This is a genomic window from Polaribacter sp. YIW18 (assembly GCF_057219325.1).
Genome location: NZ_JBXVVE010000001.1, coordinates 346,029 through 515,185 on the forward strand (window position 1 = coordinate 346,029; position 169,157 = coordinate 515,185).

Annotated in this window: 149 protein-coding genes and 2 pseudogenes (1 of these 151 only partly in view); 67 read left to right on the plus strand and 84 right to left on the minus strand. The window is 30.8% G+C overall.

The genetic code is table 11. The features are described 5' to 3' along the window. The 5 genes from AC2D6T_RS01445 to AC2D6T_RS01465 all read left to right on the plus strand — a co-directional run. A protein-coding gene (locus tag AC2D6T_RS01445; protein WP_484680218.1) for a prolyl oligopeptidase family serine peptidase crosses the window boundary here: on the plus strand, positions 1-435 show its final stretch. The gene continues 1,725 nt to the left of window position 1, outside the view; only the last 435 of its 2,160 coding nucleotides appear in the window; its start codon lies off the left edge, out of view; its stop codon occupies positions 433-435. Between the two features lie 94 nt (positions 436-529). Further along, positions 530-2,602 carry a M13 family metallopeptidase gene (locus tag AC2D6T_RS01450; RefSeq protein WP_484680219.1) on the plus strand — a complete coding sequence of 691 codons (2,073 nt, stop codon included), beginning with the start codon at positions 530-532 and terminating at the stop codon, positions 2,600-2,602. A gap of 285 nt (positions 2,603-2,887) precedes the next feature. After that, positions 2,888-3,808 (plus strand): ABC transporter ATP-binding protein, encoded by a 921-nt coding sequence (locus tag AC2D6T_RS01455; RefSeq protein ID WP_484680220.1) that lies wholly within the window; start codon positions 2,888-2,890, stop codon positions 3,806-3,808. A gap of 604 nt (positions 3,809-4,412) precedes the next feature. Further along, the gene (locus AC2D6T_RS01460; RefSeq protein WP_484680221.1) at positions 4,413-5,711 is read left to right on the plus strand and encodes a hypothetical protein; all 1,299 of its coding nucleotides are present in this window, start codon (positions 4,413-4,415) and stop codon (positions 5,709-5,711) included. A gap of 4 nt (positions 5,712-5,715) precedes the next feature. Continuing rightward, entirely contained in the window at positions 5,716-6,132 is a 417-nt protein-coding gene (locus tag AC2D6T_RS01465) for a hypothetical protein (protein ID WP_298949742.1), read from the plus strand. A 146-nt stretch (positions 6,133-6,278) separates the two neighbouring features. On the opposite strand, the gene AC2D6T_RS01470 is transcribed toward AC2D6T_RS01465, so the two are convergent. The 11 genes from AC2D6T_RS01470 to gdhA all read right to left on the minus strand — a co-directional run bounded on the left by AC2D6T_RS01470 (position 6,279) and on the right by gdhA (position 16,082). Continuing rightward, the gene (locus AC2D6T_RS01470; RefSeq protein ID WP_484680222.1) at positions 6,279-6,728 is read right to left on the minus strand and encodes a 3-oxoacyl-ACP synthase; all 450 of its coding nucleotides are present in this window, start codon (positions 6,726-6,728) and stop codon (positions 6,279-6,281) included. After that, positions 6,718-7,287, minus strand: a complete 570-nt coding sequence (locus tag AC2D6T_RS01475; RefSeq protein WP_298949155.1) for a 4'-phosphopantetheinyl transferase family protein — start codon at positions 7,285-7,287, stop codon at positions 6,718-6,720. The genes AC2D6T_RS01470 and AC2D6T_RS01475 overlap by 11 nt, the downstream gene beginning before the upstream one ends. Continuing rightward, positions 7,280-7,531, minus strand: a complete 252-nt coding sequence (locus tag AC2D6T_RS01480) for an acyl carrier protein (protein ID WP_298949153.1) — start codon at positions 7,529-7,531, stop codon at positions 7,280-7,282. The genes AC2D6T_RS01475 and AC2D6T_RS01480 overlap by 8 nt, the downstream gene beginning before the upstream one ends. Positions 7,532-7,594: 63 nt before the next feature. Then, on the minus strand, positions 7,595-8,866 hold the full coding sequence (locus AC2D6T_RS01485) for a beta-ketoacyl-[acyl-carrier-protein] synthase family protein (RefSeq protein WP_298949151.1): 1,272 nt from the start codon (positions 8,864-8,866) through the stop codon (positions 7,595-7,597). 116 nt (positions 8,867-8,982) lie between these two features. Beyond that, positions 8,983-9,420 carry a 3-hydroxyacyl-ACP dehydratase FabZ family protein gene (locus tag AC2D6T_RS01490; RefSeq protein ID WP_298949167.1) on the minus strand — a complete coding sequence of 146 codons (438 nt, stop codon included), beginning with the start codon at positions 9,418-9,420 and terminating at the stop codon, positions 8,983-8,985. 56 nt (positions 9,421-9,476) lie between these two features. Beyond that, positions 9,477-10,529, minus strand: a complete 1,053-nt coding sequence (locus tag AC2D6T_RS01495; RefSeq protein WP_298949149.1) for a type III polyketide synthase — start codon at positions 10,527-10,529, stop codon at positions 9,477-9,479. Beyond that, complete coding sequence (locus AC2D6T_RS01500) at positions 10,526-11,242, minus strand: methyltransferase domain-containing protein (protein ID WP_484680223.1); 717 nt, start codon at positions 11,240-11,242, stop codon at positions 10,526-10,528. Before AC2D6T_RS01500 ends, AC2D6T_RS01495 begins: the two co-directional genes overlap by 4 nt. Before the next feature lie 9 nt (positions 11,243-11,251). Further along, on the minus strand, positions 11,252-12,388 hold the full coding sequence (locus tag AC2D6T_RS01505; protein ID WP_438989413.1) for an NAD(P)/FAD-dependent oxidoreductase: 1,137 nt from the start codon (positions 12,386-12,388) through the stop codon (positions 11,252-11,254). Between the two features lie 92 nt (positions 12,389-12,480). Further along, positions 12,481-13,563: a DNA polymerase IV gene (gene dinB, locus AC2D6T_RS01510; RefSeq protein WP_347186315.1), complete on the minus strand. Its 1,083-nt coding sequence runs from the start codon at positions 13,561-13,563 to the stop codon at positions 12,481-12,483. A gap of 30 nt (positions 13,564-13,593) precedes the next feature. Continuing rightward, complete coding sequence (locus AC2D6T_RS01515) at positions 13,594-14,433, minus strand: alpha/beta hydrolase family protein (protein WP_438989412.1); 840 nt, start codon at positions 14,431-14,433, stop codon at positions 13,594-13,596. 305 nt (positions 14,434-14,738) lie between these two features. Continuing rightward, positions 14,739-16,082, minus strand: coding sequence for an NADP-specific glutamate dehydrogenase (gene gdhA, locus AC2D6T_RS01520; protein WP_438989452.1), 1,344 nt, complete (start codon positions 16,080-16,082; stop codon positions 14,739-14,741). A 208-nt stretch (positions 16,083-16,290) separates the two neighbouring features. On the opposite strand from gdhA, the gene pheS reads away from it, so the two are divergent. Then, the gene (gene pheS / locus AC2D6T_RS01525) at positions 16,291-17,310 is read left to right on the plus strand and encodes a phenylalanine--tRNA ligase subunit alpha (RefSeq protein ID WP_484680224.1); all 1,020 of its coding nucleotides are present in this window, start codon (positions 16,291-16,293) and stop codon (positions 17,308-17,310) included. Between the two features lie 80 nt (positions 17,311-17,390). Further along, positions 17,391-17,786: a hypothetical protein gene (locus tag AC2D6T_RS01530; RefSeq protein WP_484680225.1), complete on the plus strand. Its 396-nt coding sequence runs from the start codon at positions 17,391-17,393 to the stop codon at positions 17,784-17,786. A 201-nt stretch (positions 17,787-17,987) separates the two neighbouring features. Here AC2D6T_RS01530 and AC2D6T_RS01535 read toward each other — a convergent pair whose 3' ends face one another. From AC2D6T_RS01535 to AC2D6T_RS01550, 4 genes are all read right to left on the minus strand, one after another. Further along, positions 17,988-19,463, minus strand: coding sequence for a Na+/H+ antiporter NhaC family protein (locus AC2D6T_RS01535; protein WP_484680226.1), 1,476 nt, complete (start codon positions 19,461-19,463; stop codon positions 17,988-17,990). Positions 19,464-19,629: 166 nt separating this feature from the next. Then, positions 19,630-20,898, minus strand: a complete 1,269-nt coding sequence (locus AC2D6T_RS01540) for an MFS transporter (RefSeq protein WP_484680227.1) — start codon at positions 20,896-20,898, stop codon at positions 19,630-19,632. A 4-nt stretch (positions 20,899-20,902) separates the two neighbouring features. After that, positions 20,903-21,562: a hypothetical protein gene (locus tag AC2D6T_RS01545; protein WP_298949132.1), complete on the minus strand. Its 660-nt coding sequence runs from the start codon at positions 21,560-21,562 to the stop codon at positions 20,903-20,905. A gap of 87 nt (positions 21,563-21,649) precedes the next feature. Next, positions 21,650-22,645 (minus strand): NAD(P)H-dependent glycerol-3-phosphate dehydrogenase, encoded by a 996-nt coding sequence (locus AC2D6T_RS01550; protein ID WP_484680228.1) that lies wholly within the window; start codon positions 22,643-22,645, stop codon positions 21,650-21,652. 189 nt (positions 22,646-22,834) lie between these two features. Between AC2D6T_RS01550 and AC2D6T_RS01555 the strand changes: the two genes are divergently transcribed. The 3 genes from AC2D6T_RS01555 to AC2D6T_RS01565 all read left to right on the plus strand — a co-directional run bounded on the left by AC2D6T_RS01555 (position 22,835) and on the right by AC2D6T_RS01565 (position 23,749). Next, on the plus strand, positions 22,835-23,026 hold the full coding sequence (locus tag AC2D6T_RS01555) for a hypothetical protein (protein WP_438989407.1): 192 nt from the start codon (positions 22,835-22,837) through the stop codon (positions 23,024-23,026). 2 nt (positions 23,027-23,028) lie between these two features. After that, complete coding sequence (gene dut / locus AC2D6T_RS01560) at positions 23,029-23,460, plus strand: dUTP diphosphatase (RefSeq protein ID WP_484680229.1); 432 nt, start codon at positions 23,029-23,031, stop codon at positions 23,458-23,460. A gap of 136 nt (positions 23,461-23,596) precedes the next feature. Continuing rightward, positions 23,597-23,749, plus strand: coding sequence for a PspC domain-containing protein (locus tag AC2D6T_RS01565; protein ID WP_298949126.1), 153 nt, complete (start codon positions 23,597-23,599; stop codon positions 23,747-23,749). Between the two features lie 2 nt (positions 23,750-23,751). On the opposite strand, the gene AC2D6T_RS01570 is transcribed toward AC2D6T_RS01565, so the two are convergent. Next, a complete protein-coding gene (locus AC2D6T_RS01570) occupies positions 23,752-24,291 on the minus strand; it encodes a GNAT family N-acetyltransferase (protein WP_484680230.1) in 540 nt (179 codons plus the stop codon). Between the two features lie 142 nt (positions 24,292-24,433). Then, the gene (gene recA, locus AC2D6T_RS01575) at positions 24,434-25,444 is read right to left on the minus strand and encodes a recombinase RecA (protein WP_298949124.1); all 1,011 of its coding nucleotides are present in this window, start codon (positions 25,442-25,444) and stop codon (positions 24,434-24,436) included. Between the two features lie 431 nt (positions 25,445-25,875). Between recA and AC2D6T_RS01580 the strand changes: the two genes are divergently transcribed. Beyond that, positions 25,876-26,445, plus strand: a complete 570-nt coding sequence (locus AC2D6T_RS01580) for a pseudouridine synthase (RefSeq protein WP_484680231.1) — start codon at positions 25,876-25,878, stop codon at positions 26,443-26,445. Positions 26,446-26,648: 203 nt separating this feature from the next. Here AC2D6T_RS01580 and AC2D6T_RS01585 read toward each other — a convergent pair whose 3' ends face one another. Together AC2D6T_RS01585 and rpiB are read right to left on the minus strand one after the other, a co-directional pair. Further along, complete coding sequence (locus AC2D6T_RS01585) at positions 26,649-27,092, minus strand: GNAT family N-acetyltransferase (RefSeq protein ID WP_484680232.1); 444 nt, start codon at positions 27,090-27,092, stop codon at positions 26,649-26,651. A gap of 45 nt (positions 27,093-27,137) precedes the next feature. Further along, on the minus strand, positions 27,138-27,572 hold the full coding sequence (gene rpiB, locus AC2D6T_RS01590; RefSeq protein ID WP_438989402.1) for a ribose 5-phosphate isomerase B: 435 nt from the start codon (positions 27,570-27,572) through the stop codon (positions 27,138-27,140). A gap of 948 nt (positions 27,573-28,520) precedes the next feature. On the opposite strand from rpiB, the gene AC2D6T_RS01595 reads away from it, so the two are divergent. The 3 genes from AC2D6T_RS01595 to tatA all read left to right on the plus strand — a co-directional run bounded on the left by AC2D6T_RS01595 (position 28,521) and on the right by tatA (position 31,968). Next, positions 28,521-30,785 (plus strand): ribonuclease R family protein, encoded by a 2,265-nt coding sequence (locus AC2D6T_RS01595; protein ID WP_484680233.1) that lies wholly within the window; start codon positions 28,521-28,523, stop codon positions 30,783-30,785. Positions 30,786-31,020: 235 nt separating this feature from the next. Continuing rightward, on the plus strand, positions 31,021-31,710 hold the full coding sequence (locus AC2D6T_RS01600) for a head GIN domain-containing protein (protein WP_438989400.1): 690 nt from the start codon (positions 31,021-31,023) through the stop codon (positions 31,708-31,710). A 69-nt stretch (positions 31,711-31,779) separates the two neighbouring features. After that, positions 31,780-31,968: a twin-arginine translocase TatA/TatE family subunit gene (gene tatA, locus AC2D6T_RS01605; protein ID WP_298949113.1), complete on the plus strand. Its 189-nt coding sequence runs from the start codon at positions 31,780-31,782 to the stop codon at positions 31,966-31,968. A gap of 63 nt (positions 31,969-32,031) precedes the next feature. On the opposite strand, the gene AC2D6T_RS01610 is transcribed toward tatA, so the two are convergent. The 3 genes from AC2D6T_RS01610 to AC2D6T_RS01620 all read right to left on the minus strand — a co-directional run bounded on the left by AC2D6T_RS01610 (position 32,032) and on the right by AC2D6T_RS01620 (position 35,616). Beyond that, positions 32,032-32,955 (minus strand): SPFH domain-containing protein, encoded by a 924-nt coding sequence (locus tag AC2D6T_RS01610; protein ID WP_298949111.1) that lies wholly within the window; start codon positions 32,953-32,955, stop codon positions 32,032-32,034. Between the two features lie 182 nt (positions 32,956-33,137). Continuing rightward, positions 33,138-34,661 carry a glutamate--tRNA ligase gene (gltX, locus tag AC2D6T_RS01615; RefSeq protein WP_484680234.1) on the minus strand — a complete coding sequence of 508 codons (1,524 nt, stop codon included), beginning with the start codon at positions 34,659-34,661 and terminating at the stop codon, positions 33,138-33,140. A gap of 118 nt (positions 34,662-34,779) precedes the next feature. Beyond that, complete coding sequence (locus AC2D6T_RS01620) at positions 34,780-35,616, minus strand: transporter (protein WP_484680235.1); 837 nt, start codon at positions 35,614-35,616, stop codon at positions 34,780-34,782. A gap of 111 nt (positions 35,617-35,727) precedes the next feature. On the opposite strand from AC2D6T_RS01620, the gene AC2D6T_RS01625 reads away from it, so the two are divergent. The 4 genes from AC2D6T_RS01625 to AC2D6T_RS01640 are packed head-to-tail and all read left to right on the plus strand — an operon-like array spanning position 35,728 to position 42,408. Then, complete coding sequence (locus tag AC2D6T_RS01625; RefSeq protein WP_484680236.1) at positions 35,728-39,162, plus strand: DUF4175 family protein; 3,435 nt, start codon at positions 35,728-35,730, stop codon at positions 39,160-39,162. Further along, positions 39,159-39,584, plus strand: coding sequence for an rRNA maturation RNase YbeY (gene ybeY, locus AC2D6T_RS01630; protein ID WP_484680237.1), 426 nt, complete (start codon positions 39,159-39,161; stop codon positions 39,582-39,584). The genes AC2D6T_RS01625 and ybeY overlap by 4 nt, the downstream gene beginning before the upstream one ends. Before the next feature lie 32 nt (positions 39,585-39,616). Further along, positions 39,617-41,494, plus strand: coding sequence for a tRNA uridine-5-carboxymethylaminomethyl(34) synthesis enzyme MnmG (gene mnmG / locus AC2D6T_RS01635; protein WP_484680238.1), 1,878 nt, complete (start codon positions 39,617-39,619; stop codon positions 41,492-41,494). A 56-nt stretch (positions 41,495-41,550) separates the two neighbouring features. Then, positions 41,551-42,408 (plus strand): class I SAM-dependent methyltransferase, encoded by an 858-nt coding sequence (locus AC2D6T_RS01640; protein ID WP_484680239.1) that lies wholly within the window; start codon positions 41,551-41,553, stop codon positions 42,406-42,408. Positions 42,409-42,721: 313 nt separating this feature from the next. Here the strand turns inward: AC2D6T_RS01640 and AC2D6T_RS01645 are convergent, their stop codons facing one another. After that, positions 42,722-43,660, minus strand: a complete 939-nt coding sequence (locus AC2D6T_RS01645) for a 2-hydroxyacid dehydrogenase (protein WP_484680240.1) — start codon at positions 43,658-43,660, stop codon at positions 42,722-42,724. Between the two features lie 136 nt (positions 43,661-43,796). Further along, complete coding sequence (panB, locus tag AC2D6T_RS01650) at positions 43,797-44,615, minus strand: 3-methyl-2-oxobutanoate hydroxymethyltransferase (protein WP_438989391.1); 819 nt, start codon at positions 44,613-44,615, stop codon at positions 43,797-43,799. A gap of 135 nt (positions 44,616-44,750) precedes the next feature. On the opposite strand from panB, the gene AC2D6T_RS01655 reads away from it, so the two are divergent. Further along, entirely contained in the window at positions 44,751-45,230 is a 480-nt protein-coding gene (locus AC2D6T_RS01655) for a nuclear transport factor 2 family protein (protein ID WP_484680241.1), read from the plus strand. 123 nt (positions 45,231-45,353) lie between these two features. Beyond that, positions 45,354-45,995, plus strand: coding sequence for an O-methyltransferase (locus AC2D6T_RS01660; protein ID WP_484680242.1), 642 nt, complete (start codon positions 45,354-45,356; stop codon positions 45,993-45,995). Between the two features lie 5 nt (positions 45,996-46,000). Here the strand turns inward: AC2D6T_RS01660 and AC2D6T_RS01665 are convergent, their stop codons facing one another. Further along, positions 46,001-46,282 carry a Sec-independent protein translocase subunit TatA/TatB gene (locus tag AC2D6T_RS01665; protein WP_438989389.1) on the minus strand — a complete coding sequence of 94 codons (282 nt, stop codon included), beginning with the start codon at positions 46,280-46,282 and terminating at the stop codon, positions 46,001-46,003. Between the two features lie 492 nt (positions 46,283-46,774). Here AC2D6T_RS01665 and AC2D6T_RS01670 point away from each other — a divergent pair, with 492 nt between their 5' ends. Together AC2D6T_RS01670 and AC2D6T_RS01675 are read left to right on the plus strand one after the other, a co-directional pair. Continuing rightward, on the plus strand, positions 46,775-47,314 hold the full coding sequence (locus tag AC2D6T_RS01670) for a hypothetical protein (protein ID WP_484680243.1): 540 nt from the start codon (positions 46,775-46,777) through the stop codon (positions 47,312-47,314). Between the two features lie 80 nt (positions 47,315-47,394). Further along, a complete protein-coding gene (locus AC2D6T_RS01675) occupies positions 47,395-48,072 on the plus strand; it encodes a hypothetical protein (protein WP_484680244.1) in 678 nt (225 codons plus the stop codon). 127 nt (positions 48,073-48,199) lie between these two features. On the opposite strand, the gene mutS is transcribed toward AC2D6T_RS01675, so the two are convergent. Next, on the minus strand, positions 48,200-50,794 hold the full coding sequence (mutS, locus tag AC2D6T_RS01680) for a DNA mismatch repair protein MutS (RefSeq protein ID WP_484680304.1): 2,595 nt from the start codon (positions 50,792-50,794) through the stop codon (positions 48,200-48,202). Between the two features lie 154 nt (positions 50,795-50,948). On the opposite strand from mutS, the gene AC2D6T_RS01685 reads away from it, so the two are divergent. Beyond that, a complete protein-coding gene (locus tag AC2D6T_RS01685) occupies positions 50,949-51,476 on the plus strand; it encodes an RNA methyltransferase (RefSeq protein WP_484680245.1) in 528 nt (175 codons plus the stop codon). Positions 51,477-51,489: 13 nt separating this feature from the next. Here AC2D6T_RS01685 and mgtE read toward each other — a convergent pair whose 3' ends face one another. The 4 genes from mgtE to AC2D6T_RS01705 all read right to left on the minus strand — a co-directional run bounded on the left by mgtE (position 51,490) and on the right by AC2D6T_RS01705 (position 55,852). Further along, entirely contained in the window at positions 51,490-52,839 is a 1,350-nt protein-coding gene (gene mgtE / locus AC2D6T_RS01690) for a magnesium transporter (RefSeq protein ID WP_484680246.1), read from the minus strand. Beyond that, positions 52,829-53,632 carry a 16S rRNA (adenine(1518)-N(6)/adenine(1519)-N(6))-dimethyltransferase RsmA gene (gene rsmA, locus AC2D6T_RS01695; protein WP_484680247.1) on the minus strand — a complete coding sequence of 268 codons (804 nt, stop codon included), beginning with the start codon at positions 53,630-53,632 and terminating at the stop codon, positions 52,829-52,831. Before rsmA ends, mgtE begins: the two co-directional genes overlap by 11 nt. A gap of 6 nt (positions 53,633-53,638) precedes the next feature. Beyond that, positions 53,639-53,968, minus strand: a complete 330-nt coding sequence (locus AC2D6T_RS01700; RefSeq protein ID WP_438989504.1) for a DUF4286 family protein — start codon at positions 53,966-53,968, stop codon at positions 53,639-53,641. A 75-nt stretch (positions 53,969-54,043) separates the two neighbouring features. After that, positions 54,044-55,852, minus strand: a complete 1,809-nt coding sequence (locus tag AC2D6T_RS01705; RefSeq protein ID WP_484680248.1) for a tetratricopeptide repeat protein — start codon at positions 55,850-55,852, stop codon at positions 54,044-54,046. Positions 55,853-55,977: 125 nt separating this feature from the next. Between AC2D6T_RS01705 and AC2D6T_RS01710 the strand changes: the two genes are divergently transcribed. Then, a complete protein-coding gene (locus tag AC2D6T_RS01710) occupies positions 55,978-56,121 on the plus strand; it encodes a hypothetical protein (protein WP_438989502.1) in 144 nt (47 codons plus the stop codon). Positions 56,122-56,173: 52 nt separating this feature from the next. Here the strand turns inward: AC2D6T_RS01710 and serS are convergent, their stop codons facing one another. Continuing rightward, the gene (serS, locus tag AC2D6T_RS01715) at positions 56,174-57,448 is read right to left on the minus strand and encodes a serine--tRNA ligase (RefSeq protein WP_438989501.1); all 1,275 of its coding nucleotides are present in this window, start codon (positions 57,446-57,448) and stop codon (positions 56,174-56,176) included. 66 nt (positions 57,449-57,514) lie between these two features. Continuing rightward, positions 57,515-58,447, minus strand: a complete 933-nt coding sequence (locus AC2D6T_RS01720; protein ID WP_484680249.1) for a bifunctional riboflavin kinase/FAD synthetase — start codon at positions 58,445-58,447, stop codon at positions 57,515-57,517. A gap of 193 nt (positions 58,448-58,640) precedes the next feature. Here AC2D6T_RS01720 and AC2D6T_RS01725 point away from each other — a divergent pair, with 193 nt between their 5' ends. Next, on the plus strand, positions 58,641-61,358 hold the full coding sequence (locus AC2D6T_RS01725) for a TonB-dependent receptor (protein ID WP_484680250.1): 2,718 nt from the start codon (positions 58,641-58,643) through the stop codon (positions 61,356-61,358). A gap of 14 nt (positions 61,359-61,372) precedes the next feature. Then, complete coding sequence (locus tag AC2D6T_RS01730; protein ID WP_484680251.1) at positions 61,373-62,860, plus strand: G-D-S-L family lipolytic protein; 1,488 nt, start codon at positions 61,373-61,375, stop codon at positions 62,858-62,860. A gap of 66 nt (positions 62,861-62,926) precedes the next feature. On the opposite strand, the gene AC2D6T_RS01735 is transcribed toward AC2D6T_RS01730, so the two are convergent. Next, positions 62,927-64,141, minus strand: a complete 1,215-nt coding sequence (locus tag AC2D6T_RS01735) for an aminotransferase class V-fold PLP-dependent enzyme (protein ID WP_298949065.1) — start codon at positions 64,139-64,141, stop codon at positions 62,927-62,929. 100 nt (positions 64,142-64,241) lie between these two features. Between AC2D6T_RS01735 and AC2D6T_RS01740 the strand changes: the two genes are divergently transcribed. After that, positions 64,242-65,558, plus strand: coding sequence for a serine hydrolase domain-containing protein (locus tag AC2D6T_RS01740; RefSeq protein WP_298949063.1), 1,317 nt, complete (start codon positions 64,242-64,244; stop codon positions 65,556-65,558). Between the two features lie 76 nt (positions 65,559-65,634). Here AC2D6T_RS01740 and sufD read toward each other — a convergent pair whose 3' ends face one another. The 8 genes from sufD to AC2D6T_RS01780 all read right to left on the minus strand — a co-directional run bounded on the left by sufD (position 65,635) and on the right by AC2D6T_RS01780 (position 74,532). Beyond that, positions 65,635-66,948, minus strand: a complete 1,314-nt coding sequence (sufD, locus tag AC2D6T_RS01745) for a Fe-S cluster assembly protein SufD (RefSeq protein ID WP_484680305.1) — start codon at positions 66,946-66,948, stop codon at positions 65,635-65,637. Positions 66,949-67,022: 74 nt separating this feature from the next. Beyond that, positions 67,023-67,769: a Fe-S cluster assembly ATPase SufC gene (gene sufC, locus AC2D6T_RS01750; RefSeq protein WP_347186553.1), complete on the minus strand. Its 747-nt coding sequence runs from the start codon at positions 67,767-67,769 to the stop codon at positions 67,023-67,025. Between the two features lie 110 nt (positions 67,770-67,879). Next, complete coding sequence (sufB, locus tag AC2D6T_RS01755; RefSeq protein WP_484680252.1) at positions 67,880-69,328, minus strand: Fe-S cluster assembly protein SufB; 1,449 nt, start codon at positions 69,326-69,328, stop codon at positions 67,880-67,882. A gap of 53 nt (positions 69,329-69,381) precedes the next feature. Next, positions 69,382-69,711: a HesB/IscA family protein gene (locus tag AC2D6T_RS01760; RefSeq protein ID WP_298949055.1), complete on the minus strand. Its 330-nt coding sequence runs from the start codon at positions 69,709-69,711 to the stop codon at positions 69,382-69,384. A gap of 106 nt (positions 69,712-69,817) precedes the next feature. After that, positions 69,818-70,834, minus strand: coding sequence for a cytochrome-c peroxidase (locus tag AC2D6T_RS01765; RefSeq protein WP_484680253.1), 1,017 nt, complete (start codon positions 70,832-70,834; stop codon positions 69,818-69,820). A 165-nt stretch (positions 70,835-70,999) separates the two neighbouring features. Next, entirely contained in the window at positions 71,000-71,755 is a 756-nt protein-coding gene (locus AC2D6T_RS01770; protein ID WP_484680254.1) for an MbnP family protein, read from the minus strand. A 4-nt stretch (positions 71,756-71,759) separates the two neighbouring features. Next, the gene (locus AC2D6T_RS01775) at positions 71,760-73,031 is read right to left on the minus strand and encodes a hypothetical protein (protein ID WP_484680255.1); all 1,272 of its coding nucleotides are present in this window, start codon (positions 73,029-73,031) and stop codon (positions 71,760-71,762) included. Between the two features lie 70 nt (positions 73,032-73,101). Next, positions 73,102-74,532 (minus strand): choice-of-anchor B family protein, encoded by a 1,431-nt coding sequence (locus AC2D6T_RS01780; protein ID WP_484680256.1) that lies wholly within the window; start codon positions 74,530-74,532, stop codon positions 73,102-73,104. A gap of 106 nt (positions 74,533-74,638) precedes the next feature. On the opposite strand from AC2D6T_RS01780, the gene thiL reads away from it, so the two are divergent. After that, complete coding sequence (gene thiL / locus AC2D6T_RS01785) at positions 74,639-75,688, plus strand: thiamine-phosphate kinase (RefSeq protein WP_484680257.1); 1,050 nt, start codon at positions 74,639-74,641, stop codon at positions 75,686-75,688. Positions 75,689-75,861: 173 nt separating this feature from the next. On the opposite strand, the gene AC2D6T_RS01790 is transcribed toward thiL, so the two are convergent. The 3 genes from AC2D6T_RS01790 to AC2D6T_RS01800 form a co-directional block, all read right to left on the minus strand. Then, complete coding sequence (locus tag AC2D6T_RS01790) at positions 75,862-76,650, minus strand: alpha/beta fold hydrolase (protein WP_484680258.1); 789 nt, start codon at positions 76,648-76,650, stop codon at positions 75,862-75,864. A gap of 228 nt (positions 76,651-76,878) precedes the next feature. Further along, positions 76,879-77,196, minus strand: coding sequence for a permease (locus tag AC2D6T_RS01795; RefSeq protein ID WP_484680259.1), 318 nt, complete (start codon positions 77,194-77,196; stop codon positions 76,879-76,881). Between the two features lie 47 nt (positions 77,197-77,243). Beyond that, the gene (locus tag AC2D6T_RS01800) at positions 77,244-77,855 is read right to left on the minus strand and encodes a permease (RefSeq protein WP_484680260.1); all 612 of its coding nucleotides are present in this window, start codon (positions 77,853-77,855) and stop codon (positions 77,244-77,246) included. Positions 77,856-77,940: 85 nt separating this feature from the next. Here AC2D6T_RS01800 and AC2D6T_RS01805 point away from each other — a divergent pair, with 85 nt between their 5' ends. Further along, positions 77,941-78,723: an alpha/beta fold hydrolase gene (locus tag AC2D6T_RS01805; RefSeq protein WP_298949160.1), complete on the plus strand. Its 783-nt coding sequence runs from the start codon at positions 77,941-77,943 to the stop codon at positions 78,721-78,723. A 15-nt stretch (positions 78,724-78,738) separates the two neighbouring features. Here the strand turns inward: AC2D6T_RS01805 and AC2D6T_RS01810 are convergent, their stop codons facing one another. After that, positions 78,739-80,031, minus strand: a complete 1,293-nt coding sequence (locus AC2D6T_RS01810) for an aminopeptidase P family protein (RefSeq protein WP_484680261.1) — start codon at positions 80,029-80,031, stop codon at positions 78,739-78,741. 200 nt (positions 80,032-80,231) lie between these two features. Beyond that, entirely contained in the window at positions 80,232-81,572 is a 1,341-nt protein-coding gene (locus AC2D6T_RS01815; RefSeq protein ID WP_484680262.1) for a DEAD/DEAH box helicase, read from the minus strand. Between the two features lie 362 nt (positions 81,573-81,934). On the opposite strand from AC2D6T_RS01815, the gene AC2D6T_RS01820 reads away from it, so the two are divergent. The 5 genes and pseudogenes from AC2D6T_RS01820 to AC2D6T_RS01840 all read left to right on the plus strand — a co-directional run bounded on the left by AC2D6T_RS01820 (position 81,935) and on the right by AC2D6T_RS01840 (position 88,589). Beyond that, entirely contained in the window at positions 81,935-84,763 is a 2,829-nt protein-coding gene (locus AC2D6T_RS01820; protein WP_484680263.1) for a WD40/YVTN/BNR-like repeat-containing protein, read from the plus strand. A gap of 24 nt (positions 84,764-84,787) precedes the next feature. Continuing rightward, a pseudogene (locus AC2D6T_RS01825) lies at positions 84,788-84,922 on the plus strand (DUF2200 family protein); the annotation flags it as partial. A gap of 162 nt (positions 84,923-85,084) precedes the next feature. Beyond that, the gene (locus AC2D6T_RS01830; protein WP_347186886.1) at positions 85,085-85,759 is read left to right on the plus strand and encodes a succinate dehydrogenase cytochrome b subunit; all 675 of its coding nucleotides are present in this window, start codon (positions 85,085-85,087) and stop codon (positions 85,757-85,759) included. Positions 85,760-85,771: 12 nt separating this feature from the next. Then, entirely contained in the window at positions 85,772-87,769 is a 1,998-nt protein-coding gene (locus AC2D6T_RS01835) for a fumarate reductase/succinate dehydrogenase flavoprotein subunit (RefSeq protein WP_298949028.1), read from the plus strand. Positions 87,770-87,848: 79 nt separating this feature from the next. Next, positions 87,849-88,589: a succinate dehydrogenase/fumarate reductase iron-sulfur subunit gene (locus AC2D6T_RS01840; protein WP_298949025.1), complete on the plus strand. Its 741-nt coding sequence runs from the start codon at positions 87,849-87,851 to the stop codon at positions 88,587-88,589. A gap of 88 nt (positions 88,590-88,677) precedes the next feature. Here the strand turns inward: AC2D6T_RS01840 and AC2D6T_RS01845 are convergent, their stop codons facing one another. After that, the gene (locus tag AC2D6T_RS01845) at positions 88,678-88,938 is read right to left on the minus strand and encodes a helix-turn-helix domain-containing protein (protein WP_347186888.1); all 261 of its coding nucleotides are present in this window, start codon (positions 88,936-88,938) and stop codon (positions 88,678-88,680) included. A 542-nt stretch (positions 88,939-89,480) separates the two neighbouring features. On the opposite strand from AC2D6T_RS01845, the gene AC2D6T_RS01850 reads away from it, so the two are divergent. The 7 genes from AC2D6T_RS01850 to AC2D6T_RS01880 are packed head-to-tail and all read left to right on the plus strand — an operon-like array spanning position 89,481 to position 95,256. Continuing rightward, positions 89,481-89,747 (plus strand): hypothetical protein, encoded by a 267-nt coding sequence (locus AC2D6T_RS01850; protein WP_298949022.1) that lies wholly within the window; start codon positions 89,481-89,483, stop codon positions 89,745-89,747. 60 nt (positions 89,748-89,807) lie between these two features. Then, positions 89,808-90,536: a GLPGLI family protein gene (locus tag AC2D6T_RS01855; RefSeq protein ID WP_298949020.1), complete on the plus strand. Its 729-nt coding sequence runs from the start codon at positions 89,808-89,810 to the stop codon at positions 90,534-90,536. A 51-nt stretch (positions 90,537-90,587) separates the two neighbouring features. Continuing rightward, positions 90,588-90,743 (plus strand): hypothetical protein, encoded by a 156-nt coding sequence (locus AC2D6T_RS01860; RefSeq protein ID WP_298949018.1) that lies wholly within the window; start codon positions 90,588-90,590, stop codon positions 90,741-90,743. Between the two features lie 19 nt (positions 90,744-90,762). Beyond that, positions 90,763-91,050, plus strand: coding sequence for a hypothetical protein (locus tag AC2D6T_RS01865; RefSeq protein WP_484680264.1), 288 nt, complete (start codon positions 90,763-90,765; stop codon positions 91,048-91,050). 57 nt (positions 91,051-91,107) lie between these two features. After that, positions 91,108-91,815: a GLPGLI family protein gene (locus AC2D6T_RS01870; RefSeq protein ID WP_298949014.1), complete on the plus strand. Its 708-nt coding sequence runs from the start codon at positions 91,108-91,110 to the stop codon at positions 91,813-91,815. A 28-nt stretch (positions 91,816-91,843) separates the two neighbouring features. Beyond that, entirely contained in the window at positions 91,844-92,572 is a 729-nt protein-coding gene (locus AC2D6T_RS01875; protein ID WP_484680265.1) for a GLPGLI family protein, read from the plus strand. Between the two features lie 11 nt (positions 92,573-92,583). Further along, positions 92,584-95,256 carry a carboxypeptidase-like regulatory domain-containing protein gene (locus AC2D6T_RS01880; RefSeq protein WP_298949010.1) on the plus strand — a complete coding sequence of 891 codons (2,673 nt, stop codon included), beginning with the start codon at positions 92,584-92,586 and terminating at the stop codon, positions 95,254-95,256. Positions 95,257-95,341: 85 nt separating this feature from the next. Here AC2D6T_RS01880 and AC2D6T_RS01885 read toward each other — a convergent pair whose 3' ends face one another. Next, on the minus strand, positions 95,342-95,977 hold the full coding sequence (locus AC2D6T_RS01885; protein ID WP_298949008.1) for a ribonuclease H1 domain-containing protein: 636 nt from the start codon (positions 95,975-95,977) through the stop codon (positions 95,342-95,344). Then, positions 95,970-96,542 (minus strand): phosphoribosylglycinamide formyltransferase, encoded by a 573-nt coding sequence (purN, locus tag AC2D6T_RS01890; protein ID WP_298949006.1) that lies wholly within the window; start codon positions 96,540-96,542, stop codon positions 95,970-95,972. The genes AC2D6T_RS01885 and purN overlap by 8 nt, the downstream gene beginning before the upstream one ends. Before the next feature lie 173 nt (positions 96,543-96,715). Here purN and AC2D6T_RS01895 point away from each other — a divergent pair, with 173 nt between their 5' ends. From AC2D6T_RS01895 to pyk, 5 genes are all read left to right on the plus strand, one after another. Continuing rightward, the gene (locus AC2D6T_RS01895) at positions 96,716-96,952 is read left to right on the plus strand and encodes an acyl carrier protein (RefSeq protein ID WP_144896032.1); all 237 of its coding nucleotides are present in this window, start codon (positions 96,716-96,718) and stop codon (positions 96,950-96,952) included. A gap of 7 nt (positions 96,953-96,959) precedes the next feature. Next, positions 96,960-98,213: a beta-ketoacyl-ACP synthase II gene (fabF, locus tag AC2D6T_RS01900; protein WP_347187046.1), complete on the plus strand. Its 1,254-nt coding sequence runs from the start codon at positions 96,960-96,962 to the stop codon at positions 98,211-98,213. 3 nt (positions 98,214-98,216) lie between these two features. Then, positions 98,217-98,954 carry a ribonuclease III gene (gene rnc, locus AC2D6T_RS01905; RefSeq protein ID WP_484680266.1) on the plus strand — a complete coding sequence of 246 codons (738 nt, stop codon included), beginning with the start codon at positions 98,217-98,219 and terminating at the stop codon, positions 98,952-98,954. Positions 98,955-99,044: 90 nt separating this feature from the next. Beyond that, entirely contained in the window at positions 99,045-99,515 is a 471-nt protein-coding gene (locus tag AC2D6T_RS01910) for an IPExxxVDY family protein (RefSeq protein ID WP_438989480.1), read from the plus strand. A gap of 1 nt (position 99,516) precedes the next feature. Further along, positions 99,517-100,944, plus strand: a complete 1,428-nt coding sequence (gene pyk / locus AC2D6T_RS01915) for a pyruvate kinase (protein WP_484680267.1) — start codon at positions 99,517-99,519, stop codon at positions 100,942-100,944. A 62-nt stretch (positions 100,945-101,006) separates the two neighbouring features. Here the strand turns inward: pyk and AC2D6T_RS01920 are convergent, their stop codons facing one another. Beyond that, positions 101,007-103,304, minus strand: a complete 2,298-nt coding sequence (locus AC2D6T_RS01920; RefSeq protein WP_484680268.1) for a M20/M25/M40 family metallo-hydrolase — start codon at positions 103,302-103,304, stop codon at positions 101,007-101,009. 102 nt (positions 103,305-103,406) lie between these two features. On the opposite strand from AC2D6T_RS01920, the gene AC2D6T_RS01925 reads away from it, so the two are divergent. Next, positions 103,407-103,874 (plus strand): CBS domain-containing protein, encoded by a 468-nt coding sequence (locus AC2D6T_RS01925; protein ID WP_298948984.1) that lies wholly within the window; start codon positions 103,407-103,409, stop codon positions 103,872-103,874. 122 nt (positions 103,875-103,996) lie between these two features. Here the strand turns inward: AC2D6T_RS01925 and AC2D6T_RS01930 are convergent, their stop codons facing one another. Beyond that, on the minus strand, positions 103,997-104,350 hold the full coding sequence (locus tag AC2D6T_RS01930; RefSeq protein ID WP_298948982.1) for a hypothetical protein: 354 nt from the start codon (positions 104,348-104,350) through the stop codon (positions 103,997-103,999). A 201-nt stretch (positions 104,351-104,551) separates the two neighbouring features. On the opposite strand from AC2D6T_RS01930, the gene AC2D6T_RS01935 reads away from it, so the two are divergent. The 6 genes from AC2D6T_RS01935 (at position 104,552) to AC2D6T_RS01960 (ending at position 109,855) form a co-directional block, all read left to right on the plus strand. Beyond that, the gene (locus AC2D6T_RS01935; RefSeq protein WP_484680269.1) at positions 104,552-104,890 is read left to right on the plus strand and encodes a single-stranded DNA-binding protein; all 339 of its coding nucleotides are present in this window, start codon (positions 104,552-104,554) and stop codon (positions 104,888-104,890) included. A 184-nt stretch (positions 104,891-105,074) separates the two neighbouring features. After that, positions 105,075-106,178: a glycoside hydrolase family 53 protein gene (locus AC2D6T_RS01940; protein WP_484680270.1), complete on the plus strand. Its 1,104-nt coding sequence runs from the start codon at positions 105,075-105,077 to the stop codon at positions 106,176-106,178. Positions 106,179-106,240: 62 nt separating this feature from the next. Beyond that, entirely contained in the window at positions 106,241-106,720 is a 480-nt protein-coding gene (locus tag AC2D6T_RS01945) for a hypothetical protein (protein WP_438989476.1), read from the plus strand. Between the two features lie 102 nt (positions 106,721-106,822). Continuing rightward, on the plus strand, positions 106,823-107,746 hold the full coding sequence (locus AC2D6T_RS01950; RefSeq protein WP_484680271.1) for a hypothetical protein: 924 nt from the start codon (positions 106,823-106,825) through the stop codon (positions 107,744-107,746). Positions 107,747-107,958: 212 nt separating this feature from the next. After that, complete coding sequence (locus AC2D6T_RS01955) at positions 107,959-108,711, plus strand: SDR family NAD(P)-dependent oxidoreductase (protein ID WP_484680272.1); 753 nt, start codon at positions 107,959-107,961, stop codon at positions 108,709-108,711. Position 108,712: 1 nt separating this feature from the next. Continuing rightward, positions 108,713-109,855, plus strand: a complete 1,143-nt coding sequence (locus AC2D6T_RS01960) for an ATP-binding protein (RefSeq protein WP_298948969.1) — start codon at positions 108,713-108,715, stop codon at positions 109,853-109,855. A 120-nt stretch (positions 109,856-109,975) separates the two neighbouring features. Here AC2D6T_RS01960 and AC2D6T_RS01965 read toward each other — a convergent pair whose 3' ends face one another. From AC2D6T_RS01965 to AC2D6T_RS01995, 7 genes are all read right to left on the minus strand, one after another. After that, positions 109,976-110,278, minus strand: a complete 303-nt coding sequence (locus AC2D6T_RS01965) for a hypothetical protein (RefSeq protein WP_484680273.1) — start codon at positions 110,276-110,278, stop codon at positions 109,976-109,978. Between the two features lie 66 nt (positions 110,279-110,344). After that, complete coding sequence (locus tag AC2D6T_RS01970; protein ID WP_484680274.1) at positions 110,345-110,599, minus strand: hypothetical protein; 255 nt, start codon at positions 110,597-110,599, stop codon at positions 110,345-110,347. A gap of 161 nt (positions 110,600-110,760) precedes the next feature. Beyond that, on the minus strand, positions 110,761-111,318 hold the full coding sequence (locus AC2D6T_RS01975; RefSeq protein ID WP_484680275.1) for a TlpA family protein disulfide reductase: 558 nt from the start codon (positions 111,316-111,318) through the stop codon (positions 110,761-110,763). An 85-nt stretch (positions 111,319-111,403) separates the two neighbouring features. Beyond that, positions 111,404-112,609: a retropepsin-like aspartic protease gene (locus tag AC2D6T_RS01980; RefSeq protein WP_484680276.1), complete on the minus strand. Its 1,206-nt coding sequence runs from the start codon at positions 112,607-112,609 to the stop codon at positions 111,404-111,406. A 124-nt stretch (positions 112,610-112,733) separates the two neighbouring features. Further along, entirely contained in the window at positions 112,734-113,711 is a 978-nt protein-coding gene (locus AC2D6T_RS01985) for an aldose 1-epimerase family protein (protein WP_484680277.1), read from the minus strand. A gap of 65 nt (positions 113,712-113,776) precedes the next feature. Continuing rightward, positions 113,777-114,967, minus strand: a complete 1,191-nt coding sequence (locus tag AC2D6T_RS01990; RefSeq protein ID WP_484680278.1) for a DUF1501 domain-containing protein — start codon at positions 114,965-114,967, stop codon at positions 113,777-113,779. A 39-nt stretch (positions 114,968-115,006) separates the two neighbouring features. Continuing rightward, positions 115,007-116,383, minus strand: coding sequence for a DUF1800 domain-containing protein (locus tag AC2D6T_RS01995; RefSeq protein WP_484680279.1), 1,377 nt, complete (start codon positions 116,381-116,383; stop codon positions 115,007-115,009). Between the two features lie 137 nt (positions 116,384-116,520). Between AC2D6T_RS01995 and AC2D6T_RS02000 the strand changes: the two genes are divergently transcribed. Continuing rightward, positions 116,521-116,979, plus strand: coding sequence for a (2Fe-2S)-binding protein (locus tag AC2D6T_RS02000; protein WP_484680280.1), 459 nt, complete (start codon positions 116,521-116,523; stop codon positions 116,977-116,979). Between the two features lies 1 nt (position 116,980). Continuing rightward, a complete protein-coding gene (locus tag AC2D6T_RS02005; RefSeq protein WP_484680281.1) occupies positions 116,981-119,197 on the plus strand; it encodes a xanthine dehydrogenase family protein molybdopterin-binding subunit in 2,217 nt (738 codons plus the stop codon). Positions 119,198-119,214: 17 nt separating this feature from the next. Here the strand turns inward: AC2D6T_RS02005 and AC2D6T_RS02010 are convergent, their stop codons facing one another. Together AC2D6T_RS02010 and metG are read right to left on the minus strand one after the other, a co-directional pair. After that, positions 119,215-120,117, minus strand: a complete 903-nt coding sequence (locus AC2D6T_RS02010) for a histone deacetylase family protein (protein ID WP_484680282.1) — start codon at positions 120,115-120,117, stop codon at positions 119,215-119,217. Then, positions 120,117-122,198, minus strand: coding sequence for a methionine--tRNA ligase (gene metG / locus AC2D6T_RS02015; protein WP_484680283.1), 2,082 nt, complete (start codon positions 122,196-122,198; stop codon positions 120,117-120,119). The genes AC2D6T_RS02010 and metG overlap by 1 nt, the downstream gene beginning before the upstream one ends. Positions 122,199-122,322: 124 nt before the next feature. Here metG and AC2D6T_RS02020 point away from each other — a divergent pair, with 124 nt between their 5' ends. Further along, positions 122,323-123,312: a S66 peptidase family protein gene (locus AC2D6T_RS02020; protein ID WP_484680284.1), complete on the plus strand. Its 990-nt coding sequence runs from the start codon at positions 122,323-122,325 to the stop codon at positions 123,310-123,312. Here AC2D6T_RS02020 and AC2D6T_RS02025 read toward each other — a convergent pair. The 3 genes from AC2D6T_RS02025 to AC2D6T_RS02035 all read right to left on the minus strand — a co-directional run bounded on the left by AC2D6T_RS02025 (position 123,309) and on the right by AC2D6T_RS02035 (position 126,682). Beyond that, positions 123,309-124,130, minus strand: coding sequence for a hypothetical protein (locus tag AC2D6T_RS02025; protein WP_484680285.1), 822 nt, complete (start codon positions 124,128-124,130; stop codon positions 123,309-123,311). The genes AC2D6T_RS02020 and AC2D6T_RS02025 overlap by 4 nt on opposite strands. 23 nt (positions 124,131-124,153) lie before the next feature. After that, positions 124,154-125,431, minus strand: a complete 1,278-nt coding sequence (locus AC2D6T_RS02030) for a serine hydrolase domain-containing protein (protein ID WP_484680286.1) — start codon at positions 125,429-125,431, stop codon at positions 124,154-124,156. Positions 125,432-125,509: 78 nt separating this feature from the next. Next, positions 125,510-126,682 carry a helix-turn-helix domain-containing protein gene (locus AC2D6T_RS02035; RefSeq protein ID WP_484680287.1) on the minus strand — a complete coding sequence of 391 codons (1,173 nt, stop codon included), beginning with the start codon at positions 126,680-126,682 and terminating at the stop codon, positions 125,510-125,512. A 38-nt stretch (positions 126,683-126,720) separates the two neighbouring features. On the opposite strand from AC2D6T_RS02035, the gene AC2D6T_RS02040 reads away from it, so the two are divergent. Continuing rightward, complete coding sequence (locus AC2D6T_RS02040) at positions 126,721-127,080, plus strand: YraN family protein (protein ID WP_438989466.1); 360 nt, start codon at positions 126,721-126,723, stop codon at positions 127,078-127,080. Positions 127,081-127,084: 4 nt separating this feature from the next. Here the strand turns inward: AC2D6T_RS02040 and AC2D6T_RS02045 are convergent, their stop codons facing one another. After that, a complete protein-coding gene (locus tag AC2D6T_RS02045; protein ID WP_484680288.1) occupies positions 127,085-128,458 on the minus strand; it encodes a TlpA family protein disulfide reductase in 1,374 nt (457 codons plus the stop codon). A 90-nt stretch (positions 128,459-128,548) separates the two neighbouring features. Between AC2D6T_RS02045 and AC2D6T_RS02050 the strand changes: the two genes are divergently transcribed. Next, complete coding sequence (locus AC2D6T_RS02050) at positions 128,549-129,343, plus strand: SDR family oxidoreductase (protein ID WP_484680289.1); 795 nt, start codon at positions 128,549-128,551, stop codon at positions 129,341-129,343. Here AC2D6T_RS02050 and AC2D6T_RS02055 read toward each other — a convergent pair. Further along, positions 129,340-129,699 carry a hypothetical protein gene (locus AC2D6T_RS02055; RefSeq protein WP_298948945.1) on the minus strand — a complete coding sequence of 120 codons (360 nt, stop codon included), beginning with the start codon at positions 129,697-129,699 and terminating at the stop codon, positions 129,340-129,342. The two genes, AC2D6T_RS02050 and AC2D6T_RS02055, sit on opposite strands and share 4 nt — an antisense overlap. 83 nt (positions 129,700-129,782) lie before the next feature. On the opposite strand from AC2D6T_RS02055, the gene AC2D6T_RS02060 reads away from it, so the two are divergent. Then, positions 129,783-130,304, plus strand: coding sequence for a CvpA family protein (locus AC2D6T_RS02060; RefSeq protein ID WP_484680290.1), 522 nt, complete (start codon positions 129,783-129,785; stop codon positions 130,302-130,304). Between the two features lie 260 nt (positions 130,305-130,564). Here the strand turns inward: AC2D6T_RS02060 and can are convergent, their stop codons facing one another. The 16 genes from can to AC2D6T_RS02140 form a co-directional block, all read right to left on the minus strand. After that, a complete protein-coding gene (gene can / locus AC2D6T_RS02065) occupies positions 130,565-131,206 on the minus strand; it encodes a carbonate dehydratase (protein ID WP_438989462.1) in 642 nt (213 codons plus the stop codon). Between the two features lie 13 nt (positions 131,207-131,219). After that, positions 131,220-133,082 carry a SulP family inorganic anion transporter gene (locus AC2D6T_RS02070; RefSeq protein WP_438989461.1) on the minus strand — a complete coding sequence of 621 codons (1,863 nt, stop codon included), beginning with the start codon at positions 133,080-133,082 and terminating at the stop codon, positions 131,220-131,222. Positions 133,083-133,380: 298 nt separating this feature from the next. Beyond that, positions 133,381-134,139, minus strand: coding sequence for an SH3 domain-containing protein (locus AC2D6T_RS02075; protein ID WP_438989460.1), 759 nt, complete (start codon positions 134,137-134,139; stop codon positions 133,381-133,383). 1 nt (position 134,140) lies between these two features. Continuing rightward, entirely contained in the window at positions 134,141-135,913 is a 1,773-nt protein-coding gene (locus tag AC2D6T_RS02080) for a BatD family protein (RefSeq protein WP_484680291.1), read from the minus strand. A gap of 8 nt (positions 135,914-135,921) precedes the next feature. Then, positions 135,922-136,731 (minus strand): tetratricopeptide repeat protein, encoded by an 810-nt coding sequence (locus AC2D6T_RS02085; protein WP_347186583.1) that lies wholly within the window; start codon positions 136,729-136,731, stop codon positions 135,922-135,924. Positions 136,732-136,735: 4 nt separating this feature from the next. Further along, a complete protein-coding gene (locus AC2D6T_RS02090; protein WP_484680292.1) occupies positions 136,736-137,782 on the minus strand; it encodes a VWA domain-containing protein in 1,047 nt (348 codons plus the stop codon). After that, positions 137,783-138,787: a vWA domain-containing protein gene (locus AC2D6T_RS02095; RefSeq protein ID WP_484680293.1), complete on the minus strand. Its 1,005-nt coding sequence runs from the start codon at positions 138,785-138,787 to the stop codon at positions 137,783-137,785. It lies immediately after the preceding gene. Next, positions 138,774-139,634, minus strand: a complete 861-nt coding sequence (locus AC2D6T_RS02100; protein WP_484680306.1) for a BatD family protein — start codon at positions 139,632-139,634, stop codon at positions 138,774-138,776. Before AC2D6T_RS02100 ends, AC2D6T_RS02095 begins: the two co-directional genes overlap by 14 nt. 231 nt (positions 139,635-139,865) lie before the next feature. After that, positions 139,866-140,735: a DUF58 domain-containing protein gene (locus tag AC2D6T_RS02105; protein WP_484680294.1), complete on the minus strand. Its 870-nt coding sequence runs from the start codon at positions 140,733-140,735 to the stop codon at positions 139,866-139,868. An 83-nt stretch (positions 140,736-140,818) separates the two neighbouring features. Continuing rightward, complete coding sequence (locus AC2D6T_RS02110; RefSeq protein WP_347186578.1) at positions 140,819-141,808, minus strand: AAA family ATPase; 990 nt, start codon at positions 141,806-141,808, stop codon at positions 140,819-140,821. Between the two features lie 112 nt (positions 141,809-141,920). Beyond that, a complete protein-coding gene (locus AC2D6T_RS02115) occupies positions 141,921-142,688 on the minus strand; it encodes a UDP-2,3-diacylglucosamine diphosphatase (RefSeq protein WP_484680295.1) in 768 nt (255 codons plus the stop codon). 15 nt (positions 142,689-142,703) lie between these two features. Next, positions 142,704-144,275 carry a S41 family peptidase gene (locus AC2D6T_RS02120; protein WP_347186576.1) on the minus strand — a complete coding sequence of 524 codons (1,572 nt, stop codon included), beginning with the start codon at positions 144,273-144,275 and terminating at the stop codon, positions 142,704-142,706. Then, complete coding sequence (locus AC2D6T_RS02125) at positions 144,268-144,693, minus strand: deoxycytidylate deaminase (protein WP_484680296.1); 426 nt, start codon at positions 144,691-144,693, stop codon at positions 144,268-144,270. The genes AC2D6T_RS02120 and AC2D6T_RS02125 overlap by 8 nt, the downstream gene beginning before the upstream one ends. A gap of 44 nt (positions 144,694-144,737) precedes the next feature. Next, the gene (locus tag AC2D6T_RS02130; protein ID WP_484680297.1) at positions 144,738-145,319 is read right to left on the minus strand and encodes a HupE/UreJ family protein; all 582 of its coding nucleotides are present in this window, start codon (positions 145,317-145,319) and stop codon (positions 144,738-144,740) included. Between the two features lie 113 nt (positions 145,320-145,432). Further along, complete coding sequence (locus AC2D6T_RS02135) at positions 145,433-146,629, minus strand: IS256 family transposase (protein WP_484680298.1); 1,197 nt, start codon at positions 146,627-146,629, stop codon at positions 145,433-145,435. Between the two features lie 193 nt (positions 146,630-146,822). Beyond that, on the minus strand, positions 146,823-147,866 hold the full coding sequence (locus AC2D6T_RS02140; RefSeq protein WP_298948903.1) for a LacI family DNA-binding transcriptional regulator: 1,044 nt from the start codon (positions 147,864-147,866) through the stop codon (positions 146,823-146,825). Positions 147,867-148,021: 155 nt separating this feature from the next. On the opposite strand from AC2D6T_RS02140, the gene AC2D6T_RS02145 reads away from it, so the two are divergent. From AC2D6T_RS02145 to AC2D6T_RS02155, 3 genes are all read left to right on the plus strand, one after another. Then, the gene (locus AC2D6T_RS02145; RefSeq protein WP_298948902.1) at positions 148,022-149,068 is read left to right on the plus strand and encodes a sugar kinase; all 1,047 of its coding nucleotides are present in this window, start codon (positions 148,022-148,024) and stop codon (positions 149,066-149,068) included. Positions 149,069-149,157: 89 nt separating this feature from the next. Next, positions 149,158-149,826 carry a bifunctional 4-hydroxy-2-oxoglutarate aldolase/2-dehydro-3-deoxy-phosphogluconate aldolase gene (locus tag AC2D6T_RS02150; protein WP_484680299.1) on the plus strand — a complete coding sequence of 223 codons (669 nt, stop codon included), beginning with the start codon at positions 149,158-149,160 and terminating at the stop codon, positions 149,824-149,826. Between the two features lie 146 nt (positions 149,827-149,972). Beyond that, positions 149,973-150,788: a DMT family transporter gene (locus AC2D6T_RS02155; protein ID WP_298949159.1), complete on the plus strand. Its 816-nt coding sequence runs from the start codon at positions 149,973-149,975 to the stop codon at positions 150,786-150,788. Between the two features lie 73 nt (positions 150,789-150,861). Here AC2D6T_RS02155 and galE read toward each other — a convergent pair whose 3' ends face one another. Continuing rightward, positions 150,862-151,917 (minus strand): UDP-glucose 4-epimerase GalE, encoded by a 1,056-nt coding sequence (galE, locus tag AC2D6T_RS02160; protein ID WP_484680300.1) that lies wholly within the window; start codon positions 151,915-151,917, stop codon positions 150,862-150,864. Positions 151,918-152,018: 101 nt separating this feature from the next. Here galE and AC2D6T_RS02165 point away from each other — a divergent pair, with 101 nt between their 5' ends. Genes AC2D6T_RS02165 through AC2D6T_RS02175 form a run of 3 tightly spaced genes read left to right on the plus strand, consistent with a single transcriptional unit; the run spans position 152,019 to position 155,235 of the window. Further along, positions 152,019-153,017, plus strand: coding sequence for a GntR family transcriptional regulator (locus AC2D6T_RS02165; RefSeq protein ID WP_484680301.1), 999 nt, complete (start codon positions 152,019-152,021; stop codon positions 153,015-153,017). A gap of 20 nt (positions 153,018-153,037) precedes the next feature. Further along, positions 153,038-154,186 carry a galactokinase gene (gene galK / locus AC2D6T_RS02170; protein ID WP_347187150.1) on the plus strand — a complete coding sequence of 383 codons (1,149 nt, stop codon included), beginning with the start codon at positions 153,038-153,040 and terminating at the stop codon, positions 154,184-154,186. Between the two features lie 20 nt (positions 154,187-154,206). Next, entirely contained in the window at positions 154,207-155,235 is a 1,029-nt protein-coding gene (locus AC2D6T_RS02175; RefSeq protein WP_484680302.1) for a UDP-glucose--hexose-1-phosphate uridylyltransferase, read from the plus strand. Positions 155,236-155,469: 234 nt separating this feature from the next. Here the strand turns inward: AC2D6T_RS02175 and AC2D6T_RS02180 are convergent, their stop codons facing one another. Beyond that, positions 155,470-156,582 carry a helix-turn-helix domain-containing protein gene (locus AC2D6T_RS02180; protein ID WP_484680303.1) on the minus strand — a complete coding sequence of 371 codons (1,113 nt, stop codon included), beginning with the start codon at positions 156,580-156,582 and terminating at the stop codon, positions 155,470-155,472. A gap of 1,463 nt (positions 156,583-158,045) precedes the next feature. Next, entirely contained in the window at positions 158,046-158,174 is a 129-nt protein-coding gene (locus tag AC2D6T_RS02185; RefSeq protein ID WP_484680308.1) for a hypothetical protein, read from the minus strand. On the opposite strand from AC2D6T_RS02185, the pseudogene AC2D6T_RS02190 reads away from it, so the two are divergent. Next, positions 158,164-161,904 (plus strand): annotated as a pseudogene (locus tag AC2D6T_RS02190) (Ig-like domain-containing protein); the annotation flags it as partial. The gene AC2D6T_RS02185 and the pseudogene AC2D6T_RS02190 sit on opposite strands and share 11 nt — an antisense overlap. A gap of 18 nt (positions 161,905-161,922) precedes the next feature. Then, positions 161,923-169,157 (plus strand): MBG domain-containing protein (locus tag AC2D6T_RS02195; protein WP_484680307.1); only part of this gene is annotated, 7,235 nt, incomplete at its 3' end.

Sequence of the window (169,157 nt, forward strand, 5' to 3'; positions counted from 1 at the left end):
AAGTTAATGAAAGTAGCATTACCAGCTGTGGGTGTTTTAGACATGTTGCGTTATCACACATTTACAGCAGGTGCAGGTTGGGCTTACGATTATGGCACAGCAAATGATAGCAAAGAAATGTTTAATTATTTAAAAGGATATTCACCTGTACACAACGTAAAAAAAGGTACAAAATACCCAGCAACTTTAGTAACCACAGGAGATCATGATGATAGAGTTGTGCCAGCACACAGTTTTAAGTTTGCAGCAGAGCTTCAAGAAAAACAAGCTGGCAAAAATCCTGTTTTAATTAGAATAGAAACCAATGCGGGCCACGGAGCAGGTACACCCGTTGCTAAAAGCATAGAACAATATGCCGATATTTTTGGTTTTACTTTATACAATATGGGTTTTAAAAAATTACCAAATCCGCCAAAAAATAAAATAAAAGGTTAAAATTTGTAACAAATACAAATAAAGTTAACCAATTATAAGGCATTTAAAATGCTAGAAAAAGAGTGAAATAAATATTCAAATCAAAAACAGTCAAATGAAAACAATTAAAAAAGTTTTTTTTACAACTGCAATTGCCACATTAACTTTTGTTGGATGTAAAGAAGAAAAATCAGCAGAAACTGCAGGCATCGTTTTAGAAAACATGGATACTTCAGTAAAACCAACAGACGATTTTTTTAAACACGTAAACGGAAACTGGTTAAAAAACACAAAAATTCCAGACGATAGAACTTCTTGGGGTGGTTTTGGCGAGTTGCGTAAAAAAACAGATGCAGATGTTTTAAATATCCTAAACCAAGCCATTGCAGAAAGAGATTTTCCAAAAGTTAAAGATGCCAAAGGAAACGAAATAGATTCTGACCAAGAAAAAGCAGTAAACTATTACCAAACTATTATGGATACTTTTGCCAGAAACAAACAAGGCAAAGCACCAGTATTGCCTTTTTTAACAAAAGTAGACGAAATTAAAACCAAAAAAGATGTAGAAAATTACATAACGAACATGGCCCCTTATGGCGGAGGTGGTTTTTACGGTTTTGGTGTTTTTAACGATTTAAAAAACAGTAGCCAATATGCAGGTTATTTAGGCGCTGGTTCTTTAGGGATGACTAGAGATTATTATGTAGATGCTAAAGTAGCAGATAAGCTAGCAAAATACGAAGAGTTTGTAGCTAAAATGTTACAAGAGTTTGGTGATGATGCAGCTACAGCCAAAAAGAACGCAGCAACCATTGTTGCTTTCGAAAAAAGTTTGGCAGAACCAATGATGACCAAAGAAGAAAGAAGAGATACCCGTAAAATGTACAACCCAATGACGGTTGCACAACTTACAAAATTGGCTCCAGCAATCAATTGGAAAGCACATTTAACAGGTATTGGTGTAGCAGATTTAGACAATGTTATTGTTACAGACCCTGGTTATTTTAAAGCCATGAGTTCTATTTTTAACAATCGTTCTGTGGCAGACATTAAATTATTATTACGTTGGAACACCATTAACAGTGCTTTAAGTAGTTTATCTACAGATTTAGAAAAAGCAAATTGGGAGTTTTACAGCAAAGAAATGAGTGGTGCTAAAAAACAACGCCCAAGAGACGAACGTGCTTTAGGTAATTTAAATGGTGCTATTGGCGAAGCTTTAGGAAAATTATATGTAGAAAAAATGTTTCCGCCAGAAGCCAAAGCCAAAGCCAAAGAAATGATAGACAATGTAATGCTAGGTTTCGAAAAACGAATTGCTCAATTACCTTGGATGAGTGAAGAAACAAAAACAAAAGCCTTAGAAAAATTACACAAATTAACCGTTAAAATTGCCTACCCAGATGTTTGGAAGGACTATTCAGAATTACAAGTAAAAGGTTTAGAAGAAGGTGGTTCTTATTTTGAAAACGCTATAAATGTTACCAAATGGAACTACAATAAGAATATGGCAAAATTAGGAAAAGAAGTAGACAGAACAGAATGGGGTATGTCTCCACAAACTGTAAATGCTTACTTTAATCCTGTAAATAACGAAATTGTTTTTCCAGCAGCAATTTTACAACCTCCTTTTTACAACTATAAAGCAGACGAAGCTGTAAATTATGGTGGAATTGGAGCAGTTATTGGTCATGAAATTTCTCATAGTTTTGATGATTCTGGAGCACGTTTTGATGGTGACGGAAATCTAAAAAACTGGTGGACAGACAAAGATGCAGAAGAATTTAAAAAAGCAGGTAAAAAACTAATCGATCAATTTAGTACAATTGTTGCTATAGACAGTATGAAATTGAATGGAGAATTTACACTGGGAGAAAATATTGGAGATTTAGGGGGTGTACAAGCAGCTTACGAAGGTTTACAAATCTTTTTAGATAAAAACGGTAGACCTGGTAAAATAGATAATTACACACCAGAACAACGTTTTTTCCTATCTTGGGGTACCATTTGGAGAACCAAAATGCGTGATGAAGCACTAAAAAACAGAATTATGACAGACTCACACGCTCCTGGAATGTACAGAGCTTACATGCCTCTTAAAAATGTAGACGCATTTTACCAAGCATTTAACGTACAACCTGGAGATAAAATGTACTTAAAACCAGAAGACAGAGTAAGAATCTGGTAAAAACACATTGTCTTTAAGTATTTATCAATATACTTTAGAAATTAGCAAAAACCGATGCGAAAGTGTCGGTTTTTCTTGTCTTAGCTTTTATACATTTGGGCGTTCCCTTTCAGGTCGCGCTTTACGCTGTATCTTTTTGTAAAAACAAAAAGGATGCCGCTACAATCGCTAACGCAGGCTTACTTGGCAACGTCCTGTCATTCCTGCGAAGGCAGGAATCCATACAAACGCAATTTATAGATTCCTGCCTTCGCAGGAATGACAAAGAAACCTTACTTTTGCTACATGCTAAAAGTCGAAAACATCTCTTTCAATTACACCAAAAACAAACCTGTTTTACAAAACTTTACATTCTCTGTAAAGCAAGGAGAACACTTATGTATTATGGGCGAAAGTGGTTGTGGAAAATCGACACTTTTAAAAACAATTTATGGTTTACTAGACTTGCAAAAAGGAACTATTTTTTGGCATGATGAACAAGTTTTAGGTCCAGAATTTAATTTGGTACCCGGTTTTGAAAAATTTAAATATGTAGCACAAGATTTCGATTTGATGCCCTACATTTCTGTATCCGAAAACATCAAAAAACACCTTTCAAGATTTTATCCAGAAGAAAGCGAAAAACGTACGCAAGAACTCCTAGAAGTTATAGAAATGACTGCCTTTAAAAACACCAAAGTAAAAAACTTAAGTGGTGGCCAAAAACAACGCGTTGCTATAGCTAGAGCTTTGGCAAAAGAACCCCAATTATTGCTGCTAGACGAACCTTTTGGACAAATAGACAACTTTAAAAAAAATGGTTTAAGGCGTAAGTTATTTAGTTATTTAAAAGAAAAAAATATTGCTTGTATTGTGGCTACTCACGATAAAAATGATGCGCTTTCCTTTGCAGACAAATTACTTGTTATTAAAAAAAGTAACATTTTGGTACACAATGCTCCAAAAGAAGTTTACAACCATCCAAACTCAACATATGTGGCGGCTTTGTTTGATGATGTTAATGAAATAACCATAAACGGAAAAACGGTTTTGTTATATCCGCACCAAATTAAAATTGCAGAAACATCAGACTTAAAAGCAACAGTAAAAAACACTTATTTTAAAGGTTCTTATTGGTTAATAGAAGCTGATTTTGATGGGCAAATAGTCTTTTTTAATCATTTTTCAGACATCAAAAAAGGAGAAGAAGTTTTACTGTCTTTATAACTTATTAGAATGTGCTGCTATACATTTTGTTTGAGTATAAATTTATTTAAACAACGTCATATTTAAGTAAACATTACTTCTTCACCAATATTCGCTTAATTTCATTCAATTTCATAAGCGCTTCAATAAATGTTAAGATATCTATATTTGGAGCTAAAATTTCTTTTGCTAGCTTTTTCATTTTTTAAACCTTCTTTTTTTGTGTAAAAAACACCAAAATATAAAACCTTGATTATCATTTATTTAAAAACTTTGTATCCCTGAATTCAGGGATAAATATCCCTGGATTCAGGGATGCCAAAATATCCCTGAATTCAGGGATTGACAACATCGTTTTTAGGGTTTATTTTTACAAGAGAAAAGATAACCCACTTTATAAACGGGATATAACAACTTTTTATTTGTTTATAAAGAGTTGTGCAACATAAAACCAAAATTACGGTCGAAAAAGGGTTGACCTCCCAAAATCGGAAAATGTGAAAGTTGAAACCGAAGTAAAATAAAAAGTAAAACGAGCTACGAAAATCGAAAGAGTAGAAAATTATTATAAATCTGAAAAAGTCTTTCAATAAAAAATAAAAAGCTTTTTCCAAAAAAAATTAAAATGAAACATTTATTAAAAATAACATTCGTTATATTTACATTAATTTTCTTGTCTTGCAGTCAAGAAAATGAGCACGAATTAATAACGGAAAGTACTCTTATTGATAGTGAGTTAAAAAAGGATTTCAAAGATTTTGCTTTAATTATATCTGAATCTTTAAAAGATGAAAATGTAGTAAATTATATACTTACAGAATCATCTAAAAGGTTTGATGGAGATTATGATATCTTATTAGCAAAAGATTTTTCTAAAAATAATTTTGCTAAATCAGAAAAAGAAAATGTTAATTTAAAAACATTACTTGAAAACAATTTAAATAAAGGGAAACTTAAAAGTAAAAATGCTAAATCTAAAAATTTAGATACTTATTTTAGTGAACTATTGGAAAAATACCCTACTATACAAATTTCTGTTCCAAATTATAGTTCTTCAAATACTTTAAGAAAAGGTTCATCAGTAATAAAACCATTAGTAGCTTATGCTAATGATAATGAAGAGTCTATAACTGCATTTGATGAATTTGGTAATTCTCAAAAATTAACAAATGATAATATTCCAACAAGACCAGTTATTGTAATTTCAAAAAGTGAAAGAGTTGTAGCATTAAATGATAGTGAACAATCTGAATTGTCTTATTACCACAGAAATTTTCCTTGCTTTCAAGAAATGTCAATAGAAAGTAGAGAAACTAACAATGATTTAAGGTATTATAGATTATATAGAGATGATTGTGGAATATATGCAGGTGGTGGTTCTGGAAGTGGTTCTGGCGGAACTACTAACACAATTGACAGAGATAATAATAGCAATGAAGACAATTTGTTTAGAGTTAGATTTAATAGTATGAAAGATAAAAGAAAGTATGAATCTTGGTGGTATGGAGATGCTGAAGTAATGGTTAAAGTTGTCTTTGCTAAAAATAGTTCTGGAGTGTCATTATTTGAAACTACTACAAAAATGATTAATCACGGTTTTATTAAAACTAAATGGTGGGGTGAATCATTTACTAAAGATAATAACGTAAATATTCCTATTGTATATTGGGAAACAAGTATTTACGGTGATAGAATGAAGTATATGTTTTACGAAATAGATGATAGAGGAAAAACTGGTAAAGTTGAAACTTCAATTACTACAAAATTAGATGACAATACAAGTACAACAGTAAAAGGTAGTTTCGACAAAAAAGAAAAAGATTTATTTATGGGGGATGTAATTGTGAATTATAAATCAAAAACTAAAGGAGAAGGAACTAAATTCAATACAGGGTCATTTTCTTGTTGGATTAATCAAAAATAAAAATATGAAAAAATTAATATTTATATGTTATCTATTTTTAGCTACATTAAATTCATTTGGGCAATTTAAAATTAGTGCTTATACTGAAAACTATTTTGGTTTAGAATTAAATTTATCAAAAAAGATAAGTACAGAATTAAGATTTAAAGCAAATAATATTGGAGAGGAATTTAGAAATGAAACAATTGTTTTTTATGACCTTTTTAATAAAAGCTATTATCAATTTAAACTAGGATTAGGAGTTGATTATAGATTATTTGAACCTGATGGTTTAGACAGTTTTATTTTTCCTTTTCAATTTGAAATAAAACCTTTTGAAAAATATAAATTTATATCTTTTGTATTTGAACCCTCAATTGTTTCAGAGCTGGAATCTAACACCTACTTTAGAAGCCTAATTGGAATAAAAATAGAGTTATAAAAATTACGTTGCACAACACCGTATAAAAAAAATTGCTATTAAAAGCCAACTTATGAAAGTTCTCGCAAACTTTCTAGTTGGCTTTTATTTGTTAACTTAACTGCTTAAACCACGCAACTTTCCTTATACAAACACGTTAGTAAAAACTAAAAAACCTGTTCAATTTTAATACGTTGTTCGTTAAAAGTAACCTCATCATTTTCTACTTTGCCCAATAACAATTTTCCAATGGGAGAAGATACAGAAATAGCAAAAAAATGTTTACCACTGGCTGTTAGCTTACCTGCAGAAATTGCTAAAAAATAGTTGGCTTTGTTGGTAAAAATAATACTACCCAAATGTGCATTTTTGCTAGTTTTAGAAACATCTACTCTGTTTAATATTTCTTTCATTTGTGTTATGCCTGCTAATTGCTGACTCGCTTTTTCTATTTCCAACTGCAACATGGCACGTCCTGTTTCATGTTTATCGCCAGCAGAATTTTTAGTTTCAGATTGCAATCCTTTCTGGTTAGAAGTAATAATTTCTTCTACAGTTTGTAAGCGTTTATTTACAAAGTTTTCACATTGCGTAAAAAGTTCTTGTTTAAAATTCATTATCTAGTACAAAAGCAAAGGCACCATAATTTCCATGATGGGTTTTAGTAAGAGTTATGGTTGTTTTTTCACTATTTTGATAAATAAAAGGAATGCCCAAAGCATTTTTTTTAATTTGTATTGCTGATGAAAAATAAGCTTGTATTTTTTTATCAATAATTTTGGTGGTATTCAAAATAGTATCAATAAAAAATAGCTTTGAAATCATTTTTATGTCATTTTTTTCTATTGCAACTGTGTAAATGTAATTATTTGTTACTATATATTTTATATGATATATAAGGGTATTAAATTGTACAATTCCACTTTGATTAGAAAGTATTTTACATGAAAATTTTTGGGGTGCAAAAAAACGTTTTTGAAACTGCTGAACATGGCATTTATAGGCAGCTTCTTTCATACTCCAAAACAACCAAACTTGGTCAAATGGGTTTTCTGATTTTAAAATGGCCGCTTGCTCTTTTTGGGTGTATTGTTTTTCTAAAAACCCTGGTCTTTGCCAATTACTTTGTGTTTTGGCAAGGTTTAAATCAATAATATCGTTTCCAATTCTAGGCATTCATTTTATATTGAATAATAGCAACTGTAGCTTTTACATTCAACATTTTTTCCATAGAATCGTTGTCTATTTCTATGTTAAAGGCATCTTCTACATCTAAAATAATATCTACCAAATTTGCTGAATTTATTTCTAAATCGTTAATAAAATCTGTTTCTTCAGACATGTTTTTAAACCCTTCTTCGTTCTGAACATAGGGTTTTACGATGGTAGTTAATTTTTGTATGATTTCTTCTTTTTTCATGTTGTTCTAAATATTTTTCAGACCTCAAGGGTTTTTAAAACCTGCAAAGTCTTTAAGTGTAAGTTAATTATATTTCTTAAAAATAACACAAGCATTTACATCACCAAAACCAAAACTTGCTTTTGCTAAAATAGTAATATTTGTGTCTGTTTTTTTTCTCGGAATTTTATTTTTGTCAATCAATGCTAAAATTTCAGGATGCACATCATCACAATTGATATTTGGAAACACAAATTGCTCTTTTATTTGAATAACAGCAGCCACAGATTCTATAGCACCTGCTGCTGCTAAACAATGCCCAACTTGCGATTTTAACGAATTTATCAATGGAAAATCTACTCCATTTCTACCCAAGGCTTTGGTCCAATTTTCTATTTCTAAAGCGTCTTTTGAAGTTGCTGTTAAATGCCCATTGATAACATCAATTTCTTTAGCAGTAATTTTTGCATCTGCAATGGCATTTGTAATACATTTCTGAACAGCCTCTGCATTGGGCGCTGTTAAAGTACCTCCTTTTCTTTGTCCACCAGCATTGATATTACCGCCTAAAACCTCTGCATAAATAGTGGCTTTTCTTGCTAATGCACTTTTTAGAGATTCTAAAACCAAAGCGCCACCTCCACTTCCAGGAACAAAACCAGATGCAGTTGTACTCATGGGTCTTGAGCCTTTTTCTGGACTTTCATTATGTTTATAAGTCATTACACGCATGGCATCAAAACCTCCCCAAGTATATAAACTGCTATCGCTAGAACTCCCAACCAACATTCGTTTTGCTTTTCCGTTTTTAATACGTTCAAAACCCATTAATAAAGCTTCTGTACCGGTTGTACAAGCAGATGAATTTGTGGTTACTTGGTTGCCAAAACCTAAAATTCCACTCAAATAAGCAGTTACACCACTTGCCATGGTTTGTAAAACGGAGGTACTTCCTAAACGTCTTACATTTTGGTCGTCTATTTTATAAATGGCTTCTCTAAATTTCTCAATTCCTGAAGTTCCTGTTCCAAAAATTAATCCTGTATCATAATCTAAAGGTGAATTTTCATCAACAGTAAAACCTGCGTCTTTCCAAGCATCTATACCTGCCATAACTCCATATAAAATAGAAGTTGACTTGAAACCTCTTAATTGTAAGGGTGTTAAATATTCTTGTTTTTTTTCTTCGGAAACTTCTGGAATACCTCCAATACAACAAGAAAAACCTTTATCTTTTAAATTTTGATGATATGTAATACCTGATTTTCCAGATTTTATGGCATTTGTAAATGCTTGTAAACCTACTCCATTTGGAGCAACTACTCCTAAACCTGTTATAACGACTCTGTTTTTCATCTTTTGTGATTATTTTTTGACACGTATTTTACGGATTATTTACAGGTTTAACACTTCTTTTACTTTATTAAATTTCTAGACCTCAAAAGTTTTTAAAACCTTTGAGGTCTGATTAACTAAACTATTAACATTCCTGAAATAGTACCTCTACAGACCAATTGGTTTTGGGTGTTCATCATTTTTACTTTACATGATAGTTTGTTGAATCTAAAATAAACTTTTTCTGAAGTTACGTTTACTTTTTCGTTGGGTAAAACTGGTAAATAAAAATCTACTTGATTAGATGTTAAAGCAATTTTTGGTTTTTTAGTTGCTGTTATTTCATCTTTCAACAAAAAAATACCCAAACAAACTACACCAATTTGTGCCATGGTTTCTGTTAAAATTACACCAGGTGTTATTGGCTTATCTTTAAAATGTCCTTTGTAAAAAAATTCATTTTCTTTGTAAGTATAAGCTCCTTTGACTCCATTTTCGTCGATTTCTATAATTTTATCAACAAACAAAAAGGGTTTTTGATAAGGTAGGTTATTTATGATGTGTTGGTTATTCATTTTTGTTAACTTCATTTTACAGACCTCACAGGTTTTAAAAACTTTTGAGGTCTAAATTACCACTCTAACAATATACGTTGTGCAGAAAATCCTGGCCCAAAACTTAACATAATTCCACGTTCTCCTTTTTGCAGGTTTCTATCCATAAATCTTTCTAAAACATACAAAACTGTAGCACTAGACATATTACCATACAAACGCAAAACTTCTTTAGTGTCCTCTATATTTTTACCTAAAACACCAAACAATTCTTCTACAGTTTGTACTATTTTTTTTCCTCCTGGATGAAAAATTAAGTGATCTACATCGTTAATAGTTAAGTTATTATTTTCTAAAAATGGATGAATAATCGCAGGAAAATGGTCTGCAATTTTTTGTGGAACTTCTTTGTCTAAAATCATTTGCAAACCTGTATTTACCAGTTTAAAACCCATCATATTTGTGGCGTCATAAAAATGATACATGGCCTCGTCTATAATTGTTGGGCCTTCATCTTCTTGATAGGATGACAAAATTACTGCTGAAGCCCCATCACCAAAAATAGCCGCAGAAACAATATTTGTCATCGAAAAATCTTCTAACTGAAATGTTGCTGTAGGTGCTTCTACGGCAATAACAGCAGCTCTTTTATTTGGGTTGGCTTTTAGGAAGTTTTTGGCATAGATAATTCCAGATACACCTGCTGCACAACCCATTTCTGTAACTGGTAAACGCACAATATCTTGTTTCATCCCTAGGGAATTTATAAGATATGCATCTACTGAAGGAATCATAATTCCTGTACAACTTACCGTAATTATGTAATCGATATCTGTGGGTTTTAAACTTGCTTTTTCTAACGATTTTTTTAAAGATTGTTCTGCCAATTGTACTACTTCTCTTGTATAAATATCATTTTTTTCTTCAAAAGAAGTGGCTGTAAAAACTTCTTCTGGATCCATAATAGAATACCGCTTATCTACACCTGCGCCTTCAAAGAGTTTGATTACTTTTCGTTGAAAACGGGTTTCTTGATTTTGCATCCATAACTTTACAAACGGAATAATGTCTTTGGTTTCTTTATAATATTTAGGTAGCTGTTTGGCTACTGATGTTATTTTTACTTTCATTTTATTTTTTTTATAATCCACAGAAAACGAAATGCCCATTTCCAGGAAATTTGTGGAGTAACATTTATTTTTGATGAAATTTTTTCTAAATCATCTCTTTTAAATCCTCTTAAAATAGAGGTTAACCCATCTTCAATAATCATTTTATTGCTAATAAAAATAGACAGTAATAGAAACAAATAATAGGCTAATGTATGTCTGTGTAAATCGTTAACCACCATGCCAATTTTAGTTTGTTTGATGGTGTTTTTTAAAAAAGAAACCAATTGTTCTTCTTTAAAATGATGCAAAAACAAGGTGGCTATTACTACATCAAAGGTTTCAGATTTAAAATCTTTAGAAAAAATATCCTGAGTTTTAAAACTCAATTCTGGATATTCCATAGATAATTCGTTGGCATAATCTATGGCTGCTGAGTTGGCGTCTACACCAATTAATTTGAATTTATAGCCTTCTTTACGCCCAAATTTTGCAACATCTCTTAAAATATCTCCATGCCCACAACCAATATCTACAATGGTAATTTTTTGTTCTTTTGGGTGATTTTTTAAGAGCGCCTTTAAGCCATTTACAGTAACTTTATTGCCTCCTAACCATCTGTTAATTTTCTCTAATTTATCTAAAGTATCTCGCAACAAATCGCCACAAATCGAAAAATCGTCCATCAATTCTTCTTTGTCTGTTCTTTGTTTTGTGTTGATGAAAAAATCCATTATTGATTTTTATAGTTTGATTGGTTTTCCATGCGTTTGTTTGATAATTAGAGGTAATAAAAATGGCATTCTCTTTAAAATTGATAATAAAAACGATGCAATTTTGTCTTTTCTAAACAACATTGCTATAAAATGACCTGCTTTTAAACGCCAATTAAATTGCTTGTTCCACTGTCTAATATAAAGGTTTTCGAATTGCTTTCTAGATTCAAGTTTATCATTTAAGTAATTTAGAATCAGTTTAGATGCTATTTGTGCAGATTGTATTGCCATACTCATTCCATTTCCACAGAGTGGATGAATCATGCCTGCAGCATCACCAGACATAATGATATGATTTTCTACTGGCTTTTTGGGTTCAAAAGAAATTTGACTGATAGATAAAGGCTGCTTCCATATTGGACTTGCATTTTGAAACATTTCTTTTAAAAATGTATTTTTAAAAACCACATTTTCTTGAAAATCAGTAATATTTTTATGTTTTTTAAAAGATGAAAAATTAGTAATATAACACAAGTTGATCACATCATTTTCTACTTTAGAAACACCACAATAGCCTCCTTTAAAATTGTGTAAAGCCACTTTGTTTTTAGGAAAATTGCCTTTTACATGAATTTTTACACCTAAATATGGCGATTTCTTTTTGATAAAATCACGCTCAAATTTTATGTCTAACAAACTACGTTTACCAAAAGCACCAATGCAAATTTTTGAAGTGAAACTGTTATTTTCTTTTGTTTCAACAGTAAATACATCTTTCTTAAAATTGATATTTATCACTTGATCTTGTAAAATTTCTACACCATTTTCTTTGGCTTTTTTATACAATTCGAAATCTAAAGTGTAACGTGAAATACCAAAACCACCTAAAGGTAATTTTGCAGTAATCACTTTATTTTTTGTGGTAGATAATTGAAAATCATCAATTTTTACGGCGCCAAAATTAAATGGATTAACGTTTAAAAATTCTAAATAAGGTAAAACTTCATTTGAAATATATTCGCCACAAACTTTGTGTTTGGGGTAATTGTTTTTTTCTATCAATAAAACTTTTTTATCGAATTTAGATAAGTGAATTGCATTGCACAAACCTGCTAAACCTCCACCAACTATAACAATATCGTATTTCAATTTATCTTTATTCATGTATTTGACACCCTAATTTTGGTCTAAAGGTTTTTATTCACTTACTAATTATTTTATCACGAAGGTCTTTTTGGTTTTAAAAGTATATTTTCTTAAAACTCAAATTTTAGTTGTACCCAAACAGGTTCTTTTTTTTCTGTATTTAAATTTCCAAAAGAAATACCTAACAGTCTTACAGAATTCAATAACTTTTCTTGATACAATAGCTCTTTTACAATGGGCATAAATTCTGTTTTTAATTGCAAAAAATTTGATACTGTTTTACTTCTGGTTTGTTGGGTAAAATCAGAATATTTTATCTTTAAAGTTACCGTTTTTCCTTTGGTGTTGGCTTTTTTCATTCTTCTTTCTAATTCATCTGCAATATTTTCTAATTTTTCTAGCATAAATATTTCTGATGATATATTTTCAAAAAAAGTTCTTTCTGCTCCTAAAGACTTTCTGATTCTATTTGGTTTTACTGGGCTATTGTGAATTCCGCGAACAATATTGTAATAATGCGCCCCTGATTTACCAAACAATTGCACCAACTCTTCTAATGTTTTTTTCTTTAAATCGTTACCCACAAAAATGCCTAAATTATACATTTTAGCTGCAGTAACTTTACCTACTCCATAAAATTTGTTAACGGGTAAATCCTCTAAAAATTGTAAAACTTCCTCTGGATGAACCGTTTTTTGACCATTTGGTTTGTTAATATCAGAAGCAACTTTAGCAATAAATTTATTGATAGAAATACCTGCAGAAGCATGTAAACCTGTTTCATCATAAATACGGCATCTAATTTCTCTGGCAATAGCATTTGCAGACGGATTCCCTTTTTTGTTTTCTGTAACGTCTAAATAAGCTTCATCCAAAGAAAGGGGCTCTACTAAATCTGTATACTCGTAAAAAATTTCTCTAATTTTTGCTGAAAGTTCTTTGTATCTTTCAAAATCTGATTTTACAAAAATAATATGAGGACATTTTTGTTTTGCCAGCACATTACTCATCGCAGATTTTACGCCAAATTTTCTAGCTTCGTAACTGGCTGCAGAAACTACACCTCTATCTCCACCGCCACCAACAGCAATGGCTTTACCTCTTAATTCTGGATTGTCTAACTGCGCTACAGATGCATAATAAGCATCCATATCTACATGAATTATTTTACGAAAAGGAGGTTGCAATTCCATCTTTCGAAATTACAAAATTTGAAGTTGAAATTATCTTAAAAAATTGATACAAAGATTTGTAACGCTTTTTAACTCTTTAGACATGTTTGTTTTTTTCCATGGATGAGAAACATTAAAAACATGGTCTGCATTTTTAATAATTTCAAACTCACTTTTCGCGTTCCATTGATGTAGGTTTTCTCCTTCTTTTATAGAAACAGACCTATCTGCATCCCCATGAATTACTAAATGGGGTATGGTAATATTTTTAGCTGCTTTTTGAATATTTAGGCGTTCTTCGTTTTCTTTAAAATTAATGTAAAACTGGTAAAAGTGAGGCATTTGTTGTTTAGTTCGTCCGTTAACAACATATTTAACCCCTGTTTTTTTCCAGTTTTCTAAATCGCCAATGGTAGAAGATCTTGAACCAAAATCACAAACTCCAGCCAATGTAATTACCTTTTTAACTCTCTCATCCTCATTCGCTTTTAACAAAACAATCCCTCCTCCTCTACTGTGTCCAATAATGGAAATATCGTTAGATTTTATTTCGATTTTAAATTTTTCTTCGGATAAAACCCAATCTAAAATGCTTTCTAAATCGTCTAATTCTTTTGTGTAATTGTTATTCCCAAAAGCATTTAAATCAGGAAAATCTATGGGGTTTTCTGCAGTACCTCCATTGTGAGAAAAGTTGAATTTTACAAAGAAAAAATCAGCTTTAGCGAATGCTTCTGCCATTATATTCCATGCACCCCAATCTTTAAAACCTTTGTAACCGTGGCAAAAAACAACTACTTTTTTGGGTTGATGAGTTTGTTTATAAAAAACATCTGTAACAATAGGTTTTTGATGTTTTCCTTGAATTAGTATATTTTTTAAAATTTTCATAATACAATGCTATTTATTGAGAAGATGCGTTAAATTTACTAGGCTAAATAAGCTCCAATATTTACTTGAAAAAATAGTTCATTCGTAAATCCTCCAATTAAACAAAAAGCGGGTCTTTTTACATTTCTTAAACTGAATTTTACTACTGTTAAATTTAAAAAATTGCTGTAGTACTTTCACCTTTAGCAATAAAAAATCCTAAGATTATACTTGTAAAAAAACATGTTTTATTTTAGATACACAAATAAACAAAAAAACGCACCAAATACTTGATGCGTTTCCAATTTATGATAACTTAGAAAATTTTAGATAATACCTTGTGCTAACATTGCGTCTGCTACTTTAACAAAACCGGCAATATTTGCACCTCTAATATAATCTATAGAACCATCTTCGTTTTCTCCATATTCTACACAAGAATCGTGTATATCTTCCATAATATCTTTTAATCTAGAATCTACTTCTTCTCTAGACCAAGAAATTCTTAAAGAGTTCTGGCTCATTTCTAAACCAGAAGTTGCAACTCCACCTGCATTACTTGCTTTTCCTGGTGCAAATAAAATTTTTGCTTTTTGAAATTCGTGAATTGCTTCTGGTGTAGATGGCATATTTGCCCCTTCAGAAACACACAAACAACCGTTTTTAATTAGTTGCTTTGCTTCTTCTCCATTTAATTCGTTTTGGGTTGCACATGGTAAAGCAATATCACATTTTACAGACCAAGGTTTTTCTCCTTCAAAATATTTTGCTGATGAATACTTATTTACATATTCGCTAATTCTACCTCTTTTTTCATTTTTAATATGCATTACATGCTTCAATTTTTTTAAATCGATGCCTTCTTCATCTAAAATATAACCACCAGAATCTGATAAAGTTAAAACAGTTGCTCCTAATTCTATGGCTTTTTCAGCAGCATATTGTGCCACGTTTCCAGCACCAGAAATTACAATTTTTTTACCCTTGAAAGAATCGTCTTTACGTTGCATCATGTTTTGTGCAAAATACACCGTACCATAACCTGTTGCTTCTGGCCTAATTAAAGACCCTCCCCAAGATTGTCCTTTTCCTGTTAAAACACCTGTAAATTCGTTTTTCAATTTTTTGTACATTCCAAACATAAAACCAATTTCTCTTGCACCCACACCAATATCTCCTGCTGGCACGTCTGTATTGGGTCCAATATGCCTGAATAATTCGCTCATAAAAGCATGACAAAAACGCATAATTTCATTGTCTGATTTTCCTTTTGGATCAAAATCAGAACCTCCTTTACCACCACCCATTGGCAATGTGGTTAAAGAGTTTTTAAACACTTGCTCAAAAGCTAAAAACTTTAAAATACTTGCATTTACTGTTGGATGAAAACGCAAACCCCCTTTGTAAGGCCCAATTGCAGAATTCATTTGTATTCTATATCCTCTATTTACTTGAATTTCTCCATCATCATCTACCCAAGAAACACGAAAAGAAATTAATCTTTCTGGCTCTACCATTCTTAACAAGATGTTTTTTCCATGATAAATATCGTGATTTACTATATAAGGAATTACAGTTTCTGCAACTTCTTGAACGGCTTGTAAAAATTCTGGCTCATGGTTATTTCTACTTTTAACCATTTCCATAAACTCCTTAATTTTTAACTCTATACTTTTTGACATAGTTTTTTATGAATTTAGTAAAATTTTCATCTGCAAAGATAATTAAATTATAGATTATTGAAATAATAATTATATTTTATTTAACATCTTCATTACCTTATTTCAATCGATTTCGAGAGGTGTTTTTGTTTTTTAAGTTTTAGATTGATAAAACTCTATAAAAAACACTAAATTTGTTCCTTAATTTTACCTAAAAATGTTAGATAAAGTAAAGGAACTTATTGGAGATGTAAACGCATTTAATGCTACTACAAAAGAAGAGGTTGAAACGTTTAGAATTAAATATTTAGGAAGCAAGGGTTTGCTAAAAGATTTATTTGCTGAGTTTAAAAATGTTGATGCAGCAATGCGTAAAGATTTTGGGCAAGCATTAAACAGCCTAAAAAAATTAGCAGAAGATAAAGTTGCGGCTTTAAACGAAACTTTAGAAAACAGCACAAATCAAAAAAGTTTTTATGGTGATTTAACGCGTCCTTCAGAGCCTATAGAATTAGGTTCAAGACACCCAATATCATTAGTAAAAAACCAAATTATTGATGTTTTTAACAGAATTGGGTTTACCGTTTCTGAAGGCCCAGAAATTGAAGATGACTGGCATAACTTTACAGCCTTAAATTTGCCAGAATATCATCCTGCAAGAGACATGCAAGACACATTTTTTATTGAGCAAGATCCAGATATTTTGCTAAGAACACATACTTCTTCTGTACAAGTACGTTATATGGAAGAAAACAAGCCCCCAATTAGAACCATTTCTCCTGGTAGGGTTTTTAGAAACGAAGATATTTCTGCAAGAGCACATTGTATTTTTCATCAAGTAGAAGGTTTATATATAGATACTGACGTTTCTTTTGCAGATTTAAAACAAACGCTTTTGTATTTTACAAAAGAAATGTTTGGGAAATCTAAAATTAGATTGCGTCCTTCTTACTTTCCGTTTACTGAACCAAGTGCAGAGGTTGATATTTACTGGGGATTAGAAACAGAAACCGATTATAGAATTACCAAAGGAACAGGTTGGTTAGAAATTATGGGGTGTGGTATGGTTGACCCAAACGTTCTTAAAAATGCGAATATAGATCCTACAAAATACTCTGGCTATGCTTTTGGAATGGGTATAGAACGTATTGCCATGTTGTTATATCAAATACCAGATATTAGAATGTTTTATGAAAATGATAAACGTTTCTTAGAACAGTTTAAGTCGGTAATGTAGTTCAAAAGTAGAAATTTATTAAAGTTGAAAGGCTTTTTAACTTTGTAAACTCTTTTACATTAAAACTTTAAAAACTAATTTTGAAAAAAGACATCCAAATACCAGAAGTTACCAATGTAGAAATGGCTGTTGTTTATGAATACAATGATATTTATAAAACAGACGACTGGAATGTTTATATCATTAATAATAAAGAGGAAGACATAGAAATGGTGGTCATTGTTTCGCAAGGTTTTTCAACTACAAAAACGACTTCTTTATTGCGAAAAAAAGTAGAAAAATTACCTGCAAATTCTTTTGCTAAGGTAGAGTTAATTCAACCTGAATTATTTAAACTAAACAATCGTTTTCAAGTAACTTTTTTTGAGGGAAATACTTTGTTTGAAAAAACATTTATTTTTAAAGCAAATACAATTAAAGAAGGTGCTTTACGTTTTTTACCTGAGTTGAATAAACGAGGAATTTTAGTTAAATAATTTAGAATTTTGATCTTTAGAAATCAAGACGCTACTAAAAATATAACATTTTTTTTAAGTAAGCCTGCGTTAGCGATTGAAGCGTTTGTTTGAGCTCTTTTGTGAGGAACGAATAAAAAGCGAGTGCGAAAAGCGCGACCCTTGGGTAACGCCCAAATTATACAAATACGATTTTGAACCAATTTTTGAATTGTACTTTACTTACCCTAAAAACCCAATAATCAAATACAAAATAACCGTAATTAAACCACCAAAAAGCGCATAAGGTAATTGTGTTTTTACATGATCTATGTGATCGCTAGCAGAGGCCATAGAAGAAATAATGGAAGTATCTGAAATGGGCGAACAATGGTCTCCGAAAATACCACCTCCTAAAGTGGCTGCTACTACCATGGTTATATCTGCACCATGTGTATTTGCCATAGGTATAGAAATTAACATCATAATTGCAAAAGTACCCCAAGAAGTTCCTGTAGAAAAAGCAATAAAAGAGCTTACTATAAAAACTACTGCTGGTAATAATTGTGGCGATAACCAACTTTCTGTTGCGTTTGCCACATAATTACCTGTGTCTAATACTTTACAAGCGTCTCCAATAGCAAAGGCTAATAACATTAACAAGGCTAATGGCATTAACTCGCTAACCCCCTTTAAGGTTAAGTTTACAGCTTCTTTGGGTTTTAAAAAACCCTGAATCATATACATAATAATAGCTACTAAAAGTGCTGTAATTACTGCATATAAAACAGATGAAGATCCAGAACCTGCACCAATGGCTTGTTGTACATGATCAAAAGTAGAAGTGTATGTTTTTACTTGATTCCAACCCGTATATATTAAGTTGATGGGCATCATACAAACCATTACCAATAAAGGGACAACCATATTATAGGCTTTAGCTGGTATGCCTTCTTTGGGCGGAAAAGAAGTAACTTCATCAGAAACCATAGGTTTAGAGCCTTTATTCATTAACAAACCTGTTTCTTTGGTTCTTTTTTCGGCTTTTTTCATCAAACCAAAATCTCTTTTTGATAAAATAACTACAAACACTAAAATAATTGCCAATAAGGGATAAAAATTATATTTAATAGAGGCAATCATTACAGAAAAAGGTTGCTCTATACCTTGTGTTAATAACAGGCCCATAATAAAAGCTCCCCATGCATTAAAAGGGATTAAAATTGAGGAAGGTGCAGAACTAGAATCTGCAATATAAGCGAGTTTTTCTCTTGGTATTTTTAATTTATCAAAAATTGGACGATACAATGTCCCTACAGTTAAAGAACTAATACTGGTTTCTACAAACAATAACAAACCTGTTAACGTTGCCAGAATTTGCACCATTACTCTACTGTAACCTGTTTTTTTACTTTCTAATTTTACTAATTTTTTATTTATAATATTTATAAAACCCTCTACACCTCTAGAAAATTGAATAAATATTAACAAAGCACCTACCAAAGCACTAAACATTATGGTTCTTGTGTTTCCTTGGGACTGAAAAACATTTACCATTCCTTCTACCATAGATAAAGTAGCTTGTAAGGGGTTCCAGCCTTCTATAATTAACCAAGAAAACCAGATGCCAAATAACAGAGCAATATATACTTGCTTGGTTCTTAAGGCTAAAATAATGGCAATAATAGGTGGTATTATTGATAGAAATCCATATTCCATAAAAGTGTATTATTTTGGATAAAGGTAATAAATTAATACTTTGAGATAATGTAGTTTAGTGGTGGCGAATCTATTTATTTAAATGTCTAAATTCTATAAAAAATTAATGTTTAATACCTGTGATTAGACCTTATTTTGATATATTTAGAACGATTCTTGAGTTGGTTTATTCTTCTTTTTCGTTTTCTTTAATTTCTTGAGTTAAATCTAATTCTCTTAAAGTTGGGTTTGTAATGGCTGTAAAACCAACCGTTAATAAAGTCATTGTACCCCCAAAAACAACAGCTGCAACTGGCCCAATTAATTTTGCTGCTAAACCACTTTCAAACGCACCAAGTTCGTTAGAAGAACCTACAAACATAGAGTTTACAGAAGACACTCTACCTCTCATATCATCTGGTGTTTTTAATTGTAAAATGGTTTGACGAATTACCATAGAAATACCATCTGCAGCACCACTTATAAACAAAGCTAAAACACTTACCAAAAATATAGAAGATAAACCAAAAGCAATGATACTTAATCCAAAAATAAATACAGAAACCAACATTTTTAGTCCTGTTTTTTTATTGATAGGAATATAGGTTGTTAAAAACATAGTTACAATACTTCCCATAGAAATAGAGGCGTTTAAAAGGCCAAAACCTTCTGGGCCCACTTTTAAAATATCTTGTGCAAAAACAGATAAAATAGCGACTGTACCTCCAAAAAGTACTGCAATCATATCTAAAGTTAGAACCCCTAAAATTTCTTTGGTTTTAAAAACAAATTTTACACCTGCTTTTAAACTTTGCATCATTGGCTCGCCAATTTTTGTATTTAAAATGGGTTTCTTTTGTATAGAAAAAGTAAAAATTAACGATAATATTACTAGTATAAAGACCAATAATAAAGTATTATCTACACCTATCCAACTTATTAAAAAACCACCAAAAAGTGCCCCAGAAACAGAAGCTGTTTTCCAAGTACTTGTACTCCAAGTTGCAGCATTGTGATATATTTTTTTAGGGACTAATAACGCAACTAAAGAAAATATGGTAGGACCAAAAAATGAGCGTAAAAAACCACCAAAAAAAACGAGTGCATAAATACCATACAAAATAGTATTTGTAGACCAATTATTAATAACGTTTGCTGTAGTTAAAAAATACAGACCCAAACTAATTAAAGAAAATGCAGCAGTACACTTTGCTAATAAATTTCTTTTTTCTGATTGATCTACGATATGGCCTGCAAATAAAGCCATAGAAAATGCTGGAATAATTTCCATCAACCCAATAATACCAAGAGAAAGTGGGTCTTTTGTAATAGAGTACACTTGCCACTCAATAACAATAAATTGCATAGACCAACCAAAAACCAATAAAAATCTTACAAATAAAAAAATATTAAACTCCTTTATTCTAAGTGCCGCATAAGGATCGTTTTTCGCCATTTTTTTAGCTCAATTTCATATCCATTAAAATGGCAAATGTTTGATTTATATCTTCTTCTTTTACCACAATTGTCATTTCATTTGTGGTAGAAATTATTTCTTGTAAAGAAATATCTGCCCAAGCTAATTGTTTTAATATAAAATAATAAATACCTGATTGCTCTTGGTTATCTTTTGGTAATTTTATAGTGATGGATGCCAAATCTAACACACTAGAAATAATAGTTTCTTTATCGAAAATTTTATTAACGTAAGGTTGTAAGTTTTTACTGGTAACAATATTTGTTTCAAAAATACCTTGAGAAACCGTTAAAAAATAGTCTGAACTTTCTGAAGATTTATTTAAAATTTTAGCAATTTCCTTTAATAAAGAAGGGGTGTTTTTAAAAGTAAAATCGCATAAATCAGAACGTACAATAACATCTCCTAAATCTAAGGCTAGTTTTTTTATATTTTTTCTAATCCGTAACTCACTTGCAGGAGAAAGCCTGTTGATAGCCATCATTACTGCACCTACTTTAACATCTTTTTTTAAAACAGCAGAAACTTCTGGCAAAATAATTCTTGCTAAAGAAGAAACGTTTATCAACTTTTCATGTAAAGCTTCTTCTATAAAAGGAGTTTTTCTAATGGTACTTTCTACAACTTCTTGTATTGTTTTCATGGTAGTTGTTTAATATTTTAAACGAATGTTCAAAAATAAACAATTTATAGAAAATAAAACCTTAAAAAGAAAATAACTTTTAAACTACTAATTAAGTTTGTGTGTTAGTTTTTTAAACTCCTTTTTAGGGTCTTTATGATTATACAAAACGTTATAAACTGAGTTGATAATGGGTGTGTTAGCACCGTTTTTTTCTTTTAATTTAAAGGCGCTTTTTGTGGCATAATATCCTTCTGCAACCATACTCATTTCCATTTGAGCAGATTTTACTGTGTATCCTTTGCCAATCATATTACCAAACTGTCGGTTTCTAGAAAAAACAGAATAACCCGTAACTAACAAATCACCCAAATAAGCAGAGTTGTTTATGTTACGTTTCATTTTGTGTACTTTTTTAATAAATTTTTTCATTTCGCGAATTGCATTGCTCATTAAAACCGACTGAAAATTATCACCATACCCTAAACCATGAGCAATACCTGCAGCAACAGCGTAAATGTTTTTTAACATGGCTGCATATTCTGTTCCAATAATGTCATCAGAAATTTTGGTTTTTATGTACCAACTTTCTAAAGATTTACTTATAAATTTTGCTTTTTCTTCATCTTGACAAGCAATGGTTAAATAAGACAAACGCTCCATGGCAACCTCTTCTGCATGACAAGGCCCAGTAATAACACCAATGTTTTCTATAGGAATGTTGTATTGTTGATTAAAATGTTCGCCAACAATTAAACCTGTTTCTGGCACAATACCTTTAATAGCAGAAAAAACAATTTTATTTTCTAGAGATGTAGTTAGTTTGTCTAATTCTGAAGTTAAAAAAGCAGAGGGTATTGCAAAAATAAGGACATCGTAATTCGTTACAATTTTATTAATATCTCCTGTTAAATCTAACTTATTAGCATAAACATCTGCTGAAGATAAATATTTAGGGTTATGATCATTTTCTATAATATGAGCAATTATAGATTCATTTCGCATATACCAACCTACTGTTTCTAAATTTTCTTGTAACATTTTTACAATTGCTGTTGCCCAACTACCGCCACCAATTACTGCAATATTTGTATGTTCGTCCATTCTACATTTAGTTTAAAGCTCAAATGTAAAAAATTAGTATCTTTTGATGAATACTTCTTTGAATTATTATATTTGTAAAAGCACATTTGTTTTCTATGAAAAATTAATTTTTGGTTTTAACTTGTATGTTTTCTTTAATATTTTCTTATAAAAAAGAAACAAATGCAACTGAAAAAAAACTACTAAAACATGCAATGTTTCAATTTTAAAGATACTGAAGGAGATACTATGATGGCTGACACCAATAATATGTCAAAATTATTAGTAGATTTGGGGTTTACAAAAGAAAATATACACACCAAAATAGTGGCTAGTGGAAAACATACAGAATCTTTTTGGAAAGCAGAATTTTTAGAAACAATTACATTTTTATATTATTAATAATGAACGTACAAATTATAAATAAATCAAAACACGCTACACCAAACTACGAAACAGAAGGTGCTGCTGGTATGGATTTAAGAGCAAATATTAGTGAAGCAATTACATTAAAACCTTTAGAAAGAGCCATTGTAAAAACAGGATTGTTTATAGCATTGCCAATTGGTTTTGAAGCACAAGTTAGACCTAGAAGTGGTCTGGCTGCTAAAAAGGGAATTACGGTTTTAAATAGCCCTGGAACTGTAGATGCAGATTATCGAGGAGAAATTGGTGTAATTTTAGTTAATTTATCTAAGCAAGATTTTGTAATTAATGATGGTGAAAGAATTGCACAATTAGTAATTGCAAAACATGAACGTATAAATTGGCAAGAAGTAACTGTTTTAAGTGAAACAGAGCGTGGTGCTGGTGGTTTTGGTAGTACAGGAGTTTAAAAGCCCCTTTAATTCCCCAAAGGGGAAAACTCTGGTGTAAATTTTTTATTTCATCCAGGGAAAATAAATATATGTTTAAAGTAATTTAAGCGTTTTTAAAAAGTCTTTTTATTATCAATATTAAAAAACAAAAATTATGATTTTAGGAGTATGTAAATGGTTAAGTACAAAAACAAATTTTACAGCAAAAAATATTAGAATTCTGTTTGTTTTATTAGTACTATTTGTTGGTTTTGGTATTGGTGCTTATTTAATATTATGGTTGGTTAAGGTATTGTCTAACGAATAAATTTACTTAATTTCTTTATAAAGCTGACTCATTTTTTTAACCTCATCTAACATATTATCAAACATTAAAAAGGTGTGCGAATGGTATTTATAACCCAAATTTTTGTAAAACTGAAATGCTTGTGGTTGTGCATCCATGGCGTCTAACCAAATAACAGTATAGTTCTTTAATTTAGAAAAAGCTTCAAACCAAAGTAATAATTGTTTTCCTATTCCTTTACCTTGTAATTTTTGATGCAAATAAATACGATGTAATTTTACTTGTTTTTCTTGAGACAAACCTGATAATTTTTCATCCCAAATAATTCTAAAATTACCCACAAGTTCATCCTTATAAACAATAAAATAATAATTTGCATTTGTTACTAATAGTTCTTTTAAAATATTTTCTTTAGCATATTGAGTGTTTACATACCATTGCCCATCATCTAACCAAAAATGTTTGTAAGCTGATGGATATATTTCTTGCATCAAACTATAAAGAGTTGCGCAATCGGAGTTTTTTATTTCTTTTAAAAAAAGGTTTTCTGCTACTTTTATCAATGTAAAATAGTTTACTTATACTCTCAAAAATAATTAAAAATAAGGCATAAAAAAACTGCTATAGATTGATTAATTTATAGCAGTTTAAAAATAATCTAATATTGATTACATGCCGATTTTTATCAGGTTTAGTTTTACTAACTTATTCTTGATTATCAATGGCATCTTTTATTTTTCCTTCTAACTCTTCTGCTAATTCTGGATTGTCTTTTATCAAACCTTTAACAGCATCTCTACCTTGGCCTAATTTGGTTTCGCCATAACTAAACCAAGAACCACTTTTTTTAACAATTCCTAATTCAACACCAATGTCTAAAATTTCACCAACTTTAGAAATTCCCTGTCCATACATAATATCAAATTCTGCAATTTGAAAAGGAGGCGCTACTTTATTTTTAACTATTTTAACTTTGGTACTGTTTCCAATAACTTTGTCTCCGTCTTTAATTTGTGTTCTTCTTCTAATATCTAAACGAACTGATGCATAAAACTTAAGTGCATTACCTCCTGTAGTTGTTTCTGGGTTACCAAACATTACCCCAATTTTTTCACGTAATTGATTGATAAATATAACCGTACAATTTGTTTTGGAAATAGTACCTGTTAATTTACGCAAGGCTTGAGACATTAAACGTGCATGTAAACCCATTTTAGAGTCTCCCATCTCACCTTCAATTTCAGATTTTGGTGTTAATGCTGCAACAGAGTCAATAACAACAATATCTATAGCTCCAGAACGAATTAAATTGTCTGCAATTTCTAATGCTTGTTCTCCATGATCTGGTTGAGAAATAATTAAATTATCTATATCAACCCCCAAATTTTCTGCATAAAATTTATCAAAAGCATGTTCTGCATCAATAAATGCTGCAATACCACCTGCTTTTTGTGCTTCTGCAATTGCATGTATTGTTAAGGTTGTTTTACCTGATGATTCTGGTCCATAAATTTCGATAACTCTACCTCTTGGATAACCACCAACACCTAAAGCTAAATCTAAACCTAAAGAACCCGATGAAATCGCATCTACATCTTCGGTTACTACATCCCCTAATTTCATTACAGAGCCTTTTCCGTAAGTTTTATCTAATTTATCTAAAGTTAGTTGTAAAGCCTTTAGTTTTGCTGTTTTTTCTTTATCTGCTGCTGCCATAAATATTGCTAAATTGTTTTTTAAAAAGTATAGCAAGTTACAAAAAACTCTCTATAAATTTCTAAAAAATAATTTCGAATTTTGTATTATTGTTATATAATTTATAAACATAAATAATATACTTTCTCTTAACTATAAAAATAGTGTTGTTACAATAGAAAAAGGAGCATTAATCTCTTTTAAAGTTAATGAAAACAAGTAGGTTTATAAAAAAAATAATAAAGGTTGACGAAATTCAGATAAAAAAATTAATTTATAACAATCAAAAAATTACCACCAAAGGTTTTGATAATTTTATGTTGTGGATAGAGCTTGATACTGAGTTATATATTGATTCTATTTCACAATATACAGACCAATAATTTTCTAAATAAAATATACGACTCTTAGAGAGGAAAACGAATTTTTAGTGCAATTTAAAATTTTATAATTTGATTAAAAATCATCATCATTTTGTCATTCACAAACCATGGGGAATGATTTCTCAGTTTGTAAACCCTGCTAAACGCAAGAAAAGATTGTTAGGAGAATTGTTTAATTTTCCTAAGGGAACTATGGCAATTGGAAGATTAGATGTGCCTTCTGAAGGCTTACTTTTATTAACAACAGATGGTAAAGTATCTGAAGCGATTAGAAGTAGTAAATACGAAAAAGAATATTATGTTCAAGTAGATGGAATTATTACTGAAAACCAAATAAATCAACTTAAAAAAGGTGTAGAAATTGGTTTTAATGGAAAAAAATATCTAACAAAACCAAGCAAAGCTGCTATAATTAAAGATCCTAATTTTCCGTTAAGAAGTCAAAAAATTAGAGATGCTAGACATGGCCCAACAAGTTGGGTTTCTATTTGTATTAGAGAAGGAAAATTTAGACAAGTTAGAAAAATGACAGCTGCCGTGGGTTTTCCTACCTTACGATTAATAAGAGTTCGTATTGGAAAAATTGAATTAGGAAATTTAGAAGTTGGTGGAGTTCTAGAGGTAGATAGTTTAATGTAACAAATATTACCTTCTATATTTTTAATTCTATTTAATTTTGGAACTATGGATAATTCCAACACTAAAATTTACATTGTTGCTGCCATAATTATTTTACACTTTTTGGTAGGTTTTGGATATTTAATCTACAAAATGAATAAAAAAAGTGATAAAAAATAAAAAGGTGGTTGTGATAATAAAATAGAAAATATTTATTAATCTAATTAAAATTCTCTATCCATTCTTATATGAGGTATTCCATCTTCTAAATACTCATCTCCTATTTGTTTAAATTGATGAGATTCATAAAATTTTTGTAAATATTTTTGAGCAGAAATAGTAACTTCATCAACTTTAAAATGCTTTTTTATGGTATCTATAGAAACTTTCATTATTTGATGTCCATAACCAAATTTTCTTTGGTTTGCAGCAACCACTACTCTACCAATACTTGCATTTTTAAAATAATCTCCAGGTTTAAAAATACGTGTGTAAGCAATAATTTTATCATTTTTTTTACCAAAAATATGGATTGCTTTTTGGTCTTTAAAATCAACATCTTGATACACGCAGTCTTGCTCAACCACAAAAACTTCAGAACGTAATTGTAGTATTTGATACAATTCTGTTATACTTAATTCTGAAAAGAATTTTGTTATAAAATTCATAACTTTAAAAATAGATTCTTATCTCTACAGAAATGAAAGAAAAAATTACCCAGCACAAGAAATTTTATTTACTCTTGTAGCATGTCTTCCACCCTCGAATTCTGTATTTAAAAAAACGTCTACAAAACCAATTGCTTGTTGTAAAGACACAAAACGTGCAGGAATAGTTAAAACATTCGCATCATTATGTTGTCTTGTTAAAGCAACCAACTCTTTATTCCAACATAAAGCAGCTCTAATACCTTGGTGTTTGTTAGCAGTAATTTGTGCGCCATTTCCAGAACCACACAAAATAATACCTAATTCTGCTTTACCAGATTCTACAGCATCTGCTGTTGGATGTATTGCATCTGGATAATCCATAGAACTATTAGTATCCGTTCCAAAATTTATTACAGAATATCCTTTTTCTTCTAAATGTTTAATAATTTCGAACTTGTATTCAGTTCCTGCGTGATCGTTTCCTAAGGCAATTGTCATTATCTACTTTTTATATTTTAGCATTACAAGAAAAATAATAAAGTATCTATTTATAAATAAACAAATAACTTCATTACATTCGTAATGACGAAGTTACATTGACAAAAATATAGAAATTTATGCTTATCAACAGTTATAAACAACGTTATTTTATACAATTTTAATAACTCTTTAATTTTTAAGTTTTTAGCGTTTTAAGAGAATGTTAAGAAGTTGTATTGAAAAACTCGTAAGTTTTTTTGGTAAGTAAAAATATTATTACAATACAGAGTATAGATTAAAATATGCAACTTTTTTTATTGATTTTTGATAAAACTTTATCAACATAAAATTTACAATTTATTTACATAGAAAAGTAAAATAGTTATGAGTTAAAATAGGTTGATAGCTGTTTATAACTATTGTTAACAACTGTATTTTAAAGTTGATTTTTAAGGATTTAAATAACTTATAAATTGTCAGTTATTTTTAATAACTCATACATAAAAATAAAAGTTTAAAAAATTATTGTAACTATTCACATACTATTATAAACATTATAGTTTTTTAAAAATTTTCTAAAAGAAAAATAATTATAATATAGAATGTTTATAAGTGTTTAAATTTTCTATAAAAAGAAGATTAAAATAGAAAAGAAAGTAAAATAGTTATATACAAAGTTTTTACCTATGTTTGCACTAGTATTTCGAATCTTTAAAAAGATATACTTCTCTATAATCGAAATATATTTCTAAATACTATTCTAATATCGTTTTATTACAATTGTATTTTAAATAAAGAATATTACTTATTTTTAGGTTTATAAAGTAGTACTTCCATAAGTAATAAAAATTCCATTTAAAAATTAACATATAATCAAAATACAAGCAAAGAATCATAACACTTAATTAATAAGATTCAACACAAATAATTGTATTTTGGGATCACTTTAAAAATACACTGTAGTATATGCCAAAAAAGAAGAAAATATATAAAAAGAAAGGTAAAATTATTAAAGATTTAACCAGAAATATCTTTAGAATTTTAAATGAAGATAGTAGTAAGTTTTATAATTACAAACAAATTGCTGGTAAATTAGGTATTTCTGATACTGATGGTAAAACTCAAATTTTAAAAAAATTAGCAGAACTAACGGCAACTGAAAAAATAAAAGAAGTAGATAGAGGTAAGTTTCAAATAAACGAAGACCGTAAATACTCTATAGGAACTTTAGATATTACATCAAATGGAAATGGATATTTTATAACAGATGATTATGAAGATGATATTTTTATACCCAATGTTAATTTAGGAAAAGGATTGCATGGAGATGTGGTTAGAGCTTATATTTATCAGCGTAAAAGAAGTAAAAAAGTAGAAGCAGACATTGTAGAAGTTTTAGAACGCGCAAAAACGGAATTTGTTGGGGTTTTACAAAAAAATAAAAATTTTGGTTTTGTAATTCCAGATAATAACAAAATGTATGCAGATATTTTTATATCGCAAAATAAAATGAATGGTGCAGAACATGGAGATAAAGTACAAGCTACCATTTCTGATTGGCCAGAAAATTCTAAAAACCCATTTGGTAAAATCACCAAAGTATTAGGAAAACCAGGAGATCATAATACAGAAATGCACTCCATTTTATTAGAATACGATTTACCCTACGAGTTTCCTGCAGAAGTAGAAAAAGATGCCGAAAATTTATCTATAGAAATTACTAAAGATGAAATTAGCAAACGTAGAGATATGCGTAAAGATTTAACTTTTACCATAGATCCTAAAGATGCTAAAGATTTTGATGATGCATTGTCTTTTACTAAGTTAGAAAATGGAAATTACGAAGTTGGTATTCATATTGCAGATGTTTCTCATTATTTACAACAAGACTCTATTTTAGATCACGAAGCTTACGAACGTGCAACCTCTGTATATTTAGTAGATAGGGTAGTACCTATGTTACCAGAAATGTTATCTAATGGTGTTTGTTCTTTAAGGCCTAATGAAGAAAAATTAACTTTTTCTGCAGTTTTTGAAATTAATGAAAAAGCACAAATAGTAGGTGAGTGGTTTGGTAGAACAGTAACCTATTCAGACCAGCGTTTTGCATATGAAGAAGCACAATATTTAATAGAGCAGAATCAAGAAAACAAAATCGTCACTTCGAGTGAATTTTCGAAGGATGAGAATATAAATATCAAAAAGTCTTTTAAAAATACAATTCCTGTTGATGTTTCTATAACAGGAGCTGCTTATAAAGTTTCTACAGAAATTGTAGAGGCTACTTTAAAATTAGATGAATTAGCAAAAAAATTACGTAAAAAACGTATGAAACAAGGTGCTATTTCTTTTGATAGAGTAGAAGTAAAGTTTCACTTAGATGAAGAAGCAAATCCTGTTGGAGTATTTTTTAAATCCTCTAAAGATGCTAATAAATTAATTGAAGAATTTATGTTATTAGCCAATAGAAAAGTGGCTGAATTTATAGGACAAAAACAAAGCAGACCTTCTGGTAAAACTTTTATTTATAGAGTTCATGATGAGCCAGATGTAGAAAAATTAGCTTCTTTACAGAATATTATTAGCAAATTTGGTTATAAAATTAATACAGATACAAAAGAAACCACATCAGACTCTTTAAATCAACTTTTAAGTGATGTACATGGTAAAGCAGAATCTAATATGATAGAAACTTTAACTATTAGAACCATGTCTAAAGCTGTTTATACAACCCAAAACATTGGTCATTATGGATTAGCTTTTAATTATTACAGTCATTTTACATCACCAATTAGACGTTATCCAGATGTAATGACACATAGATTATTACAGCATTATTTAGATGGTGGAAACAGCCCAAAAACGCTTCCTTATGAAGAAAAATGTAAGCATTCTTCAAAAAGAGAGGAGTTAGCTAGTAAAGCTGAACGAGATTCTATAAAATATATGCAGGTAAAATACATGCAAGATCATAAAAATGAAATTTTTGAAGGGGTAATTACAGGTGTTACAGAATGGGGTATTTATGTTGAAATAAAACAAAATAAATGTGAAGGTATGGTTCGTATTAGAGATATAAAAAGCGATTATTATATTTTTGATGAAAAACAATATGCTATTGTAGGGCAATCTACCAAACAAATGTATCAACTAGGAGATGATGTAAGCGTTCAAGTAAAGAAAACAGATTTAGAACGCAAGCACTTAGATTTTAACTTAATTGAGGATTAATTAATATTTTAGTTATTCTTCTAACAAAAATAAAATATCATTTATATATTATGATTAATTGTTATAAAAAATATACTAGTATACGAGTTATAAAATATAAAATATTATTAAATTAAATTACTAGAAAAACGCTAAAAATGAGATAAATTTTAACGTTATTTATGTAATAGAGAGCTAAAAAAATCGTTATAGTTGGTATAATTATTAAAGTAATTATCAAATCAAATTTAAAAAAATGAAAAAACTTAATTTTATATTGCTGTTTTTTATTGGATTAACAGTTACTGCACAATCTACAGTAAATAAAAACTTAGGAGATTATAACATTCTAAAAGTTTATAATGGTATAGAAGTAGAGTTGATTAAAAGTACAGATCAAAAGTTAGAAATAACTGGAGAAAAGTCTGAAATGGTTAAAATTAAAAATGTAAATAATACATTAAAATTGTCTTTACCATTTTCTTTAACTCCTGCAGACAATGCAGCAGATGGTAAAATACTGGTAAAATTATATTATAATAGAGCTATTAATATTATAGACGCAAATGAAAGTGCAACTATAACAAGTAAAGATTTTTATCAAGATAAATTAGAGGTAAATGCACAAGAAAGAGCATTTATCAACCTAACCACAAAAACTAATTATTTAATTGTTAGAGCTTCTTCTGGTGGTATTGTAAAACTTTCTGGTACTGCAAAAAATCAAGAAATAGATGTAGATTTATATGGTATATATCATGGTTTTAATTTACAAGTTGCTGGTAATTCTACTGTAAAATCAGGAACTGGTGCAAAAGCAGAAGTAAACGCTGGCGAAACTTTAAATGCTAAAGTTAGTTTTGGTGGTACTATTTTTTATAAAGGAAACCCAGAGGTTGTAAAAGATAAAAAATTAATTGGTGGTATTATAGAAAAAAGAAATTAACAGAAGAAATACAAAAGAGTTTGTATAACAACCTTTTTTGTATCTTTGTACTATTAAATTAAAGAAGAAATGTATAGTTTATCAATAGTATCGGGTTTTATTGGCGGTCCACAAGTAATTATTATATTAGTGGTTGTGTTATTACTTTTTGGAGGAAGAAAAATACCAGAGTTAATGAAAGGTTTAGGAAGTGGTATTAAAGAGTTTAAAAACGCTTCTAAAGATGATTCTGAAGAAAAAATTGAAGAGAAGAAATAGAATAGTTAACATATAAAAAAAAAAGCGCTATCAAATGACAGCGCTTTTTTTTTAAATTTTACATTAATTTTCTTCCTTCTTTTTTGCGGTTTTCATAGCTTCACCAATTTGGTTACTTGCTGTAAAACTTGCAACCATGTCATTTAACATTTGGCTACCTGCTTGTGGCGAATTTGGCAATAAAATTAAGTTACTATTAGTTTCTTGACCAATAGATTGTAAAGTATCATAATGTTGTGTTACAACAATTAATGCAGATGCTTCTTGAGAGTTAATACCAACCTTATTTAAAACTTCTACAGATTCTTCTAAACCGCGTGCAATTTCTCTACGCTGATCTGCAATACCTTGACCTTGTAAACGTTTACTTTCTGCTTCTGCTTTTGCTTTTTCTACAATTAAAATACGTTGTGCATCACCTTCATATTGTGCTGCTGTTTTTTCTCTATCTGCAGCATTAATTCTGTTCATTGCTGCTTTTACTTGTGCATCAGGATCTATATCTGTAACTAAGGTTTTAATAATATCATAACCATATTCCATCATAGCATCATTTAATTCAGATTTTACTGCAATAGCAATATCATCTTTCTTAACAAATACATCATCTAATTTCATTTTTGGTACTTCTGCCCTTACTACATCAAACACGTAAGATGTTATTTGATCATGAGGGTAATCTAATTTGTAAAAAGCATCATATACTTTATCTTTTATTACTTTGTATTGAACTGAAACCTTTAATTTTACAAAAACATCATCTAAAGTTTTGGTTTCTATAATAACATCTAACTGCTGTATTTTTAAACTTAATCTACCTGCAATTCTTTGTACTCCAGGTATTTTTAAATGAAAACCAGATTGACGAATACTTGTAAATTTACCAAACGTTTCTATAATTGCAGCTGTTTGTTGTTTTACAATAAAATAAGATGCGAAAATAATAATTGCAAGAACTACAATAATAATAATAATAGTAGGTGGCATAGTTAATTTTTTTAATGTTATTAATTAATACTGTATAAAGATACTGAAAAACAGCTGTTAATTATATTAATTGTAAAAAATAGGTATAATAAATTTTTTAAGAACATGTACTTATAAAATAGCAACCATAATTTTATATCCATAAGAACGCATTTCTGCTTCGCTTAAATCAAATTCTGATTTCATGATAATTTCTGAATTGCATTTTCTATTCTGTTGATGGTTTCTTCTTTACCAATCATAGCTATAATATCAAATAGGTGAGGACCTGCTAACTTACCAACCAAAGAAAGTCGTAAAGGTTGCATTACCTTACCAAAACCAATTTCTTTATTGGTAATCCAAGTTTTAATATGTGTTTCTGTATTTTCTGATGAAAAATCTTCAATACTTTCTATCACACTAATTAATTCTGTCATTAACGAGCCAGTTTCTGGCTTCCAATTTTTTTTAGAAGCTTTTGCATCAAATTCTGTTGGCGATGTAAAAAAGAAAGCTGATAAACCCCAAAAATCATCTATAAAAACAGCTCTTTCTTTTATTAATGAAATTACCTTTTCAACGTAAGATTTTTCCGTTTTAATTCCTTTTTCCTCTAAAATTGGTAAGTATAAATTAGTTAAAGCTGTATCTGATTTTAGTTGCATGTATTGTTGCTGAAACCATTTCGTTTTATCTGGATTAAATTTAGCTCCAGATTTACTAACACGTTTTAAATCAAACTCTTGTATTAATTTTTCTAAAGAAAAAAGTTCTTGCTCTGTACCAGGATTCCACCCTAAAAAAGCTAACATATTTATAAATGCATCTGCAAAATAACCATCTTCTTTATAACCTCTAGAGACATCTCCTGTTTTTTCATTTCTATACTCTAAAGGAAACACTGGAAACCCTAATTTATCTCCATCTCTTTTACTTAATTTACCTTTACCAACGGGTTTTAAAATTAAGGGTAAATGTGCAAATTTAGGAGCTTTCCAATCAAAAGCTCTGTATAATAAAACGTGTAATGGCATAGATGGTAACCATTCTTCACCACGAATTACATGAGAAATTTCCATTAAATGATCGTCGACAACATTTGCTAAATGATATGTTGGCATGCCATCACTTTTACATAAAATTTTGTCATCTAACGTGTTGGTATCTATGCTAATTTTACCTCTAATTTCATCTTCCATTTGTAAAATTTCGTCTTGTGGTGTTTTAAAACGAATTACAAATTTTTCACCAGCATTAATTTTTTGCTGCACTTCAACTTCAGACAACACCAACGAATTTATCAAACGGCCTTTTGCACGATTGTGCCAATTGTACATAAAGGTTTTACCTTCACTTTCGTGTTGTTTTCTATGTGCATCTAATTGCTCTGAAGTATCAAAAGCATAATATGCCCAACCTGTATTTATTAAAATATCTACATATTTTTTATAAATTTCTTTACGTTCAGATTGTCTATAAGGCCCAAATTTATCATCTGTTTTTGGTCCTTCATCAAAAGGAATGTTACACCATTGTAAAGCGTCAATTATATATTGTTCTGCGTTAGCTACATAACGTGTTTGGTCTGTATCTTCTATTCTTAACACAAAAGTACCTTGGTGTTTTTTAGCGAATAAATAATTATATAAAGCGGTTCTTACACCACCAATATGCAAGGGTCCTGTTGGACTTGGCGCAAAACGAACACGAACATTTGATTCCATTTTTTGTTTTTTAAAGATTGCTTTTAACGGGTGCAAAGATAGTTTTTAATAAAAAAACCTACCACGAATTCACGAATTAAAAAAAAAAAAAATTGATTATGAATATAAAACATATATTTTAAAACGTATTAAAAATACCAAAACTAAATGCAGCTTTTTTAGGCACATTGTTTCCAAAAAAAGCACTACCAAAACCAGCTGTTATACCAATATCGTAAAACTGTAAAATTCCTTTTAAACCGTAAGCACCATATTCTTGATTATTTATGTATAAACCTGTTAATAAGTTATTTGAAGGTAAATTAACATTACCATCTTCAAAAGATTTTACAACGTCTATATAACTAATTAACCAAATATTTTTTGATACTTTACCACCAAATTCGCCACCAATTTTAAAATTATTACTATAATTATTGGTTTTAATATCAAAACCAATTTGAGATTGAAAAAACGTTTTTCCAAAACTTTTACCTGCTAAAAGTTGAGGTGTAAATGTAAATGCATCATAACCTGTTCTAATTCCTGTGTTTTCATCATAAGAACCCGTATTTATTTCAGAAACTAATTGAGCTGCTACCACCCAACCTTTGTTATACAGTTGATGTTTGATTCCTAAAGAAACGTTTCCAAATGAAGACTTTTCATTAGAAGATTCCGGACAAGGAGCTACCAAACAAGGGTTAACTATTTCGTTATTATCTATCGATTTAAAAGGGATATTAAAAACCAATGAAGTTTTGTTTGTAAAACCATATTCACCATAAATTTGATAAGTTTGATCTGTAATTGAGCCAGAAATAGTATAATCTGGATACCCAAAAAGCTCGCTATAATCTGAGATTGTTGTGTAAGATAAGTTGATAAACAAATTTCCTTTGTCTTTTGTCCAAGGGTTTTGTGCAACTATTAATATTGTAAAGAATAAAAATAGAATTGTAGTTAGTTTTTTCATAAAATTGTTTTTACTTTAGTTTAGTAGCCAATATCTACAATTGCTTACAAAGTCTTTTAACAAATTATTTGTTGGTTTTCCTATCAAAAATACTATTTTTATTAGTTGATTATGAATGGATTTGAAAAAATAGAAAAAAAACTACATCAGTTTACTAGAAAATACTACCTAAACGAACTAATTAAAGGAACAACCTTGTTTCTTTCCTTAGGCTTTTTATACTTATTTTTTACCCTTTTTTTAGAGTATTTTTTGTGGTTAAAACCCACAGCAAGAACCTTCCTTTTTTGGATTTTTATTGTAGTTGAAGTTTTTCTACTAATTCGTTTTATAGCCATTCCAATTTTTAAGTTGATTGGTTTTAGAAAAGGGATTTCATTAGAGCAATCGTCTAAAATTATTGGAGCTCATTTTCCAAAAGTAGAAGACAAGTTGTTAAATGTTTTACAACTTAAAGAATACACCAATCAATCTGATTTGTTACTGGCAAGTATCAATCAAAAATCAGAAGAATTACAACCGATTCCGTTTGTAAAAGCCATTGATTTTACCCAAAATAAAAAGTATTTAAAGTATGCAATTGTTCCTATTTTAATATGGTTAATTACTTTATTTACAGGTAATAACGCTATTTTTAAAGATAGTTTAAAACGCGTTGTAAACCATAGAACCACATTCACACCACCAGCGCCATTTTATTTTAATTTAAACAATCAAAATTTACAAGTTATACAAGGCAAACCCATAACAGTTTCATTGGAAACAGTTGGTTCTGTATTGCCTTCAGAGGCTAAAATTATTTATAATAATCAGCAATATTATTTGCAAAAAAATGGAAATGGTTCTTTTTCTTACATGTTTTCTGATGTTCAAAAACCACTTACCTTTTTTGTAGAAGCTAACGGAGTGCAGTCTCAAGAATATCAAATTAATGTCATTAACACACCAACTATAAATAATATTTCTTTGCAATTAAAATATCCATATTATGTGGGTAAAAAGAATGAAACTATTCAGAACTCTGGTAATTTAATAGTACCTGAAGGCACAAAAATATCTTGGTTGGTAGCAGCCCAACAAACAGATGAAGTTGTTTTTATAAATGAAAAGCAAAGAGAAGCATTTAAAAAGACAGATGACAACAATTTTAAATTTACAAAAAGCGTTAGAAAAGCGTTAGATTATCAAATAGCATCTTCAAATAAAAATTTAAAAGATTACGAGAATTTACAATTTTCTGTAAATGTAATAAAAGATGAAGCCCCAGAAATAACTGTACAATCTAATATAGATAGTATTTCTAGAGGTATTGCCCAGTTTGCTGGTCAAATTTCTGATGATTATGGTTTAAAAAAATTACAATTGGTTTATTATGATATGGATTCCCCAAATCAATTAAACACTTATATTTTACCAATATCTAGAGCTAATGTGCAAACTTTTTTCTATCAATTTCCAGAAGGGTTAAATTTAACAAAAGGGACCAATTATGAAATGTATTTTGAGGTTTTTGATAATGATGCTGTAAACGGAAATAAAAAAGCAAAAAGCAAGGTTTTTAATTACCGACAAAAAACAGCAAACGAAATAGAGGAGGAGTTGCTACAAGAACAAAGAAACACAATTAATAGTTTAGAAAACTCGATTCAGAAACAACAAAAGCAAAGAGAAGAGTTAGATAAAATTCAACAAGATTTACAGAACAAGAAAAAAATAAATTGGAATGATAAAAAGAAGGTTGAGAATTTTATAAAACGTCAAGAAAATTATAAAAAAATGATGCAGCGTCAAACAGATCAGTTGCAACAAAATTTAGACGAAAAGAAAGAAGAAAATAAAAATCTACAAGAAAAAAAAGAAGAATTAAAAAAACGTATTGAAGAATTAAAAAAGCACGAAAGACAAGAAAAGTTGTTGGAAGAAATTGCAAAAATGGCAGAAAAACTAAACAAAGAAGATTTAGTAAAAAAAGCCAAAGAATTAGCACAACAAAACAAACAACAACAGCGTAGTTTAGAACGAATGTTAGAATTAACAAAACGTTTTTATGTTGAGCAAAAAACAATGCAAATTGCCAATAAATTGGAAGAATTGGCAAAAAAACAAGAAGAGCTTGCAAAAAAAGAAGACACAACTGTTAAAGAGCAACAAGACATTCATAAAGAATTTAACGATTTAAAAAAAGAACTGGAAGAATTGGCTAAAGATAATGAAAAGTTAAAAGAGCCAATGGAATTACCAGATGTAGATAATGAGAAAGACGCTATTGATGAGGAACTAAAAAAATCAGAAGAAAATCTACAAAAACAAGATAAAAATTCTGCAAAAAAGAATCAGAAAACAAGTGCTCAAAAAATGAAAGAAATGAGTGCTAAAATGCAAAAAGCGATGCAAGCTGTGGAAGGTGAATCCATGGAAGAAAACATAGATGATTTACGAAAAATACTAGAAAATTTAATCACGTTTTCTTTTAAACAAGAAAACTTGATGAACAAGTTTAGCGATATTTCTACCACACATCCAGATTTTGGTAAAGATTTAAAAAAGCAAAATGATATTAGAACTTATTTTGAACATATAGACGATAGTTTGTATGTACTTTCTATGCGTTTGCCAAAAATTTCTGCTAAAATTCAAGACGATTTATCTACCACACATTACAACTTAGAACAATCTCTAGAAAATTTTTCTGAAAACAGATTCAATAATGGTCTTTCTAACCAACGTTATGTAATGACAGCTACTAATAATTTGGCAGATTATTTAAGTAATATTTTAAATAGCATGAAAAATTCTATGTCTATGAAAATTGGCAAAGGAAAAAAATCAGGAGAATTTAGTTTGCCAGATATTATTAAAAAGCAGCAAGATTTAACTGAGAAAATGAAATATGGGAAAAAGAAAGGCGACAAAAGTGGAAAGAAGCCTGGAGAAAAACCGGGTAAGAAACCAGGACAAGATGGTAAAAAACCCGGTGAAGATGGAAAACCAGGAGAAGATGGTAAAACCGGAAATTCTGGTAAAGGTGATAAATCTGGTAAAAATGGAGAAGGAAAAGGAGAGGGAAAAGGTGAAGGAAAAGAAGGTAAAAATGGTAATGGAGAGAATGATGATTTAGATGGCGAAATTTATGAAATTTACAAGCAACAATCTCAATTAAGACAACAATTACAAGAAGCTATAAAAGAAGCTGAACAAGGAAATCCAAATGGAAATGGAGCTGCAAAAAGAGCTTTAAAAACCATGGAACAATTAGAGAATGAAATTTTAGAAAAAGGATTTAATGCTGCAACCATTCAAAAAATGCAAAGCTTAAATTATCAACTTTTAAAATTAGACAAGGCAGCTTTAGAACAAGGTAAAGACAATAAAAGAAAATCTACAGCTAATTTAAAAGATAGCCAAAGAAATAAAGTAAAGGCACTCGAATTTAAAAAGCAGTTTTACAATCAAATAGAAATATTAAACAGACAATCCTTACCTTTGCAACAAAATTATAAAATAAAGGTTCGAAAGTATTTTTCTGAACCAGAAAAAAAAGAATGATCACGTTTAATTACGAAACCAATTTTATTTTAGAGGATGAAGTATCTGTACAAAAATGGATTCATCAAATTATATCAAATCACAATTGCGAGTTAGGCGAGGTAAATTATATTTTTTGTGATGATGATTATTTACACAAACTAAATATAGAATTTTTAAATCATGATACGTTAACAGACATTATTAGTTTTGATAATTCTTTAGGGAAATTAATCAATGGTGATATTTATATTTCTATTGAAAGAGTTGCAGATAATGCAACCGATTTTAAGGTTTCTTTTAACGAAGAATTACGCAGAGTAATGATACATGGTGTCTTACATTACATAGGTTTTAAAGATAAGTTAGAAACAGAGCAATTAGAAATGACGAAACAAGAAAATTTAGCTTTAACTTTATTTAAACAATTGATAATCAATTAAATAAAAATATGTTTCACGTGGAACTATAGAATATGAGTTTATTTTCAACAACATTTGATGTTATAGTAGTTGGTGGTGGGCATGCAGGAAGTGAAGCTGCTGCTGCCGCAGCAAACATGGGTGCACATACCTTGTTAATTACAATGAATTTGCAAAATATTGCACAAATGAGTTGTAACCCTGCAATGGGTGGTATTGCAAAAGGGCAAATTGTAAGAGAAATTGATGCTTTAGGGGGTTACAGTGCTATTGTTACTGATAAAACCGCAATACAGTTTAAGATGTTAAACAAATCTAAAGGACCTGCTATGTGGAGTCCAAGAGCACAATCTGATAGAATGCAGTTTGCAGAATGTTGGAGAACACTTTTAGAAGAAACCGAAAATTTAGATTTCTATCAAGATTCTGTAAATGGTTTAATGTTTGATGGTGATAAAATTGTAGGAGTAAAGACAGCTTTAGGTTTAGAAATAAGAGCAAAAACAGTTATTTTAACTGCAGGTACTTTTTTAAATGGTTTAATTCATATTGGTGATAAAAGTTTTGGTGGGGGTAGAGCAGGAGAAGGGGCTTCTACAGGAATTACAGAAGACCTTGTAAAAAAAGGTTTCGAATCTGGCAGAATGAAAACAGGAACACCTCCAAGAGTAGATGGTAGATCTTTAGATTATTCTAAAATGATTGAACAACCAGGAGATCAAATCACAGAAAAATTTTCTTATTTACCTACAACATCTTCTTTAAAAAAACAGCGTTCTTGTTGGTTAACATATACCAATTTAGAGGTGCATGATTTACTTAGAGATGGTTTTGAACGTTCACCAATGTTTAATGGTAGAATACAATCTACCGGGCCAAGATACTGTCCTTCTATTGAAGATAAAATAGATCGATTTGCTACCAAAGAGCGTCATCAAATTTTTGTAGAACCAGAAGGGTGGACCACTTGTGAAATGTATGTAAACGGATTTTCTACATCTTTACCAGAAGATATTCAAGATAAAGCAATTCGATCTGTAGCTGGTTTTGAAAACGTGAAGTTTTTTAGGTATGGTTATGCTATCGAATACGATTATTTTCCACCTACACAATTAACACATTCTTTAGAAACAAAATTAATTAAAAACTTGTTTTTCGCCGGTCAAATTAATGGAACTACCGGTTATGAAGAGGCAGCTGCACAAGGTTTGATGGCAGGTGTAAATGCCGCGTTAAAAGTTCAAGAAAAAACCCCTTTTATTCTAAAAAGAAATGAAGCTTATATAGGTGTTTTAATAGATGATTTAATTACTAAAGGTACAGAAGAGCCTTACAGGATGTTTACTTCAAGAGCAGAATATAGAACTTTACTTAGACAAGATAATGCCGATTTAAGATTAACACCAAGGGCTTTTAAAATTGGTTTAGCATCTAAAGAACGTTTAGACAGAGTTTTAGAGAAACAAGAAAAAACCGATTTATTAATTAAGTTTTTAAACGAAACAAGTGTAAAGCAAGAAGAGATAAATCCTATATTAGAAGCCAAAAACTTAGCCTTGGTAAAACAATCTATGAAACTATTTAAAATTGCTGCAAGACCGCAATTAAGTTTTTTAGATTTTAAAAACATTGAAAAATTAAACACATTTATTGCGGAGCATCATATAGATAATGAGATTATAGAACAAGCAGAAATTCATTTAAAATATTCTGGTTATATTGAAAAAGAAAAGAACAACGCCGACAAATTAAATAGACTAGAAAATGTAATTATTCCTTCAAGCTTTAAGTATGATAAAGTAAAATCTCTTTCTTACGAAGCTAGAGAAAAATTAAATAAAATTAAGCCAACCTCAATATCTCAAGCAAGCAGAATTAGTGGAGTTTCACCAAGTGATATTTCTGTTCTGTTAGTCTATATGGGTAGGTAAAAAAATAAAAAATTGCCAAGTGTTCCTCGTGGAACAATTTGTATAAAAAGTAAAAAATGGAGATTGAAAAAAAACTCTACACCAGTTTAAAACCTTTTTTAACTTGTAAAGATTATACAGTTTCTGGTAAAAAATTTCAGGTAAAAATTAACGAAGATTATCAGATGTTGGTAACAACACCTGTCCCAGAAAATTTAGAAAATTATTATGAAAGCGAAAATTATATTTCGCATACTGATAGCAAAAAAACAGTGTTAGATAAAGTTTATCAAAAAGTAAAAAATGTTGCTTTACAACAAAAATTAAAATTGATAAACTCATTTGATACGCCAGAAAAAAATGTATTAGATGTTGGAGCTGGAACAGGAGATTTTTTAAAACATTGTAGCAATAATAATTGGAATGTTTTAGGAGTAGAACCTAGTTTGAAAGCAAGAGATATTGCCCACAAAAAAGGCATTTATTTAAAAGATAATCTTTACAAAATAGAGAAAACAAGTTTTGATGTAATTACTCTGTGGCATGTTTTAGAACATGTAAAAGATTTAAAAACTTACATTAAAAAATTAAAAGCACTTTTAAAGGAAGATGGCTATTTGGTAATTGCTGTTCCTAATTATAAAAGTTACGATGCTAAATTGTATAAAGAACATTGGGCTGCTTTTGATGTTCCAAGACACCTTTGGCATTTCTCTCAAAAAGCCATACAAAAGTTATTTACAGAAGTTCAAATGGAAGTTGTGCAAACCAAACCAATGAAGTTTGATGCGTACTATGTTTCTCTTTTAAGTGAAAAATACAAGAGCCAAAAAATGAATCCAATAAAAGCTCTTTATAACGGGTTTAGATCTAATCTTAAGGCAAAACAAAATTCTGAATACTCCTCTTTGATTTACGTGATAAAAAACCGATAATTTAGATTTTAAGACGCTTTTATGGTTTTTAAGCTATAATTCTATAGAAACACCTTACTAAAAATAAAAACACCTTTAAAAGCTTTTTTTTAAACGCATTTTTAATAAGTATTGGTTATGGTTTATTTAAAGTATATAGTTTTTAACTATTTTAGTTCGATGCCAAATAAACAGTGTATAAAATTAACAATTAAAGATATTGTTCCTCCTAATTTTTTTAATTACAATTTGTCTTTCTTTTGGAGCTTGGTGAATGTAATCTTCTAGAGAATTTGCTTTGTTTTGCATAACAGTTGTTTTTTAAGACAACAAGTTAACAAAATTTTGCCTTTATTTTATCTATAATGGTTTGTGCTAACTTTTCTTTACTTTCTATTGTCCAACCTGCCACATGTGGCGATAAAATTACGTTTTCTGTATCTATTAAATATTGAAAAGCTTCTGGCATTTTAACGTCAGAAAACAGGTTTTCAAAAGATGATTTTTCATATTCTAAAACATCTAATCCAGCTCCTAAAATTTTACCAGATTGCAAACCAGCTACTAAATCTTTAGTAACTACTGCAGAACCACGTGCAGTATTAATCAACCAAAAATTCTTTTTAAAACTATTGATAAAATTGGCATTTATCATATTTTTTGTGAGGTCTGTTTGTGGTGTGTGCAAGCTTAAAATGTCTGATTTTTCTTGTAATTCTTTAAGAGAAACTTGTGTACAATTTTCATCACCAACATTATTTTTTAAATCACAACAAAGTACCTTTACATCAAAACCACGTAGTTTTTTAGCAAAAGATTTCCCCATATTTCCATAGCCAATCAAACCAACGGTTTTTCCATCTAGTTCAATTCCACGATTTTCTTCACGCAACCATTTTCCGTTCCTAACTTCTTTATCGGCTTTGTTTAGTTTATTAAATAACGATAAAAGCATGGCTAAACTATGTTCGCCAACAGCATTTCTATTCCCTTCTGGAGCCGCAATTAATTCGATGTTTTTAGTTCTTGCGTAATCGCAATCGATGTTTTCTAAACCAGCACCCACTCTACCAATAAATTTTAGGTTTTTAGCTTTGTCTAAAAAGTGTTTGTCAATAGAAAATCGACTTCTAATAATAAAACCATCATACAAATGAATTTTTCCTTCAATTTCTTCTTTAGAAGACGTGTAATCTTCCTCATTAATAAACCCTAAATCGTTTAATTGATTGAGCATTAATGGATGGTTGGTATCTAGATGTAGTATTTTCAAAATTTCGCTTTTTGGATTTATCGGACAATATAGATAACTAAATTTTTAGAAAGGAGACGAATTTCGACATCCTTTTAATGATTTGATTCAGAGTATTGTTAAGTTTATCAAATTCATAAGAACCTAGGAGTCTAAATTAATACTGCTCCTTTTCATTAGGAAAATCACCACTTTTTACATCAGTAATATAATTTTCAAAAGCACCTGTCATATCTTTAAATAAATCTAAATATCTACGTAAAAAACGCGGATTGAATTCGTGTGTCATACCAATCATATCATGCGTAACCAAAACCTGACCATCTACACCATTTCCAGCACCAATACCAATAACAGGTATGGTTAAAGCATCTGCAACTTTTTTAGCCAATTTTGCAGGCACTTTTTCTAAAACCAAGGCAAAACAACCAATTCTTTCTAGCATTAAAGCATCATCCATTAATTTTTCTGCCTCTTCTTCTTCTTTTGCTCTTACAGTATACGTACCAAATTTATAAATAGATTGTGGTGTTAAACCCAAGTGCCCCATTACAGGAATACCTGCATTTAAAATTCGTTTTATAGAATCTTTTATTTCTTTACCACCTTCTAATTTTATCGAATGCCCGCCAGATTCTTTCATAATTCTAATAGCAGAACGTAAAGCTTCTTTTGGGTCAGATTGATAACTACCAAAAGGCAAATCTACTACCACCAAACAACGTTCTATACCTCTAACAACAGAGCTTGCGTGGTAAATCATTTGATCTAACGTAATTGGTAATGTTGTTTCATGACCTGCCATTACATTAGAGGCAGAATCGCCCACCAATAATACATCGATACCTGCACTATCTAAAATTTTTGCCATGGTATAATCGTAAGCAGTTAGCATAGAGATTTTTTCTCCATTTGCTTTCATTTCTACCAAAGATTTTACAGTTATACGTTTATATTGTTTATTAGCTACAGACATATATTTTATTTTAAAGTGGTAAAAGTAAGAAAAAGCTATAGATTTCTTGTTATGTGTATTTTTTTGCCATTTATCTTAAAAACCCCAACTCTAAAATTAATTTAGTAGCTTTAACCATTTTAAAATAAACGGACTATGTTAAAAAAATGGATTGTATTGTTTTTTTGTTTGTTGTTAACCAATCTACACGCACAACAAAACAAAGAAGAATTAGCTATAAAAAAAGTAATAGCCACCTTTTTTAAAGGTTTACACCAAGGTGATAGTACTCTGATGCAAACCACGCTTCATAAAGATATTAAAATACAAACCACCTCTATAAATAAAGAAGGCACAAGTATTTTAAAAAATGAAAGCAGACTAAAATTATTAACCTCGGTTGCTAATAAAAAACCAGAACATGTGTATTTAGAAAAGCTGCTTGCCTATCAAATTAATGTTGATACAAGTTTAGCTTCTGTTTGGACACCTTACGAGTTTTATTTCAATGGAAAGTTTAGCCATTGTGGAGCCAACTCATTTCAGCTTTTTAAAGAAGATAATCAATGGAAAATTATTTTTTTGGTAGACATTAGAAGAAGAGAAAATTGCAAAGCTTTAAAAGAAACGAATTAAATTTTTTAGAAGATAAAATTCAACGGAACTTGTAAGTATAAGTTCCGTTTTTTTGTAATTTTGATTTTCTGTTGCGGTTTTTTACGTACATATTAGTTTTAAAAATAGAATAAATTAAATCAGATGCACTTTTTACCAGAAAAAATAGATACTTACGTTGTTGCACATACCCAAGGTGAACCGAAAATTTTGCAAGAATTAACTAAAGAAACGTGGCAAAAAGTACTAAACCCAAGAATGTTAAGTGGAGCTTTTCAAGGTAGAGTTTTGTCGATGATTACAAAGCTTACTTCTCCAAAAAACATTTTAGAAATTGGCACTTATACAGGTTATTCAGCACTTTGTATGGCAGAAGGTTTGGCAAAAGAGGGTACTATTTTTACTATTGATAAAAACGAAGAATTAGAAACACTACAAAACAAATACTTTAAAAAATCTGGCTATCAAAAACAGATAAAACAGTTTGTTGGAAATGCACTTGAAATTATTCCAACCCTTCATACAAAGTTTGATTTGGTCTTTATAGATGCAGACAAATCTAATTATATGAATTACTTTCATTTAATTGTCGATAAAATGAATTCTGGAGGTATTATTTTGTCTGATAATGTACTTTGGAGTGGAAAAGTGGTAGAAGAGTTAGACCCTAAAGATAAAGACACCAAAGTGCTTTTAGAGTATAATCAACTATTAAATACAGATGATAGAATAGAAACAGTTTTACTACCTATTAGAGATGGCTTAACCATTAGTAGAGTAAAATAAAAGTTTTAAAATTGTCTTTTTATAGGGCCAGTTAAGTCGTCTATATCGTCTTTAACAGCATTAATTTCTTTATTGATGTCTTTGGCAACATCAGTATCTATTTTTGTTTTATCAGAGCTATCTTTTATTTCTTTTTTAATATCGTTTGTAGCGTCTTTTACCTGACGCATTCCCTTACCCAAACCTCTAGCAATTTCAGGGATTTTATCTGCACCAAAAACCATTACCACAATTAACATGATAACCATAATTTCTGGACCGCTAATAAAAAAGAATATTATATTCATTCGACAAAGATAATGAGTTATTTTAATAAATAGAATAAACTATTATTCTTTAACGTTGCTTTCTTTTTTTTAGTAAATAATAAGGTTCAAAAATAGCTAAAATTTCTTTTGCTAGCTTTTTCATTTTTTAAGCTTTCTTTTTTTGCACAAAAAACACCAAAATATAAAACCTTAAATATCAGGTTCTTAAAAAATTCATATCCCTGAATTCAGGGATTGACAACATCGTTTTTAGTGTTTATTTTTACAACAGAAAAGATAACCCGCTTTATAAACGGGATATAACAACTTTTTATTTGTTTATAAAGAGTTATGGGCAATTAAAACCAAGGTTTAACCATATCCGAGAATAAACTCTGCTTGGAAGAAAAAAATAAAAGAGTTAAAACTTTGAATTGTCTGTTAACTGAGTTTCTTGAAAAAGAAGGCAAAATTGCAAGTATTCAATACTCCTAAAAAATTGAATGCGTGAAATATTAAATACAAATTAAAATGAAAAATTTAAAAATTAAACTACCTGTAAAACTAACTTTACTTACTCTATTTGTTATTTTATTAAACTCTTGTAATAATGATGAAATAGAAACTTCAAAAAAATTTAGTGATGTAAAATTACCTGCTCTTTTTCATTCTAAAATAGATAACGGTTTAATGGGTAAAACTTCAACTAATTCTGAATCTTTTACAGAAGATTTCACATTTAATATTGTTTTAGAAAACGGGAATAACTTTGATGTTAAATTTAGAGCTAGTGGTTTGATAGATGTTGAAGGAATAACAAACCTTCAAATAGAAAATGATTTTTTTGAAAAAACAGGTTTATCAACAAATTTTCTAATTGAAAATCAAAATATGACTAAAGCATTATTTAAAAATAAATTATTAGCAAAAACATCATGTTGGGATCAATGTAAAGAAGATAGAAGAACAGGTTTTGGTAGAGCTATTTGTAGAACTGGTTGTGTTTTAAAGCACATTGCTAAAATAGCTAAAGAAGTAGCAATGACAATAGCTGCAATAAGATTATTATAGTGTATAATAATTTTATAAAATATTTTATTTTAGGTATCTTTTTGTGTAATACTATAATTGTATTTTCACAAAAAGATACTTTGAATAATGTAATCAAACTAAAAGAAATAGTTCTTTTAGATAGCTATAAAAAAAAAATAGCTTCCTCAATATTGAGAGATGCAAGGAATAATATAAGATATAATTATGCTTTCCAAAAAGGTGTTAATTATAAAGTTAAATCTATTTTTAAAAATTTTAAAGATAGTATCGATAATAATATAGATTTTTTAGTCTCATTTAAAAAACTGTTTAGTTCTAAAATAAAAATAATAGAAACTCGAGGTAATCATAAAGCTAAATTTAACTATTTATATCAAGTTATGTATGCGAATTTAAAATGGGCAAAAAAGAGTAATGGTAATATTTTAAGTTTTAAAGAGAGTTATAATTACTACCTTATTGAAACTGAATCAAAGCATCAATTTAATTTATTTAAAATAAATAAAAAGGATTATTCTTTTGAGAAAATAATTGTGACTAGGAATAAAAAAGGTGAAAAAGAAATCGATTGTGAAAATAGCAGGTTAGAGTTAACTTTTACTAAATTTAAAAAAATATACGAACCAAAAGAGTTAAGAATAAAATGTTATGATGATAATGATAATATAATAATTACTCATAATTTAAGTTTCTTAAAAGTTCTCCCCTATAAAAAAATAGATAATAATAATAATATTCATCGAATATTAAGGTTATATACAGATAGAAATAATTAAAAGCCCATAACACCGTACAAAATTAATTGCTTGCTTTTTGCTTACTTACGAAAATCCTCGTGGATTTTCTTTGTCAGTAATTATTTATTTTATTGCTAAACCACGTAACTAACCTTTTACAAACACGTTACTTCTTCACCAACATACGCTTAATCTCATTCAATTTCATAAGTGCTTCAATTGGCGTAAGTGTATCAATATTTGTTGCTAAAATTTCTTCTCTAATATTTTCTAAAAGCGGGTCATCTAACTGAAAAAAGCTGAGTTGCATTTCTTCATGTTGGGCTTGTTTTAAAACATCTTTTACCTCACTATTTTTGTTATTCTTTTCTAACTGCGCTAGTATTTTATTCGCCCTATGAATCACCATATTTGGCATTCCAGCCAATTTAGCAACATGAATTCCAAAACTATGGTTAGAGCCTCCAGAAACCAGCTTGCGTAAGAAAATAATGTTGTCTTCCAATTCTTTTACAGAGACATTAAAGTTTTTAATACGCTCAAAAGTGGTAGTCATTTCATTTAATTCGTGGTAATGTGTGGCAAACAAGGTTTTTGCTTTAGATGGATGTTCATGTAGAAACTCAGAAATTGCCCAAGCAATTGAAATTCCGTCATAAGTAGAGGTTCCACGCCCAATTTCATCTAACAACACCAAACTACGCTCAGAAATATTATTTAAGATTGATGCAGTTTCGTTCATTTCTACCATAAATGTAGATTCGCCCATAGAAATATTATCACTGGCGCCAACTCTGGTAAAAATTTTGTCTACAATACCAATTTTTGCATTTTGCGCAGGTACATAACTCCCCATTTGTGCTAATAAAACAATAAGTGCAGTTTGCCTTAGAATAGCAGATTTACCAGACATATTAGGTCCAGTAATCATAATTATTTGTTGTTGATTTCTGTTTAAAACAACATCATTAGCAATATAGGTTTGGTCAATGGGCAATTGTTTTTCAATTACAGGATGACGTCCGTTTTTAATTTCTAAATCGGTACTTTCATCCATTTGCGGACGCACATAATTGTTATCTACAGCTAATACAGAAAAACCGATCAAACAATCTATTTTAGCAATAATTTGCGCATTTTCTTGTATTTTTTGTACAAACTGAATGATGTATTGCAATAATTTGCTAAAAATTTCTTGCTCTAAAACCAGTATTTTCTCTTCAGCACCTAATATTTTGGTTTCGTATTCTTTGAGTTCTTCAGTAATATAACGTTCTGCATTTACTAAGGTTTGTTTGCGTATCCACGTTGTGGGTACTTTGTCTTTATGCGTATTTCTAACCTCTATATAGTACCCAAAAACGTTGTTAAAAGCTATTTTTAAACTACTAATTCCTGTTCGTTCAGTTTCGCGCGCCAACATTTCATCTAAATACTCTTTTCCAGACGATGCAATAGCACGTAAATCGTCTAATTCTTGATGCACACCATTTGCAATGGCATTTCCTTTATTGATGTTTACAGGAGCATCATCAAACAAAGTTTCAGAAATTTTAGCAATTAAAACATCGCAAGAATGCAGTTGTGTGCCCAGCTTTTTAACCGTTTTATTTTTGCTTTTTTCTGCAGCAGATTTTATAGGTAATATGGCTTGTAAAGAGCTTTTTAACAACACAATTTCTCTAGGTGACGCTTTGCTTGTTGCCACTTTAGAAATCAACCTTTCTAAGTCTGATATTTGTTTTAATTGATAGGTAACTGTTTTCGAAAAATCGACAGAATCTATAAAAAACTTCACCAATTCGTGCCTGTTTTTTATCTCGTCTATATTTTTTAAAGGCAATGCCAACCAACGTTTTAGCAACCTTCCACCCATGGGTGATATGGTTTTGTCAATCACATCTAAAAGTGTAACTGCATTTACAGAATTTGGATTATATAATTCTAAATTTCTAACAGTAAATCGGTCCATCCAAACATAATTGTCTTCAGCAATTCTACCAACAGTTTGTATGTGTTTTAATTGATTGTGTTGCGTTTCCGATAAATAATACAACACAGCACCTGCTGCAATGATGCCGTTTTTTAAATCTTGTATACCAAAACCTTTTAAGTTTTTAACTTCAAAATGATTTTGTAAAGTTTCGTAGGCATATTCTTTTTGAAAAACCCAATCGTCTAAATAAAAAGCGTAATATCTATTTTCGAAAAGCTCTAAAAATTGTTGTTTGTTTTGTTTTTCAACTAAAATTTCACTCGGATTAAAATTTTGAACCAATTTATCAATATACTCTGCATTTCCTTCAGCCACTAAAAATTCGCCAGTAGAAACATCTAAAAACGAAATTCCGATTTGTTTATTTGTTGCAGAGCGAATTGAAGTATGGAAATGAATGGCTGCTAAAAAATTGTTTTTTTTAGACTGTAAAACCTCGTCGTTTAAAGAAACACCAGGTGTAACCAATTCTGTAACACCACGTTTTACGATAGTTTTGGTCATTTTGGGATCTTCTAACTGATCGCAAATTGCAACACGCATACCTGCTTTGACCAACTTTGGTAAATAGGTGTTTAAAGAGTGATGAGGAAAACCTGCCAAAGCTGTTTCAGAATCGGAACCAGCACCTCTTTTTGTTAAAATAATCCCTAAAATTTCGGCCGCTTTTTTGGCGTCTTCTCCAAAAGTTTCGTAAAAATCTCCCACACGAAAAAGCAACATAGCATCAGGGTATTTTACCTTAATAGCATTGTACTGTTTCATTAAAGGTGTAACCTTTTTTGCTTTGGATTTTGCCAAGTTTTAGAAATTTTTGGATTAGTTTTGCGAAGATATAAAATATAGTTGTTAGTGTTTAGTTTTTGGTTAATAGTTAGTATACCATCAACTAAAAAACACCAACCACCAACTACAGAATATGAGAAAATTAAAAAATAACGAGTTAGGTAGGATCTCGGTTGATGAGTTTAAGGCTGTTGAAAAAATGCCTTTAATTGTGATTTTAGACAATATTAGAAGTTTAAACAACATTGGTTCTGTTTTTAGAACTAGCGATGCTTTTTTGATTGAAAAAATTTATTTATGTGGCATTTCTGCAACACCACCCAATAAAGATATTCATAAAACAGCTTTGGGTGCTACAGAATCTGTAAATTGGGAATACGCTGAAGATACTTTAGCATTGGTTAAAAAGTTGAAAGCAGAAAAAGTGAAAGTGTTGGCTATAGAACAGGCTGAAAATTCGATCAAACTAAACACATTTTTCCCAGAAAAAAATCAAAAATATGCTATTGTAATGGGTAATGAAGTAAAAGGCGTACAACAAGACGTGGTAAATGCTTCTGATGACTGTATAGAAATACCTCAGTTGGGTACCAAACACTCTTTAAACATTTCTGTAACTACAGGGGTTGTAATTTGGGATTTGTTTTGCAAGCTCAAATGATAGCTTCTAAAACCTAAATACCTAAAATCATTTTCGCAATCATAAAGTAAATTAAGATTCCAAAAATATCATTAGAAGTCGTTATAAAAGGCCCTGTTGCAATGGCTGGATCTATACCTCTTTTATTTAAAAATAAGGGTACAAAAGTACCTATTAAACCAGCTACAATAATTACGACTACCAGAGATACAGCTATTGCCAAAGCTAAATCTGTTTTGCCTTCATAGATCCAAACAAAGAGAAATAAAAATAACGAAAGAATAAACCCGTTTAAGGCCGCTAATAACATTTCTTTTAAAAGTCTGCTATTAATACTTCCTTTTACATCATCATTAGCCAAACCTTGTACAATAATTGCTGATGATTGTACACCTACATTACCAGCCATGGCTGCAATTAATGGTGTAAAAAAGAATAAAGCAGCGTATTTTGTAAATACTCCTTGAAAACCTTCCATAATAATAAAAGCACCTACACCACCAATTAAACCTAAAAATAGCCAAGGCAAACGTGCTTTTGTCAATTGAAAAATACTATCGTCTGAATCTACATCTTGCGTTAAACCAGCAGCCATTTGGTAATCTTTGTCTGCTTCTTCTTTTAAAACGTCTACAATATCATCAATAGTAATTCTACCTAATAAAACGTTGTTATCATTTACAACTGGTATGGCTTCTAAATCGTATTTTGCCATAATTTTAGCTACTTCTTCATCATCTAAAGAAACATTTACAGCATCTACTGTATTTTTCGAAATTTCTGCTATTTTTTGATCAGATTTGGCAATAATCAAGTCTTTTAAAGATAGTCTACCAACTAATTTTTCTTCTTTATCTACAACATAAATAGAGTGTACTCTTGTAACTTCTTTGGCTTGTCCTCTAATTCTACGCATGCAACCAGCAACCGTCCAAGTTTCGTAAACTTTTACCAGCTCTTTTGCCATTAATGCACCAGCTGTATTGTCTTCGTAAGACAGTAATTCTTTTATATCTGCAGCTAAATCATCATCACTTAACGCATTAATTACCCGTTGTTGTCGTTCTTCAGAAAGTTCTCCAATAATATCAGCAGCATCATCAGAATCCATTTCTTCAACTTCGTCTGCAATTTCTTGAGCAGATAGATTTTCTAAGATTTTTTCACGAATGTCTTCATCTAATTCAGTAAGAATTTCAGATGTTTTTTCGCTATCTAAAAGTTTTATTATGTAAACAGCTTCATCAAAATCTAGCTCATCTAAAACCTCTGCAATATCTGCATAATGTACATCAGAAAATAGGGCTGTTATGGCTTTATTATCTTTTTCGACAATAAGCGTTGTTAGATCGTCTAAAAATTCGTCTGTAATTTCAAATGCCATTTTCTGCTATTTTTTGCGTGAGTAAAATAAATGCTGAAACCGATAATTGTTCAGGACGTTTCGCAAATATAGGGTCTTCTTTTAAAGAATCCGAAAGTTGAAAAGATTTTAAACTAGAACGCAACATTTTTCTACGTTGGTTAAAGGCTGTTTTTACGACTCTAAAAAATAATTTTTCGTCTACAGGAAGTGTGTAATTTTCTTTTCTGATACATCGAATGACACCAGAATCTACTTTTGGTGGTGGATTAAAAACAGTAGGTGGCACTGTAAAAAGATATTCTACATCGTAAAAAGCTTGGGTTAATACAGACAAAATACCATATACTTTAGAGCCTTCTTTTTCTGCAATTCTTTTGGCTACTTCTTTTTGAAACATGCCTGAAAGCTCTGGAACAAATGCTCTATTTTCTATGGCCTTAAATACAATCTGAGAAGATATATTATAAGGAAAATTACCAATAATTGCTACTTGTTGGTCTGTAAATATACTTTGTAAGTTTTGCTTTAAAAAATCGCCCTCTATAATTTTAAATTTTTCTGCAGAGGTATCTATATTTAATTGTTCTACAGGAAAAACGTCTTTTAAAAACGTTACAGATTCTCTATCTAGCTCCATTACTGTAACTTTTGGTGTTTTTTGCAATAAATATTTGGTTAAAACACCCATACCTGGCCCAATTTCTAACACATTATTATAACCATTTTCTGTTAAAGCATCTGCAATATCTTTTGCAATACTTTCATCTTTTAAAAAATGTTGGCCTAAATGTTTTTTTGCTTTTACAGACATAAATGACTAATTATTTTCGTTTGTTGGGTAAAACTCGTTTACAATTTTTAATTCGGTTCTAAAAGCTAACATTTTGTCTGCAAATTTTTTTAAACCCTCTAAACGCAAATTATCTGCATCTTCTCTGTAGTAATCTTCTAAATCTTCTCTGGTGTTTGCTGTGTATTGAATGGAATATGTTTTGCCTCCCATTTCTTCGTTTACTAAAACTTCTGTAAGTTTTGCTTTGGTAAACTTGCCTGTATTTAACACTTCTGTGATATGAGATTCTATCCAAATTAACCACTCATTATGGGCAGATTCATCTATATTTATAGTTACGTTGTATATGTACATAATAGTTATTAGTCTTTGGTTTTTAGACGGTAGTTTTTAGGTGTCTTTCTAAAGACTAATCACTACAACTGTCATCTAAATAGTATCTCCTCTTAGTTTTCTAAAGTTTTTTCTGGCATCTACCAAATAAATACTAGAAGTTTGTTCAAAGATAATTTTTTGATAATATTTTTTGGCTTTTTCTATATCATTTAAATAATTCTTATAAATTTCTGCCATCATAAAATAGACATCATCTGTTAAAAAACCTTGATTATCTGCAGCAACAATTTTTTCTAAATCTGAAATGGCAGCCGCATATTTTTTTTGTTTGATAAATAATTTTGCTCTAAAAAAATACACGTCATCGTAAATTACTTCGCCTGGTATGAGTCCGTTTATTAAAATATCTTTAGAAGTAATTAAGTTGTTTAATTCCGCCAAAGCTTCATTATCTTTATTTTGAAAAGCAAGTAATTCTGCTTTTGCCAATTGTTTTAAACCCGAAGGAATTGAGTCTACAGGTTCGTTGTCGGAAATTTTTAAGAATAAGTTTACAGCATCGTTGGCAATTAGTTGTGTTGTAGAACTTTTAAGTACTTTTAATTGTGCTTTTGCCCAATCAAAATCTCCTTTAAAATAACTAGTTTGTGCTACTTTAAAACGTGCTTCATGCCCAAGTTGATGGTTTTTTAGTAGTGTTTGAATTTGCGAAAAATAAATTAATGCTTTATTAAACTTATTTGTAAACACTAAAACATCACCTAATTTTAATGTAATTCTAGCTTTGTCAAATTTAGAGTTTGCATAAGAAAGTGCTTCTTCTAAAACAGCATTGGCTTGGTTGGGTTGGTTTTTAGAGAAAGTTAAAAAATCAGCATATTCTACTTGTAATTTTATGGTTAAGGTGTTTTTACCAAAAGTTTCGAAAAGCTTATTAAAAAACGCTTTTGTTTTTGGATCTTTTGTTGCAACTGCAATTTTAGCAAGGTATAAATTGGCGTTAATAATTTGGCTATTAGTGGCTGACTTTTCTAAAATAAAAGCAAAACATTCTTTAGAAGCATCATAAGCTTGGTTCTCAAAAGCAATTTTACCTAAAGTAAAAATAGAGGTTAAACTTTCTTGTTTTCTTTGATACAAAGCTTTTTCTTGCAGTAATGCTTTTGTGTAATTTTTTTGTTGTGTAAACAACCAACTTAGTAGAATATTCCAAACATCTTTAGGCTTGCTTAATGATTTTTTTAAAAGTGTTTTTTTAAAAAGGATGTTGTTTTCATTTTCAGAATCGTCTGTAATGTATTTGCTGGTATATCTTTGTACAAGGCTAAAATATTGTTCGTTTTTATCTACCAAATCTATGTAAGACTCAAACATTTGCTTAAACTCGCCCTTTTCTCCGTAAATCTGTGCTATTTGAAAACTATAGTTTCTATTTTTATTGGCATCCATAGCTTTTTGGTAAGCTAAAATTGCATTATCTAACTGATTGTAATCTTTAAACAAGCGCCCAATTAAACCCCCATAAGAAGGTGTTTTTTTTAAGCCTTCTATAGCTAAATTATAGTTTTCTGTTGCTTTTTCTTTGTTGCCTTGTTTCTCGAAATTATACCCAAAATACACATACAAATATATTTGGCTATTGTCTGCTTTTATTCTGTTTTTTAAAAGTGTTTCTGCTTTTAAAAATTGCGCTGTTTCTTGGTAACAATTTATCAACCGACCTAGATAGCTGGTATTAAAAGGACTAGAATCATATAATTTTTTGTAAATCTGAGTTGCTTTTTCGTAGGCACCTTCTCTATAATAATTTTCTGCAAGCAGATAATCATTCTGAGCTTCATTTCGTTGTGCGTTGCTTATAGTACTAATCGTAACTAAAAGAAGAAAAATTACTTTTTTCATTGTCTTCAAATATAATGAACCTAAATGTTATTTTTTTAGTAAACCAAAGCTATTTTACTTTCTTTTTGTAACAATTTGGCATAAAGATTGTCTTTAGGATAAATAACCAATCAAATTTTAATATAATGAATACATTTTCTAAACGATACGAAATCGCAAAACAAAACTCTATAAAGTTTATGAAAAACGGACAAATATCTGCTTACTTACATGCCTTAGTAGAAATGAATAAATACAAAAGGCTAATGGTTGCGGTAATTGCTAATTAGTATTTGATCGATAGTTTCTGGTTTTTGTTAAAAAAATATTTACTAAAAACAATTAACTAATAGTTTTAAACCCACAATAAGGTACTAACACATCTGGTATTTTAATACCATCTTCAGTTTGATAATTCTCTAGAATACCTGCTAACACACGTGGTAAAGCCAAAGAACTGCCATTTAAAGTGTGTGCCAATTCACTTTTACCTTCTTTATTTTTAAAGCGTAATTTTAATCGATTTGCTTGAAAAGTTTCAAAATTTGAAGCAGAACTAATTTCCAACCATCTATTTTGTGCTGTAGAAAATAATTCGAAATCAAATGTTAAAGCAGCTGTAAAACCAGTATCTCCACCACACAAACGTAAAATTCTGTAAGGTAATTTTAATTCTCTTAAAATATTTTTAATATGTTCTACCATATCATTTAAAGCATGATACGATTTTTCTGGATGCTCTATTCTTACAATTTCTACTTTATCAAATTGATGTAACCTGTTTAAACCTCTAACATGCGCCCCATAACTACCCGCTTCTCTTCTAAAACAAGGCGTGTAACCAGTTGCTGTAATTGGAAAATCGGTTTCTTGTACTAAATTACCACGAAACATATTGGTAATTGGCACTTCTGCTGTTGGAATTAAATACAAATCGTCTTGGGTTGCATGGTACATTTGCCCATCTTTATCTGGCAATTGTCCAGTAGCTGTTGCAGAATCTGTATTTACCAAATGAGGTACTTGATATTCTTTATAGCCAGCTTCTATATTTTTATCTAAAAAATAATTAATTAAAGCACGTTGCAATCTCGCTCCTTTTCCTTTATATACAGGAAAACCAGCCCCAGTAATTTTATTACCTAATTCGAAATCTATAATGTCGTATTTTTTTGCCAATTCCCAATGAGGTAAAGCGTTTTCGCCTAAATTTGGAATAATACCTTCTTTAAAAATTTCTTCATTATCATCTTCTGAACTCCCTGCTTTTACAGAGGCATGTGGCACATTTGGTATTTGGTACAACAATTGTTGTAGTTCCTCAGATAAACCTGTTAACTTTTCTGTTAACGCTTTAGAATCATCTTTTAATTTGCTTGTTTTTTCTTTTAAAATGTTCGCCTTTTGTACTTCTCCAGATTTAAAAAGACCACCAATTTGTTTAGATAAGGTATTAGATTCTGCCAGAACAGTGTCTAAAGCAACCTGTGTAGCTCTTCTATTTTCGTCTGTACTTAAAACTTGTTCTACAATGCTTTCTGCATTTGCAAAATTACGTTTTGCCAAACCCGCTAAGACAGTTTCTTTATGTTCTCTAATAAATTGTACTTGTAACATTTTGTAAGAATTTGAGAATGCAAATATATAATTTGTACCACAAAAAAACCTTTAATCAACTAAAATTTATGGGGTATTTAAAATATAGTTTTTTGCCGTTTTTTCGTCTTCTTTAAGTTGATGAATTAATGCATCTAAAGAATCAAATTTTTCTTCGTTTCTTAAAAAATATAGTAATTCTATGGTTAGTTTTTTTCCGTATAAATCTTGATTAAAATCAAAAAAATGCACTTCTATGGTTTGATAATTACCATTTACAGTAGGTCTGTTTCCTATATTCATCATTCCAAAAACACTATTTTTATTTATGGTAGCTTTTACAACATATACACCCGTTTTTGGGATGAGTTTATAATCTTCTTCTATGCTAATATTCGCAGTTGGGTAACCAATTTTACCACCTAGTTTTTTACCATTTACCACAACACCATTCAGCATAAAATTGTACCCCAAATACCTGTTTGCAGTTTTTAAATTACCAGCATGCAAAGCATGCCTAATTTTTGTAGAGCTTACAGAAACATCATCTACATCTTGAGCTGGTATTTCTTCTACTGTAAAATCGTATAAATAGCTGTATTCTGTTAATTGCTGTATGTTTCCTTCTCTATTTTTACCAAAATGATGGTCGTAACCAATAATTAATTTCGAAATATTAAATTTATTTACCAAAATATCTCTAACAAATTCTAAGGCAGTAGTTCTAGAAAATTCTCTACTAAAAGGATGAATAATTAAGTAGTCTAACCCTGTTTTTTTTAGTAGTTTTTCGCGTTCGGTAATGGTGTTTATCAATTCTATTGAAGCAACTTTCTGCAACACCATTCTTGGATGAGGAAAAAACGTAAGTAATACCGACTTTTTACCAGTCTTTTTAGCTTCTAAAATTAGTTTTTCTAAAATCTTTTGATGCCCATAATGTACACCATCAAAAGTACCAATAGTAACAAATGTTTTTTCTTCAGTTACAAAGTTAGAAATATCAATTATTGTTTTCAAAGAAAGTCGCTTTTTCTAGTTACAAATGTACAACACAAATTACTTATAAATTAAAGTTTTGGTATCATAATTCATCTTCATTACTTAAAAATAAGTGGTATTTTTTTATTAAAATCATAAAATAACTTGTGTAATAATCAATAATTCAAAAAAAATTGTATTTTGCAATCTAGTTAACAAATTAATTCAAATTATGATAAAAAAGATTTTACTACTTGCATTTATAGCTTTTAGTAGCTTTGCAATGGTTGCGCAAACCACTGTTAAAGGTACAGTTACAGATGCTAAAACAGGAGAAACACTTCCAGGAGCAAACATTAAAATTGAAAATAAAGCTGTAGGAACAACTACAGATTTTGATGGAAATTTTGTTTTAAAAGTAACAGATAACCCGCCTTTTACTATAGAGGTTTCTGTTTTAGGTTACAAAATGGAAAAAGTTGAGATTACAACTAGCAATCAAAAGATTGATGTAAAATTAACGGAAAATGAAACTTCTTTAGATGAGATTGTTGTTTCTGCATCGAGAACTCCAGAACGTATTATGGAATCTCCAGTTACTGTAGAAAGAATGGATGCCAGAGCTATTAAAAACACTTCTGCACCTTCTTTTTACGATGGTTTAGAAAACTTAAAAGGAGTAGATGTTAATACAAACAGTTTAACATTTAAATCTGTAAATACACGTGGTTTTGCTACGTTTGCTAACACACGTTTTATGCAATTGGTAGATGGTATGGATAATTCATCACCTGCCTTAAATTTTGCTATTGGTAACCTTTTAGGGATGTCTGAATTAGACGTAAATACTGTAGAATTATTACCAGGAGCAGCCTCTGCATTATATGGTGCAAACGCGTTTAATGGTATTATGTTTATGACAAGTAGAAGTCCTTTTGATGACCAAGGAATTAGCGTTTCTTTAAAAGGAGGAGTTACTACACAAGAAGCTGCAGGAACCAACGAATATTACGATTTTAATATAAGAATGGCATATGCTTTTTCAGAAAAATTTGCTGCAAAAGCAACTCTATCTTATTTAGAAGGTACGGAATGGTTTGCCACAGATGAAAGAAATACTAGAAATGGTAAATATGCCGCTGGAGATAGATCTTTAAACGATTTTGATGGTTTAAATGTATATGGAGATGAAGTTGCTACAGATTTAGGTGGTGCTATAGGTAGAGTAAGTAGAACTGGTTATAAAGAACAAGATTTAATGAAAGATTACCAAGCAAAAAGTGTAAAGTTAAATACAGCTTTACATTATAGACCTTTTGGTGATGACAGATTAGAATTAATTTTTAACTCTAAATTTGGTGTTGGGAATACTATTTACCAAGGGGCAAATAGATACAATATTAGAGACTTTTATTTAGCGCAACAAAAATTAGAATTAAGAGGTAATAACTTTTTTATTAGAGGTTATGTTACTACAGAAGATGCAGGAAACTCTTACGATTCTCGTTTTGCAGCAATTAATATTAATAGAAGATGGAAATCTGACCAAGATTGGTTTACACAATATGCTGGTACTTATTTAGTAACAGGTTCTCATGCAGCTGCAAGAGCCGCAGCAGATACAGGACGTTTTATTCCAGGAACTGCTAGTTTCCAAGAAGCTTTTGATGAAGTTACTGCAGACCCAAACTTGGTTACAGGGTCTAAATTTCAAGATCAAACAAAACTATACCATGGAGATGTAAATTATAACTTTAGAGATATGATTGACTGGGCAGAATTCCAAGTGGGAGGTTCTTACAGAAGGTATTCTTTAAATTCTAATGGTAGTATTTTTACAGATTACGATGGTCCAATTGATTATGACGAATATGGAGTATATACACAAATGCAGAAAAACTTTTTAGAAGAAGACCGTTTAAAATTTACAGCCTCTGTACGTTATGACAAAGCACAAAACTTTGATGGTAATTTCTCTCCAAGAGTTTCTTTAGCATACGCAGCAGGAGAAAACAAAAACGATAACTTTAGAGCTTCTTTTCAAACAGGTTTTAGAAACCCAACAACACAAGACCAATACATTGGTCTAGATGCAGGTTCTGCAATTTTGGTAGGTTCTGCACCAGACAATTTAGACAGATATACAAGTTCTCCATTAAACGTAAGTACTGCAGGACAAGCATTATTAGGCTCTCCAACAACTACCTTATCTGGTAGATTGGCATATGAAAACTCTTTTTCTGTTAGTTCTGTGCAAAATGGTGCTCCTGCAGCATCAAACGCTCCTTTAGTAAAACCAGAAAAAGTAACTGCTTACGAAGTAGGTTATAGAGGTTTGGTAAACGCAGGAGAATCTAGAATAACAGTTGATGTAAGTGCATATTACAACAGTTACGAAGACTTTATTTCTGGAAAAAATGTATTAGTGCCTTTTTATGGAACCGTTGGAGATAATGGTTTATCTCTATTAGCTTTACAAAATGGAGATTATAAAGCTTTTCAAACCTATACAAATACTTCTGCAGATATTAGTTCTTACGGAGCTTCTATTGGTTTAAATACAAAGGTTTTAAATGGTTTTGATCTAGGTATAAACTATACCTATGCTAAATTCGATTTTGATCAAGCATCAGACCCAGATTTTGAAGCAGGTTTTAATACACCAGAACACAAGTTTAAATTACAGTTTGGTCATACCAACTTATTTGAAAACTTTGGTTTCAATATCAATGCTAGATGGCAAAATGAGTTTTTATGGGAGTCTACATTCTTAGACGCTACTGTAGATGCTAGAACTGTTTTAGACGCTCAAATTAACTATGCAGTACCTTCTATAAAGTCTGTATTTAAATTAGGAGGCGCAAATTTAACAGGACAAGAATATTTTAGTGCACCAGGAGTTGGAGCCATAGGTTCTCAGTACTACTTATCTTGGACAATTAATAACTAATAAAATAATACTTTATGAAAAATTATAAATATATAGGATTACTTCTTTTATCTATTGGTTTTGCATCTTGTGATGTAGATAACACATTAGATCCAATAGAAGAAGCAATGGGTCCAGAAATAGCCTTAGATATAAAAGACTTAAACTTATCTAAATACGTAGCTGTAGGCGCCTCTTTTACCGCAGGTTACACAGACGGTGCTTTATTTAAAGCGGCTCAAGAAAATTCTTTCCCAAACATCTTAGCATCTAAATTTAGTATGGCAGATGGTGGCGAATTTAATCAACCATTAATGAGTGATAATATTGGTGGTTTTGTAGCTGGTGGAAATGCAGTACAACCTCCAAGGTTGTATTTTAATGGAGTTGGACCTACAAGATTAAACGCTTTGCCAACGACAGTTTTAGGAGCAAGAGCAGCAGGTACTTCTTTTAACAACTATGGTATTCCTGGTGCAAAAAGTTTTCACTTAACATTTGCTGGTTATGCAACGTTAAACCCGTATTTTGGAAGAATGGCTTCTAGTGCAACTGCAAAAGTTATAGACGATGCTACAGCACAACAACCTACCTTTTTTACTTTATCTGAAGTAGGTGGTAATGATGTATTAGGTTTTGCTACTTCTGGTGGAGATGGGTCAGATATGATTACACCTCCAAGTGTTTTTGATAATTCTTTTAATGAATTAGTAATTCGCTTAACTACAAACAATGCAAAAGGTGTAATTGCAACAGTGCCAAACATTACTTTATTACCTTATTTTACTACAGTACCTTATAATCCCGTGCCTTTAGATGCTGCAACAGCAACTGCTGTAAATGCTGCTTATGCTCAGTATAATGGTGGTATTCAACAAGCTTTTGGAGCTTTGGTTGCTGGCGGAGTAATGACACAAGCTGCTGCAGATGCAGAAATAGCAAAAAGAACAATTTCTTTTTCAGCTGGTCAAAATGCTGTAGTAATTGTAGATGAAGATTTAACTGATTTAGGAGCTATAAACCCTGCTTTTGCAGCTTTACCACAATTAAGACAAACAACAGCAGAAGATTTATTAGTATTACCAAGTTCTGCTTTTATAGGTACTTTGGCTGACCCTAGTAATCCTGCAAGTGTAAATGGTGTTGGTGTTCCTTTAGCAGATAAATGGGTATTAACAGCTACAGAATTAGCAGCTGTTATAACAGCTACAGAAGCATATAACACAACCATTAAAGCCATTGCAAACTCTAATAATAATATTGCTTTAGTAGATTTAAATGCTATTTTAATAGAAGCTTCTGGTGGTATTAGGTTTGATAATTATACCATGACAACTAGTTTAGTAACTGGTGGTTTGGTAAGTTTAGATGGTATACATTTAACAGGTAGAGGGTATGCATTAATGGCAAACAAAATTTTAGAAGCTATGGATGCTAAATTTGGCTCTAACTTTACAACAGCTACAAATGGTTTGGCTAAAGCAGATGATTATCCTACAAATTTCTCTCCTACGTTAAGATAGAAAGTTTTAAATTGATAAAAATAAAAAAGGTTGAGCATTTGCTCAACCTTTTTTTATTATTGTTCTTTAAGAAAACATATTTACGGCTCTTTTTAAAGCAGTAATAAATATATCTATTTCTTCTTTTGTATTGTAAAAAGAAAATGAGGCCCTAATGGTTCCTGGTATTTTGTAAAAATCCATAATAGGTTGTGCACAATGATGCCCGGTTCTAACTGCAATTCCTAACTTATCTAATATAGTTCCAATATCATAGGGATGAATAGTACCTACGTTAAAAGATATTACAGCTGTTTTTTTTGCGGTTGTGCCAAATATTTTTACACCTTCTATTTTTAAAAGTTCTTCAGTTCCGTATTTTAAAAGCGCTTCTTCATAAGCAGCAATACTATCAAAACCAATAGAGTTCATATAATCTATAGCAGCTCCAAAAGCAATACCACCACAAATATTTGGGGTACCCGCTTCAAATTTATGAGGCAAACCAGCATAGGTTGTTTTCTCAAAAGTTACTGTGTCTATCATTTCTCCTCCACCTTGATAAGGAGGCAATTTTTCTAACCATTCTTGTTTGCCATACAACAAACCCACACCTGTTGGTCCACATAATTTATGTGCAGAAGCTACATAAAAATCAACATTTAAAGCTTGTACATCGGGCTTAATATGAGGTGTTGCTTGGGCTCCATCAATTAAAACAGCCGCATTAAATTTGTGTGCAGTTTCAATAATTTCTTCAATAGGGTTTATGGTTCCTAAGGCATTAGAAACATGGTTACAAAAAACTAATTTTGTCTTTTTGTTTACCAAATTATGATACACTTTCATATCTAAAGAACCATTTTCTAGCATCGGTATTACCTTTAAAATGGCGCCCGTTTTTTCGCATAACATTTGCCAAGGCACAATATTTGAATGATGCTCTAAAGCAGAAACTATAATTTCATCATTCTTTTTTAAAAGTGATGCAAATCCAGAGGCTACCATATTTATAGAATGTGTAGTACCCGAAGTTAGAATAATTTCGTAGGCATTTTTTGCATTAAAATGATGTTGAATTTTAATACGAGCTTCTTCGTACTTATCTGTTGCTTCTTGACTTAAAGTGTGCACACCTCTATGGATATTTGCGTTGTAATTGCTATAATAATCTACAATTGTATCTATAACAATTTGTGGTGTTTGCGACGTTGCAGCATTATCAAAATAGACTAAAGGTTTCCCATTTACGGTTCTCTTTAGAATTGGAAAATCTGCTCTAATTTTTTCAACATTCATCATACAAAATCATTTTAAAATACAAAGATAAAGGTTGATTTTTTAAACTTAGAATAAAGACCATATGATTTTCTTATTTTTACATTACTAAAACTTTCTTTTGATGAAAATATTTAAACGAATTCTACTTCTAATTGCCTTAATTTTATTAATTATAGGTATTTATAACTATCCAAAATTGAACATTTTAGCAGGGTATTCTGCAAAAAACACAGCTTCTTCTGTCTTTGTTGCAAATAGAACTTTAGCATTTACAGATAGTACAGACAATAATTTTTCGCCTGTAAAATTAGCTTTAGATAAAATTGATAAAAAACAAAAGACGGCTACTTCTTCTGTCTTTGGTTTGTTAACTAGAAAAGCCATTGTTAGAGAAGGGTTAGGATCTGTATTAACACTAGATAAAAGTGATGAAACAGCTTCTTATTTAGTACCAAAAAGACTAAAACCAGATAATGTAACACCATTTCCTTATGGGAATGCATCACAGAAAGATAGTGTTTTTAGCAATGTAGATTATCATCAATTAAACAAAACTGTAGCTTCTATTTTCGGAAAAAGGAAAACAAGAGCTGTTTTGGTAATTTATAAAGATCAAATAATTGCAGAAAAATATGCAGAAGGATTTAATAAGGATTCAAAATTATTAGGTTGGTCTATGTCAAAAAGTATTTTAAGTACTGTTTTTGGGGTTTTACAGCATCAAAATAAAATTAATGTGCAAAACAAAGCTCCAATAAATTCTTGGCAAAATGACGCTCGTAAAAACATTACGATCCACAATTTATTACAAATGAATTCTGGTTTGGAATGGGACGAAAATTATGATGAAATTTCTGACGCCACAAAAATGTTGTTTTTAGAACGCGATATGACTAAAATGCAAGAAAACAAACCTTTGGTGGGTAAGCCTAATGAAAGTTTTAACTATTCTTCTGGTACTTCTAATTTACTATCAGGAATTTTAAGAAAACAGTTTGATACGCATCAAGAATACTTAGATTTTTGGTACACGAATTTAATTGATAGAATTGGTATGAATTCTATGGTTATTGAAGCAGATTTAACTGGCAATTACGTAGGTTCTTCCTATTCTTGGGCAACTGCTAGAGATTGGGCAAAATTTGGTTTGTTGTATTTACACAACGGAAATTGGAATGGAGACCAATTGTTTACCAAAGATTGGGTAGCCTATGCAACTACACCCACACCCACTTCAAACGGAACGTATGGTGCACAATTTTGGTTAAATGCAGAAAAACAATTTAAAGACGTTCCTGCAAGTATGTATTTTGCAGACGGTTATCAAGGACAAAGAGTATATGTTTTACCAGATCAAGAATTAGTCATTGTACGTTTTGGACTTTCTTGGTTTGAAGAAAACGTATTTTTGAAAGGGGTTATTGAGAGTATTCAATAAACAAAGGGAGCGAATACTCCCTTTGCTTCTATTTTTATCAATCTTAACTTTTTAGAATAAAAATTACCTTTATCAGTTATAGATCGAACCCTAAATTAACACCTAATTTTTTAGCAATTAGTTTTGTAATACGTTGTTTTACTTCAGGTATTTTAACACTTTCTAAAACCGTATTTGCAAAGGCGTACATTAATAATGCTTTACCTTCCTTTTTAGGAATACCACGTTGTTGCATGTAAAATAAAGCATCTTCATCTAATTGGCCAATGGTACAACCATGAGAACATTTTACATCGTCTGCAAAAATTTCTAGTTGAGGTTTTGCATTAATCGTTGCTTTATCGCTTATTAAAACGTTGTTGTTTTGCTGATAAGCATTGGTTTTTTGTGCTTCTTTTTCTACAATTACTTTTCCGTTAAAAACGCCTGTAGAGCGCTCGTTAAAAATACCTTTATAATCTTGATGACTCTCGCAATTTGGTTCTATGTGATGTACCAAAGTATGATGATCTACATGTTGTTTTCCTTCAATAATGGTAATTCCTTTTAAAATAGAATCTATATGTTCTCCTTTTTGATAAAAATTTAAATTGTTTCTGGTAATGTTTCCTCCAAAAGAAAATGTATGTACAGAAACGACACTGTTAGATTGTTGTTCTATGTAAGAATTATCTACTAAAGAAGCAGTAGTTTCATCGTTCTGGATTTTATAATAATCTACATTAGCAGCTTTGTCTGCAAAAACTTCTGTAACTACGTTAGATAAAACAGGGTTTGCTGTTAAACTTTGATGACGTTCTATAATTTGTACTTGAGCATTTTCTCCAACCACAATTAAATTTCTAGGTTGTAGCATAGTAGCTTCTTGAGAACCTGTTGTAAAATTTAAAATTTGTATTGGTTTTTTAACCTCTGTATTTTTAGGAATATTAATATAAGCACCTTCTGTAGCAAAAGCTGTATTTAAAGATGTTAAATTATCTTGTTTGGCAATTTTGTTAAAATACTTATCTATGACAGCTTTGTATTTTGGGTTTGTTAATGCAGAAGACATCAAACAAACATCGTAATGCTCGTGTGTAGTTTGCGATAAAAAAGAACTGTATTTACCATTGATAAAAACAATTTTATACGCATCTATTTCGTGGATAAAGTATTTTTTTACATCTGCTAATTCTATAGCTTCTACTTTACTAGGAAATAAACTGTAATCTTGCTTTAAAACAGAATTTAAAGAAGTGTATCTCCAAGCTTCTAGTTTTCTTGTAGGAAAACCTACTTTTTCGAAATTTTGTAGTGCCTCAGAGCGTATTTCATGTACATCAGAATTTACATCTACATGATTTTCAAATGCTACGTAAGATGATAGTAATTTATCTTGTAATTCCATATTATTGTTCAAAGTTTAAATTTTTTTATTCAAAGTTTTACAACCTTAAATATTAAATTTTGAATAAGAATTAGTTACGCTAATTCTTTAATCCAATCATACCCTTTTGCTTCTAATTCTAAAGCTAAAGAAGCGTCTCCTGTTTTTACTATTTTTCCATCGTGTAAAACATGTACAAAATCTGGTACAATATAATCTAACAAACGCTGGTAATGTGTAATTACAATTACTGCATTATCTTTAGATTTTAGTTTGTTAACACCGTTGGCAACAATACGTAAAGCATCTATATCTAAACCAGAATCTGTTTCATCTAAAATGGCTAATTTTGGTTCTAACATGGCCATTTGAAAGATTTCGTTACGTTTTTTCTCTCCACCAGAAAATCCTTCGTTTAAAGAACGACCTAAAAATTTACGATCTATTTCTAATAATTCAGATTTTTCGCGAATCATTTTTAACATGTCTTTTGCTGGCATGTCTTCTAATCCTTTTGCTTTTCTAGTTTCGTTAATAGCCGTTTTTATAAAGTTAGTTACAGAAACACCAGGTATTTCTACTGGGTATTGAAACGATAAAAACACACCATTATGTGCTCTTTCTTCTGGAGCAAGCTCGCTAATATCTTCTTCATTTAGTTCTATAGAACCTTCTGTAACTTCATATTCTTCTTTACCAGCAATAACGTTAGCCAACGTACTTTTTCCAGCACCATTTGGTCCCATAATTGCATGTACTTCACCAGCTTTTACTTCTATATTCAATCCTTTTAAGATTGCTTTTCCGTCTATTTCTGCTTTTAAATTTTCTATTTTTAACATGGTATTTATGTGTAATCGTGTAAATGTTTATGTGTGTAATGGTATTTTTAATTTTAACTATTTAAACGATTTAACGGTTAAACAATTAAACAGATATAAATTTTAATTTTTTATCCTACAGAACCTTCTAAACTGATTTCTAATAATTTTTGTGCTTCTACAGCAAACTCCATTGGTAATTTGTTTAATACTTCTTTACTAAAACCGTTTACAATTAAAGCAATTGCTTTTTCTGTATCAATTCCACGTTGGTTGCAGTAAAATAATTGGTCTTCACCAATTTTACTGGTGGTTGCTTCGTGTTCTATTTGTGCAGATTTATTTTTTGCTTCTATGTATGGAAATGTGTGTGCACCACAGGCATTTCCCATCAATAAAGAATCACATTGTGAAAAATTACGGGCATTTTCTGCTCTAGAATTTATTTGAACCAACCCTCTATAACTGTTTTGAGATTGTCCTGCAGAAATACCTTTAGATATAATGGTAGACCTAGTGTTTTTACCTAAATGAATCATTTTGGTACCAGTATCTGCTTGTTGATGGTTGTTGGTTACTGCAATTGAGTAAAACTCGCCTACAGAATTGTTTCCTTTTAAAATACAAGAAGGATATTTCCAGGTAACAGCAGAACCTGTTTCTACTTGTGTCCAAGAAATTTTTGCATTGTTTTCGCACAAACCTCTTTTAGTTACAAAATTGTACACACCACCTTTACCTTCTTTGTTTCCTGGATACCAGTTTTGTACTGTAGAATATTTTATTTCTGCATCATCTAAGGCTATTAATTCTACAACTGCGGCATGTAATTGATTTTCATCACGCATTGGAGCTGTACACCCTTCTAAATAGGAAACATAACTTCCTTTATCTGCTACCACTAAAGTTCTTTCAAACTGTCCTGTTCCACCTTCGTTTATTCTAAAATAAGTAGATAATTCCATCGGACATTTAACGCCTTTTGGAATGTAACAGAAAGAGCCATCAGAAAAAACAGCCGAGTTTAATGCTGCATAAAAATTGTCTGTAGTTGGTACTACTGTACCTAAATATTTTTTTACCAATTCTGGATATTCTTGTATTGCCTCAGAAATTGGCATAAAGATAATCCCTTTCTCTGCTAGTGTTTTCTTAAACGTAGTAGCTACAGAAACTGAATCCATAACAATGTCTACAGCAACATTGGCTAATTTTTTTTGTTCGTCTATAGAAATTCCTAAACGCTTAAAGGTGTCTAACAATTCTGGATCTACCTCATCTAAAGAGTTTAATTTAGGTTTCTTTTTGGGTGCAGAGTAATAGGCAATATCTTGAAATTTTGGTTTTTCATAATGTACATTTGCCCATTCTGGTTCTTCCATTTGTTCCCAAACTCTAAAAGCTTCCAAACGCCATTCAGTCATCCATTCTGGTTCGTTTTTCTTTTTAGAAATTGCTCTCACAACATCTTCATTTAAACCAATAGGAAATGTATCGCTTTCTATATCTGTATAAAAACCGTATTTATATTCTTGTGTTTTTAATTCTTCTTCTAGTTGTTCTTCTGTGTACTTACTCATAATTCTATTTCAATTTTTAAATTCCTTCCCTTTGGGAAGGTTAGGAAGGGCTTTTACAAACTAAAAGATTCCCCACAACCACAGGTTCTATTGGCATTTGGGTTGTTAAATACAAAACCTTTTCCGTTTAAACCTCCAGAATATTCTAAAGTGGTGCCTACTAAATATAAAAAGCTTTTTTTATCTACAATAAGCCTTACGTTGTTTTCTTCAAAAATTTTATCGTCTTCACCTTTTTTGTTATCAAAAGTTAGATCGTAAGATAAACCTGAACAACCACCACTTTTTACGCCAACTCTAACATAGTCTTTAGTTGCGTCAAAGCCATCATCTTCCATAAGTTCTATGACTTTTTTCTTTGCCGTGTCTGAAACTTTTATCATAATTTTAAATAGATTAAATCTAAATTGAGTGCAAATATACAATATAAGTCGTAGAAAAACACAGAACTTTCATTATCAAAAACGATGTTGTTATTGGTTTTATTGATTATTCTTTAAAACTAGGATTGTTGAGAAAAGAAGGGTCAGAAAGTGTAAGTAAAAAAGCTTTTAAATCTGCTTTTTCTTTTGGAGATAACCCTACACCACCTTGATTTACTTTTTTCATTAAAGGATCTATAGTTGACGATCTTTGCAAACCTTCTGAGTAGTGATTGATTACCTCTTCTAAAGTAGCAAATCTACCATCATGCATATATGGGGCTGTGTAAGCTAAATTTCTAATAGATGGCGATTTGAATTTACCATTGTCATTTGGGTCTCCAGTAACTGCACCCAAACCTAGATCTGTAAAATTGGTATCTAAACCATTGTTATGAAATTTGTTATCTGTCCAAAGGGGATTGTTGTTGCTTCCATGGCAATGAAAACAATCTCCCTTAGCTTCGTCCATAAAAATATTGAAACCATTTTCTTCTTCAGTAGTTAACGTTGCTTCTCCTAATAAGTATTTATCAAACTTACTATTGCCAGAAATTAACGTTCTTTCAAATTGTGCAATAGCTTTGGTTACTAGAGTTGAATCTATGTTTGAGCTACCAAAAGCTTGTAAAAATAACGCTGGATATTCTGGATGATTTTCTAATTTTTGAACAACATTTATCCAACTTTCGTGCATTTCTATAGGATTTGTAACAGGCTCAAAAGCTTGATTTTCTAGGCTGAATTCTTTTCCATCCCAATTAAAAAGTTCGTCGAAATTCCAGGCTAAATTAAATAAAGGCATGGCATTTCTGGTTCCTAATTTTTTATCAATGCCTAAACTAAACTGCTGATTATCTGAAAATGCGTTTTGTGGTTGATGACAACTTGCGCAAGACTGGGCATCATTACCAGAGAGTATTTTATCGAAAAACAACTTTTTACCCAAAGCAACACCTTCTTTTGTTAATGGGTTGTCTACAGGTATTATTGGTGCAATTAATTTATTTGCAAAAAGAGTTGGTATTTCTAACTTGTATGGAACAGGCGAATACATTTCATCTTCTTTTGATGCGCAATTCATCAGAAGGAGAAATGTACATAAAAACAGATATTTTTTTCTCATAATTTAATAGTTCTCGATACAAATTTTTTTATACTTCGAAAATTCAATCGAACTAACAACCAATAATTATTATGCCACATCGAGTGAAATTCTTTTTTCAAGAATTTTGTACCGAGATGTTTTTTACGAACCTACTTTTCCTAAAGAAAAAACCGATTTTCCGTTGGCACTCATTAATTTCTGGGCTTCAAAATTGGGCATTAAAACCGTATTTAGTTGGTTTAAATTCCATGTATTGGGGTTTTTAAACCACTCTGCTAGGTTTACGTTAATTTCTATGGTTGTATTTTCTTTTAAGTCGATAGCCCCTAAATCTACCTCAAAAGAAGTGTCTTCGAATTTTAAATTATTGGGGTCTGTTCTATCTACAGCTCTAATTGCGTGATAGTTAAAACCAGATTCCTGATTGTTTGTGTCTAAATACTTCCCATCAAATTGCATGTAATGATAGCCACCACCTAACATTTCTGGAACATTAAAGTTTACCGAATTTAAATCTTGATAAATGCCATCTGTATTGTCTGTATCAGAAAAACCGAAAGTAAATTTTAATTGTTGATTTCCTAAAGGAACTTGATTAAATTCGATTTCTAACCCAGTGTTATCACCAACATTTATTAATTGATAATTATTATTTAAATCACCAATATTAATATTAGAAACCACATATCTTAGGCGCTCAATACTTATTGATTCTCCATTTTTATTAATGAATTTAAATATTTTAAAATCTGATGATGTTACAGGAACACCGTCCCAATTATGCGTAAAATTTAGGGTAACATTAACGGTTTTTATATTTTCACAGCAATTTAATTCTGCTTTACAACCACTAAAAGTGATTACAATAATGAATATGAAACCTATAATTTTTTTCATTTTTTTATTTTATGTTGATGATTAATGCATCTGTAAAACCTTTATTTTCTGGAATATCTCCATTAGAACTACTACTTTCTCCTACTGCAATTATGTTTTTATTGTTGAGTTCTACAGCGTCATATAGAAAATCAATTTTAGAACCACCTACAAGTTTTTGCCACTCTATTTCTCCTAATGCATTTACTTTTAGAACCCAAGCATCGTTTTGTCCTTTATTGGTAAAACCTGCATCAGAACTTCGTGAACTTCCAGAAATTACAAACCCGTTGTCTTGTGTTTTAGAAATTGATCGAGCCACATCAAAACTAGTAGCGCCAATTGTTTTTTGCCAAATTAAACCTCCATCAGCATTTATTTTTAGCATCCATAAATCTGCAGCTCCATTATTATTTGTAATATCTTTATCAGAACTTCTTGTATCGCCAACAATCATAAAATTGCCGTCATTTGTTGCTGTTATTCCTCTTGGCTCATCAATTTCTGAGCCTCCATAATTTTTTTCCCAAAGTAAAGTTCCGTCATTAGAAATTTTTAAAATCCAAAAGTCATAACTTCCTTTATTATTGGTAATATCTACATCATTACTATCTGAAGAACCAGCAATAATAAAACTATTATCTTCAGTTTTTACAACACCAAAAGGGGTTTCTGTAAAAGAACCTCCATAGTATTTACTCCATTCTAAATCTCCAGAAACGTTAAGTTTTATAGCCCAGATATCACCACCTGCATGTCTTTGAGTTGATTTTGAATTTCCTTCTCCTCCCGAAGCTGTAACGTCTAAAACACCCGTAATTAAATATCCATTATCATCGGTTTGAAGTAAAGTTGTACCGTAATCTGCTCCAGGATAACCAAAGTTTTTTTGCCAAGAAAGGTTTCCATCAGCAGAGATTTTTATCAACCAAAAATCTTGTGAGCCTGCATTTGAAGTTACATTTCCATCAGAACTTTTACTATACCCTAAAAGGGCAAAACCGCCATCATTTGTGGTAATAATATCTGCTCCTCTATCATCATCTGAACCTCCAAAGGTTTTGCTCCAAATTAAAATATCTTTTGATGAGAATTTCATCACCCAAAAATCAAAACCTTCATTATTTTTGGTGGTAATATCTTCATCATTACTTTGAGTATAGCCAAGTATTGCGTAGCCACCATCATTGGTTTTTACGATTGATTGAGTGACATCATTTTTTGAACCTCCATAAGTTTCTGCTGTAATTGTTTCTGCGGTGTTTTCAATTATGATTAAAGGGTCTATAACCTCCATTTTAGAGCAATTACATAAAAAAATAAAACTTACTATGTAACAGATATTTTTCATGAAAAAATGGATACGTTTAGTTAACAACTAATTTTTTAATAAGAGTACTATTAACCTTTACAAGGTATATTCCTTTATTTAAATGGGTTGTATTTAAAACGTATTCTGATTGGTTTATTGTGTTTAAATCAACTACTTTTTTACCTAATATTGAAAAAACGCGAACACTATTAATCGTTTTATTATTAGCCATTCTGATGGTTACTTTTTCGGATACTGGATTTGGATATAAAGAAAATGAATTTTTGAGTTGTTGATTTTCTAATCCAAGAGTTCCGCTTTTTCTGATCACAAAAAAACCGTCATCAATATCACTAATAATAATATTTCCACTAGGAAAATAAGGATATACGTTCCAAACTCCATTAAATGCTGTGTTGTTATTATTAGGATAGGTGTCAAAATAACCTACTTCAGTGAAGTTTTTGTTTGTAGCATCAGAAACATCTATCATTCTAACACCTGCTGTATAACTTGCAAGGTAATAAATATTGTTTTTTACGTATCCGTTATGATCTATGGCTGCATTACTTCCAACATAATCGAAATGATATAAAGGATTGTCTAAATCTGTAAAATCAAAAACAATGGTTCTTGTATTGTTTCCTACTCTAAGTTCATCTAATTCATCACCTAAAATAAAATATTTAAAATCTTCTGTAAACCAACCTTGATGAGCATATCTAACATTGGTATAGCTTATTGTAGCGATTACTTTCGGATTATTTTTATCAGAAACATCTGCAATTACAACTTCATTTTCATTACTACCAATAAGAATTTCTTTTCCAGTATAATCATTATCAGGTCCGTTATAAGTTACAACTTGCGCATCATGAGAATAACCACCTGCAGCAAAACCACCTTCTGATATAGGATTTAAAGGATCTTGAATATTTATAAATATTGGGCCGCCTATATAAGTAGAGCTTCTACTTGCACCAACTATATAAGCATAACCACTTTCTTCATTAATTACGATATTATGAGCACTTCCAAATTCTGTAAAATGTACATCTGCACTAAATTCTTCAGGAGGAGTTGTAACCGTTCTTAATCGTTTTAAATCAAAAACTTGCATTCCATGGTTAAGTGCTTCACTTACAATAAATGCATAATCTTTATATACTTTTATATCTCTCCAAGAACTATTTACTGTACTTGTTTTAAGAGTACCTAAAATAATTGGAGTTAAAGGATTTGTAATATCTATAAAAACAACCCCTTTGTTTATGCCCATTAAAGCATATTCTTTTTGGGTATTTGGATCTGTCCAACCCCAACTATCATTTCCTTCTGTACCATTTCCTGCCAGAGTATTCAAAGAAATATGAGAAAGTAAATCGTAATTATTACAAGGATATATGTCTGCAAAACCATTAACACAAGGTGTTTGAGCAGCAGTTAAAAAGGCTAAAAAAAAGAGTAAAAATGTAATTTTTTTCATCGCATAAACTTTTACATTTCTCAAAAATACTATTTAATGGTTAAATTATTTAAATAACAGTGTTAAAGTGTTTAGTAGCTTTTTAAAATGTAACTATCTTTGCAAAATGTTAGAAGATAAAAATCAAAGCAAAACCTCTTTAGCTAAACTTGGTGAGTTTGGCTTAATTAACCATATTACAAAGTATTTTAAAATCAATCAGGCCTCTTCTGTAAAAGGAATAGGAGACGATGCTGCAGTTTTAGCGACTTCAGACAAACAAACTTTGGTAACTACAGATTTGTTAATAGAAGGTGTGCATTTTGATTTAAGTTATATGCCCTTAAAACATTTAGGGTATAAGGCTGTGATAGTTAATTTATCTGATGTATATGCGATGAATGGAGCTGCAGAACAGATTATGGTTTCTATTGCTGTTTCTAATAGATTTCCTTTAGAAGCTATTGAAGAATTATATGCAGGTATTCAGTTAGCTTGTGACACTTATAAAGTAGATTTAATTGGTGGAGACACCACCTCTTCTACCAAAGGAATGTTACTTTCTGTAACCGCTATTGGAAAAGCCGAAAAAGACAATGTTGTTTATAGAAATGGTGCTAAAGTAACCGATTTAATTGTGGTTTCTGGTGATGTTGGTGCAGCTTATTTAGGTTTGCAGGTGTTAGAAAGAGAAAAGCAAGTTTTTAAGGTAGACCCAAATAATCAACCAGATTTAGATAAATATACCTATTTAATTGAGCGTCAATTAAAACCAGAAGCACGTAAAGATGTAGCTGGTTTGTTAAAAGAGTTAGATGTAAAACCTACTGCTATGATTGATGTTTCCGACGGAATTTCATCAGAACTTTTTCATATTTGTACACAAAGTAAAGTAGGTTGTAAGGTCTATGAAGACAAATTACCTTTAGATCCACAAGTAATCTCTACTTGTGAAGAGTTTGAATTAGATTCTACCATGGTTGCTTTAAGTGGAGGTGAAGATTACGAATTGTTATTTACTGTGCCTATTGCCGATTTTGATAAAATAAAAGGCAATCCTAATTTTTCTATTATTGGGCATATTACAGAAGAAAATCAAGGCTTACAACTAGTAACAAGAGCCAACCAAGAAATTGAGCTAAAAGCCCAAGGTTGGAATGGAATGAAAGAGGAGTAAGTTTTTAAAAGATTTGTTTGATTATATAGATACGGAACATTTTTTAAAGTGCTTACATCAAACGGAGAAGGCAATTCATCTACATATAAAATTTTCTAATTCATTTTTATACGTCACTTTTTCTTACAGCTAAAGTTATTGTAAGTTACAATATTGGGTTTTTAATAAAAACCTTAACAGAATTTTATAAATGCCTTTAAAGCGGTAATTAATTCCTCTATGTTTTCAATATGGCTCATGTGCCCACCATTTAAAACCACAATTTTAGTATTGGTTTTTTTAGCCTCTTGTAAAGAGGTTTCTAAGTCTAAAACTGGGTCTTTTTTTCCAGTAATAATTAATTTTTTAAAACTGTTTTCAACCAAAACTGCACTGCTATTTTTACGAATTCGCATACCTTCGTTAGCAGCCATATAACCTTGTATTGGCGTTTGTAAGGCTTCCTGCAAAGCGACATTTATTTCTGTTTTAAATGTTTTTCTATTTGCTTCGCTAAATAAATTCACAAAAGACATTCTAACCATATTGGTAAAGTTACTTTGTATCATTTTGTTAGCTCTAAAACGTAGTTTTTTACGTTCTTCAGAATCTTCATTAGAGGTTGAATTTAATAAGCACAACCCCTTTATTTTAGAAGGATTATTTTTGGCTAGTTGCAAACTAACATAGCCTCCTAAAGAATGCCCAACCAAAATATATTTTCTAAGTTTTAGGTGTTTTAAAACAACTTCTACAGCCTCAGAAAACAGCTCTATAGTATGTACATAACCCAAACAATCGCTTTTTCCATGGCCTAACAAATCTATAGTAACAATCCTGTTTCTTTTTGAAAGTTTCGGTTTTATGGTATTCCACATTGTGGAATTTTCTAAAAAACCATGGATTAAAACCACAGCAGTTCCTTTTCCGACGTCTGAAAAGGAAATTTTTGCATTTTTAAAAGTGATGGTTTTTTGCATCATACAAAAATATGTATATTTTCATCTCTAAATCCATCAATTTATAAACAAAATAAAAGAAATTTAGATTGCTTATTTTTTATTTACGGTGCACTTATTCTATTGCTTCTCTTTTTTCTGCAATCTTTATAGAAAATGCTTTTAGAACTGAAACTTTATAAAGTTTATGCACATAAATTTCAGGCAATTAGGCGCTACTTTTTTAAGTTTTTTTGGTGGCTTTGGCTTGTTTTATAAAATAAGATTAAACAAATATCCAGAAAGGATAATACATAGGGTTACCACACCAAAAAAGATAGTTATTAATTTTAAAGTCATCACTTTTTTTAAAAGCATTGCTTCTGGTAAAGAAAGCCCTAAAACACCCATCATAAAAGCAATTGCAGTTCCTAAAGGAATTCCTTTTGCTACTAAAACTTGTACAGTTGGCAAAATTCCTGAGGCATTAGAATACATAGGCACTGCTAAAATAGTTGCAATAGGTACTGCAAATAAATTGTTTTTGTCTAAATATTTTTCAAAAAATCCTTCTGGAATATAACCATGCATTAAACCACCAATAGCAATCCCTACTAAAATATAAGGAATAATACCTTTTAAATTTTTACAACTTCATCCCAAATAATGGATAAACGCGCTGTAAATTTTTTATTTTCTGCTTTAAAAATATCCTGATTTCTTTGTGCATTTTCTAAAACCTTTTTTACCCAAGGAGTTAAAAAACGTTCTAATTTTAATTTTTGAAGAATAATTCCAGAAATCGACCCTAAAAGAACGCCACTTACCACGTAAATTAAGGTTGTTTTTAAACCAAACAATCCTATAAAAAGACCAATAGCCACCTCATTTACCAAAGGAGATGTAATTAAAAAAGCAAAAGTAACACCTAAAGGAATTCCTCCTCTTACAAACCCAATAAATAAGGGTACTGATGAACAAGAGCAAAATGGGGTAACCACTCCAAAAAGACTCGCCATTAGATATTCTAAACCATATAATTTATTTCTAGAAAGGTAATTTTTAACTTTATCAACTGGGAAATAACTATTTACAATTCCCATAAAAAAGATCACTACAAAGAGTAGAATAAGAATCTTTGTAGTATCATAAATAAAAAAATTAAGCGCTTCTGCTAAATGTTGTTCTTTGGTTAAATTAAGAACATCATAAACAAACCAATCTGCCAAATTTTGTATCCAATCAAACATTTTAAATGAGATTTATAACTGAAAAGCAACGAACTTTTTTAAAATAAAAAAGTTTATTTTTGCTTATATAATTTTGAAGAAACATTTGTTAAACTACTATACATATCCGCATGCAACTTCTAAAGAATGGGTAACTTTTGTTCATGGAGCAGGAGGTAGCAGTTCTATTTGGTTTAAACAAGTGCGCGATTTTAAAAAGCATTTTAACGTGTTGATTTTAGATTTACGAGGTCATGGAAATAGCAAGCCATCTTTAAAAGATACCTTTAACCCTAAATATACTTTTGATTCGATTACCAATGATATTGTTGAGGTTATAGAGCATTTAAAGATTGAAAAATCGCATTTTATAGGTATCTCTTTAGGAACTATTTTGATACGTAATTTGGCAGAAAAAAAACCAGAATTAGTGCAAAGTATGATCATGGGAGGTGCCATTATTAAATTAAATATTCGTTCTCAAATACTAATGAAACTCGGTGTAATTTTTAAATCGGTGGTACCATACATGCTATTGTATAAGTTTTTTGCATTTATTATTATGCCAAAAAGAAATCATAAAAAATCGAGATCGTTATTTGTAAATGAAGCTAAAAAACTTTACCAAAAAGAGTTTATAAGATGGTTTAAATTAACTTCAGAGATAAACCCGTTATTACGTTTTTTTAGAACAAAAGATATTAAAATACCTACTTTATATGTAATGGGCGCAGAAGATCATTTGTTTTTACCTTCAATAAAAAATATAGTTGCTAAACATGTTACATCTTCTTTATTTATAGTTGATAAATGTGGGCATGTTGTAAATGTAGAACAGCCAGAAACGTTTAATACAGAAACTATTAAATTTATTGAATCTTTAGCATAAAAAAAAGTGAGTTTATTATGGGTTCATAATATCCTCAATTTCATCTGCTTCAATAGGTATATTTTGCATTAAATTAATAGGATCTCCTTGTTCTTGAATCACAACATCATCTTCTAAACGAATACCAAAACCTTCTTCTGGAATATAAATACCAGGTTCTACAGTAAATACATTATTTGCTTGCATTGGCTCGTGTAATAAGCCATAATCATGTGTATCTAAGCCAATATGGTGACTTGTACCATGCATAAAATACTTTTTGTAAGCAGGCCAGTTTTTATCTTCATTTTGCACATCAGCTTTGTCTATTAAACCTAGTTTTAATAATTCTGATGTCATCAATTTACCAACTTCTACATGATATTCTTTCCAAATTGTACCAGGAACTAATAATTTTGTAGCTTCTTTTTTAACTTGATTAACAGCATTGTAAACAGCTTTTTGTCTGTCTGTAAATTTACCAGACACAGGTACCGTTCTAGACAAATCACTTGAGTAATTTGCATACTCTGCGGCAGTATCAAACAAAATTAAATCGCCAGCTTTACATTGCTGATTGTTCTCTGTATAATGCAAAACATTGGCATTGTTTCCAGAGGCAATTATAGGTGTGTAAGCAAAACCTTTAGATCTATTTCTTACAAATTCATGTAATAACTCTGCTTCAATTTCAAATTCCCAAACACCAGGTTTTATAAAGTCTAAAATTCGTCTAAACCCTTTTTCTGTGATGTTACAGGCTTGTTGCATTAAATCTAATTCAATTTGGTCTTTTACAGAACGTAAGCGTTGTAAAATAGGATTGCTTTTTGCTACAGAATGTGCAGGGTGTTTAGCCAACAACCATTTTGTAAATCGATCTTCACGAGTTTCAGTTGCTACATTTGCTCTGTAATGTTCGTTGGTGTTTATGTAAAAAGTATCTGCGTAAGACGCCATTTCAAACAAGACTTTTTCTAGGTCTTGCAACCAATAAATGGTTTGTACACCACTCGTTTTTGTAGCGGCCTCTTTGGTTAATTTTTCGCCTTCCCATACAGCAATATGTGCATTTGTTTCTGTTAAAAATAAAATTTCACGTAAATTTTCATTAGGGCAATCTGGAAACAGCATTAAAACACTTTCTTCTTGATCTACTCCACTTAAATAAAAAATATCTCTGTGTTGTTGAAAAGGCATTGTGCTATCTGCAGAAATCGGATAAATATCATTAGAATTAAAAACAGCAATACTATTTGGCTTCATTTTAGAAGCAAAATTTTTACGGTTTTTTATAAATAATTGGGAGTTTATTTGATGGTATTTCATATTGAATATTCTTTAAAACTCAAAGGTAAGAAATCTAAACACCAACATGAAATACGAAATGTATAACAAGCACTTTGTCACGCTGTAAACGTTTCAACCAAAAGTGACAAAACAATGTGTGAGACGCTTACAGCGTGACATATCGTATGAAAAAAATTCTACAAAAAAACTAATTTTCCCCTTTGGGGGATAAAAGGGGGCTATCTTCTTTTTTTTGGCGCTCCAGTTCTACCTCTACCAGAAGTAGCTCCAGCAGCTTTATTTTCTTTAAAATGTGGTTTTCTTTTTGGTTTTCTTTTTGATGCAGAACTAGTTTCAGTACCTGATTTTCTATTGGAGTTTGTTGTTTTTTTCTTTTTACCAAAAGACTTTTTGCTTTGTGTTGCGGCTCTTTTAGGTGGTGCAGTATCTGTAGGCTCAAAACCTTCTAAAATGGTAGATTTTAATTTTTCTTGTAAAAGTTTTTCTATTTCGTTTTGGTATTCAGTTTCTTCACTACACACAAAAGAAATAGCCTCTCCAGCTGCACCTGCTCTACCAGTTCTACCAATTCTATGCACATAATCTTCGGGTACATTTGGCAATTCGTAATTAATAACGTGTGGTAATAAAGGAATATCTAAACCACGAGCAGCAATGTCTGTAGCCACCAAAATTTTAATTGTATTTTCCTTAAAATTTTTCAGCGCTTTTGTTCTGGCCCCTTGGCTTTTATTACCATGTATAGCAGCAGCAGAAATACCTGCTTTCATTAGCTTTTCAGTTAACTTATTAGCACCATGTTTCGTTCTTGTAAACATTAAAACTTGAGACCAATTATTATCTTTTATCAATTTAATAGCCAACTCAGTTTTTCGTTTTTTATCAACCTTGTATACTTTGTGAGTAACCTTTTTTGCAGTCGAATTCTGTGGTGCAGTTTCTACAGATACAGGATTTTTTAAAATACCAGCAGCTAATTTTTTTATATCATTAGAAAAAGTAGCAGAGAACAGAAGGTTTTGCCTTTTTGCAGGCATAAAACTGATTATTTTGTTAATATCTCTAACAAACCCCATGTCTAACATTCTATCTGCTTCATCTAAAATTAATACATCTACACGTTTAAAAGACACAGCTTTTTGGTTATGTAAATCTAATAATCTACCAGGTGTTGCCACTAAAATATCTACACCTCTTTTTAAAGTTGCTATTTGTTTTGCTGGCTTTACACCCCCAAAAACAACAGCAGAATATATGTTTAAATACTTACTATACTCTCTAACGTTCTCGTAAACTTGTGCAGCCAATTCTCTTGTAGGTGTTAAAACCAAGGCACGTAAAGGCCTGTATTTTGGGTGTTTTGTTTCCGATAAATAGTGTAAAACAGGCAACGTAAAACCTGCAGTTTTACCTGTTCCTGTTTGTGCAGAAGCTAAAATATCTTTGCCTTCTAAAATATGTGGAATTGCTTTTTCTTGAATGGGAGATGGTTTTGTATATCCTTTTTCTTCAACTGCTTTTAAAATGTTTTTGGATAAACCTAAATCTTTAAATGTCATATATAATTTTTAAAAAATAGCATTTAAGTAACTATTTCTGCTACAAAGATACGTTCTTTAAACTTGAAGTAAATTTACCTGCAAAATCTTGCAAAATTTATAGGTATAATTTAAAATTTTCATTCTTTTTTTGGGGCGTTTTAACGGGCTTTCACTACTCGCTTTTTTTCGTTCCTCAAAAAGAACTCAAACAAATCGTTCAATCCCTAACGCAAAAGGCATACTTAGAAGCAAATTGCAAAAATTAAAAGCTTTTACTTGTCAAAAAACAAATCAATAAAAAATTTAAAAGATGTTAATTTTTTTGATAATGATTTTACAAGTGGTAAATTCATCATCTCAAAATTCAAATGTACTTTATTATGAAAACTTTTTTTAACCTTTTAACTCTCTGTTTTTCAGCATCATTATTGGCGCAAATACCAACAAATTCAACAGTTATTCAAAATTCTTTAGAACAAAAAACCAAGATGATGAATACATCGATGGTTAAAAATATTGCGTTTACCAATATTGGCCCAACTGTAATGAGCGGACGTGTAGCAGATGTTGCTGTAAATCCAGAAAATACCACAGAATTTTATGTTGGTTACGCTTCAGGTGGTTTGTGGTACACGAATAATAATGGAACTACTTTTACGCCAGTTTTAGACAACTCGCCAACACAAAATATTGGTGATATTGCTGTAGATTGGAACTCAGGAACCATTTGGGTAGGTACAGGAGAAAAGAATTCATCGCGTTCTTCATACGCAGGTATTGGAATGTTAAAATCTACAGATAAAGGAAAAACATGGACAAATGTTGGTTTGCCAGATTCGCATCACATTAGTAGAATTCTAATCAACCCAAATAATGCAAACGAAGTTGTTGTGGGTGTTATTGGTCATTTGTACTCACCCAACCAAGAAAGAGGTATTTTTAAAACTATAGATGCTGGTAAAACATGGACAAAAACGCTATTTATTAACAACGATACAGGTATTATAGATGTGGCTGCTGCGCCAGAAGATTTTAATATTATGTATGCAGCATCTTGGGAAAGAGAACGTAAAGCATGGAATTTTGATGGTGATGGAAATAACTCTGCAATTTATAAAAGTACAGATGCAGGAAACAGTTGGTCAAAAGTTAGCGATAATTCAGGGTTTCCAATAGGAGATGGTGTAGGTAGAATTGGTTTAGCGGTCTTTAATAAAAATACAGTGTATGCTTTGCACGACAGTCAATTTAGAAGGCCTAAAGACAAAAGTAAAAAACCTTCAGAAACTTTAGCAAAAGAAGATTTTAAAACCATGTCTAAGGCAGATTTTTTAAATCTATCAGATAAAAAACTAAACATCTATTTAAAAAACAATGGTTTTCAAGAAAAATACCGCGCAGAAAATGTAAAACAAATGGTACGTGTTGGTACTGTAAAACCTGTTGATTTAGCTAGTTATTTAGAAGATGCAAATGCCATGTTATTTGACACACAGGTTATTGGTGCAGAGGTTTTTAAAACTACAAATGGTGGGTTGTCTTGGAAAAAAACACACAAAGATTATTTAGATGGTGTGTACAGTTCTTATGGGTATTATTTTGGTGAAATTAGAGTCGATTTACAAGACCAAAATGCCATTTACGTTTTAGGTGTTCCCATCATTAAATCTAAAGATGGAGGAAAAACATTTACCTCTATCAGTAAAGAAAATGTACATTCAGACCATCAAGCTTTATGGATAAACCCCAAAAAACCGGGTCATATTTTAAACGGTAATGATGGTGGTTTAAATCTTTCTTACGATGATGGTGAAAATTGGTTAAAATTAAATGACCCAGCTGTTGGTCAATTTTACTCAGTGTATGCAGATAATCAGAAAAATTATAAAGTTTATGGGGGTTTGCAAGACAATGGTGTTTGGGTTGCAGACAACAATGCAAAAATGGATAAAAGTTGGTATCAAAAAGGGCAAAACCCATACAAATCTATTATGGGAGGAGATGGTATGCAAGTGCAAGTTGATGACAGAAACCCAAATATTGTATATACAGGATATCAGTTTGGAAACTATTATAGGATTAATAGAGAAACAGGTAAAAACGAATACATTCAACCCAAACATACTTTAGGCGAAACACCATACAGGTTTAATTGGCAAACACCTATTCACTTATCAAAACACAACCAAGATATTTTATATTTAGGAGGCAATAAATTACACAGATCTTTAAACAAAGGCGATGATTGGGAAACCATTTCTGACGACTTAACCACAGGAGGTAAAAAAGGAAATGTGGCTTATGGAACTCTAACCACAATTTCAGAGAGCCCATTTCAATTTGGGTTAATTTATGTAGGTTCAGATGATGGATACATCAATGTAACCAAAAATGGAGGGGGAAGTTGGACGCGAATTTCTAATAATTTACCACAAAATTTATGGGTTTCTAGAGTAATTGCATCAGCACATAAAAAAGAACGTGTATATGCAACTTTAAATGGTTACAGGTTTGATGATTTTACAACCTATATATACATGTCTAACGATTTTGGTCAAACCTGGAAAAACATTAGTAGTAACATGCCAGCATCACCCGTAAACGTAATTAAAGAAGATCCAAAAAACGAAAATCTATTGTATGTAGGTACAGATAATGGCTTGTATGTGTCTTTTCATCAAGGAAATTCTTGGGAAGCATTTGCAAACAATTTACCCAATGTAGCAGTACATGATTTGGTAATACAACCTACGGCAAAAGATTTAATTGTAGGCACACATGGTAGAAGTTTATACAAAACCAATATTGCCAGCTTACAAGAAATGACTGAGGCAGTTTTAGCAAAATCAACACATATATTTGCAACAAATAACATTAGAAAAAATAGAAATTGGGGGCGTTCTTGGAGTCAATGGAGAGATGCTTACACACCAGAAATTACGATTCCTTTTTATGTAAAATCAAATCAAAAAGTTACAGTTTCTATTTTTAATGATGATGTAAAGGTAAACACTTTAAATATAGATGCTACAAAAGGTTATAATGCAGTAAAATTTGATGTTTCTTTCTCTAAAACAGGAAAAAGAGCTTTTGAGAAAAAGAATAAAAAAGTAACTATCAACAAAGCCAAAAATGGTGTTTATTATCTTCCAAAAGGAAAATATACCGTAAAAATTGGTGCTGCAGAAAGTGAGTATGAAATAAAATAAAACAACTCAAATCTCACAGGTTTTAATCAAGAAAAACTTCAAGATTTTATAGATAGAAAAGTTACTTTTAAAACTTTTTTTGAAGAGGCAAATCTAAACCCCAAAGCCAATTTAATAAAAGGCATTATTTGCGGTTATAGAATTGTAAATTTCATTTGAGAGCCGAAAAGCAACATCAAAAAAATACAAATGGTTATTTTTAACGTCAGGTGAAAAGGTTATTTAAAACAATTCTAAATACACGTGAAAACATTTTAAATTCTTTGTAAAGCAGGCTGTTTCGTTGTATTTTTGTTTGAACAATTTTAATTTAAATATACAATGAGCGGATTTTTTAAATCTTCAATTGGAAGAAAGGTAGCAATGGCGCTATCAGCACTGTTTCTAATGTTCTTCCTCTTACAGCATTTAGCCATTAATATTTTATCGGTTTTTAGTCCAGAATTATTTAATGAAGTATCACACTTTATGGGTACCAACCCGGTAGTACAATTTGCATTGCAGCCTGTATTAATTTTTGCAGTGGTTTTTCACTTTGTAATGGGCTTTATTTTAGAACTAAAAAATAGAAAAGCAAATGGTGCTGGATATGCAAAAAACAACGGTGCTGCAAATTCTACTTGGTTTAGTAGAAATATGATTTTAAGCGGAATAACTATTCTTGCTTTTATTCTCTTACATTTTATTGATTTTTGGTTCCCAGAAATTAACACAAAATTTATTCAAGGCGATTGGTCTGGAACCATGAAAGGAGTTGAAGGATTGCGTTACCACGAAGAATTAGTGCATAAATTTGTAAATCCTTTAAGAGTGGGTGCTTATGTTTTAGCATTTGTATTCTTAGGATTGCATTTAGCTCATGGTTTTACTTCTGCTTTCCAATCAATTGGAGCTGCTTCTCTAAGAAAAAAATTAGAGAAATTAGGAATCGTATATTCAATTATAGTGCCTTTAGGATTTATTTTCATTGCACTTTATCATCACTTTAACCATTAATCTTATTAAACTATGGCTTTAGATTCAAAAGTACCTCAAGGTCCACTTAAAGATAAATGGACAGATTATAAAAATAAAATTAACTTGGTTAACCCTGCCAACAAACGCCATATAGATATTATTGTAGTTGGTACAGGTTTAGCAGGTGGTTCTGCTTCTGCTACTCTAGCAGAATTAGGCTACAATGTAAAAGCATTTGCTTATCAAGATTCTCCACGTAGAGCGCATTCAATTGCAGCACAAGGTGGTATAAACGCAGCAAAAAACTATCAAGGAGATGGAGACTCTACCTATAGATTATTTTATGATACTGTAAAAGGTGGAGATTATAGATCTCGTGAAGCAAACGTATACAGATTAGCAGAGGTTTCTGCAAATATTATAGACCAATGTGTAGCGCAAGGTGTACCTTTTGCACGTGATTATGGTGGTTTGTTAGACAACCGTTCTTTTGGTGGTGTTTTAGTTTCTAGAACGTTTTACGCAAAAGGGCAAACAGGTCAGCAATTATTATTAGGTGCTTACTCTGCAATGAATAGACAAATAGCACGTGGTAAAATAGAAATGTTTAACAGACATGAAATGTTAGACGTCGTTGTTGTTGATGGAAAAGCAAGAGGAATAATAGCACGTAATTTAGTAACAGGAGAAATTGAAAGACATTCTGCACATGCAGTTGTTATAGCTTCTGGGGGTTATGGTAACGTATATTTCTTATCTACCAATGCAATGGGTTCTAACGTAACTGCAGGATGGAAAATTCATAAAAAAGGCGCGTATTTCGCAAACCCTTGTTATACGCAAATTCACCCAACTTGTATCCCACGTTCAGGAGATTATCAATCTAAATTAACCTTAATGTCTGAATCTTTACGTAATGATGGGCGAATTTGGGTTCCAAAGAATTTAGACGACGTAAAATTAATTAGAGAAGGAAAGAAAAGACCTACAGATTTATCTGAAGACGAAAGAGATTACTATTTAGAAAGACGTTACCCTGCATTTGGTAACTTAGTACCACGTGATGTAGCATCTAGAGCTGCAAAAGAACGTTGTGATGCTGGTTATGGTGTAAATGCAACAGGAGAAGCTGTGTATTTAGATTTTGCTGCGGCTATTGTAAGATATGGTACAGAGCAAGCAAAAGTAAAAAATATAAAAAATGCATCTGATGCAAAAATTAAAGAACTAGGTAAAGCAATCGTAAAAGCAAAATACGGTAACCTATTTCAGATGTACGAGAAAATTGTAGATGAAAACCCGTACGAAACACCAATGATGATTTATCCTGCGGTACACTATACAATGGGTGGTGTTTGGGTTGATTATAACTTGATGACTACAATTCCTGGTTGTTATGCAATTGGAGAAGCAAATTTCTCTGATCATGGAGCTAATAGATTAGGCGCATCTGCTTTAATGCAAGGTTTAGCAGATGGTTATTTTGTGTTACCATATACGATTGGAGATTATTTAGCAGATGATATTAGAACAGGAAAAATTCCTACAGATACTCCAGAATTTGATGAAGCTGAAAAATCAGTAAAAGAAAATATCAATTTCTTTATCAATAATAAGGGAACAAAATCTGTAGATTCTTACCACAAAAAACTAGGTAAGATTATGTGGGATAAATGTGGTATGTCTAGAAATGCAGAGGGTTTAAAAGAAGCAATTGAAGAAATTTCAGAACTTAGAAAAGATTTTTGGAAAAATGTTAACGTTCCTGGAGAAGCAAACGAATTTAATGAGCAGCTAGCAAAAGCAGGAAGAGTAGCAGATTTTCTTGAACTAGGAGAATTGTTTGCAAAAGATGCCTTAGTTAGAGAAGAATCTGCAGGAGGACATTTTAGAGAAGAACATCAAACACCAGAAGGAGAAGCAAAAAGGCTAAAAGAATTCCAATTTGTGTCTGCTTGGGAGTATAAAGGAGAGCCAAAAGATGCAGTATTGCATAAAGAAGCTTTAGAGTACGAAAACATAGAAGTAAAAGAAAGAAGTTATAAATAATATAGTTGATGGTTGATGGTTGTTGGTTTCTGGAAACAAAAACTAACAACAAACAACTAAAAACCAAAAACTAAAAAAAATGAATTTAACACTTAAAATTTGGAGACAGAAAGACGCTAGTTCAAAGGGTCAAATGGTAGATTATAAAGTAACCGAAATTTCAGAACATATGTCTTTTTTAGAAATGATGGATGTGCTAAATGAGCAGTTAGTAAATTCTGGTGAAGAACCTGTAGCTTTTGATCATGATTGTAGAGAAGGTATTTGCGGAATGTGCTCTATGTACATTAACGGAGAAGCACATGGACCAGATAGAGGCATTACAACATGCCAATTACATATGCGTATGTTTAAAGATGGAGATACAATTACTATAGAACCTTTTAGAGCAGCAGCATTTCCTGTAGTTAAAGATTTAGTAGTAGATAGATCTGCTTTTGATAGAATACAGCACGCAGGGGGTTATATTTCTGTAAACACCTCAGGAAACACACAAGATGCAAATTCAATACCTATTGCTAAAGAAGCAGCAGATACAGCTATGGATGCAGCAACTTGTATTGGTTGTGGTGCTTGTGTAGCAACTTGTAAAAATAGTTCTGCAATGTTATTTGTGGGTGCAAAAGTATCTCAATATGCATTATTGCCACAAGGACAAGTAGAAGCTGCAGACCGTGTACAAAATATGGTAGCACAAATGGATTTAGAAGGCTTTGGTAACTGTACAAATACAGGTGCTTGTGAGGTAGAATGCCCTAAAGGAATTTCTTTAGACAACATTGCAAGAATGAACAGAGAATTAATGAAAGCTTCTATTTAAAAACATAAGTCATTTCGAGGTACGAAGCAATCTTTTAATTTAAAACAAAAAACCCAAAACATATTGTTTTGGGTTTTTTTGTTTTAAACTATTCCATATCTTTAAAAAAATCTTTTAAAGGAATGTCTAAAGTGTTTAACATGTGTAGTAGTCTTTCTACATCTAACTTTGTTTTTCCTTTTTCTACTTTAAAATAGCCACTTTCTGTTAACCCTAAAGATCGTGCCATAGAAAACTGATTGATGCCTTTATTTTGCCTTTCTGCAGCTAATTTTTTTAAAATTGCTTGGTATTTTAAAGCAACTCTTTCTCTTTCTCTTTCTCTTTCTCTTTCTCTTTCTCTCATCATATGTTTTTTTCAAAAATAAGATAAAAATTATACATTTTTACTTTCCATTTTGGACTAACGGTTTTCAGGTACATAGAGGCATCCCTGAATTCAGTTAGTCTAAAATGGAAAGTGATTTTTTAGGTTTTATTAAAAAAGTTTCTCAGATTTGGAGAAAGAAATTGCTATGAAAAAAGAAAACTTCCCCTATAAAAAAAAGAAAAAATAGACACAGAACTAACTGTAGCTATAGTAAATTTTAGTTTTGCTTACTGCTTACTGCTTACTGCTTACTGCTTACTGCTTACTGCTTACTGCTTACTGCTTACTGCCTACTAAAAAAAAAACTCCGCTTGCGGAATTAAGAAATATAAAAATCCTGTAAATAAATGTACAACTTAAAACCATTGCCTATGTAAATAAACACTAACAAGCAGAGGAAGTGTTGCAAAAGTACCATTTTTTCTACAAGTTTTTTATAGAATTTTAGACTTGTTTACTCATTTAAAATCTTAAAAAAATAATTAACAAACCCAGTAAAAATGGGTTTTAAATTTTACAAAATGAAAAGATTAATATTAAGTCTAGTATTTTTACTAGCAGTAGGAGTAAGTTTTATAAATGCATCTTCTAATGATGAAGTTTTACCAAATAGCAAAGAAGCAATCGAAGTTGTAGAAGAGTTTGGGTGCGCAAGTGATTGTGTCCAAGCATCAAGGGAGGGAGCTTTAGCATTTGCCGAAGACCATGAAGACAGAAGTCCAGAAGGTGAGTTAATGCAACTTTATGGTAATTTTTATACTGCCTGTTATAGTGCTAATTGTGCTTAAATCAATAAATTTAGATGTATAGAGAAAAATTATTCTCTATACATCTTTTAAAAAACTATTATGAGATTATTAAAAATATACCTAGCAATTTTACTTTTTTTTACAACATCAATATTTGTTTCTCAAACAAATTTTTATGGAATTATTGAATATGAATCAAAAATAAATGGGAAAAAATTAGATGAATACTTATCTAAAAAAAGAAGTGAAATTAAAAATAATTATGTAGTAAAATCACTTGATAAAGTCTTCTTTTATACTAAAGGCATTAAATCAAAACTAATTTTTACAGACAGAAAAGGGTTATTTATAGTTGAGGATAAATTAAGTCTTGACATTCAGGATTTAGGACAAAGAATTAATTATACAAGTGCAGGTGGTACTAAAGAATATTATTATGATGACAACAACAAAACATATTTAATTAAAGAATGTGATGCAGTTGGTGAATGTTTTATTTTTCCTAACAAGTTTTTAAAGTGGCAATTAACGCAAGAAACAAAAAAGATAAATGGCTATATCTCTTATAAAGCAACTAGAAGTAATGGTAAAGTAATAGCTTGGTACACCCCAAAAATACCTATAAGTTTTGGGCCTAAAGGCGAATATGGCCTACCTGGTCTTATTTTAGAATTAGCTATAGGAAAAATTATTTTTAAAGCAAAAAAAATAGTTTTAAATCCAAAGCAAAAAATTATTGTTGAGGAATTAAAAGGAGGAGAGTTTGTTACATTTGAAGAATACAAAAAAATTATAGCAAAAGCTAAGAAGAAAGTTTTTGGTAATTAACTTTTTAGATCTCATAGTTTTTACCTTTATGATTAAAACAAAAGGATTGGTATGAAATTTACTTTTCCCATTTTATTACTGTGTATATCTACAACACTTTTTTCTCAAAAAGTAAATGGTACTGTAAAATATCAAGTTAGTTTAAATTTTACATTACAAAATATATTAAAAGAAGAGCAAAAACCATTTAAAATCTTAAAAAAATAATTAACAAACCCAGTAAAAAATGGGTTATAAATTTTACAAAATGAAAAAATTAATATTAAGTCTAGTATTTTTACTAGCAGTAGGAGTAAGTTTTATAAATGCTTCTTCTAATGATGAAGTTTTACCAAATAGCAAAGAAGCAATCGAAGTTGTGGAAGAGTTTGGGTGCGCAAGTGATTGTGTAAGCTGGGCAAAAGAAAGAGTTTTTGAAATTGCTTATGATGCTAACCAGCATCCAAATGATGAGCCTTTATATATGGGAATTTATATGAGAGATTATTCTTTATGTTATAAAGTAAAATGTTAATACTAATTATTACTCCTCAAATAATTTATATTTTGGGGAGTATTCAATTCTTCAAAAATGAAAAATACATTATTTATATTAATCTTTTTCTTTTATTTAACACCAATTTTTTCTCAAAAAATTGAAGGTAAAATAACCTATTTAGCAACTTCTAAAAATGCGATAAAATATATTAAAGAAAAAAAAACAAAAAAAAGTGCAGTAATAGATATTTATAAAAGAGCTAAAGATGTTGAAGTAGTTTTAAAATTTAATGAAACTATTTCTGAATACTATACATTGGAAAAAATAGATTTAGATAATAAAAATGGTTATAATTTTACTCATATTATGGCAGGAGGTGAAAAAAAATATTATACTTACAATTCTACTTTGAAATATAAAAATGAGACATTAGATTGTTATCTATTAGGAGATTGTTTTTTAATAGAAAATAATTTACCAAAATGGAATTTAAAACAGGACACAAAAAAAATCCAAGGGTTTTTATGTTATAAGGCTATTCTAAATAATCCAAGAAATAACAAAATTATACTTGAAGCATGGTACACCCCAAAAATTCCTTATCAATATGGGGTAATGAATTATTACGGTTTACCTGGTTTAATTTTAGAAATAAATAAAAATACTTTTACAATAACTGCTACTAAAATAGAATTAAATCCATTAGAAAAAATTAAAATTGAAGAACCTAAAGGGTTTAAAAAATTATCATATAAAGAGTTTAAAGAAATCTTAAAAAAGAACTCTCCTTTTAAAGACTAAAATAAAAATAGTCATTATTCTATATTCCATGAAACCTATTATTATCTTTTTATTACTGTGTATATCTACAACACTTTTTTCTCAAAAAATAAGTGGTAAAATTACTTATGTTGTTTCTATGGAGCCTATTTCAGAAAAAATAATAGATTCTGTATCAAAAAAAAATATTCTAAAAAAAACTAGAATGGACAAATGGGTGCAAAATATTTTAAAAAACACTCCAAATGTAAATGCATTTTTAAGTTTTTCTAAGGAAGAATCTCTTTACAAAGTAGAAGATGAGATGCAAAATGATGGGAAATCTATTTTTAACATGAATAGAATTTTTGCAGGTGGAGACAATAAATATTATAAGAACACAGCAACCAAAGAGCAATTTCGTGAGAGCTCTACTTTTGGAGATTTATTATTAATAGAAATGCTGCCTAAGAAATGGCAAATAACACAAGAAACTAAAAAAATAGGCAATTACGTGTGTTTTAAAGCAATAGATATTGAATCTAAAAACACAAAAATGAAACCCTTAGTTTGGTTTACACCAGAAATACCTGTGAGCTTTGGACCAAAAGAGTTTAGTGGTTTACCAGGTTTAGTGTTATTAGTAGAAATGCATAAAAGAAGAATTGAGGCAACAAAAATAATATTAAACCCTGCTGAAGAAATAGAAATTACAAAGCCCGAAAAAGGCAAAAAAATAACAGCCGAAGAAATTGAAAAAAGAGGAAAATCTTTTTGGAAAAGAACTAGGAAACAATAAAAAAATCCCTAATGAAAAAGAAAAGTCTATTTGTATTGTTTTTTATAGTTTCTATTACTCTTTTCGCCCAAAAAGTAACTCTTTCTGGTACAGTAAAAGATAGTTTACAAAATCCAATGCCTTATGCCAATGTAATTGCAAAACCCAAAGATGTTTCTAAAAACTTACAATTTGCTATTACAGATAATGAAGGTTTTTACAAATTGGTGGTAGCACAAAAAGACACGCTAACCATTAGTATTTCTTATTTGGGTTACAAACCCATAGAGTATCAATTTATTGCGCTTAAAAACTCTAAAAAAGATTTTATTTTAAAACAATCATCAGAAAGTTTAGATGAAATTGTTATAGAAATGCCAGTAACCGTAAAAGGAGACACCACTACTTACAAAACAGACAAATTTGTAGATGGTACAGAGCGTAAATTAAAAAATATATTAAAAAAATTACCAGGCGTAGAAGTTGGTAAAAACGGTAGTGTTACTGTACAAGGTAAAAAAGTGACCAAAATGCTGGTAGATGGCAAAAAGTTTTTTGGAGGTAACTCTAAATTGGCGGTAGAAAATATACCTGCAGACGCAGTTGGTAATGTAGATGTTATAGACAACTATAACGAAGTCGCTTTTTTAAAAGGTTTAACAGATTCTGATGAAATGGCGATGAACATCAACCTAAAAGAAGACAAAAAACGCTTTGTTTTTGGTGATGTTGAGGCTGGCAAAGGCAATAAAAACTTTTACAAAACCAGTGCCAATTTATTTTATTATGCACCCAAAATAAACGTAAACTTTATAGGAAACCTAAATAATATTGGCGAAAAAACCTTTACGTTTAGAGATTATTTAAGTTTTTCTGGTGGTATAAACAGTGTTTTTAGTGGTAATTTTAATTTTAGAGGTGGCGATTTTGCTCAATTTATGCAAAGTAATGATGTTGTAAAAAGCGAGCAAAAATTTGGGGCGTTAAACATTACAAAAACCGCTAATTCTAAATTAGATGTTTCTGGTTTTGCCATTTTTTCTAGTAGCAATATTGGTAATTTTAAAGAAGATTTTAACGAGTATAATACTTTCACAGAACAAAGAACCAATAGCACAAATGCAGATAATTTATTGGGTATTGGAAATCTAAATATAGAATTTACACCCAACTCTAAAGAAAAATGGTACGCACGTTCTCAAGTAAAAAGAACCAACAATACACAATTCAATAGTTTAAATTCTATAGTAAACAATGTAGAAAATAATATACAAACTAATAGAAATTTAACTGCAACGTATATTAATCAAAATATAGAATGGCATAAAAGACAAAATGATAAACACACATTTTCTAGTGTAGTAAATTATGTTTTTGATAAAAGTAAAAAAGATGCTTTTTGGGAAACTCAAAACCCAATTTTACAAGGTTTAATTCCTACAGATAATAGCCAAAATCTAATTAGAATTTTACAAGAAAAAAATACCCAAGAGCAAAACATAGATGGTGTTTTTAAACATTTTTGGGAAATTAACAACAGCAATCACATATATTCTACTTTTGGGAACAAGCTTTTAATTGAAGATTTTTTTACAGACGATAGCCAACAGTTAGACAATGGAAATAGTAATAATTTTAAAACAAATGGTTTTGGCAATGCTGTAAATTTTAAATTGAATGATCTTTTTGCAGGTGTACATTATAAATTTAGAACAGGCATTTTTACTTTTAAACAAGGCGCTTTTTTACATAATTACAATTGGCAAGTAAATCAACAAACCCAAACAAACAAAAACAAATGGGTGGTTTTACCCGATTTTTTAGCAAAAATTGAGTTTAATAAATCAAAAAAAATCACCATTAATTACAATTTAAAAACTTCTTTTTCAGACGCAAGTAGGTTTGCTAATCAGTTTTATTTACAATCGTATAATTCGGTTTTTAAAGGGAATGAAAATTTAGAAAACAACTTGTATCATGCAGCACGTATTTATTACAGTAGATTTAGTTTGTACAGAGGTTTAATGCTTTTTGTAAATTTAAATTATAACAAACAAATACAAGGCGTTAGAAATACAGTTGCTTTTGATGCAAATAATACAGATCCTGCACAGAGAATCAATCAGTTTTTAACTGCTAAACTATTTCAAAACCCATCAGAAGATTTAAGAGGAAACATTCATTTAGAAAAAAGCATTAAAAATATAAAATACAAGTTTGATGTTGGTTTTAACAATAGTAGTTATATCCAAGAAATAGACAGCAATTTACAAACTAATAAAAATAAAAGTTATAATTACGAAGCTGGTTTTGAAACAATATTTGATAATTTTCCAACGATAGAAATTGGTGTTAGTAGAGATATTGGTCGTTTTGTATCACCATCAAATACCTCTAAATTTATTACAACACAACCTTTTGCAACCATTGATTATGATTTTTTAGAAGGTTTTATTTTTAATTTTGATTACAGAAAAAGTATTTATGAAAATAAAGATTTAGGGCAAAAAAACACCTACGAAATTGCGAATACAACTTTATCTTACAAAAACGAAAATTCAGCTTGGTCTTATAAAATAAGTGCACAAAATTTATTGAACGCACAATTTAAACAAAGCAACCGTTTTTCAGATTATGTAGTTTCAGATAGTAAAACCTTTATTTTACCAAGAATTATTATGTTTAGTATTGGGTATAATTTGTAGGTTTCAGTCTACAGTCTACAGTCTACAGTCTACAGTCTACAGTTGGCACTCTCAGTTTCCAGAATTTAACTGCCTGCCAACGAAATCATTTCCTCCCAAAATCAGCAGGAATTTCACCCCAAGCTTTGGTTTCCCATTTTAAAATAGGGTTTTTAAAGGTGTTTTCTTTTAGCCATTTTTCGGCTCTTTCTATCAATGTCAACAGCTCTTTATTAGAGGCATCAAATTGTAAGTTTGTTTTACATTTTTTTTGACGAATCCAACTCATGGCAATTTTAGAATCTGAATAAATAGGAATGTCTTCTTTTTTTTTGGCTTTTAGCAAAGCAATACCATGCACAAGTGCTAAAAACTCGCCAATATTATTGGTGCCCTTATTAAAAGGGCCTTTTCTAAAAATTTCTTTTTTGTTGTGCGTTAAAACACCTCTGTATTCCATTTTTCCTGGGTTTCCAGCACAAGCAGCATCAACAGAAATACTTTCTAAGTTGGGTTTGCCAAATTTAGCTTTCTCTTTGGTAGATAAAGCTGGTTTTTTAGTGTTTTTTCCTTTATAGTCTTCGTATTTTCCTTTAGAAGCTTTTTCAGCTTCGTTTAAATTGGCAAAAGACTTGTACTGTGCATTTTCAAAACCATCAATTTGTTGTTTACAAACCTTCCAAGAAGTAAAAACACCTTTTTTGCGGCCACTCCAAACTACATAAAACCTCTTTTTACTCATTCGTAGTTATAATTATTTCTTCTATAACTTTTGGAAAATAACGTTGTTCTAAAATATGAATTTTTTCTGCAATCGTTTCAGGGGTATCCTGCTCAGTTAAAGTTGTTTTTGCTTGAAAAATAATGCCACCTTCATCGTAATTTTCATTTACATAATGTATAGTAATACCAGTTTCAGGCTCTTTATTTTCTGCAACAGCCTTATGTACATGCATCCCATACATACCTTTTCCACCATACTTTGGTAATAATGCAGGATGTATGTTAATAATTTTATTTGGAAAAGCACTTATAATTTTTTCTGGAATTTTCCATAAAAAGCCAGCAAGAATCACAAAGTCTGCTTGCTTTTTTAAAATGTCTAATACCTTTTCTTTTTTAGAAAAATCAGCTCTATTAAAGTGTAAGCATTTGGTATCTAGTTTTTTACACCTGTCAAAAACTTTAGCTTGTTCATTGTTACACAACACCATAGTAACCTTAGCGGTTTTAGTGTGATTAAAAAACTTAATAATATTTTCTGCGTTCGATCCAGAACCAGATGCAAAAACAACAATTCGTTTCATAACTTATAATTTCTATATTACAAAAAAAGGAATAATTATTAACAAACGGATTGTTTTTAGGTAAGATTAAATAAAATTCTTTATTTTTAGTAATCATTTTTGGGTCAAAAATTAGTTATAATTAATAAGATTTGTATTTTTGCCCCGATTTAAAATTTAAAAATTAAAAAATTATGTCAGACATTGCATCAAGAGTAAAAGCGATTATCGTAGACAAATTAGGCGTAGACGATAACGAAGTAACATCAGAAGCTAGCTTCACAAACGATTTAGGAGCAGATTCTTTAGATACTGTTGAGTTAATTATGGAATTCGAAAAAGAGTTCGATATTCAAATTCCAGACGATCAAGCTGAAAATATTGGTACAGTTGGTCAAGCAGTTAGCTATATAGAAGAAGCAAAAAAGTAACATTTATATGCAGTTAAAACGAGTTGTAGTCACTGGACTTGGCGCATTAACGCCAATTGGTAATAATATTGAAGAATATTGGAATGGCTTAGTTAACGGAGTTAGCGGAGCAGCACCTGTTACATATTATGATGCTGCCAAGTTCAAAACTCGTTTCGCATGTGAGCTTAAAAATTTTAAAGCGACCGACTTTTTAGATAGAAAGGAAGCGCGAAAAATGGATAGATTTACGCAATATGCAATGGTGGCTTCTGATGAAGCAATTGCAGATGCAAAATTAAATCTAGACGAAATAAATAAATTACGTGTTGGCGTAATTTGGGGAGCAGGAATTGGTGGTTTAGAAACTTTTCAAAACGAAGTTTTAAACTTTGCTTCTGGAGACGGTACTCCAAGATTCAATCCGTTTTTTATCCCAAAAATGATTGCAGATATTGCTCCTGGAAATATTTCTATTAAAAATGGATTTATGGGGCCAAATTATACTACAGTATCTGCTTGTGCATCATCTGCAAACGCAATGATAGATGCTTTAAACTACATACGTTTAGGTACTTGTGATGTAATTGTAACTGGTGGTTCAGAAGCTGCTGTTACTATAGCTGGTATGGGCGGTTTTAGTGCAATGCACGCACTTTCTACAAGAAATGAAACTCCAGAAACAGCTTCTAGACCTTTTGATGCAGAACGAGATGGTTTTGTATTAGGAGAAGGAGCTGGAGCTATCGTTTTAGAAAGTTACGAACATGCAAAAGCAAGAGGCGCAAAAATTTATGCAGAAGTTATAGGTGGTGGCATGTCTTCAGATGCACATCACATAACAGCACCACATCCAGAAGGTATTGGTGTTATAGCTGTAATGAAAAACTGTTTAGAAAATGCTGGCATTAAACCAGAAGAGGTAGACCATATCAATACACATGGTACATCTACACCTTTAGGAGATGTTGCAGAATTAAAAGCAATTTCAGAAGTTTTTGGAGACCATGCAAAGAACATCAACATTAATTCTACAAAATCTATGACTGGGCATTTGTTAGGTGCTGCTGGCGCTATAGAGTCTATTGCCTCTATTTTAGCAATGGAACATGGTATTGTACCACCCACAATAAATCATAGTAATGTTGATGAAAATATAAATCCAGAGTTAAACTTAACACTTAATACACCTCAAAAAAGAGATATTAAGGTTGCAATGAGTAATACTTTTGGTTTTGGTGGGCATAACGCATGTGTGGCATTTAAGAAATTAGATGAATAATCTATGAATTTTATTCGTAAAATAGTGCAAACTCGGTCTGAAGAAGACTTGGAACTGCGCAGCGAATTAAAAAAACTACTTAATTTTTCTCCCAAAAATATAAACAAATACAAAAAAGCATTTACACATAGGTCTGTGCAAATGTTAGATAGAAAAGGCAACCCTATAAACTACGAAAGATTAGAGTTTTTAGGAGATTCTATTTTAGGCTCTGTAATTGCAGCTTATTTGTACAAAAAAGTACCAGAAGGTTCAGAAGGTTATTTAACCCAAATGCGCTCTAAAATTGTTAGCAGAGAGCATTTAAACGAATTAGGAAAAGACTTAAACCTTATTCGTTTTGTAAAAAGTAATATAGACCAAACCAATGTTGGAGACAACATACATGGTAATATATTTGAAGCTTTAATTGGAGCTATTTATTTAGACAAAGGATATAATTTTTGTCAAAAATTTATTTACAAAAATGTCATTCTACCTTATGTAGATATAGAAAAATTAGAAGGTAAAATTACTAGTTACAAAGGGTTAATTATAGAATGGTGTCAAAAACAAAAGAAAAACTATAATTTTGACACATACGAAGATACTGGTAACGAACCAGTAAAACATTTTAGTGTAAAAATAAGTATAGATGGAGAGCAAATAGCCAAAGGTAGAGCTACATCAAAGAAAAAAGCAGAGGAGCAAGCCTCTAAAAGAGTCTATTTTGCATTTCAAAATCAAATTTCTTTAGATTAACACGATAACGTTTTCGTTAAATTAACAAAGAAAATCGGCAAACTATTAGTAATTTAGCCCTGTTAAAAACTATAAGTACATTTTCTATTTATGCAAATACATACTTTAGGTTTAGAAGATTTTTATGAAGACGAGTACTCGTTAATTGGTATCCATTCAGCTTTAGAAGACTACAGACTTGCATATTTATTAAATAAGAACTTAGATACTCGTTTTGTTAAATCTAACAAAGATTTAGAGTTTGAAAATAATAAAAACAAACTTTCTTTTTCTATATTTAATTTTTTACATAAGAAATATGATTTTGAGTGGTTTTTAATTGCAAATAGCTTTAAAAAAGAAAATAAAACAACAGCAAACGAATTATTATTAACAACCGAAACAAAATCGTACTTAATTCCAGAAAAAAAGAAAGTTGATTATTTTATTAAAATATCTGGAGAAATAGCACCTCATTATGTGTTAAACATAGTGCAAAAAATAAAAAATATAGAGCAAGTAATAACCTCTTATACAATTGATAAAAACACATTAAAGTCTAAAGACTTTTTAATATTTTAATATGGTAGATTATAAAAAAACAAAAATAGTTGCAACCTTAGGACCCGCAACAGGATCTAAAGAAATTCTAACAAAATTAGCCAAAGAAGGTGTAAATGTATTTAGAATAAACTTTTCTCATGCAGAATATGACAACGTAAGAGAAACTGTAAAAACTATTAGAGAGATTAATAAAGAAAATGGATACAATGTAGCCATTTTAGCAGATTTACAAGGTCCAAAGTTACGTGTTGGAGTTATGGAAGATGGTGTGGTTTTAAATGATGGAGACACTTTTACATTTACCACAGAAAAATGTACAGGAACTAAAGAAAAAGCATTTATGACCTACCAACGTTTTCCAAAAGACGTAAAAGTAGGAGAACAAATTTTAGTAGACGATGGTAAACTATTATTCGAAGTAATATCAACAGATAAAGACAAAGAAGTAGTTGTAAAAACAATAGTGGGAGGTCCTTTAAAATCTAAAAAAGGAGTAAACTTACCAAACACTGCAATTTCTTTACCAGCTCTTACAGAAAAAGATATGGAAGATGCTGTTTTTGCTTTAGGTTTAGAAGTAGATTGGATGGCTTTATCTTTTGTTAGAACACCAGAAGATTTAAGAATGTTACGCGATTTAATAGACCAACACTCAGAATATAGAGTACCTGTAATTGCAAAAATAGAAAAGCCTGAAGCTGTTAAAAACTTAGATTCATTAATACCTTATTGTGACGGTTTAATGGTTGCTCGTGGAGATTTAGGAGTAGAAATACCAATGCAAGATGTACCATTAATTCAGAAAAAATTGGTAAGACGTGCAAAAAGAGCAAGAATACCTGTAATTATTGCAACTCAAATGATGGAAACAATGATTGAAAACTCTGTACCAACAAGAGCAGAGGTAAATGATGTTGCCAATTCTATTATGGATGGTGCTGATGCAGTAATGCTTTCTGGAGAAACTTCTGTTGGGAAGCACCCTGTTAGAGTTATTCAAAAAATGACAGAAATTATTGCTAGTGTAGAAAACTCTAGAATGATAAAAGTGCCACATGAAGCACCACATATTAGAACTAATAGATTTATTACAAAATCGGTTTGTCATCATGCAGCATTAATGGCAAATGATATTGATGCAAAAGCAATTTCTACCTTAACAAGAAGTGGTTATACAGCATTTCAAATTTCTGCATGGAGACCACAAGCTAAAATATTAGCCTTTTCATCAGAAAAAAGAATTTTAGGAAAACTAAACTTACTTTGGGGTGTTAGAGCCTTTTATTACGATAAAAATCTAAGTACAGATGGTACGGTTGTAGATATTAATAAAATATCTAAAGAACAAGGTTATGTTAAAGAAGGAGACTTAATGATTAACCTTACCTCTATGCCAGTTGAAGCACAAGGTATGGTAAATACCATGCGTGTTTCTGAGATCGAGTAAGAATTTATAAACTCAAAATATTAAAAAGCATTCTAATAATTTTTTAGAATGCTTTTTTGTTTTTACAAACTCAATTTTTTAGAGATAATAATAGCATCATTGGTTACAAAAGGCATGGGCATCATTGCTTCAGTTCTTGGTTTTATGTTAAAGTTTTTGTTCGATAATAAATCATAAGAAATTTCATTTAGTATAATTTCTAATTTTTCATCAGTATTCATAGTAAAAGAAAGTGTGAGTTCTTTATCTGAATTGGCTAAATGATACACCAAAAAAGTACCGCTTTTTAGATTGTAATTTTTACCATTATTTACCAAAACATCATTTACCTTAAACTGTTGTAAGGTGAGTTTGTTTTTGGTAATAAATTCTAACTTATTTAGTTTTCTATTGGGAACTACTGTTAATTCTACAAAGTGTTTTTTACCAATGATAGTATCTATTTCTGTAATAATTTCAGACGAAGCAATATTTTTAAAAGCTGTTTTTTTATGATACGTAAAGCGTGTATTGTATTTACTTTTAGTTTCGGCATTTTGTATGCTTCCTTTTGTAAAATCGCCATTAAAAAATTGCTCAGTATAACTATCTAAAGTAGTGTTATAAGTACCAAAATAAGCAGTTTTATCATCAGAATTCTGAATATAGACAATACTATTTGGTTTTTTATTTTCTATGGAAAAATCACTATTGTAAGTTGCTATTCCAAAAAAGATAATTGCCAAAATAGCGCTCCATTTTTGGGTCCAAAAAGATTTTTTTTGATGAAAACTTAAAATCATTAATCCAAAAACCAATACTATAAAAAGGGCACTTACAAATAAGATTTTTAAACCCAAACCTACAGGAAACATTTTTACCAAAGGCGCAAAAATATAAATGGTAGGTATAGATAAAATGGTGCATAAAATGCGTTTTGTTTTTTCTTCTAAATCCATAAAAATGCTAACTGCTAAAATTAACAATGCACTAATAACAGGAATAATAAAAAAGCCTGCACCTTTTAAATAAATGCTTATTATAAAATTAATAATCAACCAAAAGAAGATCGGTGCAATTAATAAATTTACTGGTTTTTCTACTTTAGAAGTCCTTTTGTAAATGGTGAATAATATCCATAAATTTAAAAATACAAAAGCAGTAATGTAGGTATAACCATTGTAAGTAAAACCATGTAAAATATCATTGTATTGTGGGTGTATTACAAGCAATAACTTCCATAAACTAAAAGAAATTCCACCACATAAAATAAGAGCCACTAAAAAAGGAATAAAACCTCTTAAAGTGTTTTTTACAGCTATTTTATTTAAAGAGATCCCAAAAAAAAGTAATAGTAAAAAAACAATTACACAAGCGATTAGCATAGGAGTAACCCAAGAAAAAGGATAACTAAGTAATTTTATAAACGGAAAATTTACGTACACAAAATCTTCATCGGAATTTAAATTTTCTAAATTACAATTGGAAAAATGGTTAAGAGTTGTTGTAAAATAATCTGCTTGATGTAGCAAGGTTTCTCTATCTAAACGTTCGTAAGAATCTTGTGCTGTATGATAATCGAAATGATCTCCAATAAAAGCAAAATTAAAACCGTTAATATTGGCATCTTCTCTAAAAACGGTTAAATCTGTATCGTTTGGTAATTTTTTATATATAGAATACATTAAAGAATTTGCGGCTGGAAAATTGGGTTTTGCAGCAATAAACTCACTTAATAAATTACTGTTTTTACCATTGGTTTCCATTAAAACGTAACTTGGACCACCACTTCCTCTAGCTTCAAAATTTAAAATTAAACCCACATCTTTTGTTAAAGTATGTGTATCTACAAAAGCTTGTGCACCTAACAAACCCAATTCTTCAGCATCAGTAATAAGAATAATAATGTCATTTTTAGGTGTTTGGTTTTTTGCTAAAAAAGCTCTTATACCTTCTAATATAGTAACAACTCCAGAGCCAGCATCACTTGCACCTAAAGAAGAGTGTGGATTAGAATCATAATGTGTTAAAAGCATTAAAGCTTTTCCGGTTGTTGTACCCTTAATTTTTGCAATAATATTTTCTGCAGTTGTGGCTGCTAACCATTTTTTGTTGATGGCTGTTTGGGTTTGTATTTCTACCTCTAAACCCATTTTTTTTAATTCTTTTACAATATAATTCTGGACTTTTTTATGCTCTTTTGCACCTGTATAATGTGCTTCTTTAGAAATATTTTTTAAATGAAATAGGGCATTCTCTATAGAAAATGCTGTTTTTGAAACGTTTTTATCAGTATTTAGTGAAGGTTTTAAATCTGAAAAACTCCAGTAAATAACCCCAAAAATGATAATAATAGAAACAATGGTAGAAAATCTTTTCATAAAAAAATGTTTTTTATAAATGTATAAAAAAAAAACTTGTTAAAAAAAGTATAACAAAACAGAAATTTTGCTAACTTTAGTTCAAACTAAACAACTGTTATTATGGGTATTAAAAGTTTTCAAGGAAAAAGAGATTCAAATCAAAGAAAAGAAGAAGAGCAAATTTTGGTATCTGATTATATGACGACCAATTTAATTACATTTAAAGCAGAAGATTCTTTAGACCATGTTATTGCGCAACTAATTGCAAATAAAATTTCTGGTGGACCCGTTGTAAATGATAAAAACGAGTTGATTGGTATTATTTCTGAAACGGATTGTATTAAACACATCTCTGAAAGTAAATACTACAACATGCCTTCGGATACAAACAATACAGTAGGAAAATACATGGTTACAGATGTAGATATTATTGATAAAAACATGAATATTTTTGATGCTGCATTTAAATTTATTTCTTCTCGTAGAAGAAGATTTCCTGTGATAGATAATGGCAAATTAATTGGGCAATTAAGTCAGAAAGATGTTTTAAAAGCCGCAATTAAAGTAAAAGGAAATACTTGGAAATAGCTACAACCATCTTTTAGAACTTACATTGGGTAGGTATGTAATTATTAATTTTTCTGTTTTAGAACGCTAGTATTTGTAATTTTTTGGAAATTAAGTTAATTAAACTATTCTATTTCAATACTTTACCTTTCTTTTTTAATTAATAAAAAAGTTTCATTTTCTAAAGCCAAATAACCTTGGTCATAAATATAAAAATAGGTGTTGCCGGTTTTGGTTTTATAGATAGATGTAAAAAATTGAAAATCAAAACCTTTGTCATACAACCTAGTTCTAGACACCTTGGTTTTACCAGAAACATTTAATTCCGATAAAATTTTATAATTTTTTCTAAGTCTATTATTTATATTTCTAATTAAGTTTTTACTGTCTTTGTTTACACGATTGTTATAGGCATTTCTGCAATAATCTGAGCAAAATTTCTTGTCTATTCTACCTTTTACGGGTTCTTTACACTCTAAACATTCTCTGTTTTCCATTGGATAAATATACAATAAATTATTCGTTTACAAACGACTACAAATAATTACAACCGAAAGTAATTGTTTTCTAACCGAATACAATTTTAATCATATCGCAACTTTGCAGTGTTATTAGTACTGAACAACTTTTGGTATTTAATTAACAAAACATAAATTATAAACCTGCACAAAAAAAACAAGTGCACAAAAACTTATCTTATGAATACGTTAAGAAACAAAGTACAATTAATTGGTAGATTAGGTCAAGATCCAGAAATTGTAACCTTTAAAGATGGTAACAAAATAGCAAAATTTTCTTTAGCTACAGACGATAGTTATAAAGACAAATCCGGTAACAAAATAGAGTGTGCTTTTTGGCACAACATCATTATAAAAGGTGGTTTAGTAAACGTGGTAGAAAACTACGTAAATAAAGGACAAGAAATTGCTGTAGAAGGTAAATTAACAAACAGAACCTATCATACAGAAACAGGAGAAAAGCGTTATGTTACAGAAATTTTAGTAAACGAATTGTTGATGTTGGGAGGAAAAAAATAAGGAAACTTAATATCAAAAAGCACAAAATCCACTTTTTAAAAGTGGATTTTGTATGTTAAAACAGTAGTAAAATATTTTAAAATGAAACTTTTACATAAAAATTATGTAAATTTAAATTTGATACTATTATAAAATCAGTAAACATGAAAACACTTTCATATATATATTATTCTTTGGCTTTTTTTTGGTTGCTTGTCATTCATCCGAAGAAAAGATACAAGATCTTAATATAGAAACTGAATTAGAAGAAACAACAGCAATTGATTTCTATTTAGGCGCTGACTTATCTTATGTAAATAAAATGGAAAATTGCAACGCTGTTTTTAAAAATGATCAAAAAGAAACTACAGATCCATTTACAATTTTTGCCAATGAAGGTGCAAACTTGGTAAGAGTTAGGTTGTGGCACAACCCCACTTGGACAAATTACTCTAATTATAAAGATGTAGAAAAAACAATCGCCAGAGCAAAAAACGCTAAAATGAAGGTGTTGTTAGATTTTCATTATTCTGACGATTGGGCAGACCCAAACAAACAAGAAATTCCTGCTGCTTGGTTAGAAGTTGTAGACAATACTGCAAAATTGGGCGACTCTATTTATAACTACACTTATAAAACTTTACAAAACCTTCATAACAAAAACTTATTACCAGACATGGTTCAAGTTGGTAACGAAACCAATATAATGATTCTTCAAAAAGATGATAAACCTAGTGCTATGAATTGGTCTAGAAATGCTTACCTATTAAACAAAGGCATTAAAGCTGTAAGAAACATTTCTAAAGATGTAGATAAAAACATAGAAGTTATGCTACACATTGCACAACCAGAAAATGCAATTTGGTGGTTTAAACAAGCAAAAGAAAATAATGTGGTAGATTTTGATTGGATTGGGCTTTCCTATTATCCAAAATGGTCTACTTATAATTTACAAGAAGCCTCAGAAGCTTTTAAAACGCTTATTAAAAAATACAATAAAAAGTTAATGGTTGTAGAAACTGCTTATCCTTTTACAATAGAAAATGCAGATGCAGCTGGTAATATTTTAGGTGCTGATGCTTTAATTGATGGTTATAAAGCAACCCAAGAAGGACAATTAAAATATTTATTAGACCTTAAAAAAGCACTAAAAAATGCAGGTGCAAAAGGATTGGTTTATTGGGAACCTGCTTGGGTTGCTAATAATTGTAGTACACGTTGGGGAAAAGGTTCTCATTGGGACAATGCAACATTGTTTGATGCAAATTCTGTACCCACAAAAGGAATGAATTTTTACAACCAGCCCTAAAAAACCCTTTATTTGGCATTACATTTGAACAGCACTATATAAATTAAAATAAAATGAAAATCATGAAAATTATATTTATACTCACAATACTACTTGGGTTTTCTCAATGTGGTAGTAACAAATTTGTTAAAAACCCTTCGTTTAAAATAGAAAAAGCGACTTATAATAAATGGTCTGGAGGTCAACCAGGTGTTAGTGGGGTTAAATTAGAGCTTCAATTGGTAAATGCGCTACAAATAGAGTTCGATTCTTTATATTTTCAAAAGAAAATAACAAAAGTAGAAACCAGAAAAATAAACAATATGTTACAAATTATTGGGCATTTTTCTACATCAAACAGAAAAAATAAAGATTTAATTTTAGACGCAAACCCAATAAAAGAGTTAAAAAATACACCACCAGTTGTGCATAATTTTCCTTTCGATTTAAAAGAAAATGAAGCAATTTTGAGTTTTAAAAAGAACAATAAAACCCATTATTATAAAATTAAAGAGGTAAAACAAACCCAACCTTCCTTTTTTCCTTCTACAAAACAAAAATAATAACACTACAGATTATCAGAATTTAAAACCACTAATTATAAGTGGTTTTATTTTTGGCACGTAATTTGAATATTTATAGCTGTAATCTTAAAACTACAGCTTATGAAATCTTTAAAATTACTTTCTGCAATACTTATAATAGGTGTATTTTTTAGCTCGTGTTCGTCAGTTTTTCAAGACGATTTTAGAAACGAAATTTCTTTAGAAGAAGTAGTTTCTAGATACGATTTATGGTATGTAGATTACCATAGAACAATTGGTAATAGAGATATACCTTATGTTTCTAAAGCCTTTACACTATCTTTTTTAAATGGTATTTTGTATGCCAATAATAACATTGTAGATATTGGTTTTACAGGCAACGGATTAGGAATAGATGTTGGGGTTTACAATACTTTTAATGGCTTTTTAGAAACCCGACACGATTTATATGGTAAAAACGATTTTGAAGTTAGTATTATTTCTAATAACGAAATAAACTTGTACAACTATAGACAAAATGTTACCTATTTTTTAGTGGGTTATCAAGTAAATACATTTGATTACGACAAGCTATTTTATGAAAATATAGAATACTTTTTACAAGAATATGAAGCTTGGGAAAAAGTAGACACAAGAGGAGGTATACCAAATGCTTTTGATGCTGAAAATTACTTACAATTTACACCCAAAAATATAACAACATTTTATAGTTCTCAAGACCCTTTTGGCACACAAATTGCAAATATAAATTGGAGTTACGTTGGTGGATATGAAATATTCGATGTAGCAGGTTATGAAGACCTAAAAATTTTAACATTGAATTATGAGGGTGGAGATATAGAAGAGTTTGAGTTAAGTGTTATAAACGATGGAGAAATTAGTCTATACAATGTAAACTCTAAAACAACTTACAATTTCTTAGGAAGAAATTTTGAACTAATTAGAAAAGGAGAAAAAACAAAGAAAAGTACGAAAGACACTGTATGGAATAACAATAGAAAACGTACTAAAATAATAAGAAAAATAAAAGAAAGAAGACATTAAAAATAAAGTTTGGTTAGTTGATTTTTGGTTGGTTATTGCTTAATAACCAATTAAAAGAGAAACCGTCCTGAGGAGGACGGTTTTTTCTTGTTTATAATTTGTGAAAACTACCAACCTTTTTATCACTTAAAACATAATTGTTTTTATAACTTTATGATAGATTAAGTTTTTAAAAAACTAGTTAAAATTCTCACTTTTATTATTTTACACGTATGGCTCAAACAGCTTTTATTACAGGTGCAACCTCTGGTATTGGAGAAGCTACTGCAATCATTTTTGCAAAAAATAACATTCGATTAATTCTTTGTGGTAGAAGAGTAGATCGTTTAGAATCATTGCAGGAAAAATTAAGTAAACTTACAGACGTAACTACGCTAAATTTTGATGTTTCTAAAAGAGACGAAGTTGAAAAAGCCATCAAATCACTTCCAAAAGATTTTCAGCAAATAGATATTTTAATCAACAACGCAGGTAATGCACATGGTTTATCTACCATACAAGAGGGTAGTTTAGATGATTGGGATGCCATGTTAGACATCAACGTAAAAGGTTTATTATACGTTTCTAAAGCCATTTTGCCACAAATGACCCAAAGAAACACGGGTTTTATTGTAAATATTGGGTCTATTGCTGGTAAAGAAGTATATCCTAATGGAAATGTATATTGTGCCTCTAAACATGCTGTAAACGCCTTAAATAAAGCCATGAGAATAGATTTAAATAAACACAATATTCGTGTTTCTGGCATTCATCCAGGAGCTGTAGAAACCGAGTTTTCTGAAGTTCGGTTTAAAGGCGATGTAGAAAAAGCAAAAAGTGTGTATTCAGGCTACAAAGCATTACAAGCTGCAGATATTGCAGAGATTATTCACTTTGTAATTACAAGACCTTATCATATAAATATAGAAGACTTGGTAGTGTACCCAACAGCACAAGCAAGTGCTACCATTTTAAATAGAGATTGACATGATTAATAAAAGACTTTTAATTAAAAACTTACTTTCTCATAATGATGAGAATAGTTTTTATGACAAAAAGCAAAAAATATCATTCAATTCTAAAGAGGGTAAAGCTAAATTTTTAAAACATGTTTGTGCGCTATCCAACGCAAACCCCAATAACAACTCTTACATTGTAATTGGTGTAGAAGATGAAGCAAATAAAATAGTGGGTATCGATTTTTTTGATGACAGTAAAATACAAAACTTGGTAAATGCGTATTTAAAAAATCCACCAAAAATAACTTACGAAAATGTTCTTTTTCCGAGATTGCCACGTAATAAAGTAATTGGTTTAGTTACCATACATGCCAATAATAATGTAACATCGCTTTCTAAAAATGCATGGAAATATAAAAAAGACACTATTTTTTACAGAAGAGGTAGCAACTCTATGCCTTTTTTAGGTGATGAATTTGAGCTTAGAAACACTAATAAAGAAATTGTCAATTCCATAGAAAAAAGTGCAAGAAATAACATCCAATTAACCTTAGATGGTGTTTTTAATTTTATGAATAATCATAAAAAAATTTACAACCCACAATACAAAGTTTTTAACGAGCAATTTGTTTTGTGTTGGGCAGGAGAGCGTAAAATTATAAACGAACAAGAGTTTTTTTCTAGAGTAGATATCGAGTTGATTAACGAGCAAGTAAAACTTTTTTTTTCTGCCTTAGATGATGTACAAATAAGCTATAATAATCATACCTTTATTGTAGAAGAATATATTTATCTGGGTTTAGAAAAACAAGAAAAATACTATCCATTAGAAAAAACAATTATCAATTTTAAAAATAATGGGAAACATAATATTGTAAAACAATTTTTGTTTGAACCACCTGTTTTTAATGAAGAAATAATGATACACATTTACAACAATTGTAATTTAATTGTTCAAAAAATAGTACAGAAAAAACCACTTACAGCAACAGAACAAGAAGATGTTTTACGTTTACCAACCAATTATTTAATTTGTTATTTACATGGTTTTTTAGACGTTGTAGAACAGCTAAAAAAAGCAAAAACGTACATAAAAAACTTAGCAAACAATACCACTTATGTTAAATACAATGAGGCTTTAAGAATTATAAGAAAAGTAAAGTATGGTTAGTGGGTTCGTTTCACGGTCTAGTGTATGATTTCGTTGCGTGTTTAAGCGACTAATTTAGCAAATAATTATTTTTTAACAAATGAGCAAAAAACTAGTAATAAAATATATATGTTTTTAGGCTTAGCTTTTTTTCCAAATTTTAAATTCATTTCTGACTATATTTAATATTTCAACCATAAATACAAGCTCATCTATTTCATTAAAATGTTTAAAATAACTTTCAGGATTATAATATTTAAACTCATTTGTTTTATTAATTTCTTTAACCTGTATAGTATAACACACTCCATCTAATATACTTATGGATTTATAAACAGATTGATATTCAATAATTTCTTTACCTTTTCTATTTGTTTTAGTTTCAAAAATTGAATCTCTTCCATGAATTTTCCAACTAATTTCTTCTTGACTTGGCAAATTCATAACTTTACTTCTCAAGAACTTTAGAAATATAAAGTCAAAATTGTTTTTTGGTTTTAACTTTTTCTTCTAAATTATTAATTCAGTTTCATTAGGAATTTCAGCATAATGCTCATAAAGTTCCGCTTTCCATTTTTTTCTCTTGTAATTATACATTCTAAAGACAGAAGAATAATTATTAATTCCTCCTCCAGTATATATTCTAATTTCTCTGCTATATTTTAAAGTGTCACTTAAATTTAAATTCTCATTCAGTAACTTTATATTTTGAGCTTTAATTCCTAAAGAAATTAGTAAAATGAATATTAAATAGTTCTTTTTCATAATTAAGTCCAACTAAAATGATATGGAACGTTTTAATGTTTTATATCAGAAGTTAAACGAATTTAGCTATTTTTCTTTTAAAGTATTTAAAAATCAATGTATTTCTATAGAATACTTAGCTTTAAAAACACCATTTGCAGGTAATTTTTGGGTGCTCTTTTTTAGTTTATTTTCTTTCTAATTAAAGACACAGTCCTTTTTGCTTTAACATCATTTATTCTTTTGATAGATAATTCTTTATCAACCAAATAATATTCAGGTACAGAAGTTAAATAGATAGGTTTGCCTTTATCTAAAATCTTTTTTGTAACCATTTTATTTAAAGGATTGTTTACATCTTTACCATCTAATATTATATGAATTCCGTTCCATTTTTTAGCTTTTAAAAACTTTTTCCATTGAGATTTATTTTTATCAATAGAAACAGTAATTATCTGAAAATCGGGATTATTAATGGTTTCTTCCAGCGCTTTTATATTCGAATGACCTTTTATACAAGGCCCACACCAAGTTGCCCAAAAATCGAGTAGCAAAACCTTACCCTTTACTTGATTGAAAGAAAACTTTGTTCCATCTACATTTTCATACTTATATCCTTCTAAAAAAACGGGAATACTATCTTTTATAGAAGCTGTTGGTTTATCTAAAGCATATTTTTTACCACTTGTAAAAACTAATAAAGTGATTAGAATTAGTAAAATTGGATATATTTTTTTCATTTTTTATACTGAATTAAGTTAAAATGTCAATGATTCTTTAAAAATTCAGAAACAATTCCAATTATCTTACTTAAAAATAGTTTTGCTACTCATAAATATTAAGCTTTGGTAAAAGAGTATAACTTTCCCTTTTTTCTGTAGTAATAATTAGTTCTTTATTGTTTTTTAGTAAATCAATTTGAAATGCTCTTAAATCTGAGTTGCTATGAAAGTATTCAGCTTTTTTTCCATTGATTTGAGTAATTTTATCACCCAAATTTAAAGCATTATATTTTGTAATGTTAGGGTTGTTCCATTTACCAGCAATTGTTAGTTTATTTTCAATTTTTACTATTATAAAACCAAAACTCTTTTTAGGACTTTCTTCTAGATTAGTTTCTCTTTCTGTAAGAATTATTTGATTTGAATTAGAATTAACAATACAATTGTAATGACGTAACATTTTATTTCCTATTCTTGCCTCATTAACATCATTTGTTAAAAATATTTTAATAGGATGTTTAAAGGTTATTCCTCCTATTTTATAGCTAAAATCTTTAATGCTATAGTTTATAGAGGGTTTAGCTATACCACTAACAGACATTGCTGAAATACCTTCGTATTTAGATTTTTTAGTATTTTTAAATAAACCTATAGCTTTTATGGTTAAATCAATTTCATCAGAATTTGAACCAAAATCTATTTCTATACCATTTGTAATTCCATTTAATTCTAAACTAGTAAACATTCTATTATATAAATCTAGTTTAAAAGGCATCACCATTCCATCTTTTTGAAACTCTTTTTGAGATACCACAACATAGTTTTCGTCAAAATTAAAGTTCCAGTTTAATTTCTTTATAACAGTTGCACCAATTATACCTTGTATATCTATACTACCTCCAGTTAAAGTATTTATATCAATAAGTAAAAATGGGCTATCTTTAATTTGATGATTCTTAATGGATAGATTATGGGCTATTTTTAAATCTAATTTTACTTGATTATTAACTGCATCTGTAGCAGAAATAGATTCTTTTTCTTTATATTTTTTTAAAGTAATTTTTTCAGATAAACTTTTATCGATTGCAGAAAAAGAAAACCCATTATCCCACATAAAATTCATTGGTTTGCCATTTAGTTTTGCTTCAATTACAATCATATCATTGTAGATTTTAATTGGGATAGTATCATTTATTTCATTTGAAACTAACTGGCCTAAGTTTGCCATTTTTTTAATTTTAGCAGTCTCAGGGTTTTGAGCTAAAATTATGTAGGGTATAAAAGTTAAAAGTAAAAGTAATTTTTTCATTTTTTTATTATTCTAAAGCCTTTAATATATTTAGTGTTTTAATGCTTATTCAAATTTGGAATATTTTCAAATTAACAGTAGTTAAAACGATTTTAGCTATGTTTTCTTATAAAGTATTTAAAAATCAATGTATTTCTACAGAATACTTAGCTTTAAAAACGCCATTTGCAGGTAATTTTTGGATGCCTTCTTTTTGGGTAAAATCTTTATTATGATGTATGTTTTCAGCAACACCAAACCAAGGTTCAATAGCAATAAAAGGCGTTTTTGGGTTGGGTTGCGTCCAAATACCTAAATAAGGAAAGTCTTTAAAGTGAATGGTAAATAATTGCTTTTCTGTTGGCTTATGTACTAAAGTTGCTTTTGTAAACGGATTTGGATTAAACACCAAAGCACCTCTTAAAAAAGTGGTATCTTTTATTTGTAAAACACCAGGTTTATCAAAATATTGGGTGTAAGAATCTACAAACAAACCACTTTTTTTATTTCTAGAAGTGGGCATTTCATCAGTATCAAAAACAAGTTCATATTCGTTTCTATGTTGTCCTTTTTCTAAAGGAATATTAAATGCTGGATGTGCACCAATAGAAAAATACAAATCCTCTTTTGGATCGGTGTTTTCAACAATATAATGTACGTTTAAAATGTTATTTTTTAAAACGTATTTTATCTGTAGTTTAAAATCAAACGGATATTGTTTTTTAGTTTTGTTAGAAGATACTAAGTCAAAAATAAGACTGTTTTGTGTTTTTTCAATTAAATTGAAATTGTTTTTCCAAGCAAAACCATGAAAACTCATTTTATAAAGCGAGTCTTTATAATAAAACTCGTAGTCTTTTAAACGCCCAATAATAGGAAATAAATTAGGTGATTGATGTTTCCAATAAGTAGTATCTGCTTGCCAAAGATATTCTTTGTCTTTTAATTGTATGCTTGTTAATTCTGCACCAAAAGTTTTTACAGACACTTTTATAGTATCGTTAGAAATGGTGTATTTTTCTTGCTTTTCAATTACTGAAGAACTATTTTCTTTCGTTTTTGGGTTGTTTTTGCAACCTAAAAAAACAATTATCAACAAATAAAAAAGCAGGTATTTTTTCATAAAAAACTTCTTAGAAATGCTAATGTAGCAAAATTCAATTTTATGAAAAATATAGCAACAGAAAACTACACAAATTTTAGTTTAGAAAAGCTTTTATTTAAAATGGCAGCATCATCTACTTGCAACCATTTGTCTAAAATAGTAGCGTAAATTTCTCTAAAATCAATTTCGTGTTTTAAATTTCCATTGGCGTCTAAATCGTTTAAATTAGGTAAATTATTATACAAACCTTGCTTTTTTAAATTTTTACCAATAACAAAAACGTTGTTGGCAGTTCCATGGTCTGTACCTTTCGATTCGTTTTGTTTTACACGTCTTCCAAATTCAGAAAAGGAAAGTATTAGTACATCATCAAAATTGTTGTTTTTTTGTAAATCTTCTACAAAAGTGTTTATACTTTCTGCATATATTTTTAACAATCTTGCTTGTGTGTTTTGTTGATTTGCGTGCGTATCAAAACCAGTTAAACCCGCGTAAAAAACCTGTGTATCTAAACCAGAATTTATAAACTGAGAAATGGTTTTTAACTGTTTGCCAAATAAGTTTTTTGGATAATTATTAGACGCATTTTTAACCTTTGTTTTTTCAAAAATATATTTTGCAGACGATTTTGCATCAATCATAGTATTGTATAAATACCCTAAATTATGTTCGTTTAAATGCGCATCTGTATTGGCATTTATTACACTTTTGTAAAAGGGTTCTTTTAAAGAATTGTACAAGGTTTTAGCATCGGTTACAGCCAATCCATTTTGTGTTTTTCCTTTTAATAAAAGTGATAAAGATTCGTCTACTTCAATGGCTTTTGTTGGGTTTGCTTTGGTATAATCTAAATAACGCCCAACCCAGCCATTTTGTAAATATTCGTTGCTATTACTAGCTGTTTGCCATATATCTGTAGATCTAAAATGTGATAAATTTGGGTTTGGATACCCCACATTATTAATAATACTTAGAAAACCATTATCGTATAATTTTTGTAAATCTACTAAACTTTTGTGCAAACCAATTTCATCAGAAATTTTTAACAAATCTGTTTGTTGCAAAGCAATATTTGCACGTTGTTGGTAATAGATATCGTTTCTAAAAGGTACTACTGTATTTAAACCATCATTACCCCCTTTTAATTGAATAATAACGACCTTTTTATTACCAAAAGTTTTGGTAGGTATTTGCTCAAAAGCCTTTAAAAACTGAGGTACAAAAAACATACCCGAAGCAAAAGTAGTTTGTTTTAAAAAATCTCTACGTTTCATAATTTTAGTTTTATGATTTTTCAATTAAAAATCGAAAGTTTAACAAAGTTGATATTCTGGAATAGACATTAATTGAACGCAGAAATCCTTTTTTGGAATGTCTAAATTGTCCGATAGCATTTGTGCTGTACCTTTATTTATTTGTGATGATATTATCAAAGAAATCATCCCTTTATTATCTATTTTTTTATAGTTTTTTTCAAAAGCATTCCAATCTGTTTTTGTTTTAATAAACGTTTTTCTTTTTAACTTTTTAGTAGTTAAATCAGTAAGCATTGTTTCCTCATCTCCAGTATCTGAATAGGTAATTGCTGCATTATTTAATAAGATAGAAGCCAAACGCAAACGCCTAACCATTGTATTAGTATCAATCCAATTTCTACCTGTTTTCCAGCCAGCCACATTTGGTGGTCTTAACAAAGTTTGGCCTAATAAACGTTGCATTAATAAAGCTTGTTTAGGTCTTTCAAATTGGTAAGGAATTACTTGATGTATACCTGCTAAAAATTCCATGGGCGACTTTATTTTAGTGCCTATGTTTTCATCATCATAAAACCAATTAGACTGTAAAACAAAACGCATTAATTTTTCAATATCATAATCTTTGTAAAAAACGGCAGTCATTGCAGCAACATGTTCTTTATTTATGTTTTCATTTACAAAAAAGCGATATATTTTTTCTGAAATAAAACGAGCACATTGTTGTTGTTCTAAAATGATATCAATAATATTATCACCATTAAAATTGCCTGTTTTTTTAAAAAATGTTTTTTCATTTTCATCATGATGTCTTTTTCTCATTAAAAATTTACCTCTAAAATTATGGCTATATCCTGTAAAAGCTCTTGCAGATTCTTTAATATCTGTTTCTGTATAATTTCCTTGGCCTAAGGTAAAAAGCTCCATCAATTCTCTTGCAAAATTTTCATTTGGGCTTTTTTTACGATTTTGTTTGTTGTTTAAATAGCCTAACATAGAAGCATCTTTAGAGATTTTCTTGGTAAAATCTCTAAAATTTCCAAATGCATTTTCTCTAAGTAAGTTGTTATAATTCTGAGTAAAAAGAATGTTGTTTCTACTTTCGCTAACAAAATGATTTGCCCAAAAAAGCGTCATTTTTTCTCTAAAAACTTCAGAAGGATTTAAAATCCTTTCCATCCAAGAAATCGAGAATTTTTGTATTTTTTTCCTACTAATTTTTTGAAGTTCTTGTCTTTTTTCTTTGATCTTTAAATCGCCAGGTTTTATATCTTTTAAGAAAGATATATCTGCTTTTAAAGGGCTAGTTTTAGATGAATTTGTAAAAACTTCATCTATAATTTCACGTTTGTTTTTGTTAGACAAACGCTCTAATTCATTGGGAGTAATACCAAAACCCACTCTGTTATATAAATGTTGTATGTGTTTTGTTTTCATAATTCTTAGACTTTAATGTGTATATAAAGTTTAATCTAAAATTACTTTTTTGTTAAATTTAGTATAAAAAAAACACTTTAATTAAAAAAAATGTAATTTTTTGTAACTTAGAGCAATCAATTAAAAACCAACTTTTTATGGCAAACTATATTTTAAATGTTAACGGAAAACAAGTTTCTGTTTCTGCAGATGCAGATACACCCTTACTTTGGGTTTTAAGAGACGAATTAAATTTGGTAGGCACAAAATTTGGCTGTGGTATTGCACAATGTGGTGTTTGTACAGTACATATAGATGGCGTTGCTACAAGAAGCTGTCAAATGCAAGTTTCTATTTTAGATGATACAAAAATAACAACCATAGAAGGCTTGTCTAAAGATGGCAAACATCCTGTTCAAGAAGCTTGGAAAGAAATAGATGTTCCACAATGCGGTTATTGTCAATCAGGGCAAATAATGACAGCTGCTGCTTTTTTAGAAGAAAATAAAAATCCTTCTGAAAACGAAATTAGAGAAGCGATGCACGGTAATATTTGCAGATGTGCGTCTTATAACAGAATAGAAAAAGCAGTAAAATTAGCATCTAAAAACTCATAACATGAAACTTCATAAAAACGATAATTTTAGTAGAAGAAACTTTTTAAAAACATCTGTTTTAGCAAGTGGAGGTATGCTAATTGGTTTCAATTTTTTAACAGCTTGCAAACCAGAAGCGAAAATGCCTAAAGATATTGCTAGCCTAAATTTTAACGATTTTAATGCTTACATTAAAATTTCAGACAAAGGCTATGTTACTATTTTTTCTCCAAATCCAGAAATTGGGCAAGGTGTAAAAACATCTATGCCCATGATAATTGCAGAAGAACTTGATGTAGAATGGAAAAATGTAACAGTAGCTCAAGGAATTTTGGATACTAAAAATTATAAAAGACAAATTGCAGGTGGTAGTCAATCAATTAGATCTAACTGGAATGTTTTAAGACAAACAGGTGCCACAGCAAAACAAATGTTGGTAACAGCAGCTGCAAATAAATGGAAAGTAGATGCATCTACATTAAAAGCATCAAAAGGAACTATTACCAATGCAAATGGAGAAACATTAGGCTATGGAGATGTTGTAAGGGAAGCCGCGTTGTTAGAAGTCCCAGAAAAAATAAAACTAAAAGAAATCAAAGATTTTAGCATTATTGGTAAAGATGCCATTAATGTAGATATTGATAAAATTATTACAGGAAAACCATTATTTGGTTTGGATTACAAAACAGAAGGCATGTTGTATGCATCTGTTTTAAGACCCCCTTCTTTTGGGCAAGTTTTAGCTTCTTTTGATGCTACCCAAGCCAAAAATATTTCTGGTGTTGTAGATGTAATAACAATTGGTGATAAAGCTAGAAAATTTTTAGATAAAGGTTATGTAAGTTGGACAGTAGCTTTAAGTGAAAGTGATAAAGTAGTTGTATTAGCAACGTCTACTTGGGCAGCTATAAAAGCCAAAAAAGCTATAAAAGCAATTTGGAAAGACACTTCTCAATTAGAAAGTACAGAATTGCATCATCAAAAACTAACCAGTGTTTTAGATCGTAAAAAAACCAAAGTACTTAGAGAAGATGGTAACTTAACAAAAGCGTTTAAAGAAGCAGATACTGTAATAGAAAGAGTTTATTCTTCTCCTTTTTTACCTCATAATTGTATGGAACCCATGAATTTTTTTGCCAATGTAACTGCTGCTAAAATAGATTTGGTGGGACCCACGCAAACACCAGCTGAAGTTCAAAAATCGGTAGCAGTTCTTTTAGATAGAAAAAAAGAAGAAATTAGCGTAGAGATGACCAGAATGGGAGGTGGCTTTGGTAGAAGATTATATGCTGATTTTGCTATAGAAGCTGCAGAAATTTCAAACAAAGTAAAAAAACCAATAAAAATGGTTTCTACCCGAGAAGATGATATGACTACTGGTATTTACAAACCTTCTGTAAAGTATAGCATTAAAGCATCATTAAAAGGTGGCAAAATAACGGGTTATCATTTAAAAGAAGCAGCCATAAATGGTGGTATGTATGGTGCTATTTCAAACTTTTTTCCAGCAGGATGTATACCTAATTTTAAAGTAGAATCTGCAACCTATAATTCAAACATAACCACAGGAGCTTGGAGAGCACCTTATACCAATTTTTTAGCATTTGCAGAACAAAGTTTTTTTGATGAATTAGCTACAGAATTAAAAGTAGATCCTATTCAATTACGTTTAAATTTACTACAAAAAGTAAAAAATACTACCGATAAGAAAATTCAATATTCTGGTAAAAGAATGGAAGATGTTATCAAACTTGTAAGACAAAAAGGAAATTGGGGAAAATCATCAAATGGAGTTTACCAAGGTTTTGCAGCTTATTACAGCCATAACACACATGTTGCAGAGATTGCAGATCTTGTTTTACAAGATGGTAAACCTGTAATTAAAAAAGTAACAGTAGCTGTAGATTGTGGAGTTGTAGTAAATCCAACTGGTGCAAAAAACCAAGTAGAAGGTGGAGTAATTGATGGTATTGGACACGCAATGTATGCTGATTTTGCATTTAAAGATGGAAAACCGCAGTCTAAAAATTTTGATAGCTACAGACTTATTAGAATGCAAGAAACACCAAAAGTTGAGGTTCATTTTGTACAAAATGAGTTATCGCCAACAGGTTTAGGAGAACCAGCTTTACCACCTGCTGGAGGTGCTGTTGCCAATGCAATTAATGCAGCTTTAGGAAAACGTATATATAAGCAACCTTTTATTAATGATTTAAAAAAGAGTTCTATTTTGGGATAGTTTATTAAAACAAAGATTTAAAAATAAATATCTTGAGCCAATCTAAACGTGTTTGCGTGTGCATTTACAATGGTTTTAATATCTGGAGAGTAGCCACCACCCATAGAACACATGACAGGAATTTTATTTTTAAAACAGGTTTCTAACACAAATAGATCTCTTTCTTTACAGCCATTTACAGTCATGCTTAATTTACCCAATTTATCTGTCTTTAAAACATCTACACCACATAGATAATAGATAAAATCTGGTTTTTCTTGGTAAATAATTTTTGGTAAAGTCTCTTTTAAAATGGATAAATATTGCTGGTCTTTTGTGTTGTTTTCTAAAGCGATGTCTAAATCTGATTTTTCTTTAACAAAAGGATAATTGCTTTTACCATGCATAGAAAATGTAAAAACAGTATCGTCTTTTTGAAAAATTTCTGCAGTACCGTTTCCTTGATGTACATCTAAGTCTACGATTAAAATTTTTGTTGCTAAACCTTTATTTTGCAAATATTTTGCACCAATAGCTTGGTCATTTAACATACAAAAAGCCTCTCCTCTATTAGAAAATGCATGATGTGTACCTCCAGCAATATTCATGGCAATTCCGTATTTTAAAGCAAATTCAGAGGCTTTCATAGTGCCCTCTGCAATCATCATTTCTCTTTCTATAAGTATTTCAGATAAAGGGAAACCAATTTTTCTAGCTGCTTTTTGAGAAAGTGTAATATTTAATAAATCGAAAAAATACTCAGGAGTATGAACCGTAAAAAAATGTTTGTTATTAGGTGTTTTAGGCTCAAAAAAGTTTGCAGGTTTGCAAGTACCTTCGTGCATTAATTGTTGTGGCAGCAAATCATATTTTTCCATAGGAAAACGATGGTTTGCTGGCAATGGATGTTTATATATTGGATGATATGCTATTTTTAGCATCAACTAACCTCCTGTCCGTTTTTAACTACTTTTTCTGGTTCTATAAAAGCCAATTTTCCATCAGGTGTGTCTGTCATTAAAATCATGCCTTGGCTTTCTACACCTCTAATTTTTCTTGGAGCTAAATTTACCAATACAGAAACTTGTTGCCCAATAATATCCTCTGGAGTAAAGCTTTCTGCAATACCTGAAACAATGGTTCTTGTATCAATACCAACATCAACCTTTAATTTTAAAAGCTTTTTGGTTTTAGCCACTTTTTCGGCTTCTAAAATGGTACCAATTCTAATATCTATTTTGGTAAAATCGTCAAATTCTATAGTTTCTTTTTGAGGTTCTACTACTTTATTTTCTTGTTCGTTTGCTAATTTTGTAGCTTCTAATTTTTCTAATTGAAAATCAATAGTTTTATCTTCAATTTTAGAAAATAATAATTCCGCTTTGTTTATTTGGTGGTTTGCAGGAAGTAAAATATCTTTTTCTGTTACGTCTTTCCAAGAATTTTCTATAGCATTCTCCTGTGTCGAATCACTCGAACTAATATTTAAAATGTTTTTTAATTTAGTTGATGTAAAAGGTAAAAAGGGCTCAGAAACTACAGCCAATGCAGATGCAATTTGCAACGCAACATACATAATGGTTTTAGTACGTTCTTCATCAACTTTTATAACTTTCCAAGGCTCTTCATCTGCTAAATATTTGTTTCCTAGTCTGGCTAAATTCATTAATTCTTGAGACGCCTCTCTAAATCTGTAGCGTTCTATAGACTTACCAATACTATTAGGAAACTCTTTTACGCTGTCTAAAATAGCAGTGTCAATCTCTGTAAAATCATTTGGTTTTGGTACGATACCAGCATAATATTTGTTGGTTAACACCACAACTCTATTTATAAAATTACCAAAAATAGCTACCAACTCGTTGTTGTTTTTTGCTTGAAAATCTTTCCAAGTAAAATCATTGTCTTTACTTTCTGGTGCATTTGCGGTTAGAGTGTATCTTAAAACATCTTGTTGATTTGGAAACTCTTCTAAATACTCATGCAACCAAACTGCCCAATTTTTAGAGGTTGATAATTTGTTGCCTTCTAAATTTAAAAATTCGTTGGCTGGCACATTTTCAGGTAAAATATAATCACCATGTGCTTTTAACATACTAGGAAAAATAATACAGTGAAAAACAATGTTGTCTTTCCCAATAAAATGCACCAATTTGGTATCGTCTTTTTTCCAGTAGTCTTCCCAATTTTTGCCTTCTCTTGCAGCCCATTCTTTGGTAGATGAAATGTAACCAATAGGCGCATCAAACCAAACATACAATACTTTACCTTCTGCGTTTTTTAAAGGTACAGGAATTCCCCAATCTAAATCTCTAGTAACTGCTCTTGGTCGCAAACCATCTTCTATCCAAGATTTTACTTGTCCGTAAACATTGGGTTTCCAATCTTTTTTATGCCCTTTTAAAACCCATTCACGTAAAAAATCTTCGTGCCTATCTAAAGGTAAAAACCAATGTTTTGTTTCTTTTACAGTAGGTACATTACCTGTAATTGCAGATTTTGGGTTGATTAAATCTGTTGCATTATGGCTTGTTCCACAGTTTTCACATTGGTCTCCATAACTTTCCTCAAACCCACATTTTGGACAGGTACCTACCACAAAACGATCTGCTAAAAATTGATCTGCTTCAGCATCATACAATTGTGCTGTAGTTTCTTCTGTAAATTCTTTTTTATTGTATAAATCTATAAAAAACTGAGAGGCAGTTTCATGATGTATTTTTTCTGAAGTTCTAGAATAATTATCAAAAGAAATACCAAAATCTGCAAAAGATTTTTTAATAATACCATGATATTTATCGATAATATCTTGTGGAGAAACGCCCTCTTTTTTAGCTCTCATTGGTATGGCAACTCCATGTTCATCTGAACCACAAATATAGGCTACATCTTTACCAGTTAAACGTAAATAACGTGCATAAATGTCTGCTGGTACGTAAACACCTGCTAAATGCCCAATGTGTATTGGGCCATTTGTATAAGGTAAAGCTGCTGTAATTGTATATCTTTTTGGAGCACTCATGTGATCTGTGTATTAATTTTGCTGTGCAAAAGTACGAAAAACAAAATTTTAAAATCGATTGAAAATTGATACATTTACATTCACACAATATTTTGACTTATAGAACCAAGAAACAAAACAAATTTTGAAGAAATTTATAGTATTAACAGCTTTTTTATCGATTTTTTTCTCCTCTGTAAAAGCACAAGAAACATTACAAAGACCAGCTTATTTAACACTTGGAGATTCTATAGCTATTGTTGCACCAGCAGGCATTTTAAAAAACAGACAAGCAACCATAGAAAAAGCGAAAAAATTGGCAGAAAGTTGGGGTTTACATGTGGTTTTAGGAAAATATATTTATGTGCAAAACCATCATTTTGCAGGTACAGATTTACAACGTTGTCAAGATTTTCAAGAGGCTTTAGACAACCCAAATATTAAAGCAATTTGGGCAGCAAGAGGGGGTTATGGTTCTGTTAGAATATTAGATAAATTAGATTACACACAGTTTTTAAAAAGCCCAAAATGGATTATTGGTTATTCTGACATTACAGCGTTTCATAATCACATAAATAACTTAGGTGTAGAAACTTTACATGCAATGATGGCAACTAGTTTACAAGAAAAACCAGAAGAAATTATAAAAACCATTGCTAGTTTTAAAAAAGCACTTTTTGGAGAAGAAATTACATACTCAGTAAAAGCCTCAAAATACAATAGAGGTGAAGTTGATGTTAAAATTAACGGACAATTGATAGGTGGGAATTTGGCAATTTTAACTTCTATGTTGGGCTCTAAAAGTCAGTTAAACACAGCTGATAAAATTTTGTTTATAGAAGAAATTGGTGAGTACAAATATGCTATTGATAGAATGTTGCAAAGCTTAAAACGTGCTAATTATTTTACCAATGTAAAAGCGGTAATTGTGGGAGATATGAGTTTGATTAAAAAGAATACTACAAAATGGGGGAGTTCTATAGAGCAATTAATTTTAGAGGCAATTCCAGCAGATGTTCCTGTATTTTTTAATTTTCCTGCAGGACACGAAGCCGATAATAGAGCTATAATTTTTGGGAGAAATTTACAATTAGCAGTTAGCAGTAAGCAGTATTCAGTAAAGTTTTCTCGTTAAAATTTTGTTTTTATTTCTTCCAAAATTGTATTTGACAATTCTTTTCCTTTTTTATCAATATTTACAAACCAAACATTTGTGGTGCATTTTCTATTAAAAACATCTGTGTTTGATGTGCAATTTTGAATGGTTCCTTTAATCAAATAACCTTTTTTAGTTTTTTCTGCAGTGTAACCATATTCATTATAAAAACCACCATAGGTGTTTTGCCAGATTTTTTTTCCTTTTTTATCGGTTTTAATAACAAACATATCATAGTTTCCTTTTCCAAAAGAACTGGTTGAACCAATAATTAAATATCCATCTTTTGTATTGATGATAGAACTTGCTTTGTCATAACTTTTCCCACCAAATTGTTTTGACCAAATTTCATTGCCATTTTCATAATTCTTTGTCAACAATATCTGTGATGAATTCCCTTTTCTAGAACCAATTGTTGTTACATTTATAGAACCGTTTTCGGTGGCTATTTTTGGTTGAAATTTTAGATTACTCTTTTTATTGAACCTAATATTTTTAGCTCTACCATAAGTAAGTAATATTTCTGTAACTCTATCAAATTGATCTCTGTGTATTTTTATAAAAAAGTTGTTAGTTTGTAGGTATGTTTTGTTATACACTTCAACATCATTAAAACCTTTATTTGTTGATAATTTGAATTGTAACTTGTTTTCTTTAGAAAGTTTAAAGTCAAAATTTATATCTAATTCTTTATTGTGATAATTACCTATTAATCCTTCTAAATCAGACAATAAAACAGGTGAAGAATTGATTTTTTTATAATCCATCGTTTTGCCTGAAGGATAATATTCAGTCATTTTATCCTTATAAAAAACAACTTTTAGTTTGGGATTATTTGTAAATGAAAATACATTTTATTCTCTGAAACCATTTCTACAGTAAAATTTTTCTCTTTCCAAAAAGTTTTTCCGTTTTTCTGTAGAACTTCTACAACACTATTTTCATTTGGATAGGTGTATTTTCCTAAAATAGTTACCTCGTCTTTTACCTTTTTTACTTCATATATTTTTGAATTGTATTTTGGTTTTTGATTTGATTTTGGAAGCAACAACTTTGCTATACTTTGTGCAATTAAATTGGTACTAATATTACCATTATTACTCATTGCAAAAATGGTTAGTTTTTCTTTTGGAAATCGGTATGTTTGTGAATGAAAACCATAGGTTCCTCCTGAATGGTGTACTGCTTTTCTACCTAGTTTATCTTCTAACTCTAAACCAAACCCATAGGTTTGTATTTCGCTATTTGGTATAGATTTTTGACTTTCAATTAGTAAAATACTGTAATTATGCTTTGCGCTTTGTACAGCTTTCTCATAAGTAATTTGGTCTCTTAAAGTTGTAAATAAAAAACCTTCTCCATTGGTTTTGGTAACTGTTGGTACTTCCCACCATTCACCTCTTCCCCAATCAGAATAAGGGTTGGCTCTATTAGGTATTACTTTCATATATCTTTCTACAAAAGAAGTTTCATTCATACCTAAATTTTCAAAGAAAGTTTTAGAGTATTCATTAAATGTTTTGTCAGTTACTTTTTCAATTATTTTGGTAAGTACATTGTAGTTGGAATTACTATAACTGTATCTTGTTCCTGGTTTAAAACCCAGTTCTTCTTGATTTTCTAATAATTCTAAAACATCATCATTATCAAATCCAAATCTTTTCCACCAAACCTCACCTTCTAAATCTAGCAATTCTACATAATCTCGAATTCCACTTGTATGATTTAATAAGTGCCTAATTTTAATTTCCTCTTTTACATTTGGGTAAATTTTAGTCAAGTATTTTCTAATATCATCCTCTAAAGATAATTTTCCATTTAATGATAAATCAAAAATCATTAAAGCTGTAAATTGTTTTGCTGTTGATGCAATGTTTGATCGTGTTTTTTCATCAAATTTTACCTGATGTTGCAAGTTGGCTAAACCCCGATATTTTTCATAAATGATTTTTCCATCTTTAATAATTCCTATAGCAATTCCAGGGTGATTTGGTTTTACTTTAGAATTAATAATTGAATCAATTTTAGCAATTTTATTTTCTTGAGCAATAAAAAATGTGCAAATAAAAAGCGCAACAAACAAAACAATAGTTTTCATAAATATGGAATTAATTTGATACAAAGATGAGGCTTACATAAAGTTGAATCGCTTCAAATCTTGATTTGAGACTAAGTATTAGCTTAGTTTTTGTAAATAATCTTTAGGTGATAAACCAGTGCTTTTTTTAAAAGCTCTATTAAAAGTTGCTTTGCTATTGAAACCACATTCAAATGCAATACATAAAAATGTTGATTTTTTATGCTCACCTTTTTTTAGTTTTTCTTTTACAGCTTCTATTCTATAATGATTGATAAAGTCGTTAAAATTCATCTCAAATCCAGAATTGATACTTTTTGAAACTGTTTTTGTATTTGTTTCTAATAATTTTGAAACATCAGTAAGTGTTAGTTTTGGGTTTTGGTATATTTTTTCTTTATCAATTAATTCTATTATTTTTTGCTTCCAAAACTCAATTTCTTTTTGGTTGATATTTTCTTGTTTTGGTTTGTCTTCTTTTTCGGCATCAGAAAAAACATTGATACTTTCTGAATTCACATCACTTAAAAAAGCCATTTTTACAGCATTTGCATATCCATTTATGGAAATATATAGTACCACAAAAGAGAAAATGATATAATGCCAAAATTGACTGCCAAATTCTCCCCATTCAGGATTTAGTATAAATAATAAAACTCTTAAAATTAGAATTGCTAAAAATGCAACTAAGAAATTATGAATCCATTGAAACAAAATGGAATCTGCAAAACTTACCTTATCATAAACTAATTTTTTATATTTAGAGTAGTGTTTTAAACTCAACACTAAATAAAACCCCATAGAAATAACACCTGCTATTTGATACCAATTTGCCAAATCTTTATCTCTACCATCTGCATAAAAATAGAATTCATCTAAAATAAATTTATCAGTTATAAAAACGATTAGGCTATAACACAAATACAAAATTGCTGGGATAAAATGTATCCAATCTTTTTTAGAGATTTTAAATTGATTGTTTAGTAGGCTTTTTGTGTAAAAATAAATAACTGGGCCAATTAATAATACTTGCATAAAAGGCACAAAAAATAAAATTTCTCGGGTTATTTTATTGGCATACCAATTTGCGTAACCTAACATATATGGTGCAATATATAGCGCACATAAAAACAACAAAAAACTCAACCATTTACTAGCTCTGTTTTTATAAAAAAATCCTTTTCTTAACAACAAATAAGAGAATACAACTCCATGAAAAAAGAAAATAAGTAACAGTGAACTTTTTTGTCCAAAACCAAAAGGGAAATCCATAGAGTTTAAAAGTAAACAATAATTTGTAATTTCACACAATGGCGCAACATAATGATCTTGGTAAAAAAGGAGAACAACTAGCTATCGATTTTTTAATTAAAAACGATTATAAAATCTTAGAAAAAAATTACCGTTATTTAAAAGCTGAAGTAGATATTATTGCCATAAAAAAAGATGTTTTAGTGGCTGTAGAAGTAAAAACAAGATCTACCAATTTTTTTGAAGAACCACAAGATGCTGTAAAACCAAAAAAAATTAAATTAATGGTAAGTGCCATAGATTATTATGTTATTCAAAAAGAGTTAGATGTAGAGGTTCGTTTTGATATTATCGCAATTGTGCATCAGCAAAACCATACAAAAATTGAGCATTTAGAAGATGCTTTTTTGTATTTCTAAAACGCTAAAGTTTATCTATAAAAGCCTCTAATTCTTTTAGTTCTTCTGGATTTGCAATAATTTTTTTGTTTGCATCTAATACAAAATAAGTAGGTGTTGCATTAATGTTATAGGTTCTTGCTATCTTGTTTTCCCATTTATTTAAACCCAAAACATGATGCCAATTGGGTAGGTTTACTTTCATATTTTTCCAACCAAAATCATTTGTTTCTAAAGAGAAAGCAACAACTTTAATATTGTTTTTATCTTGTAAAAATTTATGTAACACAGGTATTTCTTTCAAACAATGAGAACAACTTGTACTCCAAAAAACCAACACATAATTTTCGGCATCATTTAGCGTAGCTAATTCAAGTTTTTTTCCATTTTCTGTCCAAGAAAAGTTAGGTGCTACTCTGCCAATTTTTGTAGCTAAAAGTTTTAGTTTTTCTTCTTTAAACTTTTTATTTTGTAAGGTTTCTGGTAATTTATCGAAATAGTTTTTAAACAAATGATCTACCATTTTTATGTTGCTATTTTGCTCAAATTGGTCAATTAAAAACTCAATAATATCTTTCTTAAAAATCGGATCATTAATTTTTGTAAACACTTTTTCTACAGAATTTTTATAAATTTTTTGTTGTGTTTCTGCATCATCAGAATAATTAATGTAAAAAATATAATCGGTAATTCTATCAACCAAAAAAGAGGAGTTTTTAAGAGCTGTGTTAGAAAAATCCATATTATCAAAGAAAGTACTAGTTATATTAGACATGTAGTCTTGCACAGTGGTTTTAATTTCTGGTGGATTTGCCCTTAAAGTAGCCTTTATAAAAGGTTTTACATACATATTTCTAGTACTATCTAAATATTTACTTTGTATTGTATTTATGGTAGCTAAGCTTTTTTTGTAGGCTGTTTTAAGATCGAAGTTAGGGTTTCTAATGGCTGTAATTTGCAAAGAATCTAACTTTTGTTGTTCATTAGAGATTTGTGTAAGGTAGTTTTTATACACAATATTTTCATCAGATTCTGAAAACAAAACAGTTTGTTCTGGGTAATCTGGATGAAACGTAAAACGGATATTTTCTTTATTAAAAATAAAATCTACAAAGCCTGCTTCTTTTGTTCTGTAATTTATTCTATAAGAACCTACTTTGGTACTCGCTGGTAAATTAAATTGAAAAGAACCAATTTCTTGCTTGTGGCCTTCTATTAAAATGGTATCTTTTTGTATGGTTGTATTTTGAATAAAATGTTGTCTTGTGCCTTCTATTCTATATAACATAACCCAATCTGTATCTACCGTGTTTGTCATAGTTGCGTTCACCAAATATTGTGCATTTGCAAATGAGGATATTAAAAATATAAAAGCGAGTAATTTTTTAAATTTTAGCATTGTAATTGTGTTTTAAAAAAAAGATAGTCAATAAGTATATCAAAAATACTATTTCTAAAGCAAAATAGGTATCTTGTATTTTAAAAAACAATGTCTTTATCAAACAAAGTAATTTGGGTTACAGGAGCCTCTTCTGGTATTGGAAAAGCACTAGCCATAGCACTTTCAACTAAAAATGTAAAATTAGTACTATCATCTAGAAATATAGAGGCTTTAGAAAGTGTAAAAAATCTTTGCAAAGAGCCTAAAAATGTACACATTATTCCTTTAGATTTAGAAGATTTTAATTCTTTAAAAGAAAAAGCAAACCTTGCTATAAATGCTTTTGGTCATGTAGATATTTTAGTGAATAATGGAGGTGTTAGTCAGCGTTCTTTAGCACACGAAACACAAATTGCAGTAGACAAACGTATTATGGATATAAATTATATTGGTACAGTTGCACTAACAAAAGCTATTTTACCACATTTTATTGCTAATAAAAAGGGGCATTTTGTGGTAACTACTAGTATTGTTGGTAAAATTGGTACTCCATTAAGATCTAGTTATGCCGCTAGTAAACATGCTTTACATGGTTTTTTTGATAGTTTACGAGCAGAAAACCATAAAAATAATATTGTTGTTAGCTTAATTTGCCCTGGTTTTATTAAAACCAATGTTTCTAAAAATGCACTTACAGGAAATGGAACTGCATTAGGAAAAATGGATGTTGCAACAGGAAAAGGTATGTCTGCAGAACGTTGTGCAACGTTAATAATAAAAGCAATAGAAAAACAAAAAGCTGAGGTATATATTGCTGGTGCTAAAGAAAAAATGGGTGTGTATGTAAAAAGGTTTTTTCCTAAACTGTTTGCTGTTTTAATAAGAAAATTGAGTGTAACTTAGTCTGCAAAGTAGTTTAATGCCTCAAAATAATTTACAATAGCTTCTTTCATTAAAACGGTTTGTTCTCCTGGTTTTAAATTGGGTAATTCTGTTAAAACTTTATAGTGAGGCCAGCCATCATCATCAAAAAAATCGAACTCATAATACCCATAAGGTTCTAATAATTTGCAAATAGCAATGTGCATTAGATTTACTTTTTCGTCTTTTTTAAACTTTCTGTTTCCTTGCCCTAATTCTTGAACACCAATTAGGTAAATAATTCCGTCTATATTTAACTCATCACCATCTGCAAACTGATTTGTTAGTTTTTCTACTAACAAAGTCCACATTTCTTTAAGGTTACTAATTTTTGGCATAGCATTTGGATTTAAAGGTGTAAAGATACAATGCCTATTTTTAAATTTTAAAAAAAAGATGTAGGTTTACCAAAACTATTTTAATGAATATTTTTGATATTATAATTGCTGCGCTTTTAATTTTTGGCTTTGTAAGAGGCATTATGAAAGGGCTTTTTGTAGAGGTAGCTTCTTTAGTTGCTTTAATTGGTGGTGTGTATGGAGCCATACATTTTTCATATTTTTTAGGTGATTTTTTAAAAGAATACGTCTCTTGGTCAGAAGAATATATTTCTTTAGCAGCCTTTGCAGGCACATTTATAATTATTATAATTATTATTGCCTTGTTAGGTAAAGTGTTAACAAAATTAGCAGATTTTGCAGCTTTAGGAATTTTAAATAAAATATTGGGTGGCGTTTTTGGCGTACTTAAAATAGGCTTAATTTTAAGTGTAATCTTTATTTTTTTTGGTAAAATGAATAACACCATTCCTTTTTTAGACAAAGAAACCTTAGAGAGTTCTATTTTGTTTGAACCTGTAAAGAAAATTGCTCCTACCATATTTCCTTCAATCATTAAAGATGATGATAAAGAAGGTGTAAATCCCCTACATATAGAGATATAGTTTTTGCAATTTTTTTGTGAATTACTATAAAAATTATTGAGCGAAATCTTTACTTTATTTTTTAAAAAACTAAATGAGGTTATTTTAAAAGTTTAAAATTTCTGTTAATTTAAGAATAGTCGTAAAAACCTATTTATTTTAGATTTCTGTATTCTAATTTAAATAACATCTATAATTACTTTTTAGAAAACCTCTTTTGATAATTGCAAAATATATCACCAGAAAAACAGACAAAAAGTTCTTTTTATAGCACTTCTTTTTTAGTCCAAGTCTAAGGTAAAAATACTGTCTAGATGTGCGGCACTGTCCATAGAAACTTTTAAGTCTTTTATAATACCATTATTTAAACCATAAACCCAACCATGTATTTCTAAGCCTTCCTCTTTTTTCCAAGCATGTTGTATAATAGAGGTTTTTGCCAAATCATAAACTTGTGCAATTACATTTAGCTCTACCAATCTATCAAATCTTTTTTGGTCGTCTTTAATTTTTTTAAGTTCTGTAAAATTGTCTTTGTATACTTCTTTAATATTGCGTATCCATTTATTAATTAAACCTAAAGATTTATTTTGCATTGCAGCTTGTACACCTCCACAACCATAATGACCACAAACAATTACGTGTTTTACTTTTAAGTGATTTACAGCATAATCTAGAACGCTTAACATGTTCATGTCTGTGTGTACAACCATGTTTGCAATATTTCTATGTACAAATATTTCTCCTGGTAATGTGCCTGTAATTTGGTTTGCTGGCACTCTACTATCTGCACAACCAATCCATAAAACAGGTGGATTTTGACCTTTAGATAATTCTTCAAAATACTTTGGATTGTTATCTAATTTTTTTTCTACCCAATCTTTATTATTTTCTAATAATTGATGATAATAAGTCTTTTTCATGATTTTATATTTTTTAGTATTTATCTTCAACGTTTTGTTTTATCCATTCTACACAGTCATCAAATTCTTCAAAAATATGTTCTCTAAGAATAAGGTCTGGAATAATATCGATTCTTTCCATCATATATTTTGGTTGTTCTTGTAAGCCCACAAATAACACTTCTACCTCTTTATTTTTAAGGTCCATTAAGGTGTCTTCTAAGGCATATAAACCAGATTGATCTAAATAGTGCATGTTAACTAATCTCATTATTACTTTTGATGCAGTAGAGGGTATTTGCCCAGCTAATTGCTGAAAATCACTTGTAGAACCAAAGAACAGAGGTCCTTTTACGTGCTTTATAAAAACTTCTTCTCTTAATTCTTTAGGAAATCCTTTTTCATCGGGCCACGATTTTTTATCTAAATTCTTTACTAAACTTCTTTTGCCTGTAATGTCTCCAATTTTTTTCATAAACATTAAAGAGGCAATTACCAAACCAATACCCACAGCATAAATTAAATCCCAAAAAGTAGATAAAAACAACACGACTAACATAATAATTACTTCTGAGCTTAATTTTATGGGACCTAACTTCATATCTTTAGGTAAATACGGTATTGCTCTTAACCCTTTATAATCCATTACATTAATACCTACGGTTATTAAAATACCAGCTAAAACTGCCGCAGGAATTTTAGAGGCTATAGGTCCTAACGCTAACATGATAACTAAAAGCACTAAACCAGCTAACATACCAGAAAGTTTGGTTTTACCACCTGCATTAATATTTACTACTGTTCTTATAGTTGCACCTGCACCAGGTATACCTCCAAAAATTGCTGCAATACTATTTCCAATACCTTGCCCAACCAGTTCTTTATTGGGTTTATGTTTGGTTTTGGTCATGTTATCTGCAACTACACTTGTTAAAAGGGAGTCTATAGCACCTAAAAGCGATAGTGTTAAGGCTGTAAAAATATAGGGTGAAATTGTGCTAAAACTAAACTCTGTAATAATTTCTAATTTTGGCATTGGTATGCCTCCAGGAATTTCTTGTATGGTTCTGTAATCTAAACTAAAACCTACAGCAATACCAGACATTACTAATAGTGCAACTAGTGTGCTAGGTATTTTTGTTGTGATGCGTTTAAAACCATAAATAATAAAAATGGTGCCTAAAGCCAAAGCTAATTCTAACCAATTTATATTTTTAATGGCTCTTGGAAAAACTTTTATAGCACCAATAGTACCAGAAGCTTTTTTTGCGGCAAGTGTTTGAGATTCTTTTAAAATTTGTGCTTCAGTAATCTTTTTTCCTCTTTTTGTAGTTTCTTCAAAGTTTTCTAAAATTAAAATACCTTCGCCAGCTTCTTCTTTTAAAATATTTTCTAAAATAACTTCTTGTGCTTGGGGTTTAAATTCTTCTACAAAGTTCATATCTTCTTTTGGATAATAACCTACAGATGGCAATACTTGGGTTAATAAAATAATTAAACCAATGGCAGTCATAAATCCAGAAACTACTGGGTATGGTATGTAGCGAATATATTTACCAAAACCTAATAAGCCCAAGCCTATTTGAAACAAACCAGCTAACAAAAATACAGATAAAATTGCTGGTAAAGCTTTAGAAACGTCACCATCGTTGGCAGCAACAATACCTGCAATAATTACCATACTTACTGCTGTCATTGGCGCTGTTGGACCCGATATTTGTGTATTTGTACCACCAAAAAGTGCTGCAAAAAAACTAATAAAAATAGCCCCATACAAACCTGCTGTTGGCCCTAAACCAGAAGAAACACCGAAAGCCAATGCTAATGGAAGCGCAACAATACCTGCAGTTATACCACCAAAGGTATCTCCTTTAAGATTAGAAAAAAAAAATTTCATTTGATTTTGATTGATTGTTTCAAAGTAATAAATCTATTTTAAATAGCCTTTTTAATTCTTAAAAGTACAACTTTTATCAAACAAAATAAGCCTATCTAAAAAATTAATTCAACTTTGATTTTGAGCAAATTCAAGAATTATATGTAACTAATCTTAAATAACCAAGATTTCTTTAATTTAAGTGTCAACTGCATTCGTTTTTAATTAAAATATAATCCTTTGATAAACAGTTGTTAAATAGAGCTAATGTTGTAGTTAATTTTATAGGAACAATGTAATTTTTTTAAAAGTATTAGTTTTAAAAAGTATTTAGTAGTTTTATTTCTTCTGCTATAATCCAACCTTGTTTGCCATCTGCAATTTTAATTTTTTTCCAATTATCTATGGTATCTAAAACGGTAACTTTTGTACCTTCATGTAAGGTAAAAATTTCTTCTGAATTGAAAGTAGGTGCATTTCTAACTTCCGTTTTTGTAGCAAAAACAATAGCTTGTACATTTTTTTTAGATTGACTGTATTGCTTGTAAGTTATAAAAGTTGTAATTATTAACAAGAGAAAACCAATCATACTTGTAGTAAAATAAAGTCTTTTCTTTTTGGGGATTTCTGCAAAGTAAAATAACAAAAACATTAGAGAGGATACAATGGCTAATAAAACAACTACAATTGCCCATTGATTATAAGTTAATTGTTGTAAGTAATTTGCATTTAATTTTTGTAATAAGGTTTTAGGTATTGCTTCTATGTTGTCTAAAGCCAAACGTTTTGCAAATACTAAATTGTTTTTTACATCTTGGTTTTGCGGATTTAACTGTAAAGCTTTTTCGTAGTAAAAAATGCTAGGGCCTACTTTATTTAACTTGTAATATGCATTTCCTAAATTATAGTATAATTCAGCTGAAATTGCGTTTTGATTTATAATTTCTTCGTAAACTTTTATGGCTTTTTCATACTCTCCATTTCTATAGTTTTCGTTAGCAGATACAAACAAACTATCTAAACTTTGAGCCGATGTAAAGTGGGCAATTATCAACAATAAAAATACAAGCTTTCTCATTTTATAATTGTTTATCTAATTGTACAATAACTTCTTTTGCTCTTTCAAACTCTTCTTTCATTTGAGTGGCTGTAAATGGTGTATAACGTGCAAAATCTGAACTTTTAAGCACTTCTATAAATTGTTTAATAGTTTCTTGATCTACATTTTTATCCTCTAACAAACTCGTTATTTTTTCTTTACTAATATCTGCAGTTTCTATACCTAATTTAGCTTTTAAGTAATTGTGTAAAGCACGTTCTAAAGCTTCGTAAAAAGCTTCTTTTTTGCCCAATTGTTTTTGGGCTTCAGATAAATATTTTTTAGCTAATTTATTTGCTCTTCTTAATTTGTTGCCCACTAGATCATTATTTCTTTCTTGCTGTTTTTTACCAATAAAAACGGTAATAGGTATTGCAAATAAGGGCACTAAAAATAAGATGTAAAACAAAGTAGATTTAAAGAAACCTGATTTTTCTTGAGTTATAAAACTTGTTTTTGTGGCTATGTATCTAAAATTTTCTCCCGTAGCAACTACATTTTTTTTGGTAACAGTTGTTGTATCTGAAGTTACCAGTTCTTTACCTTCTTGTACATCAACATAAAAATCTTCTGTATTAATTGTTTTGTACTTTTTTTCTTTAGGATTAAAGTAAGAAAACGATACACTTGGTATTTTGTATTTTCCCTTATATTGTGGCACTACAGTGTATGTATCTGTTACAGAGCCCGAAATTCCGTTAGTGTTTGTTCTTACTTTTTCTTTTCTTTCTGGTTGATACATTTCTAATTCTGCAGGAGTGGTTATAGTAGGTAATTCAAATAAATTTAAATTCCCCTTACCAGAAATGGCTACTTTTATTTGAGATGTTTCATTGGCTTTTAAAACATCTTTACTAAGCGCAACATCAAATTTAAAATCGCCAACAGCACCCGTAAAATTATTAGGTTTGCCTTCTATAGGAAGACTTTTTGGAATGATTGTTTTTTTGGCTGATGCAAACTCTCTTCTTACATTTTTTGTAATGATGTTACCAAAAAAATCTGCTCTTCCAGAAGGTACACCAATTATAATATCCATTTTCATAGGATCTATGGTTAATTTACCGGTTTTTGTGGGAATTAATAAGGCTTTTTGTAAGACAATATATCTATAATCTTCGCCATTATATTTGCCCATTTTTACTGGGTAACCATTTATTTTTATGTTCTGATTCCAAAAACCATTGTATTGTGGTGCTTCTTTTACATTGGTATCGTATACGCTTACATTTTCGCTTACATACAATCTGTATTCTACATAAATACCTTCGCCCACAAAGGGTTTAGATTTAGAAATTTCTGCAACTAAATGAATGTTTTGTTGGGCAATATAATTAGGATCATTGGGGTCTTTTGGAATTTCTACAGCATCTAAAACAATAATTTTTACAGGGTTTGATTTTATTGTTTTGCCTCCTATTTTAATGCTAGCACTTCCAATAGAAAGTTCTCCTTTTTTTTTGGGTTGAATAATATATGTATAAGACTGTAAAAAAGTAACTTTTCTACCACTTGGTGTTTGAGATATCGATTGGCTAACAGACTGACTTGGTCCACCAACTACTTTAAAATTGTTGAAATTGGGAGGTGTAAAGTTGTCTGCACCTTGTTTGTTTATAGAAAATATGACCCGTAAACGTTGGTTTACGCCTAATTTATTTTTACTAACTTTTGTTTTTAGGGTAGCTTCTTGCGCTGCTAAAGAAAAACTTAGCAAGCCAATAAATACGATTATGTAAAACTTCAATTTCATTTTCTTTTTTACCAGTCTTTTTCTTGTTTTACTTTTTTGCCTTTTGCTTTTTTAGCATTCATTTTCTTTTGGGTTTTTTTCTCCTCGTTATTTAAGTTTTCTAGCAATTGTTTTATTTGTTGAGGCGTCATTTTACCCTGTTGTGGTTTTGGTTTTTCTGGATTTTTTTTATTGTCTTTTTTTGGGTCTTTGTTTTTGTCTTTATCCTTATCTCCTTTACCGTCTTTATCTTGATCTTTGTCTTTGTTTTTATCTTTGTCTTTGTTGTCTTTATTTTTATCGTCTTTGTCTTTCTTATCTTTGTCCTTATTGTCTTTGTTCTTATCTTTATTTTTATCGTCTTTATTTTGTTGCTTTTCTTTCTCTAAAAGCTTTTTAGCTACTGCTAAATTGTAACGGGTTTCATCATCCGAAGGATTATTTCTTAAAGCATTTTTAAAAGCATCTACTGCACCTTGATAGTTTTTAGACTCCATCATTGCATTACCAAGATTATGGTAGGCTTGTGCTTTTGTAATTTTATCTGTAGCTGTTTTTGCAGTAAGTTCGTATTGTGGTATTGCCTCTTTAAAATTTTTATTTTGATATAAAGCATTCCCTAAATTATAGGTGGCTTTATCGTAATTAGAGTTGCTACCTAATGCTTTTTGGTACGCTACAGAAGCATCTGTAAATTGTTGTTTTTTATACAAATCATTTCCTTTACGTAACAATTGTCTTGCTTTTCTTTGTTTTGTAATGGTATCTTGTTGAGCTAAAATATTTTTGGTTGAAAATAGCATCAAAAAAATAATAAGTGCGTACTGTATTTTTTTCATGGGTCTATTTTTTATTGTTTTCTTCGTTAAATAAATCTACTTTTTTAAGCCATTTTGTTTTCTTATCAAATAAGAATATATCTATTACTAGAAATAATAACCCTAATGCTAAAAACCATTGAAACTGATCTTTGTAGTCTGAAAACTGCTTGGTTTCAAACTCATTTTTTTCTGCATTCGCAATAATATTTGCAATTTTATCTACAGGATTGTCTGTAACATTTCCATCTATATAACTACCATCAGAGGCATCTGCAATACCTTGTAAAACTTTGGGTACTCTTTTGCTAATTACAGTTTCTCCTTTATTATCTTTTTTATAACCAATCATAGAACCGTTTAAACGCATTGGTATTGGACCACCTTTTTCTGTACCTACACCAATTGTGTAAATTTTTACACCTTCGTTTGCTAAATTCTGTGCTACTTGTTTGGTTTCTTCTTGGTGGTCTTCACCATCAGAAATTATAATTAAAAATCGATTGGTTTGCTCGTCGTTATTGTAATAGGTTTTTGCTAGTTCTAAGGCTTCGTTTATTGCTGTACCTTGGCTAGAAACCATATCTGGATTTGCATTTTGTAAAAACATATTGGCAGCCCCATGGTCTGTTGTTATTGGTAATAATGGATAAGAATTACCTGCATACACAATAATACCCACTCTATCTGAACCTAATTTATCTATAATTTTAGAGATAATTTGTTTTGATTTTTCTAATCTGTTTGGGGCAATATCTTCTGCCAACATACTTTTAGAAACATCTAAAGCAAAAACAACATCTACACCTTCTCTTTTTACCGTTTTTAATTTGGTTCCCATTTTTGGATTGGTTAAACCAATTACTAAAAAAGCAATACCTACTAATAAAAAAATAAGTTTTAAAGTGTTTTTAAATGTTGATGAATTTGGTGCTAGCTTTTTTAATAATGCTGCATCAGAAAATTTACATTGCGTTCTTTTTTTCCACCAAAAAACCAACAAGAAAATCACAATCATTGCAGGAATGATTGCTAGCAAGTAAAAATATATTGGTTCTTCTATTCGATACATCTAAATAAAACTCTTAAAAATTGTGTTTCTTAAAATAAATTCTAATCCTAATAATCCTAGAGCAATAAATACAAAAATTCTATATTTTTCTTGATAATTGTAATATTTGAATTCCTCTATTTTTGTTTTTTCTAGTTTGTCAATTTCATCATAAATCTCTTTTAAAGATTCGTTGTCTGTGGCTCTAAAATATTTTCCTTCAGTTTCTGTAGCAATTTCTTTTAACAAAGCTTCATCAATTTCTACTTGTTGTTTTCTAAAGTTTAATTTGCCAGTTCTTGGATCTCTACTCCATGGAAAATCTGCCATTCCATTTGTACCAATACCAATGGTGTATACTTTAATACCTAACTCTTTTGCTAATTCTGTAGCAGTTCTTGGATCTATATTACCAGAATTATTTACACCATCTGTTAACAAGATAATTACTTTACTTTTTGCTTTGCTTTCTTTTAACCTGTTTACACCAGAACCTAAGCCCATACCAATAGCTGTACCACCTTCTAACTGACCCCACTTTAATTCAGAAATGGTTCTTTTTACAATACCTTTATCGCTGGTAATAGGTGTTTGTGTAAAACTTTCTCCAGCATATACTACAATACCAATTCTATCATTGGGCCTTCTATCTATAAAATTTACTGCTACTTTTTTTAAAGCTTCTAATCGGTTCGGTTTCAAATCTCTAGCCAACATACTTGCAGATACATCTATTGCCATTAAAATATCTATACCTCTGTTTGTTTTTGTTTTTTTACTAACAGATACATTTCTTGGTCTTGCCAGCGCAATAATTGTTGCTGCTATGGCCAATATTCTTAATGCATATAATACCGGTTTTAGCTTTGTTATTATAGAGGTTGTTTTAAAACCTTTAACACTAGGTACAGTTAATACTGCTGCATCTTTTTTACGCATAAAAAAGTGCCAAATTGCTAAAATGGGTACTGCTATTAGTAGCCACAAAAACCCTGGACTGTAAAATTCAAAATTACTCCAATCCATCTTCCTCTTCTTTTTCTATTGTTGGTTTTGGTTTTAAGTTGCCAATTATATACTCTGCATCTTTTCTATCGTCTTCTATTTCTGGAGCCAAAGGTTTAGATTTTGCAAATTTTACCAAATCTGCTTCTCTTAATAAATCTTTTAGCTTGTCTATCGTTTCTCTAGAAGTTTGTATGGTTTCTACATCTTTAAAATCTTTTAACATCGATAAAACTTCGTCTGTGGTATTTTCTAAGGCAGGTACTTTTAGTTCTCTTTCTATATAACCTCTTACAATTTCTGTTAATTCAGAATAGTACTCTTTTACCTTGTTGTTTTGCCATAAAAGTTTTTCATCCAACTCATTCAACCTATAAATTGCTTCTTCATAAGGTGGTAAGGTTCTATAGGTTGGTGTTTCTTCCTCTTCTTTTCTTTTTCTGATGACAAACCAATAAATCCAAAAAGCAATAATGGCTAAAACTGCCAAAGCTATGTATATATATATTTTAAAATCATCAAAAGTGTAGGGTTCGCTTTTAATAGATTTTATTGGAAATTTTTTAATTTTTGTAGTGTCTACAGCAACAGAAGCTACATTTACTAATAATGAGTCTGTTAAATAAGCTTGATTTTTTACAAATATTTGTTGTTGAGGTATGTAAAAAGCACCACTATCAAAACCGGTTAGTATATACCTTCTAATTAAACTATTTTTTAGGGTATCTATTTTGGTAGAATCTATAACTTCTAAACCCTTTAATTGTAATTTAGGTAGTATAACATTTTCGGTTTCGTTTATAGATATTTTTAGATTAAACTGCTCTCCAATTCTAATATTGGTTGTATCAATTTCTACTTTAACCATAGAGTTTTGAGCAAAAGTAGCAAAGCTGAAAAAAACAAATAAAACAAAATAAAAGCCTCTCACCTCAATCCTCTCTCCAAAAGAGAGAGGACGTTTAGCTTGTGCTTTTTTTATAGCTTTTGGAAGCATTTTATGTCTACTATTTGTTTTCAAATTTTTAATCTTTTTTATGTTTTCACAAACTTTTATACAAGAGTGTTTCTTCCCTTTGGGAAGATTAAGATGGGCTTTTTATCTTCCTTTATGTTTAAAATAACCTAATAATTTTTTCACATAACTTTCATCAACTCTAGTGTTTATAGTGCCTGCACCACCTCTTTTAAAAGTGTTTGTAAAATAATCGTTTAAACGTAAAGCGTTTGCTTTGTAACTATTTCTAACAGATTTAGATGATGTATTTACCAATTGTACACTGCCAGTTTCTGCATCTAATACAGGTACCATTCCTAAATTTGGAATTTCCTCATCATGTTTATCAAATACTTTGATGCCTGTTAAATCGTGCTTTTTTGCGGCAATTTTTAATGTTTTTTCATAGTCATCATCCATAAAATCAGACAGCATAAAAACAATCGCTCTTTTTTTTAAAACACTAGATAAAAACTTTAAAGCTGCTGCAATATTGGTTTTTTTACTTTTAGGTTTAAATTCTATCAATTCTCTAATAATTCTTAATACATGACTTTTTCCTTTTTTTGGAGGAATAAAAAGCTCTACATCATCAGAAAAAAGAATTAAACCTACTTTATCGTTATTTTGGGTAGCAGAAAAAGCTAATGTTGCCGCAATTTCTGTTATAGTATCTTTTTTAAATTGGTGAGATGTACCAAAAGATTCTGAGCCAGAAACATCTACCAACAACATCATGGTTAGTTCTCTTTCTTCTTCAAAAACTTTTACGTAAGGTTCGCTGTAACGTGCAGTAACATTCCAATCGATACTTCTAACATCGTCTCCAAATTGGTACTGTCTAACTTCAGAAAAAGTCATACCTCGCCCTTTAAAAGAGGAGTGGTATTCACCTCCAAAAATATGATCAGACAAACGACGTGTCTTAATCTCTATTTTACGAACTTTTTTGAGTATTTCCTTAGTATTCAACGTGTAACTGTTTAATTGTTTAAAAGTGTAACTGTTGGTTTTGCGTAATTGTTGTGTTTTAAACAATTACACGATTACACATTTTATGGCACTTCTACTTCGTTGATAATTGAGTTAATGATGTCTACAGAAGTTACATTTTCTGCTTCAGCTTCGTATGTTATGCCAATTCTGTGGCGTAAAACATCTGTTACTACAGCTCTAACATCTTCTGGAATTACATACCCTCTTCTTTTTATAAAAGCATAACATTTAGCTGCTTTAGCTAAGTTGATGCTTCCACGAGGTGATGCCCCAAAACTAATTAAGTCTTTTAAATTTGCTAAGTTGTATTTTTCTGGGTAACGTGTTGCAAAAATGATATCTAGAATGTATTTTTCTATCTTTTCATCCATATAGACTTCATTGGCAACTTCACGTGCTTTTATAATTTGATCTACAGAAATTACTGGGTTTACAGTTGCAAAACCACCACTTAAATTCTGACGCATAATTACTTGTTCGTCTTGTAAACGTGGGTAATCAATAACCACTTTTAACATAAAACGATCTACTTGTGCTTCTGGTAATGGATATGTACCTTCTTGTTCTACAGGGTTTTGTGTTGCCATTACTAAAAAGGGTTCGTCTAGCTTAAATGTTTCATCACCAATTGTAATTTGGCGTTCTTGCATTGCTTCTAGTAAAGCAGATTGTACTTTTGCGGGTGCTCTGTTAATCTCATCTGCCAAAACAAAGTTTGCAAAAATAGGGCCTTTTTTAATAGAAAAGTCATTTACCTTCATGTTGTAAATCATGGTACCTACAACATCTGCAGGTAATAAATCTGGTGTAAATTGTACTCTACTAAAACTACCTTGTACTGCTTTAGATAAGGTATTAATTGCAAGTGTTTTTGCTAAACCAGGAACACCTTCTAGTAAAATATGTCCGTTTCCAAGCAAACCAATTAACAAACTTTCAATCATTTGTTTTTGCCCAACAATAACCTTATTCATTTCTAAGGTTAAAATATCTATAAACGCACTTTCTCTTTCGATTTTCTCATTAATAGCTCTTACATCTATATCCATTCTATGTTATATTATTTTTATTTTATTTAGTGAAACAAAGCTACAATTTTAACAAAATTATTTTGTTAAAACAAGGTTAAAGATTAAGGTATTAGAAGTGTATTAAATAGGATTAGTCTTTAAATTCTGTTAATTTAAATTCTGTATTGGAGAAAACACCAAAAGTAAAGTACTGAATCCAGTCTCCAAGGTTGATGTATGTACTGTTTTCTTGTAATTTTATTTCTAAAGGTAAATGTCTATGGCCAAAAACAAAATAGTCATAATGTGTTTCTGTGAGTTTCTTTTTACAATATTGTACTAGCCACTCATTTTCTTCACCTAAAAAATTGGCATCTTCATCACCAGAAATCAATTTGTTTTTTACAGACATGTATTGCCCTAATTGTATGCCTAAATCTGGATGTAACCATTTAAACATCCATTTAAATAAAGGAAAAGTAAACACTTTTTTCATGCGTTTGTAGCCTTTATCTCCAGGGCCTAAACCATCTCCATGACCAATTAAAAACTTTTTATTATTGATGAGAAACTCTTGTGGGGCATGATACACAGGTATGTTTAATTCCTTTTCAAAATAATCATTCATCCATAAATCATGGTTGCCAACAAAGAAATAAACAGGAATTCCGCTATCTTTTATTTCTGCTAATTTGCCTAAAACCCTTACAAATCCTTTTGGTACTACTGTTTTATACTCGAACCAGAAATCGAATAAATCACCTAATAAAAAAATGGCTTCTGCATCTTTTTTTACAGTATCTAACCAGCTTACAAACTTTTTTTCTCTAGCAAAACTGGTTTGTGCTGTTGGTGCACCTAAATGTTGGTCTGATGCAAAGTAGACTTTTTTATTGTTAGAAGTTGTTATCGAAATCATTTTTACAAAGAAAAGCTATTCTTGTTTAGTTTCCAACTCTAAAACTTTTTGCAGCATTTTATCTTCTTGATGAATGATTCTGTAGAAACCAACATCGCCAAAAAGTACATTGGCGATAGAGGCTTTTAGGTATTTTTTTATGCTTTGTTTTGCTCTAAATGATGGTGTAATTTTATCTTTTATTTCTGATAAATAAGTATCAAATATTTTTTCGTCTTTATCAAAACCATTGATATAAGTGGCTATAGTCCAATTTTCTAATTTTTTACGATTGTTATCTACATACTCAAACGCAAAATTATTGATGGTATTAAAGTAGAAATTAGACATGTAAGAAGTAGTATCTACAGCCACAAAAACATCGGGTATAATACCACCACCACCATAAACTACTTTGCCTTTGGGTGTTTTAAATTTTAAAGAATCTATTACTTTAATACTGTCTTTACTTAATAATTCTCCACTATTTATTCTTTGTTGATAGTCTTTGTAATAGTTTTTGTTTCCATTTCCAGCATATGGTTTTTGTATAGAACGACCTGTGGGGGTATAATATCTTGCTGTGGTTAAACGTACTGCAGAACCATCACCTAAATCCATTTCTATTTGTACCAAACCTTTACCAAAAGAGCGTCTTCCAATAATGGTACCTTTGTCATTATCTTGCAAAGCACCTGCTACAATTTCTGATGCTGATGCTGAGTTTTCATCAATTAAAACATACAAACCACCTTTTTCGAAATCTCCTTTTGAAGTGGCAAAAGACTCGTCAATTTCTCCTTTATTATTTTTGGTAAAAACAATTAGTTTATTGTCTTCTAAAAACTCATCTACAATACTATTTGCAATGTCTATAAAACCACCACCATTTCCACGAAGATCTAGTACTAAATTTATCATACCATTATTTACCAAAGTTTTTAAAGCGCTTTTAAATTCTCTATAAGTATTTCTTGCAAAACGATCTAATTTAATATAACCTAGAGAATCGTTAATCATGTAAGCTAAATCTACACTTTTAATATTTACACTACCTCTAGTAATGTTGATATTAAAAAGCGAATCTGTACTTTTTCTGTACACTTGTAAATTGACATCGGTATTTGGTTTTCCTTTTAAATATCTAGGTACAGCAACACTTAACATATTTTTACCAAAAAGGGTGTCTTTGTTGGCCATTAAAATTCTGTCTCCAGCTTTAATGCCTGCTTTAATACTTGGCCCGCCTTTTATGGGCTGTATTACAGTGATCGTGTCTGAAATGATGCGAAATTGTACACCAATACCTACAAATTTACCTTGCATACTTTCTTGAACTGCTTGTAAATTCTCTTTTGGTATATATACAGAATGTGGGTCTAATTTGCCTAACATTTGGGTAATTGCCCCATCTAAAAGTGAGTCTGTGCTTACTTTGTCTACATAATCATTTTCAATAAAATTTATCAATCTTTTTATTTTACGCTCTTGTGTAGAACTTTTAGAGAAAGACAACATATTGCCCGAGTTTCCACCAATAGAGACGCCTATAAAAAGACCAAAAATTACGGCTATAGATAGGTATAGAGGTAGATGTTTTTTATTCATAAGGTAAATTCATTAATTCTACACCTGCTTTTTCTAAAAATTTTAAGCCAGAACTGTCTTTGTATGCATTAGCATACACTACTCTTTTAATACCAGCTTGATGTATAAGTTTGCTACATTGTGTGCATGGAGAAAGTGTAATGTACAAAGTAGCATTTTTGGCAGATTGTGTAGAGCTTGCTACTTTTAAAATAGCATTGGCCTCTGCATGTAAAACCTCCCATTTTGTGGCACCACTTTCGTCTTCGCAACAATTATCAAAACCTGTGGGTGTTCCGTTAAAACCATCAGAAATAATCATTCTGTCTTTTACAATTAAAGCACCTACTTGCTTGCGTTTACAGTGAGATAATTTACCCCATTCTAAAGCCATTCTTAAGTAAGCTTTGTCGTATTTTAATTGTTTTTTTTCTGTCATTAGTACGAAAGTAAAAAGATTAATAAGATAGTAACGTTAATTAATTACCAAAAAATACGTTCTAACATCATTTGTATGGCAAATCCAATAACTATAGATGAGCAGACTAAAATCCAATCTCTTCTTGTAACTCTAAAAAAGTTTTGTAGTAAAGTACCCACGATTAAAATACCTAAAACTATAATTATTTGTGCAGCTTCTATGCCTAAGGCAAATTCTAATAATGGTATTAGTTTGTCTTCTTCTTTGCCAATCATCATTTTAAAATAATTAGAAAAACCCAAGCCATGTATTAACCCAAAAAATAAGGCAAAAACTAAGTTGGTGTTTTCTTTTCCTGTAGATGATTTTTTAGCGGTAAATACATTAATTACTCCTGTAATAAAAATGGTTACAGGAATTAGAAATTCTATCAAATTCATACTCACATTTAAAATACCATAAGTAGCTAATGCTAGGGTTATAGAGTGCCCAATTGTAAATAGGGTAACCAGCCATAACACTTTTTTAAATTGATTAAAGCTAAACACAACAGCTAAAACAATTAAAAATAAAATGTGGTCGTATGCAGAGAGGTCTAATACATGATTTAAACCCATCTTAAAGTATAAAATAAAATCGTTCATTATATTTTTAGTTTAGACGAGTTTCAAAGATATTAAAAAGATAAAAGAATGGGGAATTTTTGTTGACACTTTCCCAAGAAGTGTGTAAGTTAAAAATTACAGGGTTAAATTTTTCATAGTTTAATCCTGTTTTCAAATATAGCTAAAAATTGGTTTAGAATGATTCCCCAATTTCTAATTGGCATAGTCCATTTTCTTGTGGACTCTCTCAGAGCTAAAAATACAGATTTAATCACAGCATCATCAGTTGGATAAGAGAGTTTGTTTTTTGTGTATTTTCTGATTTTTCCATTTAAGTTTTCTATCAAATTAGTAGTATAAATAATGGTTCTAATTTCTAAAGGAAAATCAAAGAACACAGTGAGTTCATCCCAGTTATTTTCCCAAGATTTAATAGCATATGAATATTTTGAGTTCCATTTTATTTTAAAGTCTTCTAAAGCAGCTTTTGCAGCTTCTTTTGTAGGAGCAGTGTAAATTTGCTTCATATCCTTTGTAAAAGATTTTTTATCTTTCCACACCACATATCTGCAAGAATTTCTGATTTGATGCACTACACATATTTGAGTTACAGAATTAGGAAATACGGTTTTAATAGTATCTGTAAATCCGTTTAAATTATCAGTTGCAGTAATTAAAATATCTTGTGTGCCTCTGGCTTTAATGTCAGTTAAAACGGTCATCCAAAAGGAGGAAGATTCATTTTTACCAAGCCATAACCCTAGCACCTCTTTCTTCCCATCAACTCTTAATCCAACAGCTATATAGATGGTTTTGTTAATAACTTTGGTGTTCTCTCGTACCTTAAAAACAATACCATCCATCCAGACAATGAGATAAGTACCCTCTAAAGGTGTGTTTTTCCAAGCAATAATATCTGATGTGACTTTATCTGTAATTCTTGAAACAGCAGAACTTGAGATGTTAAAATCGTAAATCTCTCGTATTTGTTCTTCAATATCTGTGGTACTCATTCCTTTGGCGTATAAAGAGATAATGATGTTTTCTACTCCATCAGCTACATTTTCTCTTTTCTTAATAAGCATCGGATTAAAAGAACTGTCTCTGTCTCTGGGAACTTGAATTTGAGTCTCGCCTAAATTCGTTTTAATGGTTTTTGTTCCATAGCCATTTCGTGAATTAGAATTGTTGCTTTTTTGATGCTTTGCATAGTCTAAATGAGCATCTAGCTCGCCTTCTAAAATCTTTTCAACTCCGCGTTTGTGAAGTTGTTCTATAAAACTGGTCAGTTCTGATCCTGTCTTAAATTGTTTTAAAAAGTCTTCGTTTAATAAATCTTCTGGTTTCATAATAAATGTGTGTTTATAAATTTAGTGATTATTTAATCGTAAAGTTATCTCCGAAATTTTTCCTCATTGGGCAATAGGAATATTGACCTAGAAAAATTTCAGAATAACTTTACTTACACACTTTATGGTTTAGTACCTTTTTGTTTGAAGATAATAATTGGTTAATAAAATTGATTACCCAATTTTATTGTTTTTATACATTTGTTTTTAAGATTTTTTTGTTAGAAGAAGTTCTAATAATTAATTCTGCTTTTAATATTTGTTTCTTTAAAGATTGGTTAATTGTTTTCTCTTTTGTGTATCTTAAAAAAGTTTCTGCAGCCAATTTACCTATATCAGCACTATGTTGATGCACACTGGTAATACTTGGGGTAACCATTTCTGTAAAAGGTTCGTTACCAAAACCTACCAAAGCAATTTCATTAGGCATATTTATGTTGTTTTCATTTAAAACTTGCAAAGCACCAAGTGCAGCATAATCTCCTGCAACATAAACAGCATCTGGTCTGTTTTTTAAATTTAAAAGCTGTTGCATTTTTTTTCTACCATCTTCTTTAGTTAAACTACTTTCTAGCAAAAGTTCATCATCTAATGGTAAATTATACTTTTTTAAAGCATCTACATAACCTCTAATTCTGTTATTAAATATTCTTGTATGCTTAAAACCACCAATATGTGCAATTCTTTTACAACCTTCATCAACAAGATGTTTTACAATTATTTGGCTACTGTTATAATCATCAATACCTATATAATCTACGTTTAAATCATTTTCACCTCTATCAAATAAAATTAAAGGGATTCCTTTTGATTTCACTTTTTCGTAATGTTCTAAATCAATAGTTTCATTTGCCATAGATGCTATAATACCATCCACTTGTGTGTATAATAAAGTATCTATATTATCACACTCTTTTTTGAAAGACTCGTTAGACTGCGTAATAATAATATTGTAGCCTTTTTTATTTAAAACTTCCTCTATATTTTCTATTACAGATGAAAAAAAGTTACTATTTGTTCTCGGTACAATTACACCAACCAATTTGCTTTTTCCACTTCTAAGCGCACTTGCTAAGTGGTTTGGTTGATAATTAAGGTTTTTAGCAACCTGTTTTACGGCTTTTTTTGTTTTTTCGCTTATCCTTGCATCATCATGTAATGCTTTAGAAACAGCAGCAGCAGATATATTTAGCACACTAGCAATATCTTTTATGGTAGTTTTCTTTTTAGTTTTCAAATTTTTAATATATTTGCTTTAACGTTAAAGCAAATATAGAACGATATAAATTACAATCAAAATAGTAGATAAAAATAAGCTATTTTGATTTTATTTTAAAAAATTGGTTAAACGTTTAAGCAAATAACTATAAATAGTATAAAATAGCAATTAAAATGAGTAAAGTAGTAACATTTGGAGAGATCATGTTAAGATTAGCTCCACAAGGATTTTTAAGATTTTCGCAAGCAAATAATTTTGATGTGGTATATGGTGGAGGAGAGTCTAATGTAGCAGTTTCTTTAGCAAATTATGGTGTTGATGTAGATTTTGTAACACGTTTACCAAAAAATGATATTGGTGAATGTGCTATGATGGAAATGAGAAAACGTGGTGTTGGAGTAGATAAAATTGTTTGGGGTGGAGATCGTTTAGGAATTTATTTTTTAGAAACAGGAGCTGTATCTAGAGGTTCTAAAGTAGTATATGATAGAGCACATTCTGCCATTGCAGAGATAAAATCTGGGATGATAGATTGGGATGCTGTTTTTGAAGGAGTAGAATGGTTCCATTGGACCGGAATTACACCTGCAATTTCGCAAGGTTCTGCAGATGTTTGTTTAGAAGCAGTAAAAGCGGCAAGCGCTAAAGGGATTACCATTTCTACAGACTTAAATTATAGAGCAAAACTTTGGAAATATTGTGATGATGCACACAGAGAAAAAGTAATGACAGAATTAACTTCTTACTGTGATATTGTTCTAGGCAACGAAGAAGATGCAGAAATGCATTTTGGTATTAAACCAGCAGGAATTTCTGTACAAACAGAAGGCCATAATGTAAAAGCAGAAGCATTTTTATCTGTTTGTGAGCAAATGATGGAAAAATTTCCAAGAGCTAAAAAAGTAATTACAACCTTAAGAGGTTCAATTTCTGCATCTCATAACACTTGGGCTGGTGTTTTATATGATGGTAAAACATTGTTTCAAACACGCCAATACCAAATTACAGATATTGTAGATAGAGTTGGTGGTGGTGATTCATTTATGGGAGGTTTAATTTACGGATTATTAAAATACCCAGAAGATGACCAAAATGCATTAGACTTTGCAGTAGCCGCTTCTTGTTTAAAGCACACAATTAAAGGAGATGCGAACTTAGTTACTGTTTCTGAAGTAGAAAAACTAATGGGTGGTGATGCTTCTGGAAGAGTAGCACGTTAAAAAAGAGTTTAATTGTTGAATTTTGTAACTGTTAAGAGTTATAAAGTTCAACAATTACACGATTAAACAATAAAAAATTACACAAAATTATGGCTCAATATACAAGAATAGAAGTAGCACAAGTAATGAAAGATACAGGGATGGTACCTTTATTTTATCATTCAGATTTAGAAGTAAGTAAAAAAGTAATTACTGCTTGTTATAAAGGAGGTGCAAGATTATTAGAATTTACAGCTCGTGGAGATTTTGCTCACGAAGTTTTTGGTGAATTGGTAAAATATGTAACTAAAGAATTACCAGGAATGGTAATGGGTGTAGGTTCTGTAACAGATGCAGCTGCAGCCTCTAGATTTATGGCATTAGGTGCAAACTTTATTGTAACACCAGTTTTAAGAGAAGATATTGCAATTGCATGTAACCGTAGAAAAGTTTTATGGTCTCCAGGTTGTGGTACGCTTACAGAAATTGCAAAAGCAGAAGAATTAGGATGCGAAATAGTAAAATTATTTCCGGGTGATATTTACGGACCACAATTTGTAAAAGGGATCAAAGGGCCCCAACCTTGGACAAGTATAATGCCAACAGGAGGTGTATCTCCAACAAAAGAAAATTTAGAAGGATGGTTTAACGCAGGTGTAACTTGTGTAGGAATGGGTTCTAAATTAATGGCCAAAGATGCTAATGGTAACTTTGATTATGATAAAATTGAAAGTGCCACAAAAAATGCTTTAGACATTATAAAGGCACTTAGAAAATAGTTTTATGAGGTTGATTAGTTTATAAAACGAAGAAAACTCGGACTATTATTAGCTCCGAGTTTTTTATTTTAAATCATAAAAGAAAACCTAATTTTACAATTCAATATTCTTGTATGAAACCCAACAAATACACAGCCATTTATTATATGATTTTTAGTGTTATTGCTTTTGCAATAATGAATACTGTAGTTAAATATTTAAGTGGTTACAGCGTATATCAAATAGTGTTTTTTAGATCTATTGGTACTCTATTATTTACAATTCCTTTAATAATTAAACTAAAAATTTCCATTTTAGGAAATCATAAAAATCTCCTTTTTTTAAGAGGTGTCATTGGGGTAATTTCACTTACCTGCTTTTTTGAATCTTTAAACTATTTGGCTGTGGGTACAGCAGCTTCTCTTCGATTTACATCACCAATTTTTGCAGCAATTTTTGCGTTATTATTTTTAAAAGAAAAAATAAAACCTATACAATGGTTGCTTTTTTTAGTTGCTTTTGTGGGCGTATTAATTATTAAAGGTTTTGGAGTAGATGTTCATACAATTGGTATATTGTTGGCCATAACTTCGGCAATTTTTTTAGGGTTGATTTTTGTAGTTATTAGAAAATTAGGCAACAGAGAACATCCATTGGTTATTATAAATTATTTTATGGTAATGGCATTTGTATTTGGTGGTTTAATGTCTATAAACAATTGGAAACAACCAAATATGTCAGAATGGTTTTTATTGTTAAGTCTAGGTATTTTTGGTTATATAGGTCAATTATATATGACCAAAGCCTTTCAGTCTGATGAAACCTCTGTAATAGCACCTTTAAAGTATTTAGAAGTAATTTTTACCATAATTATTGGTGTCTTTTGGTTTGGAGACATCTATAATATATGGACCTTATTGGGTATCTTTTTAATTTTTGTAGGTTTAATTTATAACATATATTTAAAGAGAAAAACAAGTTAATTTAGTTCACCAATTAATTTGCCGCAAAAAACCAATTTTTAAAGTTGCTTTTTTTGTTTAACAACTAGAGTAATTAAAAATCACTTCCAGACCCTTTAGAGCTTTGTTCTTTTCTATATTTCTGTTCCCAATCCCAAGAAGATTTTACCATTTCATCTAAGGTTTTGTTTGCAGACCAACCTAATTTTTGTTTCGCTAAATTAGTTGCTGCATACAATTGAGGTACATCTCCAGGTCTTCTTTCTACAATTTCATAGTTTAGTTTAGAGTTGGTTACTTTCTCAAAAGAATTGATAACATCTAACACAGAAAAGCCATTTCCTGTTCCTAAATTAAAAATTTCATAAGGCGTATCTTGTTCTTTGTTTATGATTCGTTTTACTGCCAACACATGCGCTTTTGCTAAATCAACTACATGAATATAATCTCTTATTGGTGTTCCGTCTTTTGTAGGATAATCATTACCAAAAACCATTAATTTTTCACGAATTCCAGCAGCAGTTTGTGTAATGTATGGCATTAAGTTATTGGGTATCCCACTTGGTAATTCGCCAATTAAACCAGATTCATGTGCTCCAATAGGATTAAAATAACGCAAAGAAATAGCCTGAAAATTATTGGTAGCTTTTATAACATCATCAATTATTTCTTCTGCAATTTTCTTCGTATTTCCATAGGCAGAAGAAGGACGCTGTGTTTCGTTTTTTTCTGTAATTGGTAAGGTTTCTGGTGTGCCATAAACCGTTGCAGAAGAAGAAAATATAAAACCTTCTATGTTGTTTTCTATTTGAGCAGAAAGTACGTTTATTAGAGAACACAAATTGTTATTGTAATACATTAAAGGGTTTTTTACTGACTCGCCAACAGCTTTGTGAGCAGCAAAATTAATAATAGCCTTTGCATCTTTATGTTTTTTAAAAACGGCTTTAGTAGCTATTTCATCTTTTAAATCAACATTTACAAAAACTGGTTTTGTCCCTGTAATTTTTAAAATTCTATCTAATGTTTCTTCTGATGAATTAGATAAATCATCTATAATTACAACATCATAATTGTTTTCTATCAATTCAATTACTGTATGAGAACCTATATAACCACAGCCACCAGTTACTATAATTTTGTTTTGCATTTTGTTTCTTTTTTGAAGTTGTAAATATAATAAAAAATCATTACAAAAACCAACTAGAACCTACCAGTTGTTTATTTACCGAAAAAATGTATCTTTGTTGAATGGGAATTGTATCACTTAAAAAAAATATTGGGGTACCAAAATACAAACAAATAGTAACTTCTATAGAAGCTGCTATTGCAAATGGTGCATTAAAAAAAGGAGATCAACTACCTTCTTTAAACGCCATAAAAAATAAACATAAACTTTCTAGAGATACAGTTTTAACAGCTTTTAATGAGTTGAAAAATAGAGGTATTGTACATTCTGTGGTTGGTAAAGGATATTATGTTTTTAGTGAAGATGTGTTAGTAAAACAAAAAATATTTGTGTTGTTTGATGAGCTAAATTCTTTTAAAGAAGATTTATACAATTCTTTTTTAGAGCATTTGGGTGATAAGATTCAAATAGATATTTTCTTTCATCATTTTAATATTGATGTTTTTAAAAAATTAATTCATGATAGTGTAGGCAACTATTCTTACTATATTATTATGCCTGCCAATTTAAAAGAAACAAAACCAACGATTCAAAATTTACCAAAAGATAAAGTATATCTTTTAGACCAAGTTCCCAAAGAATTAAAAAATTACCCAGCTATTTATCAAGATTTTGAAAATGATATCCAAAAAGGATTGTTTACAGCTTTGCATGCCATTAGAAAATATGAAAAATTGGTTTTATTATATTCAAATGATAAACAACCCAAACAGTTGTTAAAAGGATTTAAAAATTTCTGTAACAATTACAAAATAAAGTATGAAATTACAGAAACCATTTACAAACGAACCCCAAAAAAAGGGGAGTTGTATATCGTTTTTGAAGACAAAGATTTGATTAAAATCATTAAAAAAGTAAAAGAAGAAAAATTACAAATTGCAAAAGACATTGGAATAATTTCTTACAATGATACACTTTTAAAAGAAGTAGTTGCAGAAGGTATTACAACCATTTCTACAGATTTTAAATTGATGGGAAAAACATTGGCAGAAATGATTTTAAAAAACAAACAAACATCTGTAATAAACCCAGGTAAATTACTTTTTAGAAAATCTATTTAATTTTAAAATAATCCACTAAAATGAGTGATAAATTAATAAAAGAAGTAAAACAAAAATTTACAGAAATCTTTACTATAGAACCCTTGTTAATTTTTTCTCCAGGAAGAATAAATATTATTGGAGAACACACAGATTATAATGGTGGTTTTGTGTTTCCTGCTGCGGTAGATAAAGGTATTGCCGCTGCAATTCAGAAAAGTGATACGGGTAGCTCTACTGCAATTGCTTTAGATTTAGATAGCACCATCCAGTTTGAATTAGACAAATTAAAACCATCAAAAGAAGGCAGTTGGGAAAACTACGTTTTTGGTGTGGTAGCAGAAATACAGAATAGGAATAAAATTATTGGCGATTTTAACATCATTTTTAAAGGAAATATTCCTGGTGGAGCTGGTATGTCATCATCGGCAGCATTAGAAAATAGTGTGGTTTTTGGTTTGAATGAATTGTTTGAGTTAGGTTTAACCAAACACGAAATGATTTTGATCTCTCAAAAAGCAGAACACAATTATGTGGGTGTTAATTGTGGCATTATGGACCAATACGCAAGTATGTTTGGTATTAAAGACCATGCTTTGCATTTAGATTGTAGAACCATAGAATCTCGTCCTTATAAGATTGATTTTAAAGACCATCAGTTATTATTAATCAACACAAACGTAAAACATAGTTTGTCGGATAGCGCTTATAATGATAGGCGTTCTGCTTGTGAAAGCATATCAGAATTATTAGGCATAGATTTTTTAAGGGACGCAACAGAAGCAGATTTAGAAACTGTTATAAATAAGGTTACTCCTACAAATTATCAAAAAGCACTATATGTTATTCAAGAAAATGCGAGAACGATTAAAGCGGCTAAAGCTATCAAAAATAACGATTTAGAATTGTTGGGTTCATTAATCTATCAATCGCATGCAGGTTTATCAGACCAATACAAAGTAAGTTGTGCTGAATTAGATTTTTTAGTAGCCCAAGCAAAAAAGAATAAACACGTTTTAGGAGCAAGAATGATGGGTGGTGGTTTTGGTGGTTGTACTATCAACTTAATTGCAAGAAGTGAAGTTAAAGCTTTTGCAGAATCAGCATCAAAAGCCTATAAAAGTAAATTTGATAAAGATTGTTCTGTGTATTTTATAGAACTTTCTGAAGGTACACACATCGTAAAATAAACGACTAGAAAAGAATTATAATGAAACATACAAACTTACAAGATTACGCTCATAAACGATTTAATATTTTAACAGGAGAATGGGTGTTAGTTTCACCTCACAGAGCCAAAAGACCATGGCAAGGCCAAAATGAAGTCGTAAATAACCAAAAACGACCTTCTTATGACGAAAATTGTTATTTATGTGCTGGTAATACCAGAATTAATGGAGAAGTTAATCCAAAATACACAGATGTATTTGTATTTACCAACGATTTTGCAGCTTTACAAAACGATTCACCAACATTTAATGTAAATGATGGTTTGTTAAAAGCAGAAAGTGAAACTGGTATTTGTAAAGTAATTTGTTTTAGTCCAGACCATTCTAAAAGTTTGGCAGATATGTCATCCGAAGAAATACAAAAAGTAGTTTTTGCATGGCAAAAAGAATATGCTAAATTGGCAAAACAACCCACCATAAACTATGTGCAAATCTTTGAAAACAAAGGTGCTGTAATGGGGTGTAGCAACCCGCATCCTCATGGTCAAATATGGAGTCAATCTACTTTACCTAATGAAGTTGATAAAAAACATACCCAACAACTCAACTATTTTAAAGAGAAAAAAAGCAGCCTTTTGGGCGATTATTTACAACAAGAATTAGCTGTAAAAGAAAGGATTATTTTTCAAAATGATGATTTTGTTGTCTTGGTTCCTTTTTGGGCGGTTTGGCCTTTTGAAACCATGATTGTTCCCAAAAAACAAAAACAAAGCATTTTAGATTTAAATGATAAAGAATCATTTCATTATGCAGAGGCTATTGCTGTAATTACAAAAGCTTACGATCAATTATTTAATACTTCTTTTCCCTATTCAAGTGGAATTCACCAAGCGCCTACAAATGGTTTAGACAATCATCATTGGCATTTTCATATGAGTTTTTATCCACCTTTATTAAGAAGTGCAACTGTTAAAAAATTTATGGTGGGTTATGAGATGTTTGGCACACCACAAAGAGATATTACTGCAGAACAAGCAGCAACTAGATTAAGAGATTTTGTGAGTTTATGAAAACTGAAATAGGGTAATCTCGAAACTAAACTTTAAAAGAATACCTTTTTTAAGTAAATAAAATTACGTTTATAAAATAGCAAATAAATATCTTTACTGTTAGAAAAAAAAGATCAATTACTACTTTTTAGGGTTTTTACCTTACTTTCAATTTATTTTTGATAGACCATCGATACATCAAAAAGTTAATTCTAAAATACTTGTATTAAGATTTTATTTGAAAACAAAAGACATTTATAATTTCCTTTTATCCAAGTATTCTCTTGGCGTACATTTTTCGTATTTTTTAAAAATAGAGTAGAAGTTAGATCTAGAATTAAAGCCAGTTTTTTCGGCAATATAATTTAGGTTATACGTTAATCTGGTTTCTTCTAATATTTTTTTAGCAAGTGATAAGCGTACCTTATTTTTTATATCTATATAACTTGTATTCTCTGACTTTAAGTAAGCTCTTATAATATGGTCTGGAAAGTTTATAAACGTTGCAAAATCTCTAAAACTGTTTTCTGAGTCCATAAAAAAATACTTATTTTTTTTTATTTCTTTAATTTTAAATGCTATTTGTTCTTTGTCATCTTCACTAATTAATATTTTGTTTGGTGTTTTTGAAAAAGGCGACTCATTTAAATAAGATTTGTTTATTTTTTTTAAGCTTAAATACAATTCTGGAGCTTTTACAAATTCTAAGATAAGTAAAAACAATAAAAAAAGATCTAGATTAATAATTGTTTTTAAGAGTAAGGTATTATAATTATTATTACTTATAATTAATACAATATGAACATAATATAATACTACCACACCAAAGGTAATTATTGTAACCTTTTTTAGCTTCTTTATATGGGGCACACTTTTTACTTTATTTAATCCAATAAAAGAAGCTGTTAGATATGCTATTAGGTGAATTAACCTTATGATATAGTTGGTTTGGGAGCTAAAAAAAATACTAACGTTTAAACTAGACTGTTTTTCTGGAGTTAAATAAAAACTATTAACCAACTCCATTTTTGTTTCCCAAGCAATCATGATGTATTCATGAATTGCAATGCATTGTATAACAAATGGTATTAAGTGAATAAGGTGTTTCTTTTGAAACTTAAATTGGTTATTTGTTCCTGCTTTTGTAAAAAAATAAAAACTAGGACCTGCAAGTAAATAAAAAGGCGTAAAATGATTAAAAAGTATTGTTTTTAAAACAGCATACCCTTGGCTGTTTACGGCAGTATGTGCAATGGCATAAATTACAAAAAGTATTAACGAAGTACTTAATAATTTAATTTTTAAGTTTTCTCTATTTCTTATAAAAATATAAATACAGAAAGATAAGGTAAAAAACAAAAGTTCCATTAGGGGGATATGAAATCAATTACAAATATAGTCCTTTTTTTTAAATTAGGTGTCCTTTTTTATAAAAGGATATATGTCTTCTTGTTTTTTTTAGATAAACAAATTAAGTAAAATTATATTTGTATTAGAAAAATTATACATCAATAATTTACAAACTTAAACACTTATTTAATAAGTTATTTTAAAACAATTGAACATTAAATTTAATAAACAAATGAAAATAAAAACAAGCTTAAATGTTCTTAGTATTTTTTTATTTTTTTTCTTTTCCGTTAACACAAGTGGGCAGAAAATAAAAAAAATAGAATTAGAAAAAATAAAAAACAATAAAGTCTCGAAATCTTTAATTTTAGATAAATCGCAAAAATCCATAGTTTCAGAAAACACTATATATTTTGTAAACAATAAAATAATTTCAAATAAAAGGTTAAAATTAATTCCGAAAGACTCTATTTTTTCGTTAAACATTATTCGTAGAGACACTATTGTTAAAGGTTTAAAATTTGATTCTCAAATTTTTGTAACACTTGTGAATAGTAGTAAAGAATAATTTCTAAGCTCTTTTCGCAACATCTATATAATTTCTTCTTACTAGATCTAAATTTATAAAAAATGCAAAGTAAAATATCATTATTATTTTTAATACTATTTTTCTCAATAATCGGGTTGAATGCTCAAAATTTTATTATCAATCCTTCCACAGATGGAGGATTTGAAGGAGCTCATGGCTGGACTATTGTAAACCATTCTACAGGCGAAAATAAATGGGTAATTGGTGAAGCTGAAAAGACCAACGGAAATTTTGGAGCCTATGTTTCAAATAACACAGATAACCAATTACTTACCTCTCCTCAAAATGCCAATGCGGTTATCTATATGTACAAAGATGTGATTGTCCCTTCAAACGCATCATCTATTTCACTTTCCTTCAAGTTTAAGAATACATCAGCTTCTAACAAACCCCCACGGGTCTTTTTTGCAAAAACTTCATTTTTTGAACCTAATCCAAGGACGAATGTCATTTATTCAGACTTTACCACAATAACGAAAGTGCTGAATAACACTCAGAATTGGGAGCCTTATACGAACTTCAACCCTTTAGTAGAAGATCGTACAGTTACCTTTACATCGCGAGAACTTGAACCAGGAGAAAGTTACCGAGTTATGTTTGATTGGTCTGCTTTGCAGCAAGGAAGTAGAACACAAACATCACCTCCAACCATTTGGCCCACCAACCCAAGAGTAGTTAGTAGCTCTGAGACCTACACACCAGGGACTACCACAACCCTAAATTTGGTATTCGATCAAGACGGACAAAATTATGAAGTACTTTGGTCAATTGAAGGGGGTGCACAGATAGAATCAGGACAAGGTACAAATACAATGGTTGCATTTCATCCTCTAGGTATTTCCGGCACACAAACTTATAGAGCAAAATTATTAGCTGTTCCAAGAACTCCTACTTATGAATCGAATGGTGTAAATAGTGGACCTATTGCTATAGATGAAGTAGCCTTATCGTTTGTTGGTGTCCCAAAGATTACTTCTCTAAGTGCTGAAAAAGCTGAAGTAGGAAGTAATGTGATTATCAATGGTGAATATTTCGATCCGATAGTAGCAAACAATATTGTGTATTTAGGAGGTGTTAAATGTGAGGTGGTTTCTAGTGATGACAACTCGCTGACTGTTAAAATTCCCTCTTACGTTGGTACAGCTTTCTTTACTGTAACTAATACAAATACAAAACTCAGTGCAGTATCACCCATTAAGTTTACACCTATAAATACAGATTTAGTCAATGCTGTTTATGCATCACACAGCTATAGCAATCTTGCTTTTGAAAATCCAATCAGCTTTTCTACATCTTTTTCTTCAAGCTATGATCAAAAGTTTGCCTTAATGGATCTTGACATTGATGGAAAATTGGATGTTGTGAGCTTTGCAAGCAATGGCCAACCAAACTTTTTGAAAAACACAGCTGTAGCAGGAAAGTTGGATACTTCAACTTTTGCGACAGTATCAACCTTCACAGGCGTATCTCCTACTTATACACCCAATTCTTCTAGGAGTATACTTTTTGCTGATTTCAACAATGATGGAAAATTAGATATAGGCGCTTCAAATAATTTCAATGATGGAGGTTTCGTTAACCCGAATACATCAATTAGCGAAACTGGTACCCTTGGGAGTAGTCAGTCCATCATGGCTTCTGGGAATAATTATAAGGTAAATGCTACATTACTTCCATTTGATATCAATAGAGATGGAAAGCTAGATGTTTTTGGTGTGTCAACGGAGCAAGGAACGGTTAGACCTTATTATACTAAAAATACTTCGATACAAGGTAGTTTTGGTTTTGAGACTATTGAAAGTGACAGAAGTTTTGATTTATCCTCAGCCTATGGAGGTGACTTTGGTGATTTTGATGGTGATGGTGCGCATGATGTAGTTTATGGAGCAGATGGCTATATTCTTTTGTTCAAAAATAACACTCAGCAGGGAAACCCATTTGTATCAAATTTTTCAATCCAAAGAATGGCAGTTTTACCATTGCCGAATGATTTTGGTACCCAAAAATCATACACTGTTAAGTTTTTCGATGTCGATGGAGATGGAAATCTAGATATTGTGGCAACAAATGCCACTAGGCCTTTGGTACATATTTGGAGAAGTACTGGAAGTGCTTTTGATGTAGAGCCGAGAAAAGATTTCAAAATTAAAGATTTACGAAATACAGTTGGCTTAGCTTTAGGAGATTTAAATGGAGATGGTCGATTAGATATTGTAACTGCTGATTATGTTAATGGGGCAGATACAAAGTTTTCATATTTAGAAAACCAATCCACAGCTGGTGCAGTATCCTTTGGAGAATCCGTAACTATTATTCAGTCAAACGATAGTTATCAGCAAGTTGAAATAGCAGATATTGATGGTGACAAGAAGCCCGATATTATTGGAGCCAATGTATCAAATAGTAGTCTAGATGTATTTAGAAATAGAGTTTTTGAGTCAGGTAGTATTGCTGAAAATCAAGTGATTTGTATTGGAACCTCCACTCAAGAGATTACTTCATTAGCACCAGGACAAGTAATAAGTGGAAACATTGTTTACAGCTGGCAGAGTTCTACCACAGATGAAATTTCTGGGTTTTCAACGATTGCTAATGAAACAGCAGACACTCTTGCGCCGGGCAACCTAACCCAAACCACCTACTTCAGAAGAGGAATTGCCAGTTCAGACGATCCTAATTCGGTGTATTATACAAATCCCGTAGAAATTAAAATTATTCCATTACCTACTATTACAGAAGCTGAAGATGTTACCATTTGTGGAACAGGTTCGGTACCTTTGGTTGCAACAACTTCCGCAGGTGAGACCTCTTTCGTAAATTGGTATGATGCGCCAACTGCTGGAAATTTATTAGGTCAATCGGTTTCTGGAGAGGTTTTTAATACCCCAGAGATTACTCAAAATACTACATTTTATGCAGAAGCAGAAAATGCTAATGGGTGTATTGCTGCAGCTAGAGAAGCTGTAGAAGCCATATTGAATTTGGCCATACCAACGGCTACGCTCGGTACATTTGAGGATACCAAATGTGATGCGGCAAGCTTTACCCTCACGGCATCTACCAGTTCTGAGGCTGTTATTAAATGGTATGATGCCGAGACAGAAGGAAATCTATTAAGAGAGGGCCCTTCATTTACTACTCCGGTAATTAGTGCCAATACCACTTATTGGGTAGAGGCAAGCAATTGTAATGGTGCTTCTACAAGAACTGCAATTCCGCTAACATTAATTCAAACGCCTTCGATTGTTGCAGCGCCAAGCCTTACCACTTGTCAGTTTAGTGACGTCGTACTCACGGCTCAAGCTTCTGCTGGAGGGGTTTTGAATTGGTATGAAAATCCAACAGGTGGTGTCCCGAACGCTGCTTATGCAACGATAAACAACTTAAGTGCAACGACTACCAGGTATGTTTCGGCTTCAATAACCGTAAATGGAGTTACTTGTGAAAGCCCAAGAACACCGGTTAAGGTCACTATGTTGGCGGGGCCTACGATTACTAATGCAATTTCTAATCAGACCGTTTATGGTGATCAGGCAGGTTCATTACCAAAGATCGTTAGTTTATGGGTAACTGAGCCTACGGGAACAACAATTAGTTGGTATGCTGATGCTGCCGGAACTCAATTGTTATTAGCTGGTAATAGAAACTATTCGGTTACTGCCCAAAAACAATCTGTTACATACTATGCCATTGCCACTAGTCTTGAAACGGGCTGTCAATCAGCACCTCGTGCAATAACGGTAACCTATTCAGGACCTACATTCGATGCCCTTGCGAATACCTTTGCCTTAACGGATCAAGAAAATGTGGTGGTAAAAGCAACGGGCTTAAGCAGACTTGCTACATCAACAGATTACGTATGGCAAAGATCAGATAATGGCGGGGTTTCTTGGACACCTCTAACGGCTTCTACCGATGCTGGGATTACCTACAGCGGGTTTGCTGGAAGAGGAGGGACGACAGCAGCACTAACTATTTCAAAAGCAGATGCTAAAATTCATGGTTTTCAATACCGATTGAAATTGTTCGGTACGAATAATTCAGATTTCGTTTATACCAATCCATCAATTCTTACCATTGCTGATGTCTATGGGGCTTGCGATGATGGAGATTTACCAGTTTCAGATTATACTTTTTCCACCGAGAAGACGGGCTTATCTGTAAATGGTGGAGGAAGCTTTACCAGTGATAAAACAAAGTTGACGGATGGAAATCTCCAAACAGGTTTGGTGGTAACCAATTCGCTGACAGAGTCAGTTACTAGTTCTTTACGCTTTGATGGTACCGATGATAATGTGTTAATTGGTAAACCTGCATCGATTCAAGCACTTTCTGGTGCGATAACAGTGGAGGCTTGGGTGTACCCAACTAGCTCATTTGGAAGTTTTTGGGATAGTAGACCTATAATCGGAAAAAGTAGACATTTTAATCTCTTATTAGGATATAATAATGGTGCGCCCTCTGTCGCTTTTAGAGTTGAAAATGGGAGTCAGAATGATGGTCCAATTGTTAATTCGAATCAATTGTCTTTAAATACTTGGATTCACATAGCAGGGACATATGATCCATCTAATAAACTGATAAAGGTGTATGTGAATGGAGTTGAAGCAGGAAGTGTTGAGAATCCAAATAATTGGACTAATAACGAAATGCTGCCAAGCAATAATGATTTATTTTTAGGAAAGCTCAATACTAAATATTTCAATGGAATTATAGATGAGGTCCGAATTTGGAACTATGTGAAACCTCAATCTGAAATTCAATCCTCCATGTCATCTGATGTGACAGGTGCTGCAGGTCTGGCGGCCTATTATAAGTTTATGGAAGGTACAGGAAATACTCTTTCTGACCTGTCAGGTAATGGTGCAAATGGTACCTTGAACGGTTTCTCTTTTTCTGGCAATTCGAACTGGTCAACGACTTCTAATATTACAGATACCAAAAAAATAGCTTCAATTGTCGCAGATTTAGGCGTATCCTCTACTGTGAATGGTGTACGACTCTCAAATTTCAATGGTCTGTTAGATGGAGGGTCGCCAGTTCAGCCCGATTTTACCGGAGGCTATTTGGAGTCGAGTACAGATGGAGTGAATTGGACAAGGCAAATCAATGCAATTCCTACCATTCCATTAAATGGGCAAACCTTAGCCATCAATGATGTGACAGCACGTTATTTTCGATTTAGGAAAGAAGATCAAACAGACGGCGCTTATTATGGTTTTTCTGAAATTACTTTTCTAGGTGGGGGCTATGAAACCGTACCTTATATCAGGGAAGCATTGCCAGTAGAAAAGTATATACTGTCTGGCACAACGCTAGATCTTGCCACTGAGGCTACGCCAATCTCTGGTGAAACAATTGCTTCTTATCAGTGGAGCAGCAGCACCAGCCCATTAGATGGTACATTTACTGACCTGACCGATGGAGGTGATGTTTCGGGAACAAATACATCTAATTTGATCATTTCGAACTACACCAATGGAACGCCAACCTACTATCGACTGACAGCTACCCAATCCAATGGTTGTGTAGTGAGTACGCAGGTTTTAGTTAATTTGGAAACCACCCCATACTATTCCACTTTTGCAGGCACCAATACTTTAGACCAATTAGGTTCTTGGACGGTCAATGAAGATGGTTCGGCAGGATCTGCTCCAGTAGCCTTTGCCGAGAATAAATTCTTTATACTAAAGAATTCTGGGGATGGAACTTATCAGCTCGCTGCCGATTGGACAAACCAAGGAACGCTTAAGTTAAATGGGAATTCTTTATCCCTAAATAGCACATACAGTGCGACGGTAAATAATATTGAAGACTTTAGTAATAGTGCCTATGTGAAAATGTTAGGTACTGGCTATCTGAAGTCTAATGTATCTAATGAACCAAAGGTTTTTCCTGTGGGTACTTCAACCAATTATTCTCCGGTAACCATTACTAATAATTTAGGGGCAGATGAGGTTTTCTCCGTTTCTGTTGCTGACGGTGTCGCTAATCCAGGCTCAGGGGTTCAAGATTATTTGGCTAAAACATGGAGGATTAGAAAAACAAATAGTACAACCTCAGGTGGCACTCATTTAGACGTGACTTTTGAATGGGATGCAAATGATGTGGTAGGTACATTGGGTGAGCCCATGGTGTTTTATGGTTCTTCCGCAACTACAACTTCTTGGTCAACGATTTCTTCATCTAATTATGCCAGTGTAGAGCGTGGAGTCAATTCCATTACTTTAAAAGGATTTAAAGGGACTATTAGAAATTTAGATCGGTATTTTATAATTAAAAATGCAGCGCCAACAATCACTGCGTTTACACCCACCTCTGCAGGCGCTGGTATGGAAGTTGTAATTACTGGAACGGGTTTTACAGGTGCAACAGCAGTCGCTTTTGGCGGTACCGCTGCTACTAGCTTTACCGTAGATAGCTCTACACAGATAACAGCAACAGTAGGGGCAGGGGCAAGTGGTAATGTAACAGTAACTACTCCAGGAGGAACAGTCAATGGATCATACTTTTATTACAAGTCAGCTCCGATAATTACTTCCTTTACACCGACTAAAACACAGGTGGGTCAACCAATTGTTATTACAGGAACGAACTTTAACAATGTAACAGAAGTGAAAATTGGAGGAGTAGTGGCTGCTTTCAAGGCGAATTCTTCTACTCAAGTGACAGCTGTGGTTCCTGATGGAGCAAGTCCAGGATCTGTCGAAGTTACAGCCGAGGGAGGCACTGCTACAAAAACTGATTTTGAGTTGGGAATGCCGTTGGCAAAAGCGGCATCAATTGTGTCTTGGCACCCTGCGAATGCGTCCACTTTAGATGAACCATATACCCAAAGTACACGAAAAGAAGGGGCTATTCTCTCTGGTGAATTTACTTATTCTGGATTGACCGGTCATAATTCTTCAGATAGGCTCAGGTTTAATTTACCAAATGTGGTGGGTTCTACTTTGAATACAGCCACAGCACCTTACATAAGTTTGAAAATAAAGACAGAAAGTTTGGTAGATCTGGAGCGCATAGTGCTTCAAGGCTATCACGCATCTTATCAAACTAAACTGCAATTAAGATGGTCGATTGATAATTATGCTACATCATTGGGTGAATTCCAAGGATATACATTCGATAACTCATTTTCAAGCCGTGAAATAAAGACAAGTACTAGCTATTGGCGATATACGTCCTTAAGCTTAGCCTCAGCAGAACCAATTTCGGGTGATGAAGAAATTGAGTTAAGAATCTATGTTTATGGAAATATTAGTGCATCTGGTCATTTCTGTATAGTTAATAATAACTCTAGTTACTCATCTAATGATGCAACACCAGCAGAATTTAAAGATACTAATGATGCTATTACTATAATTGGTAGAACTAAAAATAATCCTGAATTAGCTACTGTACCAATTGAGGTTATGCTTTCAGATCGATTGATGAGTTTCAATTCGCCAGTTTCAAATAGTACAGGAGAAATCACAATGTCTATTCCAGAAGAAAGTGACGTAGCTTCTTACAACAATAACAGAATTGATTTTCTTGGAATGGGCAAAGATACGCTTACAATCAAACAAGCAGAAACAGATGATTTCATGTCAGCAACCCAATATGTGCCAATTACTGTTAAGGATTACCCAGTGGTTGAATTGAACAATTTTACTGCCTTGGTTGATGACGATCCAATTATTATCGAAGCAAATTCACCAAGTGATGGTAGTATTTCTTACCAATCTAGTGATACCAACGTTGCTACTGTTTCTGGTTCGACTTTATCTATTGTTGGAAAAGGTGTAGCGGAAATTAAAGCCCAGCAAGATGCTTCTGGCTTTTATTTAGGAGCCTCAGCAAATGCAGTACTATTGGTGAAAGATCCTCAAAAGCCAGACCCAACCGTAACTTGGATCAGTACCTTAACAAAGTCATTAGATGATAATTCTTTTAGGCTTGAAAAACCGCAAAGTAACAGTTCTGGTGCTTTTACTTATTATTCCAGTAACCCGCAAGTTGCTACTATATCAGAAAGAGAAGTGACTTTAGTTGGTAACGGAATTACAGTATTGACCGCTGTACAAGAAGAAACGAGTACTTATAATGCTACTAAGATCATTACTTTGCTTCTAGTTGGAGATCCTTACAAATCACCGACTGATTTATCTGGTTTGAGTGATTATACAAAGTTAGTTACAGATGTAGATTTTGATGTAGACCAACCAACATCTTCAAGCATTGCACCGATTATCTATGTGTTAGCAGATGATGAGATTGCCAGTATTTCAGGTAAAACAATTTCGCTCAAGCGAGAAGGTGTAACCAAGCTTTACGCTTACCAACAGGAAACAGGTACACATCAAGCAGCAGTAATTTCATCAACTTTAGAGGTAAACCTGCCTCCAGAGCCTAGCATAAATTATAACGATGCTTTGGCCCTACCGGTTCAAGAGGTAATTACAACAATAACTCCACTTTCATCTGGAGGTATCGTTACTGAATATTCGGTTTGGCCTCCATTACCCACAGGCTTAACATTGAATTCGCAGAATGGAGAGATCTCAGGAACTCCAGAGTCAATAACTCCAGAAACTACCTACCAAATTTCAGGTAGTAATTTTGGGGGTACTTCACAAGCCAATTTTAACTTGTCGGTAATCGATATTGCTCCTAACAATCTTTCTTATAATTCACCACAAGTTCTAGTAAAAGGGCAAGCCATTTCAACCTTATCTCCAACTGTAACTGGCGGTAACGTTATAACGTACAGTGTTACGCCTTCTTTACCTTTAGGATTGACATTGAACCCCAATTCTGGAGAGATTACTGGAACACCATTGTTAATATCCAACCAAGAAACCTACACGATCAAAGCACAAAATACAGGTGGTGAGGTTACTTTCGATCTCCAAATAACTGTTATAGATTCAGCACCCACAGGTTTTAGCTATCCTTCACCAGTAGTAATTAATAGAGGTATTCAAATGGAAGAGGTATTGCCTTTACAAATGAGTGGGGGTGAAATTTCAAATTTTGTAATGCAAGGAAGTCCTTTGCCTGCTGGGTTGAGCCTCAATTCGCAAACCGGTGCAATTTCGGGAACACCAACTACTATTATTGGTTTAACCACGTTTGTAATTAGAGGGTCAAATACTTCAGGGTCTGTTGATGGAACCATTCAGTTGATCATCAATGATGCTCCACCAATCATTACCTACACTAACCCTGTAACACTAACAAAAGGAGCTCTGATTTCGTCACTTTTACCTACCAATGCTGGTGGCGATATCATTAGGTTCTCATTAGATAAAGAGTTGCCACAGGGTTTGAACTTTAATACAACAACAGGGCAAATCTCTGGTACACCAACCGTTCTTTCTCCAGAGACTACTTATACAATAACGGCCGAGAATTTATTTGGTACTGGTAATTTCGATTTGAATTTGGCTGTGGTAGATGTTGCACCGAGTAATTTGGCTTATACCCCGTCGGTAGTTACAGCAACCAAAAATGGAGCAATAACATCAATGATTCCTTCAGTATCAGGTGGTGAAGTTGTTTCTTATACTATTTTGCCAAGTCTTCCCGCTGGTTTGGTTTTTGACACCCAGACGGGTGAGATTTCAGGAACTCCAACGGTATTATCGAATAACACCACCTATACGGTAACGGCAACCAATAGCGGAGGTAGTACATCAACAACATTTGCGCTAGTGGTTAATGATACACCCCCATCATCCTTGAATTATACTTCGATTCCAGATTTGACTAGAGGAGTTCCTTTCACATCAGAACTACCTTCCGCAAATGGCGGGCCTATCGTTTCTTATTCGATAACGCCAGCCCTTCCGGCGGGCTTAAGTTTGAATGCATCAACAGGGCTAGTTAATGGTACACCAGAAGACTCAACAAGTACAATTGTTTATACCATTTCAGCTGTTAATAGTGGAGGAAGCACTTCGACAACCATATCTTTTGCAGTAAAAAAAGCACCTTTGATCATTAGCGTTAATGATAAGGCTAAAGTATATGGAGACGCTGATCCAACCTTTACAGTTTCTTATAATGGCTTTGTCCTTGGGGAGGATGAGTCACAACTTAGTGGCACCCTTAGTTTTCAGAGAGAAACAGGAGAAGATGTGGGGTCTTATACGGTATCTGCAAGTGGTTTGACCTCAGTTACAGATTATGATATCACCTATCAAACTGGATCATTAACTGTTTCCAAATTGCTTGTGGCGGTATCAATACAAGCTAAAACCAAGACTTTTGGTGATTCAGATCCAGCTTTGACCTTTACTTCTGTACCATCAGTAGGTACTCAGCTTGCTAATGGAGAATCAATTTTCTTTACGGGAACCCTTTCCAGATCGGCTGGTGAAGATGTGGGTATTTATCCAATAAATTTCAGTACTCTGAATAATAGCAATTATGAGTTAAGTTTTTCTAGTGCAGACTTTACCATTAACGCTTTACCTGTAAATGTGATAGTTGACGCCAAGTCTAAGACCTACGGTGATCTAGATCCAATCTTAACCTTTATTGCTGTGCCTGCTGTGGGTACAATACTCGATAACGGAGAAACACTTAACTTTTCAGGGGCACTATCTAGAAATGCAGGAGAAGATATTGGTGTTTATGCGATTGATCAGCATACACTCTCGAATAATAATTATATAATAACATATATTGGTGCAGATTTTACAATCAATAAGCTGTCTTTAACTGTCACAGCAGAAGCTAAAACAAAGGTTTATGGAGATCAAGATCCTATGCTAACTTTTATATCGATACCTGAAGTGGGACAAGCATTGCCAAATGGCCATGCGATTTCCTTCAGTGGAGAACTTTCGAGAAACTTAGGGGAAAATGCTGGTAGTTATGCGATTAATCAGCATTCGCTTGACAACGCCAATTATGATATTAATTACTCCTCGGCTAATTTAGAAATTACCAAAAAACAATTACTTGTACTAGCTGAAAGAAAAGAGCGAGTTTATGGTAATATCAATCCGCCTTTGACATTTACTTATGTTGGATTAGTCAATGGAGATAATCAAATGGCTATTGAACCTATAATAGAAACTACTGCAATACAATTTTCTAGTGTTGGTACTTATCCTATTACTTTAACTGGAGGCTCCGATGATAATTATGATGTATTTCTTCAATCAGATTCACTCATTGTATTACCAAAACAACTTTCAATTATTTCGGAAGATAAGACTAAGATTTATGGAGAATCAGATCCAACATTAACCGTAAATTATACAGGCTTTGTAGATGGAGAGGATGCTACTGATTTATCAGGAACTTTATCGATAAGCAGAGCTTTAGGAGAAGCTGTAAACACCTATGCAATTACAGCCTCAGGTTTAACGTCTTCAAACTATTTGATTAATTATGTAGATGGAGTGTTTACAATTACCAATAAGTCGATGACGAGTACAGACATTACAACAGCAACCATAGCTGATTTGGTATACACAGGTCAAGCTCAAACCCCAATACCACAGGTAGAGGATGGGGCAACCATACTTACACAAGATACAGACTATGAGTTGAGTTATGTAGACAATACCAATGTAGGTACAGCTACAATTACTATTACAGGTAAAGGCAACTACAACGGAACAAGAACAGTAACTTTCAATATAACCAAAGCCACTTTAACAGTAACAGCTGATTCAGGTCAAACAAAAGTATATGGTGCAACAGATCCAACGCTAACCTATACAATTACAGGATTCGTAAATGGTGATACCGAATCTAGCTTAGATACAGGGGTTAGCATCGCAAGAGCAACAGGAGAAGATGTAGGAACCTATACCATTACACCTTCCGGTGCTGTTGATAGTAATTATAACATAAGCTTTGTAACCGCCGACTTTAGCATTACCAAAGCCGCTTTAACAGTAACAGCTGATTCAGGTCAAACAAAAGTATATGGCGCAACAGATCCAGCGCTAACCTATACAATTACAGGATTCGTAAATAGTGATACAGAATCTAGTTTAGATAC

Bases quoted from the DNA above. Each gene is read 5' to 3' on its own strand.
- AC2D6T_RS01450 (WP_484680219.1), top strand. From the start codon at position 530: ATGAAAACAATTAAAAAAGTTTTTTTTACAACTGCAATTGCCACATTA.
- AC2D6T_RS01455 (WP_484680220.1), top strand. From the start codon at position 2,888: ATGCTAAAAGTCGAAAACATCTCTTTCAATTACACCAAAAACAAACCT.
- AC2D6T_RS01460 (WP_484680221.1), top strand. From the start codon at position 4,413: ATGAAACATTTATTAAAAATAACATTCGTTATATTTACATTAATTTTC.
- AC2D6T_RS01465 (WP_298949742.1), top strand. From the start codon at position 5,716: ATGAAAAAATTAATATTTATATGTTATCTATTTTTAGCTACATTAAAT.
- AC2D6T_RS01470 (WP_484680222.1), bottom strand. From the start codon at position 6,728: ATGAATTTTAAACAAGAACTTTTTACGCAATGTGAAAACTTTGTAAAT.
- AC2D6T_RS01475 (WP_298949155.1), bottom strand. From the start codon at position 7,287: ATGCCTAGAATTGGAAACGATATTATTGATTTAAACCTTGCCAAAACA.
- AC2D6T_RS01480 (WP_298949153.1), bottom strand. From the start codon at position 7,531: ATGAAAAAAGAAGAAATCATACAAAAATTAACTACCATCGTAAAACCC.
- AC2D6T_RS01485 (WP_298949151.1), bottom strand. From the start codon at position 8,866: ATGAAAAACAGAGTCGTTATAACAGGTTTAGGAGTAGTTGCTCCAAAT.
- AC2D6T_RS01490 (WP_298949167.1), bottom strand. From the start codon at position 9,420: ATGAATAACCAACACATCATAAATAACCTACCTTATCAAAAACCCTTT.
- AC2D6T_RS01495 (WP_298949149.1), bottom strand. From the start codon at position 10,529: ATGAAAGTAAAAATAACATCAGTAGCCAAACAGCTACCTAAATATTAT.
- AC2D6T_RS01500 (WP_484680223.1), bottom strand. From the start codon at position 11,242: ATGGATTTTTTCATCAACACAAAACAAAGAACAGACAAAGAAGAATTG.
- AC2D6T_RS01505 (WP_438989413.1), bottom strand. From the start codon at position 12,388: ATGAATAAAGATAAATTGAAATACGATATTGTTATAGTTGGTGGAGGT.
- dinB (WP_347186315.1), bottom strand. From the start codon at position 13,563: ATGGAATTGCAACCTCCTTTTCGTAAAATAATTCATGTAGATATGGAT.
- AC2D6T_RS01515 (WP_438989412.1), bottom strand. From the start codon at position 14,433: ATGAAAATTTTAAAAAATATACTAATTCAAGGAAAACATCAAAAACCT.
- pheS (WP_484680224.1), top strand. From the start codon at position 16,291: ATGTTAGATAAAGTAAAGGAACTTATTGGAGATGTAAACGCATTTAAT.
- AC2D6T_RS01535 (WP_484680226.1), bottom strand. From the start codon at position 19,463: ATGGAATATGGATTTCTATCAATAATACCACCTATTATTGCCATTATT.
- AC2D6T_RS01540 (WP_484680227.1), bottom strand. From the start codon at position 20,898: ATGGCGAAAAACGATCCTTATGCGGCACTTAGAATAAAGGAGTTTAAT.
- AC2D6T_RS01545 (WP_298949132.1), bottom strand. From the start codon at position 21,562: ATGAAAACAATACAAGAAGTTGTAGAAAGTACCATTAGAAAAACTCCT.
- AC2D6T_RS01550 (WP_484680228.1), bottom strand. From the start codon at position 22,645: ATGGACGAACATACAAATATTGCAGTAATTGGTGGCGGTAGTTGGGCA.
- AC2D6T_RS01555 (WP_438989407.1), top strand. From the start codon at position 22,835: ATGCAATGTTTCAATTTTAAAGATACTGAAGGAGATACTATGATGGCT.
- dut (WP_484680229.1), top strand. From the start codon at position 23,029: ATGAACGTACAAATTATAAATAAATCAAAACACGCTACACCAAACTAC.
- AC2D6T_RS01565 (WP_298949126.1), top strand. From the start codon at position 23,597: ATGATTTTAGGAGTATGTAAATGGTTAAGTACAAAAACAAATTTTACA.
- recA (WP_298949124.1), bottom strand. From the start codon at position 25,444: ATGGCAGCAGCAGATAAAGAAAAAACAGCAAAACTAAAGGCTTTACAA.
- AC2D6T_RS01585 (WP_484680232.1), bottom strand. From the start codon at position 27,092: ATGAATTTTATAACAAAATTCTTTTCAGAATTAAGTATAACAGAATTG.
- rpiB (WP_438989402.1), bottom strand. From the start codon at position 27,572: ATGACAATTGCCTTAGGAAACGATCACGCAGGAACTGAATACAAGTTC.
- AC2D6T_RS01595 (WP_484680233.1), top strand. From the start codon at position 28,521: ATGCCAAAAAAGAAGAAAATATATAAAAAGAAAGGTAAAATTATTAAA.
- AC2D6T_RS01600 (WP_438989400.1), top strand. From the start codon at position 31,021: ATGAAAAAACTTAATTTTATATTGCTGTTTTTTATTGGATTAACAGTT.
- tatA (WP_298949113.1), top strand. From the start codon at position 31,780: ATGTATAGTTTATCAATAGTATCGGGTTTTATTGGCGGTCCACAAGTA.
- AC2D6T_RS01610 (WP_298949111.1), bottom strand. From the start codon at position 32,955: ATGCCACCTACTATTATTATTATTATTGTAGTTCTTGCAATTATTATT.
- gltX (WP_484680234.1), bottom strand. From the start codon at position 34,661: ATGGAATCAAATGTTCGTGTTCGTTTTGCGCCAAGTCCAACAGGACCC.
- AC2D6T_RS01620 (WP_484680235.1), bottom strand. From the start codon at position 35,616: ATGAAAAAACTAACTACAATTCTATTTTTATTCTTTACAATATTAATA.
- AC2D6T_RS01625 (WP_484680236.1), top strand. From the start codon at position 35,728: ATGAATGGATTTGAAAAAATAGAAAAAAAACTACATCAGTTTACTAGA.
- ybeY (WP_484680237.1), top strand. From the start codon at position 39,159: ATGATCACGTTTAATTACGAAACCAATTTTATTTTAGAGGATGAAGTA.
- mnmG (WP_484680238.1), top strand. From the start codon at position 39,617: ATGAGTTTATTTTCAACAACATTTGATGTTATAGTAGTTGGTGGTGGG.
- AC2D6T_RS01640 (WP_484680239.1), top strand. From the start codon at position 41,551: ATGGAGATTGAAAAAAAACTCTACACCAGTTTAAAACCTTTTTTAACT.
- panB (WP_438989391.1), bottom strand. From the start codon at position 44,615: ATGTCTGTAGCTAATAAACAATATAAACGTATAACTGTAAAATCTTTG.
- AC2D6T_RS01655 (WP_484680241.1), top strand. From the start codon at position 44,751: ATGTTAAAAAAATGGATTGTATTGTTTTTTTGTTTGTTGTTAACCAAT.
- AC2D6T_RS01660 (WP_484680242.1), top strand. From the start codon at position 45,354: ATGCACTTTTTACCAGAAAAAATAGATACTTACGTTGTTGCACATACC.
- AC2D6T_RS01665 (WP_438989389.1), bottom strand. From the start codon at position 46,282: ATGAATATAATATTCTTTTTTATTAGCGGTCCAGAAATTATGGTTATC.
- AC2D6T_RS01670 (WP_484680243.1), top strand. From the start codon at position 46,775: ATGAAAAATTTAAAAATTAAACTACCTGTAAAACTAACTTTACTTACT.
- mutS (WP_484680304.1), bottom strand. From the start codon at position 50,794: ATGAAACAGTACAATGCTATTAAGGTAAAATACCCTGATGCTATGTTG.
- AC2D6T_RS01685 (WP_484680245.1), top strand. From the start codon at position 50,949: ATGAGAAAATTAAAAAATAACGAGTTAGGTAGGATCTCGGTTGATGAG.
- mgtE (WP_484680246.1), bottom strand. From the start codon at position 52,839: ATGGCATTTGAAATTACAGACGAATTTTTAGACGATCTAACAACGCTT.
- rsmA (WP_484680247.1), bottom strand. From the start codon at position 53,632: ATGTCTGTAAAAGCAAAAAAACATTTAGGCCAACATTTTTTAAAAGAT.
- AC2D6T_RS01700 (WP_438989504.1), bottom strand. From the start codon at position 53,968: ATGTACATATACAACGTAACTATAAATATAGATGAATCTGCCCATAAT.
- AC2D6T_RS01705 (WP_484680248.1), bottom strand. From the start codon at position 55,852: ATGAAAAAAGTAATTTTTCTTCTTTTAGTTACGATTAGTACTATAAGC.
- AC2D6T_RS01710 (WP_438989502.1), top strand. From the start codon at position 55,978: ATGAATACATTTTCTAAACGATACGAAATCGCAAAACAAAACTCTATA.
- serS (WP_438989501.1), bottom strand. From the start codon at position 57,448: ATGTTACAAGTACAATTTATTAGAGAACATAAAGAAACTGTCTTAGCG.
- AC2D6T_RS01725 (WP_484680250.1), top strand. From the start codon at position 58,641: ATGATAAAAAAGATTTTACTACTTGCATTTATAGCTTTTAGTAGCTTT.
- AC2D6T_RS01730 (WP_484680251.1), top strand. From the start codon at position 61,373: ATGAAAAATTATAAATATATAGGATTACTTCTTTTATCTATTGGTTTT.
- AC2D6T_RS01735 (WP_298949065.1), bottom strand. From the start codon at position 64,141: ATGATGAATGTTGAAAAAATTAGAGCAGATTTTCCAATTCTAAAGAGA.
- AC2D6T_RS01740 (WP_298949063.1), top strand. From the start codon at position 64,242: ATGAAAATATTTAAACGAATTCTACTTCTAATTGCCTTAATTTTATTA.
- sufD (WP_484680305.1), bottom strand. From the start codon at position 66,948: ATGGAATTACAAGATAAATTACTATCATCTTACGTAGCATTTGAAAAT.
- sufC (WP_347186553.1), bottom strand. From the start codon at position 67,769: ATGTTAAAAATAGAAAATTTAAAAGCAGAAATAGACGGAAAAGCAATC.
- sufB (WP_484680252.1), bottom strand. From the start codon at position 69,328: ATGAGTAAGTACACAGAAGAACAACTAGAAGAAGAATTAAAAACACAA.
- AC2D6T_RS01760 (WP_298949055.1), bottom strand. From the start codon at position 69,711: ATGATAAAAGTTTCAGACACGGCAAAGAAAAAAGTCATAGAACTTATG.
- AC2D6T_RS01765 (WP_484680253.1), bottom strand. From the start codon at position 70,834: ATGAATTGCGCATCAAAAGAAGATGAAATGTATTCGCCTGTTCCATAC.
- AC2D6T_RS01770 (WP_484680254.1), bottom strand. From the start codon at position 71,755: ATGAAAAAAATTATAGGTTTCATATTCATTATTGTAATCACTTTTAGT.
- AC2D6T_RS01775 (WP_484680255.1), bottom strand. From the start codon at position 73,031: ATGGAGGTTATAGACCCTTTAATCATAATTGAAAACACCGCAGAAACA.
- AC2D6T_RS01780 (WP_484680256.1), bottom strand. From the start codon at position 74,532: ATGAAAAAAATTACATTTTTACTCTTTTTTTTAGCCTTTTTAACTGCT.
- thiL (WP_484680257.1), top strand. From the start codon at position 74,639: ATGTTAGAAGATAAAAATCAAAGCAAAACCTCTTTAGCTAAACTTGGT.
- AC2D6T_RS01790 (WP_484680258.1), bottom strand. From the start codon at position 76,650: ATGATGCAAAAAACCATCACTTTTAAAAATGCAAAAATTTCCTTTTCA.
- AC2D6T_RS01795 (WP_484680259.1), bottom strand. From the start codon at position 77,196: ATGCATGGTTATATTCCAGAAGGATTTTTTGAAAAATATTTAGACAAA.
- AC2D6T_RS01800 (WP_484680260.1), bottom strand. From the start codon at position 77,855: ATGTTTGATTGGATACAAAATTTGGCAGATTGGTTTGTTTATGATGTT.
- AC2D6T_RS01810 (WP_484680261.1), bottom strand. From the start codon at position 80,031: ATGAAATACCATCAAATAAACTCCCAATTATTTATAAAAAACCGTAAA.
- AC2D6T_RS01815 (WP_484680262.1), bottom strand. From the start codon at position 81,572: ATGACATTTAAAGATTTAGGTTTATCCAAAAACATTTTAAAAGCAGTT.
- AC2D6T_RS01820 (WP_484680263.1), top strand. From the start codon at position 81,935: ATGAAAACTTTTTTTAACCTTTTAACTCTCTGTTTTTCAGCATCATTA.
- AC2D6T_RS01830 (WP_347186886.1), top strand. From the start codon at position 85,085: ATGAGCGGATTTTTTAAATCTTCAATTGGAAGAAAGGTAGCAATGGCG.
- AC2D6T_RS01835 (WP_298949028.1), top strand. From the start codon at position 85,772: ATGGCTTTAGATTCAAAAGTACCTCAAGGTCCACTTAAAGATAAATGG.
- AC2D6T_RS01840 (WP_298949025.1), top strand. From the start codon at position 87,849: ATGAATTTAACACTTAAAATTTGGAGACAGAAAGACGCTAGTTCAAAG.
- AC2D6T_RS01845 (WP_347186888.1), bottom strand. From the start codon at position 88,938: ATGATGAGAGAAAGAGAAAGAGAAAGAGAAAGAGAAAGAGAAAGAGTT.
- AC2D6T_RS01850 (WP_298949022.1), top strand. From the start codon at position 89,481: ATGAAAAGATTAATATTAAGTCTAGTATTTTTACTAGCAGTAGGAGTA.
- AC2D6T_RS01855 (WP_298949020.1), top strand. From the start codon at position 89,808: ATGAGATTATTAAAAATATACCTAGCAATTTTACTTTTTTTTACAACA.
- AC2D6T_RS01860 (WP_298949018.1), top strand. From the start codon at position 90,588: ATGAAATTTACTTTTCCCATTTTATTACTGTGTATATCTACAACACTT.
- AC2D6T_RS01865 (WP_484680264.1), top strand. From the start codon at position 90,763: ATGGGTTATAAATTTTACAAAATGAAAAAATTAATATTAAGTCTAGTA.
- AC2D6T_RS01870 (WP_298949014.1), top strand. From the start codon at position 91,108: ATGAAAAATACATTATTTATATTAATCTTTTTCTTTTATTTAACACCA.
- AC2D6T_RS01875 (WP_484680265.1), top strand. From the start codon at position 91,844: ATGAAACCTATTATTATCTTTTTATTACTGTGTATATCTACAACACTT.
- AC2D6T_RS01880 (WP_298949010.1), top strand. From the start codon at position 92,584: ATGAAAAAGAAAAGTCTATTTGTATTGTTTTTTATAGTTTCTATTACT.
- AC2D6T_RS01885 (WP_298949008.1), bottom strand. From the start codon at position 95,977: ATGAGTAAAAAGAGGTTTTATGTAGTTTGGAGTGGCCGCAAAAAAGGT.
- purN (WP_298949006.1), bottom strand. From the start codon at position 96,542: ATGAAACGAATTGTTGTTTTTGCATCTGGTTCTGGATCGAACGCAGAA.
- AC2D6T_RS01895 (WP_144896032.1), top strand. From the start codon at position 96,716: ATGTCAGACATTGCATCAAGAGTAAAAGCGATTATCGTAGACAAATTA.
- fabF (WP_347187046.1), top strand. From the start codon at position 96,960: ATGCAGTTAAAACGAGTTGTAGTCACTGGACTTGGCGCATTAACGCCA.
- rnc (WP_484680266.1), top strand. From the start codon at position 98,217: ATGAATTTTATTCGTAAAATAGTGCAAACTCGGTCTGAAGAAGACTTG.
- AC2D6T_RS01910 (WP_438989480.1), top strand. From the start codon at position 99,045: ATGCAAATACATACTTTAGGTTTAGAAGATTTTTATGAAGACGAGTAC.
- pyk (WP_484680267.1), top strand. From the start codon at position 99,517: ATGGTAGATTATAAAAAAACAAAAATAGTTGCAACCTTAGGACCCGCA.
- AC2D6T_RS01920 (WP_484680268.1), bottom strand. From the start codon at position 103,304: ATGAAAAGATTTTCTACCATTGTTTCTATTATTATCATTTTTGGGGTT.
- AC2D6T_RS01925 (WP_298948984.1), top strand. From the start codon at position 103,407: ATGGGTATTAAAAGTTTTCAAGGAAAAAGAGATTCAAATCAAAGAAAA.
- AC2D6T_RS01930 (WP_298948982.1), bottom strand. From the start codon at position 104,350: ATGGAAAACAGAGAATGTTTAGAGTGTAAAGAACCCGTAAAAGGTAGA.
- AC2D6T_RS01935 (WP_484680269.1), top strand. From the start codon at position 104,552: ATGAATACGTTAAGAAACAAAGTACAATTAATTGGTAGATTAGGTCAA.
- AC2D6T_RS01945 (WP_438989476.1), top strand. From the start codon at position 106,241: ATGAAAATTATATTTATACTCACAATACTACTTGGGTTTTCTCAATGT.
- AC2D6T_RS01950 (WP_484680271.1), top strand. From the start codon at position 106,823: ATGAAATCTTTAAAATTACTTTCTGCAATACTTATAATAGGTGTATTT.
- AC2D6T_RS01955 (WP_484680272.1), top strand. From the start codon at position 107,959: ATGGCTCAAACAGCTTTTATTACAGGTGCAACCTCTGGTATTGGAGAA.
- AC2D6T_RS01960 (WP_298948969.1), top strand. From the start codon at position 108,713: ATGATTAATAAAAGACTTTTAATTAAAAACTTACTTTCTCATAATGAT.
- AC2D6T_RS01965 (WP_484680273.1), bottom strand. From the start codon at position 110,278: ATGAATTTGCCAAGTCAAGAAGAAATTAGTTGGAAAATTCATGGAAGA.
- AC2D6T_RS01970 (WP_484680274.1), bottom strand. From the start codon at position 110,599: ATGAAAAAGAACTATTTAATATTCATTTTACTAATTTCTTTAGGAATT.
- AC2D6T_RS01975 (WP_484680275.1), bottom strand. From the start codon at position 111,318: ATGAAAAAAATATATCCAATTTTACTAATTCTAATCACTTTATTAGTT.
- AC2D6T_RS01980 (WP_484680276.1), bottom strand. From the start codon at position 112,609: ATGAAAAAATTACTTTTACTTTTAACTTTTATACCCTACATAATTTTA.
- AC2D6T_RS01985 (WP_484680277.1), bottom strand. From the start codon at position 113,711: ATGAAAAAATACCTGCTTTTTTATTTGTTGATAATTGTTTTTTTAGGT.
- AC2D6T_RS01990 (WP_484680278.1), bottom strand. From the start codon at position 114,967: ATGAAACGTAGAGATTTTTTAAAACAAACTACTTTTGCTTCGGGTATG.
- AC2D6T_RS01995 (WP_484680279.1), bottom strand. From the start codon at position 116,383: ATGAAAACAAAACACATACAACATTTATATAACAGAGTGGGTTTTGGT.
- AC2D6T_RS02000 (WP_484680280.1), top strand. From the start codon at position 116,521: ATGGCAAACTATATTTTAAATGTTAACGGAAAACAAGTTTCTGTTTCT.
- AC2D6T_RS02005 (WP_484680281.1), top strand. From the start codon at position 116,981: ATGAAACTTCATAAAAACGATAATTTTAGTAGAAGAAACTTTTTAAAA.
- AC2D6T_RS02010 (WP_484680282.1), bottom strand. From the start codon at position 120,117: ATGCTAAAAATAGCATATCATCCAATATATAAACATCCATTGCCAGCA.
- metG (WP_484680283.1), bottom strand. From the start codon at position 122,198: ATGAGTGCTCCAAAAAGATATACAATTACAGCAGCTTTACCTTATACA.
- AC2D6T_RS02025 (WP_484680285.1), bottom strand. From the start codon at position 124,130: ATGACTGAATATTATCCTTCAGGCAAAACGATGGATTATAAAAAAATC.
- AC2D6T_RS02030 (WP_484680286.1), bottom strand. From the start codon at position 125,431: ATGAAAACTATTGTTTTGTTTGTTGCGCTTTTTATTTGCACATTTTTT.
- AC2D6T_RS02035 (WP_484680287.1), bottom strand. From the start codon at position 126,682: ATGGATTTCCCTTTTGGTTTTGGACAAAAAAGTTCACTGTTACTTATT.
- AC2D6T_RS02040 (WP_438989466.1), top strand. From the start codon at position 126,721: ATGGCGCAACATAATGATCTTGGTAAAAAAGGAGAACAACTAGCTATC.
- AC2D6T_RS02045 (WP_484680288.1), bottom strand. From the start codon at position 128,458: ATGCTAAAATTTAAAAAATTACTCGCTTTTATATTTTTAATATCCTCA.
- AC2D6T_RS02050 (WP_484680289.1), top strand. From the start codon at position 128,549: ATGTCTTTATCAAACAAAGTAATTTGGGTTACAGGAGCCTCTTCTGGT.
- AC2D6T_RS02055 (WP_298948945.1), bottom strand. From the start codon at position 129,699: ATGCCAAAAATTAGTAACCTTAAAGAAATGTGGACTTTGTTAGTAGAA.
- AC2D6T_RS02060 (WP_484680290.1), top strand. From the start codon at position 129,783: ATGAATATTTTTGATATTATAATTGCTGCGCTTTTAATTTTTGGCTTT.
- can (WP_438989462.1), bottom strand. From the start codon at position 131,206: ATGAAAAAGACTTATTATCATCAATTATTAGAAAATAATAAAGATTGG.
- AC2D6T_RS02070 (WP_438989461.1), bottom strand. From the start codon at position 133,082: ATGAAATTTTTTTTTTCTAATCTTAAAGGAGATACCTTTGGTGGTATA.
- AC2D6T_RS02075 (WP_438989460.1), bottom strand. From the start codon at position 134,139: ATGAGAAAGCTTGTATTTTTATTGTTGATAATTGCCCACTTTACATCG.
- AC2D6T_RS02080 (WP_484680291.1), bottom strand. From the start codon at position 135,913: ATGAAATTGAAGTTTTACATAATCGTATTTATTGGCTTGCTAAGTTTT.
- AC2D6T_RS02085 (WP_347186583.1), bottom strand. From the start codon at position 136,731: ATGAAAAAAATACAGTACGCACTTATTATTTTTTTGATGCTATTTTCA.
- AC2D6T_RS02090 (WP_484680292.1), bottom strand. From the start codon at position 137,782: ATGTATCGAATAGAAGAACCAATATATTTTTACTTGCTAGCAATCATT.
- AC2D6T_RS02095 (WP_484680293.1), bottom strand. From the start codon at position 138,787: ATGGATTGGAGTAATTTTGAATTTTACAGTCCAGGGTTTTTGTGGCTA.
- AC2D6T_RS02100 (WP_484680306.1), bottom strand. From the start codon at position 139,634: ATGGTTAAAGTAGAAATTGATACAACCAATATTAGAATTGGAGAGCAG.
- AC2D6T_RS02110 (WP_347186578.1), bottom strand. From the start codon at position 141,808: ATGGATATAGATGTAAGAGCTATTAATGAGAAAATCGAAAGAGAAAGT.
- AC2D6T_RS02115 (WP_484680295.1), bottom strand. From the start codon at position 142,688: ATGATTTCGATAACAACTTCTAACAATAAAAAAGTCTACTTTGCATCA.
- AC2D6T_RS02120 (WP_347186576.1), bottom strand. From the start codon at position 144,275: ATGAATAAAAAACATCTACCTCTATACCTATCTATAGCCGTAATTTTT.
- AC2D6T_RS02125 (WP_484680296.1), bottom strand. From the start codon at position 144,693: ATGACAGAAAAAAAACAATTAAAATACGACAAAGCTTACTTAAGAATG.
- AC2D6T_RS02130 (WP_484680297.1), bottom strand. From the start codon at position 145,319: ATGAACGATTTTATTTTATACTTTAAGATGGGTTTAAATCATGTATTA.
- AC2D6T_RS02135 (WP_484680298.1), bottom strand. From the start codon at position 146,629: ATGAAACCAGAAGATTTATTAAACGAAGACTTTTTAAAACAATTTAAG.
- AC2D6T_RS02145 (WP_298948902.1), top strand. From the start codon at position 148,022: ATGAGTAAAGTAGTAACATTTGGAGAGATCATGTTAAGATTAGCTCCA.
- AC2D6T_RS02150 (WP_484680299.1), top strand. From the start codon at position 149,158: ATGGCTCAATATACAAGAATAGAAGTAGCACAAGTAATGAAAGATACA.
- AC2D6T_RS02155 (WP_298949159.1), top strand. From the start codon at position 149,973: ATGATTTTTAGTGTTATTGCTTTTGCAATAATGAATACTGTAGTTAAA.
- galE (WP_484680300.1), bottom strand. From the start codon at position 151,917: ATGCAAAACAAAATTATAGTAACTGGTGGCTGTGGTTATATAGGTTCT.
- AC2D6T_RS02165 (WP_484680301.1), top strand. From the start codon at position 152,019: ATGGGAATTGTATCACTTAAAAAAAATATTGGGGTACCAAAATACAAA.
- galK (WP_347187150.1), top strand. From the start codon at position 153,038: ATGAGTGATAAATTAATAAAAGAAGTAAAACAAAAATTTACAGAAATC.
- AC2D6T_RS02175 (WP_484680302.1), top strand. From the start codon at position 154,207: ATGAAACATACAAACTTACAAGATTACGCTCATAAACGATTTAATATT.
- AC2D6T_RS02180 (WP_484680303.1), bottom strand. From the start codon at position 156,582: ATGGAACTTTTGTTTTTTACCTTATCTTTCTGTATTTATATTTTTATA.